Here is a 225,984-nt window from a genome sequence, read left to right on the forward strand (position 1 = left end):
CCAAGGTCACCGGCCCGCCCCACTTGGTCGAGATTGCACGCGTCGTTTCCGCTGAGACAACACCGTCTTCGTCCGAAAACACGAACAAAACCGGCGTCGTTACCTTGGAGTAATCCGCATCGCGGGCGTATTTGACCAAAGCGGCCATCGGGATCAGAGCTGTGGTCGGGTAGAGCGTCGTCCAGTATTTGCCATGGGCGTCATTTTGCGGGGCGAAGCTGCGTTCGGCGCCTGCAACAAGCGCCGTCCAGCTGCGCGCCAAGGGCCATTCCAGAATAACAGAGGCGGGTGAGCGGACGCGGAAGTTTGGCGACACCATCGCAATGCCCTTTACTCTCTCCATCAAAGCCGAATCGGTTGCGGCAATGGCCGTTGCAGTTCCACCGGTCGAGGTCGCAATGACGATCACCTCCTCCCCAAGGCGTCGCCCGATAGCGAGGGCCTCGGCGGTGTCTTCCAACCAGTCCCCCGCGACAGGCTCAGCCATCGCCAACCCGCCCCGCCCATGACCCGCCAAGCGGGTGAAAAACAGGTTTGCCCCCAGCGCTGATGCCAAGTTGTCCGGTACAGGGCGGATTTCCTCGGATGTGGCAGAGAAGCCGTGGATATAGACGATGGATAGCTGCGTCTTCGCACCCACGTCTCCAGCCCAGACGATCCGCTTTTCAACGCCTTGGGTGATGTCGTCAAATGCCCTTTCAGATGCCGCAAGATAAGCGTCAAGGTCATCGCCCAACGCGCTGTCGTTAAAGGATATAACCGTATCGACAGGCTCGCGCGGAACAAACAGCCAGATCGCCCCGCCGATCAGAACCAGGGCAAGCAAAAACCGCCCCAGCCATTTCCCGAATGCCTGCATCACACGCTCCCAAGCACGTCAATTACAGCCGCTTCGATCACCCCAAGCGCCTGCGGGTCAGAGAACCGGTGATCCGCATCTTTCAACAACGTCAGCCGCATATCTGGCCCCTCCGCATGGTCCAGCAAACGCAACGCTACGGACATCTCCACATCCGCGTCAGCCGTCCCTTGCAAGAAACGCACCGGAAACGGCAGTGGCAACGGCGCGCGCAGCACCAGATTGTTGCGGCCGTCTTTGATCAGCCTTTTGGTGATAATATAGGGCTCGCCATAATCCGACGGCAAGGCCACCTGCCCGGCCTCAAGTTCGGTTTTTTGCGCGTCCGAAAAGCCGCCCCACATGCTGTCTTCGGTAAAGTCCGGTGCCGCAGCGATGGTGACCAGTGCCGCGATGCGTTCAGGGATGCGCTTGGCCATCAACAGCGAAATCCAGCCTCCCATCGACGAGCCGACAAGGACCTGTGGCCCCTCGGTCAGCGCTTCGATTGCGGCTTGCGCGTCCTCGGCCCAGTCTCCGATTGCCCCATCAGTAAAAGTCCCCGACGATTGACCATGCCCGGAGTAGTCGAACCGCAAGAAGGCGCGACCTTGGGCCTTGGCCCATGCTTCCAGATGGATGGCCTTCGTGCCGTCCATGTCGGATTTGAAGCCACCCAGAAACACTATACCCGGGCCTGTTCCTGCACTTTTGTGATAGGCAATGCGCCGGCCCGCGGCGGTGTCGAGATAGTCGGGCATACCCCCTCCTCAGATAAGGTTTTGGCCACGCTAGCGGCTCCGCACGCGGTTGCAACCGAAACGCGACGGCGCAAGTCTGTAAAGCGCTTATGCAAAGCCTCTTGCTCCACGCCGCCGTTGCCGTAAACTAAACCTCGGACTTGGGGGCGCGAAACAAATCTCTACACGTTTTGACACTGACGCGAAACGCGGGCTGACGCTGATCAGCCCGACGGCCATATATGTGCTGCTGCTGCTCGCCGTGCCTTTGGCGACGATCTTTGCCTTCAGCTTCTGGTCGCAGGATTTTCTGAGCATTGACCGCACCTTAACCCTCAAAAATTACCGCGAGGCCTTCACCGACCCGATCTACCGTGTATTCCTGCTGCGCTCGTTATGGATTTCCGGCGTGGTGACGGTGGTGACAGTCGTTCTTGCCTTTCCCATCGCTTATTTCGTGTCCTTCCACGTCCCGCCGGAGCGCAAGGCGCTGTGGATATTCCTGATCACCATCCCGTTCTGGACCAGCTACCTGCTGCGCGCTTTTCTGTGGAAGGTGATCCTTGGTTTCAACGGCGTACTGAACTCGGGCCTGCTGGGGTTGGGGATCATCGACGAGCCGCTGACCTTCATCCTCTACAACACCAATGCCGTGGTGATCACGCTGGCCCATGCGTTCGCACCGTTTACCATCCTGCCAATCTATGTGGCGCTGGAGAAAATCGACCGTTCGCTGCTGGAGGCCTCGCAAGATTTGGGCGAAGGCACCGCGCGCACCTTCTTCCGCGTGACACTGCCGCTCGCCATGCCCGGCGTCGTGGCCGCCACCCTGATCGTGTTCATCCCGACCATCGGTGACTACGTCACCCCGCGCCTTGTGGGCGGGCCGGACGGGTTGATGATCGCCAATATGATCCAGACCCAGTTCCTGAAACTGAATAACGCGCCCATGGGGGCCGCACTATCGGTGCTGGCCATGGGGGCCGTGACGCTGATCTCGTTGATCTTCCTGTTCGCCAACAGGAGGTTCCTCAAATGAACTGGCTACGCGTTTATGCCATCGTCTATTTGGTTTTCTTGTACCTGCCGGTGCTGCTGCTGCCTGTGTTCTCGTTCAACGACGCCACGGTCATCGCCTTCCCGCTGCAAGGGTTCACCACCCAATGGTTTAAAGAGCTGGCAGGCATCAGCGCCCTGCACGGCGCACTGAAGAACTCGCTATTCATCGGGATCGTGTCGGCCACCTTGTCCACGATCCTTGGCATCTGCGCCGCTCGCGCCTCCACACGTTACCGCTTCCCGTTCAAAGCCCCGATCATGGGCGCGATCATGTTGCCCTTGGTCCTGCCAGAGATCATCGTGGCCGTCTCCCTGCTAGTGGTCCTGATGCAGCTGGGCTTCTCGCTGACCTCGTGGACGGTCATCATGGGCCACACCCTGATCTGCACGCCCTTCGCCATCGCCATCCTGTCGTCGTCCTTCCAAGGGCTCGACCAGTCGCTGGAGGAAGCCGCCGTCGATCTGGGCGAAACCCGCTGGGGCGCGTTTAGCAAGATCATCTTGCCACTGGTCACACCCGGAATCGTGGCGTCGTTCCTGATCGCCTTCACCATATCCATGGACGAGTTCATCATCGCCTTCTTCCTGACCGGCGCGGACCCGACCCTGCCCGTCTATATCTGGTCGCAACTGCGCTTCCCCAAACGCCTGCCGTCGGTCATGGCCCTAGGGACGTTGTTGATCGTGGCCTCTCTGGTGCTGCTCAGCGTCGCCGAATATTTCCGCCGCCGGGGCATCCGCCGCACCGGCGCTAAAGACAGTGGAGGGTTCTTGTGAGCTCCATCATTTCGCTTTCCGGCATTCAGAAATACTATGGCGATTACCACGCGCTGCGCGGCATCGACCTCGAGATAAAGCAGGGCGAGTTCTTCTCCTTGCTCGGCCCCTCCGGCTGCGGCAAGACCACGCTGCTGCGGGTGATTGCAGGGTTCGAGGGCGTGTCCGAGGGGGTATTGCTCCTTGACGGCGCCGATATGGCCCGCGTGCCTGCGAACAAGCGCCCGACCAATATGGTGTTCCAAAGCTATGCCATCTTCCCGCATTTGACCGTCGGTCAAAACGTGGCCTTTGGGTTGCGGAAGAAGGGGTTGTCAAAGGATGACATGGCAAAGGCTGCCGCCGAAGCCTTGGAGATGGTTGGCCTCGCAGGCTACGGCGACCGCGCGGCGCATGCGCTGTCGGGCGGGCAAAGGCAACGGGTGGCGCTCGCCCGCGCGCTGGTCTTGAAGCCCAAGGTGCTGCTGCTGGACGAGCCGCTCTCCGCGCTCGACAAGAAGATGCGCGAGCAGATGCAATCCGAGCTGCGCCGCTTGCAACGCCAAGTGGGCATCACCTTCATTCTCGTCACCCACGACCAGGAAGAAGCGCTGATCATGTCCGACCGTATCGCCGTGATGTTTGAAGGCGAAATCGCACAAATGGCCTCGCCGCAGGAACTCTACCGCCGCCCCGCCACCCGCCGCGTGGGAGAGTTCATCGGCGTGATGAATTTCCTGGAGGCCAAGCAAACCGGCACCTCCGAGAAAACCATCAGTTTCGATGTCGAAGGGCTTGGCGCGGCTGAAATCGGAATCGACCAGTTCCCCGAAGGCGCACGCGCCTCTGCCGATGTGGTGGGCCTGCGCCCGGAGGCCTTGTCAATCCTGTTCGAGGGGCAAAAAACCTCAGGCCGCGTGGCAGATGCCACCGTTCAAGACCTCGCCTATTACGGCGACATGACCTATTACGAGGTCACGCTGGAAGGCTCGTCAACGCCCGTCACCATTTCCATGAAGAACCTGATCTCCCGCCCCGTGCTGGAGCGTGGCACAAAAACACGGGTTCAGTGGGACGAGCGGTCGCTGGTGATCTTCGCCGCTTGACCTTCGCGCTTTAGGCCGCCATTTACCCCCTACACATAACCCGCAACCGGGCGTTCCGTGGGCGCCAAACTGACGAGGAGCCTATATAATGGCCTCAATCTCCCTGACATTTCCTGACGGCAATTCGCGCGACTATGACGCGGGCGTAACCCCTGCCGAGGTCGCCGCTTCCATCGCGTCGTCGCTGGCCAAGAAGGCCATTTCCGCCACCGTGAACGGCCAGCATCACGATCTGCAATGGCCGATCGACGCTGACGCCTCCATCGCGATAAACACGATGAAGGACGAGGCCCCCGCGTTGGAGCTGATCCGCCACGATCTGGCCCACATCATGGCCCGCGCGGTGCAAGAACTGTGGCCTGACGTGCAGGTTACCATCGGCCCCGTGATCAAGGACGGCTGGTATTACGACTTCGACCGCGCGGAGCCATTCGTGCCGGAAGATCTTGCCGCTATCGAAAAGAAGATGCGCGAGATCATCAACAAGCGCGACGACGTGCGCACCGAGGTCTGGGACCGCGACCGCGCGGTGCAGCACTACAAGGATTCCGGCGAGCCTTACAAAGTGGAGCTGATCGACAGCATCCCCGGCGACGAGCCTTTGCGTATGTATTGGCACGGCGACTGGCAGGATTTGTGCCGCGGTCCGCACTTGCAGAACACCGGCCAAGTGCCTGGGGATGCGTGGAAACTCATGTCCATCGCCGGTGCTTACTGGCGCGGGGACAGCGACCGCGCGCAGTTGCAACGCATCTATGGTGTCGCGTTCCAGAACAAGGAAAAGCTGAAGGAATACCTGCACTTCCTTGAGGAAGCCGAGAAGCGCGACCACCGCAAGCTAGGCCGCGAAATGGACCTCTACCATATGCAGGAAGAGGCCCCCGGACAGGTATTCTGGCACCCCAACGGCTGGACCATCTACACCGAGTTGCAGGACTACATGCGCCGGATGCAGCGCAAAGGTGGTTACGTCGAGGTTAACACGCCACAGGTCGTCGACCGCAGGCTGTGGGAGGCGTCCGGCCACTGGGAGAAATACCAAGAGCACATGTTCGTGGTTGAAGTGGACGAAGACCACGCCCGCGAGAAGACGGTTAATGCGTTGAAACCGATGAACTGCCCCTGCCACGTGCAGGTGTATAACCAAGGCCTGAAATCCTATCGCGACCTGCCCTTGCGCATGGCCGAGTTCGGGTCCTGTGCGCGCTACGAGCCCTCCGGCGCGTTGCACGGCATCATGCGGGTGCGCGGCTTTACCCAAGACGATGGCCACATCTTCTGCCGCGAGGACCAGATCGAGGACGAAACTGCGATCTTCATCGAATTTTTGTCAAATGTTTACAAAGATCTCGGGTTCGAGAAGTTCAGCGTTAAGTTTTCCGACCGCCCCGACACCCGCGCTGGCAGCGACGAGGTTTGGGACAAGGCCGAAGCCGCGTTGCTGTCGGCCACCCGCGCCGCCGGGATCGAGCCGGAACTAAACCCCGGTGAAGGTGCTTTCTACGGGCCAAAGCTTGAGTTTGTGTTAACCGACGCCATCGGGCGGGACTGGCAGTGTGGGACGCATCAGGTGGATTTTGTGCTGCCCGAACGCCTTGATGCGAACTATATCGGCGAGGACGGCAACAAGCACCGTCCGGTGATGTTGCACCGCGCAACTCTCGGCTCATTCGAGCGGTTCATTGGGATTTTGATCGAGGAACATGCGGGCAAGCTGCCCTTCTGGCTGGCGCCGCGTCAGGTGGTTGTGGCCTCCATCGTGTCGGATGCGGACGCTTATGTGCTTGAAACTGTTGAAAAACTGAAAGCCGCGGGCATCCGTGCCGAGGCGGATATTCGAAACGAGAAGATCAACTACAAGGTGCGCGAGCACTCGGTCGGCAAGGTTCCGGTTATCCTTGCAGTCGGTAAGAAAGAGGTCGAGGACGGCACGGTCACGTTGCGCCGTCTGGGCGAAAAGCAAACTTCCGTCGTGGCGACGGACGGGCTGATTGCAGACCTCAAGGCCGAGGCCTGCCCACCTGATCTTACGTAAGGGTTTCCTCTAAGTCCTTGTTCCAGCCTAAATAAAGCGCCCCGTTATCAATCACGGGGCGCTTCATCAATGTGGGGTGCGCGGTGAGTTGGTCCAGCGGGTCGGCGGCGCGCTCGGCGTCGGACATGCCGCGCCATGTGGTGGAGCGGGTGTTGATCAGATCGGCCCCGAACGTATCCAGAAACCGCTGCAACTCGGCGCGGTCCAAAGGCGTGGCGCGGACGTCGATGAACTGTGCATTTGGCAGGGCTTTGAGCGCTTTGCGGCAGGTGTCGCAGGTCTTGATGCCGTAGAGCTTCATGCGGTTTTCCCTTCTGATTCCTTTAGTTTTATGGGGTTTGTCACAAAAATTGTCCAGAATTCGCCCACGCGAAATGCTTGAGGATCAAAGACTTACCTTACGTAACTCCGCCGAAAATGGGGGCATTAACTTCTGTTATTGAAGTTTCAAAAAGCATGCCTAATCTATTGATTGTGAGACAGACTTTACGTTTCGGCCTACTTCTACGGATGCACGCGCCCAACTTGAAGACACTGCTGCACCACCCCGCCGCATACCGCGGGCGGAGACTAGAAGGAGACACGGAATGGCCACTGGCACCGTAAAATGGTTCAACACCACCAAAGGCTTCGGCTTTATTGCACCTGACGATGGCGGCAAGGACGTCTTCGTCCATATTTCCGCGGTCGAGCGCGCCGGTCTGACCGGCCTGCGCGACGACCAGAAGATTCAGTACGAGATGATCGAAGGCCGCGACGGCCGCGCATCCGCTGGCGATTTGGTTGCGCTAGACTAAGCCCTAGACTGTTAAGAAACGACTAAAGCCCGCCCCACCGGCGGGCTTTGCGCGTTCTGGCGTTAAGGTTTGGGGGCTGTCTGCAAAGCGTCGGCAAAACGTCGGATTTTTGTCGGGCATGGTTTTGGGTCGGATTACGATCCGTTAATTTCTTTCCAAATAGATTTTTTCGAAAATCCTCGCGCAACTTCTGCCAAAACACTCTGGGCAGAGATTAGAACGTCCCTTACTTGAATTCGCGTCCACGCCCTCTCTTCATATCGGCTACGAACAAAATGTGGCAATTTTTGTAAGGCTTCACTTATTAATTTAATGTCATAATTGCCGGTCTTGTCGAGATGGACAATCGACTTGGTCAAGTCATGGCCGATTTCATTTCTCAAAAAATCTTCGCTTTCTCCCGACACCAATAGTGCAGACTTGACTGCTAGTTCGGAACAAATAAGTGCAGACTGTACACTCCCACGCAAGTCATAGGCGCCTAGCGCAGTCGCTGCGGCCGCTTGGTTGTGGAATGCCGCCATATCAAAGTACTTGCCCGCCTCGCCATCCGGCTTCTTAAATCCGTTCCACGGTGCTAGACACGCTCCAATATCGAGCACGTCACAAACTGCTTTAAAGAACTCTACCTCTTCTTTTGAATTTCCGCGAAGGCGTTGGAGTTGCATCTCGGTCGCGTCTGTCAGTGACGCAAGATCTAGCTTGACGGTCCCGTATGCGATTGGAACGCTTACTTTGAAAAACAGATCAAGGTGCACGCTGAGACCTACGAACTCTCCTCCGATTTGAACATCTTTCGGTCGATAAAACCTGTTGAGTGCAGCTTGGATTCTGACAACGTCACTATTTGGTGTTGCGCCGATTATAAACATAACGCCAGTTCTCTTGCATACTTCGTGTAGCAGCAAAGCGATAATGTCACCCCTGTGCAATTCAGGAATGTCACTCTCTTGTTCAAGTGAGCAACGGGAGATTGGACATGGGATGGGTGATGATGAGCGAGCGCGAGTTAAATCGCATAGAGGTTTTGGCGCAGGTTGATGATGGCCGGCTGAGCGTTGAGAACGGCGCCAACATGCTGGATGTGACGAAGCGCCAGATGTTCAGACTGCTGAAGCGATATCGAACTGACGGCGCGCCAGCGATCCGTCACCGTGCGCGCGGCAAGACCCCAAACAACAAGATTCATAAGGCAAAGCGCGACTTTGCGTTGGCGATAGTCAAAGAGAACTATGCGGATTTTGGCCCGACGCTCGCTGCTGAGATGTTAGTGGAACATCACGGCTTCAAAGTCTCACGAGAGACGCTGCGCAAGTGGATGCAGGAAGATGGTATCTGGCTGTCGCGCAAACAACGGCGCACGTTCCACCAACCTCGATTGCGCCGGGAATGTTACGGCGAGTTGATCCAGATCGACGGGTCTGACCATCGCTGGTTCGAGGATCGGGCAGATCCCTGCACCCTTCTCGTTTTCATTGACGATGCAACCAGCATGTTGATGGAACTTCAGTTTGTGCAATCGGAAAGCACCTTCAGCTACTTCGGCGCGTTGGAACGCTACTTGCTCAAACATGGCCGGCCGGTCGCCTTTTACAGCGACAAGCACTCGGTCTTCCGCGTGGCAAAGCCCAATGAACACATGACCGGAATGACCCAATTTGGGCGTGCCCTGGCAGAGCTAAACGTAGAAATTCTATGTGCAAACAGCAGCCAAGCCAAAGGTCGTGTCGAGCGTGCAAATCGCACGTTGCAGGATCGGTTGGTGAAAGAGCTACGCCTCGCCGGCGTTTCGAACATGGATGACGGCAACGCATTCCTGTCGGGGTTCATGAAGCGCTTCAACACCAAGTTTGCAAAGGCTCCTGCCAAGCCCGACAACCTGCATCGCGCTCTGAACATCGAACCTGAACGCCTAGCGGAGGTGTTCTGCCTGCGCGACAAACGCTATGTCACGAAGGATCTGACGCTCAAGTATGATCGCAAACGCATCAAGCTTGAGGTCAACGATCTGACGCGCGGCCTCGTCGGTAAATACATCGATGTCTACGAGATGGCAGACGGACGCATTCAAGTTCGCGCCAAAGGCGTTGCCCTGCCCCATATGATCCTGAACCCAGAGCGCAGGATAACGCATGCCGCGATCACAGAGAACAAACGTCTCGGTGCTGTGCTGGCCCACATCAAAGACGAACAGGACAAAGCCTCTCTGACGGTGAAGGTCAAACCTGTGAGCGCCAAGAACGGGTATAAGAAGACAGGACGCCGTTCACCCGGACGCCCTTCGAAGATGGACGCGTATTACGCCCAAAAACGCGCGGACCGTGAAGCCCGCGCAGCCAGCCAGACCTCCGATGTGTGAGGTCTACACTCTGTCAGGCTGCGCTACCGTTGGCGCCCTTGGTGACACTTCTGCTTTGCGCAATCGCTGACATTTCAGGTTGGCGTTTACACTTCGGTAACAGTATGAAATTGTCTTTGCGCGGGAGTATAATTTGAGTTGATAATCTCTCTATCAACTTCATCGACAAATCTTAGAAGGTCGATTTCTGAGAGTTTTCCTAGTTCACTCACCCAATAACCCCCTGAAACTCCCGCCATTCCCCCTTGCTCATGCCGGAGGTTTCCTGTGTGACCTCCTCGCCTTTCAGCATCCGGCGGACGCAGTCGACGGCTTTGCCGCTCAGTTGCGCGCCGCCCAAGCGGTAGTCCTCGAAGGCGGAGTATGCGGCGGGGACCCAGTCGGCGACGACGTTACAAATCGCGTCGGCGTAAACCCTTATTTCATACTGCGCATGGCTATCTGCACGCAGGCGCAGGAAGTGAAACAGATTGTGGAGGTCCACCTTCCAGTACCATTGCGTATAGATATTCGCAGGCAGGTTCATGCGGGCCAGTTCGCGGGCGAGGCCGTCTTGGCCGTCGTCGGAGATCATCGCCTCGTAGTTGTCGTAAGCGCGCGTGCTGTCGGCTTTGAGGATTTCCAAGACGCGGGCGGCCTCCTCCCCTTCAAGGATTTTGCCGCGGCCTTGGTTGTTCACCACGGACTGCGCGTTGATATGCTCGGGCGCGGGGATGTAGAACTCGCGGTCGAGGATCGAATAGCGGGCGGAGTATTCGTTGACGTTGGCGGTCCGGTGGCGGATCCACTGGCGGGCGACGAAGACGGGCAGTTTGACGTGCAGCTTGATCTCGCACATCTCGAAGGGCGTGGAGTGCCAGTGGCGCATCAGGTAGCGGATCAGGCCTTCGTCGTTTTGCACCGACTTGGTGCCCTTGCCGTAAGAGACGCGGGCGGCTTGGCAGATGGCGCTGTCGTCGCCCATGTAGTCAATGACGCGGATGAAGCCGTGGTCGAGCACCTCGTGGGCGGTGTAGAGATGCGCCTCCATCCCCGGCACGGTGGCGCGCATGGTGGTGTTTTGCTGGGACCGCGCGTCGGCGATTTCCTGAGCTTGATCTGGGGAAATGGGCATTGCGGCACTCCGGCGTAAGGGGATTCGAGGGTTGAGGCCACATATTGCGTCACAAGGGGGCTTCGCATCAAGATGATGTTAGCGTTATCCACAGGGTAATCCCAATTCGCCGCACCATCGGGCGATTGTTTAGCAACACTCGACAAATTCGCCCCCAAATGCTGCCGCTGGGTCGTTGACTTTTGACCGCCATCAACGGACTTTCCTACAAAACGCGCCGAGAGCGCATATTCGGGCAGTGAGATATAGCTATGATCCTTAATTCCGCCGTGAAGGCCTTTGGTATTCTTTCCGTTTCCGCGCTGATTGCGTGCGGCGGTTCTGGCGACAATCCGGTGACGGGTGGCACGGTTGATACCGACGTCGATCCGACGGACCCGAATGTCGTCACCGGCCAGAAGTTTGCCTTCGACAGATCGGTCGGACTGGTGGCGAACAGCATCGAGTTTCGCGAGAATGTCGCCGGTGACCCGTCGGATGACCAGCTGGTGATCAACAATATCCCGTTTGACACGACGACCGGCGAATATGACCGCACGGGTACCCTACCCAATGGCTGGGGCCTTTATCAAAACACCGAACGCAATCTTGAGGGCCGCCTTCAGTATTTTGCGGTGTTCAACCAATCCGCGACGGCCGACGTTGAAGGTGGCGTCGCGGCGTCCCCGCAATATCGCGGCTCCATCGGGAACGCCGGCGCAGTGATCCGGCGTTCCGGCACGCCAGTGTCGCTGCCTGTGGCTGGCATTTTCAACTATACCGGCTCCTATTCGGGCATTCGCGAGATCGACAATGATCTGGACACCACGGGCACCGTTCCGGGGATCACTTTGGTTACCGGCGACGCACTTGTGCGCGTTGACTATGGTGACTTCGACGTCACTGGTGACATCGTCGGCTCCATTTCCAATCGCAACGTCTACGACGTGAACGGGACCTTCTTGGGAAGCCTGTCCAATGTCAGCCTTGCAGAGGCGCTTATCGACCGCCCGACCCAGACTATTAACGAAAGCGGTGCAAGCTCGCAAGACGGCCTGCTTAGCGGCACATGGGAGGGCGTGTTCGGCGGTCCGACCGGGAATGAAATCGCTGCCTATGTGATTCTCAACGGCACCACCCCCTCCACCCCCGGCGCAACGCCTACCGACCCGGTCATTCCGGGTGTAGATGTGCGCGAGCTGGGTGTTTTGCTGGTTGCCCAATAAAATCAGGCAGTGCCTTGCTCGGGGGATGCGGGCGCTGCTGGTTTCACAAGTACTTGTTTTGGCGGGCACCGCGGGCCAGACCGCGCCCACGGTGATTTCCATTGCCGAAAGCCGTGACCTAGGCTTTCGTCTTCTGCTGCAAAAACAACCGCTTGCCGCCAAGGAAATTGCTCTGGCCTTGCTTCAGCGCGATGCCGAGGACGTAAAGGCGCTGCTTATCCTATCCCGTGCAGAACGGCTTCTGGATAACAGCCAGCAAGCCAAACATGCAGGAAAGCGCGCGTGGAAAGCGGCAACGACCTCCGAAGACCGCTTCACGGCAGCGATGCTTACCGCGCAGGCGATTTCCTCCTCCGGCAACAAGATCGGGGCCCAGTTGTGGCTGAGACGCGCGGCCGAGGTCGCACCGAACGACAAGTTGAAATCCACCGCTGTGCGAGATTTGCGCCATGTACGCGGTACCAGCCCCCTCGCCCTGTCCCTTGATGTGTCAGTCGCACCATCCTCCAACATCAACAACGGCTCCAAATCGGACTCGATAGAAATTTTCGGCCTGCCATTTACGCTGAGTGGCGACGCACAGGCCTTGTCCGGCGTTGAGTATTCGCTCGGCGCATCCCTGTCCTACAAACTGCCGCAAAGCGGCGCTTGGAGTTTAACTGCCGGTGCCGCAGTCGACGCGAAACACTATACGTTGTCGTCGAGCGCCAAGGCCACTGCCCCCAATGTGTCCGGTTCCGACTATGCCTTTCACCAACTCCAGTTCAGCCTGTCAGCAAGCAGGCCTGATGCGGACCGGAAAGGCGCGACGAGCCTGTATGTTAAGACGGGGCAAAACTGGTATGGCGGCTCTGTCCTGACGCGCTTCGCCGGTGTTGGCTTGGGCCGACAAATCCGGTCGGGTGACAGATCAAGCCTGAGTTTCAATCTTGGGGCAGAGCGACAATGGCGGCAGGATGCAGCACTTCGGTCGGCTGATGTCGTAAACTTTTCAACCACTTGGGCGCATGGTCTAAAAAGCGGCAGCAGCCTTTGGGTGACTGGGTATGCCAGTGACACTTCGTCGAAATCCACCGCCATCGCGCAAGAAACCTTCGGCGCGCGTATCCGCTATGCACATGGCAAACCGATCTTTGCATCCACCAACCTGGAATTGTCACTTGGGTATGAACAAAAGTCTTTTGACCGCGCACAATTCCCCTTCGCGAGGCGTGAGGACGACACCGTCAGCGCCTCGGCCACGATGATCTTCAACAACCTCGACTATATGGGGTTCGCCCCCACCGCGGAAGTCAGTGCAAAGCGCACGACGTCGACGCTGGGACAGTTCGACGTCGAGGACCTTGGCGTGAAACTCGGGTTGCGGTCGACCTTCTGACATGACCGAGCGCCTCCCCACGACCCGCCGCCTAGAGCGCGCGCTTGGCGACTTTGTTCGCACGCGGATGCAAGGGGGCATGGGCGAGCTGCTCATGTTTTTCCTCAAGCAGGGCTGGGCGGCCTTGTTCGGGCTGCTGTTTATTATTGCGTTGATCGGGACCAAGCTGGTCTGGCAGGACGACTGGGCGTTGCAGCGCTATGACGGGCTGTTCATTTTCGCGGTGACCACGCAGATTGCCATGCTCTATTTCAAGCTGGAGACATGGGACGAAGCGCGGGTGATCTTGCTGTTCCACATCACCGGCACCGCGATGGAGCTGTTCAAAATTCGCATGGGATCATGGTCTTACCCTGAGCCGGGATTGTTCGTGCTGGGCGGCGTGCCGATGTTTTCGGGGTTCATGTATGCCTCCATCGGCAGCTACATCGCGCGGGTTATCCGGATTTTCCACATGCGCTTTGCGCCCTACCCGCCCTTGTGGGTGACGTTCGTCTTTGGTGCCGCCATCTACGTGAATTTCTTTGCGCATCACTACACGATCGACATCCGGCTGGGGCTGTTCGCGGCGTCGCTGATCTTGTTCGCCCGCACCCGCATATGGTTCTACGCGGGCCAATCCCCGCGCTGGATGCCGATGCCAGTCGCCGCGTTCCTATGTGCCTTCGTGGTGTGGATCGCCGAAAACGTCGGCACCATGACAGGCACATGGATTTATGCGGGGCAGTCAGCGTTGCAGATGGTCAGCTTTGCCAAGATGGGATCGTGGTACCTGCTGCTGTGGGTGGCGTTTGTGACCGTCACGTTGGTGTCGCGCAAGGCATTGTCGCGCCACGCCGTTCAGCCGGAGCTTCGGCCCTCGCCATCCGCGCCAGAGGCGCTAGACTATCAGGGACAGCAATAAGGAGTCCCTGATGAAAGTCGAGTTTCTGCACACCATGGTCCGCGTCAAGGATCTGGATAAGTCGATCGAATTTTACAAAGTGCTTGGCCTGATCGAGCGCCGCCGTACGGATCACGAAGGCGGGCGGTTCACACTGGTGTTCCTGTGCCCACCGGATCAGGCCGACGGGCACGCCGATGTGGAGCTGACCTACAACTGGGATGGCGATGACGGCTTGCCGTCTGACGGGCGGCACTTTGGCCACCTCGCCTACCGCGTCGAGAATATCTACGAGATGTGCCAGCAGCTCAAGGATGCGGGCGTTACCATCAACCGCCCCCCACGCGACGGGCATATGGCGTTTGTGCGCTCGCCCGACAACATCTCGATCGAGCTGCTGCAGATGGGCGATGCCCTGCCCGCCCAAGAGCCTTGGGCGTCGATGGAAAACACCGGACACTGGTAAGCCTGCTGCCTTGGCCCGCCAAAAGCGCGGCCAAGGCAACCGTCCGTGACTTTGATCTTGAACAAAGCACCCTGCCCCGCCCGCATGGTAGCAATTGGCCATTCAATCGGCCGAGCGCTTTTGGGAGGAGGCACGCATGACTGTATTAATCATCTACGCGACCATCGAGGGGCAGACGGGAAAAGTCGCCCGATTTATCGAGGCCCAGCTCAACACCGCAGGCCACGAAACGCGGCTGGTCGATGCGGCGGACAAGTTGGTGGATGTGTCGTTTGACGGCATCGACAAAGTCATACTGGCAGCCCCCGTGCATGAGCGACGTCACCCCAAGCCGTTCGAGACGCTGATCACCTCGGTGCATCGGGACCTGAATGCGCGCGACACGTTGCTGCTGTCGATCAGCATGAACGCGGCGTTTCCGGAAGGGCGAGAAGAGGCGCAAGACTATGTCGACGAGATGATGCTGCGCACGGGTGTAAAGCCGCGGACGGTTGCGCTGGTGGCAGGCGCTGTACGCAACCACCGCTACGACTACTATGCCAGCCAGGTGCTGCGCCATGTGGTGCTGCGCAACCGCGAGTTCGATCCCGGCGCAGAGAGCCACGAGTTCACCGATTGGGACGCATTGAAGGCCAGCGTGGCGGGGTTCATCGACGCCCCTGCGAACGCCTGGAGCACAGCTTCTAAACCGGAATGAGGGCGGCCCCGATGCGGCGGCCCTCGGAGAGCAGCACGTTGTAGGTGCGGCAGGCCGTTGGGGTTGCCATCAGCTCCACGCCGATCTCCACCTCGTCCAGCGCGTCGCGCAGGGCTTTGGGGATATGGGTGATCTCGGGGCCGGTACCGATGAACAACACGTCGAGCAGCTTGGCGCGGCTCAGGATCGTTTCGCGGTCGTCGAAGCCGCCCCATTCAAAGCGCTCGGTCGGCAGCAGCAACTGACCGCCCTGCACCACCTCGCCACCGATACGAAAGAACCCCGGACCGTAGCCGTCAATCGGGGGGGCGATGTCATAGGTGATTTCGGTCAGGCGCATGGTGTCAGTCCCAGAGTGGCAGGCCCATAAGGATGGCCGCCGCGATTATGGCATAAGCTATATTGCGGTAAAATACCTCAAAACGCGGAATGAAGATCGCCTGTCCCAGCTTGGCCCCGATACCGTAGGGGATCAGCAGGATCACGCCAAGAATAATGGCCTCGGTGGTCAGGATGCCTTGCAACGCCATGCTGGGCAGCAGCAGCAGGCTGCTGATGGTCAGGAACACCAGTGAGTTCGCGCGGACCCGTGCGACCGGCTCGGAGCCGCTGAGTTGGAAGAGAAGCATCACCGGACCCAAGAGCCCAGTTGCCCCGCCGATGAAGCCGGTGGCGACCCCGATGCCCGCTTGCGTGCTGCGCAGTGACGACAGTTTTTGCCGCCAACCGCTCATCAACGCGGCAAGGGTTATAGCGGCCACGATCAGCACCGCCCAGCGGATATGGGTGACGTCACTGGTGCGCAGAAGGTAAATGCCGATAGGTGCGCCGAGCACGAAGAAGGCTATCATTGTCAGCACGGACGGTCGGTCCATTTGCGGCCAAGCGCGTGGAACCAGCGTGACCAAGGACGCAAGGGCGGAGACGGAGAAGGATGCGACGGCCAGTTCCGGCACCCAGAAGATTGTTGCGACCGGCATGAAGATCAGCGCAGCACCGAAGCCTGCAAAGCCGTAGACGATGCCCGCGATGATGGTGATGCAGGTGACCCAGCCCAAGCCCGGTTGGGCAAGAGCCGGAGCCAGAAAATCAAGCATCTATGTTGGCGTATTGCCCGCCCGCGTTCGGGTCTTTCTTGGACCAGTCGCGCTTGACGCCAAGGAACAGCAGGATCGTGGAGGCCACGAAGATCGACGAGTATGTCCCGACAATAATGCCCCAGATCATCGCGAAGACGAAGCCACGGATCACGTCGCCGCCCAGAACGAATAGCGCGATCAGCGCCAGCAAAGTGGTGACCGAGGTCATCATGGTGCGCGACAGGGTCTCGTTGATTGACAGGTTCAGCACCTCGGACAGGTCCTTGGTTTTGTACTTGCGCAGGTTCTCACGGACGCGGTCGAAGACCACCACGGTATCGTTGATCGAATAGCCGACAATGGTCAGCAGGGCCGCGATGATGGCGAGGTCGAACTTGATTTGCAGCTCCGAGAAGATACCGAGCGTCAGCACCACGTCATGCACAAGGGCAATCACGGCACCGACGGCGAACTGCCACTCGAAACGCAGCCAGATGTAGATCAGCACGGCAGTGATCGCGAGGATCACGGCGATGGCGGCGGTCTGGATCAACTCACCCGAGACTTTGGGGCCAACGGATTCAACCGACGGGAAGCTGATCTGCGGATCAACAGTTTGCAAGGCCGCCTCGACCGCGGCGATGGTTTCGGCGGTGACCGACTCGTCGCCCTCTTGGGCTTCGATACGGACCATGGCGACGTTCTGGTCATCGGCGAAGGTCGGATCGAACACCTCGGTGATCGACACATCGCCCAAGCCCGCAGGCTCAAGTGCGGCACGGTAAGCGGCGACATCCACAGGTTGCGCGCTTTCGGTGCGGATCGTTGTACCGCCACGGAAGTCGATACCGTAGTTGAGGCCCTGGATCAGAAAGGACGCAAAGCCGATCACGATAAGCACGGCGGAGATGCCCAGCCAGAGCTTCCATTTGCCGAAGAAATCCCAAGATGTCTCGGAGGGGACGAGTTTCAATCGCATGGCTTAGACCTCGATCTGTTTGGGGCGGCGGCGTTCGAACCAGAACACGATGATCAGACGCGTCACGTAGATCGCGGTGAACACCGATGTCATGATGCCAAGGCCCAGCGTCACGGAGAAGCCGCGAACAGGGCCGGAGCCCATCACGAACAGGATAACGGCCACGATGAATGTGGTGACGTTGGCGTCGAGAATGGCCGACAGGGCCTTCTCGTAGCCCAGCTCGATCGCGCGGGCGGGGCCTTTGGAGGTTTTCAGCTCCTCGCGGATACGCTCGAACACCAGCACGTTGGCGTCGACCGCCATACCGATGGTCAGCACGATACCCGCGATACCCGGCAAGGTCAGCGTGGCCCCGATCAGGGACAGCAGGCCGAAGATCAGGCCCACGTTGATGATCAGCGCGATATTGGCGAAGATGCCGAAGGTGCCGTAGCTAAAGAACATAAACACCAGCACGCCGATGAAGGCGATGATGCAGGCGATCTTGCCCGCGTCGATGCTGTCTTGACCCAATTCAGGCCCGACGGTGCGTTCTTCAAGGAAGGTCATTTCGGCGGGCAACGCGCCAGCGCGCAGCAGCACGGCGAGGTTGGTGGATTCCTCAACGGTGAAGTTGCCACTGATCTGGCCGGAGCCACCGAGGATCGCCTCGCGGATGACGGGGGCGGAAATGACCTCGTTGTCCAGCACGATGGCAAACGGTGCGCCGACATTTTCGCTGGTGAAGATGCCGAACTTGCGGCCACCGGATGTGTCGAAGCGGAAGGTCACGGAGGGGCTGCCGTTTTGATCGAATGCGGGCTGCGCGTTGGCCAGATCCTCGCCTGTCACAACGGGGGTTTGCTCCAGAATGTAGAAGGTCCCCTGCTCTTGAGGGTCGATGGAGGGCACCAGAATTTGGCGGCCCGACACGCGTTCGTTCGGGTTGGTCGTGCGTGTGATAACGGGATGGAAGGTCAGCTTGGCGGTGGTGCCGATGAGTTCTTTAAGCTCGGTGGCGGAGCCGATGCCCGGCACCTGAATAAGGATGCGGCGATCGCCTTGGCGCTGGATGGTCGGCTCGCGGGTGCCGGCTTCGTCCACGCGGCGGCGGATGATTTCGAGCGATTGCTGCATGGTGCGGTCGTCGGTGGCAACACGTTCCGCATCCGACAGCGTCACCGTCAGGATGTCGCCCTGCCCCGACACTTCGATGTCGTTGCTGCCCGCACCTGTCAGACTGACCACAGGGGTCGCCAGTTCACGCACAAGGCGGATGGCCTCCTGCATTCCGGCGGGGTTCGAGATTTTGACGCTCAGCGTTCCGGGGGCCGCGTTCTGGCGGCGGATGGTGCCCACGGTATCGCGGGCGTCACGCAAGGCGTCGCGCACCTCCGGCCAGTAGCCGTCCATACGGCTGTCATAGACGTCTTCCACATTCACCTCGGCCAGCAAATGCGCCCCGCCCCGAAGGTCGAGACCCAGATTGACCAGCCCCGACGGCAGGAACCCCGGCCAGCCGGCGGCGTCCGCCGTAAGCTCTGGAGTGGCCGCCGCCCCCGCGTCCAGCGCGGTTACGGCGTCGTTGTGCTTTTCAACGGTCGGATAGAAGCCGTTGGGCAACGCCAACGCCAACCCCACAAGCACCGTCAGCAGGATCATAACCCGCTGCCAGGAAGACATCTGAAGCATGGTTTATTTCGCCGGTTCGGTTTTGCTGACCACAGATGCCAAAGTCGACTTGATCACGCGGACTTTGACGCCATCAGCGATTTCGACTTCAACTTCGCCGTCTTCCTTGACCTTGGACACTTTGCCCACGATGCCGCCTTGGGTGATCACCTGATCGCCCCGACGCACGGCCTCGACCATGGCTTGGTGGTCTTTCAGTTTCTTTTGCTGAGGGCGGATCAGCAGGAAATACATGATCCCGAAAATCAGGATGAGGGGGATAAACGAAGTGAAAGCGCTTCCTGCGCCCCCGGCGGCCTGTGCGTAGGCAGGTGTGACGAACATCTGCAGTCCTTTTGTTTGTGGGCCAAAACGGCCTTTGTCAGTTGCGGCGCACCCTATCCGTGGGCTGGATGGGGTGCAACGTAGATCGTATCCGGCTAGCTTAACAATATTGGGTGATTGATTTAAATTTAAAGGGTGAGCGACATGGGCGACTTCACAACCGAAAAACTTTATACACGCGGCTCTGATCTGACCGACTTGCTGATCAACGCTGCCACCGACGACGACGCATTTGCAGCGCTTACCGACATCCATATGACAGGGGATGATCCGATTGAGTTCAAAAGCTACAGCTATGAGCAAAACGTCTACCTGCCGCTTATTGCGCGGTGCTACAATGATGTTTGCGATGTGCGCTTGCTTGAGGCTTTGAACGACTACGAAGAGCGCCCCTGCATTGTCTACCGCGTGAGCAAGCCGGGCCATGCGCAGGCCGTCGCCGATCTGTTGAAGGCTATCGAGGCTGCGCCGGAACGACTATTGCCAGATCTGCGTCGGGAAATGGAAAAAATCCTTGAGAGCTCATCGAAGTTTCTGCCAGCAGCCAGTGACACGAGCTTCATGGCGGGCAAACACCGCGAGACCCACGCTCATCTTGAACAATCCGTGGCTGACTTCAGCCTGACGGGCGATGTGCTGCGCACATTGCTCGAAGTCAGCCCCGAGGGCGGTTTTTACCCCGGCGACGGACCCCTGGCAGTGGAGGAGTTGGGCGAGGCCCATGCCCCACGCTGTAACCTGATCGGGGCATTGGGCTACAGCTTTGGCTTCCTCAAAACCCTCGCGTCCGTCTATCGCGAAGCGGAAGCGCACGGGCTTCGCGTGCTACATCTGCAAGTCTACGGAACTTGAGCGCCGCCCCCACTTTTCAAACCACTTGAAAGCGGCCATAAGCAGCGCGCAGATAACATTAAACGAGGACTGATCCCATGCACGACATCCGCATGATCCGCGAGACCCCAGAGGTCTTTGACGCCGCCATGAAGCAGCGCAAATCGAATGTGTCCTCGTCCGACGTTCTGGCCATCGACGCCGCCCGCCGCGCCAAGATCAGCGCCGCCGAGGAGGCCAAGGCCGCACAGAACGCCGCCTCCAAGGAAGTCGGCGCGGCGAAGGCCAAAGGCGATGAGGCCGAGTTTGAACGCCTGCGCGCTCTGGTGGGCGAGAAGAAAGCCGAAGTGGCGCGTCTGAATGACGAGGCCAAGCTGGAAGACGACAAGCTGACCGAATTGCTGATGGGCCTGCCCAATCTTCCGATGGAGGGCGTCCCTGAAGGTGACAGCGAGGACGACAACGTCGAGATCAACCGATGGGGCACCCCGCGCCGCTTTCCGTTTGCTCCGAAAGAACATTTCGAGCTGCCGGGCGTCGTGCCGGGGATGGATTTTGAGACAGCGGCCAAACTGTCCGGCTCGCGCTTTGTGCTGTTGAAGGGCGCTGTGGCACGTCTTCACCGCGCGCTTTCGCAGTTCATGCTGGATACCCATGTCGAGAACGGCCTGACCGAGACATGGACCCCCGTTCTGGTGAACGAGGCGATGATGTATGGCACGGGCCAGTTGCCGAAGTTCGGCGAGGACAGCTACCAAACGACCAACGGCCAATGGCTGATCCCGACCTCCGAGGTGACGTTAACCAACATCGTCAACGGTGAGACTGTGGACGAGGCCAAGCTGCCGATGCGCATGTGCGCGCACTCGCAATGCTTCCGCTCCGAAGCGGGCAGCGCGGGGCGTGACACGTCGGGCATGCTGCGCCAGCACCAGTTCGAGAAGGTCGAGATGGTGTCGATCACCAAGCCGGAGGACTCGCGGTCGGAGCTGGACCGCATGACTGCCGCCGCCGAGAGCATCCTTGAGACGCTGCTTCTGCCGTTCCGCACGGTGGTGCTGTGCACCGGCGACATGGGTTTCGGCGCGCAGCGCACCCATGACATTGAGGTTTGGCTGCCCGGGCAGCAATTATATCGCGAGATCAGCTCGATTTCGGTCTGTGGTGCGTTCCAAGCGCGGCGGATGAACGCGCGGTTCAAGCCTGCAGATGGTGGCAAGCCTGAATATGTGCACACGCTGAACGGCTCCGGCCTTGCAGTCGGGCGGTGCCTGATTGCTGTGCTGGAGAACGGTCAGCAGGCGGATGGCTCTGTGGAACTCCCCGTGGCGCTGCACCCGTATCTGGGCGGCAAAACCACGCTGGACCCGTTCGGCACGCTGATCTAGGCGACCTTGGCCCGTCGCGCCTATTACCTCAGCCACCCGCAGGTTCGCATTGATCCTGATGTGGCGATTGAGGCGTGGGGGCTTTCGGATATCGGCCATGCGCGGGTTGCTGCGCTTGTCGCGCGCGGGCTGCCTGATATCGGCGTTGTGTATTCCTCCTTGGAGGTGAAGGCATTGGAGACCGCCCGCCCTATGGCGGATGCCCTGTGCTGTCCGTTGGTGACTTGCGCGGACATGGGAGAAAATGACCGCTCCACCACGGGGTTTTTGCCCCCTGCCGAGTTCGAGGCCACAGCAGATCACTTTTTCGAGGAACCGGATGTCAGCGTGCGGGGTTGGGAAACTGCCCGTGCGGCGCAGGCGAGGATCGTTGAAGCCGTGCAATCCGCATTGCTGGACATCTCTGGTGACGCGCTATTTGTGGGGCATGGCGGGGTTGGCACGTTGCTGCTCTGCGCCCTGCGCGGGGTAGAGATCGACCGCCGCTACGACCAAGGCCCGGGGGGTGGGCAGGTGTTCGACTGGAAAGTCGGGCATAAGCCAGACGCGGGCTGGAGAAGGATGGAAGACTTATGAAGGCTTGGGCAGTACTGATCGCGGCGATAGCGTTTGTGGTTTCGCCGCTTGTTACCGAAGGATTTGCGGGCTTCCGGCCTGACCAATTCCCGATCCCGCAAGACGACGCCCCCGTGCAGCCGTCAGGATACGCCTTTTCCATCTGGTCGGTAATCTATCTGTGGTTGCTGGTCTCCGCCGGGATCGGCATTTGGAAGCATCGTGATAACCCTGCTTGGGAGGCCGCGCGCTTGCCGCTAATCGCGTCGCTCGCGATCGGGGCGTTCTGGATCAAGGTGGCGACGCTTTCCGTCATTTGGGCGACCGTGTTGATCTGGGCCATGCTGCTGACCGCGATCTGGGCGCTGGTCGCGGGGCGCGCGATCAAACCCGCTTGGGAATTTGCCTTGCCTGTCGGGTTATATGCAGGGTGGCTGACCGCGGCGTCTTGTGTGTCCATCGGCTTGCTGGGGGCTGGGTATGGCATTGGCGGAAACGCTGTCATGTGGGCCTTGCTGATGGTTGGCGTGGCGATGCTGATCGGCGTGCTGGTACAAAAACAAGCTTTCGGCATCTGGACCTATGCGCTGGCGCTGGCTTGGGCCTTGGTCGGCATCATGGTCCGCAATGGAGCCGAGGCCTTGTCCGTCACGCTGTTTGCGCTGGCCGGAGTTGTTGTAATTTCGGGACTGGCCTTGCGTCAGTTGCGCGCCCAAGCCTGACCCCGCTTTACCGACCGCCCAGTTTTCCCTAAAGCTAGGCTAAAAAAGGGCGGTCACTTCCATGCGCATTCTGATTACCAATGACGACGGCATCAACGCACCGGGCCTAGAGGTCATTCACGCGATCGCGACCGAGGTCGCTGGTGCCGGTGGAGAGGTCTGGACCGTGGCCCCCGCCTTCGAGAAATCCGGCGTCGCCCATTGCATCAACTACGCCCACCCCACCATGCTGGTGGAGCTGGGCGAGCGCCGCTTCGCCGCCGAGGGCGCGCCTGCGGATTGCGTGCTGGCGGGCGTACACGAGGTCATGGGACTGGCCAAGCCGGACCTGATCCTGTCAGGCGTTAACAAAGGCAACAACTCTGCCGAGAACACCGTTTATTCGGGCACCATCGGGGCCGCCATGGAAGGCGCGCTGCAAGGGGTGAAGTCGATTGCCATGTCGCAATATTTCGGCCCGGACAATGCCAAGCTGAAAAACCAGTTCGAAGCGTCAGCCCAGCATGGGGCGGCACTTGTCAAAAACCTGCTTGAAAACGGCATTTGGGGCGGTGACGGCTACCAGACCTTCTACAATGTCAACTTTCCGCCCGTTTCTGGCGCGGCCGTCAAAGGCACCCGTGTGGTGCGCCAAGGCTTGCGGAAAACCGGAGGAATGGGTGTGCAAAGCCACATGCCGCCGAACGGGCGCAGGTATCTGTGGATCAAGGGCAATCCGCAGAACACCGACTCCGGCGAGAATACGGATGCCACGGTGAACATCGACGGCTGGATTTCGGTCACGCCGATGCGCTGCGACCTGACGGCGCATGATTTGCTGGACGATCTGGAGAGCCGCTTGTCATGAATGACGCGGCGACCTCTGAGGCGGAACGCAAAATGCAGTTCCTCTACGGGCTGCGCTCCAAGGGGGTGATGGACCAACGGGTTCTGACCGCTATGGAGAAGGTTGACCGTGGCGCCTTCGTCACCGGCACATTCTCCGACCGCGCTTATGAGGACATGCCCCTGCCCATCGCTTGCGGCCAGACCATTTCACAACCGTCGGTTGTGGGGTTGATGACGCAGGCGCTGGACGTGCAGCCGCGCAACAAGGTGTTGGAAGTCGGCACCGGCTCCGGCTACCAAGCGGCGGTGTTGAGCCACCTCGCCCGCCGCGTCTACAGCGTCGACCGCCATGCGCGTCTGACACGCCCTGTGCGCAAGCTGTTTCAGGACTTGGACATCCACAACGTCACCATCGTGACCGGTGACGGCAGCTATGGCTTGCCCGAACAAGCGCCCTTTGATCGCATCCTTGTGACCGCCGCCGCGGAAGATCCTCCCGGCCCCCTCTTGGCGCAACTGCGCGAGGGCGGTATCATGGTTGTGCCGGTGGGGCAGTCCGACGCGGTGCAAAGCCTGATCAAGGTGACAAAGACCCCGCAAGGGTTTGACTACGAAGAACTAATGCCGGTTCGCTTCGTCCCTCTGCTAGAGGGTTTGGGGCAGGACTAAACCAAAAGGCCCAGACATAAGGGCCATGGATTGAGGAAGAAGATTATGCGCAGCAGGCGTTTTAGCAAGATATTGCCTATGGTGGCACTGGGATTTGGGCTGTCGGCCTGCGACGGGCAGATCGGGCAAAGCATTGCCAATCTGGATCTGGATTTGCGCGGCACTGCCGGTGGTTTGGACACGTCCAGCGCGGCTCGCCAAGCGACGGGCACGCGGCCAAGCCCCGACAACAGGGGCGTGATATCCTACCCGAATTACCAAGTGGCCGTGGCCGAACGTGGCGACACCGTGTCCTCGGTCGCCGCCCGGATCGGGGTGAACCCGCAAGAATTGGCCAGCTACAACGGGCTGCGCCCCGACGACAAGCTGAACAAAGGCGAGGTTCTGGCCCTGCGCGGAACGGTTGCGACCGCACCTACAACGGGTGGCAACACCAAGCCACTTGACATTACCGAGATTGCGACGACCGCCATCGGGCGCGCGCCGCAATCACAGGTCCCGCAAGGCACCGCCAGCAAACGCATCGACGGGCCGGAACCCATTCGCCATCAGGTGGGTCGTGGTGAGACCGCCTACTCCATCTCGCGGCTGTATAACGTGTCCGCGCGCTCGCTTGCCGAATGGAACGGGCTTGGTCCCGATCTGGAGGTCCGCGAGGGTCAATACCTGCTGATCCCCGTGGCCAAGGACGGCTCGCCAACGGTGAAAGCGCCGGTTCAGGAGGCCGCGGTTGTGGCTCCCGGCGCTGGCAGCCCCACCCCGCAACCGCCCTCAGCGACAAAACCGCTTCCGGCCGAGAAGATCGCGCCAAAGGTCACACCGGCCGCGGCCCCTGCCGCAACACCGGCAGCCCCTGCGGCAGCAAGCAAAACGGCGAAACTTCTGGCACCGGTGTCCGGCAGCGTGCTGCGTCCATACAAGAAACGTAAGAACGAAGGCATCGACATCTCGGCCAGCACCGGAACTCCGGTCAAAGCGGCTGCCGATGGCGAGGTCGCCGCGATCACCCGTGACACGGATCAGGTGCCAATTCTGGTGCTGCGCCACGCCGGAAACCTGCTGACGGTGTATGCCAATATCTCGGATATTACGGTGAAAAAGGGCGATAAGGTCTCGCGCGGCAAGACCATTGCGAAAGTTGGCAAGGGCTCCCCGAGCTTCTTGCATTTCGAAGTGCGCGAAGGGTTTGAAAGCGTCGATCCGGCGCCATTCCTGAAGTAGCAATTAAGGCGAAAGCGGGGAGCTTTGCAAAAACACTCCTCTCTTTCGTCTCAATTCGGCCCGTAAATACCCCGAATTGGAGGTCATTGTTCACTTAGCGTAAACAGTGATCGGGGCCTCCAATGCCCATCTACTACGGATATTCCAACGCCATTTTTGGCACGCAGAGCACGGTCAACGGCTCTGCGCATAACTATGCCTTTGGCCCACCGTCGGGCGGGACATGGTCTTGGACAGGCGTATCCACCAGCTTCCATGTGCGCGAAAACGACGGCGCAACCCAGTACAATGGTGATCCGACCAACGAACAAATCAGCGCCCAAGAGCAATTTGGCGGGGTGGGCGAGCAAGTTACGCTGATCGATGGGACCTATTACCAGACGATCTGGGACTACACATTCCAAGTCACCGCGCCCGACGGCACCGTTTATCGCATCGGCGTCATCGACGTTGATTTGAACACCGACGACGACGTCCAAGACACCGTCGGCGGGGTTGCGGAAAACGGCTATTATCTGGTGTTCCCTGACGGCGTGCCGCCTGCCGGCGTCAACTATACCATTGGCGGCATTGTCGAAAACGACAACATGACACCCCATACGGGTCTTGGCGCGCAGGTGGTGTGCTTCGCCGCCGGAACCCTGATCGAGACCGAAAATGGCCCCGTCGAGGTGCAATATCTGCAACCCGGTGACATGGTCATGACCCGCGATGCCGGGCTTCAGGAACTGACATGGACCGGCGGACGTCGCGTCGAAGCGACAGGCGATCTGGCCCCCGTCGTCATCACCAAAGGCGCACTTGGCAACGACCGCGATCTGGTGGTCTCGCCCCAGCACCGCATGCTGATCGAGGGCTGGCAGGCCGAGCTTTTGTTCGGTGAGGCGGAAGTCTTCGTGAAGGCCAAAGACCTTGTGAACGACGATACGATCTATGTCCGCGAAGGCGGCAAGGTCAATTACCACCACATTCTGTTCGACGATCACCAAGTGGTGTTTGCTGAAGGGGCAGCTTCCGAGAGCTTCCACCCCGGCCCGCAAGCCCTTGGCGCGTTGGACCAAGGCCCGCGCGACGAGTTACTGCGCCTCTTCCCTGATCTGGCCCACGTGGCGGCCCCAGTCATGCCCGCCGCGCATATGAGCCTGAAAGGGTTCGAGGCGGCGTGCTTGCTAAACTGATGGCGCTCTTTGCGGACTTTGCCACCGTTTGCCTTGGGGAATTCAACGACCGCTTCCGGACCCAAAAGACTGTGACAGAAATCGACGGCTCATGGACAGACTTTTCTGATCCACCACTTTGATACTCTGGGTCACATACAAAGTCGACGCTGGCCGGCTTGAAGTCTATTGACCTCTGGTGCTGGTGAGGATGGTTGTAGTGATTAACGAAGATATTGATCTTCAGTGGGGCCATTTACGCTTTTGTGGACAAATTTTTCATCGCAATCGAACTTTGTCCTTCAAGCCGCGCCAGGTATTTGGACTTGCCGCCGTCCTTCATTGAAATCATCCATCGCGAAGCTCCACGTAGTGCCGGGCCAACGGACTTCCATCTGTTGGAGCCGAGGCCGGTATATGGCAGTGTATAGCGTGCCAAAGCCAGCATCGAATGCTGTGGAATAGAGCGGAGGCTTCAGAAACGCACCGATGAACTTCTCCTCCGGGTCGCGGTGGAGCGTCAAGCGTTGCAGCAAGAACCGCTCACGCTCGACCGTGGCGGTGAACCGGGCGTGGCTGACCCATTCAACATTCTCTTGGTGGTTTGTGGCCACAGCGGCATGGGTGATGACGGCAGGCCGGTCGGGCGCCATCATCGCGGTTAAATAGCGGCGTTTGGCGTCCAAGACAGTAACGTTGTAGCTCATGTGGGTTGGAACGCGAGCCAGCACAGCGCCGGCCTCTTCCGCTGTCGCACAGGTTTGTAACACGTATCGCAAAATCAGTGGCACCCCGAAGCCATCGCCAACAACGCGCCGCCCACCAAAAGTCAAGGAAATCGCTAGGCCCGCATCGTTCATGCCGTCGACCAATCCCCACAGCCCGTCCGAGGTGCCTAGTACCCGTCGACCCTGCCAACCTGTATGCAGGATCAAGCTGTCAAACGCGTTAGGATTGTAGTCGTAGTTGCGTACCATGACCGGTTCTTTGCCCGGCCAAATCGCTTGGCTACAACCCGCAAGATACGGCGGCGGGCAATAGAAGCTTAGAAACCGCGCGGCCTGATCACCACCACCTGCCAAATCGCACAGGTCATCATACAGCGGCACGATCTCGGGCATGTGCTCTTTGAGGGCACGCCTGCTTTCCAGATAACTGGCGCGCGCAGTATCCCCCTCTTTGAGCCACCAACGTTTGTAGTCAGGCCAATATTCGGCGAAAAGCCCGGCCCATTTAGGACCGGGCGCTTCTTCGCTGAGGGCGCGCCAATGCATGCCGTCTCCTTAAAGAATCTTGAACGCCGGATCAGCCAGCGCAGGACCGGCATTTGCCACGGGCAGCGGCTTGCCGTCCACGGTTTTCTTGATCCCGTGGATCCATTTTTTGGCTCGTTCGTTCAGCTGGAAACTCTTGGTCATGGAGCGCCCCCGCGTCACCAGAATCCCAATGTCTGCCCCCTCGTATCGGTAGTCGCCCGGTTGCAAAATTCTCAGGAAGAACGCTTCGTTCTCGGACTCGACTGCGCGGCGGTGATAATCGAAGCGGTCGTACACGACACTACCGTCTTCGAGCATCTTGTAGATGCCAGTTTCCGGCGACTCTGTGCAGATGTCCACGCCGTCATCGGTGTGCTTGATCACCATCTGAGACCAACTATCGATCATGTTGGGGTCGGCCCAACGATCGTTCAACTCGTCCACATCCAGATCAAATTTCTTCTTCGAGAACTCAAGCAGGTGGAACAGGAATAACGGCGCGTCCGCATGAGCGAACGCCGCGTGGTTCGTCATGGACGACGCACCAGTGATGCGCGGGTTCAGCTCTCCCAGCCACAAATCGCCTGTCTTTTTGTCAATCAGGAAGTCCAACTCAAAGTAGCCACGGTAGCCTTCTTTGCGCAGCTGTTCACCGAACTTGAAAGTCAGGTCACGGGCCTTTTCGCGCACCTTCGGCGGGAAGGCGGTGGACAGGATTTCGTTGCCGCACCAGCCGCCGCGATAGGGTGTCAGTTCTTTAAAACCGACAAGTTCGGTCATCAGCGGGCCAACGATCGTGCCTTCCTTGGTGGCACACGCCTCGATAGCGGATCCGCGGCAGTCGATGCGCTTCATGATCTTGATTTCACCCTCGCCTACGATCTCATGCTCGTGACGGCGGAAGTCCGCCTCGGATTTAATGAAGAACGTCGTGTGACCACTATCGCCAAACGCCGATTGCAACACCAGATCATGCCCGATGCCCGCCTTCTCGCAGGTGGCGCGTAGGTCGTCGTAGTCCTTCACCTCCGCCAGCACGTTCGGCACAGACGGCACGCCCGCCTTGTTGCCAATGCGCACGGTCTCGATCTTGTTGTCCATGCTCGTGCGCAGCTTGGCTTTTGGAAACCAAACGTCCGCGCCCAGCTCTTTGGACAGCCGTTCGGTCTCTTCGTCGAACATCAGAAACACGAATTTGGGCTTGCCGCCGCGCCGCTTTATGAAGTCGATGACTTCCTTGTGCTGAAGCAGATAGTTGTTGATGTCCTCGATGGACTGGAATTCAGCATGGGGCTGCTCTGACGGACAGAACACGTTGGGGTGCTTGCCGCCGTAACAGTCGATGTAGCAGATATATTTGAAGTTCTTGACCCATTCGTCGAGACCCAGAAGGTTAAAGTTCGTGGCCGAAATAAAGTAGATGGGATCCTCGTTACGGTGGAAGAACCGGCGGATCTCCGAGATATTTTTGAGCACTGTTGGCATAGTCGTCCCTTTCTTGTTCTTGTTTATTTGGCGGTGGCTTGAAGTGATTTCGCCTTCGGCAAGGCGGCCAATGCCTCTGGCGTGAATACCCGTAGCCCCAGATCGGGGCGGTAGCCGTGGATTTCGCTGACGTCGAGCGCCAGCATGAATGCTAGAATTTCCTGGCTTACGACCTGCCCGGGCACCAGGATCGGAAATCCTGGCGGATAGGGTATGATGAATCCCGCCGAGACAACTTCTTGGCCTGCATCAAGTGCCTCCTGCAGCGAGCCGTCAAGCTCCAGATAATCGCAGTTGGTCTCCTCGTAGCTGAGATAATAGGCGGTGCGAATGTCCCCCTCCGGCGTCACGTGATCAGGCCGGAACGCGTCGTGGAACCTGCTGAAGTCAGGCAGCGGTGGATAGGTTTCCGTCAGGTTTTTAACCCGGCGATCAAACGATATTCGCTCCATCTTGGACGCATCATCGAGCAAATCGTCCAGCTCGTTTGCGATCTCGACCAAGACCTCGATCAGATAGGCCACCGAGGAGCGTGTCGTGCCGATGTTGGTCATAAACAAGACCGTGTTGCGCGAGGTTTTGTTGATCTGGATGCCGTATTTATCCATCAATATCTTTGTTTTAAATGTATCGCCATCCCATCCCGTGCCCCCCACGGCCAAGGTGACGCGGGTTGCGTCCAGCACAAAATCGTCCTGCTCCCAGCAATCCCACATATCCGTCCAGCCCTGATCGTTATCAAAATAGCTGGTCACTCCACTTTGGCGGTGTTGTTCGGGGATCATGTCACCTGCGGTCAAAACCTTGAAATACTTCTGCAACTGGGGATGACTGCTGATCGCCTTGCGCATCGACATGGCGGCCTCGATCTGGCGTTGTACAAACTCGAAGCCTTCCAACTCCACCTGTCGGCGACCCACGTCCAATGATGCGATGATCTGGTAGTTGGGCGAGGTCGACGTATGGGTCATATACGCCTCGTGAAATGACTGCTCCACTTCGCCTTTGAAGTCCTGATCGTTGATATGGATCATTGAGCCTTGGCGCAAAGAGGTCAGAGTTTTGTGGGTCGACTGTGTGGCGTAAACCCTGATCCTCGCATCGGGCGGGGCGATCAGCCGCGTATTGAGTAACGTCTCGTCCGTGGCGTCGGCCAGCTCCAACTGTTGCGCCTCGTAGGCCCGCTTGTGTGCTTCAGTCCGCAGCCGAACCCGCAGGTTGTTGGCGGTTCGCATCCCGGTACGCTGGCGGTAGGTGGGGCTAAACCGTGCGAAGGCAAACCACGCCTCATCCCACAAGAACACGAGGTCGGGCTTGATCGCCAGGCATTCCTCCATCACCCGCTCTACATTATAAACCAAGCCGTCGAACGTGCAGTTGGTAAGCAAAAGCATGCGTACCCGATGCAATTTTCCCGCCGCCTTAAGAGCCAGCAACTGGTGCTTGATTTCCTTAAGAGGCACGGCACCGTACATGGAATATTCGTTCAGGGGGTAGCTGTCGAGATAGACAACTTCGGCGCCCGCCAGCACCATGCCGTAGTGATGCGACTTGTGGCAGTCGCGATCCACCAGAACGATGTCGCCGGGTCGTACCACGGCCTGCACCACAATCTTGTTGCAGGTCGATGTGCCATTGGTGGCGAAGAAAGTCTGCTTGGATCCGAAGGCTCGGCTGGCCAGTTCTTGAGCTTCCTTGATAGGTCCCTGTGGTTCCAACAGACTATCGAGACCACCGGACGTGGCTGAGGTTTCGGCGAGGAAGATGTTGGGGCCGTAGAACGCACCCATATCCTGAATCCAGTGGGATCGGGTGATGGACTTACCGCGGCTGATTGGCATCGCATGGAAGACGCCGGTTGGCTGTTTGGAGTACTCAACCAGCGCCGTAAAGAACGGAGTCTTGTTGCGAGCAGCAACGCCGCGCAAAATGTTGAGATGCAACTCCATAAAGTCTTCTTGGTTGTAGAAAACCCGCCTACAAATTCCCAAATCAAGTCCGGCGATGTCTTCGACAGAACGCTCGGTCACCAGATAGGCGTCCAATTCTGGGCGGACGCGGGCGATGAGGCGGCACAGTTCCGGGCCGTAGTCCTCGGGCAGCATGGCCTCGATTTCGCCGGTTTCGCTGGCATTGGTGATATACTTTCCAAGGATTTCGTTCTCGTTCTTGGATTTCAGAGCCAGTCCGGGGCGTACAACAATCGCCTGAATGTTGTGGTTGAAAAGCACTGCGATCAAGGCATCCTCAAGACTGGGGACGACGACGGCTTCGTAGTGAAACGGGTCCTCGGGGCGGCGCATGCGCGCGACATTGCTTTTTAGCCAGCGCTCTTGTTGGTCGTTGACGTTGTCGACGATCAGAACCTCGAAGTAGGGGCGGGCCATGGCGCGGGCTTCGGGCGACAGCAGTGCCTCGTCGTTGTGTTCTTCGTCATCGGTGCTGTCACGGTCAAGCGGGATGCTGCGGCGGCGATATGCCCCCGAGGTGAGCGCGCGCTTGACCCGGTTTACGGTGAATGACAGATCGTCAAAATTACCATGTTCAAACTGGCGGCGCATGTGGTCAAATGCAGACATTCCGGGAAATGCCCAATACGGTTCAATCAGCGCAAGCGAACTGAACAGATCGGCGACGCGAACCTTAATGGACGCGGCTTTCTTGGCATTTTGCTCACGACACAGAGACGTCACGGCCTCACGCAAAGCGCTCCATCTGTCGGCGCGAAGTTGGGTCGCGGAATAATAGTCGCTGACGGAATCCATCGGTTCTTCTCCCAATTAGGGCTAAAACACGATGAACCCGCAACTTTATGCCGCAGACCCTCTGTTTTAGTTACCTGGTGTCTTGCCCATCGCGGGCGAAACCCCGAACCCCAGTTTCGGTTCGCGGTCAAATATTTCGGCCTCAGCGCTGGCTGGTACATCTACATGCAACCCTGCGCGGGACCCCTGATGAGGCACCTGAAGGGGCCCAAGCGTGTTCAAGAATGCGTCCGTGCCGCTGGTGCGGTCATAGACAGAGAAATCTGTGGGCCGATCGCGGAAGCTTTTGAGGACCTGACCCAGACCTTTCATGCCCGTCTCGCGTTGGCGGCGCACCATCGACAGATCGACCTCGATCGGGAACATGTCTTCTTGACCCGCCGACTGATGCAAGACCAGAGATGTTGGGTCAACGACGAGTGACTTGCCGACACCGCCGGCGCCCAATCCATTGACGTCAATGACATAACACTGGAACTGAGCTGCGGTCGCCCGCGCGATGGCAAGCTCCGCGTCGCGGTCAGTTGTGCCGGTCAAGACCGGGTGCAACAGCACTTCCACGCCTTGTGAGGTAAGCTGACGGGTCGTCTCGGGGAACCACATATCGTAGCAGATCGACAACCCAAAGCGACCCACATCTGGCACATCAAAGACGCAAAAATCCGTGCCCGCAGCGACACCCGCCTCGTAGGGGAGGAATGGGAACATCTTGGCGTAGCGGCGAATGACCTCGCCATCTGGATTGATAACCAGAGACGTATTGTAAACCTTACCGTCCTCTGGATTCGTCAAGAACATCGAGCCGGGGATCAGCCAGATCTTGTGGCGGCGAGCGGCCTCGCAGAACCGATCAATAACGTCGTTTTCGGGCGGGAGCTTGAATTTTTCCAAAGGTCCAAACGGCGCGAGCTCGCTGAACAACACCATTTGGGTCCATGGAAAGCGCATCATCAGCACATCAAGGCGCTGCATCATGCCGTCAACATTGGGCTGAAGGGCATTGACGTACATTTGCACGCCTGCAATTGCGAAAGGGGTCATGTCTTGAATACTCCGTGAAAACAGAGGCGTCCCATCGGGGTCGTCCATCTCATTGTTTCACGCATCTTCTAAGCCTTTACATCCGGAACGGAAACAGGTGATCGGCGTACGCCCCGATTTGGTTTGACCAAGCATCCGTCAAGCAAAGCATAGGCAACAAGAATTCAAAAGTCTGCCGAACTCGGCCTTCTCTTGCAACAAGATTCATAGAATTCAGGGGAATATGTTTAATATTTTTATCAAAACACGTGTATTCTGATCAAGATATGTAAGCTAACCCGCGATAATGCGCGGCGCTTGGGCCTTCTGACCCACCGCAGTTAGGTGTGCTGAGTCCAGTTAGCGTGTTTGGCGACGATGCAAACCGGCCTCGCAAGCCACGATACAAGGGCACAAAATGAATACACCTCTAATGGATATTAGCGAAACGCGAGAGACCGATATATCAGATGCGGTCGAGGTAGCCTTCGCGCAAGAAGACGCGACCGCACTCAACGAAATCCTTGAACGTGTCACGATTAGCGAGGCGCTTCGGGTCGTTCTGGACTTCTCTTCGCAAGACCGAGACAGCATAATATCGCTCCTGTCGCCTGAATTGGCTTCTCGGTTGATCGACGAGGCCCCGCTAGAGGTCGCAGCCGACTTGATGGAAGGGCAAACCCCAGCGAAGGCGGTAGAGATATTCGACGAGTTGGACTCAGATGTGCAGGCAGATGTCATCGCCGAGTTGGACGCCGAGGACGCCGAAGCGCTTTTGGCCGGGATCGACCCCGATGATGCCGCCGGCGTGCGCCGCTTGACCCAATACGCGGCGGGAACTGCGGGTGGCTTGATGCTCGCCGATGCCTTTCAGTTCAGGCGTGACCAAACCGTAGGGGCTGTTCTGCGCAGCCTCGCCAGCGATGACGAAGACCTTGAGCGCTACAATGGCCAACACCCCTACATTATCGACGACAACAACCATCCAGTCGGCGTAGTCTCACTTCGCGGACTATTGACCGCGAAGCGCAGCGGTAGGCTCGAAGACATTATGGTCAAGCCGATGACAGTGCCTGTGCAAGCCTCCCTCACGGAACTTCAGGATCTGTTCAACGACTACGATTTCCTGGGCTTCCCAGTGGTCGACGAGGATGGTGCGCTTGTTGGTGTCGTTTCGCGCATAGCCGTCGACGCGGCCATTCTCGCCCGCTCCGAGACTGAAAACCTGCGTATGCAAGGTATCGTCGGGGACGAGTTGCGGACCATGCCGCTTGCCATCCGGTCACGGCGACGGCTGGCGTGGCTGTCAGCCAACATTGTGCTCAACATCATCGCAGCCAGCGTTATTTCTGCGTACGAAGAAACCCTCGCGGCTGCCATCGCCATCGCCGTCTTCCTTCCCATGGTGTCAGACATGAGCGGTTGTTCGGGCAATCAAGCTGTCGGTGTCACCATGAGAGAGCTTTCCTTGGGGCTTGTACGGCCCAAAGACGCGATGCGCGTCTGGCTCAAGGAGGTATCTGTCGGCGCGATCAATGGGGTGGTGCTGGGCATTTTGATCGGCATTGTGTGTTGGGTTTGGAAGGGCAACGCTTATCTGGGCCTCGTGATAGGTCTGGCCTTGGCGCTGAACACCATGATCGCCGTGTCAATTGGAGGCGTGGTGCCATTGTTGCTCAAGCGTGTCGGCCAAGACCCTGCCGTGGCGTCCGGCCCCTTGCTGACGACCATCACCGATATGGCCGGATTTTTTCTGGTTCTTAGTCTTGCGACACTGATGATGCCGCTACTTCTAAATTGAAACGAAAAGGGCGAACCACATTGATCCGCCCTTTCCTCGTTAGCTCAAGGTCTCGCCTTAGGCGTGCTGCTCTGCAATCGCTGCTGCAAGGGATGCCTCAAAGATCGCCAACCCTTCGTCGATAATCTCGTCTGAAGCTGTCAGCGGCACCATGATCCGCAACGCATTGCCGTGCATACCGCAACCCAGCAAGATTAAGCCGCGTTGCAACGCATGGGCTATCACCGATTTCGTTAGCGCCGCGTCAGGCTTGGCCGTTTCAAAGTCGGTCACGAACTCAACGGCCAGCATCGCGCCAAGCCCACGGATGTCCCACATACGAAGGGGCGAAATACGTGCGCCGATATCGGCAAACCGCTCGCGGAAATATGCACCGAGCGCTGTCGAGCGAGCCAGAAGACCCTCTTCCTCAATAGCCTCGATCGCGGCAAGGGCCGCAGCACAGGCAACAGGGTTGCCGCCATATGTACCGCCCAAACCGCCCGGGATGACCGCATCCATTACTTCGGCGCGACCGATCACACCGGCAATCGGATAGCCGCCCGCCATGGATTTTGCCACGGTGATCAGGTCTGGCACAACGCCGGAATGTTCAATCGCAAACCAGGTTCCAGTCCGTCCGAAGCCCGCTTGAATTTCATCGGCGATCAGCATGATGCCATGGGTATCGCAGATTTCTCGCAGCGCTTTGAGCATTTCGAATGGCACTGGCGTATAGCCGCCTTCGCCCAGCACGGGTTCGATAATGATCGCAGCAACGCGCTCCGGCTGCGCATCGGTCAGGAACAGGTTTTGCAAACCCGTCAGTGCGTCCTGCACGGTGATGCCATCACGCAGACTTGGGAAGGGTGCGCGGAAGATATCGGACGGGAACGGGCCCACGTCCTTTTTGTATGGCGAGATTTTGCCAGTCATGCCCAGCGTCAACAAGGTGCGACCATGGTAGCCACCGGTAAACGCGATCACGCCCGGACGTCCCGTGGCGGCGCGGGCGATCTTGACTGCATTTTCCACAGCCTCGGCACCTGTCGTGACAAGCAGCGACTTTTTGGCGTGATCCCCGGGTGCCAGCGCGTTCAGCTTTTCGGCGAGCGCGACATAGGGCTCGTAGGGGACAACTTGGAAGCTGGTGTGGGTGTAGTGGTCCTCTTGTGCCTTTGCCGCAGCAATAACCTTCGGGTGACGGTGACCAGTGTTGAGAACTGCAATACCCCCTGCAAAGTCGACAAAGCGATTGCCTTCGACGTCCCAGAGTTCGGCATTTTCGGCATGGCTCGCGAAGATAGGCGCGGCAGAAGCAACCCCCCGTGCAACAGCGGCTTCGCGCCGGGCCACCAGATCCGCATTGGTCTTGGTGGGCTGTACAGTTTCCGGTACAATCGAAATGCTCGGCTTGACCTTCGCGGCGGTTTTGCGAGACTTCTTTTTTGCTGTATTCGTCATTTCTGGTCGTCCTTGTAAGGCTGAAGGCCATTTCTCTTGGCGGGCCGTATGATCAAGTGTTTAAAATTCTCAGTAATGCGTTTATTATATGTGTCAATATGCAATCGCACAGTTCAAAGCTTTAGGTCTGAAAATCCGAAATGGTAGCAATCTGCCGTTCGAAAAGTATTTCGATGAGCTGGATCTTGGATTAGGGGTTGTTCTTACGAACAAAAACGGCAAAAGGCGCCACGCGTGGATATTGGAAAAAGACTTCAAGCACTCCGAAAGGCACGTGGTCTGTCACAGCGTGAACTTGCCTATCGTGCAGGCTTGACGAACGGAACGATCTCGCTGATCGAGCAAAATAAGACCAGTCCTTCGGTCGCTTCGCTCAAGAGCCTTCTAGACGCAATTCCTATGAGTATTGCAGAGTTTTTTGCAAACATTGAACAGGAACAACAGGCTAGCTATTTCTATGCTGCGGATGAGTTCATCGAAATTGCCCCACAATCTGATGGTGCTACCGTATCATTGCGCCAACTCGGACAAGCCAGCCAACATGCGTTGCAACTTCTCGACGAAACTTATCCACCAAATGCCGACACCGGGCCCGAGCCGCTGTCCCATATTGGTGAAGAAGCGGGGATCGTGATCCAAGGCGAAATTGAGATCACGGTGGCGGATCAAGTTAAGGTGCTCCGAGTTGGCGAAGGGTACCTCTTTGACAGCCAATTACCCCACCGGTTCCGCAACGTAAGCGATTCCACGTGCCGGATTATCAGCGCCTGCACGCCACCGACCTTTTAGCGTCGAAGCCCCGACAGTTCAGCTGCTTTGGGCCGACTACTACGGTATTGTCACACGAATTGTTTCGGTTGGAGTCGGCAACATTCTTGCGTAACGAATAAGTAGAAGTCCTATTTCAACCATTGAGCTGCACCGGCCCTTCCGACCCGAAAGCCAACTCTGCTGGTGGTGAAGTGGTCACGTCTGAAGGGGCGTCATTCCTATTAGTGGTCATCGGCTGCGACGCAGAAAATCTGACACTTCGGGCTCGAAGCAGACATTCACGGCAACAGCCTAAACCGTCAGTCCCCGACGCCCCGCCAAATCGGTAAAATACTGCCACGCCACACGGCCAGAGCGGCCACCGCGGGTTTGTTGCCACTCGATGGCTTCGGCGCGCAGAGCGTCATCGTCGATCTGCACGTCATGCGCCGCGCAATAGCCGCGGATCATGTCGAGGTATTCGTCTTGCGTGCAGGGATGGAAGCCCAGCCACAGCCCGAAGCGGTCGGACAGGGATACCTTCTCCTCGGTCGCCTCGGAGGGGTTGATCGCCCCGCCCCGCTCGTTCTCGATCATGTCGCGCGGCATCAGATGACGGCGGTTCGAGGTGGCGTAGAAAATCACGTTCTCGGGGCGGCCTTCGATACCGCCATCCAGCACCGCTTTCAGCGATTTGTAATGCTGGTCGTCATGACTGAAGCTCAGGTCGTCACAATAGAGCACGAAACGATTGTCCGACGCGCGCAGCAGGTTCAGCAATCGCCCGATGGAGGGCAGGTCTTCGCGCTGCACCTCTACCAGTTTCAGCGGCAGGCCAGCGGCCACGATGTCGTCATGCACCGCCTTCACCAGCGAGGATTTCCCCATCCCGCGCGACCCCCAAAGCAGCGCGTTGTTGGCGGCAAACCCGTGGGCGAATTGCAGGGTGTTGGCGTGCAGTGTGTCACGGGCGCGCTCGATCCCGATCAGCAGATCAAGGGCGACGCCGTTAACGCTGTGCACAGGCACAAGATGGTCGGGCTCGACATGCCACAGAAAGGCGGATGCACCGTCAAAATCGGGGGCATTTGCGGGCGGCGGCGACATGCGCTCCAACGCTTGCGCAATACGGTCCATCGGGTCGTCGATCATGCCGCTCACGTTACGGGCCGCGATCTTCTGGATGACTCTCACCACCATCGGCATCCGCCTCGGCGTCGAGATCGTCGTCGTCGTCCCAAAGCCCCTGTTCACGCAGCTTGACCTCACGGTCCTTCTCGACGCGGGCAACAAGGAAGATGGAGATTTCGTAAAGGCCGTAGACCACCACGAACAGGATCAGTTGGGTCGTCACGTCCGGTGGCGTCACCAAAGCGGCCACAACCAGAATGCCGACAACGGCATATTTGCGCGTGCTGCGCAGCCCGTCAGCGGTGGCGAGACCCGCCTTGCCCATCAGTGTCAGCAACACGGGAAGCTGGAAGCACAAACCAAAGGCGACGATCATTTTCAGCGTGATATCAAGGCTTTCGTTGACCTTACCGTTAAAGACGATGTCGATACCGGTCTCTCTGGTGGCCTCGGCCAATTCTCCTGACGCGACCATTGCTGCGAAGAAGGAGGGCAGATCCGCAAAGCCCAGAAAGAACTGCATTGCCAGCGGAACCACGATGTAATGCGCGAAAGCCGCCCCCAGCGTGAACAGCAACGGCGACGCGACGAGGAAGGGCAGGAAGGCGTTCTTTTCGTTCTTGTAGAGACCCGGCGCCACGAAGCGCCAGAGCTGGTAGCCGATGACCGGAAAGGCCACGAACAGCCCGCCGACCATGGAAATGCGGATCAGCGTGAAGAAGTATTCCTGTGGTGCTGTGTATTGCATCACAGGGTTGGGATTGCCGAGCGAGCGCATGGTGTTCTCGATCGGAACCAGCAGGAAATCAAGAATGGCGCCGCCGAATGTGAAACAGATGATCATGCCGACGATAAACGCCATCGCCGCGCGGATCACGCGGGTGCGCAGCTCGGCCAGATGCTCGATCAACGGGGCGGAGCTGTCTTCGATATCGCTCTCGGCGCTCATGTGTCGGCTTTCTTGGCTTTAGGCTTGGGCTTGGCTGTGGGCTTCGCCTTCGGCTTGGCGGCAGCTTTCGGTTTTGCAGCCGCTTTAGGTTTTGCAGCTGCTTTCGGCTTGGCGGCTGGCTTGGGCTTCGCAGTGGCTTTGGGTTTGGCTGCTGCTTTCGCCTTCGCCGCTGGTTTAGGCTTTGTGGCTTCGGCTTTTGCTTCTGCCTCTTTCGCCAAACGCGTTTCGGCGGCCTTCGCAGTCGAGGCTTTGATCTTTTCGGCAGCCTCGGCGCGTTCTTTGGCCAGCTTCTTGGTCTCGGAGCCGTCAGGGAATTTGTCAAAATTGGTCGCTTCGCGGATTTTGTCGAGCCCCATCTTCTTGGGGTTTGCCGCCGCTTTCACGGTCTCCGCCACGTCCTTGACGCCCGCCTCGTCGGCGGCATCTTCCATGGCACGGCTGAACTCGCGGGCCATGCGCTTTGCCTTAGCCGTAAATTGCCCCAGCGTACGGAACATGCCAGGCAGGTCCTTGGGGCCCACCACGATCAGGGCCACGAGCCCGATCACCAACAGCTCGGTCATGCCGATGTCAAACATGGCCTGTGCCCCTGTTCCGCATTCCCAACCTGCTCACGAAGATCAGGCTTTGTCTTTTTCGTCTTCAGGTGTGACGTCTTTGACGGCCACGTCGGCGTCGTCCAGCTCTTTGGTGCTGTCATCGACACCCTTTTTGAAAGCGGTGATGCCTTTGCCGACTTCGCCCATCAGGCCCGAGATTTTGCCACGGCCAAAAAGCACAAGCACAACGACGGCGATGAGCAGCAGGCCCGGCAGTCCGATATTGTTCAACATGATTAGGTCTCCCTTGGTCGCACCCGAAAGCTGGGCGCGGATGAGTGTGTCTGCTCTCTATCTAGGGGCTCGAAGGGGTGGGGAAAAGGCGCAAAACGCCGCTGGTGCAGGGAAATCCGCATGAAATGTCACATGGCAGTGCTTGCAGGAAGTCTCCTGACAGGTTTATGTCAGTTGTGGGGTGCCACAAAGCTCATATGGAAACAGAATCACTTCAGGAGCTACCCAATGACCAATACCGCCCAACCTCAGGTCGCCGAAATCGTTACCTTCTCGCTTAAAGATGGCACAGATGAAGCCGCTTTTCTCCAGACCTTGCGCACCACCCAAACCTGGGTGGATGGGATGCCCGGTTTTTTGGGACGTCAAGTGACGCGCGGCCCCGACGGGCGCTGGACCGATCACATCTTATGGACCGATGCGACTTGTGCGAAGGCCGCACAAGACAGTTTCGGCCAACAAGACTTCGCGCCTGATATGGGCGAGGCCTTGAACCATGAAACCGTAGAAATGCGCCATGAGACTGTGTTCATGGCCGCCCCATAATGCACAGATGAGACGCACCGACCGCCTTTTCGATCTAATCCTGCTTCTCAGGGATGGTCGCCTGCACCGCGCCGAGGATTTGGCGCGGTCGCTGGAGGTGTCGGTGCGCACGATCTACCGCGACATGGAAACCTTGCAGCTGTCCGGCGTTCCGGTCGAAGGGGAGCGGGGTATGGGCTACATGATGACCGCCCCGATCACGCTGCCCCCGTTGAACCTGACACTGGTCGAATTGGAGGCGCTGCATCTTGGCATGGCCATCGTCGGCGAGGTCGCGGACGAGGAGCTGCAAAAGGCGGCGCAGTCTCTCTCTGCCAAGATCGACGCGGTTCTGCCCGAGGACCGCACCACCCCACCAACCGGTTGGGGCTTCGCGGTCTACCCGTTCAAGGATGCTGCGAGCGGGTTCCGGTTCATGCCGCAACTTCGCACCGCCATCCGGACACGACAGAAGCTCAGCATCACCTATGCCACCGCCGACGGCGCCCCGAGCGAGCGTGTCATCCGCCCGTTGCAAATGGAGTACTGGGGTCGGGTCTGGACCGTGTCCGCATGGTGCGAATTGCGCAGCGACTTTCGCGTGTTCCGCGCCGACCGCATACGTGCGCTGAAGCCCATGGCCGAACTGTTCGTCGAGGAGCAAGGCAAGTCGCTGGCCGACTTCGTGGCCCAGCAAAAAGCCAACTGCTAGACGCGCTGGAAGCGCGAAATCATCCGGTAGTCCTTCGACGGCCCGACAACCCGCCAGATCGATTCCCACTGAGGCCAGCGGCTGAAATCGTAACTCACATGGTAGAAATCCGGATCACAGTGGTGGTCATCATCCGGCATCAGGCGATCCAGTTCGATCAAATGGAAAGGCCGCCCGTCTTCAAACTCGACGGCGATCTTGCCCGCGTGCTCCCCTTCAAAACCGCGCCAGATATAGCGGCGGGTGGCGAGCATTGCGGCTTGCTGGCCGTAGACCAACTCCCCCTCCTCCGCGTAGAGCAACTCCAACGGCCCCACGCGGGTGAAGTTGGCGGTGCCGGATAAACGACCCTCAATGTCATTGCGGCGATCTTCGATAATGCGCGCCAGCTGCCAATCACCTTCGAATTGATCCAAGCTTATATGCATCCGGTCCTCTTACTGTGCATCGACACCGATCGTCCCTGCCCCACTGTCGCCGACAAACTTTAAGGCCCCGTTATCCGCGTGCCGTTCCATAGTAAAGCACGCCACCCGTCGGCAGGTGACCACTGGCTGCAATATTTGTCGCCTTCAACGCGCCAATCCCCCCGATTGCCGCGCCCGTTTGTGTAGCGTGTCCGAGTAGAGGCGTAGAAATGCCGGCTCGCTTTGTCATAGATCAAGCCGCGATCCCGCAGCGCATTCTCACTCTTGGCGCCGGTCATCGGGTCCCAACCCGTATCTGTCCAACAGGACAAGCATATCACAATTGTTGCCGCGAGGGCAGCGACGCGCTGTCTCATGGGCGCTATCTGCGGTTGTTCCTTATGGGGCGGCAGTCTAAGACCCCCTCACCTGCCACATAAACTATGAGAGCGCTTGAAATGATCCCTCGCTATTCCCGCCCCGAGATGGTTGCCATCTGGTCCCCCGAGACCAAATTCCGCATCTGGTACGAGATCGAGGCCCATGCCTGCGACGCGATGGCCGATCTGGGCGTGATCCCGCGCGAGAACGCTGATGCGGTCTGGAAAGCCAAAGATGTGGAATTCGACGTGGCCCGCATCGACGAAATCGAGGCCGTCACCAAGCATGACGTCATCGCCTTCCTGACCCATCTGGCAGAGCATGTAGGGTCTGACGAAGCCCGCTTCGTGCATCAGGGCATGACCTCTTCCGACGTGCTTGATACCTGCTTCAACGTCCAGCTTGTGCGCGCCGCCGATATCCTGATCGCCGATGTGGAAGGCCTGCTCGCTGCCTTGAAACGCCGCGCGCTAGAGCACAAAGACACCCTGCGCGTTGGCAGATCGCACGGCATCCACGCCGAGCCCACCACGATGGGCCTGACCTTCGCGCGCTTCTATGCCGAGATGGACCGCAACCTGACCCGCCTGCGCACCGCCCGTGACGAGATTTCCACCGGTGCCATTTCCGGTGCAATCGGCACCTTCGCCAATGTCGACCCCGCCGTGGAGGCCCATGTCTGCGAGAAGCTGGGCCTGACGCCTGAACCCATCTCCACCCAAGTCATCCCCCGCGACCGCCACGCCGCCTTCTTCGCGGCCCTTGGGGTTGTTGCCTCCTCGATTGAGAACATCGCGACGGAAATCCGTCATATGCAACGCACCGAGGTTCTGGAAGGCGCGGAGTTCTTCTCCATGGGCCAGAAAGGCTCCTCGGCTATGCCGCATAAGAAGAACCCGATCCTGACGGAAAACCTCACGGGTCTGGCGCGCACCGTTCGCATGGCCGTCGTCCCCGCGATGGAAAACGTGGCGCTTTGGCACGAACGTGACATCTCCCACTCCTCGGTGGAACGCATGATCGGCCCTGACACGACAATCACATTGGATTTCGCCCTCGCGCGGCTGACGGGTGTGATCGACAAGATGCTGATCTTCCCCGACAACATGCTCGACAACATGAACAAGTTTCCCGGTCTGGTGATGTCCCAACGTGTGTTGCTCGCTCTTACGCAAGCTGGTGTCAGCCGCGAAGATGCCTACGCGATGGTGCAACGCAACGCCCTGAAAGTTTGGGAGCATCGCACTGATTTCAAAGAGGAATTGCTGGCAGACGAAGACGTCGTGGCAGCCCTCGGCGCCGATGCAATCGAAGAGAAATTCGACATGGGCTACCACACGAAGCATGTCGACACGATCTTCAAACGCGTGTTCGGCTAAGGCCGCCACGACAATACTCTGCCCAAAACGCCCGCCATCTGCGCGGGCGTTTTGATTTTTTACAACCTCGTGCTATCTTTCCTGTCACACACCAACAGGAGAGACTCTCAGATGAAGACCAAAACGCTCTTGGCCGCTCTGGCCCTCACCCTGACACCCGCACTCGCCTCGGCAGAGTGCGCCTTTGGTCAGCACAAGCAGGCTGCGTCGTGCCAAGCGGGGTCCACATGGGACGCTGAAACAGGCACCTGCGTGGCTCAGCCAACCGGCTAAAACACTGCAATCTAAAGGCGGCGCGGCTCATTCCGCGCCGCTTTTGCTGCATTTGGCTAAAACCCCTCCTATCTCCCCCCGCTCTCCTCACAATCCGTTAACGCCTGCTTGGTCTACTGCGCGGTGCGAGAATACAATTGGGGACGGGACATGCCATGGATTTGGTAGCACAACCGCGTGCGGGCGCGGGATTTGGCATTGGTGGCAAGGTTGCCACCACGGCTTTTGCATTTGACGGGTCAGACAAGCCACTGCACCTCAGCGGCGCGCAAAAAGCGGCGGTGATCGTGCAAATGATCCTGCACGCGGGCGGAGCGATCCCGCTCTCGGTGATGTCCGAGGCCACGCAGGTGCATCTGGCCCGCGTCTATGCCTCCATGGGCCCGATCAACAAGGCGACAGTGGCCTCGGTGCTGGCGGAATTTGCCGAGCATCTGGACGCGCATGGTCTCAGCTTTCCCGTCGACACCTCCGCCGCGCTGGATGCGCTGGAAGGCAATCTCAGCGACAGCCTGTTGGCGCGCATGCGCCAGATCCATAGCCCGACCCTGCCCAAGAACACATGGGAGATGATTGCCGAGATTCCACCCGAGGAACTGGCCAAACGTATCACCACGGAAAGCCCGCGGGTGGCCGCGATCATCATGTCCAAGTTGCCGCCCGCCGCCTCCACCAATGTGATGGATTTGCTTGACATTGAAACGGCAAACGCCGTGACATTCGCGATCTCGGAAACAGGGGCGGTTCAATCTGAAACCGTTGATATTGTTGCGCAAACCATTCTTCAAAGCGGTGATGCCGGCACTGAAAGCGGAGCATTCACAGCCAAGCCTGTGGCCCGCGCGGCTTCCCTGCTCAACGCGGCAGGCGCCACCCAGCGCGACGCGGTGCTTGATGCATTGGACACACTCGACGCCGTATTCGCCGCGCAGGTGCGCAAGGCGATCTTCACCTTCGCCGACATTCTGACACGGTTGCAGCCGACGGATGTGCCAGCTCTTATCCGCGTCCTGCCGGGCGACGAGTTGAACGCAGCCTTGAAAGCCGGATCGGAAGAACACGGAGACGTCGTCGATTTCATTCTGGAAAATCTGTCCAAACGCATGGCCGACGCCATCCGCGAAGAGCTGGGCGAGATATCCCAGCTGACCGGCAAAGCCGCAGAGGCGGCGATGGGCAAGCTGACCGCTGCGATACGACAGCTGGAGGAATCGGGCGATATAACCCTGATCGCTATCGAAGACGACGCCTAGCGGAGTTCCAGCAGTTCGATCCGGTTTCCGAAAGGGTCATTCACATAGACGCGCCTGATGTCCGGCAAATCCGTGTCGGTGCGTGGCTCTACCCCGTGCGCCTTCAAATGCCGGATGGCTGCATCCAACGACGTGACCTGAAATCCGGGATGCGCTTTCTTGGCTGGTGCAAATGGCGTCTCGACGCCTAGATGCACCCGCACCGATCCCGCCTCGAACCAGACACCACCACGCCCTTGCAACGCCGCGGGCTTGGGAGTTTCAGTGAAGAGCAAAACACCGCAGTAGAACTTCCGCGCGTCGTCTTCGCCTCCGGCGGGCATCGCCAATTGTATATGGTGTAGCGCGTCAATCATCGCGCCCCCTTTTCCGGTCCACAATTGCGAAAAGGGCGGACCCTTACAGGCCCGCCCCAATCTTTAATACTCAAACCCGGCACGCCGGATCAATGCGTAACCGCACCGGATCCTTCGCCACCTTTGGCAGCCAGTGCCGCCGCCGCCGCTTCTTCCGCAGCCTCGTCCCATTCGATGGACTCAGGCTCGGACACAAGCGCCAGTTTCAGCACTTCCGAGACATGGCTGACCGGAATGATGTCCAGACCCGCTTTCACGTTGTCCGGAATTTCGGGCAGGTCTTTCTCGTTCTCTTTCGGGATCAGAACGGTTTTGATACCGCCCCGCAGCGCCGCCAACAGCTTTTCTTTCAAGCCGCCGATAGGCATCGCATTGCCGCGCAAGGATACCTCGCCCGTCATAGCGATATCCTTGCGCACCGGAATCTGCGTCAGCACCGATACGATCGACGTCACCATCGCCAAACCGGCCGACGGGCCATCCTTCGGGGTCGCCCCGTCCGGCACGTGCACGTGGATATCAATTTTGTCGAAGGTAGGTGGTTTCACACCAATCTTCGGCGAGACGGAGCGCACATAAGATGACGCCGCATCAATCGATTCCTTCATCACGTCGCCCAGCTTACCGGTGGTTTTCATCCGGCCTTTGCCCGGCAGGCGCAGCGCCTCGATGGACAGTAATTCACCGCCGACTGAGGTATACGCCAAGCCCGTCACAACACCGATCTGGTCGTCCTGTTCGGCCAACCCGTAGCGATATTTCTTGACGCCAAGATAGTCGTCCAGATTGTCCGGCGTGATCTTAACCGAAGTCTTATCTTTACGGACGATTTGGGTCACGGCTTTGCGCGCCAGCTTGCCGATTTCACGCTCCAGATTCCGCACGCCCGCCTCACGGGTATAGGTGCGGATCATTTCCATCAGCGCCTCGTCGGTCAGCTCGAACTCGCCTTTTTTCAGGCCGTGATTCTTGATCTGCTTGGCGATCAGGTGCTGCTTGGCAATCTCGGATTTTTCGTCCTCGGTGTAACCCGCCAGCGGGATGATCTCCATGCGGTCCAGAAGTGGCCCAGGCATGTTGTAGCTGTTCGCTGTGGTCAAAAACATCACGTTCGACAGATCATATTCCACCTCAAGGTAGTGGTCGATGAACGTGCTGTTTTGCTCCGGATCAAGCACCTCAAGCATGGCCGACGCAGGGTCGCCACGGAAGTCCTGCCCCATCTTGTCGATTTCATCGAGCAAGATCAGTGGGTTGGTCGTTTTTGCCTTTTTCAGCGCCTGAATGATCTTACCGGGCATAGAACCGATGTAAGTCCGGCGGTGACCGCGAATTTCAGATTCGTCGCGCACACCCCCAAGGGAGATACGGATGAACTCGCGCCCCGTCGCCTTGGCCACGGATTTCCCAAGCGAGGTTTTACCCACGCCGGGAGGGCCCACAAGGCACATGATCGGGCCTTTGAGCTTCTTGGAGCGTTGTTGCACGGCCAAGTATTCGACGATGCGTTCTTTAACCTTTTCAAGACCATAGTGGTCGTCATCCAGCACTTTCTGGGCTTTGACCAAGTCCTTCTTGGTGCGCGAGTTCACGCCCCACGGAATCGCCAGAATCCAGTCCAGATAGTTGCGCACGACGGTGGCTTCCGCAGACATCGGGCTCATGTTCTTGAGCTTTTTCAGTTCCGCATCGACCTTTTCCTTGGCCTCTTTGGACAGCTTGGTCTTGGCGATTTTCGCTTCCAGCTCGGCCACTTCGTTCTGGCCTTCCTCGCCGTCGCCCAGCTCCTTCTGAATGGCTTTCATTTGCTCATTCAGATAATATTCACGCTGGGTGCGCTCCATCTGGTTCTTGACGCGGGATTTGATCTTTTTCTCGACCTGAAGCACGGACATTTCACCCTGCATCAGCCCGTAGACCTTCTCCAGACGCTCGGCCACGGACAGCGTTTCCAGCAGCTCTTGTTTCTGGTGCACTTCGACGCCCAAATGCCCGCCCACAAGGTCGGCGAGCTTCTCGGGAGCTTCGGATTCCGCAACCGAGGCCAGGGCCTCTTCGGGGATGTTTTTCTTCACTTTGGCGTAGCGGTCGAACTCTTCACCGACCGATTTGACCAGCGCGTAAATCGTTGTCTCGTCGCCCAGAGTTTCTTCCAACTCCACGGCTTTCGCTTCGAAAAAGCTATCATTTTCAACGTACTCGACAATTTTCACACGCGAGCGGCCTTCGACCAGTACCTTTACGGTACCGTCGGGCAGCTTCAGCAATTGCAGCACATTTGCCAGCACGCCAACTTCATAGATTCCGTCAGAGGACGGATCATCCTCGGCAGGGTCCATCTGGCTCGACAGCAAGATTTGCTTGTCGTCCTTCATCACCTCTTCCAAGGCGCGCACGGACTTATCGCGACCCACGAACAGCGGCACGATCATATGCGGGAACACCACGATATCGCGCAGCGGCAAGACGGGGTAGGACAAGGTTGTTTGCTCGGTCATCTTTTTTCCTTTTTGGCAAGATCGCCAAGGTCCCGCTGAGGCAGCAACCATTGGGCAATCTCCGGTATCGGACTCAAAGGTGGGGACCACCCGCACCTCTTTCAACCATCCACCGAATTGGTTGACGCCAGTGTGACCGCGCAAAGCGCCGGATACAAGCGGATCACAGGGTAAATTTCGTCCAAATTCACCCTAGATGAGACATTGGAAACGCCAATTCCAGCCTCACTCATGCCCAATTGCTTGGCTAGCTAAAGGTATAACAAGTGAAACAAACCTACAGGCACATCTGAATGCTCACGCTTCTTATACGTCATTATCGCCGCTTCGCCGTATTTTCGGGCGGGTTGGCGTTGTTCTGCGCGGCAGAGCTGGCTGGATCAGGGCTGAACCTTTCCCTGCTCAGCTATGTCGGCACCTTCGTTGTGTCGTTCATACTGTTCTCAATTGTGGCTGTCGGCGTTTACGCCGTCGTTCCGCGCTATCGCGGTCTGCTGGAAATCACCGGAATTGCCGCCTTCGCCACAGCGGCATTATTGTTTTACGCGTCCAAGTACGGCTTTGACGGCCATCTGCACGGCATCGGCGGGATCGTCATCCTTGTCCTGCTCACAGGGCTTTTCTGGGCCGGGCTTCACAGCAAACTATCGCGCAAGATCGGGGCCGAAACGACCTGGCGTGATCGCTATTCCGGCCATGTGCCCTACCCTGCCCGCCTGATCTGGCGTCATGTCATTCCGGGTGCCGCAGAGCCGTCAGACCATTGCACCGGCATGATGGCCCGCTATGACGAAGACGAAGAAGACCCCGACACCGTTCATGTGACCTTCAAAGGCCGCAAGGACCGTGCCGCAAAATACATGCTGACCTTTCTGGAGCGCGACCAGCCATCAGCCTGCCGCTTCTTTTTTCAAGGTACAGAGGCTGACGGCACCGTTGTCGACGGCATCTTCTCGCTGCGGACAACGGTTTTAGAGCGCAACACCTGCTTCCTGTCCTGCGTGGAAGAGCGGTCGGGCCTGAGCATCGGCAGCCTTGTAGAGCGTTGGTTCGACGACTCCCTTGGCTACCAGCACGACAAGCTTCTGGAGATGCTCGACGCGCGGTATGGCGAAACCTACGGCACCCGCAAATCAAGCATGTTGGCGACCGAATAAGCCACCGGTCAAACACATCTGGCGCAAGCGGGCTTAACTGGTCTAGCCTGCGCCTATGATCACCCTGACTTACGACATCGAGGAAGCCGAATTCATGGACGCCGCCGGCGCGCTCTGGTCGTATCGGGGCATCGGTGATCTGGGCAATTGGATACTGGCGGCGATCTCCCTGTTTTCAGGCCTGAGCCTGATTTACTGGGGTCTCGATATCGGCTGGATTTGGGTCGGCACCGCCGCCCTGTTCGTCGTCATAACGCTGCTGCGGAATTTTCTTTGGCGACGCGCCTACCGGCGGATGACGAAATACAGCGCACCGATTACCGCCATCTTTACCCGAGACGAGGTTCAGACCAGCTCTGCCGAAGGCCAGTCCAAGCTGCCTTGGACGGCGTTCAAGAAATACGCCGAAACACCGGACTACTTTTTCCTGCTCATGCCACCACGCGGGCTTTCGATCATCCCCAAGCGCGCGGCCAAGGACGATTGGGAGCTTGAAACCCTGCGCGACATGATCACAGGCAACCTGCCCCGCGCCAAAATGCGCTGGACGTAAACCCTATAGCGGCTCGATATCCCCAAGCGCACGGGTCTCGTGGAAGGTCTTCACGAAGCCGGCCAAATCACCCGCAGCAATCGCAGCGCGCAGCCCCGCCATCAACTCCTGATAATAGTGCAGGTTGTGCCACGTCACGAGCATTGACGAGATCATCTCCTGCGCACGGAACACATGGCTCAGATAGGCCCGCGAATACTGCGTGCAACACGGGCAGGTGCAATCTTCGTCCAGCGGCCTCGGGTCATCCATGTGACGCGCATTCTTGACGTTGACCACGCCGCGGCGCGTAAAGGCCTGCCCCGTGCGACCGGACCGTGACGGCAGGACGCAATCGAACATGTCGATGCCCCGCTCTACTGCGCCCACGATGTCGTCAGGCTTGCCCACGCCCATCAGATAGCGCGGCTTGTCTTGCGGCAACTGCTCCGGCGCGTAGTCGAGACAGCCGAACATCGCCTCCTGCCCCTCACCCACGGCAAGGCCGCCAACCGCGTAGCCGTCAAAGCCGATCTTGGTTAACGCCGCAGAACTTTCAGCGCGCATGTCCTGCTCCAACCCGCCTTGCTGGATGCCGAACAACGCGTGGCCGGGGCGGTCGCCAAACGCCTCACGCGATCGTGCGGCCCAGCGCATCGACAATTGCATGCTTTCGTTGATCCGCGCCCGATCTGCAGGCAACGCGGGGCATTCGTCAAAGCACATCACAATATCAGAGCCGAGCAGCTTCTGGATTTCCATCGACCGTTCGGGGGACAGCATATGCTTGGAGCCGTCGATATGCGATTTGAACGTCACGCCTTCCTCGGTCAGCTTGCGCAACTCGGCAAGGCTCATCACCTGAAACCCGCCGCTATCGGTCAGGATCGGGCGGTCCCAGTTCATGAATTTGTGCAGGCCACCAAGCTTGGCAATCCGCTCCGCCGTCGGGCGCAGCATCAAATGATAGGTGTTGCCCAGCAGGATATCGGCCCCCGTGGCGCGCACACTTTCTGGCATCATCGCCTTAACTGTTGCGGCTGTCCCCACCGGCATGAAGGCCGGCGTGCGGATGTCGCCACGCGGGGTGGAAATGATGCCCGTGCGGGCCTTGCCGTCAGTGGCGTGAATGTCAAACTGAAATCTCTGTGTCATGGCTGTCGCTTTAGGGCTAAAAGTGAACTCTGCGCAAGGGAGAGGCCCCAATATGAACGACGATTCAATTCTAAAACTCGGCTGGGAAGAATGGCTGAGCCTGCCGGACCTGTCCTTGCCAACCATCAAGGCAAAGATCGACACCGGTGCCAAAACCTCGGCGCTGCACGCGTTTGATATCGAGCCTTTCGGCTCTGCCTCGCGTCCCAAAGTGCGCTTTGCCATTCACCCGATTCCGGGCAACGAGTCGCTGACGATCCCCTGCTCTGCTCCGATCATCGACCGTCGTGACGTCATCTCGTCAAACGGCGAATCGGAAATGCGCTATGTGATCGAAACCATGCTGTCGGTCGGCGGTCAAAGCTGGCCCATCGAGGTGACGCTGACCAATCGCGGTTCCATGGCTTATCGCATGTTGCTGGGCCGTCAGGCCTTGCGCGAAAACACCGTTGTTGCCCCGTCCGAACGGTTCTGCCAGCCGGACCTCAGCTATGACGTCTACACCGCCTCCAAGCTGCGCACGGCCACCAAGGCGCGCGCGTTACGGATCGCGGTGCTATCACGCGAGCCGGGCAGCTATTCCACCGCCAAGCTGGTCAGCGAGGGCGAAGCACGCGGCCATGTGGTCGAAGTTATCGACACAACCCGCTGCTATATGGCGATCAACGCCAAAGCCCCCGAGGTCTATTATGATGGTAAGCGCCTGCCCCGTTTCGACGCGGTGATCCCGAGGATCGGTGCGTCGATCACCACCTATGGCTGCTCCGTGCTGCGCCAGTTCGAGACCCTCGGCACGTATTGCGTCAACGGCTCGGCCGGGATTGCCGCTTCGCGCGACAAGTTGCACGCGCATCAGGTGCTGGCCCGCCACCGCATCGGCATGCCGATGACCGCCTTCGCCGCATCCCCCAAGGACACCAAGAACCTGATGGATCTGGTCGGGACAGCCCCGATGATCGTGAAACTACTGGAATCCACCCAAGGCAAGGGTGTGGTGCTGGCCGAAACCAAAAAGGCTGCCGAATCCGTCATCGACGCGTTCCGTGGCCTCAAGGCCAGCTTCCTCGTGCAGGATTTCGTGAAGGAATCAGCGGGCGAAGACATTCGCTGTCTGGTGATTGGCGGCAAGGTTGTGGCGTCCATGAAGCGCAGCTCCGGCGGGGATGACTTCCGCTCCAACCTTCATCGCGGCGGTACTGCCGTGGTCACCCGCATCTCCAAGACCGAGCGCGACATGGCCACCCGTGCGGCCAAAGCGTTCAAGCTTGGCGCGGCAGGCGTTGATTTGCTGCGCTCCTCCGAAGGCCCGAAAATTCTGGAGGTCAATTCTTCCCCCGGACTGGAAGGCATCGAAAAAGCCACCGGCAAGAACATCGCAGGGCTGCTGATGGACCAGATCGAAATGCGCGTGCGCCCCGCTCCGTTGAAGAAGGCACCAAAGAAAACACCATGAACCGGCGCGCGCTCCTCCTCGGCCTGCTGGCCACCACGGCGCGACCTGCTTTCGGGCAGTCCGCGCGCTACGAGTTGGAGAACTCCCTGACCGAGCGCGCCAAATGGCGCAGCTTCGGCAACAAGGATTGGATCACCGGTGACCCGATCGAGCGCGCCCGATCAGGCCGCGCCCGCATCACAACCTACGAGCTGACGCATGTGGGCGGCAGCACTCCGGTGGCGCGTTTGAAATCGCTGATTGCCTTGGCCGAGGCTGGCCCGAAAGGCTATGACGCCGTGCATGTTGGTGCATCCGTTAAACCGCCGAAGCGACCTACTCAGATGAGCCTCGGCCAAATCCTCGCATGGATCAAACGCACCCCCGGCCAGCCCCACGCCATCGGGCGCTATCAGTTCATTCCATCCACCTTGCGGGTCCTGATCGCGCGTGCGGGGCTGTCCACCAAGGCCCGTTTTTCACCGCAGGTTCAGGATCAACTGGCGGATTTGTTGCTAGCCGATGCGGGGCTTGCCAAGTTTCAAGCTGGCCGCATGTCGCGCAAACGCTTTATGAACAATCTAGCGCGAATATGGGCCGGACTGCCGACCTCGTCGGGCAAAAGCTACTATGACGGCTACGCAGGCAACCGCGCCACCCTGACCCGCGCCTATTTCGACGCGAGAATGCGTGAGTTCTTTCCAAAAGCTTAACGCGGCTGCTAGCCAATGCACGGCCCCTCACACGGGGGCGTGACAAATTGGTGCTGGTGCAGCACTGGACGATGCCCAAGCTAATCCTTATATCTTTACTCAACTATCCCTGATGGATGTAAGAAATGAACCAGCCAACAGAACAACTCGAAGGCGCGCCGCTGATCAAGCCGTCCTCCACCGACCATCCGCTCTACGACAATATCGTGGAGGCGTGTCGCTCGGTCTATGACCCTGAAATTCCAGTCAATATCTACGATCTGGGACTGGTCTATACCATCGAGATCAGCGCCGAGAACGAGGTGTCGATCATCATGACCCTGACCGCCCCCGGCTGTCCCGTCGCAGGCGAAATGCCCGGCTGGCTCGCTGAAGCGGTGGAGCCCCTTGCGGGCGTGAAACAGGTCGATGTGGACATCACGTGGGATCCGCCTTGGGGCATGGAAATGATGTCCGACGAGGCGCGTCTGGAACTGGGGTTTATGTGATGTTTTCCATCCCCGGCAAACAAGCGGTTTCCATTACCGATCGGGCCGCTGCCCAGATCGCCAAACTGATGGCGCGCGACGGGCATAAGGCGTTGAAAATAGGCGTAAAAAAGGGTGGCTGCGCAGGCATGGAGTACACCATGGACTACGTGGATGAAGTCGCGCCCAACGACGAAGTGGTCGAGCAAAACGGCGCCCGCGTGATCATCGCACCCATGGCGCAGATGTTCCTGTTCGGCACCCAGATCGACTATGAAACCAGCCTGTTGGAAAGCGGGTTCAAGTTCATCAACCCCAATGTCTCCGAGGCCTGCGGATGTGGCGAGTCGATCAAGTTCGACGAAAGCCTCTTCGCCAAGGAATGAGCGTAGGCGAAGCGGATATCGCCTTCGCACGCGAGCTCTTCGCCGCCATCCCCGCCATATCGACCCGCAAAATGATGGGTGGACTCTGCCTCTATTCGGACGGGCAAATTTTTGCCCTTCTGCATTCCGACGGTCAGATATTCCTCAAGGCGCAGGGCGACTTTATCCCCGAAATTGAAGCGCTTGGCGGAACACGCTGGACCTACACGCGCAAGGACGGCAAAGTGACGGGTATGCCCTACTGGTCGCTGCCCGACCAGTTTCTCGACGACCCGTCCGAGGCCAGCGCCCTTGCTGCCCGTGCTTTGGAACATCTCTGAAGGACACCGCTCATGCGCCGCAAACTCGCCGCTGGAAACTGGAAAATGAACGGCTTGTCGGCCGAATTGGCCGAGGTTGAAGCGCTGTGCGCGGCCCACCCTGATCCAAAGGTCGATCTGTTAATCGCACCCCCTGCGACGTTGATCTCGTCCATGGTCGTCACCGCTTCGGATCACCGCATTGCGGTCGCAGGCCAAGACTGCCACGTGAAAGAAAGCGGCGCGCATACCGGTGACATCTCGGCCCAGATGCTGAAAGACGCCGGCGCGTCCCATGTCATCCTTGGCCATTCCGAGCGCCGCGAAAATCACAACGAAAGCGACGACGACGTGCGCAGCAAAGCCCGCGCCGCACTGGCTGCTGGTCTGAAGATCATCATATGCATCGGCGAAAGCTTGGAAGAACGCGAAGCCGCGAACACGCTCGACATCATTGCGGGCCAACTCGCGGGCTCTCTGCCCGACATCCTGACTGGCGAAAATACCATCATCGCCTATGAACCCATCTGGGCCATCGGCACAGGCAAGGTACCGACGCTGGGTCAGATCGGCGAGGTCCACGACTTTATCCGCACCAAGCTGGAAGCCCGTTTTGGCGAGGGCGTGGGCCGTTCCATCCGGCTGCTTTACGGCGGTTCAGTTAAACCAAGCAATGCCTCCGACATCTTTGCGGTGTCCAATGTGGACGGGGCATTGGTCGGCGGAGCTTCCCTGAAGGCAAGCGACTTTTCCGGCATAATCAAAGCCTTGGAAGGCGCCATCTAAATGGAACGCGTCTCGCAGTCGCCCACTGATCCGGCGCTGAACCAGAACCCCTACCCGTTCTATGACCGCATCCGCCCGCTCGGTCTGCTTGTCTGGTGGGAAGACTACAACATGCCTGTCGCCGCCTCACAGCCTGCAGTTTCGGCCTTGTTGCGTGACCGCCGTTTCGGGCGCGAAAATCCGACGCCGCCGATCATTCCCGATCACCAGAAACCGTTCTACGCGATCGAGGCGCATTCCATGCTGGAGCTGGAGCCGCCCCGTCACACCCGTCTGCGCGGCTTGGTCTTGCGGGCGTTCACCTCGCGACGGATCAAGGAACTTGCCCCCGAAATCGAGGCCCTCAGCTACCAGCTGATCGACGCGTTCCCCAATGAGCCTTTCGACCTGCTGACCGGATTTGCACAGCAACTTCCGGTGATTATCATCGCCCGCCTGCTGGGCGTCCCCGAAGAAAAAGCCCCCGATCTGCTGCGCTGGTCCAACGCGATGGTGCGCATGTATATGGCCGCCCGCACCCGCGCCGACGAAGAGGCCGCCGCGCAAGCCGCGCAGGATTTTTCGACCTATCTTGCGGAATATGTCAAAGCTCGTCGTGCAGCCCCTGCCGATGACCTGATCACCCAATTGATCGCCGCAGAAGAGGACGGCGAGCGCCTGACCACCGACGAGTTGATCACAACCTGCATCCTGCTGCTCAACGCAGGTCACGAGGCGACGGTCCACACCCTTGGCAACGGCGTCAAAACTGCGCTTCAAACAGGCCTGCGCCCCGACGATCCCGACCTGTTCGCCGAGGAAGTCCTGCGTTTTGATCCGCCGCTCCATATGTTCACCAGATACGCGATGGAGGATTTGGACGCCTTCGGTCACCACTTCAAAAAGGGCGAGCAAGTCGGGCTTTTGCTGGGGGCCGCCAACCGCGACCCCGAAGTTTACGCAGACCCGAACCGCTTCGATCCCGCCCGCGAACTGCTGCCGCATTCCAGCTTCGGCTCAGGCCTGCATTTCTGTGTCGGTGCTCCATTGGCGCGGTTGGAGCTGTCAATCGCGCTCAAAACTCTGTTTGACCGCTGCCCCGATCTGGCACTGGCGGAGGACCCTGAATACGCCACAAGCTACCATTTCCACGGGCTGACCCGTTTGATGGTGACGCGCTAATCGGCCCTCAAAGCGCCAATCAAAATGTCGCGCCGCGCAGCGGCTCATTTAGGTCAGGCCGGAAAAACAAAGCAGCGTTCGCGGCGCATGGTAAGCCACAAGGTCGTGCCCTCTTTTGGCAGGAACACCGCTGGCACCGTGGCCTTCAGATGCGATCCGTCCGAATCCATGCGGAATTCCACCAAGCTCTCGCGGCCCATGAAACGCGCGCGCTCTACGATGGCGCGCGCGGGCGTGCCGTCTTCGGGTGTCGGATTCGGTCCCTGCCCTTGCCGGTCAAAGTCGATTTTCAGGTGCTGCGGGCGGATCACGATTTCAACCGCGCCGCCATCCGGATGCCCCGGCGTCAGGAATTGACCGAACGGCGTGTCCGTCAACGCGCCATTGGACTGACTACGTATCACATTGATATCGCTAAAGAACGCTGCGGCTTCCTTGTCCACCGGCGCGTTGTAGATATTGTAGGGGTTGCCCTGCTGCACGATCCGCCCGCCACGCATCAGCGCGATCTCGTCAGCCATACGCATCGCCTCATGCGGCTCATGGGTGACCAGCAAAACGGCGGTGCCTTCTTCCTTCAGCACCGACAACGTCTGGTCACGGATACCGTCGCGCAAGCGATCATCAAGGCCCGAGAACGGCTCGTCCATCAGCATGATTTTCGGACGCGGAGCCAGTGCCCGCGCCAAAGCCACGCGCTGCTGTTCGCCGCCAGACAACTCATGCGGGTATTTCGCCTCGAAGCCGTCCAGACCAACGCGGTCCAGCAGTTCCATCACGCGGGTATGCGTCTCGGATTTGCTGCCCGTCAGCCCGAAGGCCACATTCTGCGCGACGCTCAGATGCGGGAACAGCGCGAAATCCTGAAACATCAGCCCGATGGAGCGCCCTTCCGGCGGCACACGTATCCCGTCGCCGCAGATCAGATTGCCGTCGACCCATAGCTCACCGCTGGTCTGACGCTCGACCCCTGCGATGATCCGCAAAGTCGTGGATTTACCGCAGCCCGATGGTCCCAAAAGGCAGGTCACCTGACCCGGTGCCACACTTAGTGACAGGTCGGACACGACCCGTTTTCCTGCAAATTCCTTGCAGATATTTTTCAACTCAAGCCTTGGGGTCACGTCACTTGCCGCCTCTTACCCGATCAAAACAATCGGAAAACTCGGGGGTTTTGGTAACAGCCCCGCCCCTAGTCGGCAACCCTGCGCGCGCCGATCAGCACTGCGGCAAAGCCGACCACCAGCAGGTTCGCGAATACCTCGGACAGCAACCGCAAAGCGATGACGGCGTTGTAGGTACCCGTGCCGCCCTCCCCGAACAGCGCCCCAAGCCAGTCCTGCGCCGAGGTCGCTTCACGGATGCGCAACTGGCCAATGATGTAGCCCCCCGTCAGGAAGGACAGGTAGTAGGCCGCGTAGGCCAGCGTCCCCGCCGCACCGTAGTAGTAGCCAAGGATCGCCGAATTCATCAGCGAGCGGGCGAAAATCCATGTGGTCACTTGGCTCAGCACCCGCGTCCAAAGCCCCAGCGCACGTCCTGCAAGCTGCCCCGCAAAGAACCCTTCGACCTAGGCGCGGCGCGGTGCCATCAGGAACGAGACCACAATAACCGCGCCAAAGGCGGCGATGACATAAAGGCTGAGCATGGGACGGTCCCGTGTTGGCAAACTTGCAGTTCTGCGCACATAACAAAGCCCCGCCCGACGGGCGAGGCTTTAGAACCGTTCCGATAAAAACGTGATGGATCAAAGGGTTGAGTTTACCCCGCCTCCGTCCAGCAAGATGTTCTGCCCGACGATAAACCCGGCATGTTTGGAACACAGGAACGCGCAGGTCGCGCCGAATTCCTCGCGGGTGCCATAGCGGCGGGCGGGTATCGTGGCCTCACGCGCCGCGCGCGCGTCGTCTATGGTGATCCCTTGCTGCGTGCTGACACCCGTGTCCAGCGACACCGCGCGGTCGGTCGCGTGGATGCCCGGCAGCAAGTTGTTCATGGTCACGCCCGAGGGCGCCACCTGCCGCGAAGTTCCCGCGACATAGCCCGTCAGCCCGGCACGGGCGGAGTTCGACAGCCCCAGCACCGCAATCGGCGCTTTCACCGATTGCGAGGTGATGTTGACCACACGACCCCAGCCACGCTCCATCATAGCGGGCACCAGCGCTTTGATCAGCGCTATCGGAGTCAGCATATTGGCATCCAGCGCGGCGATGAAATCTTCACGCTCCCAGTCCGTCCACATGCCCGGAGGCGGCCCGCCTGCGTTGTTCACCAGAATATCCACCTGCCCCGCGGCTTTCAGCACCTTGGCGCGTCCGTCTTCGGTTGTGATGTCAGCCGCGACGGCAACCACCTCGACGCCAAACCGGTCACGTATGGTTTGTGCGGCCTCTTGCAACGGGCCGTCGGTGCGCGCGTTCATCACCAGATCAACGCCTGCTTCCGCCAAAGCCTCGGCGCAGCCAAGGCCCAGCCCCTTGCTCGACGCGCACACCAAGGCGCGTTTCCCTTTGATACCTAGATCCATCTCAACCCCGTTCATTTCATTGTAAAATCTTCGCTCTGTTTAAGGCGTAGCAACTAACGGTCGCCGGGAGAAGAGGCGCGACATGAACTTATCGATTCGCGGCGCGGCTCTGGGTGCGCTCTCCGCCCTAAAGTGCGAGGTAGTCAAAACGCCCATACCGCGGGGATTGTTTCGCTGATCATTCAGTTTTGCGACACATTTAACCAAATTCCCCTGAAAACATTGCAACAGGTCGGGCATACAGGGTAGGTCTTTCCTTACTATGGCGGTGGGGTTCGTCAGGGGATGTCGGCGTGGGGGCGCTCGGTATCGTGATCTGATTAAGCCGTTCACCGCTGTATGTTTAAGAGTGAGCTGCCACATGCAACACCATCTGCCGACCGATTTCGTCGCCAATCATGCCTTTCTGGTTTATCCAGCCGCGGAATTCCGCGTGACCAACGGTGTGAACCATGGCGATCCGGTTGCTGGTATCAGCGACATTTGCCTTGGTGACGGCTACTGCCTGAAGCGCAGCGCGCAAATTTACTCGATGGACCTTTCAGAATGCGTCGGCACCGGCCTGCGCCCTGTTTTTTCTGTTTCCGACGGCAGCCAGATCGAAGTCCCGGGCACGCGGACCCGCATCGCGGCCCGCCTGACCTTCATGACCCAGATCGGGGCCTCCGTGGACGCTTTGGTCATTTCTTGCGACGCGCCTCTGGCACGTAACTACTTTTACCCGCTTGGCCCGATCGAGTCCGGTGTTGAGTACACCCTGATCGCCGTCGAAGACGCACCACGCGAAATCCCGCTCGCCGATCTGACAGGCATGAGCTTTGGACGCGGCACCCGCATCACCATGTCCGACGGCTCTCAACGCCCTGTCGAGCAACTTAAAGCCGGTGATCGCGTTCTCACCCGCGACAATGGCATGCAGGAAGTCCGCTGGGTCGGCTCGCGCACTGTGCAAGGTGCGGGCGAGTTCGCGCCTGTCGTGATCTCGCATGGCGCAATGGGCAATGCCGAGGATATCACCGTCAGCCAGCAACACCGCATGCTGGTCTCTGACTGGCGGGCCGAGGTTATGGTCGGCTCCCGCGATGTGCTGATTTCCGCGATTGATCTGGTCAATGACGACACGATCTTCATCCGCAAAGGCGGCTTCGTCGAATACACGCAGCTGGTCTTCGACCAGCACCAAATTCTCTATGCCGAGGGCGTGCCGACCGAAAGCCTGCACATGTCACGCCAGATCCTCAAAGGTCTGCCCGACGACATCGCAACCGAAGTGCTGCAACTCTTTCCGGACCTGCCTTCGTCCGAGCCAAAATTCAGCCGCGTCCCGCTGGAAAGCAAAGACGCGGCAAACCTGCTGAGGCAAACCGGACGGCTTTAGATTACTCGCCCGCGTAGAAGAACTCTTCGCGCACGATCTTCCCGTCCGCGACGTGATAAACGGCGACTTCTTTCATCACTTCCATCTCGCCGGTTTCCTTGCTCTTTGCATTCATCTCGAAAGTCACCGCAAACCGGTCATCCCCATGCGGGAACGGGTCTGACACTTCGCCCCCCAAAATTTCGTACATGCTGTCGAACCACGCATGTTTGGCCTTAATGCCTTCAACTCCGGTAATTTCACGCCCGTTGCCCATGTCCATGGCTTCCACCGACACGGCATCCTTGGCGTAAAGCTTGTCCAGATTGGCAAGTTCGCGGTTTTCACGGCATCCGGCGACCAACTCGTTGGCAACATCCATCAATTTCATATTCATTCTCCCACATATGTTCTATCTATGTTCTCACTATGGCCGAGTCCCCCGCCCCGATCAAGACAGGCGTTGTGACCGATTGCGGAACCCCGCCGACGCCTCTATATCCCGTCCCATGTTAGACCGCGCACATAACCAGCCAGAACTTCCGCCCGAGATTGCTCGGCGCAGGACCTTCGCCATCATCTCGCACCCTGATGCGGGCAAGACGACGTTGACCGAGAAGTTTCTTCTTTATGGTGGCGCGATCCAGATGGCTGGCCAAGTGCGCGCCAAAGGCGAAGCGCGGCGTACCCGCTCCGACTTCATGCAGATGGAAAAGGATCGCGGGATTTCGGTGTCGGCCTCCGCCATGTCCTTCGACTTCGACGGGCATCGCTTCAACCTTGTCGACACGCCCGGTCACTCCGATTTCTCAGAAGACACCTACCGCACGCTGACGGCGGTCGATGCGGCCGTCATGGTCATCGACGGGGCCAAGGGTGTGGAGAGCCAAACGCAAAAATTGTTTGAAGTCTGCCGCTTGCGCGACCTTCCTATCTTGACCTTTTGCAACAAAATGGACCGCGAAAGCCGCGATACATTCGAGATTATTGACGAAATCCAAGAAAATCTGGCGATTGACGTCACACCCGCCTCTTGGCCCATCGGCGTCGGTCGCGACTTCATTGGCTGCTACGATCTAATCAATGATCGCCTTGAATTGATGGACCGTTCCGACCGCAACAAAATCGCGGAAAGCATCAAGATCAGCGGGCTGGACGATCCGAAACTGGCCGAGCATGTGCCCGCTGCGCAGTTGAGCCAGTTCCTTGAAGAGATTGAAATGGCAAAAGAATTGATGCCCGAGTTCAATCACCAAGACTTTCTTGACGGCACTCTGACACCGATCTGGTTCGGCTCCGCCATCAACTCGTTCGGGGTGCAGGAACTGATGCAAGGCATCGCGGATTACGGCCCGCAGCCGCAGCCACAAAAAGCCAGCCCGCGCGCAATTTCTCCGGAAGAGCCAAAGGTTTGCGGCTTTGTCTTCAAGGTGCAGGCCAATATGGACCCCAAGCACCGCGACCGCGTGGCGTTTGTGCGCCTCGCATCGGGGCATTTTCTGCGGGGCATGAAGCTGACCCATGTGCGGTCCAAAAAGCAGATGGCTATTACCAACCCCGTGCTGTTCCTCGCCTCCGACCGCGAACTGGCCGAGGAGGCTTGGGCCGGTGACATCATGGGCATCCCGAACCACGGCCAGCTGCGCATCGGCGACACGCTGACCGAGGGCGAGATGATCCGCGCCACTGGCATCCCCTCTTTTGCGCCAGAACTTCTGCAAACCTGCCGTGCGGGTGACCCGATGAAGGCCAAGCATCTGGAAAAAGCCCTGATGCAATTTGCCGAAGAAGGCGCGGCCAAGGTATTCAAACCCGCCTTCGGCTCCGGCTTCATCGTCGGGGTCGTCGGCGCGTTGCAATTCGAGGTGCTCGCCTCTCGCATCGAGTTGGAATACGGCCTGCCCGTGCGGTTCGAGGCGTCGCAATTCACCTCCGCCCGTTGGGTCACCGGCGACAAAGCCGCGGTGGACAAGTTCATTGAAGCCAACAAGCAGCATATCAGCCACGACAATGACGGAGATGTGGTCTTCCTGACCCGCCTGCAATGGGACATCGACCGCGTGGCGCGGGACTATCCCGACGTGACGCTCAGCGCGACCAAGGAGATGATGGTTTAGCCTCCAGGGCGCGCGCCGAGTATCGCCAATCGGTCAGCTGACCAGATTGGCATCCATGGTTATGTCGCAGTCCAGCAGCTTGGAAATCGGGCAGTTTTCCTTTGCGCCAGTGGCCGCTTCCATGAACGCCTCCTCGGTGGCGTCAGGGATACTCGCTTTCACCGTCAGGTGCGATTTGGTGACGGTAAACCCGCCCGCCTTTTGTTCCAACGTGATATCCGCAGAGGTCTCGATGCTGTCTGCCGTCAGGTCATGCTCCCCCAGCACCATCGACAGCGCCATGGAGAAGCACGAAGCGTGCGCCGCACCAATCAGCTCTTCGGGATTGGTTCCGGGTGCATCCTCGAAGCGGGTGTTGTAGCCGTAGGGCTGATCTTTCAACGCGCCGCTTTTTGTGGACACATGGCCTTTGCCCTCTTTGAGAGTGCCGGACCATTTTGCGGATCCTGTATTAACTGACATGGTGATCTCCTTTACTTGGGTGGGGTTCATAAGCCAACGTCTGCCAAGGCCACACGGTTCCGCCGCGCATCAGTGTCGATTTGCGCAGGCACATCTGTTATGCTTACAGTAACAAGGCCGGAAAACGGTCAATAATATAATAACAACAAATAGATAGAGCAGCGACAGTGAGCATATCCCAAGCAAAAGAGAAGATGCCCAAGGGCCTCTTGGCCGCAGCCACGTGGGCGGCGGAGCGTACCCCCGACAGCCGCAACCGCGCGGTAGACCTTTACCGCGCCATTGCGATCATGTTCGTGATCTTGGGCCATTGGCTGTTGGTCGCGGGCGTCATCCGTGACGGGGAGTTGGAATTCGTCATCCTGCTCGCCGAACAGCGCTGGACCCACTACGCCACATGGTTGTTCCAAGTCATGCCGGTGTTCTTCTTCGTCGGCGGATTCTCCAACGGGTTGTCATGGACGTCGGCCCGCAAGGACCCTGTGAAAAAGAGCGCTTGGGCCGCCTCCCGCCTGTCGCGCCTGCTGAAGCCAACCGTTCCTGTGGTGCTGGTCTGGGCCATCGCGGGCGCTGTGGCCCATGCCATGGGCGTGTCGGTCGACCTGATTTCAAGCGTCTCGCAAGCCGCCCTCGTACCGGTGTGGTTCCTTGCCGTCTACATCATCATGACCATGGCCGTGCCGGTAACAGTCGCCCAGTGGGACAGGCTCGGGGTCGCATCTGTTGGCCTGCTGGCCCTTGGCGCAATCCTCGTAGACGCCATCGCATTCGGCGCAGATCAGGGCTGGTTGCGCTGGTCAAACTACGCCTTCGTCTGGCTCGCGGTGCACCAGCTTGGATACTGGTGGGGCAGCGCCGAGCGGCCAAAGCCATGGGCGCTTGGCTTCATCGCTCTGGGTGTCGCGTGGCTTTATATCCTGATCGTCCAGTTCGGCTTTCCCGTGGCTATGGTCAGCGTCCCGGGGGCCGAAATGTCGAACACCCGCCCGCCCACGACCGCAATGCTGGCCGTGGGTGCCGTGCAAATCGGTGTCATTCTACTGCTCACCGATCTGGCGCAAGCTTGGCTTCGGAACGTGCGAGTTTGGGCTTGGGTGATCGTGTTCAACCAGATGATCATGTCGATCTATCTGTGGCACATGACAGCCCTGCTCATCGTCGTCGGTATCGCCGCCTATATGTTCGGCGGGGCCGGATTGCACGAGCCTCCCGGAACCGGTCTTTGGTGGGCAGTGCGCCCGATCTGGGTCGTGCTGTTCACCCTCGTCCTCATCCCGTTTGTGCTGGTCTTCGTGCGCTTCGAGGCGGGCAGCAAAACTACCGCCGACATGCGCCCCGGCCCATGGCAGGCGATGCTGGGCGCTGTCATGACCTGCTCGGGGTTGGTCGTGATGGCAATGGTCGGGCTGGGCAAGGAGAACGCCATTGGCGTGAACTGGCTGGCTGTCGGGCTTGTGGTACTTGGCGTATTCGTCGCAACCCGCCGATTCTCTCGCAGTTGAGCGACCGGATTCCGGACCAATGGCCGCCGATACCCATGATCGGTGGCCATTTTATGTAGTAAATGGCTGAACTCCCTGTATTTGTTGACCTTACGATCCGGTCAGGATAAACGCTCCCTACCTGTGGAAAACGTCCGCAGGTCGACGCAGGGACGCGTTGAAACCTGCGTCCCCAATTTCTGCCGCATCTTGCCCATTAAGGGCCCGCGCAATTTGGATATACATGACAAAATTCTCAGACCTGAAGCTCCACGCTAAAGTACTCAAAGCCATCGAAGAAGTCGGCTATACAGAGCCCACCCCCATTCAGGCGGGTGCTATCCCCCCTGCCCTTGAAGGTCGCGACGTTCTTGGCATCGCCCAGACCGGCACCGGCAAAACCGCCGCCTTCACCATGCCGATGATCACGTTGCTGAACCGTGGGCGCGCGCGGGCGCGGATGCCCCGCTCCTTGGTTCTGGCTCCAACGCGTGAACTGGCAGCGCAAGTCGCTGAAAACTTCGACCTCTACGCCAAGCACACCAAACTGACCAAAGCCCTGCTGATCGGCGGCGTGTCGTTCAAGGAACAAGACGCCAAGATCGACCGTGGCGTTGACGTGCTGATCGCCACTCCGGGCCGCCTTCTGGACCATTTCGAACGCGGCAAGCTGATCCTATCGGACGTGAAAGTCATGGTTGTCGATGAAGCCGACCGGATGCTCGACATGGGCTTCATTCCCGATATCGAGCGCATCTTCCAGATGACGCCTTTCACCCGCCAGACGCTGTTCTTCTCGGCCACTATGGCGCCGGAAATCGAGCGGATCACCAACACCTTCCTGTCGAACCCCGAGCGGATCGAAGTGGCGCGCCAGTCCTCGGCCTCGGCCACGATCACCCAGCTATTGTTCGAACTTCCCGGCACCCGTCGCGACGCTCAAGCCAAGCAAAAGCGCGACTTCCTGCGCAAGCTGATCGACCAGGAGGGCGAGAAAGTCACCAACGGCATTATCTTCTGTAACCGCAAGGTTGATGTCGACATTGTCGCTAAGTCGTTGAAAAAATACGGTCATGATGCCGAACCGATCCACGGCGATCTGGACCAGTCACATCGCACGCGGACGCTGGAAGGTTTCCGTGACGGCAAAATCCGCTTCCTCGTGGCCTCCGACGTCGCCGCGCGCGGCTTGGACATCCCCAATGTAAGCCACGTGTTCAACTTCGACGTTCCCGGTCATGCCGAGGACTATGTCCACCGCATCGGCCGCACCGGTCGCGCAGGTCGTTTGGGCACGGCAATGATGATCTCGACCCCAAAGGACGACAAGCTTCTGGCCGCGATTGAAAGCCTGATCGAAACCACGATCCCCCGCGGTGATGTGGGCGAGCAGCAAGCGCCTGTGTCCAAAGCGTCAGAGGCGGACGTTGCCGCTGACAGCAAGGACGAGCGTCCGAAATCGCGCTCACGGTCCCGCTCTCGCAGCAGCTCGAAACCCAAAGACGAGGTGAAGGCTGACGCGCCGGACACGGTCACCCAGACCAAGCCGGAGGCTAATGCGAAGCCAGAACCAAAAGCGAAATCCGAACCCAAGGCAAAACCGGAACCACGCGTAAATCCGGAGCCGAAGGCCTCTGAAGCCGCATCAAATGACCAGTCCCGCGGCGACACCCAGTCCCGCTCTCGCGGTGGTAAAGGTCGTGGCCGGAACGAGGATCGTGGCCCGAAAGTGGTCGGTCTTGGCGATCACCTGCCGACCTTTATCGAAAAAAGCTTCGCTGACCGCCGCACCGACTAAGCGTGCGCGAATAACAAAAGAAAAAGCCCCCGAAGCATTCACTGCTTCGGGGGCTTTTTTTGTCTCAATAGCTTAAGCAGTTACGCAGTCAGCCGTGAAATCAGCACCACCACTTCGGGCTTCTTGCCAATTTCCTTTTGCGACGCTTGGCGCACGATCCGTTTGATCTGCTCTTCCAGCTTGTCGTCACTGGCAATCGTCTTGGCATCGGCGCGGCCAAGGAACTGGCCCACCTCTTCTTCCAAAATATCCTGCAACGGCGCTTTGGAGTGCCCTTTCTCAGGCAACCCACGCAACTCGCACCACGCATCCGTTAGTGGTTCGTCATCTTCATCGATCAGAATACCAATCACCGCCTGCCCGTTCAGCGCCATACGGATACGGTCGCGCACGACCCCGTCCAACGCGCCGATTTGCACCGAGCCATCCAGATACAAACGGCCCGTCTCGACAAACTCGACCACCTCGGGCCGGTTGCCCGACAGCGATACCATCGTGCCATTAGGGGCGACGACGGATGCAATGCCATTGGCCTCGCCCACCTTCGCGTGCTCACGCAACATGCGGTGCTCGCCATGGTTCGGGATCAGAATTTGCGGCTTCAACAATCGGTGCATTTCTTCCAGATCGGGGCGGTTGGCGTGGCCGGAGACGTGAATATCCGCCATCTTGTCGTCGATCACATCGACGCCCAACTCACTGAAATTGTTGACGATCTGGCCAACAGAAGTTTCGTTGCCCGGAATGGTCTTGGACGAGAACAGCACTGTGTCGCCTTCGCGCAAGGATATCCCAAGGAACTTGCCCCGTGAAAGTTGCGCGGTCGCTGCGCGCCGCTCGCCCTGTGATCCGGTCGCAAGGATCATCAGGTTCTCGCGCGGCACATCGCGGGCTTCTTCGGGCAGAATGTAGGGTGGGAAGTTCTTAACCACACCGGTCTCGACGCCCGCCTTCACCATGCGCTGCATGGAACGGCCCATCAGCACAACCGAACGTCCCGCCTCGCGGCCAGCTTCCGCCAGCGTCTTCACCCGCGCGATGTTCGACGCAAACGTGGTCGCCACGACCATGCCCGTCGCCTCGCGGACGATCGGCACGATATTCGGGCCAACGGTCGCTTCGGAGCGACCCTCATGGCGCGAGAACACGTTGGTCGAGTCGCAGATCAGCGCCTTAACCGGTGCCAAAGCAGCCCAAGCGTCATGATCAAACGGCTCACCCACGCCCGGCGTCACGTCAATTTTGAAGTCGCCGGAATGCACCACACGCCCGTCCGGCGTGTCGATCACAAGGCCGGAGCTTTCTGGGATCGAGTGCGAGATCGGCATGAAGCCCACCTTGAACTTGCCCACCTGAACCTGTTCCGGCATCTTGTCGACCACAGTGATCTCGGATCCGTCATAGCCATGCTCCGCCATTTTCAGCGCCGCAATATGGGCTGTAAACTTGCGCGCATAGATCGGCGCTTTCAGACGGCCATAGAGGTGTCCGATAGCACCAACATGATCCTCATGCGCGTGGGTGATAAAGATTGCATCCAGCTGCTTCGCGCGGTCCGCAATCCACTCGATGTCGGGGAAAATCAGGTCGACACCCGGGGTGCCGTCCATATCGGGGAAGGTCACTCCCGCGTCGACCAGTATGAACCGCTCCTTGCCCGGTTTCCCGTAGCCGTAGAGATACATATTCATGCCGACTTCACCCGCCCCGCCAAGGGGAAGGTAGACCAATCGTTCGCCTGCCATATTAGATATTCTTTCTGTTATGCTCGTTGATGACCACCAAGCCGTGCATGGTCAGGTCATCGTTAAATTCGTCAAATAGGGCCTCGGCCTGTTGGAACAACGGCGCCAGCCCCCCGGTAGAAATTACTTTCATATCGCGGCCGTGCTCGGCCTTGATGCGGGCGCAGATCTCCTTGATCAGCCCGATATAGCCCCAGAACACACCCGACTGCATACACGCAACCGTATTCGTGCCGATGACGTTCTGCGGTTTGGTGATGTCGACATGCGGCAACGCCGCCGCCGCTTGGTGCAACGCCTCAAGCGACAGGTTCACACCGGGCGCGATCACGCCCCCTATATAGGCTCCGTCCGTGTCCACCACGTCAAAGGTGGTCGCGGTGCCGAAGTCGACGACGATCAGGTCGCCCCCATACAGATTGTAGCCCGCAACCGTATTTACAAGGCGGTCCGGTCCCACGGCCGTGCCTTCGTCCACCCGTACCTCCACGGGAAGCTCGCAGCCCTCCTTGCCCACCACGATGGGGCGGGTGTTGAAATAACGGTCCGCGAAGACCCGCAGGTTGAACACAACACGCGGCACTGTAGACGACACAATCACCTCGGTGATGTTCACGTCGATCTTTTGGAAATGCATCAGCGTCGACAGCCAGACGTAATATTGGTCCGCCGTGCGCTGCCATTCGGTCGAGGTCCGCCACGTCGCGATAAACCGCTCCCCGTCCCAGATGGAAAACACGGTGTTGGTGTTGCCGCAGTCAATCGCCAGTAGCATTTCTCAAGCCCTTTCGCCTTTTGCCCCGTCTCTACAGTGCGTAACCGTCAGGGTCAAAGCGCACCGCGCGATGCCTTTGCGCGCCGTTAACCTGTTCCACGCTATACCCTGCACCGCTAGCACAGGCCGCCGACGGAGGTTTAACCCGACGTGGCCACCCAAAGGACCAGATTGCACGAAAGCCGCAATCACCGGTGAGACAAGGCTGACCCATGTGCAGCGTCCGATACAAGCTCGGGCGGCGCCGCCTTTCCTTTCCCCCGTAGGGTGGGTTTTCAACCCGCCATCCTCACGAGAAATAGACATCCGCCGCTGTAATCACGTGTGCGCCTTTTGGCGTGCGCAGGATCAGGTTGCCTGCTTCGTCGATACTTTCGAACGTGCCGGTGATCTCCTCGCGCGAGGTGCGTGCGGTGATGACCTCCCCCAGCCGCGCCGCTCGTTTCAGCCAATCCTCGCGAATTCTGGCAAAGCCCAGCTCCGCAAAAATCGCCTCCTCGGTCGCATAGTTCGCCGACAGTTCTGCCAGAAATTCTTCGGGACTGACCGCGTCGCCATGTTTCGCAAGTGATGTCGGTGGGAAGGCTGCATCCTGAACGCCTTCGGGCACCGCAACCAGATTGACGCCGACGCCAATCGCCAGCCAGTCCAGCCCCTGCGCCGTCCCCATACTTTCCAACAAAATGCCCGCAACCTTGCCGCCTGATAGCAGCACGTCATTGGGCCATTTCACCGCCAGCTTGGTGCGATCCACATGCAGCGCCAGCGTTTCGAACAATGCATTCGCCGCCATAAACGAGCGTAACGCCGCATCTGCCGGACCGCCCAACGGGCGCATCAGCAATGTTGCGGCCAGATTGCCTTCGGGGTTTTGCCAAGCCCGCCCCTGCCGCCCGCGAGCGGCAGTCTGGCGATGGGCCATAATCCATGCCGGACGCTTCAGCTCGGGGGCAAGACGCGCCGCTTCGGCCATGGTGCTGTCGACCTCATCAAGAATGATGCGGTCGACGCCTTCGGGCCACAGATCAGTTGACAAGCGCACCTGCGGCGGCCATCGCCAGCCCTTCGATGCCGAACAGGTTCACGACGCCCAGCACCATCACCACCGCCGAGCCGACCAGCAGCAGCCAGTTGACCATCGGCATGGAGCCATTCAGTGCGTCGCGCTCTTCGCCGAAATACATGTAGTAGATGATGCGCAGGTAGTAGAACGCGCCGATCACCGATGCGATCACACCTGCCACAGCCAGCCATGTCATATTGGCGTCCACGGCGGCTTTCAGCACATAGAACTTCCCGAAGAAGCCCACCAGCGGCGGGATGCCTGCCAGCGAGAACATCAACACCAGCATCGCCAGTGCGCGTGTCGGCTCTTTCTTGGAGTAGTTCTGCAACGCATCGATATCCGTCACCGGCTGGCCGTCCTTCTCCATCGACAGGATGAAGGCGAAGGTGCCGATATTCATCGTCACATAGATCGCCATATAGATCAGCATCGCCTGCACGCCCTCGGCGGTGCCAGCAGCCAAGCCCATCAGCGCAAAGCCCATATGCGCAATCGAGGAATAGGCCATCAGGCGTTTGATGTCGCGCTGGCCAATCGCTGCGATTGCGCCAAGGAACATGGAGACCACGGACAGGAACGCCACGATTTGGCTCCAGTCCGCTACGGCCCCGCCAAACGCGTCATGCACGACGCGGGCAAACAGACCCATCGCCGCCACTTTCGGCGCGGTCGCAAAAAACGCGGTGATCGGCGTGGGGGAGCCTTCGTAGACGTCCGGCGTCCACATGTGGAACGGTGCTGCGGAAACCTTGAAGGCCAAACCTGCGACGACGAAGACCAGACCAAACAGCAGCCCAAGCGAGATATCCCCCGCGTTCACGGTCGAGAAGATGCCGGAGAACAGCGTCGTACCCGCATAGCCATAGACCAGCGAGGAGCCGTAGAGAAGCATGCCCGACGACAAGGCCCCCAGCACAAAGTATTTCAGGCCAGCCTCGGTGGATTTCACCGAGTCGCGACGCAGGGAGGCCACGACATACAAAGCCAGCGATTGCAGCTCCAGCCCCATATACAGCGCCATCAGATCGCCTGCCGAGACCATCATCATCATGCCGACAACCGACAAGGCCACAAGGATCGGATACTCGAACCGCAGCAGGCCCTCACGGGTCATGAAGTCTTGGCTCAAGACCAGAATGGCGGCGGCGGATAGCAGGATCGTCACCTTGGCAAAGCGCGAGAACCCGTCATCGACGAAGGCTCCGCCGAAGGCCGCATTCGTGCCCTCGCCGTTGACCCCGATCCATGCGGCAAGCAGCACAAACACAAGGCTGGTGGCCCACAGGACCAGCGGCGCGGATTTGTCCTTGGTCGTGTAGACCCCGCCCATCAGCGCCAGCATGGCGAAAACCGCCAGTAGAACTTCGGGCAGAACGATATTCAGGTCAGCTTGGATCATCTTATCCGTCCTTAGTGTCCGGCCACAGCCGTGGTCACGCCGCTATCAAGCAACGCGGTATCATAATTGGAGACCAGCGCTTCCACGCTTGGCCCGATCAGGTCCAGCACCAGCGCGGGGTAGACGCCCAGCAGGATGGTCATAAAGACCAATGGCGCAAAGATCGCACGCTCTCGGGTGGTCATGTCGGTGATCGACTTCAGGCTTTCCTTGATCAGGTCGCCCATGACCACGCGGCGGTAGAGCCACAGCCCGTAGGCCGCAGACAGAATCACGCCGGTGGTGGCAAACATCGCAACCCACGTGTTCACTTGGAACACGCCCATCAATGTCAGGAATTCCCCGACAAAGCCCGATGTCCCCGGCAAGCCGACATTGGCCATGGTGAAGAACATGAAGATCAGCGCATAGGCCGGCATGCGGTTCACAAGCCCGCCATAGGCATCAATCTCGCGGGTGTGCATCCGGTCGTAGATCACGCCGACACACAGGAACAACGCGCCCGAGATAAACCCGTGGGAAATCATCTGGAAGATCGCTCCGTCCACGCCCTGTTGGTTGGCCGCAAAGATACCCATGGTCACGTAGCCCATATGCGCGACCGAGGAATAAGCGATCAGCTTTTTCATATCCGACTGCGCGAGTGCGACCAGCGAGGTGTAAATAATCGCAATCGCCGACAGCCACAGCACATAGATGCCCAGCACCTCTGCCCCGACAGGGAACATCGGCAGCGAGAAGCGCAGGAAGCCGTAGCCGCCCATCTTCAACAGGATCGCCGCCAGCACCACGGAACCCGCAGTCGGTGCCTGAACGTGCGCGTCAGGCAACCAAGTATGAACCGGCCACATCGGCATCTTCACCGCGAAGCTGGCAAAGAAGGCAAGGAACATCAGCGTCTGCAAACCACCCACAACGGTGACCCCCGCAACGCTGAACGTCTCGGACGCGAAGGTATGGGTCAGCAACGTCGGAATATCAGTGGTGCCCGCGTCCATATACATGGCGATCATGGCGACCAGCATCAGAACCGAGCCAAGCAGCGTGTAGAGGAAGAACTTGAACGACGCATAGATACGGTTCACCCCGCCCCAGATACCGATAATCAGGAACATCGGGATCAGGCCAGCCTCGAAGAACAGGTAGAACAAGATCAGGTCCAGCGCGCAGAACACGCCAAGCATCAGCGTCTCCAGCAGCAGGAAGGCGATCATATAGTCCTTCACCCGCGTCTTCACATCCCAGCAGCTGGCGATCACCAGCGGCATCAGGAACGTGGTCAGCAGCACGAAGGTGACGGAAATTCCGTCCACGCCCATCTTGTATTGCAGGCCCATGAGCCAGTCGCGCTCTTCCACGAACTGGAAGCCGGTGTTGGAAGCGTCGAAGCCGGTATAGACAAAGATCGACAGCAGGAACGTCACGCTGGTGGCGATCAGTGCCAGCCACTTGGCGTTGCGCTGCGACGCCTCGTCGTCGCCACGCAGGAACAGCGCAAGGATCAGCGCCGCGACAAGCGGCATGAAGGTGATAACGGAAAGCAGGTTGTCCATTATTCGGCCCCCCCGATGCTCGGGCCGCCGATGGCGAACCATGTGATAATCAGCACCACGCCGATGACCATGGCGAAGGCATAGTGGAACATGAAGCCGGACTGCGCGCGGCCTGCAAGGCGGGTCAGGAACGGCACCGCGCCCATGGCCACCCCGTTGATAGAGCCGTCGATGACCTTGCCATCGCCCCGCGTCCACAGGAAGTTGCCAAGCCATTTGGCCGGACGGATGAAGATCACGTCATAAAGCTCGTCAAAATACCACTTGTTCAGCAGGAACTGGTACAGATGCGGCTGGTTTGCCGCCAGACGTCCCGGCAGGCTCGGGTTTTTGATGTAGAACATCCATGCGGTGAACAAGCCTAGCAGCATCGCGATGAAGGGCGAGACCTTGACCCATGCGGGTGCATGGTGCGCGTTGTCCATCGTGTGGTTGTCGGGGGCCATGTAGATGGCACCCTGCCCCGGCAGCGCGGCTTCACCTTCGCCGCCTTCAACGTCGCCCTCCTCGGAGGTGGCAGCGACCGCAGCCATGCTCAGGGTCTCGGGATTTACCAGCGCATGTTGCTCGCCTTGGGTAATGCCAAAGAACTTCTCAACGTCGTGGTGATCACCGAAGAACGGCTTGAAGAACACCATCCCCGAGAACACTGCGCCGATCGCCAGAACACCCAGCGGGATCAGCATGGTTTTCGGGCTTTCATGGGCGTGCTCATGGGTGTGCTTGTCGCCCCGCTCGGTGCCGAAGAACGTCATGAACATCAGACGCCACGAATAGAACGAGGTGAACACAGCCGCGATAACCAGCAGCCAGAACGCGTAGCCGGAGCCACCGCCCCATGCGCTTTCGATGATCGCGTCCTTGGACAGGAAGCCAGCGAAACCGATATGGGTCAACGGGATGCCGACGCCGGTAATGGCCAGCGTGCCGATCATCATCGCCCAGAACGTGTAGGGGATTTTCTTACGCAGGTTGCCGTAGTTGCGCATATCCTGCTCGTGGTGCATCGCGTGGATGACCGAGCCCGCGCCAAGGAACAACATCGCCTTGAAGAACGCGTGTGTCAGCAGGTGGAACATGGCGACCGAGTAGACGCCAACGCCCGCCGCCACAAACATATAGCCCAGCTGCGAGCAGGTCGAATACGCAATCACGCGTTTGATGTCGTTTTGCACAAGGCCCACGGTCGCCGCAAAGAACGCGGTGGAGGCACCGATGATCACGATGAAGGCCTTGGCCTCTGGCGCGAACTCGATCAGCGGCGACATGCGGCAAACGAGGAACACACCCGCCGTCACCATGGTCGCGGCGTGGATCAGGGCCGACACAGGGGTCGGGCCTTCCATCGCGTCCGGCAACCACGTGTGCAGGAACAATTGCGCAGATTTGCCCATCGCACCGATGAACAGCAGGAATGCCAGCAGGTTGGCGGCGTTCCATTCCGTCCACAAGAAGTGCAATTGCGTCTCGGCCAGCGTCGGGGCGGCCTCGAAAATGTCGGAGAAGTTGATGCTGTCGGTCAGGAAAAACAGCCCCATGATACCAAGCGCGAAGCCGAAGTCACCCACTCGGTTGACCACAAACGCCTTGATCGCGGCGGCATTGGCCGACGGCTTTTTATAGTAGAAGCCGATCAACAGATACGACGCGACGCCCACGCCTTCCCAGCCAAAGAACATCTGGACCAAGTTGTCCGAGGTCACCAGCATCAGCATCGTAAAGGTAAAGAACGACAGGTAGGCAAAGAAGCGCGGCTTGTAGCTGACGCCTTCGCCGAAGTGCTCGTCATGGGCCATGTAGCCGAAGGAATACAGGTGCACGAGGCTCGACACCGTGGTCACCACGATCAGCATGATCGTCGTCAACCGGTCCATACGAATGGACCAAGACGTGTCCAACGTGCCGGACTGGATCCAGCGCATGATTTCAATGGTTTCCGTCGTCCCGTCAAAGGTCAGGAAGACAATCCAGCTGAGCAAAGCCGACAGGAACAATAGCCCCGTTGCAATGATGCAGCCCGCCTGCTCGCCGATGAACTTCCAGCCGAAGCCGCAGATCAAGGCACCGATCAGAGGGCCAAAAAGGATGATGGTTTCCATAGTGACTTAGCCCTTCATCACGTTGACGTCTTCCACGGCGATGGAGCCGCGGGTTCGGAAGAAGCAGACCAGAATGGCCAGCCCGATTGCCGCCTCAGCCGCCGCGACCGTCAGCACGAACAAGGTAAATACCTGCCCTGCGAGGTCGCCGAGGTAGCTGGAGAAGGCCACGAAGTTGATATTCACCGCGAGCAACATCAGCTCGATAGACATCAAAATGATGATGACGTTCTTGCGGTTCACGAAGATGCCGAAAATGCCGATGACGAACAACGCCGCCGCGACTGTGAGGTAGTGTTCAAGTCCGATCATTTTGCATCTTTCTTGTAGGGTGTCTTGGACCCGACAGTGTCGGGAAAATAGGTCTGGCAGGCGCAGCTTTCGCGCTTCGAGGTGAGGCGCTTGGTCGGTACGCCCTGGTCACGCATTAGCGCTTGCAAGTCGCCCATGGTGTAAGGAGTCTTGGAGGCCAGCGCATCATACAGGGTAGCCGAAATTTCGCCGGAGTCTCTCGGGCCGGTCGATTTCAGAGAATGTGGCTGCGACTTGCTCCGCAACACTTTGCCGCTAGGGCAATGCTCAAGGTAGAAATACGTGCGATCCGCCTTGTCATAGGTTGTGTAGGATACGAACTGGTTGGGCCAATTGCCCGATGAGGCAATCTCGCGGCCCTCTGCCATGTCCCCGCTATATGCGCAAGGCGGCGGTGGCGGTGTCAGGCCAAAGGCCTGCCCCGCACACAGCGCGACAAGAGCGCTGGACAAAGTGATATGACGCGACGCGTGCATTCGACTTACAACCCCTGCCCCGGTTTGACGTCTTTCAGCTCCATCTGCTCCGCAGGGTCGCGGTAGATTTGGCTGAGCACGTTCTGGCGTTTGATGTCCGGACGGTGGCGCAGGGTCAGCACGATGGCGCCGATCATCGCGACCAGCAGGATCAGGCCCGCTGCCTGGAACAGGTAGATGTATTTGGTGTAGATCAGCAGGCCCAAGGCCGCCGTGTTGTGGGTCTCTTCCAGTGCGGGGGCCACCGCGTCACGCAGCGCAGTCGCGTTTTCCGCGCCTGTCCACGTGCCAAAGACCAACGCCAGTTCCATCAACAAAATAACGCCGATCAGCCCTGCGAGCGGTACGAATTTGGCCAGCTCTCCGCGCAGCTCCGCGAAGTTCACGTCCAGCATCATCACTACGAACAGGAACAACACTGCGACCGCGCCGACGTAGACGATAATCATCAGCATGGCGACGAACTCCGCCCCCAGCAAAACGAACAACCCCGCCGAGGACAGGAACGCTAGGATCAGCCACAACACCGAGTGCACGGGGTTGCGCGACACCACGACGAACAGGCCGGCCGTCACGACCGTAATTGCAAACAGATAGAATGCGAAATCAGCGAAACCCATCAGTCTTTTCCTTCTCCGTCCAGCACCTCTGTCGCCAGCTCCATCGCTTTCGACATGGCCGGAACGCCGCCAAACATCGCCGCTTGGGCAATGGTTTCGGCAATCTCTTGTTTCGTGGCACCCGCCTCAACAAGGTGGCGCACGGTGATCCTGATCTGGCTTTCGGCCTGCGCGCCCTGAATGGTCAGGCCGGACAAGGTCAGCAACAGGCGGGTCTTGGCGTCGAGACCCTCGGGGCTCACCCCTTTGCCCATGAACTGCTCCATCATCTCGGCAGACATGGTGGGCATCATGTTCTCGAAGCCTTTCGGCGTGAACGCCTCCAGCGCGGGGTTCATGGTCTTCGCCATGTCCTGGCCCATTTTCATCATGGCCTCGAAGGGGTTGTTGGGGTCAGACATTGGCTTCTCCATCTTCGGGGTACATGGTGATTTCGAACGTGCCATCACCGGTTATTTCGATCCATTCGCCAGGATTACGATCCTTGGCAGCGACGACCGAGCTTTGAACCTTGGACGTGATCTCCAGAAACTCGGAGCGCGTCGCAAGCTCGCCTGTCATGGTGCCATAAAACGGGCTTGAATCGTCCGTGATCACGGCGAGCGCTTTCGCCGCTAGATCAACCACGCCATCGGTATCGCGCAACTCTTCGGCAAGTGGCGTGACGGCGCGCATCAGCTTTTCGTCAAGGACGGACGGCAACTCGCCATGGCTGACGGCGACCGCATCCGCGGCGACAACGGCTGTAATCACCTGTCCTTCATACATGTCGCGTGTGACACCTTCCGAGACGATCACGCCGTTGCTCTCCGACAGGACAGCATCGAGCGTGCCGATGGCAAACTCGGCACCCATGTCTTCGATCATGTCGACCAAGTCATCCAGAATGCTGGGGTCAAAGGGATATGTGGCGTGGGTGCTCATCTGTAAGGGGCATCCATTTCCAGATTGTGGGCAATTGCGGATTCCCAACGGTCACCATTCTCCAGCAGCTTTTCCTTATCGTAGAACAGCTCTTCACGGGTCTCGGTGGCGAACTCGAAATTCGGGCCTTCGACAATCGCATCCACCGGGCAGGCTTCCTGACAGAAGCCGCAATAGATGCATTTCGTCATGTCGATATCGTAGCGGGTGGTGCGGCGCGAGCCGTCGTCGCGCGGCTCCGCGTCGATGGTTATGGCTTGGGCAGGGCAAACTGCCTCGCACAGCTTGCACGCGATGCAGCGCTCTTCGCCATTGGGATAGCGGCGCAAGGCGTGCTCACCGCGAAAGCGCGGGGACAAAGGCCCCTTCTCGTGCGGGTAGTTCAAGGTCGCTTTGGGCGCGAAGAAATACTTCAGCCCCAGCTGCATGCCTTTGAACATGTCCATCAGCAGGAAGTATTTGGCACGACGGCCGAAACTCACGCTCATTTCATCTCTCCCGTAAGGCGGCGCATCATGCGTCGGCCCATTTCATTTGGTAGTCGCTCTGCAATGCGGATCCGGTCCGCGCTTTTGCAGTCGTCTTTTCAATCTCGTAATGCAGATACATGCGGCCTTCGGGGATCATCCCCTTCAGGCGCAACCTGCGTCCGGTTTCAGCGGCGTCCGGAAAGTTCAGCGGCTTCGCCGTCCCCGGTATTTTGTGGATGCCCGCACAAATATGCACGAGGCACTGGCATTTGCGCTTCCAGAATGTCCACACCAGCTCTGGCGAGAACTGGTACATGCCATGCCCGACCCAGCCGTTCATCCCGTTAGCAGACACAAACCGCCCACCGGGCTTCAGCATCTTGTAGACGTTTTCCAACGCCTGAGGGACGTTGAACACATGCTCGATGGTGCCGCCATCGAATATGAAGTCGAATTCATTGTGCAGCTTCGCTGGCACCGGCTCGTTCAGGTCTTGCTCGATCACGGGGCCTTCATAAGGCGCGTAATCCATCGTCTCGATCTCACCCAGACCAAGATTGCGGAACAAGGTCTCGGCGTAGCCGTCTTCCTGCAGGAAGTGGAACCGCTTTTCCTCGATCCCCGCACGGCGCAGGGCTTTCTCGTAGGACTTGGCAAAGGGCGGCTCGATCTTGAACCCCTGACGGCCCAGCATCAACGACCGGCCCGAAGGCCGGAAGCGGGTGGAGAGATCCACCAATTGCTGAAACAGGGTGCAGTCGACGCCCATTGAGTTAACCCCCTACTGCCCAGCGGGCATAGGCCCCGCCAAAAGCACCGTATTGCGCGAAGAAGGCCACCAGAACGACCCAGCCCAGCGACAGCGGCAGGAACACTTTCCAGCCGATGCGCATCAACTGGTCGTAGCGGTAGCGCGGCACGATGGCCTTCACCATGGCGAACATGAAGAAGAAGAACGCCATTTTGCCAACCATCCACAACGGGCCATCCGGCAGGAACGGGATCGGGGACAGCCAGCCGCCGAAGAACAGCAGCGAGATCAGCGCGCACATCAGGAAGATGGCGATGTATTCGCCGGCCATGAACAGCAAAAACGGGGTTGAGGAGTATTCAACCTGATAGCCCGCAACAAGCTCCGACTCCGCTTCCGGAAGGTCGAACGGCGGGCGGTTTGTCTCGGCCAAGGCGCTGATAAAGAACAGGAAGACCATCGGGAAATGCGGCAACCAGTACCAGCTGAAGAAGCCGTAATCACCGTCTTGCGCCCGCACGATATCTCCGAAATTCAACGATCCGGTGGACAGCACGACGCCGATAATGATCAGCCCGATGGAGACCTCGTAGGAAATCATCTGCGCCGCAGAGCGCAGGCAGCCAAGGAACGGATATTTGGAGTTGGACGCCCAGCCCCCCATGATCACGCCGTAAACCTCAAGCGAGCCAATGGCGAAAATATACAGGATGGCGACGTTCAGATCGGCCAGAACCCATGTGTCGTTGAACGGGATCACCGCCCACGAGATGATCGCCAGCACGAAGGCCAGCATCGGGGCCAGCATGAACACGAACTTGTCGGCCCCTGCGGGAATAACGATCTCTTTGACCACATATTTCAGCGCATCGGCCACCGATTGCAGCAACCCGAAGACCCCGACCACGTTCGGGCCACGCCGCATTTGCACGGCGGCCCAGATTTTCCGGTCGCCATAAACCAAAAACAGCAGCGAGATCATCACGAAGGCGATCATTGCCAGGCATTGGGCGACGATGATCAGGGTGATCCCCAGTCCAGATGAAAGAAATTCAGCCATGGTCCCTCAAACTGTTGGTATGCCGGTCTCGGCACATTCTGCGACGGCCACTTCGGCGTCGATTGTTTGCAATCCGTCGGGTAGTGCAGCCGAGATGGTGTAAACCGCATCTCCGGCCCAAAGGCCACCCTCTTCCTGTACGTTTGTGCGCACATGTCGCGCAAATCCGAAGCCCCGGATCAACGCATACTGCGCCGCCGCGCATTTTCCGTAATCCGCCACATCCGCTTTGGTCCGCGCACCCCTCATCCGCACCAGAAAGCTGACGAGGTCATCGTCAAGCCGTCTGGTCTCGATGCCAAGGTAGTCCGGCGCAAAATAGTCCTGCGACGGGTCCTCGGTCGGGGTGCAGGCCGCTAGCATGGCTGCCCCCAGAAAGGATATGCGCGTGCGCATGTCACGTTACTCCGCAGCCATCGGGGCGCTGGCCCGCGCTTTGGCGTTTGCCGACAGCTCGGCCATCAATTCAGACGCACGGGCGATCGGGTTGGTCAGGTAGAAATCGGTCAGGGCGTGGCGGAAGTCGGCCTTGCCCATTTTCTTGGCCGGCAGCGGTGTCCATGCGTTCTCTGGCACGATGTCGACACCCGCCAGATGCGGAACTTCGGCGACCAGCGCCTGACGCAGTTGCGCCAGTGTGTCGTAAGGCAGTGTCGTTCCCAATTCGGCGGACAGCGCCCGCAGGATGGCCCAGTTGTCTTTCGCCTCGCCCGGAGCAAACCCCGCACGCAGCGCCAGTTGTGGCCGCCCTTCGGTGTTCACGAACAGCGCTTGTTCTTCGGTATAGGCAGCACCCGGCAGGATGATGTCGGCACGATGCGCGCCGCGATCCCCGTGGGAGCCTTGGTAAATCACGAACGGACCCGCATCGATGTCGATCTCGTCGGCGCCAAGGTTGTAGATCACCTCGGCATCCTTGATCCCGTCCATGCCGGCGTCATTCGTACAGCCCACATCCATCGCGCCAACGCGGCCAGCGGCGGTGTGCAGCACCATGAACTTGGCGTTTCCGGCCTCGGCCAGTTGCATCGCGGCGCCCAGAACAGCCTCGCCATCAGCTTCCTGCAACGCGCCCTGGCCGATGATCGTCACACCGGCTTGCTCGCTTGCGTTGTCCATCTCGGCGACCTTCGCCAAGGCGGCGCGGTCGGTGCCCAGATGGGTGTACTCGAAGCTCAGGTCCAGCTTCGGCCCGATCACGCCAACGGTCGCGCCAGCCAGATAGGCCTTGCGAATACGCGCATGAAGCACGGGGGCCTCGATCTCTGGGTTGGTGCCGATCAGCAGGATCATTTTGGCGGTGTCGATATCCTCGATACGCGCGGTGCCGACATAGCCGGAGCGGTTGCCCGCAGGCAGTTTCGCGCCATCGGTGCGGCATTCCACAACGCCACCTTGGCCTTCGATCAGTTGTTTCAAGGCAAACGCGGCCTCCACAGGGGCCAGATCGCCCACCAGACCGGCAAGTTTCTTGCCTTTCATCGCGGTGGCAGCGGCTTCCAAAGCCTCGCCCCAGCCCGCTTTGCGCAGCTTGCCGTTTTCACGAATATAAGGCGTGTCGAGACGCTGGCGGCGCAAGCCGTCCCAAACGAAACGGGTCTTGTCGGAAATCCATTCCTCGTTCACGCCGTCATGGTTGCGCGGCAAAAAGCGCATGACTTCGCGGCCTTTAGTGTCCACGCGGATGCTGGAGCCAAGCGCGTCCATCACGTCGATGCTCTCGGTTTTGGACAGCTCCCACGGGCGCGCCGTAAAGGCGTAAGGCTTTGATACCAAAGCCCCAACGGGGCACAGGTCAATGATGTTGCCCTGCATGTTGGAGTCTAGGGTCTGGCCCAGATAGGACGTAATCTCCGCATCCTCGCCACGGCCCGTTTGGCCCATTTGCGTGATGCCCGCGACTTCTGTCGTGAAGCGCACGCAGCGGGTGCAGGAAATGCAGCGGGTCATATGGGTCTCGACCAGCGGGCCAAGGTCCAGATCATCCGTCGCGCGTTTTGGCTCGCGGTAGCGGGAGAAGTCCACGCCATATGCCATCGCCTGATCTTGCAGATCGCATTCGCCGCCTTGGTCGCAAATCGGGCAATCCAGCGGGTGGTTGATCAGCAGGAACTCCATCACCCCTTCGCGGGCCTTCTTGACCATCGGCGAGTTGGTTTTCACCACAGGCGGCTGGCCTTCCGGTCCGGGGCGCAGGTCGCGCACCTGCATCGCGCAGGACGCGGCAGGCTTCGGCGGGCCGCCGACGACTTCGACCAGACACATGCGGCAGTTGCCGGCAATGGTCAGGCGCTCGTGATAACAAAAACGCGGCACTTCGACGCCCGCTTGCTCACACGCTTGGATCAGGGTCATCGCCCCGTCACACTCGACCTCTTTGCCGTCGATGATTACTTTTTTCAGGTCGCTCATGCGTTACTCCGCAGCCACTTGGCAGCCATGTGTTTTCCACATGGTCGCGTCTTTCAAATAGTCCCAGCCGAAGGCGTCGGGGCTGTCGCCCTGCTCCCGCAGCATCTCAAGTCTCTCCAGCGCCTCGTCCAGTGTCGGCTGGTGGCCTTCCGGCACCCACCACATGACGAAGTGCATTTTGCCCAGCACCTCGAACCACTCTTGGCGCTTTTCGTAGAATTTCTTGTGCAGCGTGCCCCAGACGAAGGTCTCCAACGCCTCGGCGCTTTCCCACACGGTCAGGTTCGGCACATAAAGCGGATCGCCCGCTATCGCATGCTCGGTCGCGCCCGGCGAGCCGGAGCCTTCCAGCATCCACACGAAGCCGGGCATCCGTTTGCCCAGATTGTTGATCCGCTCGATATTGTCGATGAACTCCGCCACGCGGGGGTCGCTCACCGGGGCGAGCAGTTTGCCGACGTTCAATTCTGCCAGATGGTGACCCTTCATTGCGGCACCTCCACCAGCAAAAGCCCGATCTCGGTGCCTTCCGACATCTCGGAACGGCCAGCGGCACACACCAATTCACTTCCAGCGCCATCAAGCTGGTGCTTATCCATAAACGCCTGCTGGGCGGCGCCCAGTTCGGCATCGCCATTGTCCATACCAGCGGAGGGATCACTCGGGTCGAACCCGTCTTCTTCCAGCTGTGTGAACAGCTTCTCGGACGCTTTGACGATGGCCACAGGATCGACGCTCAACTCCGCGCAGGACAGCGCCAAGGCTTGCGCCGCAGAGGTCGCCACAAGCGCCGAGACGAAGTAGTCCGGCATCGGGCGCGTGTCGGCCATCGCAGGCACAGCCGCCAGAACGGCGGCGGTGGCGAGGGGCCCGAATTTCACTGCGCTCGACATTCTCATTCCATTCTACCGCGCGGTGCAACGCGCGTTAAAAACCAGCTTGTCACCGTCTTGGGTGAAGGCCCAATCCTCGCTGACGGGACTCATCCGCCAGTCAGCATCAGAGCCACCATAGTTCAGCAGGCAATATTTCGTCGCCTCGAATCGCACGCTCTCGCGCACCGCTTCAACGCCAGCCCCTTTGTTCGCCACGGAAATGGTGACGTCGCGCTTGTCCTCGCCCGTGGACAGCTTTGCCTTGAACGGCAATTCCCGCTCGCTGGCGGCGTTACGCGACTTGTCACGGCTGAGACGCGCGCAAGAGGCTGTCGCAAACACCAGCGATATGATGAGCAAAAGCCGGATCATGTTTTCAACCTTGATCCGTCAATGACCTGATCGCTTTGCAACACGCCAACACAGAAGATGTTAACGGTCAGCAACCCGTCCTTGCGGGTGCGGGTGTCGGGAATGGCGCTTTCGCCTTCACGGCAGGCGATTTCCATCGCGCGCAGCACAGCGCGGTTCTCGTCAGCGGTCGGGATCGCAGCACCGTCCTTGTAGCGCAAGACAACGCGGGTCGTGTCAGCGGCACGCGCGGCTTCGACGATCTCGAGCGGCGGGCCTTTGGGCTTCTCGGACACCGGACCGGGAGGAACACAGGCAGCCAGAACAGCGACGGCGGGGATGAGGAACAGAGCGCGCATCATTCTGCCGCCACCGCCGACACGCGGCCCGTTCGTTTGTGTTTGATGCGGTCTTCGATCTCGTCGCGGAAATGGCGCACGAGGCCTTGGATCGGCCAAGCCGCCGCGTCGCCCAAGGCGCAAATCGTGTGGCCTTCGACCTGTTTTGTCACGTCCAGCAGCATGTCGATTTCCTCCACCTCGGCCTCGCCCGTCACCAAGCGGTCCATCACGCGCATCATCCAGCCGGTGCCTTCGCGGCACGGGGTGCATTGGCCGCAAGACTCATGCTTGTAGAACTTCGACAGCCGCCAGATGGCTTTGATGACGTCGGTGTTCTGATCCATCACAATGACCGCAGCGGTGCCAAGGCCGGAGCGCTGCTCACGCAGCCAGTCGAAATCCATGATGCATTCTTTTTCCATCATCTCGGCGGGCAACATCGGCACGGATGATCCTCCCGGGATTACGGCTTTCAGGTTGGACCAGCCGCCACGGATGCCACCACAATGGCGGTCGATCAGCTCTTTGAACGGGATCGACATGGCCTCTTCGACCACACACGGGTTGTTCACATGGCCGGAAATCGCAAACAGCTTGGTGCCGGCGTTGTTCGGGCGGCCAAAGCCCGAGAACCATTCCCCGCCACGGCGCAGGATGGTCGGCACCACGGCGATGGATTCGACGTTGTTCACGGTGGTCGGGCAGCCATAAAGGCCAGCCCCCGCAGGAAACGGCGGCTTCATCCGCGGCATGCCCTTTTTGCCCTCAAGGCTTTCCAGCAACGCGGTTTCCTCGCCGCAAATATACGCCCCTGCCCCGTGGTGCAGGTAGATGTCGAAGTCCCAGCCGGATTTGGCGGCGTTGGGGCCAACGAGGCCAGCCTCGTAGCATTCGTCGATGGCGTTCTGCAGCGCCTCTTTCTCGCGAATATATTCGCCGCGAATGTAGATGTAGCAGGCGTTGGCATTCATCGCGAAAGACGCGATCAGACAACCTTCGATCAGCGTGTGCGGGTCATGGCGCATGATCTCGCGGTCTTTGCAGGTGCCCGGCTCGGACTCGTCGGCATTCACCACCAGATAGCTGGGGCGACCGTCGCTTTCTTTGGGCATGAAGGACCATTTCAGGCCCGTCGGGAAGCCAGCGCCCCCGCGTCCGCGCAGGCCAGAGGCCTTCATCTCGTCGATGATGCTGTCACGGCCACGCTTGATGATCGCGGCGGTGCCGTCCCAATGCCCACGGGCTTTCGCGCCCTTCAGGGTGCGGTCATGCATCCCGTAGAGATTGGTAAAGATGCGGTCCTTGTCTGCCAACATAGCTTTCGCGTCCTGTCTGCTTCTTCATGTGCGGTGACGCGCGCCTAGCTTCTGGCGCGCCACACCCGGAATAAAACGACCAACGCCCAGATGAACGCGGCCCCTGCCATCAGGTCGAACAGGAAGGCGAACCTTGCGGGCCAGCCAAGCTGCCCCCCGATCACCTGCGCCCCGACCCAGATCAGCATCGTGGCAAAAATCACGATCGCCGCCTGTCGGGCCTGTCTGACCATGCGCGGGTCCTCTTGCGAGGGCCCGCTCATCGTTTCGTCTCAGTCGGGATCAATAGACCCCGCCTTTTTTCACCTTCTTCGAGAACTCGGTCTCGCCGCCTTTGGCCAAAATCTTTGCCTGTTTCACCCACTCGTCACGGGAGGCGCGGTTTCTGATGCCATCGATGTTGTTGTCGGCCCATTCCACCTCCTTCTTGCGCCAGCTGGCGACCTGATCGAAGTGGTAGACGCCCATTTTGTGCAACTCGCCCTCGAGTTTCGGACCGACACCTTTGATCTGCTTGAGATCATCGGCCCCGCCCGCACGGGCCTGTTTCAAAAGTTCCGGCTTGCCGTCAGCGGCCACTGGCTTGGCCTTGGCAGCGGTTGCCGCCTTTGCCTTCGGTGCAGCTTTGGTCGCCGGTTTCGCGGTTGCCGCTTTGGCCTTCGGAGCGGCTTTCGCCTTGGCGGCAGGTTTTGCATCCGCTGCCTTGGCCTTCGGCTTCGCAGCGGCCTTGGCCTTTGGTTCTGCCTTGGCCTTTGGCGCAGCCTTGGCCGTTGCGTCAGCCTTGGTTGCGGATTTCGCGGCGGTTTTGGTCGTGGCCGCCTTCTTTGCGGCCGGCTTCTTCGCAGCAGGCTTCACCTCCGGTGCGGTGCTTGCAGCCGCAGGACTCAGGCTGGCGGCGGCGGCACCCGCATTTTCAGCAACTGGCGAGGATGTTGTCACAGCACCGGAGCTGGCCAGCGGTGCGGCGGCGGTCGCCCCATCCGTGCGGGACGCGGCCGGAACCGAAGACACTTGCGCTTCCGCCTTGCCGCAGAACGCCCAGTTCAACACAAAGCCCCCGACAAGCAGTACCACGAGGCCCCAAAAGACGGCCCCCAGAAATCCAAAGTCCCGCATCGACATCAGCAATGCAGCGACCAGCACGCCCGCGATCAACGCAGCAAGCCAGCAAACCGTTTTGCAGCTTCCCCCGTTTGTGTTGTTCTGTCCCATTCTTCGTACTCCCCGTCTGTTTCAGACTAGTAGACGCCGCCTTTTTTGACGCGGCTTGAAAATTCCGTAGTGCCACCTTTGGCCAGCACCTTGGCTTGCTTCACCCACTCGTCCCGGGAAACGCGGCCTTTAAAGCCTTCGAGGTTCTCATCCACCCACTCGACTTCCTTCTTGCGCCAGGACGAGACCTGATCGAAGTGGAAAACACCCAGCTTGTGCAAAAGCTGTTCGAGTTTGGGGCCAACGCCCTTGATCAACTTGAGGTCGTCCGGCCCGCCGGCCCGCGCCTTTTTCAGCAGTTCGGGCTTGCCGTCCGCAGCGACCCGTTTGGCTTTTGCCGGATCCTTGGCCTTCGGAGCCTCGGATTTCGGTGCCACCGTGCCAGTCTTCGGGCGCGCCACTTTTTTGGCATCGACCTCGGCCTTGGTTGCGTCGACTTGGCGCGCGTCTTTTTTTGCCGCCGCCGTTTTCGACTTGGCTGGCACGGACGCCTTGTTCGCGGCACCGCCCTTGGCTTTGCCGCCATGTTGCCACGGGGCCAGCAAAGGCACTTCGGTGCCGTCGATGCGTTTCACCGTGTCGCCGATATCAGCCGCCAGTTGCACCGAGGCGTTGTATTGCGTCTTACCGCTGTCGAATTCTGTCAACGATGTCAGGCCCTTACGCGGCTCGGCGGCGTAGCGGCCGTTTTGCGAGCCGGGTGTCGGCACGTCGCCCTTGGCCAGCATGTCGATGATCTGCGCCATGCTTTTGGCGGTCAGGTCTTCGTAATAATCCTTGCCGATCTGGGCCATGGGCGCGTTGGCGCAAGCGCCCAGACACTCGACCTCTTCCCACGAGAACTTGCCGTCAGCGGACAGCTGATGCGGCTTCTCGGCGATCTTTTCCTTGCAGACCCCGATCAAGTCTTCGGCGCCGCAGATCATGCAGGACGTGGTTCCGCAAACCTGAATATGCGCAACAGATCCAACCGGTTGCAGTTGGAACATGAAGTAGAACGTCGCCACTTCCAATGCCCGGATATAGGCCATGCCCAGCTTGTCCGCCACGTATTCAATGGCGGGGCGGGTCAGCCAGCCCTCCTGCTCCTGAGCCCGCCACAACAGCGGGATAATCGCCGAGGCCTGACGCCCCTCGGGGTATTTCGTAATCTGCGCATCCGCCCACGCAAGGTTTGCGGGGGTGAAAGCGAAGCTGTCAGGCTGGTCTGCGTGAAGTCTACGAAGCATGGAGGTCTGTGGCCTTTATCTGTGCGTCCGGGGCAGCGCTTACGCGCAGGCCCCTACGGTGGAGCGGATACCGCCGCCGGCTTGCTCGATGGCTTGAAGCTGGGCGATGGCCTCTTCTTGCACTTTGTCGAGCTTCTTATCTTTCCAGCCGGTGATCTTGCGGATTTCGGCGTGGGTGATGCCGTCAAAGTCGGTGCAGCCCACTTGCGCCATGGCAGAGGCGTAGCGCGCGAGGTCGATATCATCGACACTCAACTCGGGGGCAGGAAGGCAGGCGCTCAAGGTCATGGCACCGGCTACGGCAAAGGCAGAAAACTTTTTCATCGGTCAATCTCTCCAAAAACTACGTCCATCGTTCCAATAATAGCGGCCACGTCAGCAAGCTGGTGGCCTTTGCAGATATAATCCATCGCCTGCAAATGCAGGAACCCGGGGGCCTTGATTTTGGCGCGGTAGGGCTTGTTGGTCCCGTCCGCCACCAGATACACGCCGAACTCGCCCTTCGGGGCTTCGATCGCCGCGTAAACCTCACCTTTCGGCACATGGAAGCCTTCGGTGTACAATTTGAAATGATGGATGAGCGCCTCCATGGAGGTTTTCATCTCGCCACGTGTCGGCGGGGTCATCTTGCCCCGCGCCATCACGTCGCCCTTACCGTCCGGTGCGCGCAGCTTTTCGATCGCCTGACGCATAATCGACAGCGACTGGCGCATCTCTTCCATACGGACCAGATACCGGTCGAAACAGTCGCCGTTCTTGCCAACCGGAATTTCGAAATCGAACTCGTTATAACACTCATAAGGCTGCGAGCGGCGCAGGTCCCACGCAAGGCCGGAGCCGCGCACCATCACGCCGGTGAAGCCGTAGTCGAGGATATCCTGCTCGGTCACGATCCCGATATCGGCGTTGCGTTGTTTGAAAATACGGTTGTCGGACAGCAGCCCGTCAATATCGCTCAGAACTTGCGGGAAGGTGGTTGTCCATTCCTCGATATCGTCGAGCAAATCTTCCGGCAGGTCTTGATGCACCCCGCCCGGACGGAAATACGCCGCGTGCAGGCGTGCGCCACAGGCCCGCTCGTAGAACACCATCAGCTTTTCGCGCTCCTCGAAGCCCCAAAGCGGCGGCGTCAGTGCGCCCACGTCCAAGGCCTGCGTGGTGACGTTCAGCAGGTGGTTCAGGATACGACCGATCTCGGAGTACAGCACGCGGATCAAGGATGCGCGGCGTGGTACTTCGGTGCCGGTCAGCTTCTCGATGGCCAAGCACCAAGCGTGCTCCTGGTTCATCGGGGAGACGTAGTCGAGACGGTCGAAATAGGGCAGGTTTTGCAGGTAGGTCCGGCTCTCCATGAGCTTTTCCGTGCCACGGTGCAAAAGGCCGATATGCGGGTCGCAGCGTTCCACAATCTCGCCGTCGAGTTCCAGAACCAAGCGCAACACGCCGTGCGCCGCAGGGTGCTGAGGCCCGAAGTTGATGTTGAAGTTACGGATCTTCTGCTCGCCCGTCAGGGCGTCGTCGAATTTGCCACCGTCCATCATAGCACCTCGTCTTTCAACGGGACATCCACCGAGGTCCGTCGTCCATAAAATTTCGGCCGCACTACGCTAGCAAAAAATGCCCAAACACATCCGGCAGTGAAGACTGAAAACAAGAACGAAGCTTGCGCTACTCCATCAGCAAGAACCGTAGTGAATATGAGGCGAATATCCGAATGGATCAAAAGAGCCATTATCATAGCTGAGAAACCGCCGGCAAATAGCGACCACGGCCTTCTCCAGAACCAGCCGCACGTAGCACCTGACAAGATTACGGCAGGTACCATCATCATGCGTGCTGTTGCACCAATAAAGAGAAGAAAAATCATCATTTTTTCGCCTCTTCAGCTTTCTCGTCACCGGGCATGATGTATTCCGCACCTTCCCATGGGGACATGAAATCGAACTGGCGGTATTCCTGAACCAGCTTTACCGGCTCGTAGACAACGCGCTTTTCGGCTTCGTCATAGCGCACCTCGACATAGCCCGTGGTCGGGAAGTCCTTGCGAAGCGGATAGCCGCGGAAGCCGTAGTCGGTGAGGATGCGGCGCAGGTCCGGATGGCCGGAGAACATGATGCCGAACATGTCGAAAATCTCGCGCTCGAACCAGTTGGCCGCCGGATAGACCTCGTGCAGGGATGGCACAATCTCGTCTTCGCGGATTGCCATTTTCACGCGGATGCGGTGGTTCTGGTACATCGACAGGTATTGATACACGACGTCGAACCGCGCGTCGCGGGTCGGGTAGTCCACCGCCGTGATATCCACCATCGTGGAAAAGCGGCAGGCGCGGTCGGTTTTCAGAAACTCCGAGAACGACACAAGCGAGCTGGGTGCGATATGCACGGTCAGCTCGTCAAATGCGATCTCTGTGGACAGCACGCAATCAGGGCGTTTCAGCTCTATGTGAGCCGCGAGTTCTTGAAGGGCAGCGGTCATCGAATGATATTCCCCGTCCGGCGGATTTTGCGTTGCAGCTGGAGCAAGCCATAGAGCAATGCCTCGGCTGTGGGCGGGCATCCCGGCACGTATAGATCAACCGGAACGATCCGGTCGCAGCCGCGCACAACGCTATACGAATAGTGGTAGTAGCCGCCGCCATTGGCACAGGACCCCATGGAGACCACGTAGCGCGGCTCCGGCATCTGGTCGTAGACCTTGCGCAAGGCGGGGGCCATTTTGTTGGTCAATGTACCAGCCACGATCATCAGATCCGACTGGCGCGGGGAGGCGCGAGGGGCCGTGCCGAAGCGCTCCATGTCGTAGCGTGGCATGGCGGTGTGCATCATCTCGACGGCGCAGCAGGCCAGCCCGAAGGTCATCCAGTGCAGCGAGCCAGTGCGCGCCCAGTTGATGATGTCCTCGGTCGAGGTGACAAGGAAGCCCTTGTCCTGAAGCTCGGAGTTCAGCTGTGCGGTGGCGACGTCTTTGTCCCAGCCAGCGGTGTTCAGACCGGTTGCTACTCCCATTCGAGTGCTCCCTTTTTCCATTCGTAAGCGAAGCCGATGGTCAGCACTGCAAGGAAGACCATCATCGACCAGAAGCCAAGTAGCCCGACATCCTTGAAGGCAACCGCCCACGGGAACAGGAAGGCGATTTCGAGGTCGAAGATGATGAACAGGATCGACACAAGATAGAACCGCACGTCGAACTTCATCCGCGCATCGTCGAAAGCGTTAAAGCCACATTCGTAGGCGGACACTTTTTCGGGGTCTGGGTTACGGACTGCGACGACTGCCGCTGCAAGAATCAAAACCAAACCGAGGCCAATGGCTATTGCCAAAAATATCAGGATGGGCAGGTATTCGCGTAGAAGCTCGTCCACGTAAGTCTCCTTCTCGCCTGCATGTCACGACACACAGGAAGTAATTGCTGCGGTGATCTTTACGCCTGAGCGCGCAGGGGGTCAACCGATGGACCCCCCCACTTGTCACCGAATAGTCCTAATTTTTGCGGCATTTATCACCGTTGTTTTGCTTGGCATTTGACGCAGCGCAACAAGCAGGCCGATTTCGCCTGCACCTGCACGCTGAGTCGCCCCCTACCCCAGCCGCTGCAAAAGTGCGGGTGACGGGTTGCCCGTGGCCTCCAGCCCGACGCTGCGCTGGTAGGCGGCGATGGCGGCTTTGGACTTTGGCCCCAGCACCCCGTCCGCCCCGCCCGTGTCGAAGCCTTTCGCCGTCAGGCGGGTTTGCAGGCGCTTGCGGTCGTCGATTTTCAGCCCGTATTTATCCGGCCCGAACGGCGTCTTCAGCGGCCCGCCTCCTGCCAGCCGGTCCGCCAGATGGCCCACCCCCAGCGCGTAATTGTCGGAATTGTTGTAGCGCTTGATCGCGCGGAAGTTCTGCCCCACCTCGAAGCGCGGCCCACCGGGATCGGGTTGCAACCCGCCTGAGGTCACTTCGCGCCCCCAAGGCTGCGACCGCTGCCAGCCGGACTTCGCCAGATAGGCGGCGGTCGATGCCAACGCATCGGACGGATCCTCAGACCAGATGTCGCGCCGCCCGTCACCGGTGAAATCCACCGCAAAAAGCTGGTACGACGTCGGAATGAACTGCGTGTGCCCCATCGCGCCGGCCCATGAGCCGACCAACCGGTTCGGCGTCGTGTCACCTGATTGCAAAATCTTCAGCGCAGCGATCAGCTGCTTCTCGAAGAACGCCCCGCGCCGCCCCTCAAAGGCCAGCGTCGCGGTGGCAGAAACCACAGGCACGTTGCCGCGACGGGTGCCGAAATTGCTCTCCACCCCCCAGATGGCCGCGACCACATTGGCAGGCACGCCGTACTTGGCCTCAATCGCGTTCAGGCGGGACCGCTCGCGGGCGAAGGCCACGCGGCCAGCACGGATTTTCTCCTCCGAGGCGACGATGGCCAGATAATCCTCGAAGCTGCGCTTGAATTCGGTCTGGTTACGATCGCGCTCGATCACCTCGGGCAGGAACCCGACGCCGCGCATCCCCGTTTGCAGGGTGCTGGCGGTGATGCCTTTGGACAACGCGCGGGTTTTGAAGTTTGCCACCCACGCGTCAAACGCAGGGTTGGGCACCGCGCGCATCGTCGGCGTTGCGGTCGGTGCGGAAACACCCCCGCCGGTGCTGCAAGCCTGTAGGGCTGTGGCCCCTGTCAGGGCAATAAAATGGCGGCGGTTGATCATCTGGCTGCTCCCTCTGTTATGGGGTTGTTTTGCGCTACGTTAGCGCATTCCCACGTGGCGTGAAACAGCCGTTAACGCACCCAAGCCGCCTTTCGCTTGTCAAAAAACGCGGCGATGCCCTCGGTGCTCTCGGCGCTGTCCCAGCGGGTAACCAGCGCCTTGATGGAATGCTCCACTTCCGCCTGCCCCGGCGCGCCGCCCAAATGCAGGGCCAGTGCTTTGGCCTCGGCCACTGCACCCTGCGCACAGGCCAGATACGGGGTGATTTCCGCTTCCACGGCGGCGTCGAGATCGTCTGACACACGGGCAATGATACCCAAGGCTTGCGCCTCCTCCGCCCCGAAGACACGGCTGGACATGAACACCCGCCGCGCGTTGCCCTCGCCCATGCGGGCAACGACGTAGGGACCGATAGTCGCGGGGATCAGGCCCAGTTTGGTTTCGGTCAGACCGAACTTGGCGTCCGGTGATGCAAGCGCCACGTCGCAGACGCAGGCGAGGCCTACGCCGCCACCGAAGGCCGCGCCCTCGATGCGGCCAATCACCGGTTTGGGCAGCGTGTTCCACGCGCCCAGCATGCCCGCGAGCTTACCCGCCTCTCGGCCACGGGTTTCCCCGTCCGCGTCAATCTGCGCGCGCATCCAGTTCAGATCACCGCCCGCACAAAACAAAGCCCCCGCCCCGCGCAACACCACCGCACGCACCGCATCGTCCGATGCGAGCGCAGCGGCGCAGGCTGTTAACTCGTCGATCATCTGGCCGGACAGCGCGTTGCGCTTGTCGGGGCGGTTCAGGGTAACCGTCGCCACGCCGCGCTTGTCGGTGTCCAGAAGCAAGGTCTCGTACATCAGGCTCGTCTCCTTATCCGCGCATCGATTGGGCCATCCGGCCCGCTTGCGCTATGATTTCCGCGTTAAGTCCGGTCGTGTGACCTGCGCTTTCCAGATGGCTCAGAACCGCCTCGGTCGCCACGTTCCCCGCCGCACCGGGCGCATAGGGACACCCGCCCAAGCCCCCGACCGCAGCGTCAAACACCCGCAGGCCATGCGACAATGCCACGTCAATGTTGAGTAAAGCACGCCCAGACGTGTCGTGAAAATGGCCTGCCAATTTATCAGCCGCGCAAACCTGCGTGACGGCCTTCAACATTGCGTCAATCTGCTCTGGCGTCGCGCGGCCAATGGTGTCACCCAGCGAAACCTCGTAGCAGCCCAGCTCGAACAACTGCGCCACTACGCGGGCCACATCAGCGGGGTCGGTCGGGCCGTCATAGGGGCATTCGGCTATGCAAGACACATAGCCGCGCACCGGCATCGGGGCGGCTTCCATGATCGGAATGAACCGCGCGATACTCTCTTCGATGGTGGCGTTCACATTGGCCTTGGAGAATCCTTCCGAGGCGCTGGCGAACACCGCCACCTCGTCCGCCTTCGCCGCAATCGCCCCCTCCAACCCGCGCATATTGGGCGTCAGCGCGGCGTAAGACACACCGTCCGCACGGGTGATGCCGTGCAACACCTCCGCACTGTCCGCCATTTGCGGCACCCATTTGGGCGAGACGAAACTGGCCACCTCAATCCGCTTGAAGCCCGCCGTGGACAGCAAATCGACTAGCGCAATCTTGTCGGCGGTGGCGATCTGCGCCTTTTCGTTTTGCAGCCCGTCACGCGGGCCGACCTCGAAGATTTCGACCGCACTCATGCTGGCACCTCATAGAATTCCTTGGCGTAGAGACACTCCCCGTCCGGTGGCAGGGACTTTTGAAACCCCTTGCGAGCAGAGATGCGGGCGTACCAATCGCAAAGGCGTGGGAAAGGTTCGATATGTGCAAAATGACGGCCCGAATACACTGAATACCCGCAAGAAATGTCGGCTGCGGAAAAGCCGCTTTCCAGCAAATAGTCGCGATTTTCCAGACGCCCCTCCAGCGCAGCGTAGCATTTGCCTATCCGCGCCGCCTCCAACTTCATCACGATGGGACTGCGCATATGATCTTCATACAGCGCGATATGCTGTTGGGTTAGGGCCGCACAATGCTGGGTGATGGTCTCGGCAAAATGCACCCAGACCAGCCAGTCGGCCCGTTCGGAATCGCCGATGGCACGACCCAGTCCGGCCTCGGGGAATTGCTCGCACAGATATTCGGTGATCGCGCCGCTCTCGAATAGCGTCTGCCCGTCAATTTCCAAAGCCGGTACCCTGCCAGCGGGGTTCAGTTTCAGGTATTCCTCCGACCGCAGGTTCTTGCCGAACGGATGCACCACGACATCAAACGGCACGCCCAACTCATGCAGCAACCAGAGGTTGCGCATGGAGCGGGTCTGGTGCGCGTGATGCAGTGTGATCTCAGTCATCGGCCTCCATCCGCACTAATGCGGCCCCCGCCGTTACCTGATCACCTGCGATTGTCATGACCTCGGCGACGGTGCCGTCCGCCTCGGCCCGCAAGGCGTGCTCCATCTTCATGGCCTCCAGCACCAGCAAGCGGTCGCCTGCTTTCACTTCTGCCCCCGCCGCCACGTCGACCACGCGCACAAGGCCCGGCATCGGCGCACGGGTCACACCGTCGCCCGCGCCCTGAACCGCGGCCCGATCCAGCGGGTCCACCACGGTGAAGGCATAGGTCTCGCCCCAGAACACCGCGCCCTGAGTGCCTTTGCACCAAACCGAAGCATCGGTTTTGGAGCCGTCGACGCGCCATGCGCCACCCGCGTGGGTTATGTCATGCGTGGCCTCGGGCAAAGTGACTTTGAATTGCGTCGGCGACAGCGTCTCGACCCGTGCGTCCTCCACCTCGTCAAAGGCGAACCGCGCGGTCTGCTCGACCCCGCCCCACAGCGACACCCCTGCGAACGCAGGCACCGTGCGGTGCAATCCAAGGGCAGCGACCGCTGCCAGCGCGCGGGTTTTGGTGCAGGGTGCGGTGGTCTTGGTCAACGCCTCCAAATCACGCTCGATCAATCCGGTGTCGACGTCACCAGCCGCAAAGCCTTCATGCTCGGACAGCGCCGCAAGGAAGCCGATATTGGTGACCGTTCCGCCGATCCGCGTGGCTTTCAGCGCCCGCGTCAGTTGCGCCAGTGCCGTGGTGCGGTCGGGGCCGTGCACGGTCAGCTTGGCAATCATCGGGTCGTAATGCGGGCTGATCTCGTCGCCCTCCCGCACGCCGGTATCAATCCGCGCGCCGTCCGCAAACTGCAGCTGGTGCAGCGTGCCGATGGCGGGCAGGAACCCTGCGGGGACATCTTCGGCATAGATGCGGGCCTCGAAGGAATGGCCGGTGATCGACAGGTCGTCCTGCTGCGCCGGAAGCCCCTGCCCCGACGCCACGCGCAACTGCCATTCCACCAGATCGACGCCGGTGATGGCCTCGGTCACGGGATGCTCGACCTGTAGGCGGGTGTTCATTTCCATGAAGTAGAACCGGTCAGCTTGTAGCCCGTCGGAGGCATCGACGATGAACTCCACCGTACCCGCGCCTGCATAGCCCACAGCCTCCGCCGCACGGACCGCCGCTTGCCCCATCGCGTCGCGCATCTCGGGCGTCATGCCGGGGGCCGGAGCCTCCTCGATCACCTTCTGGTGGCGGCGTTGCAGGGAGCAGTCACGCTCGAACAGATGCACCGCCTTCTTGCCATCGCCAAAGACCTGCACCTCGATATGGCGCGGGGTGGAGACGTATTTCTCGATCAGCACGGCGGCGTTACCGAAGGCTTTTTGCGCCTCCGTCTGGGCGGCTTCCAGCTCTTGCGCGAAGTCCTTGGCGGCGTTGACGCGGCGCATCCCCTTGCCGCCGCCGCCAGCGACCGCTTTGATTAACACGGGGTAGCCGATCTTGTCGGCCTCGGCGGCCAGATTGTCCTGACCTGCCTCATGGTAGCCCGGCACTACGGGTACGCCTGCTTTAACCATCAATGCCTTGGCGGCGTCCTTCAGTCCCATCGCACGGATTGCGTGGGCGGAGGGGCCGATGAAGGTCAAGCCAGCGGCTTCGACGGCCTCCACAAAGTCGGGGTTTTCCGACAGGAAGCCATAGCCCGGATGGATGGCTTGCGCGCCTGAGGCCTGCGCCGCCGCAATGATCGCGTCGCCGCGCAGGTAGCTTTCCGCAGGGGTGGCACCGCCGAGGGAGACGGCTTCATCGGCAATCGCCACATGGCGGGCGTTTGCGTCCACGTCGGAATGAACTGCCACGGTGCCGACGCCCAAGCGGCGGCAGGTGTCGATGATCCGGCAGGCGATTTCGCCGCGATTGGCGATGAGGATTTTATTGAACATCAGCTTCCAGCCTCTTTACCTGTATCTACGAGAATATAGTGCCGCCAAGGCCAATGGGCTTCGATATCTGTGAAAATCAACCCCCCTCTTTGAATTGCGGAAAGTGGCAGCAAGACCCGTTCATAGGCATCTTCTTCTCCACCCGAATCCACTCCACCGCCGTCATCACAAAGCAGTTCGGGACCGAAAGCGTTATCACAGGCTTGGGTGCAATAAGATCGAAGAATTTGAAATGGATTCTGTGGTGCTTCATGAAATAGTGGGTCCGAACGATATTGCACCCCACCTTCAGTATAGGTGAGGTGCTCTGACAGGAGGCAGGAACACTCCAAAGGTTGCTTTTCTTTCTTGGACCTCGCACCAAAATAGTAAACGAATTCGAAGGCCTGCAATGGTTTCGGCTTCCACCTCGCAAACTCAAAATCTAAATCGCTAGGACGTGGATCATGGATGCGTTTCAGCGGTAAGTGACATCCCATATAGACGGCTAAACACATTGTTGGAGCTTTCTATTAGCGTTCAAAAACATGGCTCACATCCTAAACACGCCGAAGCGTGTCTCCTCTATCGGGGCGTTTAGCGCGGCGCGCAGGGACAGCGCCAGCACGTCGCGGGCTTTGCGAGGATCGACGATGCCGTCATCCCACAGCCGTGCGGAGGCGTAGAGGGGGTGGGATTGCTCCTCGAACATATCAATTGTCGGCTGCTTGAACGCGGCCTCCTCCTCGGGCGTCCATGTGCCGCCCTTGCGCTCGATCCCGTCGCGTTTCACCGTCGCCAGAACGCCCGCCGCCTGTGGGCCGCCCATGACCGAGATGCGGGAGTTGGGCCACGACCACATGAAGCGCGGCTGGTAGGCGCGGCCTGCCATGCCGTAATTGCCCGCCCCGAAAGAGCCGCCGATCACCATGGTGATTTTCGGCACGGAGGTGGTCGCCACGGCGGTCACCAGCTTGGCCCCGTGCCGCGCGATACCTTCGTTTTCATATTGGCGACCGACCATGAAGCCGGTGATATTCTGCAGAAACACCAGTGGAATGCGGCGTTGCGAGCATAACTCGACGAAATGAGCGCCCTTTTGGGCGGCCTCGGAGAACAGCACGCCGTTGTTGGCGATGATGCCGACCTGCATGCCGCAGATGTCAGCGAAACCGGTGACGAGCGTCTCGCCGAAGCGCTTCTTGAACTCGTCAAAGCGGGAGCCGTCGACGATCCGCGCGATGACCTCGCGAATGTCATAGGGCGTTGTCAGGGAGGCCGGGACCACGCCGAGCAATTCCGACGGATCATAGGCGGGTGCTTCGCCCCGTAGGGCGGGGTTCACCCCGCCGCCAATGTTGCCAACGGCCTGCCGCGCAAGGGCCAAAGCGTGCGCATCGTCCTCTGCCAGATAATCCGCCACACCCGACAGGCGCGTGTGAACGTCGCCGCCGCCTAGGTCTTCGGACGTAACGACCTCGCCTGTCGCGGCCTTCACCAAAGGCGGGCCTGCAAGGAAGATGGTGCCTTGCTCTTTCACGATGATGGTGACGTCGGACATGGCCGGAACATAAGCGCCGCCTGCGGTGCAGGATCCCATGACCACGGCGATCTGCGCGATGCCTTTGGCGGACATGCGAGCCTGATTGTAGAAGATGCGCCCGAAATGGTCGCGGTCGGGGAAGACCTCGTCCTGATTGGGCAGGTTGGCCCCGCCCGAGTCCACGAGATAGACGCAAGGCAGGTGGTTTTCCTCGGCAATCTCCTGCGCGCGGAGGTGCTTTTTCACCGTCATCGGGTAGTAAGTGCCGCCCTTCACGGTGGCGTCGTTGCAGACCACCATGACTTGGCGGCCCTGCACCAAGCCGATGCCCGCGATGACACCCGCGCAAGGGGCCGCGCCATCGTAGAGGCCGTGGGCTGCGGTGGCACCGACCTCTAGGAAGGGCGAGCCGGGGTCGAGCAGGTTGGCGACACGGTCGCGGGGCAGCATTTTGCCGCGGCTTTCGTGGCGTTCACGCGGGCCTTCGCCCCCGCCCAATGCGGCGTGCTGGGCCGCCTCTTGAACCACGCGCAAGGCGTCCAGATTTGCGGCCTCGTTGGCGCGGAACGCCTCGGAGCCTGCGGCGATGTTGGAGGTCAGTTTCATTCGGTATTACCTCGGTCTCATGTCGCGCAAGGCGATGCTGCGTTCGGCGGTCATGACCAGCAGGCAATTGGCATAGGCGATGCCGCGCACGGAGCCGCCCTCCCACTGGTCATAGGTCAGGTCACATTCGGCTTCGCGAAAGGCGATCCACGCGCGTTGCACGTTTTGCAAGCCGCCCGCGAGATCGGTGCCTTCGTCAGCGTCGCGGGTTTTCAGGTCGGCGCGGGTGACCTGGTATTCTTCGTTCAGGATATCGTCCCAAATGGCGGTTTCCGCCGTGATGCAGGTGGCGATACCTTGCGAGGTGGTTCCACCCGGTAGCAACTGACACTGGTCCGCCGCGGCCCCGAGGCAGTCAGGACTGCGCTGGCCTTCTGGCGTGGCCGCGTGGCAGGCATGGATGCGGGCAGGCTCGACCGTCAGGTCCGCCGCTTGCGCGGGGAGCGCGAGCATGAGGAGGAGCGCTGCAACTCTCATTGCTTGATCTCGCAATAGCCCGCCGAGGAGCGGCCTTCGAGGCAGGCGGCGAACTCGCCGGACAGACCCGCCAATTCGCTGACCTCGCAGCCCAGCCGTGCGCTTTCCGCGCCGTCGGGTTTGGAGACGGCCACATCCTGGCATTTTTGCACAACGTAGCCGGTCCATTGGCCCATCAGGTCCAGTAACTCTGATGATCCGGCACTGGTCACCGCCTCGATCACCTCGTCTTGCAAGGTTTTCACCGTGCCGGACCATTCCTCGCGCACACCGCCAAGGCAGCTGGCATGGGCGTCGGTGCCAACCTCGTGGGAGACGCAGGGCTGGAACATCAGTTCCACGCATTGGGGCCAAGTGGTGCCCGCCTCCATGGTTTCCAAGCAGGCCAGCACAAGGACCTTGTCCTGCGCGATGGTGTCTTGCGCCGTGGCGGGACTAGCGGTCAGAGCGGCTATGAGGGGCAGATACTTCATGGACGATCCTTCAAGCCGCGTCGCGCGGGGCGACGGGGGATTTCGTGGCCCAGTCGGCGGGGCCGTTTTGCGCGATCAAGCCACCAAGGGGGCCGACGTGATATTCGTAGTGCCGTGCCGCATCAAACGGCTCCGGGCCGCAAATGACAACCATACGTGTGGTTTTGACCGGCGCAGGCCGCGCGCGGCAGTCGGTGCGTTTGGCTTTTGGGTGGGTGTCGAGGTAGCGGGCGGCGTAGGTTTCGATGATCTCGGTCTCGGTCAGTTCAAGCGTCGCGCGTTGGTATTGCGCAACGGCAAGGATACCGATGAGGGTTATTAGGGCGAGGCCCGCGTAGTGGAGGGGGCGGAGGGTCATTGGACGACACCATTGCAAACGCAATTATGCAACACGACGCGCATCGAGTCCGCTTGCGTGTTCTTCCAATATTGAAGCACACCTCCAACCCGACTAAGAGATACGAGTCTACGCAACCTATTTTCGAGGGCGACATGTTTTTCATTTCGCACATCGCGATCCCAAAACCACCCGCACGCGCCTAATCTCGCCTGCGGGGCGATGCTCCTCACCTTTTCCATTAATAGCAGATAGGCCCGTGCATTGCGCGGGAAGTGTAGATGTATATTCGATTTGTAATTCCTGTGCGCGACACAGGATGCCGCGCGGAGCTTGGCTTTTTCTATGGTGCCCTTAAGATTTTTGCTGACGAAAGATTCCTTGAGTGCTGGGAGCGATGTGAGTTGAGGCGTGAGATAGACTGGTTCAACGATCACCTCGATGCGCCTGATGCTGTTGCCCGTCGGTTCGGTCGCCATTGACAGCGAAGTGGCATTTGTTGGTTCCGCGACACGGCGCAAGCCTGCATTCGTCGCGCGCGTTATGCGGGTTGGTTGATGGGCGAACTTGGGACGCCCGTTGCCGAAATAAGATCGCACAGACCCGGCCCTTTGGTTTGGGCTGATGAGCAACAAATTGTCGCGCTTGCTGGACCTCATGTGCCCCAAGCGTTTTAGGGGGCGGTGTATTTTCACCCCATCGCCCCCATCAGCTCCCGACCGACCAGCATGCGGCGGATTTCGGACGTGCCTGCGCCGATCTCCATCAGCTTGGCGTCGCGGAACAGGCGGGCCACGGGTGCATCCGCAAGGAACCCTGCGCCACCCATGGCTTGGACGGCTTGGTGGGCTTGGACCATGGCCTGCTCGGAGGAATAGAGGCAGCACGCGGCGGCGTCGGCTCGCGTGATATCGCCACGGTCACAGGCGCGACCTGCCTCGTAGACATAGGCGCGGGCGGAGTTCATGGCCGTGTACATATCCGCGATCTTGCCCTGCATCAGCTGGAACGAGCCGATGGGCTGGCCGAACTGTTTGCGCTCGACCATGTAGGGCATGACCTCGTCCAGACAGGCGGCCATGATGCCGGTGCCGATGCCCGCCAGCACCACGCGTTCATAATCGAGGCCGGACATGAGGACACGCACGCCGCGTCCCTCCTCGCCCAACACGTTCTCGAACGGGACTTCGACGTCGTCGAAGATCAGCTCCGCGGTGTTGGAGCCGCGCATGCCAAGCTTGTCGAAATGGGGGGAGGTGGAAAAGCCTTTCATCGACTTCTCGATGATGAAGGCGGTGATGCCTTTGGGGCCAGCGTCGGGGTCGGTCTTGGCGTAGACCACCAAGGTGGAGGCGTCGGGACCGTTGGTGATCCAGTATTTGTTGCCGGAGAGGCGGTAGTGGTCGTTGCGCTTTTCCGCTTTCAGGGACATGGACACGACGTCGGAGCCTGCGCCTGCTTCGGACATGGCCAATGCGCCGACGTGTTCACCGGACATCAGGCCCGGAAGGTATTTCGATTTTTGCTCTGGCGTGCCATTTAGCTTGATCTGGTTCACGCAGAGGTTCGAGTGCGCGCCGTAAGACAGCGACACGGAAGCGGAGGCGCGGGCGATTTCCTCGACCGCGACCACATGGGCAAGATAGCTCATGCCGGAGCCGCCGTCTTCCTCGGGGACGGTGATGCCCAGAAGGCCAAGTTCGCCCATCTCGGTCCACAGATGCGCTGGGAAATCGTTCGACGCGTCCACCTCGGCGGCCAGCGGCTTCACGCGCTCCTGCGCCCAGCGATGAACCATCTCGCGCAAGGCGTTTACGTCTTCACCCAAGTCGAAATTCATTGAAGCGGTAAACATTGCGGTCCTCCCATTAATGAACGCACGTTCAAATAATAGCCCTAGCGCTCTCACGGGTCAACAGCGTCAATTCGCCGACGAGAATTTACCATCTGTAAATCGCGAGCAAGTTATGTAAGCCCCTCAAAAGCAAGGTAGAGAATCCAATTATGGCAAAAATGGGTAAGGAAACCCTTACCTTCGACACCATCTTTACGGCATAACCCCTTGCCAAATCAGCATTTACCTTGCGCTAAACCATGATTCTGCCCCACCTTCGACACATTGTCGAAGCCCAAACACTGAGAATAAAAATGATCTATCTAGCCTTCTACAGGGGAGAGGGTCGGCCGTTAAGCGACACGCTCGTCAAGTGGGTCACCCGCTCCGAGTTCTCGCATTGTGAACTTTTGATCAGTAACCGCCCACCCAAATCCGGTGAGACTCATCGCTGCGTTACGGCGCAGGGAAAACACGGCGGCGTCTGTGTGCGCGACCTCTACTTTCGGGAAGGGGCCTACGAGTTTGTGCAGGTGCCATGGGCGCCGCATGACACGTTCGAGCGCGCCGCCCAACATCTGGGACGGGGCTACGACTATTGGGGATTGCTGATGAGCCAGTTCATCAACCTGCGCCGCCATATCGAGGACCGGTGGTTCTGCTCGAAGCTTTGCGCGCGGGCCTTGGGGCTGTCGGAGGCACACACCTATTCGCCCGGTGATCTGAAGCGGATCGTTGAGGAACATAACCGCGTCTACCGCTTGGCCCATCTGACCGCTGGTCAATCGGCTGGGGTGCAAGGCGTGTCGACCGCGCTGCCCGCCACACCGCCCGCACCGGCAAACGAGCCGGGCTATCCGGCGACCGGTTTGTCTGCCCTAGCCCGCCAAGGCCGCTCGGCCCTGCAAGGCGCGGGCCTCGCTTTGAATGATGCGGGCAATCACCTCGCAGTCAGCGATGGAGAAGGTCAAGGGCAAGCGCATGTCCAGCAGGCCGGACAGAATTTCGTCCGTCCGCGCCAAGGCCTGCGGCCGCGCGTAACGCCAGCTGTCGTAGCGCGAGGTAAAGGCTTTGGGCTCGGTCGCGCCGAACCACTTAAGCTCCACGCCGCGGGCGGCGCATCGGGAGGTAAACTCCTCGATTTCCGGCCCCGAGGCCTCGGGCAGCCGGAACTGGATGGATGAGCCGACATACACCCCGCGCGGGTCTCGTTCGATAACCGCGAGGCCCGGCGCATTGCGCAAGCCGTTTTCCAAGGCGGCATACCGGTCATTCCACGCCTGCACCTGCGCTGGCAGTTTCGCCAGCTGCGGACGCAGGATCGCGGCGCGCAGATTGTCCATACGGCCCGAGATATTCGGGGTGACGTATTTCACCTGCTCGAACACCTCGGCGGGTGGGGCCGCCGCGTGGCGTTCATAGAGCATGTAGGAGCCGGAGAGGATGACCGCCCGCGCCATGACCTCCGGATCGTCGGAGACCAGAAAGCCGCCCTCGCCCGAATTCACATGTTTATAGGTCTGGCAGGAATAACAGCCGACAACGCCGTGCCGCCCCGAGGGCGTGCCTTGCCAGCTTGCCCCCATCGTGTGCGCGCAATCCTCGATCACGACGACTCCTGCTGCATCGCAGATCGCCATGAGACGATCCATATCGCACAAATGCCCGCGCATATGTGACAACAACAGGACCTTGGCCGCCGACGCCTCGATCTGCGCCTCCAGATCATCAAGGTCGATGGTCAGGTTGTCGGCGGTTTCCACAAAGAGCGGCTCCGCGCCAACAGACGCAATCGCACCGGGCACAGGGGCCAGCGTGAAGCCGTTGGACAACACGGTGTCGCCTGCCTTCACCCCCACCGCGCGCAACGCGCATCCCATGGCATAGCCGCCGGACGCCACGGCCAGCGCATATTTCGCCCCCGTGAAGGCGGCGAATTCCTGCTCTAGAAGCGCCGTTTCGCCCAACTCGCCCTGCGTCACGTTATAGCGGTGCAACCGCCCGTGCTGAAGAACGGCCATGGCGGCGGCAATCCCTTCGTCTGGGATGGGCTCTTGCTGGGTAAAGCTGCCGTCAAAAACTTCGAACATCACCAATGCCTCCGGCATGTTGCGGCCATGACATTGGTCGGGCGCAGATGGACAGTCAAGCGATGAGCCGCGCGACGATCCCGTCGAGGTCGTCGAAATGATCCAGCAGCGCCTCGGGCTTCAGGGAGGACACGTCGAAACTGCCGGGCCCGAACGTCACAAGGATCGACGGCGCGCCGGCATTGGCCGAGGTGTCGCGGTCGGTCTGGGTGTCGCCCACCAACACGGCACGGGCGGGATCGCCCCCTGCCCGCGTGACCGCTTCGACAAATGGCAACGGGTCCGGCTTGCGCACGGTAAGCGTGTCCGCCCCAACGAGGCTGTGGAAGGCGTCGCGGAAGTCCAGCGCCGCCATAAGCTGTTCTGCCAAACCTTCGGGCTTGTTGGTGCAGATGCCGACCTTGTAACCCGCGTCCCGCAATCGCGACACGGCCTCCCGCGCACCAGGATAGATCGTGGTGTGGGTGGCGATGTCCTTGCCATAGGCCTCCAGCAGGATCGGAAATTGCTGGTCGATGTCGCTTTGTACAAACGGCTGGCCCAACCGCTCGAACCCTTCGGTCAACATCGCCCGCGCGCCGCGCACGGCGGTGCCCCGATCCGTCGCGGTTGTCAGCACGTCACCATGGCCCAACTCCCGAAAGCAGACATTGGCGGCGGCAAGCAAATCGCCGCTGGTATCGGCCAAGGTGCCGTCGAGGTCAAAAATTACCGTGCGCATGGATGCTTCCTTGTAACGTGGCGAAACCTGTTGTGACGCAGGCGCACCTTGCGCCGCAGCACGATACGGATAGAACGGGGGCAACAAGAAGGAAAGGCCGGGCAACCGGGAATGGCCCCAAACGTGAGCAGTAAACCAGTCGCACTAATCCTATTGGCTGCCGGACAAGGCAGCCGCATGAATTCCGACCTGCCCAAGGTCCTGCACCAGATCGGCGCAGCCCCGCTGGCGATCCACGCCCTGCGCGCGGCGTCTGTGCTAGAGCCGGAGAAAACCGTGGTCATTACCGGCCACGGTGCGGATGAGGTTGAAAAAGTGCTGGCAAAGCATGACGACCAACTCACCTTCGCCCGCCAGACCGAGCAAAACGGCACCGCCCACGCAGTGGACCAAGCCCGAGACGTCTTGGGCGATTTCGAGGGCGACGTGGTGGTTTTGTATGGCGATACGCCCTTCGTCTCCGGCGACACACTGGAGCGGATGGCCGAAGCCCGCGACACAGCGGATGTGGTCGTGCTGGGGTTCGATGCCGCTGACCCAGGTCGGTATGGCCGGTTGATCACCAAAGGTGACACGCTGGAAAAGATCGTTGAGGCCAAGGATGCGTCACCTGAAGAACTTTCCGTAACGCTTTGTAATTCCGGCGTTATTATGTGCGATGCACGAACTATCTTTGATCTAATTTCACGCGTTGGCAACGACAATGCCAGCGGCGAATACTACCTGACCGACATCGTCGGCCTCGCCCGTGCTGGCGGAATGAGCGCCGCCGCAGTGACCTGTGACGAGGCGGAAACCTTGGGGATCAACACCCGCGCCGAGCTGGCCGCCGCCGAAACCGCGTTTCAGGCGCGGATGCGGGCGGACGCGCTGGAGAACGGCGTCTCCCTCGCCCAGCCCGAAACCACCTATTTCGCCTATGACACGGTGCTTGGCCGCGATGCGGTGATTGGCCCGAATGTGGTGTTTGGCTCTGACGTCACCGTCGAATCCGGTGCGGAAATCAAGGCATTCTGCCATCTGGAGGGCTGCCATGTGTCACAAGGTGCCGTCGTTGGCCCCTTCGCCCGCCTGCGCCCCGGGGCGGAGCTGGAGGAAGGTGCCAAAGTCGGCAACTTCGTCGAGATCAAAAACGCCACGTTGGCCGAAGGCGCGAAGGTCAACCACCTGTCCTACGTGGGTGACGCCCATGTCGGGGCCGGCGCGAATATCGGCGCAGGCACGATCACCTGCAATTATGACGGCGTGTTCAAGCATCGCACGACGATTGGCGCGGGGGCCTTTATCGGCTCGAATACTTTACTGATCGCCCCTGTCGACGTGGGCGCGGACGCCATGACAGGCTCTGGCACCGTGGTGACCGAGGATGTGCCTGACGGCGACCTTGCCCTGTCGCGGGTTCGGCAGACCAACAAGACCGGACTTGCGCGCAAACTGATGCAGATGTTGCGCGCCAAAAAGATGAAGAAGGACGCTTAAATGTGTGGAATCGTTGGAGTTCTCGGAACTCATGAAGTTGCACCGATCATAGTCGAAGCGCTGAAGCGTCTCGAATATCGCGGCTATGACAGCGCAGGGATCGCGACCGTCAATAACGGGGAGCTGGACCGCCGCCGCGCTGTGGGCAAACTTGTGAACCTGTCGGACCTTCTGGTCCATGACCCGCTTGCCGGGAAGTCCGGCATTGGACACACGCGCTGGGCCACCCATGGCGCACCGTCCGTGATGAACGCACACCCGCATCAATCTGGTCCGGTTGCTGTTGTGCACAACGGAATTATTGAAAATTTCAAAGAGTTACGCGCCGAACTTGCAGCGGATGGCTATGTCAGCGAGACCGAGACGGATACGGAAACAGTGGTGCTGCTGGCGCGGCGCTTTCTGGAGCAAGGGCTTGCCCCGCGCGACGCCGCCGAACAAACCATCGCGATGCTGGATGGCGCGTTTGCGCTGTGTTTCCTGTTCCATGGTGAAGAGGATCTGATGATCGCAGCGCGCAAGGGCTCCCCCCTCGCGATCGGCCATGGTGACGGCGAAATGTATGTCGGGTCAGACGCCATTGCGCTGGCCCCGATGACCAACCGCGTGACCTATCTGGAAGAAGGTGACCGCGCGGTCCTTACCCGCACCAGCCTCGAAATCTACGATGCGAACGGTCAGCTGGCGAACCGCGCGGCGAAGACGCTGGCGCTAGACGAAGCACGGATTGAGAAAGCGGGCCACAAACACTTCATGGCCAAGGAAATCGCCGAGCAGCCCATCGTGCTGGCGGATGCGTTGAAAGCGTATAGCACAGCGGACGGCAAAGGCATCGAGCTGCCCAACGGCACGCTGGATTTCACCAAATGCGACCGCCTCACCATGGTGGCCTGTGGCACGGCGAACCTCGCCTGTCAGGTCGCAAAATACTGGTTCGAGCAGATTGCGGGCCTGCCCGTCGACGTCGATATCGCCTCCGAATTCCGCTATCGCAAGCCGGTGATCTCGGACAAGTCCTACGCGCTGTTTGTGTCCCAGTCCGGCGAGACGGCAGATACCTTGGCCGCCCTGCGCTACGCCAAGGATCGCGCCGCAATGATCCTGTCGGTGGTGAACGTCCCCGAAAGCTCCATCGCCCGCGAAAGCGATTTGGCCTTGCCGATCATGGCAGGTGTCGAGGTTGGGGTGGCCTCCACCAAGGCGTTCACCTGCCAGCTACTGGCGCTGGCGGCGCTGGCGTTGAAGGCAGGCCATCAACGCGGTCATCTGGACGACGCGACCTTGGCGGCGCATATGGCGGATCTGAACCTGCTCCCCGGAATTTTGAACCAATCCCTTGCGCTGGAGAAATCCATCAAGCGCGTGGCGCGGAAGATTGCATCGGCACAAGACGTGCTGTTTTTGGGACGTGGCCCGATGTATCCACTGGCCCTTGAAGGCGCATTAAAACTGAAAGAGATCAGCTATATACACGCCGAAGGTTATGCATCAGGTGAGTTGAAGCATGGCCCCATCGCGCTAATCGACAAGAACGTGCCGGTCGTGGTGATGGCCCCGACGGACGAGCTGTTCGACAAGACCGTATCCAACATGCAGGAAGTCATGGCGCGCGGCGGCAAGGTCGTACTGATTACCGATGCCGAGGGCGCGAAAGAAGCCAGCGACGGCGTTTGGGAGACTGTGGTGATGCCCGGCATCAGCCCCTTCCTCGCGCCCATCCTCTATGCGGTTCCGGCGCAACTTCTGGCTTACCACACTGCTGTTGCAAAAGGCACCGATGTGGACCAGCCTCGCAATCTCGCAAAGTCGGTGACGGTAGAATGAGCCCTGACGCAGCGCTCGCCCATCTCGAAAGCCTCGCGGATGCGAGCAAGGCGGACGAGCTTGCCGCCTATCACGGGGTTGAGCGTCGCTATCTGGGCATTCCGACCCCGACGCTGGATGCGCTGGCGAAAGACTGGCGCGGCGATGATCTTGCCGCCCGCCTGACCCTTGCCGCAGCCCTTTGGGACAGCGACATTCACGAAGCGCGTATCTGCGCCGCGAAGCTTCTGACGCAAGCAAGGTTGCGCCCCGAGGACGGGCCGGCATGGGACTTGCTCGTGTCTTGGTTGCCGGATGTGGATTGTGCCGCCATCGCCGACCAAGTTGCCAATGCCGGAGCCAAACGCGTGGTTTGGGATACCTCAAGGCTGGACCAAATGGACGCGTGGACAGCCTCCGAGCATGTCTGGACCCGCCGCGCGGTGCTGGATTTCACCCAGCCATGGACCAAACAGAACCGCTCCAAACTGGCAGACGAGGCCGTTCGCGACCGCGTTCTGGGCTGGGCCGCGCTTTACGCCGAAGACCATGACCCGCTGATCCAGCGCGCCGTTGCGTGGTGGCTGCGGGACCTGTCGCGGTTCGATGTGCCACGGGTGCAAGCGTTTCTGGAGGAGCATGGCGAACGAATGACCCGCTCCGCGCGTCGCGAAGCGGCCCAGATGATCAAACGTCAGAGCTAGCCTTTAGAAACGGTCAACGTCGCCAGATCGGTAAGCCCCAAATCCAGCGCCCGCATTGCGGCCAGCGAAATGCGGCTACCCGCGGAGGCGGGCCCGTCGATCGGGATCAGTTTCACCTGAACCACCGCGCCACCTGCCGTTTCGACGGAGCCTTGGGTTTCCGTGTCGACAAGCGGGGTGCGAAGCCAGAACCCCTGCTCTGTCGGGTCGCCCAGGCTGGCAATGGTCGTGCCAAGAACGGAACCGCCCGCAGGTGCGGCAGTGGCGGCTTGCTTCTCGGCTTCGGTGGTTTTGTCCAGCGACGCGGCGCTTTGGCCACCTGCCCCGACCTCGACCACCGATGGCTCGGTTGCTGCTGGCGGATCGGTTGCGTCGATATCGCTTAACGGCTCGTCGATCGGAGGTTCGGGCTGCGCGCCCAACCCTTCAAACGGATTTGAGAAATGCCCCCCGCATGCGGAAAGCGTCACAATAAGGGCTGCGGAGAGCATTTGGAGTTTCATGCCAAAAAGGTTAGCCGCTCCGAAACCGTTCATCAACGACCTAAGTTGGGTTGTCGCCGGGCGCTCCGGGGATTACCTTAAGCACATGAAAAATCCTCTCGTCGACCCGTTCCAGCGTGCCATCACCTATCTGCGCCTGTCCGTCACGGACCGCTGCGACTTCCGCTGCGTCTATTGCATGTCCGAGAACATGCAGTTTTTGCCCAAGAAAGAGCTGCTGACGCTGGAAGAGCTGGACCGCCTGTGCACCGCATTTATCGGTCTCGGCGTTGAAAAGCTGCGCATTACCGGCGGCGAGCCTTTGGTGCGGCGTGGAATCATGGGCTTTTTCGAAGGCATGGGGCGACATCTGGAAAGCGGTGCGCTGAAAGAGCTGACATTGACCACCAATGGCTCCCAGCTGGAAAAATACGCGGCTGACCTGTATGCGGCTGGTGTGCGTCGGGTGAATATCTCGCTTGATACGCTGGACGAAAAAAAATTCGCCGAAATCACCCGCTGGGGCCGCCTGCCCCAAGTTTTGCGCGGCGTGGAAGCTGCGCTGAAAGCGGGCCTCAAGGTCAAGATCAACGCCGTGGCGCTGAAGGGCTTCAACGAGGACGAGCTGTTCGATCTGGCCGCATGGTGCGCCGATCTGGGGATGGATCTGACCTTCATCGAAGTGATGCCCATGGGCGATATCGGCAATGAAAACCGCATCGGGCAATTCTGGTCGCTGAACGACTTGCGCGCGACTTTGGCCGAAGAGTTTACCCTGACCGACCTGTCAGATCGCACGGGCGGCCCGGCCCGTTATATGCGTCTAGAGGAGACAGGCCAGAGGATTGGCCTGATTACGCCGCTGTCCCACAATTTCTGCGAAAGCTGCAACCGCGTGCGGATCACCTGCACCGGCGAAATATACACCTGCTTGGGTCAAGAGGGTAAATCCGACCTGCGCGGACCATTGCGGTCTTCGGAGAGCGACGCGCCGCTGGAAGACGCCATTCGCGCGGCCATCGGGTTGAAGCCCAAGGGCCACGATTTCGACTATTCCCGCCAAGAACTGGGTGGCCAGATGTCGAGGCATATGAGCCATACGGGTGGCTAGGATTTGGCTGGCGCGGTTCGCAAAGCCGTGGATTGCAGGTTGGTTGAGCCTGTCTGCGGCCTGGCTGCTACATGAGATCGTAACTTTCGGATTCCAGTACGGCTTTCTGACACGAAAACGCGAAGTATTGTTCTTTCAATACCCCTCGGGTCTCGCGGAAATTGTCGTTGTCGCCCTTGTTATGTCGTGGGTAGCAGCAGTTCCTTTGGCCCTAGCCTGTCTCGTCCTAAGGCAGTCGCGGCCCCGGCTACCAGTGCTTGGTGTGATTTGGCTCATCCTATGCATGTGGGGCTATTCAGCGACAGCCTCCGGATATAGAGAGCATTTCGGCGCAACTTGGCTTTGGCACGAGCCCTTTGTGGAACTGATGTGGTCCCCGTGGCTCACCCCGTTGGCCACGTTGCTCGGCCTGCTGCCCTTCCTCCGCATAATACGAAAACCCTAAGCCCGCTGGTCAGCGCCGTCGTCTTGTGGCACTGGATATGGCACACATCAAAAGCCACCGGACTGACATGACCCTTTTCGAAATTCTGCTGCTCCTCTCTGCCGCCTTTGGCGCGGGCGTTCTGAACACAATTGCGGGTGGCGGCACGTTCCTGACCTTCCCCGCCCTTGTCTTCGTCGGCATCCCGCCTGTGGTCGCCAATGCGACCTCGACCGTGGCCGTGTTGCCCGGCTATCTGGGTGGCGCGCTCGGGTTTCGCAAAGAGGTCATGGAGTTCGACCGCAAGCAGTTGATCCGCCTGATCGGGATCGGGCTGCTTGGTGGCGCGGTTGGATCATTCCTGCTGCTTATCTCGTCGGACCGCGCGTTCTCGGCGCTTGTGCCGTTCTTGCTGTTGCTGGCCACGCTGGTATTCCTGTTCGGCGCGCGCATCCGTGCTTGGGCGGCCAGGCGGTCGCAATCGGTCACGCCGTTCGGCTTTGTCGGCATGTTCGCAGTGTCGACCTATGGCGGCTATTTCAATGGCGGGCTCGGGATCATTCTGTTGGCGCTGTTCTCGCTGTGGGGGATGACGAATATCCACCAGATGAACGGGCTGAAAACCGCGATGAGCTTTATTCTATCCATGATATCGGTCGCAATCTTCGCGGGTGCAGGGATTATCGAATGGCAAGCGGGCCTGATGATGATGGTCGCCTCCACCGCGGGGGGCTACGCGGGCGCGCCGATTTCCAAGGCGCTGCCAATGCCAGTCGTTCGCGCGATCGTCGCGACCGTTGGGTTTGTGATGAGCGCGGTCTTTTTCTACCGTGTTTTCATCGCCGGATAGCTCAGCGTTCCGCCAGCGTGAGTAAACCGTGTGGGCGGCGTGAATTACGCCTCCCCCCTATTTGCAGCACGAAAAATCCTCTCTAGGCAAAGATTAAGGCACATCAATATTTCCGTGCCATTGATTTTGTTTTTATGGAGTTCTGTCTGATGGACAGCCTTGGGTTTCTTGCATACGGCTTCGTGCTTTTGTCGGCATCGACCAATGACATTCGCTGGCTGCGCGCGGCGTTGTTCGGGTCCAACCTGCTATTCATAGCCTACGGGTTCGCGTTGGAGCTTATGCCGATCCTGTTGTTCAATCTGCTGCTTGGCGGCATCAACGGCTATCAGGCCTTCCGCGCATGGCGGCGGCCCGTCATGATCGTGCATCCGTAAGGAAAGGCAGGGATTAACTGCTCTGAGCCGGACGGTTAATTGCGGAAGGTCGCCTTGCCATAATTGACCTTCAAATCATCAATCTTGCGCGGAATGACCGCGCCTGTTGACTTGCAATTCGCCTTCGTTTTGCGCAAGGCCCCGACATTCTCGGCCTTCGCGAAGAAACTGAAATCCTTAAGAACCGTCTTCCCGTTCAACTTCACCGTGCCACCGCGCAAGCCGCGCATGATTGCTGAATTCAGCTGGATATTTGTCACAACGCCGACACCACACAGCGCCAGTTTTCCATCAATATTTTTAAGCGCCATGAACGCGTCATAGCCTTTGGCCGTAGCTCCACTCCAACGCATATTGGCGGGCTGAAAATCCTTGTCCTGCGGCATGGTGAACACAGCTTGAGCCGAGGCCGGCAAAGCAAACAGGCCTACGGCAAACGCGACCGCGCAGAACTTAGTGGAAAACATGAATTTATCCTTTGGAAAACTTAGGGTTAGAACAATCAATTAAAGCTCTCACCCTCGGCGTCAATCGGCGGTCAGGCGTTGCTCCACAATTTCTGCCCACCAACTGCATCCAGCCGGAATAGCCTCGTCGTTGAAGTTGTATTCGGGGTGGTGAACGCTGGCCGTGTCACCATTACCCACAAGGATATAGGCACCGGGGCGTTCTTCCAGCATGAAAGCGAAATCCTCGCCGCCCATGATCAAAGGCGCCTCCGCGCAATCACCCGAGACTTTGGCCGCGACCGAGGCCGCGAATTCGGTCTGCTCCTCATGGTTCACCATGACGGGATAGCCTTTGATGTAGTTTACATCTGCCGAGCCGCCAAAGGTCGTCGCGACACCTTGCGCGATTTCCGGCAGACGCATTTCGGCCATGTCGCGCATCTCTTTGGACATGGTGCGGACAGTACCTTTCAGGGTGACCGTTTCGGGGATCACATTGAACGCTTTGCTCTCGGTCTCGAAGCTGGTGACAGAAACGACCATGTTGTGCACGGGATCTGCATTACGCGACACGATTGTTTGCAGCGCCAACACCATGTGGGAGGCCATGACAGTCGTGTCGATTGTCTCTTGAGGCTTGGCTGCGTGCCCCCCCTTACCCTTCACGGTAATCTCGAACTGGTCGGTCGCAGCAAAGAATGCGCCGGGACGGATCGCGAAGCTGCCGACAGGCCTGCCGGGCCAGTTGTGCATGCCGTAAACCTCGTCGATGGACCAGCGGTCCATCATCCCGTCTTCGCACATCTCGCGACCACCGCCGCCGCCTTCTTCGGCGGGTTGGAAGATCACCACGACCGTGCCATCAAAATTGCGCGTCTCGGACAGGTATTTCGCAGCGCCCAGCAGCATCGCCGTGTGGCCGTCATGCCCGCATGCATGCATCGCGCCGGGGGTCTTGGAGGCATAGTCCAACCCTGTCGCTTCGAGGATCGGCAGCGCATCCATGTCGGCACGCAGACCGATGGTTTTGCCGGAGCTGTTCGACTTGCCTTTTATCACTCCGACGACACCCGTTCGCCCGATGCCCTCGACGACCTCGTCACAGCCAAACGCGCGGAGCTTCTCGGCCACAAGGGCGGAGGTCCGGTGGGTTTCAAACAGGATTTCAGGATTCTCGTGAATGTCACGACGCCATTCGGTGATCTCTGGCAGAAGTTCGGCGAAACGGTTTTTGACGGGCATGGGAGTGTCTCCTGATTGGACTCACTTGCCAGACTGCCTGCCTTGTTCCGCCCCTGCAAGTCACGTTCGCCTAGTTGCGGGCAGGCACGTTGCCCCAAGAAACGTCTTCGAGCAGCAGGTCATCAACGGCATCACCGTGCAGAACGGATACATCGCCTGTGGTCTCCAGTATCACCGCACGCACCTTCGACAAATCCAGTGCGTTGGCTTCCCGTAACTTGCCGATCAGCTCCGCGCGGGTGACACGGGTTCGTTCAAGATTGGCCTCCAGTATTTCCCCGTCATACATCAGGAACACCGGCGGGTTATCGAGCGCGTCGCCCCAGTCGAAGCGCTCTCGCAGACGCGCAAGCGCGTGGCGCAGCGCGAACAGGAACACCAGCGCCACAGGACCGATCCAAACGGGCGTCGAGGTGCTGGTCATGATAAAGGCGAGGATCGACCCTATCGCCACCGTCAACGCAAAGTCGAAACCTGCCATCTTCGAGAATGACCGCAAGCCATTGATCCGAACCAGTGCGACGATCACTACGATAGATATTGCCGCGCGCATCAACAGTTCCAGCGTCATGCTCATGACTTCTCTCCCCGCGCCTGTCGGGCTCTTTGAATGAATATGACCGACAAGAGTATGACAAAGGCGCAAGCGATACCGCCCAATGCGCGTTCATAAAGTCCGTCTATTCCCGTTGGCAAAAAGAAGAACACCGGCGCCGCCACCGCCCAAAGCCCCGCAAGAACGAAGCACGCAACCTTCGCCCATGAGGCGTGGCACCCTGCCCCTGACGCCATACCCAGCGGGGCAAGTAGGAAAAAGATACCCAACCCGTAAACAAGATAGATATGGATCACCACGCCATCGCTGTCGCCATCACCGTATTCGTTGCGCGCACCGACGATGATGACCGACGCGGCAAGGGCGGCGAGGCTCAGGATGCCGACGGACCAGCCGACATTGCCCAAGTGAGCATGGGACGCCGCAAGCGCCGTCGCCATCAGTCCAATGGCAAATCCGTACAGGCCGACATCCATAATGATCTCGCCCTCACCCGCCGCCAAGTCAGAGATGGTATCAGCAACCCAGTTATGATTTGGAACGAAATAAGGACCGATAAGGGTTGCGGAGATTAGCGAGACGCAACCCAGCAGGCCCAAAACGCCAAGGCAGAAGAGGAGATGGGGGCGCTCGGTGCCGTATTTCTGCTTGTCCATCACACCACCTCGCATTTTCGGTTGTTAGGTCAACGTCGTTGCGGGCGGTTTGGTTGCAAAGATGCGTTCAGCTTGCCAGATGATCTACCAATTTTGCCATGAACACCTTCCCCGCCTCAAACTGCGAGACTTCAAGAAACTCGTTGGGCTGGTGGGCTTGGGCAATATCGCCGGGGCCGCAGATGATGGCAGAGTAGTCTTTTTCCTGAAACTGACCCGCCTCGGTGCCGTAGCTGACCACGTGGGAGGCGTTGTCACCTGTAAGCTGGCGCACCAGTCGTTCGGCTTCGCCGTCCTGTTCGGGCTGCAGCGGCGGCACATGAAACCGTTGGGTGATCTCGATTCGGGTTTCGGGAACCACCGCTTGCATCAAGGCTTCGACCTCGGCCACGCGGGCGAACAGCGCGTCACGATAGGTGTTAATGTCGTCACCGGGGACCAAGCGAAAGTCGATGCCAAACTCGCAATCCTTGGCGGTGATGTTATGCGCGGTCCCGCCCCAGATTTTACCGGTGTGCAGGGTGGTAAACGGCGGATCAAACTGTGCGGCAAGCGCGGACGGGGTGGCCGCGATATTGGCGTCGTTGATCTGATTGGCCCATTCGATCAGCTTCACACCATACATGATGGCGTTGACACCCGTATGCAGCAGGGAGGAATGGACCTCGAATCCGTGCACATGAATCCACCAACCATAACCGCCCTTGTGGCCGGAGACGGCCTTCATCATCGACGGCTCCCCCACTACCACGGCACCCGCGGCAGGCAAATGCTTGCGCATCTCTGCGATCATCGGCGGCGCCCCAAGACAGCCCACCTCCTCGTCATAGCTGAGCGCGATTTGCAAAGGTCGCTTGACCCCGCGCTTCAGGGCCAACGGGACGGCGGCCAAGGCCAGCGCATCAAACCCCTTCATATCGCAGGTCCCGCGCCCGTAGAGCTTGCCGTCTTTTTGGACCACGGTGAATGGGTCGGTGTCCCATGCCTGCCCTTCGACGGGGACCACATCAGTATGGCCTGACAGCACAACGCCACCCTCTACGTCGGGGCCGACATTGGCGTAGAGCGACGCTTTGTTCCCCTCGTCATTATAGACGCGGGTGGCCGAGACACCGTGACCCTTCAGATAATCCTCCACCCAGTCGATCAGATCCAGATTGCTGATATTGCTGACGGTTTGAAATGACACCAGTTTGTCTAGAATGGCGCGTGCGTCCATGAGGGCGTCCTTTGCTGAGCGAGGGTTTACCGGAGGGAGGTTGATCCTCACGCGGCAAAGCGTCAAGGCCCGCGCTCAAGATTTCGACATCGACGGCGGAGGCGCGCGCGTCCCAGAAAAACCGTTGCCAGACGAAATTCTGGTGTTAACCTCAACCCTTGAGTTGAGCATTGGAGCCTACCGGTGCCGCTTCACAGGGGGAAATGAATGCCAGACGGGCCCGCGCCAGTCCAAGAACCCGTGCTTGATGTACGGAGCCTTAAGACCGTTTTCAAAACTCGCTCCGGTGAGGTTCACGCCGTAAATGACGTCAGCTTCAACGTGCGCCCCGGTGAGTTGCTGGGTGTTGTGGGCGAAAGCGGATCTGGGAAGTCGGTGACGATGATGTCGCTGATCGGGCTGCTTCCCTCGCCCCCGGCAGATATTCGCGGCGGTCAGGTACTGTTTGACGGCAATGACCTGCTCGCCACCGATGCCGAGACCTTGCGCAAGGTGCGCGGCGGACGAATCGGCTTCGTGTTTCAGGACCCGATGACCTCGCTCAATCCGGTGTTTAATGTGGGCTTCCAGATCATGGAACCATTGCGCAGACATATGGGCATGACGAAAGCACAGGCGCGCATTCGGGCCTGCGAATTGCTGGAACTCGTCGGCATTCCGGACGCATCGCGCCGCCTGAAAGACTATCCGCACCAGTTTTCCGGCGGGATGCGCCAGCGGGTGATGATCGCGATTGCGCTGGCGTGTGATCCGAAAGTCCTGATCGCGGACGAGCCGACGACCGCGCTGGACGTAACCATTCAGGCGCAGATCATCGAGTTGGTCAAAGACCTGCGCGAGAAGTTGGGCATGGCGATTATCTGGATCACCCATGACCTTGGCGTCATCGCGGGCATCGCCGACCGCGTCATGGTGATGTATGCGGGCCAAGTGGTTGAACAGGCCCCGACGCGGGAGCTGTTTGGCAACCCGCAACACCCCTATACCCGTGCGCTTCTGGATACGATCCCTACCGTGCGCGGCGCACGTCCCGAGAAACTGAACGTGATCCAGGGCCAGCCGCCCATTCTGGGTGCGGCCCCGAGCGCCTGCCCCTTCCGCGAGCGTTGCGCATACCGCTTCGAGCGCTGCAACCGCGAAAATCCTGTGCGCATCCCCGCAGGCCCCGGCCATGACGCGGCGTGCTTCTACGATTTCAATACCGGAGGACCACGCGGTGCTTGACGAGCCGAAGCAACCTCTTGTCCGCGTCGACAATTTAAAGATGCACTTCCCGATCTTCGGCGGGCTGCTGCGTAGGCGTATTGGTCAAGTGAAGGCCGTCGACGGGATTTCCTTTGATATTATCGAAGGCGAAACTCTTGGCTTGGTTGGCGAATCCGGATGTGGAAAATCCACGGTGGGCCGCTCGGTGCTGCGGCTTTATGAAGTGACTGACGGCACGGTGACCATCGACGGGCGCGACATTGCCCACGCCCCACCAGAAGAGCTGCGCCAGATGCGCACCCAGATGCAGATGATCTTCCAAGACCCGCAAGCCTCGCTGAACCCGCGCATGAAGGTCTCCGAGATTATTGCGGAGCCGCTGCGCGAGCATCACGCTGGTACCGCCGCAGAGCGCCGCCAACGAGTGCTGGAACTGATGGATCAGGTAGGCTTGAACCGCGACTTCGCCAACCGCTATCCGCACGAGTTTTCCGGCGGCCAGCGCCAGCGGATCGGCATCGCCCGCGCGCTTGCGCTGAACCCGAAATTCATCGTGTGCGACGAGCCGATTGCCGCATTGGACGTGTCCATTCAGGCGCAGGTAGTCAACCTGCTGGAGGAGCTGCAAAACGAGCTGGGGCTGACCTATCTGTTCATCTCCCATGATCTGTCGATGGTGCGCCACATCGCCGACCGCGTGGCGGTCATGTATCTGGGCCGCATTGTCGAGTTGGCCCCACGCGACGCGCTGTATGACGACCCGCTGCACCCGTATACCAAGGCTTTGCTCAGTGCAGTGCCGGAGCCGGACCCTGCGATTGAAGAGAAGGTTGAACGGATCATACTGACAGGTGATGTCCCGTCGCCCTCGAACCCGCCGCAGGGCTGCAACTTCTGCACCCGCTGCCCCGCGGTCATGGACATTTGCAAACGCGACGAGCCGGAGTTCCGAGAGGTCCAACCGAGCCGTTTCGTCGCCTGCCACCACTTTAACGATATCACATAGAGCGTTGTAAAGACGCCAAAAGAGGCTCCATGAGCACCCAACAAGGAGAAATATCATGAAACTCAAGACAGCCCTGATGGGCGCCGCAGCATCGCTGGCCGTTGTGCCGATGGCGATGGCAGACGGCCACGAAGGAGAGCGCGGCCGCGACGGCCAGCTCAACATCATCTATTGGCAAGCCCCCTCCACGTTGAACCCGTATCTGTCGGGCGGCACAAAAGAGGTCGAGAGCGCTTCGCTCGTCCTCGAAAGCCTCGCCCGCTTCGACAACACCGGCGCCCTGATCCCGTCGCTGGCGGAAAGCATCCCGACCATCGAGAATGGCGGCATTTCCGAAGATCTGAAGACGATCACATGGAAGCTGAAAGATGGCGTGATGTGGTCCGATGGCTCTCCGGTCACTTCGGAAGACGCGATCTTCTCGTGGAAATACTGCACCGACGAGAATTCCGGCTGCGCGCAAGCCAGCTATTTCGATGGCGTGGAAAACATGGAAGCAGTGGATGCGCAGACGGTGAAGATCACCTTCAATGCGCCCAAGCCGTTCCCTTATACCGCGTTGGTCGGCGCTGAAAGTCCGGTCATTCAAGCCGCGCAATTCGCCGAATGCCTTGGCGCACGCGCACCGGAATGCACGGATGCCAACTTCGGCCCTATCGGCACTGGACCGTTCAAGGTGGACGAATTCAAACCGAATGACGTGATCCAGTTCTCGGCCAACGAGAACTACCGCGAGGCTGGCAAACCTGCGTTTGCGACTGTTCTGTTCAAAGGCGGCGGCGACGCGGCAGCGGCAGCCCGTTCCGTGCTGGAAACCGGCGAGTTCGACTACGCCTGGAACCTGCAAATCGACCCGAACCTGTTGGCCAACATGGAATCGCAAGGAAAGGGTAAAGTGGTTACCGCGTTCGGCACCTCGGTTGAGCGTATCCACGTGAACCAGACCAACCCCGATCCGGCGCTTGGTGACGAACGCGGGACCGTCGCACATCCGCACCCGTTCCTGACCGATCCGGCAATCGGCAAGGCCTTGTCCATGGCGATTGACCGCGAATTGCTGGTCGAAGTCGGCTATGGCGCGGGCGGTCAGGTGACCTGCAACGTGCTCCCCGCACCGGAGGTTTACGCCTCCACCGCAAACGATGCCTGCAAGACGCAGGACATTGAAGGCGCGAAGAAGGTGTTGGCCGATGCAGGCTGGACCGCTGGCGGTGACGGCATTCTGACAAAGGATGGCAACCGGCTGAGCATCCTCTACCAGACCTCCACCAACGCTGTGCGTCAGGACGCGCAGGCGCTGATCAAGCAGTGGTGGAACGAGCTGGGTGTCGAGGTCGAGTTGCGCAACATCGACGGGTCGGTGTTCTTCGGCGGCGATCCATCTTCGCCTGACACGTTCCAGAAGTTCTTCGCAGATGTCGAGATGTACACGAACAACTTCGCAGGCGTGGACCCGGAAGCCTACATGGCCAACTGGCGCTGTTCCGAGATCCCTTCGCCCGAGACCCAGTGGCAGGGGGCCAACATGCAGCGCTTCTGTAGCGAAGAGTATGACGCCCTTGTAGACGAGCTGGCGACGACTGCAGGGATTGATGCCCGTGCGGTAATTGTAAAACAGCTGAACGATATGCTGATGCAAAGCTACTCGATCATTCCACTGGTTCACCGTGGCGGTGTATCGGCTCATGCCAATACATTGGCCGGTGTCAAAATCACCGACTGGGATTCGGAGATGTGGAACATCGCTGACTGGTATCGCACCGGAAACTAATCTGCGGGCGGGCACACAGTCCGCCCCACGCAAAACTGCAAGATGCGCCACACGGCGCGTCTTGCTCCCCCGCTAGAGACCTGAACCGAGGCACTCCGATATGTTCACCTTCACGATCCGCCGGTTGATACTGACGATCCCGACGCTTCTGTTCATTTCTCTCGTGCTGTTCACGATCGTCAAACTCTCGCCCTCCGATCCGACGGGCAACCTCCCCCTGACCATCCCGCCGGAGGTGCGCGAAAAAATCCGCGAGTCTCTGGGCGTTAACAAGCCGTTGCTGGTCCAGTATTTGTTGTGGCTGAAGCAGTTTTTCTGGCTGGAGCCGCGCATATTTCTAGAGCATTCATTCGGCTGGAATCTTGGCACCGCAGACGAAACGCGGCTGATTTCCTACCAGACCCGCTCCCCCGTCATGGACCTGATCGTGCAGCGCCTGCCGCAAACGCTTTGGGTCGTCGGGGTCGCCTATCTGGTCGGCACGCTTATCGCGCTGCCGATCGGGATAATCTCGGCTTACAAGCAGTATTCCGTCTTTGACCAGCTTGGCACGCTGGTGTCGATGATCGGGTTTTCTGTCCCGCCCTTCTTTTCCGGCGTTCTGGTTATCGTCATCTTCTCGGTAATGATCCCGAGCGACAGTTATTTCTGGCTGCCCTCAATCTATGATACCACCCATGAGGTCACCGACTGGGCCAGCTTCAAATACCAGTTCCGACAGATGATCATGCCGGTCATGGTGCTGGCTTTGCAGATCACCGCGCAAATCTCGCGTTTCACGCGGGCCTCGATGCTCGACAACCTCAATCAGGATTACGTCCGCACAGCCCGTGCCAAAGGCCTGAAAGAGAAGACGGTCGTTCTGGTCCACGTTTTGCGCAATTCGATGATCCCCGTGGTCACGGTGATCGCCCTTGGCATTCCGTCGATCTTTGGCGGTGCCATCATCACTGAACAAGTATTCAAGGTGAATGGTCTAGGCCAACTGCTGATCATCGCCATTCAAGGCGGCGATGTGCCAACCGTGCAAACGCTGACCTTCATCTTCGCGATCCTGATCGTGCTGTTTAACCTGATTGCCGACGTGCTCTACGGCATTCTGGACCCGAGGATCCGCTATGACTGATATACCGCAAATCGCCGCGCAACCCCGCAACCAGTGGTGGGATGTCTGGGACCAGTTCAAAACCCACAAGGGCGCTCTGATCGGTGCGATATTTTTCTTGGTCATTCTGCTGGGCGTCATCTTCGGGCCGTGGCTTTGGGGCATCGACGCCACGTTCATCGACATTCGATCGCGCAACCAAGGCCCGAGCTTTGCGCATCCGATGGGCACCGACCAGCTTGGCCGAGACAGCTTTGCGCGGATGATGGCTGGTGGGCGTGTATCATTGGCCGTGGGCTTGACCGCGATGGCTTTGGCCATTGGTCTTGGCACTTTGATTGGTGTGATTGCGGGCTATTTCAAGCGGCTCGACGGGCTGCTGATGCGTACCACTGACCTGTTTCTTGCCCTACCCCTGCTGCCGCTGTTGTTAGTCATCATCATGCTGTTCCGCGACAAACTGAACGCGGCCTTCGGTCCGGAGGGTGGCATCTTCATCCTGATGGTGTCGGCCATCGGTGCGACCTCATGGATGCAAACCGCGCGGATCGTGCGCGGCGACGTGTTGGCGATCAAAGAGCGCGAGTTTGTACTTGCCGCCCGCTCCATCGGGACGCCAAACCGCCGGATGATCACACGGCATATCTTGCCCAATGTATTATCCCCGATCATGGTGTCGGCCACCTTGGGCATCGCCAACGCGATTATCACCGAAAGCGCGCTCAGCTTCCTCGGCCTTGGCTTCCCGCCGGATTTCCCGACATGGGGCCGCCTGTTGTTCGACAGCGTCGACTACCTGCAACAATACCCCGAGCGGGTGATGTGGCCCGGCCTTGCGATTTCGCTGACTGTGCTGTCGGTGAACTACATGGGCGACGGGCTACGCGATGCGCTGGACCCGAAAATCCGCGGGCGCTAACGCTATTCCATCTTCTCGCGGATGCGGTGGACCATCCACCACACGGCGAGCACGACCAAGGGTGTCGTGACAGCCGCGAGGACCAGTTTGGATAGGCCCACGGCGTATGCCGCAGGTTGCGCCATGTAGAGCACCAGATTGACCGCGTAGTAGCTGATCGCCACGACAGACAACCCTTCAACGGTCTTTTGCAGGCGCAATTGCAAGTCGGCGCGCTTGTCCATGCTTTCGAGCAATTTCTGGTTTTGCGACGAGCGTTCCACATCCACCCGTGTGCGCAGCAAGTCCCCTGCCCGCGTGGCGCGCTCCGCCATGTTCTGCAACCGCCGCTCGGAGGCTTTCACCGTGCGCATCGCCGGATCAAACCGGCGCATCATGAATTCCGCGAATGTCTGGCGGCCATTGAAGCGTTCCTCGCGCAGCACCTCGATGCGTTGGTTCACGATTGCCTCGTAGGCCCCCGTCGCCCCGAACCGGAAGGACGATTGCGCCAGCAGGCTTTCCAGCTCGGCGGAGGTCGCCAGAAGCTCGCTCAACGTGTCCTCGGCACCGGTATCGCCTTTTGTCATAGCGCTCATCAGGCCGGATAAAATCGCGTCCAGCTCCCCTAGGCGCAGCCCCATGTCGCGCACCCGCGCCAAACCCAACATCGACATGCTTTTATAGGTTTCGATCTCGCATAGACGCTGGACAATGCGTCCTATGCGACGCTCGCCAGTTACGTCGGCCACGAAAACGGCCAGCCGCATATGGCCCGCAGCATCAATGCGGAAGTCGCCTGCGACGGTTGCGGCCCCATCCAGAACAGTGCTGACCGCAAGGCTTTCAGGCACGAACCAATCCTCGACCCGCGTGACGATTTCGTCGGCACCGGGATCGGCCTCGACACGGATCAAGGCCGACGTGATGCGTACGCCCGGTGCGCTTGCCAGCCAGTCGGCGGGAAAGGTTTCGAAGGCCTTTGGGTCGAACGGGCGATCTTCAAGCGTAGGCATGAACATCGTGTAGGTGACAAACTCGGTATGCTGCTCCCATTTGAGCTTGAATTTGCCCACCTCCCCGAACCAATGGGTCGCACCGGGTTGCGGATGTGGTGCACCGTAGCGGTCGAGCAATTGGGTCAGATGCGCGCGGTCCACGTCGCGGTCGCGCTCGGCGGCGTCCTCTGGTCGCTTGATAGCAAGGTAGATTGCCCCACAGGGCGCTTCCAGCGACGGGAAAGGGCGCGCGTGCAGCTCGTTGGCCAAAGTGTAGCGCAGCGGGTGGTCTTCTATCGGGGTCATGCGGTCAACCGTAAGTGAATTTCACCTAGGCATAGAGCCACACGGCCCTTATGAAAACAAATTTTTCATCAAAATCATAGCTTTAGCTGTGTGCAACGGCATACAGTTCCACCTTTCGGAAACGGTCGCGCCCCGGAGCCTCCCCACTCCGGAGCGCGTAATTGGCTCAGATGGTTACAACCGCGAGGGGCGGGAACCCATTGAAACCAATAGACGAATAGGCGGATGTATACGCGCCTGTGTTGCGGATAAGCACGCGGTCACCAGCTTTCAAAGTCAGCGGCAACTGCATCGGGCGCTTTTCATAAAGCACATCCGCGCTGTCGCAGCTTGGGCCAGCCATGACGCATGGGCCACTCTCTTCGCCGTCGCGTGGGGTCTCGAACTGGTAGCGGATGGCTTCGCCTTCGGTTTCTGCCAGACCGGAGAAACGGCCAATGTCGAGGTAAACCCAACGGTGCATGTCGCGGTCCGACTTGCGCGATACCAGCATGACTTCAGCCACGATGACGCCAGCTTCGGCAACCATACCGCGACCCGGCTCTGCCATGATGCGGGCGACATTGCCGAAACGCGCGGTCACTTGCGCCATAACGGCAGCCGCGTATGCGGTCGGGGCCTCAATGGCCTCGCCATAGAACGCAGGGAAGCCGCCGCCGATGTTCAGCAGGCTGAGGTCGTGGCCAGCGTCGCGGGCGTCGTGCCAGATCAGCGCAAGCGCGTCCAAGGTCGGGCCCCACATTTCCGCTTTGCGGGTTTGGGAGCCAACATGGAACGAGAAGCCAACAGGGTTCAAGCCCAGCTCTTTGGCGTAGTCCAGAAGGCGTAGCGCGGTGTCACGGTCACAGCCGAATTTGCGCGACAGCGGCCAGTCGGCCTGCGACACTTCAACGATCAGGCGTATGTAGACCTGGGCGCCAGGGGCGTGCTCGGCGATTTTTTCCAGCTCTTCCTCGGCGTCCGCAGCAAACAGAGTGATACCGGCGGCATGCGCGAATGCGATGTCGGAGGCGCGTTTGACGGTGTTGCCAAACGAAATGTCAGCAGGATCAGCACCAAGGCTCAGGCACAGTTCAACTTCACCGCGCGATGCTGCGTCAAAGTGGGAACCGAGGTTCACGAGGGTCTCGATGACCTTGCGCTCTGGGTTTGCTTTGACGGCGTAGTGGATGTCGGCACGACCAAGGCCCGCTTTCAATGCGCGGTATTGCCGTGCAACCAGAGCGGTATCGACGACCAATGTGGGGCGGTCAAATTCGCGCGATGCAACAAAGGCATCCAGACGGTTACGGACAACAGGTTGAGCGGACGCTTGAGCGTCCGAGAATTGTACAGTCATGGTCATCTCCAGTTAGACCCGGCCATAACGGGGATTACCCGTGCGAGACCGCTCACTTCCAAGGGGAGACGTTACCGTCGCTACGTAAACACGTGTTGCGTTGACTGCTACAGGCCAGAGGCGCGTGCGTTGGCGTCTATTCGGGCCGTATCGGGCCAAACGCGAGTCGGTGCAAGCGTTTTTTTTGCCGTGCTTGAAATTCGTCAAATTGATGCGATGGAACCGCCGACTGTGTTCACGCGTTGGGACGCTTAACCGGAGAGTGCTTCTTGCCCGAAACCAAAAAACGCGACCTGACCCAAGGCCCTGTATGGATCGCCCTGACAGCCATGTCGGCCCCCATGTCCTTCGGGATATTCGCGGTGATCGCGGTGGGACTGGCTGACGCCTACTTCCTCGGGAAGGTCAGCGCGAGCGCCCTCGCGGCGGTCGGGTTTATTTATCCGGTGATCACCGCCATCACCTCCCTTTCGATCGGGCTGAGCGCCGGCGCGAACGCGACCCTGTCGCAGGCCGTCGGTCGCGAAGAAACGGATGACGACGTGCGCAGGCTGGGGCTTCATGCCATCGGCTTGGGCTTGGCGTTATCCGCGATCATGGCCCTGCTATTATGGCCCAGCTATCCCTTCCTGTTTAGCGCCATGGGCGCGAGCAACGAGGTTTTGGGCGAAATCGCCCAGTACATTCCTGTATGGGCACTCTCCTTTCCCTTCCTTGTCGTTATGATGGTCACCAACGCCGTGTTCCGCGCCCACGGGGATGGAGCGACCTCGGCGGCAATCATGGTGCTGGCGGCCTTCTTCGGGATCGCCCTTAACCCAGTCCTTATTTTCGGCTGGGGTCCCCTGCCAGAGTTGGGAACTTTGGGCGCAGCGCTCTCCACACTCATCGGCCGCGTCATCGCGATGGCTGCTGCCCTGTGGATAGCGTGGCGGCGCGGCATGCTGGGCGTATGCGGCAAAGTGCTGGACGGTTTGACGGCGTCAGTCAGACAGGTGCTAAATGTTGGCATACCCGCCGCGTTCTCCAACGCCATCAATCCTGCAGGCATGGCTTTGGTCACGGCTGCGGTTGCCACAGTTGGCGAAACTGCAGTGGCAGGTTTCGGCGCGGCATCGCGTATCCAGTCCTTCGCGCTCGTACCGCTGATGGCCCTTTCGTCCGGCATCGGACCAGTGGTCGGCCAGAACTGGGGTGCGGACAAACGTGATCGCGCGCAGACTGCCACCCAGCAAGCCTTCACCTTCTGCCTTGTCTACGGGCTGCTGCTTGCCGTGGTGCTCATCATCTTCGCAGAGACACTGGCAAGCTGGGTCGGCGCAGGTGGGGAAGATGTAGGATATGCCGCGTCCTATCTGCGCGTCGTGGGCGTGTCGATGTTCGGCTATGGGGTCGTGGTGGTCGCCAACGCGGCGATGAATGCCCGCGACAAAGCGCTTTGGTCCCTGTCGCTGTCATTGGGCCGTATCTTCGTGATCTACCTGCCACTGGCGTGGCTCGGTGTTTTGGTCATGGGCTACACTGGCATCTTGTTTGCCGCTGTCATCGCAAACCTGCTTGGCGCTTGGGGTGGCCTTGTGGCCACCCGCTCCACCGATCTTGTGCGCATCGACATACCCGGCATAAAGACGCCATTGCGAAAGCTGGACGCCTAGCCTTCCAGCTTGTCCTGCGTTTTGGTGTCGAAATCACTGGCATCGTGGCGTTCGTGCAGCTGGCCTTCCAGCGGGCCGGACGTGCGGTTGACCATCTGGCCCCGCTGCACCGCCGGACGCGCCGCGATCTGTTTCTCCCAACGGATGACGTGATCGTATTCATGCACGCTCAGGAACTCCCCCGCGTCGTAAGCCCCGCCGGTTACCATGCGACCATACCAAGGCCATGTGACCATATCGGCGATAGTGTAGGTGTCCCCTGCCAGATATTCGTTTTCTTCCAGATGTTGGTTCAGCACGTCCAACTGGCGCTTGGCCTCCATTGCGAAACGGTTGATCGGGTATTCCTGCTTCGTTGGCGCATAGGCATAGAAATGTCCGAAGCCGCCGCCCAGATAGGGCGCAGCCCCTTGCAACCAGAACAGCCAGTTCATGCATTCAGCGCGCGCGGCGGGTTCCGTGGGTAAGAACTCCCCGAACTTTTCAGCCAGATAGAACAGGATCGAGCCACTCTCAAAAACCCGTGTCAGAGTGGTGGTGTCAAACATGGCGGGAATTTTAGAGTTCGGGTTGACGTCCACGAAGCCGCTGGAGAACTGATCCCCCTCCCCGATCTTGATCAGCCAAGCGTCGTATTCAGCGCCGGAATGCCCCAGCTCCAAAAGCTCCTCCAGCATAATAGTCACCTTCTGCCCGTTGGGCGTGGCGAGGCTATAGAGCTGCAAGGGATGCTTGCCGACGGGCAAATCCTTGTCATGGGTCGGGCCTGCGATAGGCCGGTTGATGGATGCAAACGTGCCGCCGGACTCGTTCTCCCACGTCCAAACCTTGGGGGGAGTATACTCTTCAGCCATGGGATTTTCCTTCTCTATCGCGGTTACGCGTACCAAAGCGCCTTGCTCGGAAAGGTGCAAACCGAAAAATCCGATTTTTATTTGAGGCCGCAAAATGATTGGCAGAACGGGGCACCCGAAACTCTTCAAGACATTGAATAATATAATACTTATCAAAACCATTCGGAAACTTACTTCAGAACCCGATTGACGGTTTTGTTACCTGTTTTTTCGATAAGCCGTGATTTGTAGCGGAACTTTTTCAGTCAGGCGGCGGTTGTCTCCCCATACAGCGTCCGAAATGATTTCAGACGCACTGGATCTAACGACTAGGAGACTACACATGACCAAGTTTTTCACAACAACGGCCATCGCCCTTACTTTCGCAGCGCCTGCTTTTGCAGACATTAACGTCGAAGAGTATCTGGCATTGTCCAACAATTCGGCCGCTGAACGCTTGGTCGAAGAAACCTCTACCGGTGACGTCGAAGCGGCAGAAATCAAGTTTGCCTTGGGCAACATGAGCGCCGCCGAGCGTCAGGTGTTTTTCGAAATGGACGAAGAGTCCCGCATGGCGCAATTGATCGCTCTGCGTAAGACTGCACCAATGAACAGCCCGGCAGAAGCCGCTGCTTCTAACTAAAAAATGTGCGGGCCGGCCTCCGCCGGTCCCCGAAACAAAAACGGGCGCTCCCCTCGGAGCGCCCGTTTTCATGCGTAGGACGGGGTTCACCCCGCCGCACGCTCAATCAATTTTCGGCAGCAAGCTGTCCAGCGATGCCTTCGCATCCCCGTAGAACATCCGCGTGTTGTCCTTGAAGAACAGCGGGTTCTCGATACCCGAATACCCAGTGCCTTGGCCGCGCTTGGACACGAATACCTGCTTGGCTTTCCAGCATTCCAGCACTGGCATGCCCGCGATAGGCGAGTTCGGATCGTCCTGCGCCGCAGGGTTCACGATGTCATTGGAGCCGATCACGATGGCGACGTCTGTGCTTGGGAAGTCGTCATTGATCTCGTCCATCTCCATGACGATGTCGTAAGGCACCTTGGCCTCCGCCAGCAGCACGTTCATGTGACCCGGCAAACGCCCAGCAACAGGGTGAATGGCGAAACGCACGTTCTTGCCTTTGGCGCGCAGCTTGCGGACCAGTTCAGCCACAGAAGACTGCGCCTGCGCCACGGCCATGCCGTAGCCCGGAATGATGATAACACTGTCAGCATCGTTCAAAGCCGTCGCAACACCGTCCGCATCAATCGCAATCTGTTCGCCTTCGACAGCCATTTGCGGGCCAGCCGCGCCACCGAAGCCACCCAAGATGACCGACACGAAGGAGCGGTTCATCGCCTTACACATGATGTAGGACAAGATTGCACCGCTTGATCCGACCAACGCGCCGACCACGATCAGCAGATCGTTGCCCAGCGAGAAGCCGATCGCTGCCGCAGCCCAGCCGGAATAGCTGTTCAGCATCGACACAACGACAGGCATATCCGCGCCGCCGATGCCCATGATCAGGTGATAGCCGATGAACAGCGCCGCCAAAGTCATCAAGAACAGCGGGAAGAAGCCGCCTGTGTTGAAGTACCAAACCAGACAGATCAACGAGAGCGCCGCAGCGCCTGCGTTTAGCATATGGCCGCCCGGCAGCTTTTTCGCCGCCGAGTCCACTTTGCCCGCCAGCTTGCCATAGGCAATGACGGAGCCGGTGAAGGTCACAGCACCGATGAAGATGCCCAAGAACAGTTCGACCCGCAGGATCGAAATCTCAACGCCTGATTTCTTGGCAATGAGCTTCGCAAAGGTGCCGAACGTCTCGGGGTCAGCGGTCGCCACATTGCCGATCTGGATATGCGCAATCAAGCCGACGAACACAGCGGCCAGACCAACGAGCGAGTGCATCGCGGCCACAAGCTCTGGCATCTGCGTCATCTGAACTTTGGTCGCCAGCTGGTAGCCGATGGCCCCGCCGCCCGCGATCAGGATCAGTGACAACAGCCAATAGCCGGAGCCCGGCCCGACAATCGTCGCCGCCACGGCCAGAGCCATGCCGGCGATGCCGTACCAAACGGCCCGCTTGGCGCTTTCCTGCCCCGACAAGCCGCCAAGCGACAGGATGAAAAGAACTGCGGCGACTACGTAAGCCGCGGTGGTAAATCCGAATTCCATGATCTCTACCCCTACTTACGATTTCTGGAACATGGCGAGCATGCGCCGTGTCACGAGGAAGCCGCCGAATATGTTGATGCCGGTCATGAAGACCGCCAACGCCGCCAGCAAGATCACAAGGAACGACCCTGACCCGATCTGCATCAGAGCGCCCAAAATGATGATCGACGAAATTGCGTTGGTCACGGCCATCAGCGGTGTGTGCAGCGAATGCGCCACTCCCCAGATTACTTGGAAGCCTACGAAGACCGCCAATACGAACACGATGAAATGCTGCATGAAGCTAGCCGGAGCCACGAGACCCACACCCAGCAACAGCACCGCACCAACCACCAGCAAAGTGACTTGCGTCTTGGTTTGCTGCTTGAATTCGGCGACCTCTTTGGCGGACTTTTCTTCATGCGTCAGCTCAGGGACCTTCGCCTTCTTAGGTGCCGCCGCAATCGCCGCGATCTTTGGTGGTGGCGGCGGGAAGGTGATTTCGTTGTCGAAGGTCACGGTCGCGCCGCGGATCACGTCGTCTTCCATATTGTGATTGATCACACCGTCTTTTTCCGGCGTAAGATCGAACAACATGTGTCTGATATTGTTGGAATAAAGCGTAGACGCTTGCGCACCCATCCGCGACGGGAAGTCGGTATAGCCGATGATGGTCACACCATTGTCGGTCACGATTTTCTCGTCCATGACTGTCAGTTTGCAGTTGCCACCCTTCTCGGCGGCAAGGTCCACGATGACAGAGCCAGGCTTCATCGCCGCGACCATGTCCTCGGTCCACAGCTCTGGCGCTTCGCGGTTCGGGATCAGCGCGGTGGTGATCACGATATCGACCTCCGGGGCCAACTCGCGGAACTTGGCCAGCTGTGCTTCACGGAACTCCGGCGAGGAGACCGAGGCGTAGCCGCCCGATGTGGAGCCGTCGGCCTGCTCTTCTTCAAAGTCGAGGAATACAAATTCTGCGCCCATCGATTCAACCTGCTCGGCCACTTCCGGCCGCACGTCGAAGGCGTAGGTGATGGCACCCAGTGAGGTCGCGGTACCGATGGCGGCCAAGCCAGCCACACCAGCACCCACAACCAGCACTTTCGCCGGAGGAACTTTACCGGCGGCAGTTACCTGCCCTGTAAAGAAGCGTCCAAAGTTGTTGCCGGCCTCGATCACCGCGCGGTAGCCGGCGATATTTGCCATGGAGGACAGCGCGTCCATTTTCTGAGCGCGCGAGATACGTGGCACCATTTCCATGGCGATGACCCGTGCGCCAGCCTTCTTGGCGGCTTCCATGCCAGCCTCGTTGGCGGCAGGGTTGAAGAACGATATCAGGGTTTGCCCTTCGCGGAGCCGCTTGCTCTCGGTCGCATCAGGCTGGCGCACTTTGACGACGACGTCGGCGGCCTTCCACAATGCGGCGGCGGTCTTTACGACCTCGACGCCCGCGTCTTTGTAGGCTTTGTCGGAAAAGCCTGCCATTGCGCCAGCGCCAGTTTCGATCACGCAAGTGTGGCCAAGTTTCTGGATTTGCAGCGCAGACTCAGGCGTCATGGCGACACGCGCCTCGCCCTCGAAAGTTTCTTTCGGTGCCCCGATTTTCATAGAGGGTCCCCCATCGTATAAGTGAATGTCACGAGCAGATGAGGGTCAATATCGTCGCTTCCGGTGATTCACAAGGCGATCACGCGGTATGCGAAAGTATACTGCGTCGACCTTACGTCATAACGCAAGAATATGTCTCTCTGGACGCGACGCTCTGTCACGCTAGGGTGGCAGGCATTGGATGGGGGAACGCATGGAACTTTCAGGCAAACACGCATTGGTCACAGGCGGTGGCACAGGAATCGGCTTAGCGATTGCACAGGCTTTAGCTGGCGCAGGGGCACAAGTTACAATCTCCGGCCGTCGTATGGAGGTTTTACAAGACGTCGCAACTGACGGGCTACACCCGCTGATGATGGACGTCACAGAACCAAAGCAAGTGGTCGCAGGCGTAGAAGATGCCGTGGCAGCCCGTGGTCCAGTCCAGATATGCGTACCCAACGCAGGCATCGCAGAGGGCCGCAGCATCACTAAGATGGATCTCGATTTCTGGCGTCGCACCATGGCGACCAACCTTGATGGCGCAATGCTGACCATTCAGGCCTGCCTGCCCTCGATGCTAACGACCGATTGGGGCCGCGTCATCGCGGTGTCGTCGATTGCCGGTGTTCGCGGTTTGCGTGGCGCGCCAGCATACACCGCCTCTAAACATGGGTTGATCGGCCTGATCCGTGGCCTGAGCGAGGATTATATGGGTGGCCCCTATACGTTCAACGCGCTGTGTCCCGGATATGTCGACACTGAAATCGTCACCCGCAACACCGCCGAGATAGCCAAACGGGCGGGCCTGAGCAAAGAAGACGCGCTTGGCACCATGGTCCGCTCCAACCGCCACAAGCGGCTGATCAAAGCGGACGAGATCGGGGCTGCAGCGCTTTGGCTTTGCGGCACGGGATCAGCCTCGGTCAACGGGCAGACAATCGAAATTGCAGGCGGACAGGTTTAAGGACACGACAATGGATATCTTCAAGAAAACACGCGCGATGTTTCACCTGCCCGAGGGTATGACCTATCTGGACGGCAACTCCCTTGGTCCCCTGCCCTATGCGGCGCAAGACCGCGTCGACGCGATGATGCGCGACCAATGGGGCGAGATGCTGATCACCGGCTGGAACAAGGCGGGCTGGATGGAGCAGCCCTCCCGCGTGGGCGACCGCGTGGGCAAGCTGATCGGCGCGGAAACGGGCCATGTAGTGCTGGGCGACACCCTGTCGATCAAGGTCTACCAAGCGCTGGCTTCCGCGCTGGAGCTGAACCCCGACCGCAAGGTGATCCTCTCTGATAGCGGCAATTTCCCGACTGATCTGTATATGGCCGAAGGGCTGATCCGGATGCTGGATCGCGGCTTAGAATTGCGCGTCGTCGCACCAGAGGACGTTGAGGCATCCCTTGGTGACGATATCGCGGTGATGATGCTGACGCAGGTCGATTACCGCTCTGGCCGGATGCACGATATGAGCCACCTCACCGAACTGGCCCACAAGGCAGGGGCGATCACGGTTTGGGATTTAGCCCACTCCGCAGGTGCAGTACCAGTGGACCTTGTGGCTGCGAACGCCGATTTCGCGGTCGGATGCACCTACAAATACCTGAACTCTGGCCCCGGCGGCCCCGCTTTCATCTACGTGGCGCCGCGCCATGCAGAGGTCGTGAACCCCGCCCTATCCGGCTGGCTTGGCCACGAATCCCCCTTCGCGTTTGACTTGAACTACAAGCCCGGCGCGGGGATTGAGCGGATGCGCGTCGGCACGCCGCCCGTGATCCAGATCGCGGCGTTGGAGGCCGCCCTCGATATCTGGGAGATGGTCGAAATGGCAGACGTGCGCGCCCGCGCTATCGAGCTGTCGGAGCTGTTCATCAAGGAGGTCGAGGCCCGCTGTCCCGAGTTAACCCTCGCCTCCCCGCGCGACGCGACACAGCGGGGCAGTCAGGTGTCATTCGCACATGAAGAGGGCTACGCGATTATGCAGGCGTTGATCGCCCACGGGGTTATCGGAGACTTCCGCGCGCCGGATATTTTGCGATTTGGCATCACCCCCCTGTATGTGGGCGAGGACGATATCCTGCGCGCCGCGACCACCCTGCAAGAGATCATGGAGGGACAACTTTGGGACCGCGACGCCTACCGAATTCGCTCCCGCGTGACCTGACCCTGCGCCCGTTCGCCAAAGGCGACGGGGCGGCCAGCTTCGACGTGTTTGTCGACGCCGTGCGTAGCGGAGCAAAAGAGCATTACACGGCAGAGCAACGGGCCGCTTGGGCCCCTGTCGACACTATGCCTGCAACTTGGGAAGACCGGCACCTCGCGGCTACGGCATTTGTTGCGGAAAGTGAGCGGCAACTGGAAGGCTTCATGACCCTAACAGCGGAAGGTGTGATCGACATGGCCTTTGTCCGCCCTCGCGCGATGGGAACCGGAATTGCGGCGCAGCTTTACGAGAAAATAGAAGCGGCTGCGTGCGCGTCAGGTATGACGCGCCTCACCACAGAGGCAAGCCATCTGGCCCGACCGTTTTTCTTACGCCGTGAGTGGAACCTTTTGGCCGCTCAATCCGTTCAGAAGCGCGGGCAAACTCTTGAAAACTTCCGCATGGAAAAGCATCTCGGCTCCTCGTAAGGAGTGGTGAACAGTAAAGGCGTATTCTGATGGCTCCGAAGTCGAGAAAAGAAAAAGACAAAGAAGACCGCTCGATTGAGAGCGCCAAGAGCCTTGGTGCGAAGCTGATCTTCGAGGTTGTGCGACGCGAAGGCGATGAGGAGCTGGAACGCCCGATCCGTTCGCTCATCTGGTCGGGTGTTGCGGCGGGCATCATGATCAGCCTGTCCGTGCTGGGCGAGGCCATTTTCCGCACCTACCTTCCAGATACGCCATGGCGCCCCTTGCTTGAAAACCTTGGCTACTCGCTTGGCTTTCTGGTGGTGATCCTTGGCGGGATGCAGTTGTTTACGGAGAACACCATCACGACTGTGCTACCTTTGATGTCGCGCCCCGGATGGCGCATGCTGGGCCGTGTTGCGCGCCTGTGGGCCGTTGTGTTGACAACCAATGTCATCGGAGCCTTTGCCATCGCCATTCTTTACGCGCATACGCCCGCCCTGCCATCAGAACTTATGCCCGCGATGATGGAGCTGTCCCATCACGCAACAGGCATGCCAGCTGGTCAAAGCTTCTTCCGCGCCATTCCGGCTGGTGTGATTGTTGCCGCGATTGTTTGGATGTTGCCCAATTCTGAAGGGTTCGGTTTTTGGGTGATTTTGACATTCACATGGCTGATCGCTGCCGGTGATTTCACCCACGTTGTCGCCGGATCGGTCGAAATGGCACTGCTTATGGTCACCGGCCAGCTCGCGCTTTGGCCCGCGCTATCAGGGTTCTTCATTCCGGTGCTGGCGGGCAATGTCGTTGGTGGTACCGTCATCTTCGCGCTGATCACCTATGGCCAAGTCCGCCACGAGCTGAAGCACTGAAGCGGTTCTACCGTCGCTTGCGGCTGTGATAGGTGAGGGCCGCGTGGATGATGTGGTCGAGCATCTGCGTATCCCCGCCAAGGATCAAACCGCGCTTGCCTGACAGTTCCGGCACGTCACCAAAGATCGCGCGGGCGTCCTCGATGATTGTCGTGCTGCAAGGCACCATCACCGCCGCGCGACCGCCGATCCGGCCCAGTCGTATCGTGGTTCCGGTCTTTGGACGTTCGGTCAGATAGGCAGGCTCCCCCCATTTCAGGGTTTCGGTGAGCGGTCCGACGTCGGGCAAACCTGCCGCAGCATCGAAAATGCGCTGGCGGGCAGATCGCAAAATCGCAGCAGTATCCGACGGCAACGCACAAAAAGCCGTCACAATCTCGATAGGGGTATCATCTTTTTCACTCATCTCAGCCTCCGGCTTGTATGGAGATGATACTAGTCCACATCGGTGTTACAAATCTTGCTATAAACCGCGTGGACGCTCCCCGATAAATAGCGTTTGCTGGGCGCAGCGCGACATAAGGTAATTATATGGACTCCTTCCTCTTTGCATCGACACTCTATCTGCTTGCCGCTTGTGTGGCCGTGCCTTTGGCCGTGCGCCTGGGCTTGGGGTCGGTGTTGGGCTACCTGACTGCGGGCATCATGATTGCCCCGCTGGAAGGATTGGTCGGGTCGGAAACACAAAACCTGCAACACTTTGCCGAGTTTGGCGTGGTCATGATGCTGTTCATCATCGGGCTGGAGCTTGAGCCGCGCGCCCTTTGGGACATGCGACACAGGCTGATCGGGCTTGGCGGCTTGCAAGTCAGTCTAACGACCGGCTTGATCCTCGCCGCCGCAATGGCATTGGGTGTCCCATGGCAGGGGGCCACTGCAATCGGCTTGATATTCGCATTATCTTCGACCGCTATCGTGCTGCAAACACTCAATGAAAAGTCGTTGATGGGAACAAATGGCGGGCGGTCGGCCTTCTCGGTTCTGCTCACACAGGATATTGCCGTCATCCCGATGCTGGCGCTGGTTCCGCTGCTGGTCTGGCCGGGGCTGAGCAATCGCGCCGCCGCGACCGACGCCCATCAGGACACCGACCACGGGGCTGCCAGCGATGTCATGCACATGCTGGAGGGGTTGCCCGGCTGGGGCGTCACCCTGATCACCTTGGCCGCAATCGTCCTGATCATTGTCGGCGGGCATTACATGACGAGGCCGATCTTCCGCTATATCCATCGCGCAAGGCTGCGCGAGATGTATACCGCCGTCTCCCTGCTCTTCGTTGTCGGGGTTGCCGCCTTGATGGTTTTGGTGGGGCTGTCACCCGCCCTTGGCGCTTTCCTTGCCGGAGTGGTGCTGGCCAACAGCGAATTCCGCCACGAACTGGCCGCGGATATCGAGCCGTTCAAAGGCCTGTTGCTGGGCCTGTTCTTCATCACCGTCGGCGCAGGGATCAATTTCGAAACACTCCTGAGCGCGCCATTTGTGATCCTTGGACTGACCCTTGGCATGATGGCAATCAAGGCAAGTGTGCTTTTTGTGCTGGCGATCCTATTCAAGATCAAAGGCCGCGATCGGATGCTATTCACCCTCGGTCTGGCGCAGGCGGGCGAGTTCGGCTTCGTGCTGACCAGTTTCACCGTGCAGCAAAACGTGCTTCCGACAGAAATGTCGGAAACCCTGCTTCTGGTCATTGCCCTGTCGATGCTGCTGACGCCACTGCTGTTCATCGCCTATGACAAGCTCCAGCACCGTTTTCTGGAGCAAAGCGAGGCCGTGCCCCATGACGATATCGACGACCAACAACCGATTATCATCGCCGGTATTGGCCGCTTCGGGCAGGTGGTGAACCGGTTGCTGCAAAGCTCCGGCTTTCAAACCACGGTTCTGGACCACGACCTGCCGCTAATCCAGTTGATGCGGCGGTTCGGCTTCAAAGGCTATTTCGGCGACCCGACACGCCCTGAAATGCTGCACGCCGCCGGACTGGCCGAAGCCAAGGTCTTGGTGGTGGCACTGGACGACCCGAAAGCCGCCGTCAAAATCGTGGCCTTTGCCCGCAAGGAGCGCCCCGATCTGATCATCATCGCCCGCGCCCGTGACCGTGTGCATGTGTTCGAGCTCTACAAAGCAGGCGCGGACAAGATCGTGCGCGAGATGTTCGACAGCTCGCTGCGGGCGGGCCGCTACGTGCTGGAAGGCATGGGCCTGACCGAGCATGACGCCCACGAGCAGGAGGTCGCCTTCTTCCGCATGGACCGTCACGCCATGTCGGACCTTGCCGATCTTTGGGACCCGAATATCCCCGTCAGCGAGAACGAGGCCTATCTGGAGCGCGCCAAAGCCTTGAACCGCGATCTGGAGGTCGAGCTTCTCGCGAAACTGACCAAGCCGCAGGCGGTCGACGCCGCAGAGTAGGCAGAGTAATCAGCCGTCGCTGACACCCGCTTCGGCAAAGGTGGCCATACCGGAATGGCAGGCCACCGCCGCCTTCAACACCCCGATCGCCGCCGCTCCGCCGGAGCCTTCGCCAAGGCGCAGTCCCAGTGACAGCAGCGGCTCTTTTCCAAGTGCGTCGAGCAATTTGCCATGCGCGCCCTCTGCCGACAAATGCCCCGCGACGCAGTGATCCAGCGCACCTGCGCGTGACTTCTCCAACACAGACGCAGCCGCGGTGCAGATAAAGCCATCCAGAATAACCGGAATACCATACGCTCGCGCTGCCGCAATCGCCCCCGCCATCGCCGCCAGCTCGCGCCCGCCCAAACAGCGCAACACCTCCAGCGGCGCGCGCGCGGCATGCAAGGCCAACCCCTCATCCACAACCCGTGCCTTGTTGGCGAGACCTGCATCATCAACGCCCGTGCCTCGCCCGACCCAATCCGCCCCTGCACCGCCAAATAACGCAGCCCCCAAGGCCGCGCCTGCGGTCGTGTTGCCGATGCCCATCTCGCCGGTCACCAAAAGGTCAGCCGATGGGTCCACAGCGTCCCACCCTGTTTGCAAAGCCGCGACGCAGTCTGCTTCGCTCATCGCGGCCTCTTGGGTGAAATCCGCAGTCGGATTGTCCAAATCCAGCGCATGCACATCCATCTTTGCACCGAAGGCTTTGGCCAACTGGTTGATCGCCGCGCCTCCATGCTTGAAATTCGCCACCATCTGAACGGTCACTTCGGGCGGGAACACAGAGACTCCTTGCGCGCAAACTCCGTGGTTGCCAGCAAAAATGACGATCTGCGGGGCCTCCAGCGTGGGACGGTTCGTGCCACGCCAGCCAGCGTACCAGATTGCCAGATCCTCTAGCCGCCCCAATGCGCCAGGTGGCTTGGTCAACTGGCCGTTTCGCGCCTCGGCACCCTCACGCGCCTTGGCATCTGTCTCTGGTGCTTGCGCCAGAATGGCCTCGAAGTCTGATAGGGTGGAAAACTGGGCCATGGGCTGCTCGCAATTGAAATACATGTTGCTTCTGTTTACCCCTGACAGGCACAGACACAAGTAGATGGCGACGTCACCTTATGGACAATTCCGACACGACCCCCGCAAAAGCTGAAGATATCTGGGTGGCCCTTGGCCTGTTGACCCGCTTGCCCCTGCCACAACGGGAGTGGAACGGAACCCGCGGTGCGGCCAAAGCCGCGTGGGCCTATCCCGTGGCGGGGCTGGTTGTCGGCCTGTTGGCATGCGCCCTTGGGGCCGTTCTGACCCGCTTCAGCCTGCCCGCCGGTATGACCGCCGCCGCCATTTTACTGGCGCTCTCGCTTCTCACAGGTGCGATGCATGAAGACGGGCTGGCCGACGCCGCCGACGGGCTGTGGGGCGGCAACACTCCCGAGCGCCGCTTGCACATCATGAAGGACAGCCATATCGGCGCATACGGGGTCATCGCATTGATCACTGGCTTCGCCCTACGCTGGAGCGCGCTCGCAGCACTCCTAACCGCCGGATGGCTGTGGACGCCTGTCCTTGTGGCCGCGATCACCTCGCGCGCCGCGATGGCCTATGTGATGGATGCCCTTCCCAACGCGCGCAGCTCGGGGCTCTCCAGCCTGACCGGTCGCCCCGGAAAGCCCGCAACGCGCATAGCCGCCGGCATCACAGCGGTGGCAGTCTTGCTTGGTTTCGGCTTCTCCGGCTTATGGTTGCTGGCGGTCGCCATCTTGACCCCGTTCCTCTGCGCCACAGTCGCGCGGCACAAAATCGGCGGCCAAACCGGAGACATCCTCGGAGCCACGCAACAAGCCACAGAAATCACGGTCCTCGGCACGATTTGCGTGCTGCTCTTGTAGTTTCCATTTGGTGAAAAATACTCTGGGGGTCTGGGGGCAAAGCCCCCAGCCGGTCGCCACGTGATCCAAGTGGTGAAATAGAAAAAGCCGCGCACCAAATAATTGGCGCACGGCTTTCAAATTCACATCCGCAAAGCTTTAAGCGGCGGTGCGGCTCACCAGCACATCGTCGATTTCCTTCATCGCCGACGGCTCGTCATTGCCTTGCACAACGGCAATCTCGCGGGTCAGACGCTCCAGAGCGGCTTCATACAGCTGACGCTCGGAATAGCTCTGCTCGCGCTGGTCGCCATGACGGTGCAGGTCGCGCACCACTTCGGCAATCGCGATCAGATCGCCGGAATTGATCTTCTGTTCATATTCCTGCGCACGGCGCGACCACATCGCGCGTTTCACACGGGCTTTACCCTTCAGCGTCTTGAACGCCTGCCCGACCAAATCAGGCGAGGACAAAGGGCGCATGCCGACTTCCACTGCTTTATGCGTCGGAACGCGCAGGGTCATCTTGTCCTTCTCGAATGCCACAACAAACAGTTCCAGCTCGATTCCGGCCACTTCCTGCGTCTCGACATTGACGATTTTACCGACCCCATGTGCTGGGTATACGACGAATTCGTTAGGGCTAAAGTCTTGTTTTTTCTTGCTCATATATATCGGCTCCCCTTGGGAAGCCCCTTTCTTACACCGCGAAAAAGACGGGCCTGAGAAGCATCTCAGGTCAATCCAATGTCATGTCTGGTTTGCGACGTGGGTATGTGTCCGGCCACCACGTCAGTCATCCTTAAGGGGAATCATATCACAAAAATGGAACATTCTAAAGCCTTGCCGCGAAAGTGCCGCGCCAAGCCTTTGTTTACAGAGCAATTGCGCCGTGCTCTCCGCAGCGCAAAGGGTCGAATCGACCTCAGCCGCCCTCGCCGGGCTTCTCGGAGAAGTATTTCTCCAGCTTACCTTCCTCACCGTCGCGCTCTTCTGCTTCGGGAAGTTGCTCTTTCTTGGTGATGATAACCGGCCAAAGCTCCGAATACTTGCGGTTGAACTCGACCCATTTCTCCATATCCGGTTCGGTATCCGGACGGATGGCATCCGCGGGGCATTCAGGTTCGCACACACCACAGTCAATGCATTCGTCAGGATGGATCACCAACATGTTCTCGCCCTCGTAGAAACAATCCACGGGGCAAACTTCAACACAATCGGTGTATTTGCAGGCGATGCAGGCGTCGTTGACGATATAGGTCATGGGCGGTGTCCGATTTTTCTTATCGCGTTTGTCCTAGTCCCGACTGAGCGATCATTCAAGACCACGATCCCGTGAAAGGTCCAGACTGCGGCGATCTTTCTTGGTCGGGCGCCCTCCGACACGGTCCGCGCCCGGCCCTTTGGGCTTTTTCTCCTGGTCCGGAGTTTTGTCCAGATAAAGCGCCTGAGCCTCCGGTGCAGGCCCTCGACGCACGCCACAGTCAAGGATTTCGACAACTCTGATCTGGCTGCCTTGCGGAAAGGTCAGGGTATCCCCTGCCCCGACTTTCGATGCGGCTTTATCAACCTTAGTCGCGTTAACCCGCACATGCCCGCCGCTCACCTGCTTGGCCGCCAGCGTGCGCGTCTTGAAAAAACGCGCATGCCAAAGCCACTTGTCGAGGCGGATTTTTGCGCTGCCCCCGGTCAGTCTTTTTTCAGCCCCATAAGGGCTGCTGCAAACGGGTTATCAGGATCAATGGCTTTCTCCTTTTTAGGCGGTCGGGCCTGATAGGTTTGCGCCTTGTTGTCACGACGCGGGCCACCTTTTCCTTTGGGCTTGCCACCAGCCTTGGGCTTACCACGCGCGTCACCTTGCGGACGACCACCGCCTTCACGCGGTTTTCGGGCCCCGAAGCCACCCCATGTAAAGGTGTAGAAAACTTCCATCTCTGGTGCTTCGGTGGATGGAGCCGCAGCTTCCGGCACCTCAATCGGTGCCTCTGCAGGAGGCATTTCCGATGGCGTGGTATCCGGTGCCTCGACAGGTGGCTCGGACGGGGTCTCGTCGGGTTGCTGCACAGGGGTTTCCTGTGGTGGCGTTGCCGGTGTTTCCTCAGGGGTCGCAGACGCCTTCACTTTCGCGCGCTCACCCTTCTCGGCCTTGTAGCCAAGACCACCCATCAGATTTGCGAACTGCTCCAGCGTCATGCCTGTGATCGACAGCATGTCGGCCTTGGCCTCGAACCCGCCGCGGCTGTTCTCGGCGCGTAGCTGGTCCGCAAGGCGTTCCAGCATATCAATGCGGATCGCGCGATCGCCAGCAAGGCGGTAGCCCGCTTGGGTGTAATATCCGTCAGGCGCGTCCTTGACGGCAGGTACGGTGACCAGACCGGGAGGCGGCGATTCAGGGAACTCAGGCAGATCTTTTTGCAGCGACCAGAGAACCAGACGCAGGCGTGTCGGCGCGGGTTTCAGCAGCAACGGCATGAAGATGGTAAACTGACCAAACCGGATGCCATGCTTGCGCAACGCGCCGCGTGCGTCTTGGTCCAGCGCTTTCACGTCATTGGCGACGGACTCGCGGGTCAACACACCCAAGGCTTCCGTCATCTGGAATGCAAAGCCCTTGGCAAGCCCAGTCAACGTCTCGTCATTCGACAAGGCCATCATCGGCTCGAACGCGGCAGAAATCTTGCGGTCGATGAAGTGTTGCAGGCGGCGTTTGACCTTCTCGGCCACATCCGCACCGGCTTCCTCATCCACGAAGGCTTCGACTTCCGGCTTCAAAGCGCTTGCACCTTTAACCAATTTGCCAACGGCCATCTCGCCCCACATCAGGCCACCTTGCTCGGTGAAATCCATCTCGGTGTCGGGCGCGTTGTAGAACTTGTCCGCGCGCAGGTTGAAATGCGGTGTCAGGGCCGCTAGAGCCGCTTGGCGCAACATTTTCGCCTCGTCGGGGCTGGAGGTTTGATCCTGCCGAAACCGGAACCCGTCAAGACGGCCGATCATTTCGCCCTCAACCGTCACTTCACCCTTGTCGTTCACGTCAGCCACGAGGCTCTCCTTCTGCTTCAACCGCCGCAGCAACACAGATGTGCGCCGGTCGACAAATCTTTGCGTCAGCGCCCCGTGAAGGGCATCCGACAGGCGGTCTTCTACAGCACGGGTTTCCCCGCGCCAATCGGTTTCGTCCTGCACCCAGCCTTTGCGCTGCGCCACATAAGTCCAGGTACGGATATAGGCCAGGCGTTTGGACAGTGTATCGATGTCACCATCTGTGCGGTCGATACGGGCAATCTGGCGTTCCATATAGTCGCGCGGCACCTGCCCCTTGTCGTGCAGATAGCCGAAAATCACCTCCAGAAGCGCGGCGTGCTCCCCCTGGCTTATACCGCGAAAATCAGGGATGCGGCAGACGTCCCAGAGCAATTTGACGTCATGCGGCGTGGATACGCGCGCATCGACCTCCGTCACTTCGCGCAGGGATTTCAGTGCAACGACATCGTCGGCATCGCGCGCACGGCTTAGCCAGTCGTCATCCGTGCGCATCTCGAGGCTTTGCAACAAACGACCGATGGAGCCGTATTCAAGCCGGTCATTGCGCCATTGCAACTTCTTGATCGGAGTAAAGCGGGCCGAGGTGACGGCGTCCACCACCTCCACCTCCAAATCCGGTGCCTCACCGGTCACGCCGAAGGTGCCGGGCTGCATATAGCGCCCTGCCCGCCCCGCGATCTGGGCCAGTTCATTGGGCATCAGGCGGCGCATCCTGCGTCCGTCGAATTTCGACAGAGCGGAGAACGCCACGTGGCTCACATCCAGATTAAGCCCCATCCCGATCGCGTCGGTTGCCACAAGGTAGTCCACATCGCCGTTTTGGTACATTTCGACCTGTGCATTGCGTGTGCGCGGGGAAAGCGCGCCCATCACCACAGCACAACCGCCCTTCTGGCGGCGGATCAGCTCTGCAATCGCATACACATTTTCAACAGAAAACCCGACGATTGCGCTGCGGGGCTTCAATCTGCTTATCTTTTTCGAACCTGTGTAGGTTAATTCGCTAAATCGCTCCCGCCGCATGAACTGCGCCTTGGGTTCCAGCGCTGCGATGGCGCTTTTCATCGTGTCGGAGCCCATAAACAGCGTCTCGTGCAACCCGCGCGACCGCAAAAGCCGGTCGGTAAAGACGTGGCCTCGCTCTGGATCGGCACAAAGCTGGATTTCGTCGACCGCCAGAAAATCTGCACCCATACCTTCGGGCATGGCCTCGACGGTGCAGACCCAATAGGCCGCACGATCTGGAACGATGCGTTCCTCACCGGTGATCAACGCCACCACGGACGGGCCACGCAGGGCGACGATCTTGTCATAGACCTCGCGCGCCAAAAGGCGCAGCGGCAGACCGATAATGCCGGTGCGGTGGGCCAGCATCCGTTCTATCGCGTAATGGGTTTTGCCGGTGTTGGTCGGGCCAAGAACCGCCGTGATGCGTGCCTGTTGGCTCATATCTGGCCCTTAGTGTTCGGGGGCCGGAACGCGCCGGCCAGCCGTATTTTCAGACGTCTTGGCCGGAAACCGTTTTCTCCAACCGCTCGATGGCTTCCTTTAAGCCCTCGCGATGGGGATGTATAGCGGCGGCGGCCTTGTAGGCGGCAAGCGCATCCTCTTCCCGCTCAAGCTCCTCAAGAATGCGGCCAAGCCCTTGCAACGCCGCGAAATGGCGCGGGTTCAGTGCCAGCGTGCGCTGGATGTCGGCGATGGACAGGCCGAACTCCTCTGCATTGAAGAACGCGGTGGCGCGGGCATTCCACCCTTCGGCGAAATCCGGCGCATGATCGGTCAAGGCCGTTAGATGCTCTATCGCCTTGGCGAAATCGCCTTTCTCCATGGCGTTGCGTCCACGGCGTAGAAGTAAATCCATCGACGCAGAACCTGAGCGCGACCATTCCCGCCATATCTGCCGCTCGACCTTTTCCCAATCTTCCAGATCAGGTTGGGCAAGTTCGGCATACAGGCCGTCCAGCTTCGACTCTTCCGCCACACTTGGCAGGGCAAAGCACGAAACCGACAGAAATGCCGTAACGAAAATATTGAGGAGTGTGCTTGAAACTTTCATAACGCCTTTAACTCTAGCGGGTGATCTGCAAAAATCAAAAGGCGCAGCCATCCACCACATCACTTTTTCAGGAGACCTCTTCATGAGCGACGTAATTAATCAAGCCGTATCGGCCCTTGCAGGCAAAATGGACGGTGGCTTCGACGGCTCCGTAAAATTCGTGATCGAGGGCGAAGGCTCCATCATGGTTGACGGCGACGGAGTACGCGCAGGCGACGAAGAAGCCGAATGCACGATGACCGCCGATGCGGAAACCTTCGAAGCGATACTTGATGGCGAGATGAACCCGACCGCCGCGTTTATGTCCGGCAAGCTCTCGGTAGACGGCGATATGGGCACCGCAATGAAGCTGGGTTCGGTCCTGTCGTGAGCTTGACCCCTGCCCCTTTTCACGCCGACATTGCGAACGGCCCTGACGGCGGTTGCGCCTATTGGTTGACGACGTCCGACGGTGTTCGCATCCGCATCGGCGTGTGGGGTGGCGGGGATAAAGGCACAGTGCTGCTTTTCCCGGGTCGCACGGAATATATCGAAAAATACGGGCCCGCCGCGAAGGGCTTCATGGAGCGTGGCTTTTCCACGGTCGCCATCGACTGGCGTGGGCAAGGTCTGGCTGACCGCGCGCTGGACAACCGGCTGATCGGCCATGTGGACGCGTTCAACGAATACCAGACCGACATTGCTGCCGTGATGGCGGCGCTGCCAGAGTTGAACCTGCCAGAACCGATGGGCCTGCTCGGCCACTCGATGGGCGGCTGCATTGGCCTGCGCGCGTTGATCGAAGGTTTGCCCGTGGACGCGGCCGTGTTCACCGGCCCAATGTGGGGTATCGCCCTTGATCCGGTGCGCCGTAGCGCCGGATGGGCATTGTCGACCCTGACCCGTCAGACCAAGTTTGAAAAGCTTATGGCCCCCGGCACGACCGGGCAGTCTTACGTTTTGGTGCAACCGTTCGAAGACAACCTGCTCACTCGCGATGCGGCGATGTATGAAGGCATGCGCCAGCAGCTGGAGGCGTATCCTGAATTGGCGTTAGGTGGCCCGTCATTTGCGTGGCTCAACGAAGCGCTGAAAGAATGCCGCGCTTTGTCTCTAAGCCCGACCCCGAACGTGCCAACGATCACCTTCCTTGGCACCAATGAACGGATCGTCGACGCCAAGGCGATCCACGACCGCATGGCCCGTTGGCATAACGGTGAGTTGCGTATGGTCGATGGAGCGGAGCATGAGGTGATCATGGACCTGCCTGACGTACAGGCCGAGGTTTATGACGCCACGGTCGAGCTGTTCTTGGGCGCGCTAGAGGACGCCTAAGCGTCCACCAAAACCCCGTTTTCCAAACGCACCATGCGGTCCATCCGGCCCGCAAGCTCAAGGTTATGCGTGGCGATCAAGGCCGACAAGCCAGTGCTGCGCGCCAAAGCCATAAGCGCATCAAACACTTGATCCGAGGTTTTCGGATCAAGGTTGCCCGTCGGCTCGTCCGCCAGCAGCAAACCCGGTTTGTTGGCCAGCGCACGGCAGAAGGCCACGCGTTGTTGCTCCCCGCCCGACAATTCACCGGGACGGTGGGATGCACGTTCCGCAACGCCGACCTTGCCCAGCAAATCCATCCCATGCGCTTCGGCGTCGCGTTTGGACACGCCCGCCGCCAGTTGCGGCAGCACGATATTCTCCAGCGCGGTGAACTCCGGCAGCAGATGGTGGAACTGGTAGATGAACCCGATCTTGGAGCGTCGCGCGGCAGTGCGCGCGCGGTCACTTTTGCCGCTCAGGTCATCCCCTGCGATCACCACACGACCGGAATCAGGCGTGTCCAGCAACCCAGCAATATGCAGCAGCGTCGACTTGCCAGCCCCGGAGGGTGCCACCATAGCAACCACCTCGCCCGGTGCGACCTCCAGTTGAACACCACGCAGCACGGCAATCTCGTTTGGTTTACCCTTGTTGTAAACCTTCTCGACCCCGTCGATCAGCAAAGCCGCATTACTCATAGCGCAAAGCCTCCACAGGGTTCATACGGGCCGCACGGCGGGCCGGAAAGATGGTGACCACAAAGCTGAGGAACAGCGACAGTGAGATTGCCGACAGCACGTCGCCCCATTCCAGCCGCGCCGGTAGTTTGGAAATCAGACGGATCGAAGGATCCCACACACCGCCCCCCGCGACCCAATTCACGACGCCGAAAATCTGGTCGATATAGATGGCGAACAGGCAGCCAAGGATCATGCCGAGAATGGTTCCGATCACGCCGATTGATGCACCGCAGATGAAGAACACCCGCAACACCGAGCCTTCTGACAGCCCCATGGTGCGCAGGATACCAATGTCGCGTCCCTTGTTCTTCACCAGCATGATCAAGCCCGACACGATGTTCATCGACGCGATCAAGACCAGCACCGAAAGGATCAGGAACATCACGTTGTCCTCCATCTCAAGCGCGTTCAAGAACGCGCCGGAGCTGTCTTGCCATGTCCAGAGCAGCGCCCCCTCGCCCGCAGCCGAGAGCAACGCACGCTCATGTTTTCCGACGTTTTCGGGGTCATCGAGGATCACCTCGATCTCGTCCGCCACGCCTTCGCGATTGAAATATTCTTGCGCCTTGTCGAAGGGCATATAGACCCGCGTGCGATCGATGTCGTAGCGGCCCACTTGGAAAATGTAGACCACCTCAAACGCCACAATGCGAGGTGAGGTGCCAAAGGCAGTTTTAGTGCCGTTGGGCGAAATCAGTTTGACCTTGTCGCCGACGGACACACCCAGACTGCGGGCGACCCCCCAGCCAATCGCGATGGTCATGCCGTTATTGGCCACGCCAAACTGTGCAATATCACCCAGCTTTTGTTCAGGCTCTGCCACACGACGCACACCAAACAGATCATCGGCACGGATTCCGTAAACCTCGGCTGCGGCATTGCCACCTGATGTCGCGGCCGCCATGACCTGCCCCTTCACCAGTGGCGCGGCACTCACCACACCATCGGCCTTGGCCATCTTGGCTGTCAGCCCGTCATAGTCCTGAATAACGCGGGCATAGGTCCCCGTCTCGCTGGTCTGACCCGACGAGTACACCGTGACATGGGCATTCGCGCCCAAAATCGTGTCGACAAATTCATACCGGAAGCCCGAACGCACAGCCAAAGTGATAATCAATGCGGCCACGGCCAGCGTGATGCCGACCAAGCTGATCCACGTCATCACTGAAACGCCGCCTTCGGCACGTTTGGCGCGCAGGTAGCGCCACGCGATCATCCATTCGAATCCCGCAAACGGGGGGGTAGAGGTGGGGCTGTTGCTGCTCAACGGCGCTCTCCGGCTTTGAGTTTTGCCGCCACGTTTGCGCTGATCGCGATAGAGGGTCAAGCCTTGAGAGGCGACATGTTGCCGAAGCCTAGGCACACTGAACAGAACCGCTCTCGAAGCTGCCCTGCGGTCAATTTGCCCGAAAACCAACCACATTTTGGCGAAATTCACCGCCGCACGACCGGATTTATCGTGGAATTTCAGCAGAATCGACTAAACTCACTGGTGAGAGACGATAGAAAAACTCGACCGCAGACACGCGCTGAGGCCTTCAAACTAGAAGCCAGAAGTCTCTCGCCAAGGCGCAAAGCTAACAAAGAGCGGTCGCAATGGGAGACAGTATTATGTCAACTAAATTGGTAATTGGCCTGGATGGGCACAGCTCTGGGGAGCGCGCGCTAGAGTTCGCGAAGACCCTGGCAGGCCAGATTGATGCCTGCGAGTTGCTCGTGGTCTATGTTATTGAATGGTCGCCTTATTCCTTCCAAACCGCCGAAGAAAACGCCCAGCGTCACAAGCGCCGCGAAGAGGAAATCTCGACTGCCCAAGATCGCGTCGTGACCCCTGCGGTCAAATCACTGACCGATAGCGGACTGACAGCCACCGGACGCGTGCGTCACGGCAACGTCGCCGACACTTTGAACGACATCGCCAAAGAGGCCGGTGCCACGCAGATTATCGTCGGTCGCTCCACTGAATCAGGCCTGTCCAAGCGCATCTTTGGCAGCTCAACCGCGAACCTCGTGATGGAGGCCAGCGTGCCCGTCACGGTCGTCAATTAAGGGGGCTGACATGAAACGATTTACCCAAGCCGCGGCCTCTGCCGCATTGCTGGCAGTCACTGCCGGCCCCGCTTTGGCGCAGGAGGCCGCAAGCCTCGACGCCCGTGTAAACGCTGCTTTTGCAGCCGCAACGGGCCCCTTCGTCAACTTCATCTTCGCGCCACTTCCCGGTACGGCGTTTCCATGGATCGTGTTGTGGCTAGTCGTCGCGGCATCCATCTTCACCATCTATTTCGGCTTCGTCCAGTTCCGCTTCTTCAGCCATGCGATCAGTCTGGTGAAAGGGGATTACTCCGACCCGAATGACGCAGGCGAGGTGAGCCACTTCCAAGCTCTGGCAACTGCCCTTTCAGGCACCGTGGGACTTGGGAACATCGCAGGTGTTGCCGTGGCCGTTGGTATCGGCGGGCCGGGGGCTACGTTCTGGATGATCCTTGCGGGTCTTCTGGGCATGGCGTCCAAGTTCACCGAATGTACGTTAGGCGTGAAATACCGCAACGAATACCCCGACGGCACCGTCTCGGGTGGTCCGATGTACTACATTTCAAAGGGCTTTACCGAACTGGGTCTGCCGGGCGGTAAAATCCTAGCGGTGCTGTTCTCGGTCTTCTGTATCCTTGGTGCGTTGGGTGGCGGGAACATGTTCCAAGCCAATCAGGCACATGCTCAAATCTCGGGCATCGTGGGCGACTACCCTGGCTGGATCACAGGTGTGATCTTTGCAGCCGTGGTGTTTGTGGTGATCGTGGGTGGCGTGAAATCCATCGCGGCAGTGACCGAGAAAGTGGTTCCCTTCATGGGCATCCTCTATGTCGGCGCGGCACTGGTAATCCTGATCGTCAACTACGACAAAATCGGTTGGGCCTTCGGCCAAATCTTCGCAGGGGCCTTCACCGGTCTGGGCGTGGCAGGCGGCTTTGTCGGGGCGCTGATACAGGGGTTCAAACGGGCCGCCTTCTCGAACGAGGCGGGCGTTGGCTCTGCGGCGATTGCCCACTCTGCGGTGAAAACCAAAGAACCGATCACCGAAGGCTTCGTGTCCTTGCTGGAGCCGCTGATCGACACCGTCGTCATCTGTACCATGACCGCTTTGGTCATCGTGATCTCGCAACAGCTGATCGTCGATCCGGCAACGGGCAACTATATGCTCAACGAAGCGGGCAGTGCGATTGCAACCGTAGACGGCAACAGCGGCGTGGCATTGACCTCGGCGGCATTCGGGTCAGCTATCAGCTGGTTCCCGTATGTGCTGGCGATTGCCGTGGTCTTGTTCGCCTTCTCGACCATGATCTCGTGGAGCTACTACGGACTGAAAGCATGGACCTACCTGTTCGGCGAGGGCAAAACCTCCGAGCTGGTGTTCAAGCTGATCTTCTGCGTGTTCATCGTGATCGGTGCGGCGGCCTCGCTTGGACCGGTTATCGACTTCTCCGACGCGGCGATCTTCGCCATGGCGGTGGTCAACATCTTCTGCCTCTACTTCCTGATGAAGCTGGTCCGCAAGGAGCTCGCCTCCTACAGCGCCCGTCTGAAATCGGGCGAGATCAAGAAGTTCGTCCACTAAGCAGCCGTCATAAATCTGAACAGGGGCGCCTCAGGGCGCCCCTTTTTTGTTGGATCAGACGTCAACGACCTGCATTGGAAGCGCAATGCCGAATAACAACCCGCCGATATTCTAGGCCGTAAGCCATAACGGCACGGCATTATGCCAGCGCCGTGGTTATCCCACAGCTAATCGAGAGTTTCATATGGCTCGATCAGTGATTATCGTAAATCGCCGCCACTTTCTTCACCGCTTCTTCCGGAGACAGCTCCTCGCTTTCGCCGGTGCGGCGGGAGGTCAGTTCGACCACGCCGTTTTTCAGCCCACGCGGGCCGACGGTGATGCGCCATGGCAGGCCGATCAGGTCCATGGTGGCGAACTTGCCCCCTGCCCGTTCGTCGCGGTCGTCATAGAGCGGCTCAAGGCCCAGAGCGGTCAGTGCCTTGTACAGCGACTCGCACGCCGCATCCGCCTCATCATCGCCCTGCTTGAGGTTGACAATTCCGACATGGAACGGTGTGACGCCCTCCGGCCAGATGATGCCCTTGTCGTCATGGCTGGCCTCGATAATCGCGCCCAGAAGGCGGGAAACGCCGATGCCGTGCGACCCCATGTGAACCGGCACGGGCTTGCCGTCCGGCCCCTGAACGGTGGCTTTCATCGCCTCGGAATACTTGGTGCCGAAGTAGAATATCTGGCCAACTTCGATGCCACGGGCGGTCTTGCGGCGCGCTTCGGGAATGGCATTGAATAGCGCCTCGTCATGGGTCTCGTCTGTGCGGGCATATTTCGTGGTGAATTCTTCCATCACGCCAGCGCATTGCTCGACATTGTCATAGTCGATCTCGCGGTCGCCGAAAGTCAGATCGGTTACGGCGCTGTCATAGAACACCTCGGACTCGCCCGTGTCTGCCAGCACGAGGAATTCATGAGTGTCGTCGCCGCCAATCGGGCCGCTATCCGCACGCATCGGGATTGCTTGCAGCCCCATGCGCTCGTAGGTGCGCAGGTAGCTCACCAGATGGCGGTTATAGGCATGCATCGCGTCTTCTTTGGTCAGATCGAAGTTATATCCGTCCTTCATGTAAAACTCACGGCCCCGCATGACACCGAACCGTGGCCGCACCTCGTCGCGGAATTTCCACTGGATCTGATACATGGTCAGCGGCAGGTCTTTGTAGCTGCCGACATGTGCGCGGAAGATGTCGGTAATCAATTCTTCGGCCGTGGGCGTGAACAGCATATCGCGGTCGTGGCGATCCTTGATGCGCAGCATCTCTTCGCCGTAATCGTCGTACCGTCCGCTTTCACGCCACAGATCCGCTGATTGGATCGTCGGCATCAGCATCGGCAGATGCCCCGCCCGCGCCTGCTCTTCATGAACGATATTTTCAATCTTTTTCAGGACCTTGTAACCCAAAGGCAGCCACGAATAGATACCGGCGGAGGACTGCTTTATCATACCCGCACGCAGCATATAGCGGTGCGACACGATCTGCGCTTCCGAGGGGGTTTCTTTCAGGACGGGCAGGAAATAGCGGGACATGCGCATGGGTACTGGGTCTCTCTCATGAGTGGTTACCCACGAGTTACGCCAATGCCCGCCCCTTGCCAAGTTGGGGCGCGCGGTTTTTCAATATTTGTGGATGGTACGCGCGATTAGGAAACCAACGTCTCCGCGTCCAGCGACGACGCAAGCGAGGCGAACCGCGCCTGCGCCACTTCCCCGAACAAGGCTTTGGTATCGGGGTGCAACTTCAGTTTCAGCAATCGCTTCTTCGGGTGCCACTTCAGCTGCCCCATCAATTCGGGCCGTTGCACCGAGAACATCGCCCCGAACCGCATGGCCTTGCCCAACACTTCCGCGTCACGCAATTCGCGTTCGGACAACAGGTCGAACAACTCTTGAAAATGGGTGCCGGAGCGAGAGTTTTTATATCGGTGCAGCAAGGCGGTCCCGAGGAAAATGCGCCCCGGATGGTCCAGCCCGCCCAGATTTGCACGGGTTGCGTTGTCGAAACACACCTCGGCACGGTAGTCGGGATGCGCGCGCCAGCTGACGTCATGCAGTAAGCAAGCCGCCTTCACCAGTCGGATGCGTTCGGGGGACGCTTTATCAAAGAGCGGCTCGATAAACCGGTACAGAAACTTCCCGAACCCCGGAATGCGCGCGTTCATAGCCTCGTCATAGCGACAGGCCTCGATCAACGGGTCACGGCGCTTCAACTCGAACGGCATTTGTTCGTAAAGCAGCCCCTCGCGGATACCATAGCTGGAGACCGCGACGGATTTGGGTTTAAACCTCTGGATCAAGGACTTAAGAACCTGTGACGCGATTGGCACAAGCCGCATACGCGCCTCGGAATTGCCGGTCATCGACCGCAACTCGTCGACGGAATACTTGTTGATCCATTTGACAGTTTGCAGGATGGATTTGGCAGTCATCCGGTATTCATGCAGCACTTTCAGCGGGTAGCCGCGACGCTCCATATCCAACCGCGCAATCGCCCGCCACGAACCACCGACAAGGAACAAGGTCTCGTAATCGCCATCAATCTGCACCCGAAGATCATCAAGCGTCTCGTCGATCAACACCTTGCGGGCCTTTGCTCCACCCTTCATGCTCATCAGCTTCAACGGGCCGATTTGCGAAGATACACGGCGCCCGACAACCCCGTCGCCAAGCTCCGCCAGCTCCATGGAAGAGCCGCCGATATCGCACATCAACCCGCGTGCTTCGGGCCAGCCCAGAAACACCCCTTGCGCCGACAAACGTGCCTCTTCGACACCTTCGGCAACCCACAGGCTCAATCCGGTTTCACGAGCGACTTCGGCACGAAACTCAGCACCATCCGACGCGTCGCGAACGGCTGCGGTGGCAACACAGGTCATCGGTGACACGCCCATGCCCTTTGCCAACAATGCAAAGCGCCTTAACGCCGCCAGCGCGCGGTCGCGGCCTTCGGGGTTCAAGTGCCCGGTCTCGGACAAACCGGCACCCAATCCCGCCATGACTTTCTCGTTGAAGAAATATGCAGGGCTGCGCGCAGCCCCGTCAAACACCACCATCCGCACCGAGTTGGAGCCCACGTCGATGGCTCCCACCCGCTTCAGCGCCTTGGATTTTGGGTCGTTGAACAGGGGGCGCCCAAAGGGGCCGTCTTCGTCGTGATATCCGTCCAAAGCTCGTCTCGCTGCCGGTTCTTGCGTTCGCCGCGACAATGGCGGCTGGCAGGGCGCGGCGTCAATGCGAAAGGGGCGATAAAGGAACCAAGAAGAGGAATGCGCGACGAAAGCAGCACGCGTTAGAGGCGCGGATGCTCATTTGGGAATTATTTCCCACTAATCGCGGATTTTTACTCATCCCGTTCCATTTTGCCCATTTGACAGCAGGTCATTTAGGCAGATATCCCGCACGGGATTAATTGGAGAGACTCGATGCTGTTGGAAACCTACGATTGGGGCCTTGAAGCCCGCACATTGCAATTGCTGTTCGGGCTGGGCCTTGGCCTTGTCTTCGGCGTTGCGGCACAAATCTCACGGTTCTGCCTGCGCCGCGCAGTCGCCGTCGACAGCGAAGACCGTGGGTCAGCGGGTGCCGTATGGCTCACCGCCTTCGCGACAGCGATCCTCGGCTTCCAACTGGCCAGTGCTTACGGCTTCATCGCCATCGAGGATCACCGCTTCCTTGCAACCGATCTCGCTGTCCTTGCCATCGTCATCGGCGGCATCGCCTTCGGGGCGGGCATGGTTCTGACACGCGGCTGCGTCTCCCGCCTGACGGTACTCAGCGCCACCGGCAACATGCGTGCCGCCACGGTACTGATCATCTTCGCTATTACCGCGCACGCCATGCTGAAAGGCGTGTTGTCACCCGTTCGTACCGCTCTGGGCTCTGTCACCATCGACCTGCCCTTCGCCTCCATCGCGGAGCTGTCAGGTGGTGCGGCCCTCAGCGGCGCGGTTGCCGTCATCGCCGCCGCTTGGTTGATCCAGCGCTTCCGTCCGTCTTGGCACCATGTGGCACTTGGCGTAGTCATCGGCCTTGTCCCTGTCCTAGGCTGGGCCACTACGAGCGTGCTGCTGTTCGACGAATTCGACCCGCTTGCGATCCAATCCGCCGCCTTTACGCTGCCGTGGTCCGATACGCTGTTTTGGGTAATCGCCTCCACTGCGGTCCCGGCTGGCTTCGGCACGGGCTTTATCGGTGGCATCCTGTTTGGCAGTTTCGCCAGCGCAGCCTTGCGCGGTGAATTGCAAACCGCGTCCTTCGAAAGCGCCGCACAAACAGGCCGCTACGCCTTGGGCGCGGTCTTGATGGGGTTCGGGGGCGTGTTGGCTGGCGGTTGCACCGTGGGTGCAGGTCTCAGCGGCTCGGCCTCCCTGAGCATCGCCGCACTGGTTGCGTTGGTCAGCATCGTTGCCGGTGCTTGGGCCACCAGCCGCGCTCTGTCACCTAATGCGGTGGCCGTCCCCGCTTAATCAGGCGTGTGGGTCAGCTCGGGCACATCACCTGCCCCTGCTGACCCGCGGCCAGACAGCGACGGGTTCTCCATAAAGAACCGATGGCAATTGAACGGGTTCTCCTGCCCTTCGACATCAGCCCGCACATAGGAGCCATCCGGCGACAGGATCCAGCTTTGCGCCGTGTCGGCCAGATTGGCTGCCATGATCTGGCTCATCACTTGTGCCTGCACCGTCTTATTGGTGATCTCGACCAGAGTTTCCACACGACGGTTCAGGTTGCGACCCATCCAGTCAGCCGACGACATATAAACCTTGGCCTTCTTCGATGGCAGCCCGTGCCCGTTGCCAAAACACACGATGCGGGAATGCTCCAAGAAGCGCCCGACGATGGATTTGACACGGATATTCTCGCTCAGCCCTTTGATGCCGGGCCGCACGGCGCAAATCCCGCGCACAACGAGGCTGATCTTCACTCCCGCCTGCGAGGCACGATACAGTGCATCGATCACGTCGGCTTCGACAACCGCGTTCATCTTCGCCCAGATTTCCGCAGGCTTGCCATCAGCTGCATAACCCGCCTCTTTGTCGATCATCTTGATCAGCTTCTGCTTCATGCCCGTAGGTGACAGATACAGGTTCTCAAGATGCTCCGGCTGCGCGTATCCACCGATATAGTTGAACACTTTGGTCGCATCGCGGCCCAGCGACGCGTCACAGGTAAACAGGCTCAGGTCGGTATAAATCCGCGCCGTGATCGGGTGATAGTTGCCGGTCCCGTAATGCGTGTAGGTTACCAGCGTGTCGCCCTCGCGGCGGACCACGGTGCTGATCTTCGCGTGAGTTTTGTAATTGATGAACCCGTAGACCACATGCGCGCCAGAGCGTTCCAGCTTGCGCGATTGGCGAATGTTGGCGGCCTCGTCAAACCGCGCTTTCAGTTCCACCAAGGCGGTGACGGATTTGCCATTCTCGGCGGCTTCACACAAGGCATCCACAATCGGGCTCTCGTTCGAGGTCCGGTAGAGCGTCTGCTTGATCGCCACCACATTCGGATCCCGCGCGGCTTGCGCCAGAAAGCGGATCACCATGTCAAAGCTCTCATAGGGGTGATGAAGCAGCATGTCTTTCTGGCGAATGGCCGCAAACATGTCGCCGTCATTGTCCTGCACCCGTTCCGGCACACGCGGGCTAAACGATGGCCAAAGCAAATCAGGTGGTGCGGCGGACACCAGTTCGCTCAGGTCAGACAGGCCGATCATCCCCGAAATCTCGATCACGTCGGTTTCGGTCACTTCCAGCGCTTTCATCACCAGATTGCGCAGTTTCGTAGGCGCGCCGGAACTGATTTTAAGCCGGACAACTTCACCGCGCCGACGCCGCTTCAACGCCACCTCGAATTCGCGCACGAGGTCTTCGGCCTCTTCCTCGACCTCCAGATCGCTGTCGCGCAGCAGGCGGAACGCGCAATGCCCGACGGCATGATACCCCGGAAACATCTCGCTGATCTTGATGGTGAGCAACTGCTCCATCGGCAGGAAGCGCTGTTGGCCCGGCTCGCAGGGCAATGAAATGAAGCGTTCGATCTGCGCAGGGATTGGCAGCAGCGCCTGCAAGGTGCGACCGTCGCTGGCACGCTCCAGTTGCAACGCCAAAGAGAAGCCTTCGTTAGGGATAAACGGAAACGGGTGCGCAGGGTCAATCGCCAGCGGCGATAGCACCGGAAACACGTTCGACATGAAATAACGGTCAAGGAATTCGCGATCCTTTGGGGTCACATCTTCGGCGTCCAGCAGCCAGATACCGCTGGCCTCCATCTCGTCTTTCAGGGCTTCCCAAACGGCGTCCTGCTTGGTGATCAGGGCGCGGGCGTTCTGGTCAATGAGCACAAGCTGCTCTTCTGGCGTCCGTCCGTCGGAGGACGGCGTGCGGTTGCCCGCATTGGCCAGCTCGCGCAGACCCGCGACGCGCACGGTATAGAACTCGTCCAGATTGGTCGAAGAAATCGCCAAAAAGCGCACACGCTCCATCAGGGGAACGCGCGGATTCGCGGCCTCGTCCAGCACACGCCAATTGAACGCGAGCCAGCTCAGTTCGCGATTGAAAAACCGGGAAGGCCCCTGCGTGTCGAGATCAGCGATCTCCACTGGTTCGGGGTAGCCGGATGTCAGAAAGTCAGCACCACACATAGGAAGCGTCTTGATTTGAGAATGTAAGGTCACGATGACGAATGTGCGGATTTTGCGCGCCGGAGTCCAGATGGCTGGCGCTTATTCACGTGCGATCTCGGCCAAAACGTCACGGGCCAACCCTTTGCCAATCGGGCGTTTCTCGGCCAGCGCACGGGCGTCCATGGTCTCGACAAACCCGCGCACCGCGTCAAAGCTGCGCGGCAATCTTGGCAGGATGTAGTTTAGAAGGTCAGGTTTCAGCGCGATCTGGCGATCGGAAAACATTTTCATCACCAGCGCCATCAGCAACGCGTCATCCAATGCCTCCAACGTGGCGATGGAGGTGCCCTCCATCCGGCTTCGCAGGTCTGGCAGCGCAAACTCGATCCGAGCCGGTGCACGGGCAGACGTGACCAGCATAGGCTGCCCCGCCTCCTGCATCAGGTTATGCATATGAAACGCCTGCGTCTCCGCGGTGCGATCACCGGCGATCAGGTGCAGGTCTTCGATAACCAGCGGTCCCTGCGCCAACGCTACCGGATCATCCAACGCATCCGCGCGCGCAATCCGCGCGCCTGTTTCATGCGCCCAGACCATCGCCAGATGGGTTTTACCGGACCCTGTCGGCCCTACCAGAACCAGCTTGTTCAATGGCCAGTTGAGCCAGTTTTCAACCGCAGCCACGGCCAACGCATTCGCACCGGACACGAAATAATCTTCGCGCCCCAGCGCCTCTTTGGCGGGTAGGGAAAAGGTCAATTGTTCAGACATGGTGTTAACTGTCGCCTTCCGGCTCTTCGTCGCGATCCAGTCCCTTATAGAGGAGGCTTGAACGGTACTGCTCCGTCCCAAAGCGCGCCACGACACCCAACGACGCCGCAACTGGTACGGCTACGAGCATGCCCACAAAGCCGAACAATGTGCCAAAGACCGACAAGGAAAACATCAGCCAGACAGGGTGTAAGCCGACACTTTCGCCGACCAGTTTTGGCGTCAGCACGTTCCCTTCCAGAAACTGCCCTGCCACAAAGACGGCGGCCACGGCCCCGATCATCGCGGGCTCACCCCAGAACTGGAACAGGGCCAAGCCAACCGCCAAGACACCGCCAATGACGGCGCCGACATAGGGAATGAATGAAATCAGCCCGGCAATAAACCCGACCACCAGCCCGAACTGGAGGCCAACCAGCATCAAGCCGACCGCGTAGAACACACCGAGGATGGAGCACACCGTGAGTTGTCCACGCACAAAGCTGGCAAGGGTTTTGTCGATCTCCCCCGCGATCCTGCGGACCTGAGGCGCGTGGTCGCGTGGCAGCAATGTGTCGATTTTGGCGATAAGGTTGTCCCAGTCGAGCAACATGTAGAACGCCACTACAGGCACCACGACGATAAATACAACGGCGTTGATGACCCCTAGGGCCGAGGAAAACACGCTTTGAGCAAAGGCGCCGCCCCGCTCTTGAATGGTCGCTCCGATGGAGGACAGCGACTGGCGCAATGTCGAGTTTGCATCCCCCAGATCGGGAAACCGCTCTGACAGGAAGTCACGCAGACGCGCAAACAGGTCCGGCGCGCTCTCGAACAGGCCTGCCGCTTGGCTGACGATCATCGGGATAATCAAAACCGCCATCAGAATGAATACCAAGATCGCCACAAGGCTGATAACCGTCGTGGCCACAACACGGCTGGCGCCCATGCGCTCCAGCCGGTCGGCCAACGGGTCCAGCCCGTAGGCAATAGCGCCACCGACGATAAAGGGCAGCATGACGTCGCCCAGATACCACAACGCCAAAAGGAACACCGCAGTCGCGATGCCCCAATATTTTGCCTGCTCGCGGACTGGTAGCGCCATAATATCCCTCATTTCCCGTTCAGATGTGACCTATGGAACGGCGGGTTTCAAGGCTTCCGCTCGAATGTAACCGAAAACTTGTTACGCGAACGGGCGTTTTGCGTTTAGGCATTACCCGGTCAGGGACGCAAAGCGCCAATCCTCGACCGCGATGACCAGTGCCAGAGCCAACAGGGTGATCGTTGGATAAAAGCCGGCTGCGAACCCGAAGGCCCGTAGCGGCGACGAGATGTGATAGCCCAGCCAGAACAACAATCGCGTCACACCGAAGGATGCGCCCAATAGCAACACCGGCCCTGCCCCCAATGTGAGCCCGATAAACGGCCACAAGGTCAAATTGAGCACCAGTTGTTCCACCGAGTTACGCAACACACGTTGGTCAATCTCGGCGGCGGACCCTTCCTGATACGGCTCGCCATCAATGATCGCATCATCAAAGAACCGCCGCTGGGCCAAGCGGCCGATCATCAACAACAGCACAATGCCACAAGGCAAAAGCGACCAAGCCATGGCGTCCACCAGCGGCATCTTCACATGCCATGACACCTGACGCGACAACGGTATCGCCGCCAGCGCCCAACCAGCGCCGGCACCCATCCCCATCAGGATGAGCGCCCGCTTGCCCATCAGCTGCGCGCCTTGCGGATCAAGGCGAGGATGTCCTTCGCTGCCTCTGGGATATTTGTTCCCGGCCCAAAGATGGCTTTCACGCCTGCCTTGTAGAGGAAGTCATAATCCTGCTGGGGGATTACCCCGCCGCAGATCACCAGAATGTCGCCTGCACCGGCGGCGTTCAAAGCCTCGACAAGTTTGGGGGCCAAGGTTTTGTGCCCCGCCGCCTGAGAACTAATCCCAATGACATGCACATCGTTGTCCACCGCATCCTGTGCGGCCTCTTCCGGCGTCTGGAACAATGGCCCCACATCGACGTCGAAGCCAATATCGGCAAAGGCCGTGGCGATCACTTTGGCGCCACGGTCATGCCCGTCCTGCCCCATCTTCACCACCAGCATGCGCGGGCGGCGGCCTTCTTCTTCGGCGAAGTCCTCCACGTCTTTCTGGATCGCGGCAAAGCCCTCGTCGCCCTCGTAGGCCGCGCCGTAGACGCCTGCCAAAGTCTTCACCTCCGCACGGTGGCGGCCGAATGCTTTTTCCATAGCCATGCTGATTTCTCCAACAGTTGCCCGAGCCCGCGCGGCGTCCACCGCCAGCGCCAGAAGGTTTCCTTCACCGGATTTTGCGCCCTCTTCCAACGCCGCCAAGGCCGCATCGCAAGCTGCTTGGTCCCGCGTGGCCTTGATCTTGTCGAGCCGCGCGATCTGGCTCAGCCGCACCGCGACGTTGTCCACGTCCAGAATGTCGATCGGGTCTTCCTTGTCCAAACGGAACTTGTTGACGCCGACGATCACTTCCTCGCCACGATCCACCTGCGCTTGACGCAAAGCCGCCGCTTCCTCGATCCGCAGCTTGGGCATGCCGGAGGCCACAGCCTTGGTCATGCCGCCCATTTCCTCGATCTCTTCGATGATCTTCCACGCCTCATCCGCCAGATCGGAGGTCAGCTTTTCAACATAGTAAGACCCCGCCAGCGGATCGACGACCTTGGTCACCTTCGTCTCGTTCTGCAAGATCAACTGCGTATTCCGCGCAATCCGTGACGAGAACGCGGTGGGCAGCGCGATAGCCTCGTCGAACGAATTGGTGTGCAGTGATTGCGTCCCGCCCAGCACCGCCGACATGGCTTCGTAGGCCGTGCGCACGATGTTGTTGTAGGGGTCCTGCTCCTGCAACGACACGCCAGAGGTCTGGCAATGCGTCCGAAGCATCAGCGAGCCTTCCTTCTTGGGGTTAAACTCGCTCATGATCTTGTGCCAGAGGAACCGCGCCGCCCGCAGCTTGGCTGCCTCCATGAAGAAGTTCATGCCGATGGCGAAGAAGAACGACAACCGTCCCGCGAAAGCATCCACATCCATGCCGTTGGCAATCGCTGCGCGCACGTATTCGCGACCGTCTGCCAGCGTGAACGCCAGCTCCTGCACCAAATTCGCGCCAGCTTCCTGCATGTGGTAGCCGGAAATCGAGATCGAGTTGAATTTCGGCATGTCCGACGCGGTGAACGCGATGATATCCGACACGATCCGCATGGATGGCTCCGGCGGGTAGATATAAGTGTTGCGGACCATGAATTCTTTGAGAATGTCGTTCTGGATGGTGCCGGACAGCACCGCGCGGTCATGGCCCTGCTCCTCGCCCGCGACGATAAACGACGCAAGCACGGGGATCACCGCGCCGTTCATGGTCATCGACACCGATACCTTGTCCAGCGGGATGCCGTCGAACAGGATTTTCATGTCCTCCACGCTGTCAATCGCCACACCGGCCTTGCCAACGTCGCCCACAACACGCTCGTGGTCGCTGTCATATCCACGGTGCGTCGCCAGATCGAACGCGACCGAGACGCCTTGCTGCCCCGCCTCCAGCGCCTTGCGGTAAAAGGCGTTCGACTCTTCAGCCGTCGAGAACCCCGCATATTGCCGGATCGTCCATGGACGCCCCGTATACATGGTCGAGCGCGGGCCGCGTGTGAACGGCCCCTCGCCCGGCATAGAGCCCATATGCTCCAATCCGGTCGCGTCCTGCTCGGTATAAACCGGCTGGATCGCGATGCCTTCGGGGCTGTTCCAAGTCAAGTCTTCCAAGGGGCGGCCGCGCAGCTCTTTTTCAGCGCGCGCTTCCCACGCTTCTTTCTTGTCGGTCATGGTGGCTTCCTTCTGTCATGTCTGCCCCGCCGAATGTATCTTCGGTCGGGTCGAGGTAGGTCACACGCGGCCCCGCTCCGGCCTTTAGCCAAGCGATGTCCGCACGGTAATCTTCTTGCAGCTTCCAAACCTGTTCGCTGTCGAACGGCATGTAGCGGGCGCCATGTCGTGCTGTGGCCAGCCTCAACGCCCCATCCAGATCACCGCGTTCTGCAGCAATCTCTGCGAGCGCTGCTGCTGGCGCAGAGGCATTGGATTTACACGGCTTTGCCATCGGCCCAAGTGCCACGGGCCGACCGGCGAGTGCCGCAACCAGCGGAGCCGGATTAGCGGCCCAGCCCTCAAACGGCCAGACCACAAGCTGCGCCATTGGGAACACATTCCCGATATCCACAATCACATCGTGCCAGCGGCGCGGCTGAGTGACCAACCGGTCCAAATCGGCGGTAGACGGCAAAGTCGCCCCCGCCTTCACTCGAAACGCCAGTTGCGAGGCCCAATGCAGATCATATGCACGGATCGCCATGCCGATGCGCAAATCACGCCCCTCAAACGCAGAGCTAACCCGTTCAAGTCGGGCTGATAGCTGGCCATAGAGACGCACCGCCTCCAAATTCTGTGCCATGGTGCCGATAAGGTTTTCTTCGCTCAGAATAAGCTGCTGGACACCTGCCTGCTCCAGTCGCGCAAATTCCATGCGCAACCGACCGCAGGAACGTTGACCAAGCTGCGCATCGCGCGCGCTCAGATGATGCGGGTTCTTCACAAGCCCCGCCAGAAGGCCACCGCGCGTGCGCTCCGGCCCCCAATAGGCAATCCCGGCGCGGCGCAGCGCCGGTCGCTGGCCGTTCAGCATGACCTGAAGACCGGTCGAGCCCGTCCGATGCGCCCCAAGATGCAGGCAAATTTCCACAACAAACGCCCCTGTAGCACCTGTCGCCCTGTGCGACCGGCTGGAGCGTTTGTTGTCCGCCCAAAGGCTGACCATTGGCTTAACACGCGAGGCTGGCGCATTTGTGCGCAAGCGCACCATTCCATTCCCGAAATTGCCCCCTATATTAGGGGCAGAGGGAGCCTTCATGAAACACGCTATCTTATTTGTTTTATCTGCATTTTTTGCCACCCAAACCCTGGCCGCAGGGTTGCCCGAAAACGTGTTGGACGACCCCACCGCAATTGGCCCATATGATGCAGTTGAGGCGAATTTGAGCGATTTTCTCTGGCTCAAACGCGCCGTTGTGGTCTTTGCTGACACTCCAGCCGATCCACGTTTCACCCGCCAGATCGAACTTTTGGAAGCGCGTCCGGCCCCCCTGATTGACCGCGATGTGGTGATCCTGATCGACTCAGACCCCAAAAACCCGTCCGAAATTCGCAACACACTGCGCCCGCGCGGGTTCATGATGGTCCTGATCGGTAAGGATGGCGAGGTGGAGCTGCGCAAGCCATCCCCTTGGGATGTGCGTGAAATCACCCGCGCCATCGACAAGATGCCACTGCGCTTGCAGGAACTGCGCGACAGACGGGCAGCACAAGACGCCGAATTGAACGATTGAGCGCCTGCTTCATTGCGCATTAACGCAAAGGCACCTATATTAGGGACAGGATCGGCATGGTGCCCATCCAGCAGACCAAGAGGTGAGCGATATGTCCAGAACACCAAAATCTCCTCCCCCTATGACTGGTCAGACGGGTCCGCGACCCGGCTACTAGGGTTAGGCTCACGGCCCGTGCTGACGCGTAACGCGCGCAGGGCTCTTTCTCCACGTGCCAATGCTTCCTGCTTGAGGGCAATGTAGTCGGTATACATGCCGATGCGCTGCACCTGATCCATTTCCCGAAACAAATCGGAGCGCAGGTCGTCGATGATCGCGTCCACCGCGAACACCTGATTGTAGTAGCCTACGACCGGCTGGATAACCTCCTCCGGCAGCAGGTGAATTTCTGCAACAAGCGCCGAAAACACCGTATCGTTGCGCTCGCTCGGGACCACGGGGGTATAGCTGTCGTCATCTTCCATGGCCCCGACAATGCGCTGCCACGTGGCCGTCAGGTCAAATTGCTTCAACGTCACCACGTAGTGATCGATCTCCGCAATCAACGCGGTCTGCACATCTTGCATTTTCTCCAGACGCCGCCGCCGCTCCCGCAGCCGGTTGCGATGGCCGTTATAGACCCACCCCACCGCCAAGAAGAGCCCGCCGACAACTGCCTGCTGCACCCTTGGGTCGATGATGTTGTCGAAAACGGCCATCGCGAACTATTCGAACTCCATGATGATATCGTCCACGGCCAGATTGTCACCGGCAGAGGCGTTGAGCTTGGAAACCTTGCCCTTGCGCTCCGCACGCAAGATGTTTTCCATCTTCATCGCCTCGACGGTGCACAGCGCTTGCCCTTCCTGCACCTCGTCCCCGACTTCCACGTCCACTTTGACGATCAGACCCGGCATCGGGCAGAGCAGCAGCTTGGAGGTGTCCGGTGGCGTCTTCTCAAGCATCAAGGACGCCAGTTCAGCCTGACGCGGCGTGCGCACATGCACTTTCAGGTCCGCGCCACGATGGCGCATCCGGAACCCGCCAGAGATCTTTTCGACCTTCAGCACCAGCTTCTCGCCATCAACTTTCAGCTTGGCAAGGCTATCCCCCGGCGTCCAGTCCGAGGAGACACGTTGCTTGGTCCCGTCGGCGTGCTTCACGGTTGCGCCCTTCTTGTCGGCCTTGATCTTCACCTCGAAGCGCTCGCCTTGCAGGCTCACCACCCAATCCTTGCCCACCTTGCGGCGGTGGTTGTCCATGGTGCCGGAAATCCGCGCGCGGCGGATTTCGGCAACGCGGTGCATCGCCGCCGCGGAGGAAGCGATCCGCGCCAAGGTCTCTTTTGGCAACTCCACCCCCATGAAACCTTCTGGGTATTCTTCCTCGATAAACGCGGTGGTGATGTCACCGGACACAAACTTCGGATGGTCCATAACAGCGGCGCAGAACGGCAGGTTGTGGCCAATGCCTTCCACTTCGAAGCTGTCCAGAGCCACGCGCATATGCTCGATGGCCTCCGCGCGAGTTGGGCCCCAAGAACATAGCTTGGCGATCATCGGGTCGTAATACATCGAAATTTCGCCGCCCTCATAAACGCCCGTATCATTGCGCACCGCGCGCTTGTCATTGGCCTTCTCCGCAGGGGGACGGTAGCGGGTCAGACGGCCAATCGACGGCAGGAAACCACGATACGGGTCTTCCGCATAGAGGCGCGATTCCATCGCCCAGCCGTTCAGCTTGATGTCCTTCTGCTTCAACTTGAGCTTCTCGCCATAGGCGACACGGATCATCTGCTCGACCAGATCAACGCCAGTGATCAGCTCCGTCACAGGGTGTTCCACCTGCAAACGGGTGTTCATTTCAAGGAAGTAGAAGTTGCGGTCGCCATCGACGATAAACTCCACGGTCCCCGCGCTGGTATAGCCAACCGCCTGCGCTAGCGCACAGGACTGCTCGCCCATCGCCTTTCGGGTCTTCTCGTCCAGAAACGGCGATGGAGCTTCCTCGATCACCTTTTGCTGGCGGCGCTGGATGGAACACTCACGCTCGCCCAGATAGATGCAGTTGCCATGAGCGTCGGCCAGAACCTGAATTTCGATGTGACGCGGCTGGGTGACGAATTTCTCGATGAAAATGCGGTCATCCCCAAAGCTGTTCGCCGCTTCGTTCTTGGAGGACTGAAACCCCTCACGGGCCTCGTCATCATTCCATGCAATCCGCATCCCCTTGCCGCCGCCGCCAGCGGAGGCTTTGATCATCACCGGATACCCGATCTCTTTGGAAATCTTCACCGCTTCTTCAGCATCCTCGATCAGCCCCATATGGCCCGGAACCGTGGACACGTTGGCCTCTTGGGCGATCTTCTTGGAGGTGATTTTGTCCCCCATCTTCTCAATCGCGCCAACAGGTGGCCCGATGAAGGCGACGCCAGCGGCTTCCAGTGCTTCCGCAAACTTGGAGTTTTCAGACAAGAAACCGTAACCCGGATGCACGGCCTCTGCCCCCGTCTCCCTTATCGCCGCCATCACTTTGTCGATAACGATGTAGGACTGATTGGCTGGGGGCGGCCCAATATGCACCGCCTCATCCGCCATCTGCACATGCATCGCCTGCGCGTCGGCATCAGAATAAATAGCCACCGTTTTGATGCCCATCTTGCGGGCGGTCTTGATGACACGGCAGGCGATTTCACCACGGTTGGCGATCAGGATTTTCTTGAACATTAGGTCAGGTCCCCTCTTGCCCAGCCCATCGGCCGGGGGTCTTGCATCAAAAAAGGCCGGGGCGCGCATCTGCGCGTCCCGGCCCTGTTGGTCTGGTTAATGGTTGTCTGGTTATTACTTGCAGATGCCTGCGTCGTCGCAGAACACGCCTGCCGCGCCACCAAGGACAGCACCCGTAACGACGTTGCCACCTGTGGCCGAGGCGACCGCTGCACCTGCGCCTGCCCCGACAAGGCCGCGTTCGGCGTCGGAATCACAGGCTGACAGCGCAAAGGCTGCCGCAAAAAGTGTCGAGATGAGGAATGTCTTACGCATTGGAATTCTCCTTGATTGCTCTTGGAGACCCAACACCCGAATGCGCGAGAAAGTTTCAAAAACTTTCTAGAACGCTGAATTTGGCGGAATTCTGCGCGAACCGCAGGGGATGCATCGGCACTTTGCCGCCCGCGCCCGCCCGCACAGAAAAAAAGAGGTCTGCCCAAACGAGCAGACCTCTTCAGAGGGGAAGGGTAACGGTTTTGTACATGCAGGCGCATCTCTGTGCTGGAGGGATTAACCTGCCCAGCCACGATGCGACACTCAGCACGCCGAGCAAACTCGATTACTGCCGTGGCGTCAATTTGAGCATTAATTCGCTTAAATCGCTTATATGCCAGCGTAATTTTGCCCATTATTCGATGAATTCTTCAGAAAATGCGTTCGGGAACGTCCCTTGAACGCGGCGGATGTCTATGCGCAGCAGCGCTTCGTAGCTTGCTGGGTCGAACGGATCTTCCGCTGGGACGACTTCGCGACCGAAAAGCCAGTTCAACCGCCCGGCATCAAGGTTGCCACGCTCGAACGGTTCCTCACCAAAATGCTGCACCAAAGCCCACATGAATCCGGCATCAGCCCGCCGGTCCATCGGGCGCCGGTCCGCATACCGTTCGCGTTTGGTCAAAGGAGTGGCCCCGTCCTTGTTATCACGACGAATGGTAAACTGATAATCCGTTCCCGGTAGCCGCGAGGGAAATCCCTTGTGTTTCAACATGGTGTCACCTTTGAGCGAAAGTCGTGCATCCCGCGTTCTGGCATGCGCGCATGCGAACGGTTCGCGCGGGCGCGAGCTTCGGGACGTGTATCACTATTGAAAATGAGGGGGGCCGCACGCGCTGGCTGCGCTGTCAGGCCGGTAGGGTTTTGCGGGGCGATGCGGAAAGCCCGCCCCGCAAATGTAGTTTTAGTACTTGTTGTATGCTGGCTCAGCAGCAACTGGCTCAATGATAACAACTTCTTCTTCTTGCTGGCCGCCGCATGCTGCGACGATTGCGACGAAGCCGAAGGCTGCGAGTGCTTTGATGCTCTTGGACATCTGAGTCTCCTGTTTTGGTATGGCGAATCATTAATGAGGCTAATCCCCACTCCTTCATCGCACACATTAGGGGTCACAGAAATGTAACCTTCCCGCAAGGTAGCCGTTCCATTGGCAAAAAAATATATCTTCGATGTGTCTCTTGCGCGATGTGTTGCGATTGCATCATCCTCGCCACAGCTTGAACTTAGCTGGCCAACATGTTGTGTTTTCGTCATAATCCACCCCAAACACAGGTGCCGTCCACGACCGCGAACAGATCGAAATATTGCACCACATTCGGCGCGGATTCGCCGAATGGCATTGCTTCTGATGCAACAGAGACGACAATTTCTCGGGCATTGGGCGCTGATTCCGCAACAATTCGAAGCCCTTCACTTTCACAGAGCGCCTGAAAATCGGATTCGATGACATCGAATCCGAACTGTTTCTGGTCCACAATTTGTGGTGCAAGCAGCCGAATGCGCACTATACGGCGCGCCGGATCATCGGTGCCCGGTGGCTCGAACAGTACTTCATGGGGCAAATACTCCACCGCCGAGACGGCCTGCAACGGAGCTTGATCCGCCGAAGCTGCCCCCGTCGCGATCCCCAGTATTAGCGCCGCAAGTTTCATGCAGGACGCCTCGCGATGCAGTCGATTTCCACCAAGGCCCCGACCGCCAAAGCCGTCACCCCCACCGTCGTGCGCGCAGGCAACCTGTCGGCCGGGAAAAAGCTTTTGTAGGTCTCGTTGAACACCGCATAATCCCGCTCGAACTCGGTCAGAAAACACCGACATTGCACAACATGGCTCAGGTCCAGCCCGACGCCCTTCAGCACAGTCTCGAGGTTCAACATCACCTGCCGCGTCTGCGCCTCCACGCCGTCGTCCAGCGGATCCGTGGTGGCCCCGCCCGGCTTGGTCGGCATCTGCCCCGTCAGGATCACCCAGCCATCAGATTCAACCGCATGAGAGAACGGAGCCACATGCGTGGGCGCGTCGGAGATGTTGTGAAATTCGGTCATTACGCCCTCACAACGGAATATTGTCGTGTTTCTTCCACGGGTTCGTCACCGACTTGCCCCGCAGCGACGCAAAAGCCCGCGCAACTCTCTTGCGGGTGGAGTGCGGCATGATCACCTCGTCGATGAAGCCTTTCTCGGCGGCCACGAACGGGTTCGCAAAGCGGTCTTCATAATCAGCAGTCCGCTCGGCGATCTTCTCGGCGTCCCCCAACTCGGCGCGGTACAGGATTTCAACCGCACCCTTGGCCCCCATCACCGCGATCTCGGCGGTGGGCCATGCGTAGTTAAAGTCGCCACGCAGGTGTTTCGACGCCATCACGTCATAGGCGCCACCGTAGGCTTTGCGGGTAATCACCGTCACTTTCGGCACCGTCGCTTCGCCATAGGCAAACAGCAACTTCGCGCCGTGCTTGATCACGCCGCCATATTCCTGAGACGTCCCCGGCAGGAACCCCGGCACGTCTACAAGCGTCAGGATCGGAATTTCGAACGCATCGCAGAACCGCACGAACCGCGCCGCTTTGCGCGAGCTGTCAATGTCCAGGCATCCCGCCAGCACCATCGGCTGGTTGGCGACAACACCGACGGACTGACCTTCGAGGCGGATAAAGCCAGTCAGGATGTTCTTGGCGAAGTCCTCCTGAATCTCGAAGAAATCGCCTTCGTCCGCCAGCTTGGTGATCAGCTCTTTCATGTCATACGGGCTGTTCGCATTGCTCGGCACCAGCGTATCAAGGCTGGCCTCGATCCGCGCCGGATCATCAAAGAACGGGCGCACAGGCGCTTTCTGACGGTTGTTGAGCGGCAGGAAGTCCACCAATCGCCGGACTTCAGCCATGGCCTCCACGTCATTCTCGAAGGCGCCATCCGCAACCGAGGATTTGCGAGTATGCGTCGAGGCACCACCCAATTCCTCTGCAGTCACCACCTCGTTGGTCACGGTTTTTACCACGTCGGGACCGGTCACGAACATGTAGGACGAATCCTTCACCATGAAGATGAAGTCGGTCATCGCAGGCGAATACACAGCGCCACCCGCGCATGGCCCCATGATCACGCTGATCTGCGGCACCACACCGGACGCCATGATGTTGCGCTGGAACACTTCGGCGTATCCCGCCAAAGATGCCACACCTTCTTGGATGCGCGCACCGCCGGAATCGTTGATCCCGATGACCGGCGCGCCGTTCTGCACCGCCATGTCCTGTATCTTGCAAATCTTCTGCGCGTGGGTTTCCGACAGCGAGCCACCAAACACCGTAAAGTCTTGCGAGAACACGTAAACCAGCCGCCCGTTGATGGTGCCCCATCCCGTCACAACGCCGTCGCCGGCGGGGCGGTCTTTCTCCATGCCGAACTCGGTGCAGCGGTGCGCCACGAACATGTCGAACTCTTCAAAGCTGTCTTCGTCCAGCAGTAACTCGATCCGCTCTCGTGCTGTCAGTTTACCCTTGGCATGCTGAGCTGCAATGCGGCGCTCCCCACCTCCGAGACGGGCCGTCTCGCGGCGGTCTTCCAATTCGCTTAGGATATCTTTCATGGCGCGGGCCTCCCAAATAAGTTGCGCAGAACCTACACCCGCGCCGCGTTGCGGCAAAGGCCCAAACGGCAAATTTGCAAACTAAGCAAACCTTATCACTAGAATATTGCAAATCTGCGAATAAACTAAACTAACGGGTTCACCTTCCAAATTCGCCGTCTTAACGTCGACTCATGAGTTATTCATCCGCGCGCCTATTTGATCGCGCAACTCCGCCACATATCGTAACGCTCGTGCTCCTCGCTGGGGTTTCGGCGATGAACATGTCGATTTTCCTGCCGTCGCTGCCAGTGATGACGCAGGCCTTCGACACCGAATACGGCGTTATGCAGCTGTCCATCTCGCTCTATCTGGCCTTCACCGCAGTGCTTCAAATCATCATCGGGCCGCTATCGGACCGCTTTGGCCGTCGTCCCATTGTTTTGGGCGCGCTGGCGATTTTCACGCTGGCCTCGCTCGGATGCTATCTGTCGACAACAATCGAGATGTTTCTGACCTTCCGCATGATCGCGGCCTCGGTCGCGGTTGGCATGGTCATGTCGCGCACCATCGTGCGCGATGTGGTCCCCATGGCCGAGGCCGCGTCGATGATTGGCTATGTCACCATGGGCATGTCGCTGGTGCCAATGTTTGCCCCCACCATCGGTGGCTTCATTGATGAAATCTTCGGATGGCGCGCGATCTTCCTGTTCATCTTCGCCGCCGGAGCGGGCTTGGCGCTGCTGTGCTGGGCCGATCAAGGCGAAACCAATCAGGCAAAATCCGTCAGCTTCATGGCGCAAATCAAGGACTATCCGGAGCTGTTCACATCCCCCCGCTTCTGGGGTTACGCCCTGTCCGCCGCCTTCGCCTCGGGCGCATTCTTCGCCTTCCTTGGCGGCTCCCCCTATGTGGCGTCCGTGGTGTACGAGCTGCCTTCCACCACCACACGCTATCTTTTCGGGGTGCCCGCGTTGGGCTATTTCGTCGGCAACCTGATCTCCGGGCGGTACTCTGTCAGCATCGGCGTGAACCGTATGATCCTGATCGGCTGCATCTTGCTGGTGTTCGGGATGGCGGCATCTTTGCTTGCGACAGCAATCGGTTATGGCTCGGCCTTCACCTTCTTTGCCTTTTGCACCTTTGTCGGTCTTGGCAACGGCATGGTGCTGCCGAATGCCACTGCTGGCCTGTTGTCCGTGCGCCCGCATCTGGCCGGCACGGCCTCCGGCGTCGGTGGTGCCATCATGATCGGCGGCGGCGCGGCGCTCGCAGCCCTTTCCGGCACCTTGCTGGAACACGGCCATGGCAGCTATCCTTTGCAATGGGTCATGCTGCTGAGCGCGGTTGCCAGCCTCGTATCCGTCCTGCTGGTCCTGCGCCGCGAGAAAGCGGTTCGCCGCGCTTGAGCCACAGCTTTGCAAAGGCTATGACGTGACATAGCAAAACTGCAAAGGCATGCCGGATATGGCCCCACGCAAACTCTACGCGGGCACCAAGCTACGCGAACTTCGGACCCGCATCGGACTGACCCAAAAGGCCTTTGCAGCCAAACTGGGTGTGTCGCTGCCATATCTCAACCAGATGGAAAACAACAACCGGCCGGTCTCCACATCCGTGGTTCTCGCCATGGCCAGCGAGTTCGGCTTCGACGTGACCGAACTGTCCAGCGGCGATGCAGAGCGCATGGTCACCGACATGGCAGAAGCCCTGTCCGATCCGATCTTCGCCGAAATCGCGCCACCCTTGGCTGATCTACGCCTTGCCGCATCGAATGCGCCCGCGCTTTCGCGTGCCTTCATCGAGTTGCATCGCGCCTACCGTCAGAGCCATGAACGCCTCGCCTCGCTGGACGAGGTTTTAGGGCAGGAAGCAACGAATTTGCAGCCAAGCCCGTGGGAAGAGGTCCGGGACTTCTTTCACTATTGCGACAATTACATCGACGCCGTGGACCGCGCCGCCGAACGCTATGCAGGCACCGTCGAGGGTGACATCCTGCGTGCGTCAAACCTCAAGTTCGAGTTACAATTTACTGACAGTAAAACCCTTCGCCGGTATGATCCTGTCGCCAACGCACTCCGCCTCGCCGCCAGTTCAACGCCCTCCACGCAGCGCTTCCAGCTGCTGCACCAAATTGCCCTTCTCGAACAAAACGAGCTTTTGGACGCAACTTTGGACCTCGCCCGCTTCCAAACCGACGCCGCGCGCCATATAGCCAAGATCGGCCTCGCCAACTACTTCGCAGGCGCGGCCCTCTTGCCTTACACCGCGTTTCTGGAAGCCGCTCAGACCACTCGCCACGACCTCGAACAACTCGCCGACAAGTTCGGTGCGTCAATCGAGCAGGTCGCCCACCGTCTCTCCACCCTGCAACGCCCGGGCGCCAAGGGTATCCCCTTCTTCTTCGTGCGCGTTGATCAGGCAGGCACCATTACCAAGCGCCACTCCGCCACACGCCTGCAATTCGCCCGCTTCGGCGGCCCCTGCCCCTTGTGGAACGTCCACCGCGCGTTCGAGACACCGGGCCGCTTCCTGCGCCAGCTGGCCGAAACGCCGGACGGCGTCCGCTACATCTCCATCGCCCGCGACGTGTCCAAACCCGGCGGCAGCTTCACCGCACCAACCCGCCGCTATGCCATCGCCTTGGGCTGTGAGATGACCCATGCCAGCGCTTTGGTTTATGCCGACGACATGCTCCCCGCCAGCCCGCAAGCATTTGAACCCATTGGTATATCCTGCCGCATCTGCCCCCGCCGTGACTGTCACCAACGCTCTGTTCCACCACTGGAAAGCAAGCTCAGCGTCGACCACGACCAGCGCGGCACGCTGCCCTACACGGTCGAATAATGCGCCTGTTGCTGCGCCCGATTGTTCTGCTGGCGCTGTTCTTCGGCATCTATTTCACGCTGGAGCGTCTTGTCGTCTACCCGCTGGACCCACGCGCAATCAGCCCATCGGACACCCGCATCTCCGAGACCAAACTCGATGGCATGGTCATCTGGACCGCCCCGCCTAAACGTGGCAAGCCAACGATCCTCTATATACACGGCAACGCGGGCCACATCGCCAAGCGCACCGCCCGCTTCCAGCGCCTGATGGATCGCGGCTACGGCCTCGTGGCCCCGTCCTTGCGCGGCGGCAATGGCAGCAAAGGCTGGCCGACCGAAAAAGCGATCACTAACGATATTCGTAACCTGTACCGCGCGCTTACTGCCGGTCACCTAACCGGCACGCCCACCGTCCCGGTCATCTACGGGGAGAGCATTGGCGCTGCCATCGCGATCAGTCTGAGCGCAAGCTACATGATGGACCACGGCACACCGCGCCCCCGTGCCATTGTGCTGGAGGCACCGTTCACCTCCCTCAAGGACGTCGCGACGCATATGCATCCGCAACTGCCGCTGGCAACGGGCCTGATGCTCAGCCGTTGGCCATCGCTTGAGCGCATCCCGCAAATCAAATCGCCGCTTCTGATCCTGCACGGCACCAAGGACGATCTGATCCCGATCTCTATGGGCCGCGCTTTGCTCGCCACCGCAGGCTCCGCACAAAAGGAGCTTTACGCAGTCCAAGGCGCGGGCCATATCAATATGTGGACTGGCGATGCGCAGCGTCGGCTCTACAAGTTTCTAAGCCAGTTCTGAGGTCGCCTCGATGGATCACCACGCAAAATACCCCGGTCTGTCCGACCTCAAGACCCGCGCCCGCAAGCGTATTCCGCATTTCGTCTGGGAATATCTAGACAGCGCCACGGGCCAAGAGGCCACATTGAAGCGCAACCGCACCAAGCTCGACGAGGTGCTGCTGCGCCCCTCCATTCTGCATGGCGAGTTCACGCCCGACCTGTCCACAACCTTCCTTGGCCGCGGCTACAAGCTGCCCTTCGGCATCGCGCCCGTCGGCATGTCCGGCCTGATCTGGCCCGGCGCCGAGCGCCTTTTGGCCCAAGAGGCTGCGCGCCAAGGCATCCCCTACTCCATGTCCACCGTCGCCACCCAAACGCCGGAGGACGTCGCCCCGTATCTGGGTGAAGACGCGTGGTTCCAGATGTACCCCCCCCGCGACCCCGACATTCGTAAAGACATGATGAAACGCGCCAAGGCCGCAGGCTTCAATACGCTCATCATGACCGTCGACGTCCCCGTGGCCTCCCGACGCGAACGCCAGACCCGTGGCGGCCTGACCCAGCCCCCGCGCCTGACCGGACGGCTGGCAGTTCAGGCGGCCCTGCGTCCTGCGTGGCTGAACGGCATCCGCAAAACCGGCATGCCTCGCATGAAGCTGATGGACAGCTACGCCGAGCAGACCACCAGCCTGTCCTCGACCGAGCATGTCGGCTACCTGCTTCGCACCTCGCCCGACTGGGACTACGTCAAATACCTGCGCGACGAATGGAACGGGCCGTTGATCATCAAAGGGGTTGCCAACGCCGACGACGCAGCGCGGCTGCAAGACGAAGGCGTCGACGCGCTCTGGGTTTCCAACCACGCAGGGCGCCAGTTCGACGGCGGTCCGTCCACCATCGAGGCCCTGCCCCATATCCGTGCCGCCACTACCCTACCGCTGGTTTTCGACAGCGGCATTGAAGGCGGCTTGGATATCCTGCGCGCCATAGCTCTTGGGGCCGATTTCGTCATGCTGGGCCGCCCGTGGCACTACGCCCTTGGCGCTTTGGGCGATGCTGGACCCGCCCACCTGGCCGATATGCTGGCAAAGGACATGGCGTCGAATATGGGACAGCTGGGTACGAAAACCCTAGCAGAGCTGCCAGCGCGACTAATGTGAGCGCACACAAGCAAGAGGTCCGGCACCTTGTTAGCGCTAATAGAAATTTGCGCCTACCCAGTCGTAGCTAGTTTACGCAACGCCCCTTTGTCCCTATTCATGCTGCAACTGCAAAGATAGGGGTCCTCCTGCCATGGCCGATTTTCAGAAAATCCTCATTTCCAACCGCGGTGAGATTGCCATCCGCGTCATGCGCGCTGCCAATGAAATGGGCAAGAAAACCGTCGCCGTCTACGCTGAAGAAGACAAGCTGGGCTTGCACCGATTCAAAGCTGACGAGGCCTACAAAATTGGTGAAGGCCTTGGACCCGTGGCTGCCTATCTCAGCATTGAGGAAATCATCCGCGTCGCCAAAATGTCCGGTGCGGACGCGATCCACCCGGGCTATGGCTTGCTGTCCGAGAACCCCGAATTCGTTGACGCTTGTGACGCCGCTGGCATCAAGTTCATCGGTCCCAAGGCCGAAACTATGCGCGCGCTTGGCGATAAGGCCTCCGCCCGCCAAGTGGCCGTAGACGCAGGCGTGCCGGTGATCCCCGCTACGGGCGTTCTGGGCGACGACATGGGCGCGATCAAGAAAGAGGCCGCGAAGGTCGGATACCCCCTGATGCTCAAAGCCTCTTGGGGTGGCGGTGGCCGCGGGATGCGCGCCATCAACTCCGAAGACGAGCTGGAAGAAAAGGTGCTTGAAGGCCGTCGTGAGGCCGAAGCCGCCTTTGGCAACCCTGCCGGTTTCCTTGAGAAAATGATCGTCCGCGCGCGCCACGTGGAGGTCCAGATCCTCGGCGACAGCCACGGCGAAATCTATCATTTGTACGAACGCGACTGCTCGGTCCAGCGCCGCAACCAGAAAGTCGTTGAGCGCGCACCCGCCCCCTATCTGTCTGGCACGCAGCGCGAGCAAATCTGCCAGTTGGGCAAGAAAATCTGCGAGCATGTGAATTACGAATGCGCAGGCACCGTCGAATTCCTGATGGATATGGACTCGGGCGAGTTTTATTTCATCGAGGTGAACCCCCGCGTTCAGGTCGAGCACACCGTCACCGAAGAAGTCACCGGCATCGACATCGTCCGCGCGCAAATCCTGATCGCCGAGGGCAAGTCCCTGATCGAGGCCACAGGTTGCGCGTCACAATATGACGTGAAGCTCGACGGCCACGCCCTGCAATGCCGCGTCACGACCGAGGACCCACAAAACAACTTCATCCCTGACTATGGCCGCATCACCACCTACCGCTCTGCCACCGGCATGGGGATCCGTCTCGACGGCGGCACCGCCTATGCGGGCGCGGTGATCACCCGCTATTATGACAGCTTGCTGACCAAAGTCACGGCATGGGCACCGACGCCCGAAGCCGCGATCCGTCGCATGGACCGCGCGTTGCGCGAGTTCCGCGTGCGCGGCGTATCGACGAATATTGCCTTCGTGGAAAACCTGCTCAAGCACCCGACCTTCCTGAACTACGAGTACCACACCAAGTTCATCGACGAGACACCGGAGCTTTTCGACTTCAAAAAGCGCCGCGACCGCGCGACAAAAATCCTGACCTACATCGCGGATATCTCTGTTAACGGCCACCCCGAGACAGAAGGCCGCCCCGTGCCAGCCGAAGCCCGCATCCCGCGCGCGCCGCAACCTGTGGGACAGCCGGCATATGGCACGCGCAACATTCTGGAGGATCACGGTCCCCAAGCCGTGGCCGACTGGATGGCCGATCAGAAACAACTGCTGATCACCGACACCACGATGCGCGACGGGCACCAGAGCCTGCTCGCCACCCGCATGCGCTCCATCGACATGATCCGCGTGGCCCCGACCTACGCCGCGAACATGCCGCAGCTGTTCTCCATGGAATGCTGGGGCGGGGCGACGTTCGACGTGGCCTACCGCTTCTTGCAGGAATGCCCGTGGCAGCGTCTGCGCGACCTGCGCGCGGCCATGCCCAATGTGATGACGCAAATGCTGCTGCGCGCGTCCAATGGCGTCGGCTACACCAACTACCCCGACAACGTGGTGCAGGAATTCGTGCGCCAAGCAGCCGAGACCGGCGTTGACGTGTTCCGCGTGTTCGACAGCCTGAACTGGGTTGAAAACATGCGCGTGGCGATGGATGCGGTGAACGCGTCCGGCAAGGTCTGCGAAGGCGCGATCTGTTACACCGGCGACATCCTGAACCCCGACCGCGCGAAATATAACCTGAAATACTATGTCGAAATGGGCAAACAGCTCAAAGACGCAGGCGCGCATGTGCTGGGCCTCAAGGACATGGCGGGGCTGCTGAAACCCGCCTCCGCCAGCATCCTGATCAAGGCGCTGAAAGAAGAGGTCGGCCTGCCCATCCACTTCCACACACACGACACGGCAGGCGGCGCCATCGCGTCAATCCTCGCGGCGTCCGCCGCAGGTGTGGACGCCGTCGATTGCGCCATGGACGCGCTGTCGGGCAACACCTCTCAGGCGACCCTCGGCTCCGTGGTCGAAGCGCTGGCGCATACAGAGCGCGACACAGGTCTCGACATCAAAACCGTCCGCCAGATTTCCGACTATTGGGAAGCCGTGCGTGGTCAGTATGCGGCGTTCGAGAGCGGCATGCAGGCCCCCGCCTCCGAGGTCTACCTACACGAGATGCCCGGCGGGCAGTTCACCAACCTGAAGGCACAGGCGCGTTCCGTCGGGCTGGAGGAACGCTGGCACGAGGTCGCGCAAACCTATGCGGATGTGAACCAGATGTTCGGCGATATCGTGAAGGTCACGCCATCCTCGAAGGTCGTCGGTGACATGGCGCTGATGATGGTCTCCCAAGGCCTGACCCGTGAGCAGGTGGAGGACCCGAACACCGATGTGGCCTTCCCTGACAGCGTCATCGACATGATGCGCGGCAATCTGGGCCAACCTCCCGGCGGCTGGCCGAAGGCGATCCAGAAGAAAATCCTCAAGGGCGAGAAACCCATGACCCACCGGCCCGGCGAAAAGCTGGAGCCGGTCGACCTGGAAGCTGCCCGTGCCGAGGTCTCCGCCAAGCTGGACGGGCGTGAGATCGACAACGAAGACCTGAATGGCTACCTGATGTATCCCAAGGTTTTCACCGACTATGCCGAGCGCCATAAAATCTACGGCCCCGTGCGCACCTTGCCCACGCGAACCTTCTTTTACGGCATGGAACCGGGCGAGGAGATCAGCGCCGAGATTGACCCCGGCAAAACCCTGGAAATTCGCATGCAGGCCGTGGGTGAAACCGACGACGCTGGCGACGCCAAGGTGTTTTTCGAGTTGAACGGCGCCCCGCGCGTGGTCCGCGTGCCGAACCGCAAGGCCAGCTCCGCCACCGCGCGGATGCCGAAAGCCGAGGTTGGCAACCCCAACCATATCGGCGCGCCAATGCCCGGAGTTGTGGCTACAGTCGCGGCCCGTGCCGGGGCCGAGGTCAAAGAAGGCGATCTGCTGCTGACCATCGAAGCGATGAAAATGGAAACCGGCATCCACGCCGAGCGCGACGCGATCATCAAGGCCGTACATGTCGTCCCCGGTGGGCAAATCGACGCCAAAGACCTGCTGATCGAGTTCGAAGAGGTCTGACCTAATTGTCGCCCGCTTTGCGGGCGGCATCATATTTTTGGATGACTTGGACTAGCGGGCTGTCAAATGGCCCGCTAGGATTCGTTTGTGGCTCAGATCGGAGCCTCCGGCGGGAATATTTTAACCAAGATGAAACTCCTTGTTTTGACAGACACTCACCTGGTTGAACCGGGTGAAGATATCATAGGGCTAAACCCCTCCGAGCGGCTCGCCGGTGTGTTGGACCACGCATTGGAGCATCATCCGGATGCCGCACGGATCGTCATCCTTGGGGACCTGACCCATCACGGGCGCCCTGCTCAATACGCGCAACTGCGCGACGTGCTGGCACGCGTGGACATTCCGGTCTCGCTTATGCTGGGCAACCATGACGACCGCGCCACATTTATCGCCGAATTTCCGGATGCGCCACTAACAACCTCCGGCCATGTCCAACATGTGGTCGAGCTTGGCAGCCATCGTCTGATTTGCCTCGACAGTTTCGACGCGGATGCGACCCCCCGTCATTCCGGCATCCTGTGTGAAGCCCGCATAGCATGGCTGCGAAACGCCCTTGAGAAAGCCGGCGGCGCGCCGGTCACATTGGCGCTGCACCACCCGCCCTTCCTGACCGGACTGGACGGCATGGATGATATTCGCTTGCGCAACGAGGACGACTTGCATGCCCTGATTGAAGAATTCCCCAACGTGGTGCAGCTGCTATGCGGCCACGTCCATCGCACCATCTCCGGCGGTGCGCGCGGCACCCCTTACGCGACCTTCAAGGGTACTTGCCATCAGACCCCGATGTATCTGGGAGTCGCTGGCAGCGATCATTCCATTGACGAGGCGGGCGGCTATGGCGTCGTCTTGTTCACCGATGACGGTGTCATCGTCCATAATGATGATCTTGCCCCGCGCGGTGCGCCCACAGTGGACGGTCATTCCGCCTGATCTCCACGAATTGATCACCTTCGCCTTGTTGCCCCTGCCCCCCGCACATAGGTTGCGGGGAAACTCGAATAAAGGACTTCCCATGCGCACGCCATTCCTGCCCGCCCCCAAAACCCCCCTTCGCGATTTGGCCGATGGCGGCGGCGGATTGGGCAACCTGCCCGACTGGGATCTCAGCGACCTCTATACCGCGCCCGACGCCAAGGAATTCAAGCGCGACATGGACTGGCTGGAAGCTGCCTGCGCCGAGTTTGCCGCCGACTACGAAGGCAAGTTGGCCGATCTGGACGCCAAGGGTCTTTTAGATTGTGTGCTGCGCTACGAGAAGATCGATCTGATTTCCGGCCGCATCATGTCCTACGCGGGGCTGCGTTACTACCAAAACACCACCGACGCGGAACGCGCCCAATTCATGGCCAACGCGCAGGACAAGATCACCGCGTTCTCCACGCCTTTGGTGTTTTTCTCGCTTGAAATCAACCGCATCCCTGATGACAAACTTGATGCGCTATTCGCGCAAGACCCCGACCTCGCCCGCTACAAGCCCATTTTCGACCGCCTGCGCGCCATGCGCCCCTACCAGCTGTCCGACGAGCTGGAGAAGTTCCTGCATGACCAGTCAGCCGTAGGCGCTGCCGCATGGAACCGGCTGTTTGACGAGACCATCGCCGGGCTGAAATTCGAGGTCGACGGCGAAGAGCTTGGCATCGAAGGCACCCTCAACCTGCTCACCGACCCCGACCGCGCAAAACGCGAGGCCGGTGCGCGCGAGCTGTCGCGGGTTTTCGGCGAGAACGTGAAGCTGTTCTCCCGCGTTCACAACACGCTGGCGAAAGAGAAGCAGATCGAGGACCGCTGGCGCGGCATGCCGACGCCCCAAACCGGCCGCCACCTTGCCAACCATGTGGAGCCGGAGGTGGTCGAGGCGCTGCGCAACGCCGTCGTCGCCGCCTACCCCAAACTGTCGCACCGCTATTACGAGTTGAAGCGCAAATGGCTGGGCCTTGACGTCATGCAGGTCTGGGACCGCAACGCCCCCTTGCCGCTCGAAGACCCACGCTTGGTGGGCTGGGATGAGGCGCAAGCCACCGTGATGGAGGCCTATCACGACTTTGCCCCCGAGATGGCCGGTATCGCTGAGCCGTTCTTTAACCGCGGCTGGATCGACGCGGGCGTCAAGCCTGGCAAGGCCCCCGGCGCCTTCGCCCATCCCACCGTCGCCGATGTTCATCCCTACGTGATGCTCAACTACCTTGGCAAACCCCGCGACGTGATGACCCTTGCGCACGAGCTGGGCCACGGCGTCCATCAGGTGCTGGCCGCGGGTCAGGGTGAGTTGTTGTCCTCCACCCCGCTCACGCTGGCCGAAACCGCCTCCGTCTTTGGCGAGATGCTTACGTTCCGCAAGATGCTGTCCAAAGCGAAAACCCAAGCCGAGCGCAAAATCCTGCTGGCCGGCAAGGTGGAGGACATGATCAACACCGTCGTCCGCCAGATCGCCTTCTACGACTTCGAATGCAAACTCCACGAGGCCCGCTCCCATGGCGAGCTGACCCCCGACGACATCGGCGCGTTGTGGATGTCCGTGCAGGCGGAATCCCTCGGCCCCGCGTTCGAATACATGGATGGCTACGAGACCTTCTGGTCCTACGTCCCGCATTTCGTCCACTCGCCCTTCTACGTCTACGCCTACGCCTTCGGCGACGGCTTGGTAAACGCGCTCTATGCGGTCTACGAGGAAGGCGGGGACGACTTTCAGGACAAGTATTTCGACATGCTCAAAGCCGGCGGCTCGAAGCACCACAAAGAGCTGCTGGCCCCGTTTGGTCTGGATGCGAGTGACCCGAAATTCTGGGACAAGGGCCTGTCGATGATCTCGGGGATGATTGACGAGTTGGAGGCTATGGAGGGGTAGTACTCCGACAATGGTGAGCCCGCTCTATTTGGGGTGGGCAGCCATGCTTGCCGAAACCTTGTCAACGGCTACGGACTGGTGCATCCCGCATCAAGTTTGGCGCTAAGATCTAGCGGTGTCGGTTCCGAGCCGAATAGATAGCCCGTGACCCTCGGGCCGTCCCAGTCAAGAGTTGTTGCAAAAAGTAGTTCCGCATCATCGGCTATGTCCGGACGTGCACGTCCTAGGTCCTGGACCATGTTACCCGTTAGACTGAAGCCAAGTTGTTGCAAGTAATGGGATGCGGCAATTGAATCCGCAACCTGTAGACCGCAACCATGTCGGTACGAAACAAGGGTTTCGAAGACGTAGAAGTCCGGTAGATGGTATCCCATCCCACCCGAGCGAAGGTAGATGGAAGGGCGGGCATCAAGCTCCTGAGAGGCCCAGTGCGCGGCAATTTCTGCGGCATCATCTTTTATCATGACCATCCAGTCACGAAAGTCCGACGGGGTCAGGAATTCGTATTCAGCATAGGCCCGGTCCAGCCCCGGCAGACGCGTCAGCGGCGCAGGGTTTACGCCTATGAAGGTGACGACAGCCACCATAGCGGCCTGCCAACCGACAAACAGAGCCGAGAGAGCAGGGCGCGGATTGATCACAGTCAGTGAAAGCACCAAAGCCGCTCCCATCAGGTATGGCACAAAAAGCCTGTAGCCAAACATCATGTGCTGGCCGGACGCTCGGCTGGCGTAAAGCAGAAAGAGAATGACGCTAAAGGTCGCGCCACGCATGATTGCCTTTGAAAGCGGCAAGCGCTTGTCCGTCGCTGTGGGCCGAACAAACAGCACAATTAGAAACAGGCCCGACAGCAGCCCGAAGTTCAGCAGCGCAGACAGGCTGTCAATCGGGGCGCGGCCACCAATCGCCAGCTTGATATAGTAGGAGGTCGGAAAAATATCGCCGTAATAAAGCTGCGCAAACAGCAACCAGCTCGACGCCAGCGCCAGACTAAAGGCAGCACCCGCCCAAATGCTTGGCCGACGGTATTCAACGATCAGAATGGCCAGCAAAACGGGAACGGTCACTAAAACACTGTCATACCGCGTCAGAAACATCAGCGCCGCCAGCAGCCCAAGCACCATAAACTCGCGCCCACTCACGTGATTTGCCCGCTTGATCAGGACCAATCGCGCCACCAGCATTGTGCTCAGACAGACGAGCAATGGTGTCTCCAAGCCTCCCACGGTCCAAAGTGCGAGGAAGGGGGAAAACAATGAAAGTGCGGTGAATAAAACAAGGGCCGTCGCGCGAATTCCAGTTTGGCGCAAAGCAACAAGCCAGCCTGCGAGCACCAGAAGCGGCGCAATTATACGATAGCTATCAACCGGATCGAACCCGATAACCGCCAGAGCGGATTCTAACAGACCATGCAGTGGCGAGGTCAGTGCCGAGACCTGCTCTCCCAAATTGTAGACCAACCCGTTGCCTGCGGCTGCATTCTGCGCATATCGCCCGACGATATATGCGTCATCCGCAACGAATTTCCAAAACAACGCGCAAAGGCCGATATATATCAAGGCACTACCAGCGATTACCGCAAAATCTTTTTCAAAGGGACGGCGCTGCGAGGAGGGATCAATGGATGTCATTTGTGGATAGTCACACTTCTTTGAAACGTCATGAGGGTTAATAACTGTCGCGAATGAAAAGGAGAAATGTTCGTTCCAAGTTGTTTAGCAACCAAACCCGACCAAAGCTAGCAGCGGCTCTTGCACCAGCCATGCCGGTTCTTTCGCCCTCGTGACCTATTTCAGCAATAGCCGCGACCGCCGCACCGCTGCCTCACAAAAATCTTGTGCATTGGTCGCGTGAAAGTTCCTGGTCTTTGCGGTCCAACTTGTAAATTGCCTATCGGTTTCGGCTCGATTGTACCTCCTCATTGCCACGCAATAATGTTGCTATGGTAAATCTGGGAAAATTAGACCAATTTACCCAGCACCCGCAGCATACCGGATTTGCCCCATAATGACCCGCGACGAGTTCAACGCCTTCTGCGCCTCCCTGCCCGCCACCAATCATGTAGTGCAATGGGGAAGCTCGGACGTGTGGAAGGTCGGTCCCAAGCTTTTCGCAGTCGGCGGTTGGGCGGACGGCGCGGATGCGTTCACCTTCAAGGTCTCGGATATCGCGTGGGAAATTTTGCCTGACATGCCGGGCCTGCGCCCTGCCCCTTATCTGGCGTCGCGGGGCATGAAATGGATACAGCACTACAAGCCCCCCGGCCTGTCGGACGCCGAACTGGAGGCCCATATTCGCGCCTCTTACGACATGGTCGCGGCCAAGCTCACCAAGAAAATGCGTTTGGAATTGGGCATCTAGCTCGCCTATTTCAGCTGACTGTCCTTGGATCCGCGCCGGTTGATGCCGCCCCGCGCCTTGAACGCGCCATCCCGCTCGCGCACGCAGTCGATACACAGCTTCACACCCGGTAAAGCCAACCGACGCGCCTCAGGGATCGGTTCTTCACAATCCGCACAATGGGTCAGGCTCTCGCCCTGCGGCACCTTGCGCGTCCGCATCCGTGCCAACTCGTCGTTGATCGACGCTTCGATCTGCTCGGAAACTGCGCCGTCTTTGGTCCAACCTCCCGCCATATCGCATACCTCCAAAGCCATAAATGCACCCCTTCCGTAAGATATGGACTCCAAGCTGTCGTTCAACCCTATGGCAGCCAGTCAACTCACCCCCCGCGTGCCAAGCGCCCATCCACCGCCGCGCGGATCATGTCGCGGGCCCGGGCGTAATCCGCGGCATAGGCGCGGTCGCTTTCTTCCGCCGCGCTCGCGCTGACGCGTTCCTGCAAGTCCCGCTCTGCCGCCATGGCCCCTTCGGCGATCACATCAAGGACCGCCCGACCACGCTGGTCCACAGCCGTCGGATCAGCCCCGGCCCCCAGCAAAACCTCGACCATTCTGGCGTTTCCTCCCGCCATCATCAGCGGCGGCTGGCCGGGCAAATAGTCCGCTTCGACATGTGAGGGCGGTGGCGCGTTCGGGTCCGCCCCATGGGCCAGCAGCCCCTCCACTTGCGCGGTTTGCGAGCCGATCAACGCCAGATGCAGAGGTGTCAGCCCCATCCGGTTCGCTTGCGTAACCAAGTCTGCTGGTAGCAGGCGCAGCATCTCGTCCACATCCTGCGCGCGGGTGTAATAGTTGAACGGCGACGCGGCGGCGTGCAGCATGGTGTAGCCCTGCGCCGTTTGAAAGCGCGGGTCGGCACCGTGCTCCAGCAACAGCTTGACCATCTCCGGCATGAAATCTGCATGGCCCATTGCCCAGATCAACGGCACGGCCCCGTATCGCCCCTGAGGTATATTCAAATCAATGTCAGGATGCTGCGCCAGAAACGCCTTGGCCGAGGTCACGCTACCCTCGAACAACAGGTCGCGCAGCTCACCAAACGGCGCCGGCAACAGGTCGGGCTGCACACGGCTGGCACTTCCCGTTTGCATGTCTTCAATCTGGTGCGAAATCAGCTCTTCAAAGCGGGCGGTATCCCCGACTTGAAGCGCCAGCCTCATTTCTGTGTAGTAAATATCCAATGCCTGAATCTGGGCTTCGCTCATTGCCCCGGGAGGGCCAAGAGAGCGGCTGCCATCGGTCACATAGGCCCCGGTCACGCTGAGGCAAAACGCTGTAAACAGCACCACGGGCGCCGTGCGTGAAAACATCATGTTCGCCCCTTTCGATCCATCTGCCTCAAGCTTACAGCCCCCTTCCAGCGGGCCAATAAAAAAAGGGCCGCGCAGTGCACGGCCCCTTCTGGCATCTCAGTTTGGCGAAAATTAGGCGCTTTCAAGCAGGCCCTTTTCAGCCGCCAATTCCCGCATCCGCTCTTGCAGCTTCTCGAAGGCGCGGACCTCGATTTGACGAATACGCTCGCGCGACACGTCATACTGGCCCGACAGCTCTTCCAGCGTGATCGGCTTGTCTTGCAGGCGACGCTGGACAAGGATGTCCTTCTCACGGTCATTCAGCACTTCCATGGCCTCGGCCAGCAATTCGCGACGCGTGTCCAACTCGTCCTTGGCCTCGTAGTCACCAGCTTGGTCGGCACTTTCGTCTTCAAGCCAGTCCTGCCACTGCGTCGCCCCTTCGCCATCGGCCGAGACAACCGCGTTCAGCGATGCGTCCCCACCCGACATGCGCCGGTTCATCGAGATCACTTCTTTCTCGGTGACGTTCAGGTCATTGGCAATGCGGGCCACGTTTTCAGGGCGCAGGTCGCCCTCTTCCAGCGCGCCGATGCGGTTTTTCGCCTTGCGCAGGTTGAAGAACAGCTTCTTTTGCCCGCTGGTGGTGCCCAGCTTGACCATCGACCATGACCGCAGGACATATTCCTGAATGGACGCGCGGATCCACCACATCGCGTAGGTCGCGAGGCGGAAGCCCTTTTCAGGGTCAAACTTCTTTACGGCCTGCATCAAGCCGACATTGGCCTCGGAAATCACTTCCGCGACCGGCAGCCCGTAGCCGCGATAGCCCATGGCGATCTTGGCGGCGAGCCGCAGGTGTGATGTGACCATCTTGTGCGCAGCTTCAGTGTCTTCGTCTTCCACCCAGCGCTTGGCCAGCATGTATTCTTCCTCAGGTTCCAGCATCGGGAACTTGCGGATTTCTTGCATATATCGGTTCAGACCTTGCTCCGGGCTCGGAGCCGGTAGTCCGGTGTAATTCGCCATCGTGTCATGCCCCCCTTAAAAGGTGTGCGTATTCGGATACTGAATATATGAGCAGGTTTCGCCCTACTCAAGTTTTTGGTGCGCACATACGCTGTGCGGGTTACTTATGGATTAATGTAGGAACTCGGGGTTGGTTCCAAAAGGGGTATGTTACGAGTATTCACATAAATGTCAGTGAATCAGCCCAATTCCTTCAAAAGTGCCTCAAAATCAGGCGGCAAAGGCGCCTCAAACCGCAACATTTCGTGTGACACAGGGTGTTCAAACCCAAGTGTAGCGGCATGAAGCGCTTGGCGTGGAAACTCCCGAATGGCCTCCAGAGCCGCTTCCGGAAGCGCATTTTTGGCCAGCTTCCGCCGTCCGCCATAAACCGGATCACCCACAAGTGAATGCCCCACATGGGCCATATGCACCCTGATCTGGTGCGTGCGCCCCGTTTCCAGCCAGCATTCCAGTAACGACACTACCGCAGGCGTCCCGAACCGCTCCAGCACCCGCGCGCGGGTGATCGCATGACGGCCCGCGTTCTTGACCACAGCCTGCCGCTGGCGGTCGGTTTTGTGGCGCGCAAGGTTGGCAATCACCCGCAGGATGTTGCCCTGCTCGAACGCGACGCCCGGCAAGCCGTTGATCCGCGGGTCAGAGGCTTCCGGCACGCCGTACACCAGCGCGTTGTAGCGCCGCTCGACCGTGTGTTTCTCGAATTGCTTGGCCAGTCCCTGATGCGCGATGTCGGTTTTGGCCACCACCAGCAGGCCCGACGTTTCCTTGTCGATGCGGTGCACAATCCCCGGACGCTTCTCCCCGCCGATCCCCGACAGGCTGTCGGCGCAGTGATGCAGCAGCGCGTTCACCAGCGTGCCATGAGGCGAGCCGGGGGCCGGATGTACCACCATCCCCGCAGGCTTGTTCACCACGATCAGCGCGTTATCCTCGAAGATCACATCCAGTGGAATGTCCTCGGCGACGGTGTCGTACTCCACCGCCTCACCGACAGTGACCGTCCATACCTGCCCCTCTGCGGCCTTGGTTTTCGGCTCGGTCACGACTGTGCCATTAAGTGCCACGGCTCCTTGCTCGATCAGCTTAACAATTCGTGAACGGCTGAGCTGCGCCTCCACTGGCGCAAACAGGGCCAGTGCCTTATCAAGACGCGCAGGCGGGGCGTCAGTGATCTCGACCGCGATAGTTTGAGGCGACATGGACAATGATCCCGAATTTTCGGCGGAAGAACCCGCCAACCTGAAGTTTCTGCGGCGGCTGGTAACAACCCTGACCGCAACGATGATTGTGGGCCTTGTAGTGATGATCACGCTGGTTGTCATCCGCTTGAACGCAAGCACTCCTGACCTTGCCCTGCCAGCCTATATCAAGCTGCCCGACGGGACCCGCGCAACCGCCTTCACACAGGCCCCAAACTGGTATGCAGTGGTCACCGCCGACGACCGCATCCTGATTTTCAACCGCGACAGCGGCGAGCTGACACAGCAGATTTCCGTCAATTCACGCCCGTGAATAAACTGTTCACTACCATAAGGCCTTGAAAGCAAGGCAGATAAATTCGTTGCCAGATCTACAATCTAGGCGCATCCTAAATGGGCATTTTAAGCACTAAATTGAACATTTGGATTGTACCATGGAAGACATCTGGCAGCTTGGCGCGGCCAGCGGGGCCTCTGACCAACATGCCGCTGCCACAGAACCGAGTGGCATGGTTGACCTGATTTCGGATCTGGAACCGCTCGACGCGCAAACTGAAGAGACCGACCGCAAGTCCGTGCCCGACACGCTGGCTGCCCCCCTTTTCGGGGTGGTGGGCGATGTCGAGATGTCGACTTTCGCCATTCTGGACGCCGCGAAAATCACCGACCTGCCCGAGATTCTGATCGGCTCCGGCTTGGATCATCAATGCCTGTTTGTCGGCGCCGCTCAGGAAGAGTTGGGCCATGTCGCCCCGTGGATCGTCCGGCTGGAGGAAGATAACAGCTTCACCCGCAGCCTGTTCACGCTGACTGATCCGCCCAGCCCTTGGACCCATTGGTCCAAAGACGCAGGCATCTACCTGCGCTCGACCGCTTCCCTTGCGGACCTGTGCGCCCATTTTCGCAAATTCACCAAAGTGCGCATGGACGGCGTGCCCGACGGCGACCGCACCCAATGGCAATACTTCCGCTTTTATGACCCCGAGCAAGCCACGCTCTATTTCAACGCAATCCGCGCGTGGCCTGATCGTATGGCGCAGTTCTACCGCCTGCATGACGGCACGCTGGTCGATCGGATCATAACGCTGTCCTCGGTCGCCGCCACCGCTCATATCTTCGCCCCTGATCCAGAGGCATTGCCCGTAGAGCGCCCGAACGCTTTCGTGTTTCAGAGCCGCGATGCGCATGTCTTCGCCTCCGCCCGCCGCCCCCGTTTCCGGCAGGAACTGGCCGAATGGCTGCTGCGCATGGACGAGCCACGCTTCAAGCCGTTCTCCGAGGAACAACTCTATGCCCTCGTGGATCACGGCCTGAGGGAGGGCGACGCGCTAAAGTTCACCTTCAAGGAAGAATACGTCTACCTGCTGTATATGATGAGCTATTTCGGCGGGTGGTTCCATAAATCGGGCCGCATGCCCGAGATTAGCAGGATACTGGTCGAGGACGGCCGCGCCCGCCGCGCGAATTTGGAACCCGCCTTCCTGCGCGCCCATTCAGACCTGATGGGCGATGCGGACGTGACCTATCGCAACTGGGCGAAGCTCTTTACGCAGCTGGATGGCCACCTGACCAAAGCAGGCGGCTGGACACGCTTCAATCCCGACACCGCGCGCCAGTTGATCATGACCGCAACCCCACATCTTGGTGACGAAGACCGCGCGCGGCTTGACGAATTTTTGCGGCGTGTCGAGTACGATTGTGACGCCCGCAAGGTGACGCACCCCTCTGCGCGTGGGGTCGTGCTGCTGTTTTCTTACACAATGGGCCACGCATTCTTCGAAGACCCACTGTTTCCGTGGGCAATAGAGCTGGCCGCCGAACATGACACCCTAGAGCCCGCCCTGCCCGCTATCGCAGAATATGCAATGAAGCGCGGGCGCAAGATGCTTGCTGATTTCCAGAAGGGAGCCGCCTGACATGTGCGCAACAACTGGCACCACCCCATCCGGTACCCCACCCGGCTCTCCTCCCGGCGGCTCGTCCGGCGGCACGGGCCTGTGCTGTGATTGCCCGGCCGAAGACGACTTCACAACCGACGGCAACGGCACCTATTATTCCTCGCCGATGGATGACCCAAGCTGGCCCTTGAACAACAAGGCTCACATCAAGATTGAACGCAGCGGAAAGACTGGGACCGTGACGGTGACCAAGACATTCAAACTGTCCTACACCAACGGCGCTGAAACCGACGAAGCTGGTAATGGCACCATAGTCAAAAATGCGATCAGCAAGGCTTTTGGCACATGGGAGTCCAAGGCCGGTAGCTACAAAATTCAGGTGGAGCAGCCCGGTTGCCCGAAACAAAAGCTCAAAATCAAGTTCAAAAGCAACGAGGTTGCCAGCGCGCCGGATATTGCCATCGACGTCGACGGCACGGCTGACGATCCCGCAGATCCGTTGCGCAGCTATGTGGAGGAAGGCACCGCGATGACTTTTTATGTCACCGCAGGCGACATTGAATGGACGATGATCCACGAATTGGGCCACACCTTGGGCCTGCCAGATGAATACAGCTACGATCGCCCGACAAACACCGCGCCTGTGCTGACCTACAAGGGGGCAAGTGATCCGGACGAATCCGTGACATTGTCTGCGTCTGCGATCCCTCCCGATGACCCGGCTCAATTTGCCTTCGACAACACGACCGTAATGGGACAGGACAGCGACACCACCCATCCAAAATACCTTTATTACTGGATCGCGATTGAAGTCGACCGTATCCTCCGCTCCGAGGGAGTGATCGCCGTTGTCAAAGTCGTTTAAAGCAACCCTAGCAGCCGCTTTTTTGCTGCTGACCATGACCTCCTGTATGGGGAATTCCAAAATGCCCGAAACCTGCGAAATGAAACTCGAAGCCCTGACCACCCAACAAGCTGGTCCGCTTGAACTTTCGGTAATTGCGTCGCGACAATTGTGCATCGTGCAGGGAAAGCCCTTTGATCCGCGCCCCTATGCGGCGCGGCTGCAAGTAACGAACAAAAGCACGAGCCCGATTGAGGTGACTTACCCGTCCGGCGCGATTGCCCAGCGGGCCTTCACCCAGACTGAAGTGGTTGAAACGCTGGCCGGACAGGTGCCAACCCGTCACAAGGCGAAAATTCGCCGGCCCCCTGTTAATCCTGCCAAAGTTCGCGAAGAAAAAGTATCACTTGCGCCGGGGGCGTCACACGTCATTCCGGGAACTCCCAGCCACATGCTTCCGATCGCCAAGATGGCAGTCAACGGCGTTGCTTACGACGGCGGGGACGTGGGCGAGCCTGACCAATGGCTGCGGCGGTTCGAGCTGACCTACACGTCCGGTTTCAGCGCCAACGGGGCACGGGTACAAGTGCCTCTCACTATTCCGCTCGAAATCGTGCTTACGCCGAAACTCGAAGAGTAATCAGCGTCATCCTGTCAAATTGGGGGGATGGTACCGCCTCCCCGGCTTGAACGGGGGACCCCTGGTTCCACAAACCAGTGCTCTAACCAACTGAGCTAAGGCGGCACACTTCGTGGGATTTACCCATAGGGGCGCGCGATTGCAAGACCGCTATGGCGATTAATTCCGCTTAAAGTGAAAGTTCGGACTCTTGCTCGACCGTGTCCTGCCCCCTTGCCTCACAGCCGCATCAGGGATACCTCAAGACCCAGCCAAGACAAAGAGGGTCCAATGGGTATCAACAGCGAAAGCGAAATTGCGGGCAACCTGCAAATCGGTCCGACCACCGACGGGATGGTGCGCATCTATGTCGAGGCAGACGGTATCGAGTTGCCCTTCGACTTTGACCCAGAAGAGGCCGAGGAAATCGCCGAAGAAATTCGCGCGGCCGCTCAGGGCGCCCGCGCGATGACTTCAAAAGGCAAGAAGCGCTAGTTCACGCAAACGCCATTGCGGTAACTGCCCACCGTGCGCACCACCTTGGACGGGGCGGCTTCGATGCGCTGTCCGGATAGCTCCGAACGCAGCACACGGCTCACCAGATCAGACAGCGCGGTGACGCGGTAGCACGACACCGTCGGCTCCATATGGCCATAGCCGACGCCACTGTCGTCGGTCAGGAACATATACCGCCCGCCGGTCTGCACCGCCGCTTGGCGCATCAGATATTCCGCCTCCGGCCCGACCCCACTGGCCCCCAGCCCGAATACCTGCACACCCTTCGCCGCAGCATTTCGGGCCGCTTGCAAGTAGGCCTTCGCACGGTGGTCGTGCTCTGGTGCATCAGCCACATGGATCATCAACCGCTCGCCCTTGCCACTGCGCCACTGCATGCCAGCAGCCGACGCCAACGCCCGCGCCGCCGCCTCGGGATAGTCGCCCCCGCCGCCCGCAGACTGCGCCCGCAGCCAACTCTGCATCTGCGATTGCTTTTTGGTGAACCCGTAATTCTTCACCACATAGGCATCCCCATCGTCGCGATAGACCACCAGACCATAGCGGATATCCACACCCGGTGCGGCCCGTTTGGCCTGACGCACGAGGCCCTTTAGCTCTTTGGTCAACCACGCCAATTCGTCCGCCATGGACCCCGTTGTGTCTACAACGAAGGCCAAATCCAGAAAGTCCGGCGACCACTTCCCGTTAAACGGAAGTTGCACCTGCGCGCGTTGCCCGGTTCTCAGCCGTTGCACCATCGGCGCGCCTTGCCCGTCAGGGATCGCACGCAACTCCACATCGCGCAGACGCCCTGCCCCAAGGCTCGCCGGAAAGACCGAGATCATCCCGTCCACGCCGGAATAGCCCGAATAAAACGGCTCCGCCGCACCGGGCTTGCGCAGGGTGACCCGCACGCCGGGGGCAACTTTGCCATCCGCCCCGCGCAGCTGCGCCAATACCGGTGTCGCCAGATTTGCCATCGGCAGCTTCAATTCCTTGCGGGACTTAGCTTGATAGCGGGCAAAGGCCGCCAAATTCAGCGCGTCGTCGATGTCACCCGCTGTAATCACACCACGTCGCGCAGCACCTTGATGGGACGGCACAGGAACCGGCAGCGGTCTTGGGGCAATCGTCGTGCTGACCTTCGCGCTTGGGGCCGCTTCCACGGCGACCATCGGCTCTTCTAACACGTCACCCGAATACGTGCTCGGTGCGTCACAAGCGGCCAGAAATGTTGCAGCCAAAAGGGCCGCACGGGGGGCTGAAAATAACTTGGTCATGAGGTCACTCCATTTAATGTGTATTTTGCACATATCGTCAATTTACTTGCTCTCGTCAAGAAAAATGTGCATATTGCGCATATGCTGGATGTACTCGATGCCCTCCTCGCCCCCTTCGCCCGCCTGATGGTGGCGCTTGGCGTGCCGTTCCCCGATCTGGCGGAGCGGTTGAAGGCGCATTACGTCGAGGCCGCGCACAAAACTTGCGATGGCAAACCCACCGACAGCCGCCTGTCTGTGATGACCGGATTGCAGCGCCGCGACGTGGCTCGGCTGCGCGACTTCCACCCGAACGAGCCGCGTCTGACGCATCTGTCGCGCCTCGTCTCGCTATGGCAGACCGAGGACGACTATGCAGGAAAATCCCTGCCCAAAAGCGGCCCCGCCCCGTCATTCGAGGCACTGGCATGGGAGGTCCGCCGCGACGTCCACCCGCGCACGATGCTGGATACGTTGCTGGCCGCTGGTACCGTTTCGGTGGATGGCGAGACGGTCACCTTGCTGGAAACATCGTATCAACCTCTGGCCGGATCCGAGGACCAGATGGCCTATCTTGCCCGCAACATGGGCGACCACCTAAGCGCGGCTACCACCAACATCACCTCCGACACACCGCCATTCTTTGAACGTGCGGTGCATTACGCGGCGCTGTCACCCGCGCAGGTCGCGACCTTGGAAACGCAGTTCCGTAACGGCCAAATGGCGCTGTTAGAACAGATCAACAAAGAGGCCGCCGCGATGAAGGCCTTGCCTTCCGATGTCCCGCCCGTCAGGTTTCGCGCAGGCGGATATTTCTACCACGAGGACGTAACATGAGGCGGATTGCAACGGCGGCTTTGGCACTGGCATTGGCGGCTTGCGCGATGCCGGAACAAGAGGTCGTTATTGTCGAGCCGGTCTTAGCCGAACCAGCAGTCGCCGAAGCCGGAGCTCCGAATTCAAAGCTGGAAGCCTGCGTACCGGGCGAGGATGACGGTATCGGCGGCACGGGATGCGCGGTCGATTGAGCGCCCCGACAGGGTAACCCATGGGTTACCCCCATCCGTTGCGTGTTAACTCTTTTTGTGAATGAGATCAGACCAAAGCACCGAACGCTTTTACACCTGTTTTCAAAGGGTTAATTTAATCAAATCAAATTCACGCGGATCTTGATTTGATTAGCTTGACCGTCTCAGATCAGGGTCGCGCATCAGGTTCAGCCGCAGCGCCGCAACCCGCCCGAATTTCTGCACGATCACCTTGCGCCGCGCGCCCGCCAGCTTGTCCTCCGGCGACATACGGATGATCTCCGCGTCGTAGGCATCCGCGATGATCAGTCCGGTGCCGTCGGGCAAAAGGTCGGTCGGGAAGTTCTCGTCCACCGCCCAGAAGTAGCGGTCGCACCACTCCAGATACCCTTCCCATTTGCTGTCCGATTGGAAATCCGCGCGCGAGGATTTGCACTCCACCACCCACAACTCGCCTTTGGGGCCAAGCCCCATCACATCAACCCGCTTGCCGCGCTCGGGCACAAACTCCTCAAGGCAGGCGAACCCGTGCGAGGTCAGATGGCGCGCAACGCCACGGGCCAAAAGCTGGCCGGGTTGGAGCGGAAGTGTCAGGTCATCAGGCATATTCAGAATGTGAACAAAAGGTAAACAAAAATCAAGGGCGAGAATTACCTTGACCTGATACCAAAAGGTTTCATATTTATACGATACCAAACGGTACTACTTTTGAGGTCACTCCATGATCACCGAACAACCCACCTTCAAAGCGCTTGCCGACCCGACCCGGCGCGCAATCCTGCGCCAGCTTGCAAACAGCGACATGACCATCGCGCAGGTCAGCAACAATTTCGACATGACCCGCGCCGCTGTCAAAAAGCACCTGACCGTGCTGAGCGACGGCGGCCTGATCACCGTGCGCACCCGTGGGCGCGAGCGGGTGAATGCGCTGAATCCAGATGGTTTCGCTCCCGTGCGCGACTGGCTCGGCTTCTTCGAGCAGTTCTGGGACGACCGCCTTACCGACCTGAAAACCGCCATAGAAAAGGACCGATCCAATGACTGACACCATCATTCAGAAATCGATATACCTACGTGCCACCAAGGCCGAAGTTTGGGACTACCTGACAGAACCGGACAAGCTGGCGATCTGGTTCCACAAGCCCAAGGTGGCGCTGGCGGACGGGCAGGACTATGCGATGTTTGGCACCGAAAGCGGCGACAAGCTGATGTGGGGTAAGGTCAACGAAGCCCGTCCGCATGACTATTTGGAATATACCTTCACCATCGCGCCGATGGGGGATGCGACCAGCACCGTCAAATGGACGTTGGAGGATGTCGCGGGTGGTACTCGCCTGTCACTGGAACACACAGGCCTGCCGCAAGGCGCCGAAGCTTTCGGTCTGACACTCGCGCTTGATAAAGGCTGGGACGAGCATCTGGGACGGATGCGCGCGGACGCCCACGCAGAATAACCCTAGCGCGCGGCGGTGGTGTAGTTGGCCTTCATATAGGCCACGCCGTCGCGCACGAGTTCTTCCAGAACATCCATATCGATATCGGCCAGCTTGTTGATATTGAGGCAGGATTTGCCGTGCTTGACCTTACCCAATCGCGACAATGGCTCCGACAGATCGCGGTAGCCGGGCAGGATGTAGACGGAGGTATAGCTTTTGCGGGGGCTGAAGCCGGTGATCAAGAAGTCGCCCTCCCGCCCGCTGTCGTATTTGTAGTGATACCGCCCGAAGCCCACGATCGCTGGTCCCCACATTTGCGCGGGCCAGCCGGTGATGCGGGTAAAGAACGGCAACAAGACCTCTGCATCAGCACGACGTTGGGGATGCTCGACAGCAGCAATCATTGCTGCGGGGTCTACAGGCTCCGGTTTGGTCTTGTTTTCCGCTTTTGCCATGGGCTTCCCCTTGCTTTGCTATCCGAGCAGGCCTATCTGCAAAGGTGACGGTTCTGCCCTACGCGTAATATGGAAGCTACATTCCAGCTGCCTTAAGCAATTCCTCGGGAGCTGGCTCTGTCTGGACCCTGGTTCAGTTACCTGGCGCCCACCTGTACATACAGGTCTGCGGGAATAAGCCTCCCACGGTTGTGGTGGTTCCGTCACTTATCCCCGATCATGCACCCGAACTGCGACCAACTCGCCATTGCGAGGCGGGGTCAGGTCGTTGTTATCCTCGGGATCGGCCATACCCATGATCGCACGGCCCATCTGGACCGAGGCGAAGGTGATCACGAAAAACACCGTCATGATGCCACCCGCCAATGGCCCGTCCGCGGTTTCCAGCACCAGATGCCGCAATCCCCCGATATTCGACCAGATCAGCAGGCCCGAGAAGAAGACGCCCGCCAGTGCGCCACCGAGAGCGTTGCGAAATAGGAATGTGATGAGCTTGGGCATCGTGGGACCTCCATGAGTCGCTTTACTTTCTAAGTATACACCCTTTTAGGGCACCGGATCAAAGTCGGGTGCTTTTGGAAGGCGTGTTTTGGCCGTGTTCAGGCTGCAACCGAGCTAGCCCAGCATTTCGGCCAAGTGATCGAAGACCAGCCGGATGCGGCTGCTGGTGATCAGTTCGCGATGGCTGACCAGCCATGTCGGGAAGCTGACCGGTGGCAAGTCCGGCAAAACCCGCACAATGTCTGGCGTCAGGGCGGCGACCTGCTCGGACATTACCCCGATACCAAGACCCTGACGAACCATGTGCCAGCCCACCACGCCGCTATCCGAATGATACCGGATATTGTCGCGGGTCAGGGGCAGGCCCATCGCGACGAAATGCGGGAGCATCTCGTCCGGCGCGCCGTAGCCGATGAAATTGGCGGCTTTCAGATCGTCCACCACCTTGGGATTACCAACTCGCGACAGATAGTCCGGCGTCGCATAAAGGTAGGCATCGCTGTCCGCCAGTTTGCGCGCGATCAGTTCCGGCTGTTCGGGACGGATATGGCGCAGCGCGATATCGGCGTCGCGACGCAACAGGTCAGATATGGCGTTGGAGGAGACGACTTCGACCTCGATTCCCGGCGCGCGGTCCCGCAGTTGAGCGATGACCGGCGGCAATTGGTAGACCGAGAGCACGTCGCTGGCGCTGATGCGCACCAGACCCTCGATGCTTTGCGACTGGCCCGATGCGGCGAGCGAAATGCGGCTGGCGGCCTCGCCCATGGCACGGACATGATCGACCAGTTGCGCACCGGATGTGGTCAGCGTCAGTGAACGGCCGACCCGCTCGAACAGGGTGACGCCGATGGCCTCTTCCAGCGCGGCAACCTGACGGCCCAACGTGGGCTGCGTCTGCCCCGTGGCGCGGGCAGCGGCGGAGAGCGAGCCTTCCTCGACAGTCGCAAGAAAGGCGCGAACATGGTTCCAGTCAAAGGAGATGGCGTTCCAATTCATGCATTTATGTATAGGTGATCGCCAAAATTTGGCAATTTCTATATGACCCACGCATATGTATGACGTTCCCAAGCAATGGAGACACATCATGACACCTGCAAAATTCTGGGACGGCGTGGCGGAGAAATACGCCAAGATGGCGATACGTAATCCCGAGCAATATCACCTGTCACTGGAGCGCACGCGCTCGTACCTGCGCAACGAGGACCGCGTGTTGGAACTGGGCTGCGGCACCGGATCCACCGCGTTGCTGTTGGCCCCGAGCGTGGCGCTCTACACCGGCTCCGACGTGTCCCCGAAGATGATTGAGATCGCCAAGGACAAGCTGGCTGAGGCGGATCAAAGCAACCTCGATTTCATTGTAGCGGATGCGGATAGCGACGCGCTTGGCACGGCTTACGACGCGGTCATGGCCTATAACCTGCTGCATCTGGTGGATAATTTACCCACCACGCTGCGCCATATACACCAGATCACGCGCGAAGGCGGATTACTGATCACCAAGACACCGTGCCTCGGCTCCAAGAAGTGGTTGTTCGCGCCATTGCTTTGGGTGATGCAGCTCTTTGGCAAAGCTCCCGACGTGCTGCTGATCAAGTCTGCCTATCTGGAACAGTCAATTACTGATGCGGGCTACGAGATCATCGAGGCCGCCGATTACGGTAGCCGCTATGTCGTGGCGCGAAAAACCTAAAACGCGTCGGGACGGGCTTCGCGGGCCATGTGGTCGAGTACCGCATTCACGAATTTGGATTCCTTGCCTTCTGGAAAGAAGGCTTTGGCGACGTCGACAAATTCCACGATGATCACCTTGGGCGGCGTTTTTCCTGCAACCAGCTCGGCACCCGCTGCGCGGAACAGCGCGCGCAGGGTCGGGTCGATGCGGTCGATGGGCCATTTGGCGACCAGCGCGCGGTCGGTCATCTGGTCGATTGTCGACTGCTCGGCCACTGCGCCCTCAAGCAACGCGCGGAAGGTCACAACGTCGCCTTCGATCATTTCATTGTCGTCGATCACTTCCCCGAAGCGGTGGTCCTCAAACTGCGCGCGCACCTTGTCGATGCTGTGGTCGCTATGCTCCATCTGGAACAGCGCCTGCACAGCATAAAGCCGCGCGGCGGAGCGCATGGCGCGTTTTTGGTTACCTGAAATGGTCATGCGATCTGGAAACTCTCATCATCATCGTTTGAGCGCGGCAAGAATCCCACACCCGAATTGGAAGCGCCGTATTTGCGCTGCAACGCGATGAGATGCAAGGCCGCAGCGGCGGCTCCGCCACCTTTGTTTTGATCTTTCGGATCGGCGCGGACCTCGGCCTGCTTGCGGTTTTCGACCGTCAGGATGCCGTTGCCGATATTTGCGCCCTGCAAGCCCAGCAACATCAACCCGTGAGAACTGTCATTGCAGACGGTGTCGTAATGCGTGGTCTCGCCGCGAATGATGCAGCCAAGCGCGACGAAGCCGTCGAAATTAGACTGGCGGAAGGCGATGCGGATCGCGGGCGGGATTTCCAGCGCGCCGGGGACGTTGATGATTTCCACGGTGGCACCAGCCTTCTCGGCCTCGGCTTTGGCTCCTGCGATCAGGTTGTCGGCGATGTCCTTGTAGTAAGGCGACACGACAATGGCGAGCTTGACCGGCTTGTCGAACGCGGGCGTGTCCATGATGTGATGTTGCTCTGCGGTGGCCATGCTTTAGGCTCCTTCGATGGGACGTGTGCCGGTGATGGACAGCCCGTAGGCGTCGAGACCGACGACCTTGGGGGACGGGGAATTGGTCAGAAGCTCCAGCTTTGACAGGCCAAGGGCCGCGAGTATCTGCGCACCTAGACCGTATTGACGCAGCGTGTTGGGGGATTGTCCGCCCTCGGGGTCGATCTTCATTTGCGTGTCGCGCAGCAGGACAACGACGCCGCGGCCTTCCTTGGCGATGGTGTTCATCGCCCGCGCCATTTCGGACGCGGGGCTAGGACCGAGGCCCAGCACGTCCTCGACCGGATTGAGCGCGTGCATGCGGGTCAGCACAGGCGCGTCGGTGGTCAGGTCGCCCTTGGTGAGAACGATATGCTCGGCGCCTTGGGTTTCGTCAGTGAAGACGCGCATCATCCAGTCGCCGCCGAACTCGGATTTGACGGGGCGCTGAGCGGATTCGTTGACCAGATTGTCGTGGCGGCGGCGATAGGCGATCAGGTCGGAGATTGTGCCGATCTTGAGCGCATGGCTCTGCGCGAAGGCGATCAGATCCGGCAGGCGCGACATGGTGCCGTCCTCATTCATGATCTCGCAGATCACGCCGGACGGGTTCAGGCCCGCAAGGCGGGACACGTCCACGGCGGCCTCGGTATGGCCTGCACGGACCAATACGCCACCATCGCGCGCACGCAACGGGAAGACATGGCCGGGGGTCGCGATGTCCTGCGGGCCTTTGCCCGCGTCGATGGCCACGGCCACCGTGCGGGCGCGGTCATGGGCGGAGATGCCGGTGGTCACGCCCTCGCGCGCCTCGATCGAGATGGTGAACGCCGTTTCGTGGCGCGAGGAGTTGTAGGAGGCCATCAGCGGCAGGCCAAGCGCGTCGATGCGCTCCGACGTAAGCGTCAGGCAGATCAGGCCACGGCCGTGGGTTGCCATGAAATTCACCGCTTCGGGCGTCGCCATTTGGGCGGGGATCACCAGATCGCCCTCGTTCTCGCGGTCTTCATGATCCACGAGGATAAACATGCGCCCGTTGCGCGCGTCCTCGATAATGTCCTCGATGGGGGAAATGGCGTCGGCGTAATCGTTCATGTGCAGCATCCTTTGATGGCCTGCCAATTAGAGGGTTTGGCGGCGCTTGGGAAGGGTGCAGGGCAATGTCGTGACGTCGCGGGGGCTGTGAGGTGGGAATTTAGGTATTTTTGAAGCAGTGATGGGGAGGGAGGCGCATGTTTAGCGGCCCGTGTGTTCTGCGCCGAAGTAGCGGTCGGAGGGCAGAAACCCAGCGAGGCGCGCGGCCATAGACCAGTCACGCTCGTGGGTGGTGTCGCCGATAACGAGGACGCCGTCGAGCGGAAGCTGCGCCGCACGGAGCGGGGCTTGAACAGCGGCGCGAATGTCGGACCAGCCTTGCGCGAAATGCGGCGCGCGGGCGGTGGCGATAAGGAGGCCGTGGGAGGCGAGGCTGTCGCGAAGGGCCTCGGGAGAAAGCGGGCGGTGGACGAGCGCGGTGCAGGTCGCCTCTATCTGTACCAGAGCGTACGCACGGGGGCTTGGTTGCGTGTCGCGCAGCATGCGCAGGGCATTGTTCGAGAACAAAAAGCCCACCACATCGCGCCCCGTCGACGCGCGTACGGATGCATAGGTTTGATATGGCAGGCCGAGCGCCTGAGCGCGTTTGACGCGGGTGCGCAGGATTTCGATGGGAAGGGTTGGCAGCAAGGCCGCCCGCGCTTTGGTCCACGCGTGTTTGCGGAAGGCGAAACCGGCCTCCATGGTGGGGCCGTTGTTATGGCCGATCTTTGCGCGTGACATCCTGCGTTTCCCTTGTCGCGATGTGCTACCTTACCCGTTGGTGGGCTTGGTGCGTGCATCAAGGCTCAGGATGTCATTGGGATAGCTCTGATCGCCAATTTTAAAGGCGATTTCACCGAGTTTGGTGAAATTTTGTGCAGCATAGAATGCGCGCGCCTTACTGTTCTGGCTGTTCATCGCCAACCAGATCGAGCCGGTTTCCAGCTTCAGCCCCGCCTCCAGCAGCGCCTGCCCCAGCCCCCTGCCCTGATGACGGGGCTGGATATAGAGCGAGACCAGCTCGGTCGGGATTGTACCACCCACCGGATCGGGGCTGGTCCGGTTGATATGGATCAGCCCGTCGATGCCGTCCCGGTTTTGCGACACGATGAAGCTATGAGCGGGATCGTCGATCCAGCCCTTGAAGCGTGCGGGCGTGAAATGCGCCAGCGCATAATCCGCGAAATGCGCATTGATGCCGTGGCGGATATAGGTGGAGAGCCAGACCTCCAGCGCCAGTGCCGCAAGGCTGGACGCATCAGATGAGGTGGCTGCGCGCAAAGTCGGCGCGATCAGTTGCCCCATTCTTGCAACCGTGCGACGTAGCGGGCGAGCGTGTCGATTTCCAGATTGATCCGGTCCCCGAGCTTTGTGTCGCCCCAGTTGGTGGCCAGCTTGGTGTGCGGAATGAAATTGACGCCGAAGCGGTTGCCGTCAACCTCGTTTACCGTCAGCGACGTGCCGTTCAACGCAACAGAGCCTTTGGGCGCAATGAATTTCGCCAGATCGTCAGGAGCTTCGAACAGCACACGGGTGCTGTCGCCCTCCTCGGTCATGGACACCACCACCGCGACGCCGTCCACATGGCCCGACACTATGTGGCCACCGAGCTCGTCGCCGAGCTTCAAGGCGCGCTCCAGATTGATACGGGTGCCGTCGCGCCAGTCGCCGATATTGGTCTTGGACACGCTTTCGGCGGAAATCTGGACGTCGAACCACGGGGTCATGTCCTCCCCGCGCTCGATTACGGTCAGGCAACACCCGTTGCAGGCGATGGAAGCGCCGATGTCGATGCCGTTGGGATCGTAAGCGCATGATATCCGGGCGCGCAGATCGCCTTCCTGCTTGAGCCGCGTAACCGCGCCCACATCGGTGACAATGCCTGTAAACATGACGGCGTTCCCTTCTAGTGTTGCGTTGGGAATTAGCGCGGCTGCGCAGCGGCTGCAAGGATTCCCCCTGACATGTGCGTCTTGCCCCGCCACAGTTGCGACGAAAACGGGCCTTACGGCTGCCGCACGGACTGGGCAAACTGGTGCAAACTTGTATGAGTATTTTGTGAACGACGTGAAGGCTGCACCATGACCCTGTCCGGCAAGGACAAAACATTCCTGTTCCTGCAAGGCCCGCACGGGCCGTTCTTCTACCGCTTGGGCAAAATGCTGACAGCGGCGGGGGCATCTGCCTGGCGCGTGGGGTTCAACAAGGGTGACGACGCCTTCTGGTTTTCCAACAAAAGCTACATTCCCTATCTTGCCAGCCCCGACGCATGGGCCGAGCGGTTTACCCAGATCGTGGCGGAGAAATCGGTCACAGATCTGGTTCTGTACGGCGATACGCGCCCGATCCATGCGCAAGCGATAGAGCGGGCACAGGCGATGGGGCTGCGTATCCATGTGTTCGAAGAAGGCTATCTGCGCCCCTACTGGGTGAGCTACGAGCGCGGCGGCGCAAACGGGCACTCGCGCCTGATGGACATGTCCGTGGGTGACATGCGAGCCGCGTTGGAAGGGCTTGATCTGGACCTACCCGACGCCCCCGCCCGCTGGGGCGACATGCGCCAGCATGTGTTTTACGGCATGGTTTATCACTACTTCGTTTTCCTGCGGAACCGGAAATACCGCAGCTTCCGGCCGCACCGCGCCCTGAGCGTGACCAAAGAATTCCAGCTCTACCTCAAGCGGTTGGTGACGATGCCCTTTACCGCGATGGAGCGGGGGCTGGCGACGTTCCGCATCAAGCATGGCGGCTTTCCCTATCATCTGGCGCTGCTGCAGCTGGAGCATGATGCAAGCTTCCAGATGCATTCGCCCTTCGACACCATGACCGACTTTCTGGAGTTGACGATTGACGGCTTTGCCAAAGGTGCGCCGACGCATCACCATCTGGTGCTAAAAGCCCACCCGCTGGAAGATGGCCGCGTACCGCTGCGCCGCGAGATCAAGCGGATTGCCAAGTCCTTGGGCGTTGCGAACCGCGTGCATTATGTGCGGGGCGGTAAATTGGCAGGGTTGCTGAACACCGCGCGCTCTGCGGTGACGGTGAACTCCACCGCCGCGCAACAGGTATTGTGGCGCGGGCTGCCGCTGAAAGCATTCGGTGACGCGGTCTATAACAAGCCCGAATTCGTCTCAACCCAGAGCCTGCCGGAGTTCTTTACCAATCCGACGCGCCCTGACAGCCGCGCCTATCGCGACTATCGGCACTACCTATTGGAGACCTCGCAGATTCCGGGCGGCTTTTACTCCGCCCGAGGACGCCGCCAATTGTTGCGCCAAGTGGTGGATATGATGCTGGCCCGCGACGACCCGTATGACGCCTTGGTGGCTGGTACTGCAACGCCGCGCCAGCAGCTTCACGTGGTCAACTGAGCCGACATTTATCCCCACCAGACCTGAGCAGAGATTTGCCACTGCGACGCGGTGGCAACACTCCGGCAGGGTGACAGATCAAGGGGCTAGCAATTTGGCCGCCAGTCGATAGGGTAAAAAGAAAAACTTGAGGCAGTCTCATAATCGAGGAGGACACCAGTGAAAAACTTGGGTCCCAAAGCTACAAAAATTGTAGCTTTTACGCTTGTAGCCGTCATGGCTGCGTCTTGCGGGTTGCCGAAGTCCGGCCCCGGCAAGCGCCAGATATTCGCAGGCTCCGTCCAAAAGCAGGGCGACGCTTACATTGTTGCCGTCAACAGCCGTGTGACACAGGCCACGTCTATTCAGCCTGTTCTTGGCTTTAGTGACGCGTTCATCAATGCCGGTGTTGTCGGCTCCGACATCATTCGCCCCGGCGATACTCTTGGCTTGTCCATTTGGGAAAACGTCGATGACGGCCTGTTATCCGCAGAGGGCGCAAACGCCACCGAGTTGAGCGAAGTGCAGGTCGACGGTGCGGGCTTTATCTTTGTGCCCTATGCTGGCCGCGTGAAAGCAGCGGGCAACACACCCGAAGCCCTGCGCCGTATCATCACCGGAAAGCTGGACACCCAGACCCCAGATCCGCAAGTCGTGGTGCGCCGCGTTGCAGGTGACGGTGCGACCGTGTCTTTGGTGGGTGGTATCGGCCAGCAAGGCCTGTTCGCCATCGAGCGTCCTACTCGCACATTGTCGTCGATGATCGCCCGCGCTGGCGGCATTTCAATCGCACCCGAAGTGGCGCAGATCACCGTTCTCAGGGGCAAGCACCGCTCAAAAATCTGGTTCGAAGACCTGTATTCCAACCCGAAATTCGACATCGCGCTGCGTGCAGGCGACCGTATCTTGGTTGAGGAAGACAGCCGTGCCTTCACCGTTTTGGGGGCCACCGGCGCGCAGAACCGCATCGAGTTTGTCACCCAGACCTTGTCGGCCATCGAGGCCATCGCGCAAGTGGGCGGCCTGAATTCCAACCTTGCTGACCCGACTGGTGTCTTCGTCTTCCGCAACGAGCCGGCGGAAATTGCCAACTCGGTGCTGGGCCGCTCGGACCTGCAAGGCACGCAAAGATTTGCCTATGTGCTGGACCTGACCCAGCCCACCGGCATGTTCGAGGCCCGCGACTTCGTTATTCGCGATGGTGACACGGTCTATGTGACCGAAGCACCGTTCGTGACCTGGAACAAAACTATCTCGGCGCTGACCGGCTCGCTTTCTTCGGTCAATGCCCTGTCGAGCCTTGGTGGCAACTAAGACACCAAGCGCAGAAGAAGCCGTGGGCGGCCCCTCCCTCCGTCCGCGGCTTTTCTATTTCAACGGGGGTTTTTTCACCCAATCCCGCGTTCGGCGTATCCTTGATCTTGCCGGTTATGATCTGAAGCTTGGCAAACCCGGTCCTGACGACCTGATCGCGGTCTGGGGCAAAAGCCCCACGTCCGGCCGCGGCGAAAAAGTGGCCGAGCACACCGACGCGCATCTGGTGCATGTTGAGGACGCGTTCCTGCGATCCCTGAAACCCGGTCGCGACGGGGAGCCACCCTTAGGGTTAACCATTGACCACAGCCGCCCCTATTTTGACAGCGCGGGTCCGTCCGATCTTGAAGCCCTGCTTGCCAGCGAGGCGTTTGACGACGCCCACGAGTTGACCCGCGCGCGCAACGCCATAGAGCGGATCAAGGCGTTAAACCTCTCTAAATACAACGACTTTGACGACAATGCGCCGATCCCGAAGCCGGGATATGTGTTGGTCATCGACCAAACTCGCGGCGATGCGTCGATCAAGCACGGCAACGCAACTGCCGACCATTTCCGCGAAATGCTGGTCTATGCGCGGGAAGAACATCCCAACGCGCGCATCGTCTTAAAGACCCACCCCGAGACCCATGCAGGCCACCGCGACGGGCATTTCGGCGCCGCCGATGTCGGTGGAAACGTCTCGCTTTACGACCACAAGGCCAGCCCCTACGCGCTGATGGAAGGGGCCGTTGCGGTCTATACTGTCAGCTCCGGCATGGGGTTCGAGGCGATTTTGGCGGGCCATCAACCCGTGGTATTCGGACAACCCTTCTACGCCGGATGGGGGCTAAGCGACGACCGCCAGCCCATTGACCGCAGACAGCGGGTTCTGACCCGACCGCAGCTTTTCGCGGGTGTCATGCTGCGCTACTGCACATGGTACGACCCCTACCGCGACCGGTTGTGCAGCTTGGAGCAGGTGATCGACACGCTGGAAGCGTTGACCCGTGCGCAGCGACAAGACAAAGGCGGACATATTGCCCTTGGCATGCGGCTTTGGAAACGCGGGCCGATGCAGGAAATCTTCGGCGCGCGCAGATTTGGCAAGGACGCCCATTTGCGTTTCGCGGCTGATCCTGAAGTGGCGTTGCGAGACGCGCGCGGCGGTTCGCTATTGGTGTGGGCCGGATTGGAGCCGGAAGGCTATGCCCTGCGCGCCAAAACGCAAAACACAGCGCTTTTACGCGTGGAAGACGGGTTCCTACGCTCGCGCGGGTTGGGCGCCGACCTGATCGCGCCGCTTTCTTTGGTAACGGACGACAGGGGCATTTATTACGACCCCACACGGCCCAGCGCGTTGGAGGCCCTGATTTCTGCAAGCGGCAAACTGCCCCCTGAAGCGCTGCGTCGTGCGGAGCGTTTGCGGGCGGCTATCGTCAAGACGAGGTTGAGCAAATACAACCTTGGCGGGGATGATTTTGAGATCGCTAAGGACGGGCGGGAGGTGATCTTGGTTCCCGGTCAGGTTGAGGATGACGCCTCAATCCGGCTTGGGACCAAAGACGTGGCCACCAATGCCGGATTGCTGGCTATCGTTAGGCACGACTTCCCTGATGCGTTCATCATTTACAAGCCACATCCGGACGTCGAGGCGGGCTTGCGGGATGGTGCGATTGCGGCTGACGGTGCGGACCTGATCGCCAATGACGCAGATGCTATCGCGTTGATAATGAAGGCAGATCGCGTCTGCACGATGACCTCGCTTCTGGGGTTCGAGGCACTTTTGCGGGATGTTGTGGTGACGTGCTACGGCGCGCCGTTTTATGCGGGGTGGGGTCTGACCGATGACCGCGGCCCTGTGCCCGCTCGGCGCGGACCCGAGGCAACTCTGGACGGGTTGGTGCACGCCACATTGATCGAATACCCGCGATATCACGACCCTGTCACCCGACTGCCCTGCCCTGTCGAAGTCGTCGTCGACCGTCTTGCGTCAGGCACATTGCCGCAAGCGGGTTTGCGCAATCGGTTACTGGCCAAAGCCCAAGGGGCGTTGGCGGGTTACGCGCATCTTTGGCGATAAAAAAGGCCCCCTCGCGTGGGGACACGAGGAGGCCTTGGTCAGGTCCGGGAAAAGACCTGTCTGGGGGGGTTATTTTACCAAACGCTCGGCAGCGGAGTCGTTGCCCAGAGCGAATTGAGCCTGCACGTTGCGGCTGACATCGGTGCCACCCAGAACGATGTTTTGCTCGGCAGCGCTTTCGTTTGCGGAAACACCGGACCACAAGGCAGCGTTCAGATCGCCTGTGGATGTTTCGCCGACGACGCGCTCTGCGGCGGAATCGTTGCCAAGAGCGAAGAAGGCTTGTGGGTTGGATACGTCAGCAAAAGCAGGTGCAGCAGCGGACAGGGCGAGGATAGCGATGATCGATTTCATTTTGTGTACTCCAAAGTGTTTGTGTGTGTTGGCGTGTCGCCGTTTGATGAACCCAATATGAGGCCTCCTGACTTGCGCCTCAACGCTCAAATATCGGATATTTGGCATACTTATGTGCATTTTTGAACAATGAACCTTCGCGTCAGCCCATAGCGTAACGGACGCGTGAGAAGGCGCTCACAAACTGTGAGGCTGTTGAAATGTGGGGGTAATTTAGAGAACTGGAGCGCTAAACGGCGACTCGCTGCCAGCGGTGCATGACGTCTTCGCCAATGCGGCGCGTCTCGATAAGCGCAAACCGAGGGGCATCCGCCAAAGCGGGGTAGTCCAGCCGCCCGAGGCTTGGCAGCCCCTCCGCGCCCAGCATCACACCTGCGGTGAAGCCCACGAGGTGATCGACAATTTCCGCAGCCAGCAATGACGCGGCAAAGGAGCCGCCGCCCTCACACAGGATGCGGGTCAGGCCCACCTGTCCGAGGGCGCGCATCGCGTGGGCCAAATCAAGACCGCTTGGTCCATTCGGGGTTTCAAAGAGCGTCGCACCACGGCCTATCCAGAAATCCCGCGCCTGTTGCGGTGCCGACGGGCCGTGGATCAGCCAGACCGGCGCGGTGCTGTTATCCTCGGCCAAAGGGCCATGCGTGGGAATGTTCAAGCCAGCGCTGACCGCGATCCGAACCGGCTGGCGGCGATCCCCCATTCCGCGCAGGGTCAGTGAGGGCAGATCTTCGCGCGCAGTGCTGCCGCCCACTATCACGGCGTCATGGCTCGCACGCAGGGCTTGCACCTGAAGACGGGCTTGGGGGCCGGTAATCCACTGGCTCTCGCCCTTGGCGGTCGCGATGCGCCCGTCGAAGGACGACGCCAGTTTCAGCGTGACCATGGGCCGGCCTTCGGTGACCCGCATCAAGAAGCCTTGCTGGTCGCGGCGCGCGTCGTCTTCAAGAACGCCCGTGACGACCTCGATGCCAGCCTCGCGAAGCATGGCAAGTCCGTTGCCCGAGACACGCGGATCAGGGTCGCCAGTCGCGACGACAACCCGTGCAAGCCCCACCTTGATCAGTGCAGAGGCACAGGGGGGTGTTTGTCCCCTATGCGAGCACGGCTCAAGCGTGACATAGGCTGTGGCCCCGCGCGCGGCACCTTCCGGCATTTGAGACAAGGCGTGTTGTTCAGCGTGGGGACGCCCACCCGCTTGGGTCCATCCCCGTGCAAGCAAGCGGCCATCTTTAACGATCACACAGCCCACCGCAGGGTTGGGCCATGTCTGGCCGAGCCCCCGTGTGCCCAGCGACAGCGCCAAGGCCATCCATCGCTGGTCATCGGGCTGTGTCATGGTGTCAGTCGTCTTTACCTAAGGGCGGGCGAAGCTCGTGGACGAAGTCCTCGAAATCATCCGCGGCCTGGAAGTTTTTGTAGACCGAGGCAAAGCGCACATAGGCGACCGTGTCGATGCGGGCCAGCGCTTCCATCACGATCTCGCCGATGGCGGTGGACTGGATGTCGGTCTCGCCCATGCTTTCCAGTCGGCGCACGATGCCTGAAATCATCTGGTCAATCCGCTCCGGATCAACGGGACGTTTCTGCATGGAGATACGAATGGAGCGTTCCAACTTGTCGCGGTCGAAATCTTCGCGTTTGCCGGAGGATTTGATAACCACCAGATCGCGCAGCTGTACGCGCTCATATGTGGTGAAACGGCCTCCGCAAGCCGGACAAAAACGTCGGCGGCGGATCGCCACGTGATCTTCGGCGGGACGGGAGTCCTTCACCTGGGTGTCTACATTACCGCAAAATGGACAGCGCATCGTTGTTTTCCCTCTATCCTCAGCCTGGGTGTTATCCCCCAGTTATCCACAGGCACTATAGGCAGTCCGCTACAGTTTGGGTAGTGGGGAATTCACCCCCCAAAGCCTAGTGAGACAGATGCGCCACGACCTGCCTTTGATGCGGATGGTCGCGGTGCTCGAACAGGTAGAGGCCCTGCCAAGTACCCAAGGCCAGTTGCCCTTGCTGCACAGGAATACCCAGCGACACCGGCATCATCGCGGCCTTGATATGCGCGGGCATGTCGTCGGGGCCTTCATAGGTGTGGGTCAGGTAGGACATGCCCGGATCGGTCGTGGGCGGCACCAATCGCGCGAAGAAATTGCGCAGGTCTGTTTGCACCTCGGGGTCGGCGTTTTCCTGAATAAGCAGCGAGCACGAGGTATGGCGCACGAACAGCGTGAGCAAACCGTCTTTGACGGGTTGCTTGGCAAGCCAGCCCTGCACATCACGGGTGAATTCGTACAGGCCCTGCCCTTGGGTGAAGATGGTGAATGTGGTCATTGCGGCTCCAAGTGACCTTTGTAGTGCACGATTAACGCCCCGTTGGGCAAGCTGAGGCGCACGTCAAACCGGAAACGGCCTTCGGCATCCACGCTCTCGCGCGTCTCGCTGATCGGGGTGAGGAAGCGCGGGATCGGGATAATTCCGAAGGCACGGCCGTTGGTGACAGGAAAAAGCAGCTCACCATTGATCACCGTCAGATCAAGCCCGAAGGTCAGGGGGCCGAACGTCTCGGTCATGCCCTTCAACGGATCGTAGCGCAGGACGGAGCGGAAGGTTTTGCCGCCCATATCGCGCGTCCATTTCTCGGACTGCCCGTCGGCCACTATCTCGACCTTGGCCGGCACCTCACCACCCTTGAGCGGGAACCCTCCGCAGAGGGCCGCTATCTTGCCAAGGAGCGTGGTGGCCGTCTCGATATTCGCCACCCCCTTGAACCGCGTCACATGCGCCGGACTATGCAACGCCTTCACAGGCTGCGTCAGCTCGTCGAAATCCGCGCCCAGCGCTTGCGCGAAAATCGGGGTCAGCGCGCGGTCCCGCCTCTCGAACCTTGCATGAATGGTTGCCAACTGCGCTTCGGCCTTCGCACGGGTGAATGCGGCCAAGGCGGGGCGCGCGCCAGCGGGGGCTTGTCCGGAAAGAAGCTGATCCAGCAGGATCGCAGCGGGTTGCACAGGTGTTTTGGGGCCGTGGCCATCAGGGATGATCATGTCCCAGACGCGTTCTTGACGGATGCCCCCGACGCTGCCCTGAACGCGCACCCTCATGCCGCCGGCGTCGGAACCGAACCTTAGGAATTGGTTGGACAGCACAAGCAGCGGTTTCGAAAGACAGTCCAGCGATGTGAGACCAAGGGCTGGTACGATATAACGCGCGACGCTCAGGGACCGGTGGAACAATGACAGCTCCAGCCCCGCGCGCGCCGTGACAGTTGCCGCCTTGAAATGCCGGGGGAACAGGGCGGCATCCGGCGTGTTCACCAGTGCGGCAAGCCGCGGCTTCAGCTTGGTGTCGCCAACCTGCGGTGCCACGCGGGTGCTGTCGGCCCAGCCATAGGCAGTCTCGGTCCGCCCGCCACGACGGCGCGGGAACGGCTTGCCTACCTGCCCCAAGATCGCCTGCATGACAGAGAGGCCCCGAGGGGTTTTGTTACCGGGAACGATGGAGGTTTCGATCAGGTCGATGTCGTCGAGGCCCGCTCTTAAATCCGCAACAATGGCGGAGGACAAAGCGGGCGTTGTCGACGCGCCTGACCAAGCGCAAAGGCCCTTTTCCTTTGCCGAGGCGTCCAGAGCAGTGATCCCCGCCACAAACTCCGCGCCATCGGCAATGTCCAAGTAATGCGCCCCTGCGTTCAACACGGCCTCGGCAAAGGCATATGGTGCTGTACCGTAGTTTTGAAACGGACCGGAGCAGTCGATGACAGCGAATGGTTCAAGTTGCGCCAGCGCGGCCGCCACCGCCTTCAAATCCGTGCGATCAAAGGCAAGCGACGAGGCCCCCAGTTCTGTTGCCAACGGAGTGAGCGTGCTTAGGGTGCGGCCTGCCAAGGTCAGGGCGATATCGTCGCGTGTGCTCAACTGGCAGGCAAGATGCCCACCGAACAAGCCGGTGGCCCCAACAAGGAGGACGGGTTCAGGCAAGGAAGCGATCCTGCACATCCGGCGTTGGCACAAGGCACGCATCGGTCTTGCCGAATATCGCATAGCGGTTGCGCGCAATGCGGTTGTAAAGCCAGTCGGCAACGGGGCGCGGCAACACGCGCACCACTTGGGCGACGCGCCATCCACCGCCAAGCGCGCCCGTGGCGGCGGCAAACGCATCAAGTTTGGTGTAAATGCGACCGTCCACGATGACGACATTCGTATCGTAATCCGCGGATTTCAGGCCAAGATGTGCATAGAGCGCCTCGCCCAGTTCGGATTGGGCAATCACGAACTTGAACCGTCCGGCATGGTCATGCTTGAGCATGAATTTCAGAAACCCCGAACACAGCACACAGACACCATCAAACACGACCACATCGGCGCCTTTGGTCAACGCCGTCACATGGGGGTCAGGATCAAACTGTGCCATATCAATCAGATAGGGTGCCACAAGCAGCTTTTGCATGTGCGGCGGTTTCGCAGGTCACTTGCAATCATCCCACGCAAAGGACGCAGGGTCATAGCACAATCCTGCCGCCTCGCGCATGGCATAGAGCGCGTCGATATTGGTCACAACGCTCCCTGCATCGCATTGCACGGAGGCGATATGTTGTCCGCTTTGGAACACCTCTACCCCGCCCCTGACCTGCACGTCTTCCGGAGTGCGATCAACGGCACTTGAGACCTCGTAGGTATATGCCCCGTTGTCCAAGGTCACCGCTTCCCAAATGGCCGAGCCGATACCGGGCCACGGGGTGTATCCGACCTGCCGAACCGTGCGGACCAGTTCAAGGTCGGGAGACCTACCCACTTTGCCAAACCTGTAAATCACGCTCGCGCCATCCGTGCAGAGGTCCAGGGCTTTAGCCCCTTTACCGGTGGTGCAACTCACGAGGGTTGTCATGTTGGGGGCGCAATCGGCGACTGCGCTGGCTGGAACGCAGAGTGCAAAAGCGAAGATCAGGTGAATGCGCATGGCGGATGCTCCAATGGATGCAAATCCTGCATATCAGCCTGCTTGATTTCGGTCAAAGTCGCAGACTTGGTGCGGGCATAGGCTACCTGAAAAGGAGGACACGACCATGACGACAACAGCCCAATACAAGTCCAAGCTTCTGGCGCGCCGTGCAGAATTAGTGGAACGTAGTGAAGAAGTTGAGTCCGAGTTGGACGCGCATAATTCAAAGGACTGGGAAGAACTGGCCGTTGAGCGTGAAACGGACGAGGTGTTGGAGGGCCTTGGCAACAACGCCGCTGCCGAAATCATCCGCATCGACGCGGCACTCAAGCGGATCGAAGAAGGCCAGTTCGGTTTTTGCGTCAAATGCGATGACCAGATCAGTGCGGAGCGGTTGGAACTATTGCCCTACACACCCTTTTGTCGCAATTGCGCAACTTGATCCCATCAAGAAAAAAGCGCCCCTCGGGGCGCTTTTGTTTTATTGATCCAGGAAGCTGCGCAGTTTGCGCGACCGCGAAGGGTGCTTGAGCTTTCGCAGCGCCTTCGCCTCGATCTGGCGAATACGCTCGCGGGTCACCGAGAACTGCTGGCCCACTTCTTCCAACGTGTGGTCGGTGTTCATCCCAATCCCGAACCGCATCCGCAGAACACGCTCCTCGCGCGGCGTCAGGGACGACAGCACACGGGTTGTGGTTTCCTTGAGGTTTTCCTGAATGGCCGAGTCCAGCGGAAGAACCGCATTCTTGTCCTCGATGAAATCGCCAAGTTGTGAGTCTTCCTCGTCACCGATTGGCGTCTCGAGGCTGATCGGCTCTTTCGCGATCTTCATCACCTTGCGCACTTTTTCGAGCGGCATTTGCAACTTTTCGGCCAATTCTTCCGGCGTCGGCTCGCGGCCGATTTCGTGGAGCATTTGGCGACCGGTGCGGACCAGCTTGTTGATCGTCTCGATCATGTGGACCGGAATACGGATCGTGCGCGCCTGATCTGCGATGGAGCGGGTGATCGCCTGACGGATCCACCATGTCGCATAGGTCGAGAACTTGTAGCCGCGGCGGTATTCGAACTTGTCCACGGCCTTCATCAAGCCGATGTTACCCTCTTGGATGAGGTCAAGGAATTGTAGGCCGCGGTTGGTGTATTTCTTGGCGATGGAGATCACGAGGCGCAGGTTGGCCTCGACCATTTCCTTCTTGGCCTGACGGGCTTCTTTCTCGCCCTTCTGGACCTGCTGCACGATGCGGCGGAATTCGGTGATATCGACGCCCACATACTGACCGACTTGGGCCATCTCGGCGCGCAGGTCTTCAACCTTCTCGCGGGAGCGTTCGATCAGCGCAGTCCAGCCACGACCGGTTTTTGCAGTAATGCGTTCAACCCAGCCGGGGTCCAACTCGTAGCCGCGATACTCGTCGATGAATTCGCGGCGGTTGATGCGGGCTTGGTCGGCCAATTTTACCATGCTCGAATCGATCGACATGATGCGGCGGTTAATGCCGTAAAGCTGATCGATCAGCGCTTCGATACGGTTGTTGTGCAGGTGAAGCGAGTTCACCATCGTCACGATTTCCGTCCGGAGCGCCTGATACGCGCCCTCTTCCTTCTTGGAGAAGGTGTCATCGTGGTTGATCGCTGCCGAAATCCGCAGGTCCTGCATATCGGCCAGCTTCAGATAGTCGTTGGCGATAATGTCGAGAGTTTCGAGCACGCGCGGCTTCAGCGCGGCTTCCATCGCGGCAAGCGACATGTTTGCTTGCTCGTCCTCATCCTCGTCATCGTCATCTTCTTTGGCAATCGGGTTGCCATCGGCATCAAGTTCTTGCGCATCGTCGCCAGATTTGGCTTCGCCGCCTGCGGGGGTCGCGACGACAGGTTCGGTAACTTCGTCATCTTCTTCGAGGGTGTTACCGAATGTGGTCTCAAGGTCGATCACGTCGCGCAGCAGAATGTCCTCGGACAAAAGCTCGTCGCGCCAGATGGTGATCGCCTGGAACGTCAGCGGGCTTTCACAAAGCCCCGCGATCATGGTGTTCCGGCCAGCTTCGATGCGCTTGGCGATGGCTATTTCGCCTTCGCGGGACAAAAGCTCGACTGATCCCATTTCGCGCAGATACATGCGGACGGGATCGTCGGTGCGGTCCAGAACTTCCGTTGTCGACGAGGAAAGCACCACATCCTTGGAGGCGTTGTTAACTTCGACCAGATCTTTGGTGGAGCCGTCGTCCTCGGCCTCTTCTTCTTCGATAATGTTGATGCCCATTTCGGACAGCATCGACATCACGTCTTCGATTTGCTCGGACGCAACCTGATCGGGCGGAAGCACCTGATTGAGTTGTTCGTAGGTGATGTAGCCGCGCACCCGCGCCTCGGCGATCATCTTTTTGACGGCGGCTTGGCTCATATCAAGGCCAGCTGCTGCATCCTCGCGCGCTTGCGTCTGATCGTCGGTGTCTTTGGCCATGAAATGCCTCCAAAAAAGCGCCTAGGGGTGATTCGCGCGAATCTACCCGAATCAATAGCGCGAATCAGAGTGATTCGCACGTCGGTTTATATGCGGGGCTCACTGCCCCTTCTTCACCCATATCTCGCCGTCGATAAGCGACTGCAAGTAGTCAGACATAGATCCGCGATCTTCGCCGTCACCCCCGTCGGATACCCCCTTGCTGCGTAAGGACGCATTGCGGGCCTCGGCGGCTTGCCCCACACGCCATGTCAGCGCCTCATCGGCCACGCCTGCAAGGTCTTCAACGGCATCTTCAACCTCACGTTGAACGCCGCGACGCGCCTCCAGCTTGGCCAGTTCTTCTGCCATGGTCATACGGGTTGTTTTCAAATCCGCCCCTGCCCTGACCGCAGGAGCAATTTGCACATGGCTAAGCGACCACAGCTTTTCAAGGGGTGCCGCCCCGATCTCGGCGGTGAGAATGTTTTTCAAATGCTCCGAATCAGTTTCGTCGCTGTGGCGCAGCAATGCCGCCAGCATCTTGCGATGGTCCTCCCCGTGAAAATCCAGCGTCTCCAGATCTGACAGGAAATGGTTCAGCAAATCGGGATGTGCAATCAGGATCGCAAGGATCACTGCCTCACGCATCCGCTCCTCCACATCCGTACTTTGCGCCAGCAGCGAGTTTTTGGTCGACTGAACAGCCACGCCCTTGTCGGGAAACTTCCCCTTGCCCTTCCATGACCCGCGATCACGGTTTGGCTTCCATTCACCTTCGCGTGGTGCGGGGTTCAGGTTGAACAGCTCTGCCCGCAATCGTTTAATCTCGTGGCCATAGTGACTGCGTAAATTGCCATCGGAAATTTTCGTCAAAGCCGCCCGCAGCGACTGGTCGAGAGCAGAGCGGCGTTCGGGGCTGTCGAAAACCTTGCCTTCAGTCTCGCGCTGCCAAAGCAGATGCACCAGTGGTTTGGAGTTTTCGACCAGCGCCCGCATCGCGTCCACACCTTGCTCCTTGATCAGATCATCGGGGTCCAACCCTTCGGGCAAGACACAAAAGCGCAAGGATTGACCGGCAGACAGCATCGGCAGAGCCAGATCAATCAACCGCATGGCGGCCCTAAGGCCCGCCGTGTCGCCATCAAGGGCAATGATCGGTTCGGGCGAAATGCGCCACAACAGCTGCAACTGCGTCTCGGTCACAGCGGTGCCCAGCGGGGCCACGGTCGATGTGAGACCTGCCGCCGTCAACGCGATCACGTCCATATAGCCCTCGGCCACGATCAGCGGCTCGCCTTTTCCTGCGGCCTCACGGGCGGGGCCGTGGTTGTAGAGGCTGCGGCCTTTGTCGAACAATTCGGTCTCGGGCGAGTTCAGGTATTTGGCGTTGTCATTGGGGTCCATCGCACGCCCACCAAACGCAATGCAGCGTTTGCGAGGGTCACGGATCGGGAACATGATGCGGTTGCGGAAGGTGTCATAAGGCTTGCCGCCCTTGGTCGAGGCTTTGGCCAACCCTGCGGCAAGGATCAACTCCTCCGCCACACCTTTGCCGGTCAGGTGGTCCCACAGGTTTTGCCAGCCATCGGGGGCAAAGCCGATGTCGAACTGGTCTTGGGTCTGCTGCGATAGCCCGCGGTTATTGATGTAGTCGCGCGCCGCCGCCCCTGCGCCAGACTTCAGTTGCAACCGGTAGAACTGGACAGCCTGCTCCATCACCTCGGCCAACTGCGTCCGGCGGTCGGACTTCTTTTGCGCCTGCGGATCGCGGGCCGGCATCGTCATACCCGCCTCCCGCGCCATAATCTCGACCGCCTCCATGAAGGAGACGTTTTCGGTTTCCTGAATGAACCCAAGCGCGTCACCTTTGGCTTGGCACCCGAAGCAATAGTAATAGCCCTTGCGGTCATCGACGTGAAAGCTGGCGGATTTTTCCTGATGGAACGGGCATGGCGCCCACATGTCGCCCTTGCCAGGATTGGACTTGCGCGTGTCCCACATGACCTTGCGCCCCACCACCTGAGAGATGGAGGTGCGTTCGCGCAATTCGTCAAGGAAACCGGGTGGCAAGCTCATGGACCAGAATATCGGGCCGCGCGGCCCCAAAGTCCAGTGATGCCGTTTATTATTCGTCGCGTCCTTATTCGGGCAACGCCGCCTGCGCAGTGACCGACACCATGACCTCACGCAACTCGTGCGTCAGCGTCTTGGCGAAGGCGCGGAAGACCATAATTTCAAAGCCATCTGCTCGTTTAACAATGATCGCTGTCATGTGGCCGACGAGGGAGCGGGCAACGTCGCCTTCGCCCATTTGACCCAGGTCGAGGGGGCAAACCCGCGCCATGACCTGTGGAGCGCTTTCGCCCGACAGCACCACCGAACACCATGCATCGGACTGGTCGGTGATCGCGGCGGGCAGCTTGGGGGGCGTGGCGCCGATCAGGAAATACTGACCGCGCGCGGTCCATAGTATTTCAACGTCGTCTTTCGCGGTCGCGCGCCCTGTGTCCGGCAGACTAACGCCTGTGGCTTTCTTCAACGCTGCAGAGACTTCCGCCCCCTTGAACGGTGCGATGGAATGCATCTTGCGAAGCGGCAATTCGGTCAATGTCATGGTGCCTATGGTGACCGGAAGCAGCCCTTCGGCGGCGGATTTTGCGATAAGATCAATCACGGGCTTTGCTCCCTTCGGGGTCGAGGAACACGGGGTGGCAAATCTCCACCTGCGTGGTGACATGGCGCAGGTGGTCGACCAGTTTTAACTGTTCGCCATATCGTTCGCGCCCGTTCTTAAGGAAGCCCAGACCTATCATCCCCAGCTCTGGCGAGAAGCCCACCGAGGTCGTGTAGCCCTGCTGGTTCTCGCGGATAGGCTCGGCCTCTGGATCGAAGAAAAACGCGCCTGCGTTTAGCTCTTTCACCGCACCGACTGGTTTTAGACCAACCAACTCCTCGCGGCCCTCTAACAAGCCTGGGCGCATGGCGGCGGTTTTGCCGATGAAATCCTTCTTCTTCGACATCATCATGCCCATGCCAACATCACCTGCCGTCACGCGACCGTGGATATCGGAATGGGTCAGGAAGCCTTTCTCGATGCGCATCACATTGAGCGCTTCCATCCCGTAAGCCCCGCCACCCATCGCTTCAGCTTTGGCCAGCAAGCCTTTGAAAAGGCTCTCACCAAAGCGGGCAGGAACGGCCAACTCATAGGCGTGCTCGCCCGAGAACGAGATGCGGAACAGGCGGGCTTTGACGCCACCGATGGCGACATCGCCGCAGCCCATGAATGGTAGGTCAGGTGCCGCGTCCAGCACTTGCGATAGCAGATCACGCGACTTGGGACCGGCGACGGCAAACTGCGCCCATGCTTCCGTCACCGAGATGAACTGCACGTCAAGATCGGGGCGTAAGCATTGGGAAACAAAGTCCAAATGCCGCATCACCTGCCCAGCGGCGGCGGTGGTCGTGGTCATCACGTAGTGGTTTTCGGCGATACAGGCGGTGGTGCCGTCGTCCATCACATGGCCGTCCTCGCGCAGCATGATTCCGTAGCGGACCCTGCCGGGTTTGAGGGTGGAAAACGTGTTTATATAAAGAAAATCGAGGAATTTTCCTGCATCCGGCCCCTGAATGTCGATTTTACCCAGGGTGGACACATCGGCAATCCCCACCGCCGAGCGCACCATATTGACCTCGCGATCACAGGACTGACGCCAGTGAGTCTCCCCGTCTTTGGGGAAGTAGCTGGGCCGATACCACAGTCCCGCTTCGATCATTGGGGCATTGATTTTACGGGATAATTCGTCGCTGGTGGTGAAGCGTTGGGGGGCGAAGCCGTGGCCTTGGGAGTAGGCACCCATCGCGGCGATGGCGACGGGTGTGTAAGGCGGGCGGAAGGTGGTCGTGCCGGTTTCGGGGATACCACGTCCGGTTGCATCAGCAAGCACCGCCAACGCGTTGACGTTGCTGTTTTTTCCTTGATCCGGCGCCATGCCTTGCGTGGTGTAGCGCTTCATATGCTCGACGGATTTGAAGTTCTCTTGCGCGGCGAGTTTCACATCCTTGACGGTCACATCGTTCTGGAAATCGAGCCATGCGCGGCCCTTTCCGGGGACCATCCAGAGCGGTCGGATTTGCGTCGGCGAAGCGTCGGCTTTCGGTATGGCAGGTGCGCGGCCTTCCAGACCCAAAGACTTTAACACTTCCTTAGCGCGGAACACGCCGGATTTCAGGCATCCATGGGTGGAGAAGGTGCCGCCAGCCGCCCCTGCGACCTCCATTCCCGGCACCATGTTTGGTACTGGGATGAACGCGGCGATTTGCTCGTTCCATTGCGGGCGGCCATTCATATGGCAAGGCAAATGTACCGTCGGATTGTAGCCGCCGGAGACGCCCAGACAATCGGCCATGATATCGCCAGCGCCGGAGATCGTGACCCCCTCGACCCGCTTGCGACCTTTGACATTTGTGACATGCGCACCTTTGTAGATCGGGAAATCGCCAGTGATTTCGGCATCCGCGCGGCTGTCGACATAGGCCACGATATGCACGCCTGCTGCGGCCAGATCCTGCGCGGTGCGGAAGGCATCATCGTTGTTGCCGAACAGCGCCACGCGCTTACCTGCGGCGACGCCGTAGCGGTTGAGATAGCCGCGCACGGCGCTCGCCATCATCACGCCCGGGCGGTCGTTGTTCTGGAACGCAATCGGGCGCTCCATCGCACCTGCCGCGTAGACACAGCCTTTGGCGGCGATGCGCCAGAAGGTCTCCAACGGGGCGTCGCCTGCGTCTTGGACGTGATGCGACACGCGTTCTACCGCGCCGTAGGTGCCGCCGTCATAGGCCCCCGTCACGGTGGTGCGCTTCATGAGGCGGACGTTGTCCATCCCGCGCAGCTTGTCGATCTGTTCCGCTGCCCAGATATGGCCGGGCTTGTCGCCGACCTCGTAGGTCTCAGAATTGAGGCGACCGCCGAAGATGAAATCCTCCTCGGCCAGAATGACCTGCGCGCCAGCCTTAGCTGCCGTCATCGCCGCCATGATACCAGCGGGGCCGGAGCCGATCACCAGCACATCGCAGAACGCGAAGGCCTTGTCGTAGCGGTCGGAATTGTTCTGCATCGAAAGCCGACCAAGCCCTGCGGCACGGCGGATGATCGGCTCGTAGACCTTTTCCCAGAAGGCTTTGGGCCACATGAAGGTCTTGTAATAGAAGCCCGCGCTAAGGAACGGCGACACGAGATCGTTCAATTCCAGCACGTCCCATTCCAAGCTGCCCCAGTGGTTTTGCGAGCGAATATCGAGGCCGTTTACGAGTTCTTGACCTGTCAGCCGTAGGTTCGGGGTGATCTGATGGCCTTGGTGCAGCTCGACCAAGCCGTTCGGATCCTGGGTCCCGTCGGACATGAGGCCACGTGGGCGGTGGTATTTGAAGGAACGCCCCACAAGGTGGACGTTATTTGCAAGGAGCGTTGAGGCGAGCGTGTCGCCTTTGAATCCAGAATAGGAGTTGCCGTCGAAAGTGAAACTATGCCGCTCGGAGCGGTCGATCAGGCCTGTGTTGTCCAGCCTCATTTCGCCACCTCTGATGCCAGTTCAACGCCCAAGATTTCATGCGTGGACACGTTGCGCTCCACCACCAACCAGCTGGAGCAGCCCGCCTCGTGGTGCCAAAGGTCTTTCGTTACGCCAGCGGGGTTTTCACGGATGTGGAGATATTTGTGGATCGCGTCCAGATCGCCTTCGGCAGGACGATTAAGGTAATCGGAGGCACCGAGGTAATAGAACTCGCGCCGGTCACGGTCACCGCAGATGGGGCAGTTGATACGCATGTTTCGTCCTCAGTGCAGGTTGTGTTGAGAGCCGGTGCCCTCTTCGTCCATCAGGCCGTGGCCTGTGCGGAAACGGTCGAATGTATGCTTCTTGGCAACCTCGTGCGGTTTGTCCTCGGCCATCAGATGCGCCATGCACCAGCCGGACGCAGGGACAGCTTTGAAGCCACCGTAGCACCAGCCGCAATCCATGTAGAGGCCGTCGACCTTCGTGCGGTCGATGATGAACGAGCCATCGGGGGTCATGTCCATGATCCCACCCCAAGAGCGCAGCACTTTGGCCTTGCCGAGGGCGGGGACAAGCGCCATTCCGGCCTCCATCACATGCTCCATCATCGGCAGGTTGCCCCGTTGGGCGTAGCTTGCGTAGAAATCCAGATCGCCGCCGAAGACCAAGCCGCCCTTGTCGGACTGGCTGAGGTAGAAGTGGCCCATGCCGAAGCTGACGACGTGATCGACAGTGGGTTTGAGGCCTTCGGAGACGAAGGCTTGCAGGATGTGGGATTCGATGGGCACTTCCAGCCCCGCCATGGCAGCGACTTGGGAGGAGCGGCCGGCGACAACGATGCCGACGCGCTTGGCGCGGATTGCTCCGCGCGAGGTTTGGACGCCTCGGACCACGCCGTCTTTCACGTCGATGCCGGTGACCTCGCATTGCTGGATCAGGTCAACACCAAGCTGGTCAGCGCCGCGGGCATAACCCCATGCGACCGCGTCATGGCGCGCGGTGCCGCCGCGCGGATGGTAGAGGCCGCCATAGACGGGGAAGCGGTGGCTCTCGAAATCGAGGTATGGCAGGTGTTTGCGCACGCCGTCGCGGTCGAGCAGGATCGCGTCGTCGCCCTGGTTGCACATCATGTTGCCGCGCCGCGCGAAGGCGTCGCGCTGGCCGTCGGAGTGGAACAGGTTAATGAGGCCACGTCCCGAGTGCATGGTGTTGTAGTTCAGGTCTTGCTCCATGCTTTCCCACAGCTTGAGGGAGTGGGAGTAGAATTCGGAATTGCCCGGCATGAAATAGTTGGCGCGCACGATGGTGGTGTTGCGGCCGATGTTGCCGCCGCCGATATAGCCGCGCTCCAGCACGGCGATGTTTTTGATGCCGTGGTTCTTGGCCAGATAGTAGGCCGTGGACAGACCATGGCCGCCGCCGCCGATGATGATCACATCGTATTCGGATTTCGGTTCAGGGTCGCGCCAGACGGGTCGCCAGCCCTTGTTTCCGGTCAGCCCCTCTTTGAGGATTTGGAAGGCGTTGTAGCCCATGCGTCTCTCCCGTGATCATCACGGGTAGCAAAACAGCAAAACGGGCAGAACGAAAGGCCCTGCCCGACATTGATTTGTTTTGCAGCGACGAAAACGCCGTATGCACCTAGCAGCTTGGCACGTCGGTGCCGTTATCCCATGACAGGCAGGACGCGAAGCGCGGGGATGTAACCACGAAGTTTTCGAACACGCGGTGATCCCAGCCTACGTTGAAGGCGGGGTTATAGTCGGTGAAGGTTTCCACCAGAATCACCGTCTCGCCGACCGCCATCATAGGAATGCGGTTCTTGAACGAATGCGCTTTCACCTTTGCGTTCGTCTGCTCCGACAGCGCGGATTTGCTGGAATGCGACCACAAAACGCGGTGCTTGGAGCCGCTCCATGTCAGGCTGGTAACCCGCATCGCAGAGCTGCCGGTGGTGTAGGCCAGCCGGTCGTAAAGCTGCTGCAAGTTGGTGATGTATTCTTCGGTGACGCCTTCGGTCCGACGCGACAGAATATCGCCGATCGTGTAGGTCGCCTTCAACGCCATGTTGCGGTTCTTGAAGCCGTCAAAGAACACGAAGCTCCCGACAAACCAAGCCAGCAGCAAGGGCAGGATCATAACGGCCTCGACCGTCGCGGAGGCCTGCGTGTCACGAACAAAGCGCGCAAAGGGGGCTACAGCCCGAGAAATTAAACGCTTCATGATCCGCTCCCGACCCAGTTGTTGGGTTCAACCGCAAAGGCAGACATTGCGATCATGTTCAAGCGATCAGGCGTCGAGTTCCGTGTCAGGAACGCACCCAGACCCGCCACTTCGAAGAACGGCTTTATCGACATACAGGCACGCACGAAAACCACTTCGTTACTTTTCGTCGGACTGTCGAATTGCGTCACCGGGATCACGTCATTTCCGTAGTCGCGGCACTGCGCGCCTTCGGCAGGGAACGTCCAGCTGGCACCGGATACATCGGACAGACGCACCAGCTCGATCGTCAAGTCATCCATGCAGTGGTTGGCCAGGATCACCGTTTGCGAACACAACAACTGCTTCACCTGATCTTTGGTAAAGGCCCGGTTCTCGGACAGACGCATTTCGCGAACTGAAACGTCCAAAGCGCGGTCAAACATCATGTAGCGTGTCATGAGCAACCCGAGTTCAAAGACAACCATGAACAGCAGGAAGAATGCGGGGAACAGGATCGCGAACTCGATCGTAGCGTTGCCGTCCTCGCGCCCCAAAAGTCGACGCCATGTCCGGACGAGCCGGGAAGGCTTTCTATAGGTCATTGGATGAGCCTCAACTGGTTAATTGTACGCGCGATGGCACCAAACGCGTCACTGATTTCAACACCTTCCACAGCGAAGAAGTGGCTGTCGGAGGTTGCGCAATTGTTCATCACACCTTTGGAATAAGGGTTGTCGTTGATTTCGAAACCGATGGTGAAGATCACGATCCCGGCGTTACGCGATGCCTGACAGACAGCGGCCAGCCGGTCATCTGCGATACCCGAATAATACTTCTTGTAGTAATAGTCGCCACGGCTGTTCCGGTAGACGTAGTTATACAGGTAGTACCACAAGGTGTACTTGGCCCAGTGCTTATACTCGGACGTCGAGTTGTAGGCCCAGTCGCGGATACGATACTGGTCAACATTCATCCCGTCGGTCATCAGCACGATAACCTTAACGGTTTCAGACGCTGGCCCCGTATCGTTCGCATCGGTCATATAGTCCGCCGGACGGCCTTCGAACACCGGATCCACGTCACCCGCCGCGATCATCGAGCTTACGATTGGACGCATGCTCGGGTCGAGCAGGGCAGCGCCCCACTTCATCGCGTAGTGGATACCTGTCGCCGTGCGTGGACGGTAGGAGTCGATGACATTCTTCAACGACGCGTTGTTGTTCTGGAAGGCCTTGATCTCCTCGGTTTCTTTATCCGAGCACCAAGGGTCCTGAATTTTGTAATTATAGCTGGAGCCGTAGTAACTGCTTGAATACTCATAGTGCTGCGCCTGCTCGTACTGCTTGGTAAAGCTGAGAGCGACCGAGTTGAAGTCACTTGCATCAAACTCTACACAGTAGGAATAATCGTGCTTCTGGTCGACGTTGAGCGCATTGAACAAAGTCTCGCCCGCATTGGTCTGACCTGTGTAAGGAATGACCGAAATCGACACCAGATCTTTGGTATCCGGCGTGATCAGCGTATCAACGAACTCATCCGCCGCGCGCTGCATGTTTTCGATCTTGTCGTTGTCATCCATCGAGCCCGAAATATCGAGCACCAGTGAAATCTCGACATTGTTGATCCGCTCCTCGGCGGCACCACCGGCGGGTGCGTCGATGCTTTCAATGCCCACCATGTTGAGGAACATGCTGTTAACTGTACTGGTGGCATTTGCTGTAACCGTCCGGTAGTTCAGCCCTTCCTGAACGTCCACATCCAGATTGTAGTTGTTCAACCCGGATTTCGCGAAATAATCTTCGACCACTTCCTGCGGGTCGTTGGTTTGGTCCAAATCGGCCGCTGCAAGAACTGCGCGGTCCAATGTAGCTTGCAGACGTGTCCGCATGTTTTCATGGCGCATGAAGTCGATGGCCATACCCGTGGCGATCAACGTCATCATGAAAATGGTCAATCCGAAAATGATCATCGTGCCATTTTCTTCCCGCGCAAATCCGCGTGTCCGGCCCGCAAGCCGCTGCTTTATCTGGTCGAGCAGCCCAGTTTTCTGGCCTGCACACACAGAGGCGTTTTCACTCTCTTTACGCATGTCACTCATGACTGCCCTTCCTTGGTGCCAGCACGCACCGATGTCCCCGGACGCAATTCGTCCATGGGCCAATAAGCCTGATCACTGTGGCTACAATTTGACGAAATCAGGCATAAATGCGGCGGTTAACAGGTATTTTCAGCAACTTTTCAGTGGTTTAGCGGTCATTGTTCCCGCCACCGCATCAATGAGCAGACTTATCCACGGAATCAGTCCGACTCCCCATTTTAGTTTTATTAACCACTTACTTTACGAAAGAAGCCCTACTAGGCTGAGTTCTAATGTCGCACAAAATTTAAGCGATTTATTAACACCTGCCGTGACAGGAGAGACGCCATGAGCACACCTAACGAACCCTCCTTCCGTGAATCCGTCGAATTGATGTTCAACCGGGCCGTGGCCCTGATGGACCTGAAACCGGGGTTGGAAAACAAAATCAGAGTCTGCAACGCCACCTACACCGTTCGTTTCGGTGTGCGGCTGCGCGGACATATCCATACCTTCACCGGTTACCGCGCAGTCCATTCCGAACATATGGAACCGGTCAAAGGCGGCATCCGCTTCGCCCCCAACGTCCATCAGGACGAAGTGGAAGCACTCGCGGCACTGATGACGTTTAAATGCGCCTTGGTGGAAACCCCTTTCGGCGGCTCCAAAGGGGGGCTGTGTATCGACCCGCGCGAATGGGACGAGCATGAGCTGGAACAGATCACCCGCCGCTTCGCCTATGAATTGGCAAAGCGCGACCTGATCCACCCCAGTCAAAACGTGCCCGCCCCCGACATGGGCACCGGCGAGCGCGAGATGGCGTGGATCGCCGACCAATACGCGCGGATGAACACGACAGACATCAACGCCCGCGCCTGTGTGACGGGCAAACCGCTGAATGCCGGTGGTATCGCGGGGCGTGTCGAAGCGACGGGCCGAGGAGTGCAATACGCGCTGCAAGAGTTCTTCCGCTATCCCGAGGATATCGCCATCGCGGGTCTTGACGGAACCCTTGAGGGCAAGAAGATCATCGTTCAGGGTCTCGGGAATGTGGGCTACCACGCCGCGAAATTCCTGTCCGAGGAAGACGGCTCTTTGATTGTCGGCATTATCGAGCGCGATGGCGCGCTGACCAATGAAAAAGGCCTCAACGTCGAAGCCGTGCGCGCGTGGATCGCGGAGCATGGCGGCGTGAAAGGATGCCCGGAAGGCACTTACGTCGAGGATGGGGCCAGCATTCTGGAAGCGCCGTGCGACATCATGATCCCGGCGGCCCTTGAGGGCGTGATCAACCTGTCTAATGCCGAGCGTGTGCAAGCACCGCTGATCATCGAGGCCGCGAACGGCCCGATTACAGCCGGTGCCGACGAAGTTTTGCGCAAGAAAGGCTGCGTGATTATCCCTGACCTGTATGCCAACGCGGGCGGTGTGACGGTGTCCTATTTCGAATGGGTCAAGAACCTGAGCCACATCCGTTTTGGCCGGATGGGCAAACGTCAGGAAGAGGCGCAACACCTGCTATTGATCAACGAGCTGGAGCGCTTGTCTGCGGATAAGGAACTTGGCTGGGAATTGAGCCCCGACTTCAAGGCGCGCTTCCTGCGTGGCGCGGGCGAGATCGAGCTGGTTCGCTCCGGTCTCGATGACACCATGCGCACGGCCTATCAGGCGATGCGTGCCGTATGGCACGGGCGTGATGATGTCGAGGATCTGCGGATTGCGGCTTACCTTGTCGCCATCGACCGTATCGCCAGCAGCTACCGCGCAAAAGGTCTGTAAACGCAATCGGCAGGGGGCTTTGGCGCCCTGCCCGCCGACGCTCTACCTGATGCCGTCGAGATCGACGATGCCGTCGCGGGTCGCAATCATTGCAGCCAAGGTATCGGCCATCAGCTTGCCCTCTGCGCCAGAGGTCAGACCGCCGACACCGACCCGTTTCCCGAACCGCCACCACAAACCCGGAGCCCATTGGCGCGGATAAGGCGTTTTCAAAGTGACCAGAAAACCGTTCGACGGCTTGAAGGCAAAAAAGCTGCGGTCCACCTTCACCACATCATCCATGCGGAAAATCACGCGCCCGTCGGACAGGCGCAGTTCTTCCTCCGTTAGCTCGATCATATGGCCGGTGACATCCCACATTTTGTAGCCGCCATAGATCGAGACGACCCCGATCAACACCAGCAAAAAGACCAGATGGAGCCCTTCGGGTGGCTGCGTAATGACAAGATAAAACAGCAGCGCTCCAAGCCCGTACAATACGGCGGTGCCAAACATGCGACGCGGCGCGGACGGAACCAGCCCTGCAATCACCTCGGATCGTGTGTTGGTATCGGCATCTGACATCGCGTTCACTTCCTGTTATCTCCGTCCCGCTTAGCGTGAGGCATCGCCAGACGCCAGCCTTCACCCGCGATGCGGCACAACCTCGTAGCCCGTCTCCTCCGGCTCGTCATCAACCATTTCCGCTGGAAAGCCCGGCGCGGTGATGTCGAGGCCCGTCGCGTCTTCAAGCCGTTTGATGATGTTCGGGGACAACTCCCGCGCGCCATACCGTGCGATCCCGTCCTTGAATATCTGGATCATCAGCGGGTTCATCTCCAGCGGCACTCCGGCGCGGTCGGCGACATCCTGAAACAGCCCGATATCCTTCAAAACAAGGTCCATTGTGAAGGAAATGTCTCTCGAGCCGTTCAGGATGACCTGACTTTCCGTCTCGTGCACGAAGGATGTGCCGGACGAAATCTTCATCGCCTCATAGGCCACGTTAAGGTCCATCCCCGCGCCCTTGGCCACGGTCAGGGCCTCGGCGCAGGTGATCAGATTGGCGGTCGCAAGGTAGTTGGTCAGCACCTTCAGGACAGACGCCGACCCCAGATCGCCCGTGTGCAAGACACGGCGCCCCATGGTGGTGAGCAGGGGGAGAATACGCTCGAACGTAGCGCGGTCGCAGCCGGCGAAAATCGAAATGTTGCCGGTATCCGCGCGGTGACATCCGCCCGAGACGGGGCAATCGACCGCCGCTGCCCCCGTGGCCAAGATCTTCGCGCCCAGCCTTTTCACCTCCGCCTCGTCGGTCGTGGACATTTCAAGCCATATCTTGCCCGGACCTGCGGCCTCCAGCAGCCCATCCTTTCCCTCCACCACAGCGGCGGAAATGGTGGGGTGCGGCAGGCAGGTGATGACGATGTCGCAGACTTCCATCAAAGCGCGCGGGCTCTCCGCGGATTTCGCCCCCTTGGCGACCGCAGCGGCGACAAGCCCGTCATCCAGATCGCGCACGGTGACATCATGTCCGTTGCGGATAAGGGAGCCGGAAAGCTTACCCCCGACATTTCCCAGCCCGATAAATCCAATTCGCACGATATTTCTCCCTACAATTTTTGGAAAAGTGGAAGTTCGCCCGCGCCCCGTCTGTCCCAAAGCCGACATTGTGCGCCCGCGAACGGACCCTGCGCGGTGGCGTGAGATTGTCGCAACGCCCCGCACACCCTACCTTCCAACGCAAAGGAGGCACATCATGTCTATCAGACCAGTCACATCTACATCTGCCGCTGTTCCAACCTTGGAGGGCGCAGGTGTCAAACTTCACCGCGCATTCGGGTTCCAGGATCCGACGATGCTGGACCCGTTCCTGCTGTTCGATGACTTTCGCAACGAGCGCCCCGAGGATTTTGTCAAAGGCTTCCCGTGGCATCCGCATCGAGGCATCGAGACGATCACCTATGTGCTGAACGGCACGGTGGATCATGGTGACAGCCTTGGAAACGAGGGCACTTTGGGCGCGGGCGATGTGCAATGGATGACGGCGGGGTCCGGCATCCTGCATCAGGAAATGCCCAAAGGGAACGCGCAGGGGCAGATGCACGGCTTCCAGCTTTGGGCCAACCTGCCGGGGTCGCTGAAGATGACCGCGCCGCGTTACCAAGACGTTGAAGGCAAAGACATTCCCGAGGTCATCGACGATGACGACACCCGCGTGAAGGTGATCATCGGCGAATTCTGGGGGAAACGAGGTCCCGTGGACGGTATCGCGGCGGACCCGCAATATCTGGACGTTTTCGTTCCGGCGGGTGTGCGCAAGGTGTTCAAGGTCGACACCTATCGCCGCGCCTTTGCCTATGTCTTTGACGGCTCGGGGTCGTTTCGCGACGCCTCCACCCCGCAAGGTGTGCTGTTGGAGAAAGAGGTCATGGGCGAGGAGGTCAACATTCGTGATATGTCAGGCGACAGAACGCTTGTT

General features: G+C 59.5%; 229 protein-coding genes, 1 tRNA gene, 1 other RNA gene and 1 pseudogene (2 of these 232 only partly in view). 89 read left to right on the plus strand and 143 right to left on the minus strand.

From position 1 onward, the window contains the following. Positions 1-859, minus strand: the 5' portion of a protein-coding gene (locus tag BDE40_RS07740; protein ID WP_134013939.1) for an alpha/beta hydrolase. The gene continues 122 nt to the left of window position 1, outside the view; only the first 859 of its 981 coding nucleotides appear in the window; the start codon lies at positions 857-859; the stop codon falls past the left edge of the window. Further along, complete coding sequence (locus BDE40_RS07745; RefSeq protein ID WP_134013940.1) at positions 859-1,599, minus strand: alpha/beta fold hydrolase; 741 nt, start codon at positions 1,597-1,599, stop codon at positions 859-861. Before BDE40_RS07745 ends, BDE40_RS07740 begins: the two co-directional genes overlap by 1 nt. Before the next feature lie 157 nt (positions 1,600-1,756). On the opposite strand from BDE40_RS07745, the gene BDE40_RS07750 reads away from it, so the two are divergent. The 4 genes from BDE40_RS07750 to thrS all read left to right on the plus strand — a co-directional run bounded on the left by BDE40_RS07750 (position 1,757) and on the right by thrS (position 6,534). After that, positions 1,757-2,617, plus strand: coding sequence for an ABC transporter permease (locus BDE40_RS07750; protein ID WP_134013942.1), 861 nt, complete (start codon positions 1,757-1,759; stop codon positions 2,615-2,617). Beyond that, positions 2,614-3,414: an ABC transporter permease gene (locus BDE40_RS07755; RefSeq protein ID WP_134013944.1), complete on the plus strand. Its 801-nt coding sequence runs from the start codon at positions 2,614-2,616 to the stop codon at positions 3,412-3,414. Before BDE40_RS07750 ends, BDE40_RS07755 begins: the two co-directional genes overlap by 4 nt. Continuing rightward, positions 3,411-4,499 carry an ABC transporter ATP-binding protein gene (locus BDE40_RS07760; RefSeq protein ID WP_134013946.1) on the plus strand — a complete coding sequence of 363 codons (1,089 nt, stop codon included), beginning with the start codon at positions 3,411-3,413 and terminating at the stop codon, positions 4,497-4,499. The genes BDE40_RS07755 and BDE40_RS07760 overlap by 4 nt, the downstream gene beginning before the upstream one ends. 88 nt (positions 4,500-4,587) lie before the next feature. Next, positions 4,588-6,534, plus strand: a complete 1,947-nt coding sequence (gene thrS / locus BDE40_RS07765) for a threonine--tRNA ligase (RefSeq protein WP_134013948.1) — start codon at positions 4,588-4,590, stop codon at positions 6,532-6,534. Here the strand turns inward: thrS and BDE40_RS07770 are convergent. Next, the gene (locus tag BDE40_RS07770) at positions 6,527-6,835 is read right to left on the minus strand and encodes an arsenate reductase family protein (protein ID WP_134013950.1); all 309 of its coding nucleotides are present in this window, start codon (positions 6,833-6,835) and stop codon (positions 6,527-6,529) included. The genes thrS and BDE40_RS07770 overlap by 8 nt on opposite strands. Before the next feature lie 286 nt (positions 6,836-7,121). Here BDE40_RS07770 and BDE40_RS07775 point away from each other — a divergent pair, with 286 nt between their 5' ends. After that, a complete protein-coding gene (locus BDE40_RS07775; protein ID WP_021099906.1) occupies positions 7,122-7,331 on the plus strand; it encodes a cold-shock protein in 210 nt (69 codons plus the stop codon). A 134-nt stretch (positions 7,332-7,465) separates the two neighbouring features. On the opposite strand, the gene BDE40_RS07780 is transcribed toward BDE40_RS07775, so the two are convergent. After that, a complete protein-coding gene (locus BDE40_RS07780; protein WP_134013951.1) occupies positions 7,466-8,203 on the minus strand; it encodes a ribosome-binding factor A in 738 nt (245 codons plus the stop codon). A gap of 107 nt (positions 8,204-8,310) precedes the next feature. On the opposite strand from BDE40_RS07780, the gene BDE40_RS07785 reads away from it, so the two are divergent. Then, positions 8,311-9,690: an ISNCY family transposase gene (locus tag BDE40_RS07785; RefSeq protein WP_121027988.1), complete on the plus strand. Its 1,380-nt coding sequence runs from the start codon at positions 8,311-8,313 to the stop codon at positions 9,688-9,690. A gap of 208 nt (positions 9,691-9,898) precedes the next feature. On the opposite strand, the gene thyX is transcribed toward BDE40_RS07785, so the two are convergent. Then, positions 9,899-10,804, minus strand: a complete 906-nt coding sequence (gene thyX, locus BDE40_RS07790) for an FAD-dependent thymidylate synthase (RefSeq protein WP_134013953.1) — start codon at positions 10,802-10,804, stop codon at positions 9,899-9,901. 251 nt (positions 10,805-11,055) lie between these two features. Between thyX and BDE40_RS07795 the strand changes: the two genes are divergently transcribed. The 5 genes from BDE40_RS07795 (at position 11,056) to BDE40_RS07815 (ending at position 15,433) form a co-directional block, all read left to right on the plus strand. Then, entirely contained in the window at positions 11,056-12,009 is a 954-nt protein-coding gene (locus tag BDE40_RS07795; protein WP_134013955.1) for a hypothetical protein, read from the plus strand. 25 nt (positions 12,010-12,034) lie between these two features. Then, positions 12,035-13,387 carry a surface lipoprotein assembly modifier gene (locus BDE40_RS07800; RefSeq protein WP_162848055.1) on the plus strand — a complete coding sequence of 451 codons (1,353 nt, stop codon included), beginning with the start codon at positions 12,035-12,037 and terminating at the stop codon, positions 13,385-13,387. Between the two features lies 1 nt (position 13,388). Further along, complete coding sequence (locus BDE40_RS07805) at positions 13,389-14,291, plus strand: DUF817 domain-containing protein (protein ID WP_134013959.1); 903 nt, start codon at positions 13,389-13,391, stop codon at positions 14,289-14,291. Positions 14,292-14,301: 10 nt separating this feature from the next. After that, positions 14,302-14,736: a VOC family protein gene (locus BDE40_RS07810; protein ID WP_134013961.1), complete on the plus strand. Its 435-nt coding sequence runs from the start codon at positions 14,302-14,304 to the stop codon at positions 14,734-14,736. A gap of 136 nt (positions 14,737-14,872) precedes the next feature. After that, a complete protein-coding gene (locus BDE40_RS07815; protein ID WP_134013963.1) occupies positions 14,873-15,433 on the plus strand; it encodes a flavodoxin domain-containing protein in 561 nt (186 codons plus the stop codon). Here BDE40_RS07815 and BDE40_RS07820 read toward each other — a convergent pair. From BDE40_RS07820 to yajC, 5 genes are read right to left on the minus strand one after another with little or no spacing between them, the layout of a single operon-like run. Continuing rightward, on the minus strand, positions 15,420-15,773 hold the full coding sequence (locus BDE40_RS07820) for an Mth938-like domain-containing protein (RefSeq protein WP_134013964.1): 354 nt from the start codon (positions 15,771-15,773) through the stop codon (positions 15,420-15,422). The two genes, BDE40_RS07815 and BDE40_RS07820, sit on opposite strands and share 14 nt — an antisense overlap. A gap of 4 nt (positions 15,774-15,777) precedes the next feature. Beyond that, complete coding sequence (locus tag BDE40_RS07825) at positions 15,778-16,530, minus strand: sulfite exporter TauE/SafE family protein (RefSeq protein WP_134013966.1); 753 nt, start codon at positions 16,528-16,530, stop codon at positions 15,778-15,780. After that, positions 16,523-17,491, minus strand: a complete 969-nt coding sequence (secF, locus tag BDE40_RS18370) for a protein translocase subunit SecF (RefSeq protein WP_246030389.1) — start codon at positions 17,489-17,491, stop codon at positions 16,523-16,525. Before secF ends, BDE40_RS07825 begins: the two co-directional genes overlap by 8 nt. 3 nt (positions 17,492-17,494) lie before the next feature. Further along, a complete protein-coding gene (gene secD / locus BDE40_RS18375) occupies positions 17,495-19,165 on the minus strand; it encodes a protein translocase subunit SecD (protein WP_246030390.1) in 1,671 nt (556 codons plus the stop codon). A 3-nt stretch (positions 19,166-19,168) separates the two neighbouring features. Further along, complete coding sequence (gene yajC, locus BDE40_RS07835; RefSeq protein ID WP_121021294.1) at positions 19,169-19,489, minus strand: preprotein translocase subunit YajC; 321 nt, start codon at positions 19,487-19,489, stop codon at positions 19,169-19,171. Between the two features lie 144 nt (positions 19,490-19,633). Here yajC and BDE40_RS07840 point away from each other — a divergent pair, with 144 nt between their 5' ends. The 8 genes from BDE40_RS07840 (at position 19,634) to BDE40_RS18380 (ending at position 26,881) form a co-directional block, all read left to right on the plus strand. Beyond that, on the plus strand, positions 19,634-20,341 hold the full coding sequence (locus tag BDE40_RS07840) for a hypothetical protein (RefSeq protein WP_134013967.1): 708 nt from the start codon (positions 19,634-19,636) through the stop codon (positions 20,339-20,341). Positions 20,342-20,418: 77 nt separating this feature from the next. After that, a complete protein-coding gene (serS, locus tag BDE40_RS07845; protein WP_134013968.1) occupies positions 20,419-21,708 on the plus strand; it encodes a serine--tRNA ligase in 1,290 nt (429 codons plus the stop codon). A 6-nt stretch (positions 21,709-21,714) separates the two neighbouring features. Further along, positions 21,715-22,284 (plus strand): histidine phosphatase family protein, encoded by a 570-nt coding sequence (locus BDE40_RS07850; protein WP_134013969.1) that lies wholly within the window; start codon positions 21,715-21,717, stop codon positions 22,282-22,284. Continuing rightward, complete coding sequence (locus BDE40_RS07855) at positions 22,281-22,985, plus strand: hypothetical protein (RefSeq protein ID WP_134013971.1); 705 nt, start codon at positions 22,281-22,283, stop codon at positions 22,983-22,985. Before BDE40_RS07850 ends, BDE40_RS07855 begins: the two co-directional genes overlap by 4 nt. Before the next feature lie 61 nt (positions 22,986-23,046). Then, the gene (gene surE, locus BDE40_RS07860) at positions 23,047-23,832 is read left to right on the plus strand and encodes a 5'/3'-nucleotidase SurE (RefSeq protein WP_134013973.1); all 786 of its coding nucleotides are present in this window, start codon (positions 23,047-23,049) and stop codon (positions 23,830-23,832) included. Continuing rightward, positions 23,829-24,482, plus strand: a complete 654-nt coding sequence (locus BDE40_RS07865) for a protein-L-isoaspartate(D-aspartate) O-methyltransferase (RefSeq protein WP_134013975.1) — start codon at positions 23,829-23,831, stop codon at positions 24,480-24,482. The genes surE and BDE40_RS07865 overlap by 4 nt, the downstream gene beginning before the upstream one ends. Positions 24,483-24,560: 78 nt before the next feature. Next, a complete protein-coding gene (locus BDE40_RS07870) occupies positions 24,561-25,703 on the plus strand; it encodes a M23 family metallopeptidase (RefSeq protein ID WP_246030433.1) in 1,143 nt (380 codons plus the stop codon). Between the two features lie 122 nt (positions 25,704-25,825). Next, positions 25,826-26,881: a Hint domain-containing protein gene (locus BDE40_RS18380; RefSeq protein ID WP_246030391.1), complete on the plus strand. Its 1,056-nt coding sequence runs from the start codon at positions 25,826-25,828 to the stop codon at positions 26,879-26,881. A 281-nt stretch (positions 26,882-27,162) separates the two neighbouring features. On the opposite strand, the gene BDE40_RS07880 is transcribed toward BDE40_RS18380, so the two are convergent. The 4 genes from BDE40_RS07880 to BDE40_RS07895 all read right to left on the minus strand — a co-directional run bounded on the left by BDE40_RS07880 (position 27,163) and on the right by BDE40_RS07895 (position 33,407). Next, on the minus strand, positions 27,163-28,134 hold the full coding sequence (locus BDE40_RS07880) for a C45 family autoproteolytic acyltransferase/hydrolase (protein ID WP_134013979.1): 972 nt from the start codon (positions 28,132-28,134) through the stop codon (positions 27,163-27,165). A 9-nt stretch (positions 28,135-28,143) separates the two neighbouring features. Continuing rightward, positions 28,144-29,601: a biotin carboxylase gene (locus tag BDE40_RS07885; protein ID WP_134013980.1), complete on the minus strand. Its 1,458-nt coding sequence runs from the start codon at positions 29,599-29,601 to the stop codon at positions 28,144-28,146. Between the two features lie 23 nt (positions 29,602-29,624). Next, a complete protein-coding gene (locus tag BDE40_RS07890; RefSeq protein ID WP_134013982.1) occupies positions 29,625-32,366 on the minus strand; it encodes an aminotransferase class I/II-fold pyridoxal phosphate-dependent enzyme in 2,742 nt (913 codons plus the stop codon). A gap of 66 nt (positions 32,367-32,432) precedes the next feature. After that, positions 32,433-33,407, minus strand: coding sequence for a carbon-nitrogen hydrolase family protein (locus tag BDE40_RS07895; RefSeq protein ID WP_134013984.1), 975 nt, complete (start codon positions 33,405-33,407; stop codon positions 32,433-32,435). 397 nt (positions 33,408-33,804) lie between these two features. Here BDE40_RS07895 and mgtE point away from each other — a divergent pair, with 397 nt between their 5' ends. After that, a complete protein-coding gene (gene mgtE / locus BDE40_RS07900; protein ID WP_246030392.1) occupies positions 33,805-35,187 on the plus strand; it encodes a magnesium transporter in 1,383 nt (460 codons plus the stop codon). Positions 35,188-35,244: 57 nt separating this feature from the next. Here the strand turns inward: mgtE and gabT are convergent, their stop codons facing one another. Then, complete coding sequence (gene gabT, locus BDE40_RS07905; protein ID WP_211342417.1) at positions 35,245-36,630, minus strand: 4-aminobutyrate--2-oxoglutarate transaminase; 1,386 nt, start codon at positions 36,628-36,630, stop codon at positions 35,245-35,247. A gap of 234 nt (positions 36,631-36,864) precedes the next feature. On the opposite strand from gabT, the gene BDE40_RS07910 reads away from it, so the two are divergent. Beyond that, positions 36,865-37,419: a cupin domain-containing protein gene (locus BDE40_RS07910; protein ID WP_134013986.1), complete on the plus strand. Its 555-nt coding sequence runs from the start codon at positions 36,865-36,867 to the stop codon at positions 37,417-37,419. A 273-nt stretch (positions 37,420-37,692) separates the two neighbouring features. Here BDE40_RS07910 and BDE40_RS07915 read toward each other — a convergent pair whose 3' ends face one another. The 4 genes from BDE40_RS07915 to BDE40_RS07930 are packed head-to-tail and all read right to left on the minus strand — an operon-like array spanning position 37,693 to position 40,293. Continuing rightward, positions 37,693-38,532 carry an ATP-binding protein gene (locus tag BDE40_RS07915; protein ID WP_134014715.1) on the minus strand — a complete coding sequence of 280 codons (840 nt, stop codon included), beginning with the start codon at positions 38,530-38,532 and terminating at the stop codon, positions 37,693-37,695. Between the two features lie 10 nt (positions 38,533-38,542). Continuing rightward, positions 38,543-39,460 carry a twin-arginine translocase subunit TatC gene (gene tatC, locus BDE40_RS07920; RefSeq protein WP_134013988.1) on the minus strand — a complete coding sequence of 306 codons (918 nt, stop codon included), beginning with the start codon at positions 39,458-39,460 and terminating at the stop codon, positions 38,543-38,545. Next, complete coding sequence (gene tatB, locus BDE40_RS07925; RefSeq protein ID WP_134013990.1) at positions 39,457-40,038, minus strand: Sec-independent protein translocase protein TatB; 582 nt, start codon at positions 40,036-40,038, stop codon at positions 39,457-39,459. The genes tatC and tatB overlap by 4 nt, the downstream gene beginning before the upstream one ends. Positions 40,039-40,080: 42 nt before the next feature. Further along, complete coding sequence (locus BDE40_RS07930) at positions 40,081-40,293, minus strand: twin-arginine translocase TatA/TatE family subunit (RefSeq protein WP_073139825.1); 213 nt, start codon at positions 40,291-40,293, stop codon at positions 40,081-40,083. 228 nt (positions 40,294-40,521) lie between these two features. On the opposite strand from BDE40_RS07930, the gene BDE40_RS07935 reads away from it, so the two are divergent. After that, complete coding sequence (locus BDE40_RS07935) at positions 40,522-40,839, plus strand: antibiotic biosynthesis monooxygenase family protein (protein WP_134013992.1); 318 nt, start codon at positions 40,522-40,524, stop codon at positions 40,837-40,839. A gap of 7 nt (positions 40,840-40,846) precedes the next feature. Continuing rightward, a complete protein-coding gene (locus tag BDE40_RS07940; RefSeq protein WP_134013994.1) occupies positions 40,847-41,530 on the plus strand; it encodes a helix-turn-helix transcriptional regulator in 684 nt (227 codons plus the stop codon). Here BDE40_RS07940 and BDE40_RS07945 read toward each other — a convergent pair. Next, the gene (locus tag BDE40_RS07945; protein WP_134013996.1) at positions 41,527-41,958 is read right to left on the minus strand and encodes a DUF6314 family protein; all 432 of its coding nucleotides are present in this window, start codon (positions 41,956-41,958) and stop codon (positions 41,527-41,529) included. The genes BDE40_RS07940 and BDE40_RS07945 overlap by 4 nt on opposite strands. Positions 41,959-42,395: 437 nt before the next feature. Here BDE40_RS07945 and purB point away from each other — a divergent pair, with 437 nt between their 5' ends. The 3 genes from purB to BDE40_RS07955 all read left to right on the plus strand — a co-directional run bounded on the left by purB (position 42,396) and on the right by BDE40_RS07955 (position 45,223). Then, entirely contained in the window at positions 42,396-43,697 is a 1,302-nt protein-coding gene (purB, locus tag BDE40_RS07950; protein ID WP_134013998.1) for an adenylosuccinate lyase, read from the plus strand. Between the two features lie 111 nt (positions 43,698-43,808). Next, positions 43,809-43,970 carry a hypothetical protein gene (locus tag BDE40_RS18195; RefSeq protein WP_162848056.1) on the plus strand — a complete coding sequence of 54 codons (162 nt, stop codon included), beginning with the start codon at positions 43,809-43,811 and terminating at the stop codon, positions 43,968-43,970. Positions 43,971-44,125: 155 nt separating this feature from the next. Further along, positions 44,126-45,223 (plus strand): FliG C-terminal domain-containing protein, encoded by a 1,098-nt coding sequence (locus tag BDE40_RS07955; RefSeq protein WP_134014000.1) that lies wholly within the window; start codon positions 44,126-44,128, stop codon positions 45,221-45,223. Here BDE40_RS07955 and BDE40_RS07960 read toward each other — a convergent pair. Both BDE40_RS07960 and lon read right to left on the minus strand, forming a co-directional pair. Beyond that, complete coding sequence (locus tag BDE40_RS07960; protein WP_134014002.1) at positions 45,220-45,579, minus strand: VOC family protein; 360 nt, start codon at positions 45,577-45,579, stop codon at positions 45,220-45,222. The two genes, BDE40_RS07955 and BDE40_RS07960, sit on opposite strands and share 4 nt — an antisense overlap. An 89-nt stretch (positions 45,580-45,668) precedes the next feature. Continuing rightward, positions 45,669-48,077, minus strand: a complete 2,409-nt coding sequence (gene lon / locus BDE40_RS07965) for an endopeptidase La (protein WP_134014003.1) — start codon at positions 48,075-48,077, stop codon at positions 45,669-45,671. A 293-nt stretch (positions 48,078-48,370) separates the two neighbouring features. Between lon and BDE40_RS07970 the strand changes: the two genes are divergently transcribed. After that, positions 48,371-49,234, plus strand: coding sequence for a hypothetical protein (locus tag BDE40_RS07970; protein WP_134014004.1), 864 nt, complete (start codon positions 48,371-48,373; stop codon positions 49,232-49,234). Positions 49,235-49,289: 55 nt separating this feature from the next. Further along, positions 49,290-49,787 carry a YcxB family protein gene (locus BDE40_RS07975; RefSeq protein ID WP_134014006.1) on the plus strand — a complete coding sequence of 166 codons (498 nt, stop codon included), beginning with the start codon at positions 49,290-49,292 and terminating at the stop codon, positions 49,785-49,787. A 3-nt stretch (positions 49,788-49,790) separates the two neighbouring features. On the opposite strand, the gene tgt is transcribed toward BDE40_RS07975, so the two are convergent. Continuing rightward, positions 49,791-50,921 (minus strand): tRNA guanosine(34) transglycosylase Tgt, encoded by a 1,131-nt coding sequence (tgt, locus tag BDE40_RS07980; RefSeq protein ID WP_134014008.1) that lies wholly within the window; start codon positions 50,919-50,921, stop codon positions 49,791-49,793. Positions 50,922-50,973: 52 nt separating this feature from the next. On the opposite strand from tgt, the gene rimK reads away from it, so the two are divergent. The 7 genes from rimK (at position 50,974) to BDE40_RS08015 (ending at position 56,165) form a co-directional block, all read left to right on the plus strand. Next, positions 50,974-52,374, plus strand: coding sequence for a 30S ribosomal protein S6--L-glutamate ligase (gene rimK, locus BDE40_RS07985; RefSeq protein ID WP_134014009.1), 1,401 nt, complete (start codon positions 50,974-50,976; stop codon positions 52,372-52,374). Then, positions 52,371-53,066 (plus strand): lysozyme family protein, encoded by a 696-nt coding sequence (locus tag BDE40_RS07990; RefSeq protein ID WP_134014011.1) that lies wholly within the window; start codon positions 52,371-52,373, stop codon positions 53,064-53,066. Before rimK ends, BDE40_RS07990 begins: the two co-directional genes overlap by 4 nt. A 125-nt stretch (positions 53,067-53,191) precedes the next feature. After that, positions 53,192-53,554: an SUF system Fe-S cluster assembly protein gene (locus BDE40_RS07995; protein ID WP_134014014.1), complete on the plus strand. Its 363-nt coding sequence runs from the start codon at positions 53,192-53,194 to the stop codon at positions 53,552-53,554. Further along, the gene (locus tag BDE40_RS08000; RefSeq protein WP_134014016.1) at positions 53,554-53,919 is read left to right on the plus strand and encodes a HesB/IscA family protein; all 366 of its coding nucleotides are present in this window, start codon (positions 53,554-53,556) and stop codon (positions 53,917-53,919) included. Before BDE40_RS07995 ends, BDE40_RS08000 begins: the two co-directional genes overlap by 1 nt. Beyond that, on the plus strand, positions 53,916-54,239 hold the full coding sequence (locus tag BDE40_RS08005) for a TfoX/Sxy family protein (RefSeq protein ID WP_073139869.1): 324 nt from the start codon (positions 53,916-53,918) through the stop codon (positions 54,237-54,239). Before BDE40_RS08000 ends, BDE40_RS08005 begins: the two co-directional genes overlap by 4 nt. Before the next feature lie 12 nt (positions 54,240-54,251). Next, complete coding sequence (gene tpiA / locus BDE40_RS08010) at positions 54,252-55,004, plus strand: triose-phosphate isomerase (RefSeq protein WP_134014018.1); 753 nt, start codon at positions 54,252-54,254, stop codon at positions 55,002-55,004. Then, positions 55,005-56,165 (plus strand): cytochrome P450, encoded by a 1,161-nt coding sequence (locus BDE40_RS08015; RefSeq protein ID WP_134014020.1) that lies wholly within the window; start codon positions 55,005-55,007, stop codon positions 56,163-56,165. A gap of 53 nt (positions 56,166-56,218) precedes the next feature. Here the strand turns inward: BDE40_RS08015 and BDE40_RS08020 are convergent, their stop codons facing one another. From BDE40_RS08020 to BDE40_RS08030, 3 genes and pseudogenes are all read right to left on the minus strand, one after another. Further along, entirely contained in the window at positions 56,219-57,289 is a 1,071-nt protein-coding gene (locus BDE40_RS08020) for an ABC transporter ATP-binding protein (protein ID WP_134014022.1), read from the minus strand. Positions 57,290-57,384: 95 nt separating this feature from the next. Continuing rightward, positions 57,385-57,813: pseudogene (locus tag BDE40_RS08025) on the minus strand (SLC5/6 family protein); the annotation flags it as partial. Between the two features lie 99 nt (positions 57,814-57,912). Continuing rightward, positions 57,913-58,692, minus strand: coding sequence for an SDR family oxidoreductase (locus tag BDE40_RS08030; protein ID WP_134014716.1), 780 nt, complete (start codon positions 58,690-58,692; stop codon positions 57,913-57,915). A 361-nt stretch (positions 58,693-59,053) separates the two neighbouring features. Here BDE40_RS08030 and BDE40_RS08035 point away from each other — a divergent pair, with 361 nt between their 5' ends. Further along, positions 59,054-60,070: a Hint domain-containing protein gene (locus tag BDE40_RS08035; protein ID WP_162848057.1), complete on the plus strand. Its 1,017-nt coding sequence runs from the start codon at positions 59,054-59,056 to the stop codon at positions 60,068-60,070. A gap of 1 nt (position 60,071) precedes the next feature. Here the strand turns inward: BDE40_RS08035 and BDE40_RS08040 are convergent, their stop codons facing one another. Next, positions 60,072-60,440 carry a nuclear transport factor 2 family protein gene (locus BDE40_RS08040; protein WP_134014026.1) on the minus strand — a complete coding sequence of 123 codons (369 nt, stop codon included), beginning with the start codon at positions 60,438-60,440 and terminating at the stop codon, positions 60,072-60,074. Between the two features lie 118 nt (positions 60,441-60,558). On the opposite strand from BDE40_RS08040, the gene BDE40_RS08045 reads away from it, so the two are divergent. Continuing rightward, positions 60,559-62,166, plus strand: coding sequence for a peptide chain release factor 3 (locus BDE40_RS08045; RefSeq protein WP_134014028.1), 1,608 nt, complete (start codon positions 60,559-60,561; stop codon positions 62,164-62,166). A 33-nt stretch (positions 62,167-62,199) separates the two neighbouring features. Here the strand turns inward: BDE40_RS08045 and BDE40_RS08050 are convergent, their stop codons facing one another. Further along, entirely contained in the window at positions 62,200-62,628 is a 429-nt protein-coding gene (locus tag BDE40_RS08050; protein ID WP_134014030.1) for an OsmC family protein, read from the minus strand. 167 nt (positions 62,629-62,795) lie between these two features. Between BDE40_RS08050 and BDE40_RS08055 the strand changes: the two genes are divergently transcribed. Next, on the plus strand, positions 62,796-64,130 hold the full coding sequence (locus BDE40_RS08055; RefSeq protein WP_134014032.1) for an acyltransferase family protein: 1,335 nt from the start codon (positions 62,796-62,798) through the stop codon (positions 64,128-64,130). 223 nt (positions 64,131-64,353) lie between these two features. Continuing rightward, positions 64,354-65,907: a DEAD/DEAH box helicase gene (locus tag BDE40_RS08060; RefSeq protein WP_134014034.1), complete on the plus strand. Its 1,554-nt coding sequence runs from the start codon at positions 64,354-64,356 to the stop codon at positions 65,905-65,907. An 80-nt stretch (positions 65,908-65,987) separates the two neighbouring features. Here BDE40_RS08060 and BDE40_RS08065 read toward each other — a convergent pair whose 3' ends face one another. From BDE40_RS08065 to BDE40_RS08275, 44 genes are all read right to left on the minus strand, one after another. After that, positions 65,988-67,652, minus strand: coding sequence for a ribonuclease J (locus BDE40_RS08065; protein ID WP_134014036.1), 1,665 nt, complete (start codon positions 67,650-67,652; stop codon positions 65,988-65,990). A 1-nt stretch (position 67,653) separates the two neighbouring features. Continuing rightward, entirely contained in the window at positions 67,654-68,427 is a 774-nt protein-coding gene (locus BDE40_RS08070; protein ID WP_134014038.1) for a type III pantothenate kinase, read from the minus strand. A 289-nt stretch (positions 68,428-68,716) separates the two neighbouring features. Further along, positions 68,717-69,463 carry a biotin--[acetyl-CoA-carboxylase] ligase gene (locus tag BDE40_RS08075; RefSeq protein WP_134014040.1) on the minus strand — a complete coding sequence of 249 codons (747 nt, stop codon included), beginning with the start codon at positions 69,461-69,463 and terminating at the stop codon, positions 68,717-68,719. Next, the gene (gene nuoN, locus BDE40_RS08080) at positions 69,453-70,892 is read right to left on the minus strand and encodes an NADH-quinone oxidoreductase subunit NuoN (protein WP_134014042.1); all 1,440 of its coding nucleotides are present in this window, start codon (positions 70,890-70,892) and stop codon (positions 69,453-69,455) included. The genes BDE40_RS08075 and nuoN overlap by 11 nt, the downstream gene beginning before the upstream one ends. A gap of 11 nt (positions 70,893-70,903) precedes the next feature. Further along, complete coding sequence (locus tag BDE40_RS08085) at positions 70,904-72,445, minus strand: NADH-quinone oxidoreductase subunit M (RefSeq protein WP_134014044.1); 1,542 nt, start codon at positions 72,443-72,445, stop codon at positions 70,904-70,906. Then, on the minus strand, positions 72,445-74,544 hold the full coding sequence (nuoL, locus tag BDE40_RS08090; RefSeq protein WP_134014045.1) for an NADH-quinone oxidoreductase subunit L: 2,100 nt from the start codon (positions 74,542-74,544) through the stop codon (positions 72,445-72,447). The genes BDE40_RS08085 and nuoL overlap by 1 nt, the downstream gene beginning before the upstream one ends. A gap of 6 nt (positions 74,545-74,550) precedes the next feature. Then, positions 74,551-74,856 (minus strand): NADH-quinone oxidoreductase subunit NuoK, encoded by a 306-nt coding sequence (gene nuoK, locus BDE40_RS08095; RefSeq protein WP_073139920.1) that lies wholly within the window; start codon positions 74,854-74,856, stop codon positions 74,551-74,553. Beyond that, positions 74,853-75,308, minus strand: coding sequence for a hypothetical protein (locus BDE40_RS08100; RefSeq protein ID WP_134014047.1), 456 nt, complete (start codon positions 75,306-75,308; stop codon positions 74,853-74,855). The genes nuoK and BDE40_RS08100 overlap by 4 nt, the downstream gene beginning before the upstream one ends. Before the next feature lie 29 nt (positions 75,309-75,337). Continuing rightward, on the minus strand, positions 75,338-75,952 hold the full coding sequence (locus BDE40_RS08105) for an NADH-quinone oxidoreductase subunit J (RefSeq protein WP_134014055.1): 615 nt from the start codon (positions 75,950-75,952) through the stop codon (positions 75,338-75,340). Further along, positions 75,952-76,353 (minus strand): carboxymuconolactone decarboxylase family protein, encoded by a 402-nt coding sequence (locus tag BDE40_RS08110; RefSeq protein WP_073139931.1) that lies wholly within the window; start codon positions 76,351-76,353, stop codon positions 75,952-75,954. The genes BDE40_RS08105 and BDE40_RS08110 overlap by 1 nt, the downstream gene beginning before the upstream one ends. Beyond that, complete coding sequence (locus BDE40_RS08115) at positions 76,346-76,876, minus strand: hypothetical protein (RefSeq protein WP_134014057.1); 531 nt, start codon at positions 76,874-76,876, stop codon at positions 76,346-76,348. Before BDE40_RS08115 ends, BDE40_RS08110 begins: the two co-directional genes overlap by 8 nt. Beyond that, complete coding sequence (gene nuoI / locus BDE40_RS08120; protein WP_134014059.1) at positions 76,873-77,364, minus strand: NADH-quinone oxidoreductase subunit NuoI; 492 nt, start codon at positions 77,362-77,364, stop codon at positions 76,873-76,875. The genes BDE40_RS08115 and nuoI overlap by 4 nt, the downstream gene beginning before the upstream one ends. 25 nt (positions 77,365-77,389) lie before the next feature. Further along, entirely contained in the window at positions 77,390-78,115 is a 726-nt protein-coding gene (locus tag BDE40_RS08125; protein WP_134014061.1) for a methyltransferase domain-containing protein, read from the minus strand. Between the two features lie 4 nt (positions 78,116-78,119). Next, positions 78,120-79,157 (minus strand): NADH-quinone oxidoreductase subunit NuoH, encoded by a 1,038-nt coding sequence (gene nuoH / locus BDE40_RS08130; protein ID WP_121021387.1) that lies wholly within the window; start codon positions 79,155-79,157, stop codon positions 78,120-78,122. Between the two features lie 6 nt (positions 79,158-79,163). After that, complete coding sequence (locus BDE40_RS08135; RefSeq protein ID WP_134014062.1) at positions 79,164-79,553, minus strand: hypothetical protein; 390 nt, start codon at positions 79,551-79,553, stop codon at positions 79,164-79,166. Positions 79,554-79,559: 6 nt separating this feature from the next. Then, complete coding sequence (gene nuoG, locus BDE40_RS08140) at positions 79,560-81,569, minus strand: NADH-quinone oxidoreductase subunit NuoG (protein WP_134014064.1); 2,010 nt, start codon at positions 81,567-81,569, stop codon at positions 79,560-79,562. A 3-nt stretch (positions 81,570-81,572) separates the two neighbouring features. After that, positions 81,573-82,058, minus strand: a complete 486-nt coding sequence (locus tag BDE40_RS08145) for a DUF3291 domain-containing protein (RefSeq protein ID WP_073139947.1) — start codon at positions 82,056-82,058, stop codon at positions 81,573-81,575. Further along, positions 82,055-82,462, minus strand: a complete 408-nt coding sequence (locus tag BDE40_RS08150) for a DUF5333 family protein (protein ID WP_073139950.1) — start codon at positions 82,460-82,462, stop codon at positions 82,055-82,057. The genes BDE40_RS08145 and BDE40_RS08150 overlap by 4 nt, the downstream gene beginning before the upstream one ends. A gap of 12 nt (positions 82,463-82,474) precedes the next feature. Beyond that, on the minus strand, positions 82,475-82,816 hold the full coding sequence (locus BDE40_RS08155; protein WP_073139956.1) for a hypothetical protein: 342 nt from the start codon (positions 82,814-82,816) through the stop codon (positions 82,475-82,477). Beyond that, positions 82,813-83,157 (minus strand): hypothetical protein, encoded by a 345-nt coding sequence (locus BDE40_RS08160; RefSeq protein ID WP_073139959.1) that lies wholly within the window; start codon positions 83,155-83,157, stop codon positions 82,813-82,815. The genes BDE40_RS08155 and BDE40_RS08160 overlap by 4 nt, the downstream gene beginning before the upstream one ends. After that, positions 83,154-84,452, minus strand: a complete 1,299-nt coding sequence (gene nuoF / locus BDE40_RS08165) for an NADH-quinone oxidoreductase subunit NuoF (protein WP_134014066.1) — start codon at positions 84,450-84,452, stop codon at positions 83,154-83,156. Before nuoF ends, BDE40_RS08160 begins: the two co-directional genes overlap by 4 nt. Before the next feature lie 44 nt (positions 84,453-84,496). Continuing rightward, complete coding sequence (locus BDE40_RS08170) at positions 84,497-84,715, minus strand: DUF5337 domain-containing protein (RefSeq protein WP_073139965.1); 219 nt, start codon at positions 84,713-84,715, stop codon at positions 84,497-84,499. Between the two features lie 19 nt (positions 84,716-84,734). Continuing rightward, complete coding sequence (locus tag BDE40_RS08175; protein WP_134014068.1) at positions 84,735-85,664, minus strand: NADH-quinone oxidoreductase subunit E; 930 nt, start codon at positions 85,662-85,664, stop codon at positions 84,735-84,737. A 26-nt stretch (positions 85,665-85,690) separates the two neighbouring features. After that, the gene (locus BDE40_RS08180) at positions 85,691-86,893 is read right to left on the minus strand and encodes an NADH-quinone oxidoreductase subunit E (protein ID WP_134014070.1); all 1,203 of its coding nucleotides are present in this window, start codon (positions 86,891-86,893) and stop codon (positions 85,691-85,693) included. Between the two features lie 39 nt (positions 86,894-86,932). Then, positions 86,933-87,217, minus strand: coding sequence for a hypothetical protein (locus tag BDE40_RS08185; protein WP_134014072.1), 285 nt, complete (start codon positions 87,215-87,217; stop codon positions 86,933-86,935). Beyond that, positions 87,214-88,431, minus strand: a complete 1,218-nt coding sequence (locus BDE40_RS08190; protein WP_134014717.1) for an NADH-quinone oxidoreductase subunit D — start codon at positions 88,429-88,431, stop codon at positions 87,214-87,216. Before BDE40_RS08190 ends, BDE40_RS08185 begins: the two co-directional genes overlap by 4 nt. After that, complete coding sequence (locus BDE40_RS08195; protein ID WP_134014074.1) at positions 88,431-88,763, minus strand: hypothetical protein; 333 nt, start codon at positions 88,761-88,763, stop codon at positions 88,431-88,433. Before BDE40_RS08195 ends, BDE40_RS08190 begins: the two co-directional genes overlap by 1 nt. Continuing rightward, positions 88,760-89,371, minus strand: a complete 612-nt coding sequence (locus BDE40_RS08200) for an NADH-quinone oxidoreductase subunit C (protein WP_073139982.1) — start codon at positions 89,369-89,371, stop codon at positions 88,760-88,762. The genes BDE40_RS08195 and BDE40_RS08200 overlap by 4 nt, the downstream gene beginning before the upstream one ends. Continuing rightward, positions 89,368-89,901, minus strand: a complete 534-nt coding sequence (locus tag BDE40_RS08205; RefSeq protein ID WP_073139985.1) for a NuoB/complex I 20 kDa subunit family protein — start codon at positions 89,899-89,901, stop codon at positions 89,368-89,370. The genes BDE40_RS08200 and BDE40_RS08205 overlap by 4 nt, the downstream gene beginning before the upstream one ends. Next, positions 89,892-90,257, minus strand: coding sequence for an NADH-quinone oxidoreductase subunit A (locus tag BDE40_RS08210; RefSeq protein ID WP_073139988.1), 366 nt, complete (start codon positions 90,255-90,257; stop codon positions 89,892-89,894). Before BDE40_RS08210 ends, BDE40_RS08205 begins: the two co-directional genes overlap by 10 nt. Before the next feature lie 216 nt (positions 90,258-90,473). Continuing rightward, positions 90,474-91,586 (minus strand): lytic murein transglycosylase, encoded by a 1,113-nt coding sequence (locus tag BDE40_RS08215; RefSeq protein ID WP_134014076.1) that lies wholly within the window; start codon positions 91,584-91,586, stop codon positions 90,474-90,476. 71 nt (positions 91,587-91,657) lie between these two features. After that, a complete protein-coding gene (locus BDE40_RS08220; protein ID WP_134014077.1) occupies positions 91,658-92,434 on the minus strand; it encodes a crotonase/enoyl-CoA hydratase family protein in 777 nt (258 codons plus the stop codon). Between the two features lie 13 nt (positions 92,435-92,447). After that, positions 92,448-93,287, minus strand: a complete 840-nt coding sequence (locus BDE40_RS08225; protein ID WP_134014079.1) for a hydroxymethylglutaryl-CoA lyase — start codon at positions 93,285-93,287, stop codon at positions 92,448-92,450. Beyond that, positions 93,284-93,940 carry a glutathione S-transferase family protein gene (locus BDE40_RS08230; protein WP_134014082.1) on the minus strand — a complete coding sequence of 219 codons (657 nt, stop codon included), beginning with the start codon at positions 93,938-93,940 and terminating at the stop codon, positions 93,284-93,286. Before BDE40_RS08230 ends, BDE40_RS08225 begins: the two co-directional genes overlap by 4 nt. Next, positions 93,933-95,864: an ATP-binding protein gene (locus tag BDE40_RS08235; protein ID WP_134014084.1), complete on the minus strand. Its 1,932-nt coding sequence runs from the start codon at positions 95,862-95,864 to the stop codon at positions 93,933-93,935. The genes BDE40_RS08230 and BDE40_RS08235 overlap by 8 nt, the downstream gene beginning before the upstream one ends. After that, positions 95,864-96,361, minus strand: coding sequence for a hypothetical protein (locus tag BDE40_RS08240; RefSeq protein WP_134014085.1), 498 nt, complete (start codon positions 96,359-96,361; stop codon positions 95,864-95,866). The genes BDE40_RS08235 and BDE40_RS08240 overlap by 1 nt, the downstream gene beginning before the upstream one ends. Before the next feature lie 35 nt (positions 96,362-96,396). Then, on the minus strand, positions 96,397-97,992 hold the full coding sequence (locus BDE40_RS08245; RefSeq protein ID WP_134014087.1) for a carboxyl transferase domain-containing protein: 1,596 nt from the start codon (positions 97,990-97,992) through the stop codon (positions 96,397-96,399). A gap of 6 nt (positions 97,993-97,998) precedes the next feature. Beyond that, positions 97,999-98,445 carry a lysozyme inhibitor LprI family protein gene (locus tag BDE40_RS18200; protein ID WP_162848058.1) on the minus strand — a complete coding sequence of 149 codons (447 nt, stop codon included), beginning with the start codon at positions 98,443-98,445 and terminating at the stop codon, positions 97,999-98,001. A gap of 20 nt (positions 98,446-98,465) precedes the next feature. Next, the gene (locus tag BDE40_RS18205; RefSeq protein WP_162848059.1) at positions 98,466-98,942 is read right to left on the minus strand and encodes a hypothetical protein; all 477 of its coding nucleotides are present in this window, start codon (positions 98,940-98,942) and stop codon (positions 98,466-98,468) included. 10 nt (positions 98,943-98,952) lie between these two features. After that, the gene (locus BDE40_RS08255) at positions 98,953-99,300 is read right to left on the minus strand and encodes a hypothetical protein (RefSeq protein WP_134014091.1); all 348 of its coding nucleotides are present in this window, start codon (positions 99,298-99,300) and stop codon (positions 98,953-98,955) included. Between the two features lie 670 nt (positions 99,301-99,970). After that, positions 99,971-101,134 carry an acyl-CoA dehydrogenase family protein gene (locus tag BDE40_RS08260; protein WP_134014093.1) on the minus strand — a complete coding sequence of 388 codons (1,164 nt, stop codon included), beginning with the start codon at positions 101,132-101,134 and terminating at the stop codon, positions 99,971-99,973. A 332-nt stretch (positions 101,135-101,466) separates the two neighbouring features. After that, on the minus strand, positions 101,467-101,883 hold the full coding sequence (locus BDE40_RS08265; protein WP_134014095.1) for a hypothetical protein: 417 nt from the start codon (positions 101,881-101,883) through the stop codon (positions 101,467-101,469). Positions 101,884-101,991: 108 nt separating this feature from the next. Then, on the minus strand, positions 101,992-103,203 hold the full coding sequence (locus tag BDE40_RS08270; protein ID WP_134014097.1) for a DegT/DnrJ/EryC1/StrS family aminotransferase: 1,212 nt from the start codon (positions 103,201-103,203) through the stop codon (positions 101,992-101,994). A gap of 55 nt (positions 103,204-103,258) precedes the next feature. Then, positions 103,259-103,924, minus strand: coding sequence for an HAD-IA family hydrolase (locus BDE40_RS08275; protein ID WP_134014099.1), 666 nt, complete (start codon positions 103,922-103,924; stop codon positions 103,259-103,261). Between the two features lie 123 nt (positions 103,925-104,047). On the opposite strand from BDE40_RS08275, the gene glmU reads away from it, so the two are divergent. From glmU to BDE40_RS08290, 3 genes are read left to right on the plus strand one after another with little or no spacing between them, the layout of a single operon-like run. Continuing rightward, a complete protein-coding gene (gene glmU / locus BDE40_RS08280; RefSeq protein WP_281275431.1) occupies positions 104,048-105,403 on the plus strand; it encodes a bifunctional UDP-N-acetylglucosamine diphosphorylase/glucosamine-1-phosphate N-acetyltransferase GlmU in 1,356 nt (451 codons plus the stop codon). Next, positions 105,404-107,227, plus strand: coding sequence for a glutamine--fructose-6-phosphate transaminase (isomerizing) (gene glmS / locus BDE40_RS08285; RefSeq protein ID WP_134014102.1), 1,824 nt, complete (start codon positions 105,404-105,406; stop codon positions 107,225-107,227). Next, positions 107,224-107,910, plus strand: a complete 687-nt coding sequence (locus BDE40_RS08290; RefSeq protein ID WP_134014104.1) for a DNA alkylation repair protein — start codon at positions 107,224-107,226, stop codon at positions 107,908-107,910. The genes glmS and BDE40_RS08290 overlap by 4 nt, the downstream gene beginning before the upstream one ends. Here the strand turns inward: BDE40_RS08290 and BDE40_RS08295 are convergent. After that, positions 107,907-108,413: a hypothetical protein gene (locus BDE40_RS08295; RefSeq protein ID WP_134014106.1), complete on the minus strand. Its 507-nt coding sequence runs from the start codon at positions 108,411-108,413 to the stop codon at positions 107,907-107,909. The genes BDE40_RS08290 and BDE40_RS08295 overlap by 4 nt on opposite strands. Positions 108,414-108,498: 85 nt before the next feature. Here BDE40_RS08295 and moaA point away from each other — a divergent pair, with 85 nt between their 5' ends. From moaA to BDE40_RS08310, 3 genes are all read left to right on the plus strand, one after another. Beyond that, complete coding sequence (gene moaA / locus BDE40_RS08300; RefSeq protein WP_134014107.1) at positions 108,499-109,503, plus strand: GTP 3',8-cyclase MoaA; 1,005 nt, start codon at positions 108,499-108,501, stop codon at positions 109,501-109,503. Between the two features lie 512 nt (positions 109,504-110,015). After that, on the plus strand, positions 110,016-110,777 hold the full coding sequence (locus tag BDE40_RS08305; RefSeq protein ID WP_134014109.1) for a sulfite exporter TauE/SafE family protein: 762 nt from the start codon (positions 110,016-110,018) through the stop codon (positions 110,775-110,777). Positions 110,778-110,926: 149 nt separating this feature from the next. After that, the gene (locus BDE40_RS08310; protein WP_134014111.1) at positions 110,927-111,154 is read left to right on the plus strand and encodes a uroporphyrinogen decarboxylase; all 228 of its coding nucleotides are present in this window, start codon (positions 110,927-110,929) and stop codon (positions 111,152-111,154) included. A 35-nt stretch (positions 111,155-111,189) separates the two neighbouring features. Here BDE40_RS08310 and BDE40_RS08315 read toward each other — a convergent pair whose 3' ends face one another. The 5 genes from BDE40_RS08315 to argE all read right to left on the minus strand — a co-directional run bounded on the left by BDE40_RS08315 (position 111,190) and on the right by argE (position 115,276). Then, positions 111,190-111,621, minus strand: coding sequence for a hypothetical protein (locus BDE40_RS08315; protein ID WP_134014113.1), 432 nt, complete (start codon positions 111,619-111,621; stop codon positions 111,190-111,192). 60 nt (positions 111,622-111,681) lie between these two features. After that, a complete protein-coding gene (locus BDE40_RS08320) occupies positions 111,682-112,845 on the minus strand; it encodes a M20 aminoacylase family protein (RefSeq protein ID WP_134014115.1) in 1,164 nt (387 codons plus the stop codon). A gap of 70 nt (positions 112,846-112,915) precedes the next feature. Next, on the minus strand, positions 112,916-113,422 hold the full coding sequence (locus BDE40_RS08325) for a DUF421 domain-containing protein (protein WP_134014117.1): 507 nt from the start codon (positions 113,420-113,422) through the stop codon (positions 112,916-112,918). Further along, the gene (locus BDE40_RS08330) at positions 113,419-114,057 is read right to left on the minus strand and encodes a DUF998 domain-containing protein (RefSeq protein WP_134014118.1); all 639 of its coding nucleotides are present in this window, start codon (positions 114,055-114,057) and stop codon (positions 113,419-113,421) included. The genes BDE40_RS08325 and BDE40_RS08330 overlap by 4 nt, the downstream gene beginning before the upstream one ends. Positions 114,058-114,124: 67 nt before the next feature. Then, positions 114,125-115,276 carry an acetylornithine deacetylase gene (argE, locus tag BDE40_RS08335; protein ID WP_134014120.1) on the minus strand — a complete coding sequence of 384 codons (1,152 nt, stop codon included), beginning with the start codon at positions 115,274-115,276 and terminating at the stop codon, positions 114,125-114,127. A 207-nt stretch (positions 115,277-115,483) separates the two neighbouring features. Between argE and BDE40_RS08340 the strand changes: the two genes are divergently transcribed. From BDE40_RS08340 to BDE40_RS08360, 5 genes are all read left to right on the plus strand, one after another. Then, positions 115,484-116,500 carry an ABC transporter ATP-binding protein gene (locus tag BDE40_RS08340; protein ID WP_134014122.1) on the plus strand — a complete coding sequence of 339 codons (1,017 nt, stop codon included), beginning with the start codon at positions 115,484-115,486 and terminating at the stop codon, positions 116,498-116,500. Continuing rightward, the gene (locus tag BDE40_RS08345) at positions 116,448-117,488 is read left to right on the plus strand and encodes an ABC transporter ATP-binding protein (protein ID WP_134014124.1); all 1,041 of its coding nucleotides are present in this window, start codon (positions 116,448-116,450) and stop codon (positions 117,486-117,488) included. The genes BDE40_RS08340 and BDE40_RS08345 overlap by 53 nt, the downstream gene beginning before the upstream one ends. Before the next feature lie 55 nt (positions 117,489-117,543). Then, entirely contained in the window at positions 117,544-119,259 is a 1,716-nt protein-coding gene (locus BDE40_RS08350) for a peptide ABC transporter substrate-binding protein (RefSeq protein ID WP_134014126.1), read from the plus strand. Positions 119,260-119,359: 100 nt separating this feature from the next. Beyond that, positions 119,360-120,385, plus strand: coding sequence for an ABC transporter permease (locus BDE40_RS08355; protein ID WP_134014128.1), 1,026 nt, complete (start codon positions 119,360-119,362; stop codon positions 120,383-120,385). Continuing rightward, complete coding sequence (locus BDE40_RS08360; protein WP_134014130.1) at positions 120,378-121,283, plus strand: ABC transporter permease; 906 nt, start codon at positions 120,378-120,380, stop codon at positions 121,281-121,283. The genes BDE40_RS08355 and BDE40_RS08360 overlap by 8 nt, the downstream gene beginning before the upstream one ends. A gap of 2 nt (positions 121,284-121,285) precedes the next feature. On the opposite strand, the gene BDE40_RS08365 is transcribed toward BDE40_RS08360, so the two are convergent. Together BDE40_RS08365 and BDE40_RS08370 are read right to left on the minus strand one after the other, a co-directional pair. Next, positions 121,286-122,566, minus strand: a complete 1,281-nt coding sequence (locus BDE40_RS08365) for a DUF3422 family protein (RefSeq protein ID WP_134014132.1) — start codon at positions 122,564-122,566, stop codon at positions 121,286-121,288. Between the two features lie 166 nt (positions 122,567-122,732). Continuing rightward, positions 122,733-123,911 carry a type III PLP-dependent enzyme gene (locus BDE40_RS08370; protein ID WP_425462395.1) on the minus strand — a complete coding sequence of 393 codons (1,179 nt, stop codon included), beginning with the start codon at positions 123,909-123,911 and terminating at the stop codon, positions 122,733-122,735. 263 nt (positions 123,912-124,174) lie between these two features. Here BDE40_RS08370 and BDE40_RS08375 point away from each other — a divergent pair, with 263 nt between their 5' ends. Further along, positions 124,175-125,560 carry an MATE family efflux transporter gene (locus tag BDE40_RS08375; protein ID WP_246030393.1) on the plus strand — a complete coding sequence of 462 codons (1,386 nt, stop codon included), beginning with the start codon at positions 124,175-124,177 and terminating at the stop codon, positions 125,558-125,560. Here BDE40_RS08375 and yghU read toward each other — a convergent pair. After that, on the minus strand, positions 125,557-126,414 hold the full coding sequence (yghU, locus tag BDE40_RS08380; RefSeq protein WP_134014136.1) for a glutathione-dependent disulfide-bond oxidoreductase: 858 nt from the start codon (positions 126,412-126,414) through the stop codon (positions 125,557-125,559). The two genes, BDE40_RS08375 and yghU, sit on opposite strands and share 4 nt — an antisense overlap. A gap of 322 nt (positions 126,415-126,736) precedes the next feature. Between yghU and BDE40_RS08385 the strand changes: the two genes are divergently transcribed. Next, positions 126,737-127,036 (plus strand): hypothetical protein, encoded by a 300-nt coding sequence (locus BDE40_RS08385; RefSeq protein ID WP_134014138.1) that lies wholly within the window; start codon positions 126,737-126,739, stop codon positions 127,034-127,036. A 102-nt stretch (positions 127,037-127,138) separates the two neighbouring features. On the opposite strand, the gene BDE40_RS08390 is transcribed toward BDE40_RS08385, so the two are convergent. Then, the gene (locus BDE40_RS08390; protein ID WP_134014139.1) at positions 127,139-128,563 is read right to left on the minus strand and encodes an NAD(P)(+) transhydrogenase (Re/Si-specific) subunit beta; all 1,425 of its coding nucleotides are present in this window, start codon (positions 128,561-128,563) and stop codon (positions 127,139-127,141) included. A 15-nt stretch (positions 128,564-128,578) separates the two neighbouring features. Beyond that, the gene (locus BDE40_RS08395; protein WP_134014140.1) at positions 128,579-130,153 is read right to left on the minus strand and encodes a Re/Si-specific NAD(P)(+) transhydrogenase subunit alpha; all 1,575 of its coding nucleotides are present in this window, start codon (positions 130,151-130,153) and stop codon (positions 128,579-128,581) included. Between the two features lie 193 nt (positions 130,154-130,346). Between BDE40_RS08395 and BDE40_RS08400 the strand changes: the two genes are divergently transcribed. The 4 genes from BDE40_RS08400 to BDE40_RS08415 are packed head-to-tail and all read left to right on the plus strand — an operon-like array spanning position 130,347 to position 133,621. Continuing rightward, on the plus strand, positions 130,347-131,099 hold the full coding sequence (locus tag BDE40_RS08400) for an SDR family NAD(P)-dependent oxidoreductase (RefSeq protein ID WP_134014141.1): 753 nt from the start codon (positions 130,347-130,349) through the stop codon (positions 131,097-131,099). 10 nt (positions 131,100-131,109) lie between these two features. Next, on the plus strand, positions 131,110-132,303 hold the full coding sequence (gene kynU / locus BDE40_RS08405) for a kynureninase (RefSeq protein WP_134014142.1): 1,194 nt from the start codon (positions 131,110-131,112) through the stop codon (positions 132,301-132,303). Beyond that, positions 132,261-132,770, plus strand: a complete 510-nt coding sequence (locus BDE40_RS08410; RefSeq protein ID WP_134014143.1) for a GNAT family N-acetyltransferase — start codon at positions 132,261-132,263, stop codon at positions 132,768-132,770. Before kynU ends, BDE40_RS08410 begins: the two co-directional genes overlap by 43 nt. Before the next feature lie 29 nt (positions 132,771-132,799). Next, positions 132,800-133,621 carry a formate/nitrite transporter family protein gene (locus BDE40_RS08415; RefSeq protein WP_134014144.1) on the plus strand — a complete coding sequence of 274 codons (822 nt, stop codon included), beginning with the start codon at positions 132,800-132,802 and terminating at the stop codon, positions 133,619-133,621. A 7-nt stretch (positions 133,622-133,628) separates the two neighbouring features. Here the strand turns inward: BDE40_RS08415 and BDE40_RS08420 are convergent, their stop codons facing one another. Then, a complete protein-coding gene (locus BDE40_RS08420; RefSeq protein ID WP_134014145.1) occupies positions 133,629-134,027 on the minus strand; it encodes a DUF1801 domain-containing protein in 399 nt (132 codons plus the stop codon). A 125-nt stretch (positions 134,028-134,152) separates the two neighbouring features. Here BDE40_RS08420 and BDE40_RS08425 point away from each other — a divergent pair, with 125 nt between their 5' ends. Further along, the gene (locus tag BDE40_RS08425; RefSeq protein ID WP_134014146.1) at positions 134,153-136,033 is read left to right on the plus strand and encodes a cation:proton antiporter domain-containing protein; all 1,881 of its coding nucleotides are present in this window, start codon (positions 134,153-134,155) and stop codon (positions 136,031-136,033) included. A gap of 9 nt (positions 136,034-136,042) precedes the next feature. Here the strand turns inward: BDE40_RS08425 and cobT are convergent, their stop codons facing one another. Further along, positions 136,043-137,050, minus strand: a complete 1,008-nt coding sequence (cobT, locus tag BDE40_RS08430) for a nicotinate-nucleotide--dimethylbenzimidazole phosphoribosyltransferase (RefSeq protein ID WP_134014147.1) — start codon at positions 137,048-137,050, stop codon at positions 136,043-136,045. Positions 137,051-137,130: 80 nt separating this feature from the next. On the opposite strand from cobT, the gene cobS reads away from it, so the two are divergent. Continuing rightward, positions 137,131-137,901, plus strand: a complete 771-nt coding sequence (gene cobS / locus BDE40_RS08435; RefSeq protein ID WP_134014148.1) for an adenosylcobinamide-GDP ribazoletransferase — start codon at positions 137,131-137,133, stop codon at positions 137,899-137,901. A gap of 138 nt (positions 137,902-138,039) precedes the next feature. Here the strand turns inward: cobS and BDE40_RS08440 are convergent, their stop codons facing one another. From BDE40_RS08440 to BDE40_RS08460, 5 genes are all read right to left on the minus strand, one after another. Continuing rightward, positions 138,040-138,549, minus strand: a complete 510-nt coding sequence (locus BDE40_RS08440) for a CarD family transcriptional regulator (protein WP_073140125.1) — start codon at positions 138,547-138,549, stop codon at positions 138,040-138,042. Between the two features lie 256 nt (positions 138,550-138,805). Beyond that, a complete protein-coding gene (gene fdxA, locus BDE40_RS08445; RefSeq protein ID WP_073140128.1) occupies positions 138,806-139,144 on the minus strand; it encodes a ferredoxin FdxA in 339 nt (112 codons plus the stop codon). 51 nt (positions 139,145-139,195) lie between these two features. After that, entirely contained in the window at positions 139,196-139,573 is a 378-nt protein-coding gene (locus BDE40_RS08450; RefSeq protein WP_134014149.1) for an RNA-binding S4 domain-containing protein, read from the minus strand. Next, positions 139,570-142,374 carry a helicase-related protein gene (locus tag BDE40_RS08455; RefSeq protein WP_134014150.1) on the minus strand — a complete coding sequence of 935 codons (2,805 nt, stop codon included), beginning with the start codon at positions 142,372-142,374 and terminating at the stop codon, positions 139,570-139,572. Before BDE40_RS08455 ends, BDE40_RS08450 begins: the two co-directional genes overlap by 4 nt. Before the next feature lie 49 nt (positions 142,375-142,423). After that, positions 142,424-142,984 (minus strand): tetratricopeptide repeat protein, encoded by a 561-nt coding sequence (locus BDE40_RS08460; protein ID WP_134014151.1) that lies wholly within the window; start codon positions 142,982-142,984, stop codon positions 142,424-142,426. 82 nt (positions 142,985-143,066) lie between these two features. Between BDE40_RS08460 and BDE40_RS08465 the strand changes: the two genes are divergently transcribed. Then, positions 143,067-143,354 carry an SCP2 sterol-binding domain-containing protein gene (locus BDE40_RS08465; protein WP_134014152.1) on the plus strand — a complete coding sequence of 96 codons (288 nt, stop codon included), beginning with the start codon at positions 143,067-143,069 and terminating at the stop codon, positions 143,352-143,354. Then, positions 143,351-144,298, plus strand: coding sequence for an alpha/beta hydrolase (locus BDE40_RS08470; RefSeq protein WP_134014153.1), 948 nt, complete (start codon positions 143,351-143,353; stop codon positions 144,296-144,298). The genes BDE40_RS08465 and BDE40_RS08470 overlap by 4 nt, the downstream gene beginning before the upstream one ends. On the opposite strand, the gene BDE40_RS08475 is transcribed toward BDE40_RS08470, so the two are convergent. Continuing rightward, positions 144,295-144,978, minus strand: a complete 684-nt coding sequence (locus BDE40_RS08475; RefSeq protein ID WP_134014154.1) for an ABC transporter ATP-binding protein — start codon at positions 144,976-144,978, stop codon at positions 144,295-144,297. The two genes, BDE40_RS08470 and BDE40_RS08475, sit on opposite strands and share 4 nt — an antisense overlap. Beyond that, a complete protein-coding gene (locus BDE40_RS08480; RefSeq protein WP_134014155.1) occupies positions 144,971-146,236 on the minus strand; it encodes a lipoprotein-releasing ABC transporter permease subunit in 1,266 nt (421 codons plus the stop codon). Before BDE40_RS08480 ends, BDE40_RS08475 begins: the two co-directional genes overlap by 8 nt. 395 nt (positions 146,237-146,631) lie before the next feature. Here BDE40_RS08480 and BDE40_RS08485 point away from each other — a divergent pair, with 395 nt between their 5' ends. Continuing rightward, positions 146,632-147,069, plus strand: a complete 438-nt coding sequence (locus tag BDE40_RS08485; protein WP_134014156.1) for a universal stress protein — start codon at positions 146,632-146,634, stop codon at positions 147,067-147,069. 10 nt (positions 147,070-147,079) lie between these two features. Beyond that, a complete protein-coding gene (locus tag BDE40_RS08490; protein ID WP_134014157.1) occupies positions 147,080-148,633 on the plus strand; it encodes an alanine/glycine:cation symporter family protein in 1,554 nt (517 codons plus the stop codon). A gap of 193 nt (positions 148,634-148,826) precedes the next feature. Here the strand turns inward: BDE40_RS08490 and proS are convergent, their stop codons facing one another. Together proS and BDE40_RS08500 are read right to left on the minus strand one after the other, a co-directional pair. Continuing rightward, positions 148,827-150,164 (minus strand): proline--tRNA ligase, encoded by a 1,338-nt coding sequence (gene proS / locus BDE40_RS08495; protein ID WP_134014158.1) that lies wholly within the window; start codon positions 150,162-150,164, stop codon positions 148,827-148,829. A 107-nt stretch (positions 150,165-150,271) separates the two neighbouring features. Further along, complete coding sequence (locus tag BDE40_RS08500; protein WP_134014159.1) at positions 150,272-151,795, minus strand: Ppx/GppA family phosphatase; 1,524 nt, start codon at positions 151,793-151,795, stop codon at positions 150,272-150,274. A 255-nt stretch (positions 151,796-152,050) separates the two neighbouring features. On the opposite strand from BDE40_RS08500, the gene BDE40_RS08505 reads away from it, so the two are divergent. Next, complete coding sequence (locus BDE40_RS08505) at positions 152,051-153,094, plus strand: YeeE/YedE family protein (RefSeq protein WP_134014160.1); 1,044 nt, start codon at positions 152,051-152,053, stop codon at positions 153,092-153,094. Here BDE40_RS08505 and BDE40_RS08510 read toward each other — a convergent pair. The 6 genes from BDE40_RS08510 to BDE40_RS08535 all read right to left on the minus strand — a co-directional run bounded on the left by BDE40_RS08510 (position 153,091) and on the right by BDE40_RS08535 (position 160,849). Further along, a complete protein-coding gene (locus BDE40_RS08510) occupies positions 153,091-155,265 on the minus strand; it encodes an RNA degradosome polyphosphate kinase (RefSeq protein WP_134014161.1) in 2,175 nt (724 codons plus the stop codon). The two genes, BDE40_RS08505 and BDE40_RS08510, sit on opposite strands and share 4 nt — an antisense overlap. Before the next feature lie 81 nt (positions 155,266-155,346). Next, on the minus strand, positions 155,347-156,018 hold the full coding sequence (locus BDE40_RS08515) for a DnaA/Hda family protein (RefSeq protein ID WP_134014162.1): 672 nt from the start codon (positions 156,016-156,018) through the stop codon (positions 155,347-155,349). Positions 156,019-156,022: 4 nt separating this feature from the next. Then, entirely contained in the window at positions 156,023-157,102 is a 1,080-nt protein-coding gene (locus tag BDE40_RS08520; protein WP_134014163.1) for an AI-2E family transporter, read from the minus strand. 111 nt (positions 157,103-157,213) lie between these two features. Next, positions 157,214-157,729, minus strand: coding sequence for an MAPEG family protein (locus tag BDE40_RS08525; protein WP_134014164.1), 516 nt, complete (start codon positions 157,727-157,729; stop codon positions 157,214-157,216). Continuing rightward, positions 157,729-159,861 carry a methylmalonyl-CoA mutase gene (scpA, locus tag BDE40_RS08530; protein ID WP_134014165.1) on the minus strand — a complete coding sequence of 711 codons (2,133 nt, stop codon included), beginning with the start codon at positions 159,859-159,861 and terminating at the stop codon, positions 157,729-157,731. Before scpA ends, BDE40_RS08525 begins: the two co-directional genes overlap by 1 nt. Beyond that, entirely contained in the window at positions 159,824-160,849 is a 1,026-nt protein-coding gene (locus tag BDE40_RS08535; RefSeq protein WP_134014166.1) for a hypothetical protein, read from the minus strand. Before BDE40_RS08535 ends, scpA begins: the two co-directional genes overlap by 38 nt. A 91-nt stretch (positions 160,850-160,940) precedes the next feature. On the opposite strand from BDE40_RS08535, the gene BDE40_RS08540 reads away from it, so the two are divergent. Next, positions 160,941-161,417, plus strand: coding sequence for a DUF4174 domain-containing protein (locus tag BDE40_RS08540; protein ID WP_134014167.1), 477 nt, complete (start codon positions 160,941-160,943; stop codon positions 161,415-161,417). Between the two features lie 119 nt (positions 161,418-161,536). Here the strand turns inward: BDE40_RS08540 and BDE40_RS08545 are convergent, their stop codons facing one another. From BDE40_RS08545 to BDE40_RS08575, 8 genes are all read right to left on the minus strand, one after another. Beyond that, positions 161,537-162,115 (minus strand): hypothetical protein, encoded by a 579-nt coding sequence (locus BDE40_RS08545; protein WP_134014168.1) that lies wholly within the window; start codon positions 162,113-162,115, stop codon positions 161,537-161,539. 6 nt (positions 162,116-162,121) lie between these two features. Then, complete coding sequence (locus tag BDE40_RS08550; protein ID WP_134014169.1) at positions 162,122-164,122, minus strand: acetyl-CoA carboxylase biotin carboxylase subunit; 2,001 nt, start codon at positions 164,120-164,122, stop codon at positions 162,122-162,124. Positions 164,123-164,236: 114 nt separating this feature from the next. After that, positions 164,237-164,437, minus strand: coding sequence for a hypothetical protein (locus BDE40_RS08555; protein ID WP_121021525.1), 201 nt, complete (start codon positions 164,435-164,437; stop codon positions 164,237-164,239). A gap of 355 nt (positions 164,438-164,792) precedes the next feature. After that, the gene (locus BDE40_RS08560) at positions 164,793-165,152 is read right to left on the minus strand and encodes a hypothetical protein (protein WP_134014170.1); all 360 of its coding nucleotides are present in this window, start codon (positions 165,150-165,152) and stop codon (positions 164,793-164,795) included. Between the two features lie 189 nt (positions 165,153-165,341). Further along, on the minus strand, positions 165,342-165,473 hold the full coding sequence (locus BDE40_RS18495) for a hypothetical protein (RefSeq protein ID WP_281250176.1): 132 nt from the start codon (positions 165,471-165,473) through the stop codon (positions 165,342-165,344). Between the two features lie 214 nt (positions 165,474-165,687). Beyond that, a complete protein-coding gene (locus BDE40_RS08565; RefSeq protein WP_134014171.1) occupies positions 165,688-166,089 on the minus strand; it encodes a DUF6497 family protein in 402 nt (133 codons plus the stop codon). After that, positions 166,086-166,481: a RidA family protein gene (locus BDE40_RS08570; protein ID WP_134014172.1), complete on the minus strand. Its 396-nt coding sequence runs from the start codon at positions 166,479-166,481 to the stop codon at positions 166,086-166,088. The genes BDE40_RS08565 and BDE40_RS08570 overlap by 4 nt, the downstream gene beginning before the upstream one ends. Before the next feature lie 7 nt (positions 166,482-166,488). After that, the gene (locus BDE40_RS08575) at positions 166,489-168,021 is read right to left on the minus strand and encodes an acyl-CoA carboxylase subunit beta (protein WP_134014173.1); all 1,533 of its coding nucleotides are present in this window, start codon (positions 168,019-168,021) and stop codon (positions 166,489-166,491) included. 173 nt (positions 168,022-168,194) lie between these two features. On the opposite strand from BDE40_RS08575, the gene BDE40_RS08580 reads away from it, so the two are divergent. From BDE40_RS08580 to BDE40_RS08610, 7 genes are all read left to right on the plus strand, one after another. Next, a complete protein-coding gene (locus BDE40_RS08580; RefSeq protein WP_134014174.1) occupies positions 168,195-169,409 on the plus strand; it encodes a multidrug effflux MFS transporter in 1,215 nt (404 codons plus the stop codon). Between the two features lie 58 nt (positions 169,410-169,467). Next, positions 169,468-170,847, plus strand: coding sequence for a helix-turn-helix domain-containing protein (locus BDE40_RS08585; RefSeq protein ID WP_134014175.1), 1,380 nt, complete (start codon positions 169,468-169,470; stop codon positions 170,845-170,847). Continuing rightward, a complete protein-coding gene (locus BDE40_RS08590; RefSeq protein WP_134014176.1) occupies positions 170,847-171,644 on the plus strand; it encodes an alpha/beta hydrolase in 798 nt (265 codons plus the stop codon). The genes BDE40_RS08585 and BDE40_RS08590 overlap by 1 nt, the downstream gene beginning before the upstream one ends. A 10-nt stretch (positions 171,645-171,654) precedes the next feature. Continuing rightward, positions 171,655-172,785 (plus strand): alpha-hydroxy acid oxidase, encoded by a 1,131-nt coding sequence (locus BDE40_RS08595; protein WP_134014177.1) that lies wholly within the window; start codon positions 171,655-171,657, stop codon positions 172,783-172,785. A 133-nt stretch (positions 172,786-172,918) separates the two neighbouring features. Next, positions 172,919-176,362, plus strand: coding sequence for a pyruvate carboxylase (locus tag BDE40_RS08600; protein ID WP_134014178.1), 3,444 nt, complete (start codon positions 172,919-172,921; stop codon positions 176,360-176,362). Positions 176,363-176,449: 87 nt separating this feature from the next. Then, positions 176,450-177,295 carry a phosphodiesterase gene (locus BDE40_RS08605; protein WP_246030394.1) on the plus strand — a complete coding sequence of 282 codons (846 nt, stop codon included), beginning with the start codon at positions 176,450-176,452 and terminating at the stop codon, positions 177,293-177,295. 82 nt (positions 177,296-177,377) lie between these two features. Then, positions 177,378-179,210, plus strand: a complete 1,833-nt coding sequence (locus BDE40_RS08610; protein ID WP_134014179.1) for a M3 family oligoendopeptidase — start codon at positions 177,378-177,380, stop codon at positions 179,208-179,210. Positions 179,211-179,278: 68 nt separating this feature from the next. Here BDE40_RS08610 and BDE40_RS08615 read toward each other — a convergent pair whose 3' ends face one another. Continuing rightward, positions 179,279-180,769 carry a glycosyltransferase family 39 protein gene (locus BDE40_RS08615; RefSeq protein ID WP_162848060.1) on the minus strand — a complete coding sequence of 497 codons (1,491 nt, stop codon included), beginning with the start codon at positions 180,767-180,769 and terminating at the stop codon, positions 179,279-179,281. A gap of 448 nt (positions 180,770-181,217) precedes the next feature. Here BDE40_RS08615 and BDE40_RS08620 point away from each other — a divergent pair, with 448 nt between their 5' ends. Continuing rightward, positions 181,218-181,571 (plus strand): MmcQ/YjbR family DNA-binding protein, encoded by a 354-nt coding sequence (locus tag BDE40_RS08620; protein WP_134014181.1) that lies wholly within the window; start codon positions 181,218-181,220, stop codon positions 181,569-181,571. Positions 181,572-181,576: 5 nt separating this feature from the next. Here BDE40_RS08620 and BDE40_RS08625 read toward each other — a convergent pair whose 3' ends face one another. The 4 genes from BDE40_RS08625 to BDE40_RS08640 form a co-directional block, all read right to left on the minus strand. Continuing rightward, complete coding sequence (locus BDE40_RS08625; protein WP_134014720.1) at positions 181,577-181,846, minus strand: DksA/TraR family C4-type zinc finger protein; 270 nt, start codon at positions 181,844-181,846, stop codon at positions 181,577-181,579. An 86-nt stretch (positions 181,847-181,932) separates the two neighbouring features. Further along, the gene (locus BDE40_RS08630; RefSeq protein ID WP_134014182.1) at positions 181,933-182,925 is read right to left on the minus strand and encodes an ankyrin repeat domain-containing protein; all 993 of its coding nucleotides are present in this window, start codon (positions 182,923-182,925) and stop codon (positions 181,933-181,935) included. A gap of 111 nt (positions 182,926-183,036) precedes the next feature. After that, entirely contained in the window at positions 183,037-183,933 is an 897-nt protein-coding gene (rpoH, locus tag BDE40_RS08635; protein WP_073140237.1) for an RNA polymerase sigma factor RpoH, read from the minus strand. A 179-nt stretch (positions 183,934-184,112) separates the two neighbouring features. Next, complete coding sequence (locus BDE40_RS08640; protein ID WP_134014183.1) at positions 184,113-185,135, minus strand: RluA family pseudouridine synthase; 1,023 nt, start codon at positions 185,133-185,135, stop codon at positions 184,113-184,115. Here BDE40_RS08640 and BDE40_RS08645 point away from each other — a divergent pair. From BDE40_RS08645 to BDE40_RS08660, 4 genes are all read left to right on the plus strand, one after another. Continuing rightward, on the plus strand, positions 185,134-185,448 hold the full coding sequence (locus tag BDE40_RS08645) for a DUF6476 family protein (RefSeq protein WP_134014184.1): 315 nt from the start codon (positions 185,134-185,136) through the stop codon (positions 185,446-185,448). The genes BDE40_RS08640 and BDE40_RS08645 overlap by 2 nt on opposite strands. A gap of 121 nt (positions 185,449-185,569) precedes the next feature. Next, entirely contained in the window at positions 185,570-187,051 is a 1,482-nt protein-coding gene (locus BDE40_RS08650) for a DUF4123 domain-containing protein (RefSeq protein ID WP_134014185.1), read from the plus strand. Position 187,052: 1 nt separating this feature from the next. Further along, on the plus strand, positions 187,053-187,898 hold the full coding sequence (locus tag BDE40_RS08655; RefSeq protein ID WP_134014186.1) for a zinc metalloprotease: 846 nt from the start codon (positions 187,053-187,055) through the stop codon (positions 187,896-187,898). Positions 187,899-187,977: 79 nt separating this feature from the next. After that, positions 187,978-188,517, plus strand: a complete 540-nt coding sequence (locus BDE40_RS08660; RefSeq protein ID WP_134014187.1) for a hypothetical protein — start codon at positions 187,978-187,980, stop codon at positions 188,515-188,517. Positions 188,518-188,545: 28 nt separating this feature from the next. On the opposite strand, the gene BDE40_RS08665 is transcribed toward BDE40_RS08660, so the two are convergent. Then, positions 188,546-188,622 (minus strand) — tRNA-His (locus tag BDE40_RS08665). A gap of 165 nt (positions 188,623-188,787) precedes the next feature. Between BDE40_RS08665 and BDE40_RS08670 the strand changes: the two genes are divergently transcribed. Beyond that, on the plus strand, positions 188,788-188,991 hold the full coding sequence (locus BDE40_RS08670) for a DUF6324 family protein (protein ID WP_121021578.1): 204 nt from the start codon (positions 188,788-188,790) through the stop codon (positions 188,989-188,991). Here the strand turns inward: BDE40_RS08670 and BDE40_RS08675 are convergent. Then, positions 188,988-190,274, minus strand: a complete 1,287-nt coding sequence (locus BDE40_RS08675) for a vWA domain-containing protein (protein WP_162848061.1) — start codon at positions 190,272-190,274, stop codon at positions 188,988-188,990. The two genes, BDE40_RS08670 and BDE40_RS08675, sit on opposite strands and share 4 nt — an antisense overlap. Before the next feature lie 81 nt (positions 190,275-190,355). Here BDE40_RS08675 and BDE40_RS08680 point away from each other — a divergent pair, with 81 nt between their 5' ends. Further along, on the plus strand, positions 190,356-191,090 hold the full coding sequence (locus tag BDE40_RS08680) for a DUF6502 family protein (RefSeq protein WP_134014189.1): 735 nt from the start codon (positions 190,356-190,358) through the stop codon (positions 191,088-191,090). Next, positions 191,087-191,281 carry a hypothetical protein gene (locus BDE40_RS08685; protein WP_134014190.1) on the plus strand — a complete coding sequence of 65 codons (195 nt, stop codon included), beginning with the start codon at positions 191,087-191,089 and terminating at the stop codon, positions 191,279-191,281. The genes BDE40_RS08680 and BDE40_RS08685 overlap by 4 nt, the downstream gene beginning before the upstream one ends. 150 nt (positions 191,282-191,431) lie before the next feature. Here the strand turns inward: BDE40_RS08685 and BDE40_RS08690 are convergent, their stop codons facing one another. Next, complete coding sequence (locus BDE40_RS08690; RefSeq protein WP_134014191.1) at positions 191,432-191,887, minus strand: MmcB family DNA repair protein; 456 nt, start codon at positions 191,885-191,887, stop codon at positions 191,432-191,434. 115 nt (positions 191,888-192,002) lie between these two features. Here BDE40_RS08690 and BDE40_RS08695 point away from each other — a divergent pair, with 115 nt between their 5' ends. Further along, the gene (locus BDE40_RS08695; RefSeq protein ID WP_134014192.1) at positions 192,003-192,326 is read left to right on the plus strand and encodes an ArsR/SmtB family transcription factor; all 324 of its coding nucleotides are present in this window, start codon (positions 192,003-192,005) and stop codon (positions 192,324-192,326) included. Continuing rightward, positions 192,319-192,735 carry an SRPBCC family protein gene (locus tag BDE40_RS08700; protein ID WP_134014193.1) on the plus strand — a complete coding sequence of 139 codons (417 nt, stop codon included), beginning with the start codon at positions 192,319-192,321 and terminating at the stop codon, positions 192,733-192,735. Before BDE40_RS08695 ends, BDE40_RS08700 begins: the two co-directional genes overlap by 8 nt. Positions 192,736-192,737: 2 nt before the next feature. On the opposite strand, the gene BDE40_RS08705 is transcribed toward BDE40_RS08700, so the two are convergent. Further along, complete coding sequence (locus BDE40_RS08705; RefSeq protein WP_134014194.1) at positions 192,738-193,172, minus strand: DUF1801 domain-containing protein; 435 nt, start codon at positions 193,170-193,172, stop codon at positions 192,738-192,740. A gap of 47 nt (positions 193,173-193,219) precedes the next feature. On the opposite strand from BDE40_RS08705, the gene ssrS reads away from it, so the two are divergent. Then, positions 193,220-193,377, plus strand: a non-coding RNA gene (ssrS, locus tag BDE40_RS18560) — 6S RNA. A gap of 2 nt (positions 193,378-193,379) precedes the next feature. Here the strand turns inward: ssrS and BDE40_RS08710 are convergent. Together BDE40_RS08710 and BDE40_RS08715 are read right to left on the minus strand one after the other, a co-directional pair. Then, complete coding sequence (locus BDE40_RS08710) at positions 193,380-193,673, minus strand: hypothetical protein (RefSeq protein ID WP_134014195.1); 294 nt, start codon at positions 193,671-193,673, stop codon at positions 193,380-193,382. 114 nt (positions 193,674-193,787) lie between these two features. Then, complete coding sequence (locus tag BDE40_RS08715; protein WP_211342418.1) at positions 193,788-194,672, minus strand: LysR family transcriptional regulator; 885 nt, start codon at positions 194,670-194,672, stop codon at positions 193,788-193,790. An 88-nt stretch (positions 194,673-194,760) separates the two neighbouring features. On the opposite strand from BDE40_RS08715, the gene BDE40_RS08720 reads away from it, so the two are divergent. Then, the gene (locus BDE40_RS08720; RefSeq protein WP_246030395.1) at positions 194,761-195,366 is read left to right on the plus strand and encodes a class I SAM-dependent methyltransferase; all 606 of its coding nucleotides are present in this window, start codon (positions 194,761-194,763) and stop codon (positions 195,364-195,366) included. Here the strand turns inward: BDE40_RS08720 and nusB are convergent. The 6 genes from nusB to BDE40_RS08750 all read right to left on the minus strand — a co-directional run bounded on the left by nusB (position 195,363) and on the right by BDE40_RS08750 (position 199,332). Continuing rightward, on the minus strand, positions 195,363-195,830 hold the full coding sequence (gene nusB / locus BDE40_RS08725; protein WP_134014197.1) for a transcription antitermination factor NusB: 468 nt from the start codon (positions 195,828-195,830) through the stop codon (positions 195,363-195,365). The two genes, BDE40_RS08720 and nusB, sit on opposite strands and share 4 nt — an antisense overlap. Then, positions 195,827-196,363 carry a 6,7-dimethyl-8-ribityllumazine synthase gene (locus tag BDE40_RS08730; protein ID WP_134014198.1) on the minus strand — a complete coding sequence of 179 codons (537 nt, stop codon included), beginning with the start codon at positions 196,361-196,363 and terminating at the stop codon, positions 195,827-195,829. Before BDE40_RS08730 ends, nusB begins: the two co-directional genes overlap by 4 nt. A 3-nt stretch (positions 196,364-196,366) precedes the next feature. After that, positions 196,367-197,458, minus strand: a complete 1,092-nt coding sequence (gene ribB, locus BDE40_RS08735; protein WP_246030396.1) for a 3,4-dihydroxy-2-butanone-4-phosphate synthase — start codon at positions 197,456-197,458, stop codon at positions 196,367-196,369. 141 nt (positions 197,459-197,599) lie between these two features. After that, positions 197,600-198,181 carry a hypothetical protein gene (locus BDE40_RS08740; protein WP_134014200.1) on the minus strand — a complete coding sequence of 194 codons (582 nt, stop codon included), beginning with the start codon at positions 198,179-198,181 and terminating at the stop codon, positions 197,600-197,602. 30 nt (positions 198,182-198,211) lie between these two features. Further along, on the minus strand, positions 198,212-198,745 hold the full coding sequence (locus tag BDE40_RS08745) for a GNAT family N-acetyltransferase (RefSeq protein ID WP_134014201.1): 534 nt from the start codon (positions 198,743-198,745) through the stop codon (positions 198,212-198,214). Beyond that, positions 198,733-199,332 (minus strand): riboflavin synthase, encoded by a 600-nt coding sequence (locus tag BDE40_RS08750; protein WP_134014202.1) that lies wholly within the window; start codon positions 199,330-199,332, stop codon positions 198,733-198,735. Before BDE40_RS08750 ends, BDE40_RS08745 begins: the two co-directional genes overlap by 13 nt. A gap of 189 nt (positions 199,333-199,521) precedes the next feature. On the opposite strand from BDE40_RS08750, the gene BDE40_RS08755 reads away from it, so the two are divergent. From BDE40_RS08755 to BDE40_RS08765, 3 genes are all read left to right on the plus strand, one after another. Beyond that, entirely contained in the window at positions 199,522-200,811 is a 1,290-nt protein-coding gene (locus BDE40_RS08755; protein WP_134014203.1) for a capsule biosynthesis protein, read from the plus strand. Between the two features lie 216 nt (positions 200,812-201,027). Beyond that, positions 201,028-202,104 carry a polysaccharide biosynthesis/export family protein gene (locus tag BDE40_RS08760; RefSeq protein ID WP_134014204.1) on the plus strand — a complete coding sequence of 359 codons (1,077 nt, stop codon included), beginning with the start codon at positions 201,028-201,030 and terminating at the stop codon, positions 202,102-202,104. Continuing rightward, positions 202,094-204,166, plus strand: a complete 2,073-nt coding sequence (locus BDE40_RS08765; RefSeq protein WP_246030397.1) for a capsular polysaccharide biosynthesis protein — start codon at positions 202,094-202,096, stop codon at positions 204,164-204,166. The genes BDE40_RS08760 and BDE40_RS08765 overlap by 11 nt, the downstream gene beginning before the upstream one ends. 69 nt (positions 204,167-204,235) lie before the next feature. On the opposite strand, the gene BDE40_RS08770 is transcribed toward BDE40_RS08765, so the two are convergent. From BDE40_RS08770 to BDE40_RS08800, 7 genes are all read right to left on the minus strand, one after another. After that, complete coding sequence (locus BDE40_RS08770; RefSeq protein WP_134014206.1) at positions 204,236-204,520, minus strand: hypothetical protein; 285 nt, start codon at positions 204,518-204,520, stop codon at positions 204,236-204,238. A gap of 229 nt (positions 204,521-204,749) precedes the next feature. Next, positions 204,750-205,856, minus strand: coding sequence for a bifunctional diaminohydroxyphosphoribosylaminopyrimidine deaminase/5-amino-6-(5-phosphoribosylamino)uracil reductase RibD (ribD, locus tag BDE40_RS08775; RefSeq protein WP_246030398.1), 1,107 nt, complete (start codon positions 205,854-205,856; stop codon positions 204,750-204,752). A 4-nt stretch (positions 205,857-205,860) separates the two neighbouring features. Continuing rightward, entirely contained in the window at positions 205,861-206,328 is a 468-nt protein-coding gene (gene nrdR, locus BDE40_RS08780) for a transcriptional regulator NrdR (RefSeq protein WP_134014207.1), read from the minus strand. Positions 206,329-206,434: 106 nt separating this feature from the next. Next, the gene (locus tag BDE40_RS08785; RefSeq protein WP_134014208.1) at positions 206,435-206,851 is read right to left on the minus strand and encodes a secondary thiamine-phosphate synthase enzyme YjbQ; all 417 of its coding nucleotides are present in this window, start codon (positions 206,849-206,851) and stop codon (positions 206,435-206,437) included. Then, entirely contained in the window at positions 206,848-208,497 is a 1,650-nt protein-coding gene (locus BDE40_RS08790; RefSeq protein ID WP_162848062.1) for a saccharopine dehydrogenase family protein, read from the minus strand. Before BDE40_RS08790 ends, BDE40_RS08785 begins: the two co-directional genes overlap by 4 nt. Continuing rightward, on the minus strand, positions 208,490-208,966 hold the full coding sequence (locus BDE40_RS08795; RefSeq protein WP_246030399.1) for a thiol-disulfide oxidoreductase DCC family protein: 477 nt from the start codon (positions 208,964-208,966) through the stop codon (positions 208,490-208,492). The genes BDE40_RS08790 and BDE40_RS08795 overlap by 8 nt, the downstream gene beginning before the upstream one ends. An 18-nt stretch (positions 208,967-208,984) precedes the next feature. Continuing rightward, entirely contained in the window at positions 208,985-209,476 is a 492-nt protein-coding gene (locus BDE40_RS08800; RefSeq protein WP_134014210.1) for a hypothetical protein, read from the minus strand. A 106-nt stretch (positions 209,477-209,582) separates the two neighbouring features. On the opposite strand from BDE40_RS08800, the gene BDE40_RS08805 reads away from it, so the two are divergent. After that, positions 209,583-209,900: a TraR/DksA family transcriptional regulator gene (locus BDE40_RS08805; RefSeq protein ID WP_134014211.1), complete on the plus strand. Its 318-nt coding sequence runs from the start codon at positions 209,583-209,585 to the stop codon at positions 209,898-209,900. A 39-nt stretch (positions 209,901-209,939) separates the two neighbouring features. On the opposite strand, the gene rpoD is transcribed toward BDE40_RS08805, so the two are convergent. The 9 genes from rpoD to BDE40_RS08850 form a co-directional block, all read right to left on the minus strand. After that, positions 209,940-211,922, minus strand: a complete 1,983-nt coding sequence (gene rpoD / locus BDE40_RS08810) for an RNA polymerase sigma factor RpoD (protein ID WP_134014212.1) — start codon at positions 211,920-211,922, stop codon at positions 209,940-209,942. Positions 211,923-212,021: 99 nt separating this feature from the next. Next, positions 212,022-213,980, minus strand: coding sequence for a DNA primase (gene dnaG, locus BDE40_RS08815; protein ID WP_134014213.1), 1,959 nt, complete (start codon positions 213,978-213,980; stop codon positions 212,022-212,024). Positions 213,981-214,044: 64 nt separating this feature from the next. After that, entirely contained in the window at positions 214,045-214,578 is a 534-nt protein-coding gene (locus tag BDE40_RS08820; protein WP_162848063.1) for a sarcosine oxidase subunit gamma, read from the minus strand. Then, positions 214,571-217,477 (minus strand): sarcosine oxidase subunit alpha family protein, encoded by a 2,907-nt coding sequence (locus tag BDE40_RS08825; protein ID WP_134014215.1) that lies wholly within the window; start codon positions 217,475-217,477, stop codon positions 214,571-214,573. The genes BDE40_RS08820 and BDE40_RS08825 overlap by 8 nt, the downstream gene beginning before the upstream one ends. Continuing rightward, positions 217,474-217,734 carry a sarcosine oxidase subunit delta gene (locus BDE40_RS08830; RefSeq protein ID WP_134014216.1) on the minus strand — a complete coding sequence of 87 codons (261 nt, stop codon included), beginning with the start codon at positions 217,732-217,734 and terminating at the stop codon, positions 217,474-217,476. The genes BDE40_RS08825 and BDE40_RS08830 overlap by 4 nt, the downstream gene beginning before the upstream one ends. 9 nt (positions 217,735-217,743) lie before the next feature. Further along, complete coding sequence (locus BDE40_RS08835) at positions 217,744-218,997, minus strand: sarcosine oxidase subunit beta family protein (RefSeq protein ID WP_134014217.1); 1,254 nt, start codon at positions 218,995-218,997, stop codon at positions 217,744-217,746. A gap of 106 nt (positions 218,998-219,103) precedes the next feature. After that, positions 219,104-219,685 carry a TadE/TadG family type IV pilus assembly protein gene (locus BDE40_RS08840; RefSeq protein ID WP_134014218.1) on the minus strand — a complete coding sequence of 194 codons (582 nt, stop codon included), beginning with the start codon at positions 219,683-219,685 and terminating at the stop codon, positions 219,104-219,106. Further along, positions 219,682-220,269 carry a TadE/TadG family type IV pilus assembly protein gene (locus tag BDE40_RS08845; RefSeq protein ID WP_134014219.1) on the minus strand — a complete coding sequence of 196 codons (588 nt, stop codon included), beginning with the start codon at positions 220,267-220,269 and terminating at the stop codon, positions 219,682-219,684. Before BDE40_RS08845 ends, BDE40_RS08840 begins: the two co-directional genes overlap by 4 nt. Next, positions 220,266-221,765 carry a TadE/TadG family type IV pilus assembly protein gene (locus tag BDE40_RS08850; protein ID WP_134014220.1) on the minus strand — a complete coding sequence of 500 codons (1,500 nt, stop codon included), beginning with the start codon at positions 221,763-221,765 and terminating at the stop codon, positions 220,266-220,268. Before BDE40_RS08850 ends, BDE40_RS08845 begins: the two co-directional genes overlap by 4 nt. A 327-nt stretch (positions 221,766-222,092) precedes the next feature. Between BDE40_RS08850 and BDE40_RS08855 the strand changes: the two genes are divergently transcribed. Continuing rightward, a complete protein-coding gene (locus BDE40_RS08855; protein WP_134014221.1) occupies positions 222,093-223,523 on the plus strand; it encodes a Glu/Leu/Phe/Val family dehydrogenase in 1,431 nt (476 codons plus the stop codon). A 42-nt stretch (positions 223,524-223,565) separates the two neighbouring features. Here the strand turns inward: BDE40_RS08855 and BDE40_RS08860 are convergent, their stop codons facing one another. Next, positions 223,566-224,087 (minus strand): hypothetical protein, encoded by a 522-nt coding sequence (locus BDE40_RS08860; RefSeq protein ID WP_134014222.1) that lies wholly within the window; start codon positions 224,085-224,087, stop codon positions 223,566-223,568. Between the two features lie 60 nt (positions 224,088-224,147). After that, entirely contained in the window at positions 224,148-225,104 is a 957-nt protein-coding gene (locus tag BDE40_RS08865; protein ID WP_134014223.1) for an NAD(P)-dependent oxidoreductase, read from the minus strand. Between the two features lie 157 nt (positions 225,105-225,261). Between BDE40_RS08865 and BDE40_RS08870 the strand changes: the two genes are divergently transcribed. Next, positions 225,262-225,984 carry the 5' portion of a pirin family protein gene (locus BDE40_RS08870; RefSeq protein ID WP_134014224.1) on the plus strand. The gene runs 189 nt beyond the window's last position, so 723 of the gene's 912 nt are visible here — the first part of the coding sequence; its start codon is at positions 225,262-225,264; its stop codon lies beyond the right edge, outside the window.

The sequence above is a fragment of the Litoreibacter halocynthiae genome (assembly GCF_004365635.1).
Classification (GTDB): domain Bacteria; phylum Pseudomonadota; class Alphaproteobacteria; order Rhodobacterales; family Rhodobacteraceae; genus Litoreibacter; species Litoreibacter halocynthiae.

Bases quoted from the DNA above. Each gene is read 5' to 3' on its own strand.
- BDE40_RS07745 (WP_134013940.1), bottom strand. From the start codon at position 1,599: ATGCCCGACTATCTCGACACCGCCGCGGGCCGGCGCATTGCCTATCAC.
- BDE40_RS07755 (WP_134013944.1), top strand. From the start codon at position 2,614: ATGAACTGGCTACGCGTTTATGCCATCGTCTATTTGGTTTTCTTGTAC.
- thrS (WP_134013948.1), top strand. From the start codon at position 4,588: ATGGCCTCAATCTCCCTGACATTTCCTGACGGCAATTCGCGCGACTAT.
- BDE40_RS07770 (WP_134013950.1), bottom strand. From the start codon at position 6,835: ATGAAGCTCTACGGCATCAAGACCTGCGACACCTGCCGCAAAGCGCTC.
- BDE40_RS07775 (WP_021099906.1), top strand. From the start codon at position 7,122: ATGGCCACTGGCACCGTAAAATGGTTCAACACCACCAAAGGCTTCGGC.
- BDE40_RS07780 (WP_134013951.1), bottom strand. From the start codon at position 8,203: ATGTTTATAATCGGCGCAACACCAAATAGTGACGTTGTCAGAATCCAA.
- BDE40_RS07785 (WP_121027988.1), top strand. From the start codon at position 8,311: ATGGGATGGGTGATGATGAGCGAGCGCGAGTTAAATCGCATAGAGGTT.
- thyX (WP_134013953.1), bottom strand. From the start codon at position 10,804: ATGCCCATTTCCCCAGATCAAGCTCAGGAAATCGCCGACGCGCGGTCC.
- BDE40_RS07795 (WP_134013955.1), top strand. From the start codon at position 11,056: ATGATCCTTAATTCCGCCGTGAAGGCCTTTGGTATTCTTTCCGTTTCC.
- BDE40_RS07800 (WP_162848055.1), top strand. From the start codon at position 12,035: ATGCGGGCGCTGCTGGTTTCACAAGTACTTGTTTTGGCGGGCACCGCG.
- BDE40_RS07805 (WP_134013959.1), top strand. From the start codon at position 13,389: ATGACCGAGCGCCTCCCCACGACCCGCCGCCTAGAGCGCGCGCTTGGC.
- BDE40_RS07810 (WP_134013961.1), top strand. From the start codon at position 14,302: ATGAAAGTCGAGTTTCTGCACACCATGGTCCGCGTCAAGGATCTGGAT.
- BDE40_RS07815 (WP_134013963.1), top strand. From the start codon at position 14,873: ATGACTGTATTAATCATCTACGCGACCATCGAGGGGCAGACGGGAAAA.
- BDE40_RS07820 (WP_134013964.1), bottom strand. From the start codon at position 15,773: ATGCGCCTGACCGAAATCACCTATGACATCGCCCCCCCGATTGACGGC.
- BDE40_RS07825 (WP_134013966.1), bottom strand. From the start codon at position 16,530: ATGCTTGATTTTCTGGCTCCGGCTCTTGCCCAACCGGGCTTGGGCTGG.
- secF (WP_246030389.1), bottom strand. From the start codon at position 17,491: ATGCGATTGAAACTCGTCCCCTCCGAGACATCTTGGGATTTCTTCGGC.
- secD (WP_246030390.1), bottom strand. From the start codon at position 19,165: ATGCTTCAGATGTCTTCCTGGCAGCGGGTTATGATCCTGCTGACGGTG.
- yajC (WP_121021294.1), bottom strand. From the start codon at position 19,489: ATGTTCGTCACACCTGCCTACGCACAGGCCGCCGGGGGCGCAGGAAGC.
- BDE40_RS07840 (WP_134013967.1), top strand. From the start codon at position 19,634: ATGGGCGACTTCACAACCGAAAAACTTTATACACGCGGCTCTGATCTG.
- serS (WP_134013968.1), top strand. From the start codon at position 20,419: ATGCACGACATCCGCATGATCCGCGAGACCCCAGAGGTCTTTGACGCC.
- BDE40_RS07855 (WP_134013971.1), top strand. From the start codon at position 22,281: ATGAAGGCTTGGGCAGTACTGATCGCGGCGATAGCGTTTGTGGTTTCG.
- surE (WP_134013973.1), top strand. From the start codon at position 23,047: ATGCGCATTCTGATTACCAATGACGACGGCATCAACGCACCGGGCCTA.
- BDE40_RS07865 (WP_134013975.1), top strand. From the start codon at position 23,829: ATGAATGACGCGGCGACCTCTGAGGCGGAACGCAAAATGCAGTTCCTC.
- BDE40_RS07870 (WP_246030433.1), top strand. From the start codon at position 24,561: ATGGTGGCACTGGGATTTGGGCTGTCGGCCTGCGACGGGCAGATCGGG.
- BDE40_RS18380 (WP_246030391.1), top strand. From the start codon at position 25,826: ATGCCCATCTACTACGGATATTCCAACGCCATTTTTGGCACGCAGAGC.
- BDE40_RS07880 (WP_134013979.1), bottom strand. From the start codon at position 28,134: ATGCATTGGCGCGCCCTCAGCGAAGAAGCGCCCGGTCCTAAATGGGCC.
- BDE40_RS07885 (WP_134013980.1), bottom strand. From the start codon at position 29,601: ATGCCAACAGTGCTCAAAAATATCTCGGAGATCCGCCGGTTCTTCCAC.
- BDE40_RS07890 (WP_134013982.1), bottom strand. From the start codon at position 32,366: ATGGATTCCGTCAGCGACTATTATTCCGCGACCCAACTTCGCGCCGAC.
- BDE40_RS07895 (WP_134013984.1), bottom strand. From the start codon at position 33,407: ATGACCCCTTTCGCAATTGCAGGCGTGCAAATGTACGTCAATGCCCTT.
- mgtE (WP_246030392.1), top strand. From the start codon at position 33,805: ATGAATACACCTCTAATGGATATTAGCGAAACGCGAGAGACCGATATA.
- gabT (WP_211342417.1), bottom strand. From the start codon at position 36,630: ATGACGAATACAGCAAAAAAGAAGTCTCGCAAAACCGCCGCGAAGGTC.
- BDE40_RS07915 (WP_134014715.1), bottom strand. From the start codon at position 38,532: ATGATCGACGACCCGATGGACCGTATTGCGCAAGCGTTGGAGCGCATG.
- tatC (WP_134013988.1), bottom strand. From the start codon at position 39,460: ATGAGCGCCGAGAGCGATATCGAAGACAGCTCCGCCCCGTTGATCGAG.
- tatB (WP_134013990.1), bottom strand. From the start codon at position 40,038: ATGTTTGACATCGGCATGACCGAGCTGTTGGTGATCGGGCTCGTGGCC.
- BDE40_RS07930 (WP_073139825.1), bottom strand. From the start codon at position 40,293: ATGTTGAACAATATCGGACTGCCGGGCCTGCTGCTCATCGCCGTCGTT.
- BDE40_RS07935 (WP_134013992.1), top strand. From the start codon at position 40,522: ATGACCAATACCGCCCAACCTCAGGTCGCCGAAATCGTTACCTTCTCG.
- BDE40_RS07940 (WP_134013994.1), top strand. From the start codon at position 40,847: ATGAGACGCACCGACCGCCTTTTCGATCTAATCCTGCTTCTCAGGGAT.
- BDE40_RS07945 (WP_134013996.1), bottom strand. From the start codon at position 41,958: ATGCATATAAGCTTGGATCAATTCGAAGGTGATTGGCAGCTGGCGCGC.
- purB (WP_134013998.1), top strand. From the start codon at position 42,396: ATGATCCCTCGCTATTCCCGCCCCGAGATGGTTGCCATCTGGTCCCCC.
- BDE40_RS18195 (WP_162848056.1), top strand. From the start codon at position 43,809: ATGAAGACCAAAACGCTCTTGGCCGCTCTGGCCCTCACCCTGACACCC.
- BDE40_RS07955 (WP_134014000.1), top strand. From the start codon at position 44,126: ATGGATTTGGTAGCACAACCGCGTGCGGGCGCGGGATTTGGCATTGGT.
- BDE40_RS07960 (WP_134014002.1), bottom strand. From the start codon at position 45,579: ATGATTGACGCGCTACACCATATACAATTGGCGATGCCCGCCGGAGGC.
- lon (WP_134014003.1), bottom strand. From the start codon at position 48,077: ATGACCGAGCAAACAACCTTGTCCTACCCCGTCTTGCCGCTGCGCGAT.
- BDE40_RS07970 (WP_134014004.1), top strand. From the start codon at position 48,371: ATGCTCACGCTTCTTATACGTCATTATCGCCGCTTCGCCGTATTTTCG.
- BDE40_RS07975 (WP_134014006.1), top strand. From the start codon at position 49,290: ATGATCACCCTGACTTACGACATCGAGGAAGCCGAATTCATGGACGCC.
- tgt (WP_134014008.1), bottom strand. From the start codon at position 50,921: ATGACACAGAGATTTCAGTTTGACATTCACGCCACTGACGGCAAGGCC.
- rimK (WP_134014009.1), top strand. From the start codon at position 50,974: ATGAACGACGATTCAATTCTAAAACTCGGCTGGGAAGAATGGCTGAGC.
- BDE40_RS07990 (WP_134014011.1), top strand. From the start codon at position 52,371: ATGAACCGGCGCGCGCTCCTCCTCGGCCTGCTGGCCACCACGGCGCGA.
- BDE40_RS07995 (WP_134014014.1), top strand. From the start codon at position 53,192: ATGAACCAGCCAACAGAACAACTCGAAGGCGCGCCGCTGATCAAGCCG.
- BDE40_RS08000 (WP_134014016.1), top strand. From the start codon at position 53,554: ATGTTTTCCATCCCCGGCAAACAAGCGGTTTCCATTACCGATCGGGCC.
- BDE40_RS08005 (WP_073139869.1), top strand. From the start codon at position 53,916: ATGAGCGTAGGCGAAGCGGATATCGCCTTCGCACGCGAGCTCTTCGCC.
- tpiA (WP_134014018.1), top strand. From the start codon at position 54,252: ATGCGCCGCAAACTCGCCGCTGGAAACTGGAAAATGAACGGCTTGTCG.
- BDE40_RS08015 (WP_134014020.1), top strand. From the start codon at position 55,005: ATGGAACGCGTCTCGCAGTCGCCCACTGATCCGGCGCTGAACCAGAAC.
- BDE40_RS08030 (WP_134014716.1), bottom strand. From the start codon at position 58,692: ATGGATCTAGGTATCAAAGGGAAACGCGCCTTGGTGTGCGCGTCGAGC.
- BDE40_RS08035 (WP_162848057.1), top strand. From the start codon at position 59,054: ATGCAACACCATCTGCCGACCGATTTCGTCGCCAATCATGCCTTTCTG.
- BDE40_RS08040 (WP_134014026.1), bottom strand. From the start codon at position 60,440: ATGAAATTGATGGATGTTGCCAACGAGTTGGTCGCCGGATGCCGTGAA.
- BDE40_RS08045 (WP_134014028.1), top strand. From the start codon at position 60,559: ATGTTAGACCGCGCACATAACCAGCCAGAACTTCCGCCCGAGATTGCT.
- BDE40_RS08050 (WP_134014030.1), bottom strand. From the start codon at position 62,628: ATGTCAGTTAATACAGGATCCGCAAAATGGTCCGGCACTCTCAAAGAG.
- BDE40_RS08060 (WP_134014034.1), top strand. From the start codon at position 64,354: ATGACAAAATTCTCAGACCTGAAGCTCCACGCTAAAGTACTCAAAGCC.
- BDE40_RS08065 (WP_134014036.1), bottom strand. From the start codon at position 67,652: ATGGCAGGCGAACGATTGGTCTACCTTCCCCTTGGCGGGGCGGGTGAA.
- BDE40_RS08070 (WP_134014038.1), bottom strand. From the start codon at position 68,427: ATGCTACTGGCGATTGACTGCGGCAACACCAACACCGTGTTTTCCATC.
- nuoN (WP_134014042.1), bottom strand. From the start codon at position 70,892: ATGATCCAAGCTGACCTGAATATCGTTCTGCCCGAAGTTCTACTGGCG.
- BDE40_RS08085 (WP_134014044.1), bottom strand. From the start codon at position 72,445: ATGGACAACCTGCTTTCCGTTATCACCTTCATGCCGCTTGTCGCGGCG.
- nuoL (WP_134014045.1), bottom strand. From the start codon at position 74,544: ATGGAAACCATCATCCTTTTTGGCCCTCTGATCGGTGCCTTGATCTGC.
- nuoK (WP_073139920.1), bottom strand. From the start codon at position 74,856: ATGATCGGACTTGAACACTACCTCACAGTCGCGGCGGCGTTGTTCGTC.
- BDE40_RS08105 (WP_134014055.1), bottom strand. From the start codon at position 75,952: ATGGGTTTCGCTGATTTCGCATTCTATCTGTTTGCAATTACGGTCGTG.
- BDE40_RS08110 (WP_073139931.1), bottom strand. From the start codon at position 76,353: ATGTCTGACCCCAACAACCCCTTCGAGGCCATGATGAAAATGGGCCAG.
- BDE40_RS08115 (WP_134014057.1), bottom strand. From the start codon at position 76,876: ATGAGCACCCACGCCACATATCCCTTTGACCCCAGCATTCTGGATGAC.
- nuoI (WP_134014059.1), bottom strand. From the start codon at position 77,364: ATGAGCGTGAGTTTCGGCCGTCGTGCCAAATACTTCCTGCTGATGGAC.
- BDE40_RS08125 (WP_134014061.1), bottom strand. From the start codon at position 78,115: ATGGGCGTCGACTGCACCCTGTTTCAGCAATTGGTGGATCTCTCCACC.
- nuoH (WP_121021387.1), bottom strand. From the start codon at position 79,157: ATGGCTGAATTTCTTTCATCTGGACTGGGGATCACCCTGATCATCGTC.
- BDE40_RS08135 (WP_134014062.1), bottom strand. From the start codon at position 79,553: ATGCGCACGCGCATATCCTTTCTGGGGGCAGCCATGCTAGCGGCCTGC.
- nuoG (WP_134014064.1), bottom strand. From the start codon at position 81,569: ATGAGCGACCTGAAAAAAGTAATCATCGACGGCAAAGAGGTCGAGTGT.
- BDE40_RS08145 (WP_073139947.1), bottom strand. From the start codon at position 82,058: ATGAAGGGTCACCATCTGGCAGAATTGAACGTCGGCAAACTGCTCGCC.
- BDE40_RS08150 (WP_073139950.1), bottom strand. From the start codon at position 82,462: ATGTCGAGCGCAGTGAAATTCGGGCCCCTCGCCACCGCCGCCGTTCTG.
- BDE40_RS08155 (WP_073139956.1), bottom strand. From the start codon at position 82,816: ATGATCCGGCTTTTGCTCATCATATCGCTGGTGTTTGCGACAGCCTCT.
- BDE40_RS08160 (WP_073139959.1), bottom strand. From the start codon at position 83,157: ATGATGCGCGCTCTGTTCCTCATCCCCGCCGTCGCTGTTCTGGCTGCC.
- nuoF (WP_134014066.1), bottom strand. From the start codon at position 84,452: ATGTTGGCAGACAAGGACCGCATCTTTACCAATCTCTACGGGATGCAT.
- BDE40_RS08170 (WP_073139965.1), bottom strand. From the start codon at position 84,715: ATGAGCGGGCCCTCGCAAGAGGACCCGCGCATGGTCAGACAGGCCCGA.
- BDE40_RS08175 (WP_134014068.1), bottom strand. From the start codon at position 85,664: ATGGGACAGAACAACACAAACGGGGGAAGCTGCAAAACGGTTTGCTGG.
- BDE40_RS08180 (WP_134014070.1), bottom strand. From the start codon at position 86,893: ATGCTTCGTAGACTTCACGCAGACCAGCCTGACAGCTTCGCTTTCACC.
- BDE40_RS08185 (WP_134014072.1), bottom strand. From the start codon at position 87,217: ATGAAAAAGTTTTCTGCCTTTGCCGTAGCCGGTGCCATGACCTTGAGC.
- BDE40_RS08190 (WP_134014717.1), bottom strand. From the start codon at position 88,431: ATGGACGGTGGCAAATTCGACGACGCCCTGACGGGCGAGCAGAAGATC.
- BDE40_RS08195 (WP_134014074.1), bottom strand. From the start codon at position 88,763: ATGATGATTTTTCTTCTCTTTATTGGTGCAACAGCACGCATGATGATG.
- BDE40_RS08200 (WP_073139982.1), bottom strand. From the start codon at position 89,371: ATGACCGCTGCCCTTCAAGAACTCGCGGCTCACATAGAGCTGAAACGC.
- BDE40_RS08205 (WP_073139985.1), bottom strand. From the start codon at position 89,901: ATGGGAGTAGCAACCGGTCTGAACACCGCTGGCTGGGACAAAGACGTC.
- BDE40_RS08215 (WP_134014076.1), bottom strand. From the start codon at position 91,586: ATGATCAACCGCCGCCATTTTATTGCCCTGACAGGGGCCACAGCCCTA.
- BDE40_RS08220 (WP_134014077.1), bottom strand. From the start codon at position 92,434: ATGTACGAGACCTTGCTTCTGGACACCGACAAGCGCGGCGTGGCGACG.
- BDE40_RS08225 (WP_134014079.1), bottom strand. From the start codon at position 93,287: ATGAGTGCGGTCGAAATCTTCGAGGTCGGCCCGCGTGACGGGCTGCAA.
- BDE40_RS08230 (WP_134014082.1), bottom strand. From the start codon at position 93,940: ATGACTGAGATCACACTGCATCACGCGCACCAGACCCGCTCCATGCGC.
- BDE40_RS08235 (WP_134014084.1), bottom strand. From the start codon at position 95,864: ATGTTCAATAAAATCCTCATCGCCAATCGCGGCGAAATCGCCTGCCGG.
- BDE40_RS08240 (WP_134014085.1), bottom strand. From the start codon at position 96,361: ATGTGTTTAGCCGTCTATATGGGATGTCACTTACCGCTGAAACGCATC.
- BDE40_RS08245 (WP_134014087.1), bottom strand. From the start codon at position 97,992: ATGAAACTGACCTCCAACATCGCCGCAGGCTCCGAGGCGTTCCGCGCC.
- BDE40_RS18200 (WP_162848058.1), bottom strand. From the start codon at position 98,445: ATGCTCGCGCTCCCCGCGCAAGCGGCGGACCTGACGGTCGAGCCTGCC.
- BDE40_RS18205 (WP_162848059.1), bottom strand. From the start codon at position 98,942: ATGAAGTATCTGCCCCTCATAGCCGCTCTGACCGCTAGTCCCGCCACG.
- BDE40_RS08255 (WP_134014091.1), bottom strand. From the start codon at position 99,300: ATGACCCTCCGCCCCCTCCACTACGCGGGCCTCGCCCTAATAACCCTC.
- BDE40_RS08260 (WP_134014093.1), bottom strand. From the start codon at position 101,134: ATGTTTACCGCTTCAATGAATTTCGACTTGGGTGAAGACGTAAACGCC.
- BDE40_RS08265 (WP_134014095.1), bottom strand. From the start codon at position 101,883: ATGGGCCAAGCGGTAGACGCGGTTATGTTCCTCAACGATCCGCTTCAG.
- BDE40_RS08270 (WP_134014097.1), bottom strand. From the start codon at position 103,203: ATGTTCGAAGTTTTTGACGGCAGCTTTACCCAGCAAGAGCCCATCCCA.
- BDE40_RS08275 (WP_134014099.1), bottom strand. From the start codon at position 103,924: ATGCGCACGGTAATTTTTGACCTCGACGGCACCTTGGCCGATACCAGC.
- glmS (WP_134014102.1), top strand. From the start codon at position 105,404: ATGTGTGGAATCGTTGGAGTTCTCGGAACTCATGAAGTTGCACCGATC.
- BDE40_RS08290 (WP_134014104.1), top strand. From the start codon at position 107,224: ATGAGCCCTGACGCAGCGCTCGCCCATCTCGAAAGCCTCGCGGATGCG.
- BDE40_RS08295 (WP_134014106.1), bottom strand. From the start codon at position 108,413: ATGAAACTCCAAATGCTCTCCGCAGCCCTTATTGTGACGCTTTCCGCA.
- moaA (WP_134014107.1), top strand. From the start codon at position 108,499: ATGAAAAATCCTCTCGTCGACCCGTTCCAGCGTGCCATCACCTATCTG.
- BDE40_RS08305 (WP_134014109.1), top strand. From the start codon at position 110,016: ATGACCCTTTTCGAAATTCTGCTGCTCCTCTCTGCCGCCTTTGGCGCG.
- BDE40_RS08310 (WP_134014111.1), top strand. From the start codon at position 110,927: ATGGACAGCCTTGGGTTTCTTGCATACGGCTTCGTGCTTTTGTCGGCA.
- BDE40_RS08315 (WP_134014113.1), bottom strand. From the start codon at position 111,621: ATGTTTTCCACTAAGTTCTGCGCGGTCGCGTTTGCCGTAGGCCTGTTT.
- BDE40_RS08320 (WP_134014115.1), bottom strand. From the start codon at position 112,845: ATGCCCGTCAAAAACCGTTTCGCCGAACTTCTGCCAGAGATCACCGAA.
- BDE40_RS08325 (WP_134014117.1), bottom strand. From the start codon at position 113,422: ATGAGCATGACGCTGGAACTGTTGATGCGCGCGGCAATATCTATCGTA.
- BDE40_RS08330 (WP_134014118.1), bottom strand. From the start codon at position 114,057: ATGGACAAGCAGAAATACGGCACCGAGCGCCCCCATCTCCTCTTCTGC.
- argE (WP_134014120.1), bottom strand. From the start codon at position 115,276: ATGGACGCACGCGCCATTCTAGACAAACTGGTGTCATTTCAAACCGTC.
- BDE40_RS08340 (WP_134014122.1), top strand. From the start codon at position 115,484: ATGCCAGACGGGCCCGCGCCAGTCCAAGAACCCGTGCTTGATGTACGG.
- BDE40_RS08345 (WP_134014124.1), top strand. From the start codon at position 116,448: ATGACGCGGCGTGCTTCTACGATTTCAATACCGGAGGACCACGCGGTG.
- BDE40_RS08350 (WP_134014126.1), top strand. From the start codon at position 117,544: ATGAAACTCAAGACAGCCCTGATGGGCGCCGCAGCATCGCTGGCCGTT.
- BDE40_RS08355 (WP_134014128.1), top strand. From the start codon at position 119,360: ATGTTCACCTTCACGATCCGCCGGTTGATACTGACGATCCCGACGCTT.
- BDE40_RS08360 (WP_134014130.1), top strand. From the start codon at position 120,378: ATGACTGATATACCGCAAATCGCCGCGCAACCCCGCAACCAGTGGTGG.
- BDE40_RS08365 (WP_134014132.1), bottom strand. From the start codon at position 122,566: ATGACCCCGATAGAAGACCACCCGCTGCGCTACACTTTGGCCAACGAG.
- BDE40_RS08370 (WP_425462395.1), bottom strand. From the start codon at position 123,911: ATGACCATGACTGTACAATTCTCGGACGCTCAAGCGTCCGCTCAACCT.
- yghU (WP_134014136.1), bottom strand. From the start codon at position 126,414: ATGGCTGAAGAGTATACTCCCCCCAAGGTTTGGACGTGGGAGAACGAG.
- BDE40_RS08385 (WP_134014138.1), top strand. From the start codon at position 126,737: ATGACCAAGTTTTTCACAACAACGGCCATCGCCCTTACTTTCGCAGCG.
- BDE40_RS08390 (WP_134014139.1), bottom strand. From the start codon at position 128,563: ATGGAATTCGGATTTACCACCGCGGCTTACGTAGTCGCCGCAGTTCTT.
- BDE40_RS08395 (WP_134014140.1), bottom strand. From the start codon at position 130,153: ATGAAAATCGGGGCACCGAAAGAAACTTTCGAGGGCGAGGCGCGTGTC.
- BDE40_RS08400 (WP_134014141.1), top strand. From the start codon at position 130,347: ATGGAACTTTCAGGCAAACACGCATTGGTCACAGGCGGTGGCACAGGA.
- kynU (WP_134014142.1), top strand. From the start codon at position 131,110: ATGGATATCTTCAAGAAAACACGCGCGATGTTTCACCTGCCCGAGGGT.
- BDE40_RS08415 (WP_134014144.1), top strand. From the start codon at position 132,800: ATGGCTCCGAAGTCGAGAAAAGAAAAAGACAAAGAAGACCGCTCGATT.
- BDE40_RS08420 (WP_134014145.1), bottom strand. From the start codon at position 134,027: ATGAGTGAAAAAGATGATACCCCTATCGAGATTGTGACGGCTTTTTGT.
- BDE40_RS08425 (WP_134014146.1), top strand. From the start codon at position 134,153: ATGGACTCCTTCCTCTTTGCATCGACACTCTATCTGCTTGCCGCTTGT.
- cobT (WP_134014147.1), bottom strand. From the start codon at position 137,050: ATGGCCCAGTTTTCCACCCTATCAGACTTCGAGGCCATTCTGGCGCAA.
- cobS (WP_134014148.1), top strand. From the start codon at position 137,131: ATGGACAATTCCGACACGACCCCCGCAAAAGCTGAAGATATCTGGGTG.
- BDE40_RS08440 (WP_073140125.1), bottom strand. From the start codon at position 138,549: ATGAGCAAGAAAAAACAAGACTTTAGCCCTAACGAATTCGTCGTATAC.
- fdxA (WP_073140128.1), bottom strand. From the start codon at position 139,144: ATGACCTATATCGTCAACGACGCCTGCATCGCCTGCAAATACACCGAT.
- BDE40_RS08455 (WP_134014150.1), bottom strand. From the start codon at position 142,374: ATGAGCCAACAGGCACGCATCACGGCGGTTCTTGGCCCGACCAACACC.
- BDE40_RS08460 (WP_134014151.1), bottom strand. From the start codon at position 142,984: ATGAAAGTTTCAAGCACACTCCTCAATATTTTCGTTACGGCATTTCTG.
- BDE40_RS08465 (WP_134014152.1), top strand. From the start codon at position 143,067: ATGAGCGACGTAATTAATCAAGCCGTATCGGCCCTTGCAGGCAAAATG.
- BDE40_RS08475 (WP_134014154.1), bottom strand. From the start codon at position 144,978: ATGAGTAATGCGGCTTTGCTGATCGACGGGGTCGAGAAGGTTTACAAC.
- BDE40_RS08480 (WP_134014155.1), bottom strand. From the start codon at position 146,236: ATGATCGCGTGGCGCTACCTGCGCGCCAAACGTGCCGAAGGCGGCGTT.
- BDE40_RS08485 (WP_134014156.1), top strand. From the start codon at position 146,632: ATGTCAACTAAATTGGTAATTGGCCTGGATGGGCACAGCTCTGGGGAG.
- BDE40_RS08490 (WP_134014157.1), top strand. From the start codon at position 147,080: ATGAAACGATTTACCCAAGCCGCGGCCTCTGCCGCATTGCTGGCAGTC.
- proS (WP_134014158.1), bottom strand. From the start codon at position 150,164: ATGCGCATGTCCCGCTATTTCCTGCCCGTCCTGAAAGAAACCCCCTCG.
- BDE40_RS08505 (WP_134014160.1), top strand. From the start codon at position 152,051: ATGCTGTTGGAAACCTACGATTGGGGCCTTGAAGCCCGCACATTGCAA.
- BDE40_RS08510 (WP_134014161.1), bottom strand. From the start codon at position 155,265: ATGTGTGGTGCTGACTTTCTGACATCCGGCTACCCCGAACCAGTGGAG.
- BDE40_RS08515 (WP_134014162.1), bottom strand. From the start codon at position 156,018: ATGTCTGAACAATTGACCTTTTCCCTACCCGCCAAAGAGGCGCTGGGG.
- BDE40_RS08520 (WP_134014163.1), bottom strand. From the start codon at position 157,102: ATGGCGCTACCAGTCCGCGAGCAGGCAAAATATTGGGGCATCGCGACT.
- BDE40_RS08525 (WP_134014164.1), bottom strand. From the start codon at position 157,729: ATGGGCAAGCGGGCGCTCATCCTGATGGGGATGGGTGCCGGCGCTGGT.
- scpA (WP_134014165.1), bottom strand. From the start codon at position 159,861: ATGACCGACAAGAAAGAAGCGTGGGAAGCGCGCGCTGAAAAAGAGCTG.
- BDE40_RS08535 (WP_134014166.1), bottom strand. From the start codon at position 160,849: ATGGTCAGCCTTTGGGCGGACAACAAACGCTCCAGCCGGTCGCACAGG.
- BDE40_RS08540 (WP_134014167.1), top strand. From the start codon at position 160,941: ATGAAACACGCTATCTTATTTGTTTTATCTGCATTTTTTGCCACCCAA.
- BDE40_RS08545 (WP_134014168.1), bottom strand. From the start codon at position 162,115: ATGGCCGTTTTCGACAACATCATCGACCCAAGGGTGCAGCAGGCAGTT.
- BDE40_RS08550 (WP_134014169.1), bottom strand. From the start codon at position 164,122: ATGTTCAAGAAAATCCTGATCGCCAACCGTGGTGAAATCGCCTGCCGT.
- BDE40_RS08555 (WP_121021525.1), bottom strand. From the start codon at position 164,437: ATGCGTAAGACATTCCTCATCTCGACACTTTTTGCGGCAGCCTTTGCG.
- BDE40_RS08560 (WP_134014170.1), bottom strand. From the start codon at position 165,152: ATGTTGAAACACAAGGGATTTCCCTCGCGGCTACCGGGAACGGATTAT.
- BDE40_RS18495 (WP_281250176.1), bottom strand. From the start codon at position 165,473: ATGTCCAAGAGCATCAAAGCACTCGCAGCCTTCGGCTTCGTCGCAATC.
- BDE40_RS08565 (WP_134014171.1), bottom strand. From the start codon at position 166,089: ATGAAACTTGCGGCGCTAATACTGGGGATCGCGACGGGGGCAGCTTCG.
- BDE40_RS08570 (WP_134014172.1), bottom strand. From the start codon at position 166,481: ATGACCGAATTTCACAACATCTCCGACGCGCCCACGCATGTGGCTCCG.
- BDE40_RS08575 (WP_134014173.1), bottom strand. From the start codon at position 168,021: ATGAAAGATATCCTAAGCGAATTGGAAGACCGCCGCGAGACGGCCCGT.
- BDE40_RS08580 (WP_134014174.1), top strand. From the start codon at position 168,195: ATGAGTTATTCATCCGCGCGCCTATTTGATCGCGCAACTCCGCCACAT.
- BDE40_RS08585 (WP_134014175.1), top strand. From the start codon at position 169,468: ATGGCCCCACGCAAACTCTACGCGGGCACCAAGCTACGCGAACTTCGG.
- BDE40_RS08590 (WP_134014176.1), top strand. From the start codon at position 170,847: ATGCGCCTGTTGCTGCGCCCGATTGTTCTGCTGGCGCTGTTCTTCGGC.
- BDE40_RS08595 (WP_134014177.1), top strand. From the start codon at position 171,655: ATGGATCACCACGCAAAATACCCCGGTCTGTCCGACCTCAAGACCCGC.
- BDE40_RS08600 (WP_134014178.1), top strand. From the start codon at position 172,919: ATGGCCGATTTTCAGAAAATCCTCATTTCCAACCGCGGTGAGATTGCC.
- BDE40_RS08610 (WP_134014179.1), top strand. From the start codon at position 177,378: ATGCGCACGCCATTCCTGCCCGCCCCCAAAACCCCCCTTCGCGATTTG.
- BDE40_RS08620 (WP_134014181.1), top strand. From the start codon at position 181,218: ATGACCCGCGACGAGTTCAACGCCTTCTGCGCCTCCCTGCCCGCCACC.
- BDE40_RS08625 (WP_134014720.1), bottom strand. From the start codon at position 181,846: ATGGCGGGAGGTTGGACCAAAGACGGCGCAGTTTCCGAGCAGATCGAA.
- BDE40_RS08630 (WP_134014182.1), bottom strand. From the start codon at position 182,925: ATGATGTTTTCACGCACGGCGCCCGTGGTGCTGTTTACAGCGTTTTGC.
- rpoH (WP_073140237.1), bottom strand. From the start codon at position 183,933: ATGGCGAATTACACCGGACTACCGGCTCCGAGCCCGGAGCAAGGTCTG.
- BDE40_RS08645 (WP_134014184.1), top strand. From the start codon at position 185,134: ATGGACAATGATCCCGAATTTTCGGCGGAAGAACCCGCCAACCTGAAG.
- BDE40_RS08640 (WP_134014183.1), bottom strand. From the start codon at position 185,135: ATGTCGCCTCAAACTATCGCGGTCGAGATCACTGACGCCCCGCCTGCG.
- BDE40_RS08650 (WP_134014185.1), top strand. From the start codon at position 185,570: ATGGAAGACATCTGGCAGCTTGGCGCGGCCAGCGGGGCCTCTGACCAA.
- BDE40_RS08655 (WP_134014186.1), top strand. From the start codon at position 187,053: ATGTGCGCAACAACTGGCACCACCCCATCCGGTACCCCACCCGGCTCT.
- BDE40_RS08660 (WP_134014187.1), top strand. From the start codon at position 187,978: ATGAAACTCGAAGCCCTGACCACCCAACAAGCTGGTCCGCTTGAACTT.
- BDE40_RS08670 (WP_121021578.1), top strand. From the start codon at position 188,788: ATGGGTATCAACAGCGAAAGCGAAATTGCGGGCAACCTGCAAATCGGT.
- BDE40_RS08675 (WP_162848061.1), bottom strand. From the start codon at position 190,274: ATGACCAAGTTATTTTCAGCCCCCCGTGCGGCCCTTTTGGCTGCAACA.
- BDE40_RS08680 (WP_134014189.1), top strand. From the start codon at position 190,356: ATGCTGGATGTACTCGATGCCCTCCTCGCCCCCTTCGCCCGCCTGATG.
- BDE40_RS08685 (WP_134014190.1), top strand. From the start codon at position 191,087: ATGAGGCGGATTGCAACGGCGGCTTTGGCACTGGCATTGGCGGCTTGC.
- BDE40_RS08690 (WP_134014191.1), bottom strand. From the start codon at position 191,887: ATGCCTGATGACCTGACACTTCCGCTCCAACCCGGCCAGCTTTTGGCC.
- BDE40_RS08695 (WP_134014192.1), top strand. From the start codon at position 192,003: ATGATCACCGAACAACCCACCTTCAAAGCGCTTGCCGACCCGACCCGG.
- BDE40_RS08700 (WP_134014193.1), top strand. From the start codon at position 192,319: ATGACTGACACCATCATTCAGAAATCGATATACCTACGTGCCACCAAG.
- BDE40_RS08705 (WP_134014194.1), bottom strand. From the start codon at position 193,172: ATGGCAAAAGCGGAAAACAAGACCAAACCGGAGCCTGTAGACCCCGCA.
- BDE40_RS08710 (WP_134014195.1), bottom strand. From the start codon at position 193,673: ATGCCCAAGCTCATCACATTCCTATTTCGCAACGCTCTCGGTGGCGCA.
- BDE40_RS08715 (WP_211342418.1), bottom strand. From the start codon at position 194,672: ATGAATTGGAACGCCATCTCCTTTGACTGGAACCATGTTCGCGCCTTT.
- BDE40_RS08720 (WP_246030395.1), top strand. From the start codon at position 194,761: ATGACACCTGCAAAATTCTGGGACGGCGTGGCGGAGAAATACGCCAAG.
- nusB (WP_134014197.1), bottom strand. From the start codon at position 195,830: ATGACCATTTCAGGTAACCAAAAACGCGCCATGCGCTCCGCCGCGCGG.
- BDE40_RS08730 (WP_134014198.1), bottom strand. From the start codon at position 196,363: ATGGCCACCGCAGAGCAACATCACATCATGGACACGCCCGCGTTCGAC.
- ribB (WP_246030396.1), bottom strand. From the start codon at position 197,458: ATGAACGATTACGCCGACGCCATTTCCCCCATCGAGGACATTATCGAG.
- BDE40_RS08740 (WP_134014200.1), bottom strand. From the start codon at position 198,181: ATGTCACGCGCAAAGATCGGCCATAACAACGGCCCCACCATGGAGGCC.
- BDE40_RS08745 (WP_134014201.1), bottom strand. From the start codon at position 198,745: ATGGGGCAACTGATCGCGCCGACTTTGCGCGCAGCCACCTCATCTGAT.
- BDE40_RS08750 (WP_134014202.1), bottom strand. From the start codon at position 199,332: ATGTTTACAGGCATTGTCACCGATGTGGGCGCGGTTACGCGGCTCAAG.
- BDE40_RS08755 (WP_134014203.1), top strand. From the start codon at position 199,522: ATGACCCTGTCCGGCAAGGACAAAACATTCCTGTTCCTGCAAGGCCCG.
- BDE40_RS08760 (WP_134014204.1), top strand. From the start codon at position 201,028: ATGGCTGCGTCTTGCGGGTTGCCGAAGTCCGGCCCCGGCAAGCGCCAG.
- BDE40_RS08770 (WP_134014206.1), bottom strand. From the start codon at position 204,520: ATGAAATCGATCATCGCTATCCTCGCCCTGTCCGCTGCTGCACCTGCT.
- ribD (WP_246030398.1), bottom strand. From the start codon at position 205,856: ATGACACAGCCCGATGACCAGCGATGGATGGCCTTGGCGCTGTCGCTG.
- nrdR (WP_134014207.1), bottom strand. From the start codon at position 206,328: ATGCGCTGTCCATTTTGCGGTAATGTAGACACCCAGGTGAAGGACTCC.
- BDE40_RS08785 (WP_134014208.1), bottom strand. From the start codon at position 206,851: ATGACCACATTCACCATCTTCACCCAAGGGCAGGGCCTGTACGAATTC.
- BDE40_RS08795 (WP_246030399.1), bottom strand. From the start codon at position 208,966: ATGCAAAAGCTGCTTGTGGCACCCTATCTGATTGATATGGCACAGTTT.
- BDE40_RS08800 (WP_134014210.1), bottom strand. From the start codon at position 209,476: ATGCGCATTCACCTGATCTTCGCTTTTGCACTCTGCGTTCCAGCCAGC.
- BDE40_RS08805 (WP_134014211.1), top strand. From the start codon at position 209,583: ATGACGACAACAGCCCAATACAAGTCCAAGCTTCTGGCGCGCCGTGCA.
- rpoD (WP_134014212.1), bottom strand. From the start codon at position 211,922: ATGGCCAAAGACACCGACGATCAGACGCAAGCGCGCGAGGATGCAGCA.
- dnaG (WP_134014213.1), bottom strand. From the start codon at position 213,980: ATGAGCTTGCCACCCGGTTTCCTTGACGAATTGCGCGAACGCACCTCC.
- BDE40_RS08825 (WP_134014215.1), bottom strand. From the start codon at position 217,477: ATGAGGCTGGACAACACAGGCCTGATCGACCGCTCCGAGCGGCATAGT.
- BDE40_RS08830 (WP_134014216.1), bottom strand. From the start codon at position 217,734: ATGCGTATCAACTGCCCCATCTGCGGTGACCGTGACCGGCGCGAGTTC.
- BDE40_RS08835 (WP_134014217.1), bottom strand. From the start codon at position 218,997: ATGGGCTACAACGCCTTCCAAATCCTCAAAGAGGGGCTGACCGGAAAC.
- BDE40_RS08840 (WP_134014218.1), bottom strand. From the start codon at position 219,685: ATGAAGCGTTTAATTTCTCGGGCTGTAGCCCCCTTTGCGCGCTTTGTT.
- BDE40_RS08845 (WP_134014219.1), bottom strand. From the start codon at position 220,269: ATGACCTATAGAAAGCCTTCCCGGCTCGTCCGGACATGGCGTCGACTT.
- BDE40_RS08850 (WP_134014220.1), bottom strand. From the start codon at position 221,765: ATGAGTGACATGCGTAAAGAGAGTGAAAACGCCTCTGTGTGTGCAGGC.
- BDE40_RS08855 (WP_134014221.1), top strand. From the start codon at position 222,093: ATGAGCACACCTAACGAACCCTCCTTCCGTGAATCCGTCGAATTGATG.
- BDE40_RS08860 (WP_134014222.1), bottom strand. From the start codon at position 224,087: ATGTCAGATGCCGATACCAACACACGATCCGAGGTGATTGCAGGGCTG.